A 226,991-nucleotide genomic window follows, 5' to 3' on the forward strand; every position below is an offset into this window, starting at 1 on the left:
CCGATCTCGTCGCGCTGTACAACGCGCTGGGCGGCAGATGGCAGACGGCCTGCGCGGCGGCGGGTACGACTACGGTCGGTGCGACGCCGCCTCCTCAAGGAGAGACGACCCGCGCACGCTAGCCGCGGCGCTGCTGCCGGAGCGCGGTATCGCGCTTATCGGCACACGCGCGAAAACAGCAGCGAATCGGCGTCGTTGAAGCGGATCCGCACCGGATCGGCATACCCGGACTTCTCCGCGACGCGGATCGACGCGACGTTGGTCGGCGCGATCAGGCACACGCTGCGTTCGAACCGGTTCTGTGCATCGAGCCAGCCGAGCGCATGCGACAGCGCTTCGGTCGCATAGCCCTTGCCGTGCGCCCAGCTCGCGAGCGCCCAGCCGGCTTCCGGCACGCCGCGAATCGACGGCGCGACCGCGCGGTGGAAGTCGGCGAAGCCGAGATCGCCGACGTAGCGGCCCGATGCCTTCTCGCGAATTGCCCAATAGCCGTAGCCGAGCAGCGGCCACAGCCCGCGATACGCGAGCAGCCGCATCCACGAGTCGCGCGGCGCCGACGGCTTGCCGTTGAAGATGTGCGCGACGACGTCCGGCTCGGCCCACATCGCGGCGAGCGCGTCGAAGTCGCCGAGCGGATGGCCTGCGAGGATCAGGCGAGGGGTGTCGAGCACGGGCGGGGACGTGACGGGCGGCAGGGCGCTGGATGTCATCGGGCGTTCCATGGGGAAAGGAAGGCGAGGGCGGCGCTGTGCGCCGCCCTCGGGCCCCGTACGATACCGCGGAAACCCGGCGCGGCCGCAAATCCCCGTGTACCTCGGGGATTGCGATCGCGTGCGAGTGGATGATCGCCGTGAACGTCCGACGGCGCAGGCACGGCCGAGCGACCGCATGACGACCTCGCGGCCTGAGCGTGGCGCCGGGCGCTCAACGAATGCGGGGCATTCGGCGGCAGCGTGTTTCGGAAGTCACGCGCGGCGGACTGTTGGCGAGCTTCTTCCCGGAGAACATGGGCGCGCTCGCGCGCTTCGCATGAAGCGGCATCGCGCCCGTGCCGGCGATGCCTACTTCCGGCTCTTCAGGAAGTTGCGCCCGTGCGCGGTGATCGACGCGCCGGAGCGGCCATTCGTGGCATGGCTGACGAAGCCCGCGCCGACGAGTTCCTGCGCGACCGACCAGCCGAGCGCCGGCGCATCGCGACCGTAGCGCACATCGGCGAGACGCTCGAGCGCCCAGATTGCGGAGGCCGACAGGTTGGGGGTGCTGGACATGACGTTGTCGTTCATCGCTTCCTCGGAGAGTGGTGATTCAGGGTGAACGGCACGAGGCCGTGGGATCGGGCGACGCGGTGTCAGCCCGCCTGGAGCAAAGGCAGCAGCGCCTGGAGCGCGGCTTCCTCGTCGGGGCCGGTGGCGAGCACCTGCGCGGACGTGCCGCCATGCATCTGCAGCGCCGCGATGGCCGTTGCGTCCTTCGCGCTGCCGCTGAGCCCGTTGGCGAGCAGCAGGATGTCGCTTTCGAAGCGGTGTGCCGCCGCGACGATCGCGTCGCGCGACGTCATCGCGCGGCTGCGGTTCCACGCGGCGCCGATTTCAACGTAGACAACGGTTGCCACGATGCGGATCAGCCTCGGGGAAAGTTGCCGGAACGGCGTGCAATGGCCGGCCGGCAGCACGGCGGGCGTGCGCGGAATGCGGCTTCCCGACAGGGCGCCGGGCATTGCGCGCCCGGCGCCGGGGCATCATTCATCTCGAACATGTCGACATCCTCAGTGAAACCGCCATCAAGTCCGGCGAATGATCGAAAGTGGGTGATTATAATACGGCAGCCGGTTTATGTGTATTGCATTATAATGTTGTGTGCGTGATGCGCGGCCCGTCGGTCTGTCGACGGCTGCGCGGCACGCGCAGCCCGGGCCGCGCGCTTGCATGCCCGGCATTTTTTATCGATTGACCCGAACTCCCACTGAATGGAAGCTGCAATGAACGCCGCCCCCGCCTGCCCGCAATGCGCGATGGAAAACACCTACCCGGACGGCACGCTGTACGTGTGCGCGGACTGCGGTCATGAATGGTCGGCCGGCGCCGGCGCCGAAGCGGGTGACGAACCGGCGGGCGACGTCGTCAAGGACGCGAACGGCAACGTGCTGTCGGACGGCGATTCGGTCGTGCTGATCAAGGACTTGCGCGTGAAGGGTTCGTCGATCACGCTGAAGATGGGCACCAAGGTCAAGAGCATCCGTCTCGTCGGCGGCGATCACGAAGTCGATTGCAAGACCGACATGGGCGGCTTCATGCTGAAGGCCTGCTATCTGAAGAAGGTATGACCGCACGCGGTACGAACGACTCTCCGATCAACCGGGCCTGCCGAGCATGAGCGAGGATCGAATTTCCTATGACGCGTTCCTGCGGTTCCTGGCGATGCCGTTGAACGACGGCCGTCCGTTCGTGCTCGAGACGAAACACGCGGTGTCGCTGCACTTCGACCACTTCGGCACGCAGAGCTTCATGTCGCTGAAGGATCCGGTCAGGCTCGAACTTGGCTATACGCGCGTGATGATGGGTTTCCTGCTGCTGCAGCCGGTGCCCGCGCGCATCTGCATGATCGGGCTCGGCGGCGGATCGCTCGCGAAATACTGCTATCGGCAACTGCCCGGCGCGGCGATCGACGCGGTCGAGATCAACCCGGAGGTGATCGCGCTGCGCGACGTGTTCAGGATTCCGCAAGACGACGCGCGCTTCGCGGTGGTCTGCGCGGACGGCGCCGACTACGTGGCAAGGCCGGAGGTTCGGGCGGACGTGATCCTGCACGACGCGTTCGTCGCCGACGGCATGCGGGGCCGCTGCACGGGCACCGCCTTTCTCGATGCGTGTCGTGCACGGTTGAGCGAAACGGGCGTGCTCGCGATCAATTTCATGGACGACGATCCGGCGTTGCCGCGGCATCTCGAGCAACTGCGCACGGTGTTCGACGATTCATACGCACTGGTGCCGTGCGGCGACGACAACAACTTCATCGCGTTCGCCTGGAAGAACGGCAATCCGCTGCCGTCGCTGCGGATCCTGCTCGAGCGCGCACTGGGGTTCGGATCGGCCGGCGAGCTCAAGCTGTCGGCCACCGCCCGGCGCATGAAGGCAGGGGAATGCATTGATCCCGAACGGCTCGTCTGGCGCGCGCGTGAACATGCCCGATGGGAAATCTGCGCGTGACGGCGCCGTGGGTTCGACCGCGCTTACTTCACCCGCTTGCCGAGCGCGCTCTTGGTCTTGTACGTGACGCCGTGTTTGTCGAGATACTCGCGGATCAACTGCCGCACGACTTGCGACGGCGTCAGATCCTGCTCCGCGCAGAGCATGTCGAACGCTTCTTTCTTGGCAGGGTCGATCAGGACGGTCAGGCGGGCGGTTTTCGTTTCCATCGTGAGGCAGGGGTGGTCGATATGTTAATCAAATTATAATCCATTCGCTTTCGGTGTCATGTCCGAATGCGCCATTGCGGTGCGCGCGGATTCAACACCGGCGTTCGCGTCACGCGAACCGGTCGTCGATCACGGGCATGGCCGCGAGCGTCACGCCGCGCGGTCCGTCCGCCCAAGGCACCGGGTGCTCGCATCATCCGCAAAATGTGATAACGAGATTATCATGCTCTGTTAGTCGCTTTAAGTACAATGTCGGCCGGCACGGCCGGCCCCGGCTTGTCCGGGCGGCTACGTCGTCCGCGCGACCGGTTGTCCTGCTTCCGGCTCCACACGGGCCGCGTGTGCCGCTACTTCGCCGCTACTTCGATATCCGCCTCATGACTCCGATCAAGTTCGTTCTTCGCTACACGGCGATTCCCTTCGCAGCCATCGTGGCCGTCGTGGTGTGGGCCGTCGTGCCGTCGTCGAAAGAGATCGACGCGCGGCAATATGCGGCGCTGTCGCGCGGATACGCGAGCTTTCCGCTACCGTTTCGGCATGAGATATCGGAAGCGATGGAGCAGGGCAGGATCAGCGACCGGCGTTACCAGACGCTCGTGCGCGATTCGCTGGGTAATGGCGTGGCGCTGGACTGGCCGGCGTCGGGCGTCGCCGACGTCGCTGCCGAGCGGCAAGGGCTGGCCGAACTGCTGAAGGCCGATTCGGGTCTGGAGGAACACAAACAATGAAGATTGCGCTGGTTTCGGCGGCTTTCGTGATGATTATCGGAAGCCTGGTTTTCGCGTTGTATTTCATGAATCACGACCGCGGCGGGAGCAAGCGGATGGCATGGTCGCTGGCGGCGCGCGTCGGATTGTCGATCACGCTGTTCCTGTCGCTGCTGATCGCGTACCGGCTCGGGTGGATCGAACCGACGGGGCTGCCGATCGGGCGGTGATGCGCGGCATTCGCGCGAGCGTCGACCGGCGCACCACGCACGCTGCCGCGTGAATGTGCGTGCGGCTGCCGGCAGATCGAAGCGACCGATGTTCACGCCGCGTGCGCGTTCGGGTTCGGCGAATACGGAAGCCCGAGATGCGCGCGCGGCGTCGCCCATTCGTTGCGGCGAACCGTCAACCGACGACCCAATGAACGACTAACAACAGCAGCGCAATGAATGCGCCAAGCGCAACGAATGCGGCAATGACGACAGCGAAGGGGTTGAGCTGCGTTGCATCCGCTTCGAGATTTTTTCGTTTGTTGACGCCGAGAAACGCCAGGAAGACTGCGCGGAACGCACGAACGATCTGGTCTTTACCTTTTTCAGCCATACAGTTTTTCCTTCGCCTCAATAAAAGTTGCAGGGATATCGTGCGGCGCGAAGCGTGTGGGCATCCCGTTTCCGTTCGCGCGCGGATCGTTCTGTCGCTTTGCGCCGGGACCGGCTTGCGTTCGAACAAGACGACGTCATGGCTCCGGATATCCGGGCCTCATCGCCCGACTGAAGGATTGCCACGGGCATCCGCTTCAATCCTCGCGTGATCGGCAAGCGGTCAAAATGCCGCGCAGCAAATCGATCGGAGGGGGCGGGCATCCGGGGATGGTTACATCGACCGGCAGGACCGACGAAACGGGACCGCACACCGCATAGCTGTCGGCAAAGATGCCGCCCGTGCACGCGCACTCGCCGGCTGCGACGACCAGTTTCGGTGCCGGCGTGGCGTCGTACGCGGCGAGCACGGCGGCCTTCATGTTCAGCGTGACGGGTCCGGTCACGAGCAGCAGGTCCGCATGGCGCGGGCTGGCGACGAATTTGATCCCGAGCCCTTCGATGTTGTAGTACGGGTTGTTCAGCGCGTGGATCTCCAGTTCGCAACCGTTGCACGAACCCGCGTCGATCTGCCGGATGCACAATGCGCGGCCGAGGAGGTCGAGAATGTCCTGACGAATCTGCTGCGCCTCGTGTCGCCAGGCGGCTTCGGTGGCCGGCACGGGTTCGTCGGGAAATTCTGTGCGCGCGAATTGACGGATGAGTTGCCACATCAGAGGTCGTGCCCCGCGTAGTTCAGGTTGAACGATTTATTGATCAGCGGGAAATCGGGAACGATGTTGCCGATGATCGCGTGCTCGAGCGCCGGCCAGTTCTGCCAGGACGGATCGTGGCAATGGCAGCGCGCGATGGCATCGCCCGCGGCTGTCTCGAGCGCGACGAATACATCGCCGCGCCAGCCCTCCACCCAGCCGACTCCCGTGGATGGTGCCGCCGCGGGCGTGACGCCGCTGGCGATCGGCCCTTCCGGAAGATTCGCCAGCAGGTCAGCCATCAGGCGCAGCGATTCGTCGATTTCGGCAAATCGCACGGCGACCCGCGCGGCAACGTCGCCGCGCGCATCGCTTGCCGCCTTGACGGCCAGGTCGTGGTAAGGGGCCGGCCGCAGGTTCGCGCGCACGTCGAATGTCTGGCCGCTGGCGCGGGCGGCCAGGCCGCGCACGCCGAAATGCGCGACAACGTCGGCATTCAATCGGCCGGTGCCGAGAAACCGGTCCTGCAGCCCGGACTGGTCCTCGTAGATCTTCCGCATCACGTGCACGTCGCGCGCGATGCGTTCGCACTGTTCGGTGAGGACGGCCGCGTCCTCCGGATCAATGTCGACGGCCAGCCCACCCGGCACGATCCGGTCCATCAGGTAGCGATGCCCGAAGACGCCGTCGTTGGCCCGTATCCAGTTCTCCTTGAGCCGCGAGAACTGCGCGAGACCGAACGCGAATCCGGCGTCGTTGCCGAGCGCGCCGAGGTCGCCGAGGTGATTGGCGATGCGCTCGCGCTCGAGCAGCAGTGCACGCAGCGCCAGCGCACGCGCCGGCACGGCCGTGCCGCATGCCTGCTCGAGCGCCATGCAATAGGCCCACGAGAACGCGACGGTCGAGTCGCCGGCGATCCGGCCCGCCACGCGATGACCGTTCGATGCGGCCGTCCGTTCGAACAGCCGCTCTACGCCGCGATGCACATAGCCGAGTCGTTCCTCGAGCCGCAGCACCTTCTCGCCGACGACGGAGAACCGGAAATGGCCCGGCTCGATGGTGCCGGCGTGAATCGGCCCGACCGCGATTTCGTGCACACCGTCGCCGGCAACCTGCACGAACGGATAATCCGCTTCGCTCGATTCGAATCGCTCGATTCCGGTTGCCTGCTTCTGCAGCGGAAAGTAGTCGCCGGGCCAGTTGCCGTGATTGAGCCACGGGCGCGTGTCGCGCGCATCGCGCTCGCGCAGGCCGGTCAGGTCGAAAATGGCGCGCTGCATGCGGGTTGCGGCGGGAAACACGCCCGCGAGATCGGGATAGTCGCCGTCGGCGCGTGGTTCCTGCCCTGTCGCGAGACGGACCCACAGGACGCCGTCGTCGCATTCGTACGCCGCGTTGACCGAACATGCGCGCTCGGGCGTTTCGCCGCCCCACATCGCAACGAGCCGGCTTCCCGCCATCCGGGCGGTATGCGCGATGTCGAGCCAGCGCGGTTCGTCGACATCCACCACGGTAGCCGGAACCTGGCCTGCCTCGTGCCGGAGGCGAGCCGAGCCGTTCGCCTGAATCAAGTCGAGTCGCATCGTTTATCCTGCCAGCATCGTTGCAGCCTGGCGATACCACATCGCCAGATAGGGCGGCACGTACAGGCCCAGCATCAGGCCGAGTCCCAGGTGCACGAACACCGGCAGCAGCGCCGGCCGGTGTTCGAGCGGCGTCGCCGTCGTCGTTTCGCCGAACACCATCCGCTGCACGCGCGCGAAGATCGCCGCGAACGCGACGGCGAGCCCGAGCAGCAGCAACGGCGCGCTCCACGGGAGCGTGTTCATGGCCGTCGTCAGGATCAGGAATTCGCTCGCGAACACGCCGAACGGCGGCAGGCCGAGAATCGCAAGCGCGCCGAGCATCATTGCCCAGCCGACCGTCGGGCTGACCTGCAGCAGCCCGCGAATGCCGTCGATCGCCTGCGTGCCGGCCTTCTGCGCGGCATGGCCGACCGCGAAGAAGATCGCCGACTTGACGAGGGAATGGACCGTCATGTGCAGCAGCCCGGCGAACGTCGCGATCGGGCCGCCGAGCCCGAACGCGAACGTCATCAAGCCCATATGCTCGATCGACGAGTACGAGAACAGGCGCTTCACGTCCTTCTGCCGGAACAGCGAGAACGACGCGATCAGGACCGACACGAGCCCGAAACCGATCAGCAACCGTCCCGGCAGGCCATTGCCGAGCGCGCCGTCGGCCAGCACCTTGCAGCGCAGCACTGCATACAGCGCGACGTTCAGCAGCAGGCCGGACAGCACAGCCGAAATCGGCGTCGGACCTTCGGCATGCGCGTCCGGCAGCCAGCTATGCATCGGCACGAGGCCGACCTTGGTCCCGTAGCCGACCAGCAGGAACACGAAGGCGATCGACACGATCGTCGGGTCGAGCTGCGTCCTGACCGCGGCCAGGCTCGTCCACAGCAACGCGTCGCCGTCGGTCAGTTGCCGGCTCGCGGCGAGATACAACAGGATCGTGCCGAACAGCGCCTGGGCGATGCCCACGCCGCACAGGATGAAGTACTTCCATGCGGCTTCGAGGCTCGCGGCGGTACGGTACACGCTGACGAGCAACACGGTGGCGAGCGTGGCGGCTTCCATGGCAACCCACAGCACGCCGACGTTGTCGGTCAGCAGCGCGAGCAGCATCGCGAACATGAAGAGCTGATACATGCTGTGATAGAGCCGCATCCGTGCGGCTGTCATCCGGCCGCGGGCCTCCTCGATCTGCATGTAGGGCCGGGAAAACAGCGATGTCGTCCAGCCGACGAACGCCGTGAGCGCAACGAGATAGACATTGAGCGGATCGACGAAAAACGCGCGTCCGAATGCGAACGACGGGCCGTGCTCGACGGTGCGCGCGGCAAGCATCCATGTTGCCGCGAACGTCAGGAAGCTGAAGCCGATGTTCAGATGGCGCGCGACCCGGCTCGATCGCACGCAGGCCAGGCACGCGGCGCCCGCGAGCGGCAGGCCGAGCACGGCGAGCACGACGTGGGCGTCATTCATCTTTGAGTTTCTCGAGGTGATGGATGTCCAGGCTGTCGAACTGCTCGCGAATCTGGAACATGAAGACGCCCAGAATCAGGATGCCGATCAGCACGTCGAGCCCGATGCCGAGTTCGACGATCATCGGCATGCCGTTGGTCGCGGCCGCCGCTGCGAAGAACAACCCGTTTTCCATCGACAGAAAGCCGATCACCTGCGGAATGGCCTTTGCGCGCGTGATCATCGCCATGAACGACAGCAGCACGCACGCGAGCGCAATGCCGAGCGTGCCGCGTGCGACGGATGTCGCGAGCTGGCTGATCGGCGCGGCGACATTGAACGCGACGATCACGAGGACGATGCCGATCAGCAGCGTGGTCGGAATATTGATGAGCGGCTCGACGTCGGTCTTGACGTCGAGCCTGCGAACGAGCCGATACAGGAACCACGGGATCACGCCGACCTTCAGCACGAGTGTCAGCCCGGCGGACACATACAGGTGCACGTCGTCCGTGACGAAGCCGAGGATCAGGTTCGCCGACACGAGTGCGACGCCCTGCAGCGTATAGAGATGGATCAGGGACAGGATCCGGCGCTGGCTCAGCATCGCGAACGACAGCATCAGCAGCACGGCCGCGAGGAAATTGATCAGTTGTGTCGCATAGGCGTGCATTCATGCCCCCAGCAGCAGGTGGACGAGCATGCCGATCACGGCCAGCAGGAAGGCGGTCGCCAGGAATTCCGGTACCCGGAAGATGCGCATCTTCGCGTTGGCCGTTTCGACCACGGCGAGCGCGACACCGCCTGCCGTCAGTTTGATGAAGAGCACCGGCACCGCCAGCAGCAGCGCAACCGGATCGCCCGCATTCGCGATGCCCCAAGGCACGAACAACGCGAGACCGATGCACGAATACGCGAACAGCTTGAGGCTTGCCGCCCACTCCATCAACGCAAGGTGCCGTCCCGAGTATTCGAGGATCAGCGCCTCGTGGATCATCGTGAGCTCGAGGTGAGTGGTCGGATTGTCGACAGGCAGCCGTGCATTTTCGGCCAGCGCGACCAGCGTGAACGCGATGCCGGCGAACGCCAGGCTCGGATAGATCGTGAGCTCGCCGCGACCGAGCGTCGCGACGATGCTCGTCAGCAGCGTCGACTGCGTAATCAGCGAGGCCGACAGGAGCACCATCAGCAGTGCCGGCTCCGCGAGGAAGCCGATCAGCATTTCGCGGCGGGCGCCGAGCGTGCCGAACGCCGTGCCGACGTCCATCGCCGCGAGCGACAGCGTGACGCGCGCGAGCGCAAACAGGCCGACGAGCGCGATCGCATCGGCGGCGGGCGACAGCGGCAACTCGGTCGACAGTGTCGGCACGATCGCGCACGCGAGCGTCATGGCGGCCCAGACGACATAGGGCGCGCCGCGGAACACGGGGCTCGCGCCGTGCGCGATGACCGATTCCTTGTTGAACAGCTTGTGGAGCATCCGGTAGGGCTGCCAGATGGACGGCGCGCGCCGGTTCTGAAGCCAGGCGCGGCATTGGTTGACCCAGCCCGTGAGCAATGGCGCGGCCGCGATCGCTATCACGATTTCGAGAGTCTGCGAGATGACGCCGGACAGGGTTACCATCGTCTCACCAACATCAGCAGCACGATCAGCACGACGAAACTGTATGTCAGGTAAACCGCGATCTTGCCTGTCTGCAGGCGACCCGCCCAGTCGGCGGTGCGTTGCGTGAGTGCCGCGATGCGCGCGTAGAGTGCGGACCAGGTGCGATCGGTCACCGACACCCGGTAGGCCGGCTGTGCGTCGAATGGCGACGGCAATTGCCGCTCGATGTGCAGCAGCGGTGCGAAGATTTCGCGGATCGGCTGCCCGAAGCCTTCCGCCGTATCCTGCATTCGCGCGGTCGTGAACGGGAAGCCGCAGCCCCACGGCGCCGCGCGGCGCAGCCGGCCGTGATAGAAACGCCGCACCAGCACCCATGCGAGCCCGCAGCATGCAATGAAGAACAGCATGAACGCCGCCGGCATGTAGCTCGCGCGAGCGGCCGACACGGGCGCGAACAGCAGCCAGCCATGATTGTCCGCGCCGACGCCGGCGCCGACCAGCGCGTGCGTGACGCGATCCAGCAATTTGACGAACTGCGCGGGCATCAGCCCGAGCAGCACGCTGGCGGCCGCGAACCAGCAGAACGCAAGCCGTTCCCACGTGTTCGCGTCGCGGGCGCGGTTCAGCTTCGCTTCTCTCGGTTGCCCGAGGAACACGATGCCGAAGAACTTGACCATCGTGTAGCCGGCCAGTGCGGCCGACATGGCGATCAGCGCGGCGGCGATCGGCACTGTCATGGCGAGTACCGAATCCGGCAACTGCGGTGCGAACAGAAAGCCCTGCAGCAACAGCCACTCGGCCACGAATCCGCTGAGCGGTGGCAGGCCCGCGCTGGCCGCGACACCCACGAGCACAGCCCACGCGGTCCACGGCATGAAGCGAATCAGTCCGCCGAGCCTGCCGAGATTGCGCTCGCCGGTGGCGTGGAGCACGGCGCCCGTACCCAGGAACAGCAAGCTCTTGAATGCCGCATGCGCGACGACCTGGTAGAGCATCGCGGTCAGCGCGAGCGCGGACAGGCTCGTCATCCCGTACGCGCGAAACAGCACCGCGAGACCCAGCGCGACGATCATCAGGCCGACGTTGTCGATCGACGAATAGGCGAGCAGGCGCTTCATGTCGACCTGGATGGTGCTGAACACCACGCCGAGCAGCGCGGTGCCGACGCCGATCATGATCAGCAGCACGCCCCACCACGCGATCTGCACGTGCAACAGGTCGAACAGGACGCGAAGCAAGCCGTACAGGCCGACTTTCAGCACGAATCCGCTTAGAAGTGCCGAGACCGGCGACGGCGCCGCGGGGTGGGCCTCCGGCAGCCACACATGCAGCGGGAAGATCCCGGCCTTCGCGCCGAACCCGACGAGCGCGAACAGGAAGGCGAACGACGCGGGGAAGGCATCCAGCGACTGCGCGCGCAGGTTGGCGAAGGTGTAGTCGCCGGTGCGCGCCTGCAGAATGCCGAAGCAGAGCAGCAGCGCGAGCGCGCCGACGTGCGAGATCAGGAAATACAGATAAGCGGCCCGGCGAATCTCGCCGATCCGGTGGTTGGTCATGACGAGAAACGTCGCGGACAGCGTCAGCATCTCCCAGGCGACCATGAACACGTATGCGTCGTCCGCGATCAACACCAGTGCGATGCTCGCGACGCAGGCGTGGTATTCGAAGCAGATCAGCCCGGGCGGGGATCCTTCACCCTTGCGGAAGTAGCCGGCTGAAAAGGCACCAATCCCCGTGCTGACGAGGCCGAGCACGAACAGGAAATAGCCGGACAAGCGATCGAGACGAAGATGAAAGGGCAAGCCGGGAAGCCCGATCGGCAGCACCGCGACAGACGGTTCGGCAAAGATGCCGGCGAGGCCCGCCGCGCCGACGAGCAGTCCGACCAATGCGCCGAGCGGGAAAAGGCCGTGGGCCACCAGTCGCGTGCGACGCAGCGCCCCGAACCCCAGCGTGCCGACCGCGAGCCACGCGGCCACGGCCAGCAGGACGAAATGGACGACCGGCACGGATGCCATCCGGAATGTCTCCAGTACGCTCGGGTTGGACGAGTGGGTTGGAATAGCCGCATCCCCCGCGACGTATTCCTGGTCGCATTATGACACCGAAAGACCAATCCGGATAACAAGGTATGATAATGCCGTTATCATGAAAATCTCATAAATCTCCAGATGGAACGGGCGGCCGTGGCGGTTTGTTGCGGCGCGCTGAGCGCTGCTCAGGGCGTCGTTGCCCCCGATCCGGGCGAATGGGGAAAGATCCTATGCCAGCGCAGTACTTCCGAAGCCTGACGGGAAAACACCGCAGCGCGGCCGCGAACCGCCAGCTCGGGTTTTCGCTTGCCTTTGTCGCCGGCGCAACCAATGCCGGCGGTTTCCTCGCGGTCAAGCAATACACGTCCCACATGAGCGGGATCGTGTCGGCGATTGCGGATCAGACGGCGCTGGGCGACATCCGGCTCGTGCTGGCCGGAGTGGGTTCGCTCGCGTCGTTCCTGGTGGGCGCCGGCTGCTCGGCGGTGCTCGTCAACTGGGGGCGCCGCCGCGGCCTGCAGAGCCAGTATGTGCTGCCGCTGCTGGTCGAAGCCGCGCTCCTGCTCCTGTTCGGGCTGCTCGGCAGCCATCTCGCGCTGTGGGAAGCGTTCTTCATGCCGGTCACGGTCATCTTGCTGTGCTTCATCATGGGGCTGCAAAACGCAATGATCACGAAGCTGTCGGGGGCGGAAATCCGCACGACGCACATGACGGGCATCGTGACGGACCTCGGCATCGAACTCGGCAAACTCTTTTACTGGAATCGCTCGAATGCGGATATGCACGCGCAGGCGGTGATCGCGAACCGCGCGAAGCTCAGGATTCACGCAACGATGCTGGCGTCGTTCTTCGTCGGAGGGCTGGCCGGCGCAATCGGCTTCAAGCATGTCGGCTACGTGTCGACCGTGCCGCTCGCCGCGGCGCTCGTCACGCTGGCGATCGTGCCCGTTGTCGACGACGTGCTCGACTATCTCTATCGGCTTGACCGCAGGTCATGAGCCCGCATAAGGTGGAGCGAAACCCGACTTCGCCGTGTCGGCGGCGGATCCTGCCTGAGGTGCTGTCGCCGAGCCTGATCAACACGCGTGTGCCGAATGCCTTCCGGCGCTGTACGCAAGGGCCGATGCATTACAATCAAATTAACATATTTACCGACTCCGTCCTGCAATGGAAACGAAAACCGCACGCTTGACCATCCTGATCGATCCCGCCAAGAAAGAGGCGTTCGACATGCTCTGCGCGGAGCAGGACCTGACGCCGTCGCAAGTCGTGCGGCAGTTGATTCGCGAGTATCTCGAGCAACACGGCGTGAGCTACAAGACAAAAAGCGCGCTCGGCAAGCAGACAAAGCGTAGCGCGGGCTGAGTTCGCAAGACGTCCAGACGTCGATTTCCCGGTGTGCATGTCCCTGTGCATGCCAGATCAGCCGCCTTGAATCGAGGCGCTCTCCCTCCTTCATGCGCCGAGCGGTCGACGACAGTTTGAGTTCGACGGCAAACGCAAACGAGAGCATGCGTTCGAACAGAACTCGCGTCGATGGCAAGCAAAGCGGCCCTTTCCAGACGACGAGCTGCTTCAATGGCCGCATCGGCAGGCGGTCATGCTCGGCTTGCGCCCCCCGTCGGAGAAATCATCGGATTCCTGGACGCGCTTGCATACCACCCCTCGCGCAAGCGGACTTGCTCGCCGGTCATACGCGACATAGATTGTCTTCATCGAGGTCCGATTTTTCGGAGGGGTCATGGAACTGCTCGTGGAACGCGTTGACGTCTGGGCGGCTACCATCGAGGACAAGCCGGGCGGTCTTGCACACGTGTTGAACGCGCTGCGGGATGCGGGCGCGGATTTGCAATTCGTTGTCGCCCGGCGCGCACCGGAGGCACCAGGCAAAGGGGTGGTATTCGTCGCGCCGCTGCAGGGAGAGCAAGAGATCCGTGCTGCCACCCAGGTGGGATTCAATCCTACCGCGAGCCTGCACTCCATTCGTGTGATGGGGCTGGACCAGCTCGGGATCATCGCGGAGCTGACCCAGAAACTGTCGGACGGCGGAATTAATCTCCGTGGCGTATCCGCTGCCGTGCTCGGCTCGCAGTTCATTGCTTATCTCGCGCTCGACTCGCTGGCCGACGCCGAGCAGGCGACAGACATTTTGCAAAGGGCCTGAATGGTCGTTTCAGTCGACTACCGGATGAGCTGGCACGCGTTCGACGGTTGAATCTTGCGGGCGCTGCATCAGGCGGTCGACGCGGTCTGCCCGATCTTCAACCTGCTGAGGCTGCCGCAGCGTATCGACGGCAAATTGCGACATACGCGCGGATGACGCGTCGGAGCAGCACTTCGTTCGCGCGTTTCGCTGCATGCGTCAGCTGTCTTCCCGTGTCTTTGCGTGCTTTTGCGTGCCTTCGCGTTTCGTCATGCCGAGCCCGGCAAATACCGGGTCGCGGGCAGGAGGGGGCGCGTTGCCCGGTGTATTTGTTCACGGTCGAGTTTTGAATGAAAATCAGTGCATTGTGATAAGAATACTTATCTTATCGGATTCGCTTCCGGCCTGTTGACTGCTGCGTGTTCTGTTCGTTCGGATCGGTTCGGTGCCCGCCGCAACAGCAACACGACACCTGCCACCTCGGCTGCCCGCCCACCTGCCGAAGCAAATTCAACAGCGGTGATTCACCGTGAGAATTCCGACGCTGTTCGGACGCACCAACCGCGGTCGACAGATTCGACCGACGCCCGACGATCTTCCGCGGCGATCAATCCTCCTGTTCCGCCTTGCGGCCAACGGCCCGGCGAAGCGCGTCAATAAACGCAGCCATTGGCTCCGACGGCCGCTCGCCCTTGCGCGTCACGACGCCATATCGGCTCATCGACCGGCGGATCGGCACCGGCAACTGGCCAAGCAGCCCTTCGGCGACGTATTTCTCGACCGCGGCGCGCGGTTGCAGCGACAGCGTGTCGCTCGACTGCAGCAGTTGCAGCGTCGAGAAAATCGACGACGTCTCGATCATCCCGGCCACCGAGCGGATGCCCGCAGCGGCAATGGTTTCCTCGAACAGCTGACGGATCGCGGTAGCCGGCGGGTAGAGCACCCATGGCCATGCGGCGAGATCCGCGAACTCCGGCCGCGCGTGCGCGAGCAGCGGATGGTGCCGGCCGCAGACCACCCACACCGGCTCGGCCGCCAATGCCTCGAAATCGAAGATCGCCTGGTGACGTGGCTCGGTCAGCCGGCCGACCATGATGTCGATCTTCTTCTCTTCGAGCCAGGCGGCCAGTTGATCGCTGCTCTGCTCGACCAGCTTGACCACGAGGCGCGGCCGCTCGCGCAGGATGTCGCGGATGCCGTCGGCCACGACCTGCGCCGCCGACGCGGAAATCGCGCCGATCGTCAGGTGACCGTGTCCGCCCGCGCGCAGCGTGTCGAACTCACCGGCGAACCGGCCGAGATCGGCGACGGCGGCGCTCGCGTAGCGGATCGCGAACAGGCCCAGCTCGGTCGGGCGCATCTCGCGCGGCAGGCGGGTGAACAGCGGCGTTTCCAGCATGTCCTCGATGTCGCCGAGGATCTTGGTGGCGGCCGGCTGCGTGATGTGCATCTGCTCGGCGGCGATGCGCAGGTTGCGGGTGCGCCCGAGCACATCGAGCAACTGCAGGTGGCGGAAACGCAGGCGGACAAGGAGGGTCGAGGGCGGCGGGACGGTCGTGGGGCGCATCAGGTAAACCCGGTCATATCGATAACTGATCGGAATCGATTCTACTGAATAAGCGATTGGATTGTTATGGCAATCGTCCCTAAAGTGGCTGACATTCGCTTTGCTCGCCGCGACGCCGGCCGGCGTGCCCTGACAACGATCCTGGAGACGACGATGACCCTGCCGCTTGCCCTGACCGCCCGCAACACGCTCCCCGAGGACGGCGCCGCCGGCACGCTCGTCGGGCGCGCATGGCTGCCGGCCACCGCGTCCACGCCCGCCGGGCCGGCGCTCGTCGCCGTGCGGGAAGATGGTGTGTTCGACCTGTCCGATGTCGCGCCGACGATGAGCGACCTGCTCGAGCGCGACGACCCGGTTGCCGTCGTGCGCGGCATGCCGGGGCGGTGGATCGGCACGCTCGACAGTCTGCTGGCGAACGCGCCGGCCGACACAGGAGACGCCGGCGCCGCGCACTTGCTCGCGCCATGCGACCTGCAGGTGATCAAGGCGGCGGGCGTCACGTTCGCCGGCAGCCTGATCGAGCGCGTGATCGAGGAGCGGACCAAGGGCGATCCGCACGGCGCCGCGCAGTTGCGCGAGGAGATCCAGTCGCTGGTCGGAGACCGTCTCGCGACGCTGCGGCCCGGCTCAGCGCAAGCGCAGGAACTGAAGCAACTGCTGATCGCGCGCGGCATGTGGTCCCAGTACCTGGAAGTCGGCATCGGCCCGGACGCGGAGATTTTCACGAAGGCGCCGGTGCTGTCGTCGCTGGGGTCGGGCACGGCAATCGGCGTGCATCCGGGCTCCGTCTGGAACAACCCGGAGCCGGAGATCGTGCTCGCGATCGACAGCCGCGGCCGCGTGCGCGGCGCGACGCTGGGCAACGACGTGAACCTGCGCGACTTCGAAGGGCGAAGCGCGCTGCTCCTGGGCAAGGCCAAGGACAACAACGGCTCGTGCGCGATCGGCCCGTTCGTGCGGCTGTTCGACGAAAGCTTCTCGATCGACGACGTGCGGCGCGCGACGGTGGCGCTGCGTGTCGAAGGGGAGGATGGCTTCGTGCTGCACGGCACGAGCTCGATGGACCAGATCACCCGCGATCCGCTCGATCTCGTCGCGCAGGCGATCGGCGCGACGCACCAGTACCCGGACGGCGCGATGCTGTTCCTCGGCACGCTGTTCGCGCCGGTCGAGGATCGCGACACGGCGGGCGGCGGCTTCACCCACAAGGCCGGCGATATCGTGACGATCTCGAGCCGCCTGCTCGGCACGCTGGTCAACCGCGTCGGCACGAGCGAGCGCATCGCACCTTGGACATTCGGCGTGCGCGCGCTGATGGCCAACCTAGCCGCGCGCGGCCTGCTCGGCGCGTCGCGCTGAGCGACACCCCCGTTGCGACCCGGCACGCCGACGAGAAGGCCGGGCGCGTTCGACACCAGATGTGGGCCGCCAACGTGGCGGCCCGCCACCGGAGACACCTCATGCAGACCCAAGCCGTTCATCCCGATCCGCTCGCCAGCGCCGTGCACAAGGCCCGCCTGCGGCTGGTCCCGTTCCTCGCGCTGATGTTTGCGCTGTCGATGCTCGACCGCTCGAACGTCGGCTTCGTGAAGCAGGCCCTGATGGTCGATTCGAACATCGGCAACGCCGCCTATGCGCTCGGCGCTGGCATCTTCTTCATCGGCTATGCAGTGTTCGAGATCCCAAGCAACCTGATCCTGCACCGGGTCGGCGCGCGGGTCTGGCTGAGCCGCATCATGGTGACCTGGGGTCTCGCGTCGGCCGCGATGATGTTCGCGCACGACGAGACGTCGTTCTACGTACTGCGTTTCATCCTGGGCGTCGCCGAGGCGGGCTTCTCGCCCGGCGTGATCCTCTATTCGACCTACTGGTTCCCGGCAAGCCAGCGCGGCAAGGCGCTCGGCGTGTACTACTTCGGCCTGCCGGTCGCGCTCGTGCTGGGCAGTCCGCTGTCCGGCCTGCTGCTCGACGTGATGGGCGGCCAGCTCGGGCTGCGCAACTGGCAGTGGATGTTCATCATCGAAGGCCTCGCGGCGTCGCTGGTAGGCGTGATCGCGTTCTTCTACCTCGTGAGCAAGCCGCGCGACGCGAAATGGCTCGATGCCGCCGAAAAGGCCGCGCTCGAAGCCGCGATCGCCGCCGAGGACCAGCACAAGGTCACCCACGGCCCGCGCTCGGCGCTCGGCGCGCTCGGCAACTTGCAGGTACTGCGCTTCGTCGCGATCTACTTCGCGATCCAGGTCAGCGTGTACGGCGTGATCTTCTACCTGCCGACGCGAATCTCGGAGCTGACCGGCACCGCCATCGGCGCGAAGGTCGGCCTGCTGACCGCGATCCCGTGGCTGTGCGCGCTGCTGGCGCTGCGTCCGGTCACCGGCATGGCCGACGCGCGCGGCCGGCATCGCCAGTTCGCGATCGCCATGCTGGCGATGGCGGCCGCTGGCATCGCGCTGTCGACGCTCGGCCATGCGCTCGCGCCGGTCCTGCTCGCGTTCTGCTGCGCGACGATCGGCTTCGTTGTCGTCCAGCCGCTGTTCTGGACGCTGCCGACCGCGTACCTGAGCGGCACCGCGGCCGCCAGCGGCATCGCGCTGATCGGCGCGCTCGGCAACCTCGGCGGCTTCATCGCGCCGACCCTCAAGACGGCGGTCGAGACGGCCTTCCACAGCCGGCAGGCGGGCATGCTCGCGCTCGCGATAGCGGGCGGGGTCGGCGTGCTGCTGCTGATGAGCATCGGCGCGCAGGCCCGCCGTGCACGCACGGCGACGCTCGGTTCGTCCGAGGCGGCGTGACACCCACTCTGTTCTTCCTGCACTTCGGACCCTACTCATGAGCCTTTCCGGACTTCACCATATCGATGGCCAGCGCCGCGGCGCAGGCGAGCCGCTGTACAGCGTCGACGCGATCACCGGCGAGCGACACGCAGTCAGCTATCGCGACGCGACGCCCGACGAAGTGTCGGACGCCGCGCACGCGGCGGCACGCGCGTTCCCGGTGCTGCGCGCCACGTCGCCCGCCGCACGCGCCGCGCTGCTCGACGCGATCGCCGACGGGATCGATGCGCTCGGGGACGCGTTCATCGCCGAAGCCCGCCGTGAGACGGCGCTGCCGGCGGCTCGGCTCGAAAGCGAGCGCACGCGCACCAGCAACCAGCTGCGGCTGTTCGCGGCCACCGTGCGTCGCGGCGATTTTCTCGGCGTACGGATCGACCAAGCGCAACCGGCGCGCCTGCCGCTCGCGCGTGCCGACCTGCGCCAGTACCGCGTCGGCGTCGGCCCGGTCGCGGTGTTCGGCGCGAGCAATTTCCCGATCGCGTTCTCGGTCGCGGGCGGCGATACCGCGTCGGCGCTGGCGGCCGGCTGCCCGGTCGTCGTGAAGGCGCATCCCGGCCATATGGCGACGTCGGAATACGTCGCCGATTCGGTCGCGCGTGCGGTCGAGCGCGTCGGGCTGCCCGCGGGCGTGTTCAATCTGGTCTACGGCACGGCGGCGGCCGGCGCCGCGCTCGTGCAGGCGGCGCCGATCAAGGCGGTCGGTTTCACCGGCTCGCTCGCGGCGGGGCGCGCGCTGTTCGACCTCGCGCAGGCCCGGCCCGAGCCGATTCCGGTATTCGCCGAGATGTCCAGTGTGAACCCGGTGTTCGTGCTGCCGTCCGCGCTCGCCACGCGCAGCGCGGCGCTCGCGCGCGATCTGGCGGCATCCGTGACGCTCGGCTGCGGCCAGCTGTGCACGAACCCGGGCCTCGTGCTCGGCGTGCGGTCGCCGGCGTTCAGCGCGTTCGTCGCGCAGTTGCGCGACGCGCTCGGCGACGCCGCGCCGCAGGCGATGCTCGGCGACGGGATCCGGCAGCACTTCGCGCGCGGTGTCTCGGTGCTGCGTGCGACACCCGGGGTCGACACGCTCGTCGCTGTGCAGGACGGCCAGCGCGTCGGCGGGCATCTGTTTCTGGCGGATCGGCACGCGCTGCTCGACGGTCGTTCGTTGCAGGACGAGGTGTTCGGTCCGTCGACCGTCGTCGTCGAGCTGGACGACGCGCGCGACTTCCTGGCGTTTGCCGACGCGATGCGCGGCCAGCTTACCGCGACGCTCCTCGGGGACACCGACGAACTGATGCGCCACGGCGAGCTGGTCGCGCGGCTCGAGACGCGCGTGGGTCGCCTGCTGTTCAACGGGTTTCCGACCGGCGTCGAAGTCAGCGACGCGATCGTCCACGGCGGGCCGTACCCGGCGACGACGGATGCACGCGGAACGTCCGTGGGCAGCGCCGCGATCGAGCGCTTCCTGCGCCCGGTCTGCTACCAGAACTATCCGGACGCAGCGCTGCCACCCGCGCTGCAGGACGCGAACCCGTGGCGGCTGCCGCGCCTGATTGACGGCGTGGCGACCCCAGCTACGCCGTGCGCCGCCGCATCGACGGAGGTCGCTGTATGAATGCCGTTACGCCAATCGAAGCACCGCTCGAGCGCGACGCGGGCGAGCTGGCGATCCGCCTGCATCCCGACGACGACGTCGTGATCGCGCGCCGGCAACTGGTTGCCGGTATGCCGCTCGCCCCGGGAGTCGGCGTGCGCGGGCTCGTGCCGGCCGGACACAAGGTTGCCGTGCGTGACCTGCGCGCCGGCGCGCCGATTCGTCGCTACGGCCAGGTCATCGGCTTCGCGACCCGCGACATCGCGGCCGGCGAACACGTCCACACGCAGAACCTCGCGATCGGCGAATTCACGCGCGACCACGCGTTCGGCGCGGATGCGAAGCTGGCGGCAGCGACGCGACCCCGGGCGCAATTCATGGGCATCGTGCGCGCGGACGGCCGGGTCGCGACGCGCAACTATATCGGCATCCTGACGTCGGTCAATTGCTCGGCCACTGCCGCGCGCGCGATCGCGGACTACTTCCGCCGTGACGTGAACCCACAGGCGCTCGCCGATTATCCAAACGTGGATGGCGTCGTCGCGCTGACGCACGGGCAGGGATGCGCACTGGACGCGCAGGGTGAAGGGCTGGCGTTGCTGAGGCGCACGCTCGCCGGCTATGCGCGGCATTCGAATTTCGCGGCGGTGCTTGTGGTCGGCCTCGGTTGCGAAACCAACCAGATCGACGGGCTGCTCGACGCGCACGGCCTGCACGAGGGCGCAACGCTCAGGACGATGACGATCCAGGCGACGGGCGGCACGGCACGCACGGTCGCCGCCGGCATCGAACAGCTGAAGGCGATGCTCGCAGGCGCGAACCAGGTGCGGCGCGAACCGGTCGATGCGAGTCACCTCGTCGTCGGGCTGCAATGCGGCGGCTCGGACGGTTATTCCGGCATCAGCGCGAATCCGGCGCTCGGCGCGGCGGTTGACCGGCTCGTTGCGCACGGCGGGACCGCGATCCTGTCGGAAACGCCGGAAATCTACGGCGCGGAGCACCTGCTGACGCGCCGCGCGGTGTCGCCGGCCATCGGCGCGAAGTTGCTCGAACGGGTCCGCTGGTGGGAGGCCTACTGCACGCAGATGAACGCGAGCATGGACAACAATCCGTCCGCGGGCAACAAGGCGGGCGGGCTGACGACGATCCTCGAGAAATCGCTGGGCGCGGTTGCGAAGGGCGGCACCGCGAACCTGGTCGACGTGTATCGCTATGCGGAGCCGGTCGATGCGCGCGGGCTGGTGTTCATGGATACGCCGGGCTACGACCCGGTGTCGGCGACCGGCCAGGTCGCAGGCGGAGCGAACCTGATCTGCTTCACGACCGGGCGCGGCTCGGCGTACGGCTGCGCGCCGTCGCCGTCGCTGAAGCTCGGCACGAATACCGCGTTGTGGCAGCGCCAGCAGGACGACATCGACCTGAACTGCGGGACGATCATCGACGGCGTGCAGTCGGTCGACGAAGTCGGCGAAGCGATCTTCCGGCTGATGCTCGCGACCGCGTCGGGGCAGGCGTCGAAGAGCGAGCTGCACGGATATGGGCACAACGAGTTCGTGCCGTGGCAGCTTGGGGCCGTCATGTAAGGTATCGTGCGTGCGATTGTCGACGCGTGTCGTCGATCGCTGGTTTGTCTTAGGGGGAGCGCTCGGCCTTGTTGCAGCTAGGCCGACCTACACCTGTAAATTGCGGGGAAATCAAGGAGCCCCCTTTCCGCGCAACACACGCGGTTTCTGCCTTCGCGCTTCGCACGATAAAGCGCCATGTCGGCCTGATGCGACAGCGCATCCACGGACGCGGGGCGCGCACGATGGCCGGTCGCGCAGCCGATGCTGACGGTGAAGGCCGGAACGGTTTCCGCAAACCCGTCGAGGCAGTTGCGTTCGACTTCGCGGCGAATCGCCTCCGCGACCTGCGCGGCGCCGTTTTCGTCCGTATCCGGCAACACCACGACGAACTCCTCGCCGCCGTAGCGCGCGGCGAGATCGCAGCGCCGCCGCGTATGCGTGCCGATGCACGTGGCGAGAAAGCGCAGCGCCGTGTCGCCCTGCGCGTGTCCGTGCCGATCGTTGTATTGCTTGAAGTCGTCGGCGTCGATGAACAGCACCGACAGGCTGCTGTCGTTGCCGCGCTGCAGCCGTTCCCATTCGTCTGCCAGCGCGATATCGAGTGCGCGGCGGTTGCGCAGGCCCGTCAGCGGATCGGTCCGTGTGAGGTCCGTGAGCAGGATCTGCTTGCGAAGATTGTCCCGCAAGGCGAACGCCAACAGCCACACTACTGCACAGAACACCGCGCTAATCACTGACGCCGACACGCCGACCGTCCACGACAGGCGCGTAATGCCCGCCAGCACGTCGTGCTCGGCCGGCGCGACGACGGCGATCAGCGGCGTGCCCGGCACGCGCTGGTATGTATACAGCCGCACGGTGCCGTCGATGCTCGAACGCGCGGAATAGAAGCCCGATTCGTTGCTGACCATCCGCTCGAAGGACTTCGAGCGGCGCAGGCCGATCATCTGCTGTTCGTTCAAAGACGGATTTCTTGCGAGGACCGTGCCGTCTGCGCGCACGATCGCGCTGATCCCGTTCGGTCCGACGTCGAGGCGAGACAGGAGCTGATCGAAGTACGCGAGGTCGATGGCGACCACCGCGATTCCGTTGAACGTATGATCCGGCAGTTCGATGCGCTGCGACAGCGCGACGGACTCCTTTCCATTGCGCGCACGCGCGCGATACACCGCGGACATATAGAGGCCGACGTTGTCGGAATCACGATGGACGGTGAAGTAGTCGCGGTCGCTGAAGTTCCAATGATGGGTTGGCCCGCAACAACCGTCGATCAACTGGCCGTACCGGTCCGTCACGCCCATGCCGGTCAGGTACTGCGCGACGGGGCGCTCGAAGAGCAGATCGTGCCGCAGCTTCGGATCCATGCGTCGCACCGCGGGGCTGCCGAGATTGGATGCAAGTGCGACCAGCGTGCCGTTCGACGTTTCGACGGTTCGGGCGATTTCGCTGACCAGGACGGCGGCGACGTTGCGCGATGTCTCATGTGCATGCTCGATGACTTCGCTCTGCGACGCCCACAGCGTCGCCGCGCTGATGCCGAGCGCCGCGATCGATATCAGCGTACCCAGGGCACCGATGACCAGATGGTTTCGGCCGGCCCAATCGGCAACTTTCTCGATCGAAGTGAATGCGGGCATGCTTGTGCTCGTATGGGAAGACGGCTGCAGGTACAGCAGGGAAGGTCAAATCCGGGCTGATGGCAGCATTGCGTCGAAATCGACGCACGCATGACTGCCGATCGGTTGCATCGGCGGCGCAAGCGTGCGCACGCCTTCCGCCTCCGGCCGGCATTTTTCATCGAACATGGGGCCAGCGCTGCGATCGCCGCTGCCGCATTCGAATCGCTCATCGGCAACCGGGAGCCGCCCAACCCGTGTAACGGCGTTGTCGCCGCGACGTATCGCGACCGGGTGTTCGCGCAAGTCACTGTCTCGGTCAATCTCGGCTTGCCGGGCGTGATCGTCTTCTCGATGCCGGGCCGTGCCGCCCGGAGGGCAGTGCCATCCCCGTAGCGGATGAGTGGCCGAGGCGATGATCGGCCACGCAGACCACGTGCGCTGGATGACCTCATCTACAGTGTTTCGATTGGAACGGGGATGATCTCGCCTCGATACGGCGTCTGGGCGCACGGCTCGACGGCGCGGAGGATCCGAGGTCTGTTCAGCTCGAAGGCGAGTCTCATCTGCTGCTCGCTCGTATCCCCGGCGCCCAGGCGTGCACGGACAATTCCGTATGGCAATGAAAACGCACGATATCCCCAACCAAATCCATAAGCGGAAAAGCGCAGGGTGGCTGTCTTGGGCAGAACCGGTAGCGTGCTCTGGATCGGTTGTACGTTCATCGTTGTCACCTGTTCTCAAACCATTGGGGGGAGTCGTTGTGTCCGGACAGCAACTGATTGTTTCGGCCATTTCGCTTCGGAGCGGATCACACACCGTCGCCGGAGGGCGGGTTGCCACGGGCCGACCGCGATTGCCGCCGCCGGAGTATCTTCATTGCGTTGCGGCCAGGCCGTCTATGCAGCTTGCTCGGGAAAGCCGGAGGCAGTTGAATGATCGAGTGGCGTCCGGTTCACTGGTGCGCGTCAATTGCGATGTTCCACGCATTGATTGGCATAGGCACCGGTTGGGGCGGCGGGCTCGGTCGGTAGCGGGCGACACCGAATCGATCCCCACGATCGCCTGCTCGCGCTGATCATGCAAGGCAGCATCAGCGATCGAGAGGGCCACGAGGCTATCCCGGGCTTCGATGCGGTGGATCTCCGCCAATAAAGAACGGGTTTTCTCGGTCACGTCGAGATTGGAAGCAATTGCGCCGTTGTTGGCGTCGCCGAGTGCGAGCCCCGAAACCCATAGAACCAGCGCGACCACTATGCCGAAGGTCAATGCAAGCCTGGCTCGCATAGTCGTCTGTCTGAACAACATGGCTGGGTGGCCCCCGTATCTGCCGCATTTGATCTAATTCATCTTGTTTGAAGCGTCGATCGCGGAGGCTACGGATATGTGTCCGTGCTCACTCAAACCCCGCCGCAAAAACGCGGGCGCGGCATGGAGTGCCCCCGCGTGATGTCCGCGAGGGGAACCCGCCGGCGCATTCTTCACTTGCGCGCAATGCAAGCAAGGGATATGCCACATGGGGAGTTCGGCCAGGCAAGGCTTTTCCGGCATGACGGAACCGGAAGTGTCAACACACACGGACACGGATGTCCGGAAATCCGACACTAGTCGATATTGAAGTTTGCCATTCGCGTGTACAGCGACTGACGACTGATGCCGAGCTGCTTTGCAGCTTTTGCACGATTGTCGCCAGCGAGTTCGAGCGCGCGCAGAATCATCTCGCGTTCGACAGTGGCGAGTGCCTCCGACAGCGGACGATTGAGCAGTGCGGCAGGCAGCGCCGGATCTCGAGACGGGGTATCGGCCGCGATGAGAAATGCCAGGTCGCGCTCCGTGATGACGGCGCCGGGCGTGAGTGCATTCAGGCGCGCCATCGCGTTGCGCAGCTCGCGTACGTTGCCGGGCCACGTGTACGCGATCAGGCGGCGCTCTGCCTGTATGGATAACCGTTTCCGCACACCCGGGTTTGATGTCGCATCGAGAAAATGAGCCGCGAGCGGCAGGATGTCGGCCAGTCGTTCGCGCAGCGGCGGCATGCGAATTGGAATGACGTCAAGCCGGTAAAGCAGGTCCTCGCGGAATGCTCCGTTCGCAGCCATGACATGCAGATCCCGATGGGTTGCGGCAATCACGCGGACATCCACGGAAATGGGCCGATTGATGCCGAGCGGCGTGACTCGTTGTTCTTGCAGAACGCGCAGCAGCTTCGCCTGCATGGAGGGCGCCATGTCGCCCACTTCGTCGAGAAACAGCGTGCCGCCATGGGCTTCCGCGATGCGGCCGGTACGCTCGACCGTCGCGCCCGTGAACGCTCCTTTGCCGTGGCCGAAGAGTTCGCTTTCGAGAAGCTCGTGAGGAATCGCCGCACAATTCACCGGAACAAACGGACCCGCTGCGCGCGATGAGGCAAGGTGAAGAACTTTGGCCGCGACTTCCTTGCCGGTGCCTGTTTCGCCCGTGATGAGAACGGTCGCGTCCGACGCCGCCACGCGCCCGATGCACTTCTGGACCTCGCGCATGGCTTCGCTGATGCCGAGCAGGCGGGGCTCGGCACCAACAGGTTCGTCGAATGGGTTGGCTGCCGCATCCGCATGCAATGCGGCATCGGCTGGCGGGTGGGCCGTGAAGACTCGCTCGAGCAGGTCGGCGATATCGGCGCGCCCGACCGGCTTCGTCAGATGATCGAAGGCACCGAGGCGCATGGCCTCGATCGTGTTGTCACTCCGTGCATAGGCCGTCAGTACCACGACGGGCACCATACCGAGGCGGCGGATGCGGCGGAGTTTGTCGAGCACCGCTATGCCGTCCAGGTCGGGCAACCTGATGTCGAGGAACACGCATGCCGGCTGAAGACCTTCTTCGATGAACGCGATTGCACGCTCGCCGGTGGCCGCACATATCGTTTCGTGACCCAGATCGATGAGCGTTTCGGACAAACCTTCCCGGAAAGCGTTGTCGTCGTCGATCAGCAGGATGGTTGCCATGGGATGTCGATAGTAGGGTGGCGAGTGCGAGCAAGCGTGGTGTGATGTGCGTCGCAGCTGTGCGCGCAGCTGCGATTTCCCGGACTCGCGTGAGTCGGTTTCCGGCCGTCTGCCTGCAACGGTGCGAAGCGGGGGCACGCTCCGCTTCCGCACTCCAAGACCGTCGCCGGTAACAGCGAGTGCGAGGCGTGCGCCGCGCGACGAAAATTGCCGGTCGAATTTAACATGAACACTCTCACCGAAGCCGCCAATCAACTCGGCGAAATCAGCACCCTGCTGGCGCGATATCGCACCCTGTTGGCAGGGGCCGGCAGCATCACCGCGCCCGTTGTGGCGCACGCGGTGAACGACCTTCGCCGCACGGCGACAGCACTGGAACGCGTGGCCATCGCCCTGGCGACCGCGCAGCGCGCACCGCAGGGAGCGAGCGAATGAAGGGCCTTCTGCTGAAGCTGTTCCGCCGCCGCGCCGAACAGGCACCCGCTGCCGAAGTCGCGCCGACGCCCGCGCCCGCACCGAAAGCGGCGCCGCGCAAACCTGCAGGCAAGCGCCGATACGGCAAGGGCCGCCATCCCGCGCCGCGTGGCGTGCGCAAGATCGACCCGAACGGCCCACTGATCGAGCAGGCCCGCCAGGCTGGGGGCATCGAGCAATGAACGGCGTCGATCCGAACAACGTTTTTGCCCTGATTGCCGCTGCAATGGCGACGGCCGACGCGATCAACCAGGACACGCGCCAGTCGCTGGATAGTCGCGACGGGGCCGGCCGGTTGCGTGACGCGCTGCGTTCCTGGAAGGGTCTGGCATTCGAATATCGAGACTGGACACCCGCAGCGTCGCGCGTACTCACAACGTCAGGAGGGGCCGCAGCATGAGCGCGATCCTCGAAATGGAAGTAACCGACGCTGATCTTGCCGCGATGTTCGGCATGACGACGCGCTGGGTTCGTGATCGCGCAGGCGATGGAACCATCGCGCGGATCGGTCGCAACCGATAGGCGCTCGGTGACTCGGTGCAGGCACTGATCGCCTACCAGACTGGTGGCGACGTTGGCGAAGAAATCAACAAGGCGCGGCTGCGGAAGCTGAACACTAATGCGACGCGCGCCGAACTGGAGCTGGCCAAGGAACGCGGCGAAGTCGCCTTAATCAGCGAATTCGAGCGCGCGGTCAGCGAAGTACGCAGTCATCCAGCGGAACGTCCTCAACGTTGCCCAGCGTGCGGTGCTGCAGCTGCTGCACGAAACGAACGAGACCGTCTGGAAGCAGAAGCTGCGCGAAGAATTGACCCTGGCGCTGAAAACTGCCGCCGAAACCGAACCCGACCTGACCGATGAGGCCGACGACGATGCAAACGAGTCATGCTGTGCTGGAAAGCACCAAGCGCGCCATGCAATTCCTGCTGCCGCCCCATGGCACCGAAACCGAGCGCGAAGCCGCGATGCAACACGCCGCAACGCTGATGCTGGAAGTCACCACTGCTTTCATCCGGGCCGGCCGTGACGATCATCTGGCGTTCCGCGCCAGCGAACTGGCAAGGGAGGCGCGATGAACCAGAAATTCAGCCTGCACGCGCCCGCCGGCCGCGAAGTGACCCGGGGTGATCCTGATGGGCCTGACTGGTGCACCGTCGTGGAGCGGCTGCTAGGCCTGTCGTTACCGAAGCCGACCGCGAACGGCAGCGCGCTGATGCGCTGGCGTTGTTGGCAGCCGCCATGAAAGCTGCCGAAGAAATCACACTCGCAGATCGAAAATGAGCAATCACATCGAAACCCTCGCCCCATTCCCGCCTTCAGAACGTCGCACGCGCTCTTGCTCACGATGCAGCCGACGCGCTCGAACCGGATGTAGGGCAGCCGATTGACGACGCGACGCGTGATCGCCTTGCGACTGACCTGCATCGAGTTCTGACCGCGAACTTACCGCCGCTGCGAAACCCCGCCGGCACACAATTGGCCACAATGCGCACGGCCTACCCCGACCAGGGCAGAGAGACACAGGGGGCGGAGACGCATTGAATTTTCGCGCAAGCGGCCCCATCTGCATAACCATACCGCCGATGGGAGCGACACCTTGGCAGCCACGCTGTGCGGCCGGTAGCGTCATGCAATGATGAACCTAGCGGTGTAGAATTGCGGGCCCGCGACATTCAAGCATCTGGAACCCATACGGGGTAATCGCCGTATGACTACAAAGTCAACTTCATGTATAGTGTCCGGGCAGCAAAGTTAATCATTGCCGCACTTGGGCGTACCTTGTGACCCTGAGCGCGGCCTCACAAATGATGAGGAGGAACTCTATGCGTAACGAAGGTACCGGCCTCTTTTAAGCCTAACAAATTTCCAGAAAAGCCCCTGTCCAAGGGGCTTTTTTCTTGCCATGAAGCCAAGAAGAATACTGACCTTTCTACTGCTCGTTGTCGTCGCGCTGGTGGCCATTCTCATAGGTGAAGAACGCTTCTGGCACTGGGGAACCGACCCCAAAACACATGCAGCCGCCCCTCTCTTCCGCCTCACCCGCCAAAACTGGGGAGTGGTTCTTACCGTTGCTGCGGCAGTTATTGGGTGGATTTGTACTTCATTGGTGTCCATTCAGAATTCTGTCAAACAGCACACGGTCAATACCCTGCTCCAGTCCAGACTCAGCGCCACATTCATCGAGAAGGGAAACCAACTGAATCGAGTGCTCCTTCAGGATGGGGTGCGCCGCAAGCTCACGCTTGCCGACTGCGCGCCGACGGCCGACAAGGAGCACACCGAGGGAATCGAAGCTGTTCGTTACATGCTGAACTACTACGAATTTATCGCAGTAGGAATCCGTCAAGCGGACCTTGACGAGCGGTTGCTAAGGCAAACAATTCGGGCCATCGTCTGCGGGCTTGTTATTGCCGCCCGTGTATATATCGAGGATTCGCGCAAGCACGAACACGAAATGCTTGCGGACTGCGACGACGGCGACCTTCGCAGGGAGGGGCCACGAACCTATAGGAACCTGCTGTGGCTATACGAACGCTGGAAAGACCGACGGGACCCACAGGTGACTTGACCCACCGGTCAAGATGCGCATAACGATCGATTGTGAAACGAAGGGCTGCCCACAAGGCGGCCCTTTTTGCTTTCTGCGCGGTATGTCAGACTGGCGGCGCGTGACGTGGCGTGACGTGGCGTGAAATAGCGTGAATACATCAATTTTACGGGGTACTAGCGGGGGTATCACACGTAAAATCGCCCAACGATATCCAATAAATTCAAGGATTTACATTGCAACTCAAGATAGCCACCTGGAACGTTCATACGAGACGGTCGGCGCTGCGGTTTTGACGCAGGTGAGACTGTGCGCCGAAGCCTCGGACGAGACCGGAGCAGAACGCGGGGCCGAGCGCAGCCGCCGGCCCATCGCCACTCAATCGCGCGTTTGCCGAAGCGCGCGCCCCATCTCCGCGATCGGCATCGCGACGATCGAATTCAGCAAGCGCATCTCGCCGGCGTCCGGCCGCGCGATCTCCCTCACTTCATCGAGCGTCTGCGCGACGTGGCGATCGAGCAGCTCGAGAAAGCGCTGCAGCTCGCTCGCGGCCGCCTTTTCCCTGAGTCCGAGCGCCTGGCCGAACGCGACCAGCGCAGTCACATCGATATCGACAAACCGCGTCGCGGTGCCGAGCGGCATCGTCAGTTCGCAGTGCGGCCAGTGATCGCCGCGATGGTCGGGCCGGTGCGTTGGCGCGTGATACACAACCGTGCTGACGATGTCGTAGAACGGCGCGAGCCGGTAGCCGCGCGCGTCGACGAAGAACGACAGGTTCTTCAGGTGCGCGTCGGCGTTGCCGACCACCACGTTGAACACGGTCCAGCGGAACACCGACAGGCGCGCCAGCGCGCGCGTACTGGTGCGCTCGATCGCACGGGCGAGCTCCTGCGCGTTCGCCCGCTGGTACTTGAAGCCGCGGTCGTAGTTGAGCAGCTGCATCGCGTCGATCGTATGCACGCGCCCGGCCGGCGCCGACGCGACGTCGCGGTCGAACCGGTCGATCACGTAGCATGCCGACGGCGCGCGCAGGAAATGCACGTCGGGCACGTCGAGCGCCATCTTCCTCGCGAGCTTCATGCAAAAGAATTCGTTGATCGCCGAGTGCGGGTAGCCGGCCGCGCGCATGTCCGGCTTGAGCAGGTGCATCGACGGCTCGCTGCCGACCGGCTCGTACAGCGTGTAGTCGGGCGCATCGCCGCGCAGCACCAGCAGCAGCTTCTGTTGCGCGCCGGCCGCGGACATGCGCTTGGGCGCGGTGGCCGTCAGCGCGCGCTCGGGCATCGCCTGGATCCGGCGCTCGAGCTCGTCGAGCGACAGCGGCTGCAGGCTGCCGGGCGCCTCCTGCTCGCCGTCGGGAAGCAGCGTCAGCGCGCCGGCCGATTCGCGCCCGAAGTACGCGAGCAGGCCCCACGCATCGGCGGCATCGAGCCTGGCCTCGCGTGCGAGCGACGTGCGCATGCCTTCCTCGGGCAGCAGGTTGTCGAAGAACCACTGGACCGGGCGATCGGTCGACGTGTCGGTGAAGGGGCCGGCGCGCAGCGCGAACGCCGGCGACAGCGGGTACGCGGCCGGGGACGCGAGCCATTGCGGGTCGTATACGAACGACCAGATCCCTTTGTCGTCGGTCAGCGTGCCCATGCGCACGCCGTTGGCGGAGGCGCTCAGCGTTCTAGCCGCCATGGCTGCTCCTGCGGCGTTGCGCGGCCTTCAGCGCGGTGGCTTCCGAAATCTCGACCGACGACTCGGCGTACAGCCGCACGCCGAGTTCGCCGAGCAGCAGCATGACCTTGCCGATTTGCGCGGTCGGCTTCCCGGCTTCCACCTGGCTGATGAATTTCGGCGACAGCCCGGTCGCGTTCGCGAGCTCGTCACGCGTGAACCCCTGCTGCAGCCGCGCCGCGCGAATGAGGTGGGCGAGCGCGCCGATCGTGTCGACGGACTGGGACTCCGACATGACGTTCTCCGTGCTCCGTATCTGATCGGGAACAGTATTGCACAACTCGCCGACCCGGGCATTATTTCGTATCCGTCCGGGAACGAAGAGGCGATCGCGGCAATCGGCACGTCATTCCGTACCCGGTCGGGAACGAAGTATCGTGGAATTGCGGCGCAGGGCTATTTTCGTATCCGGCCGGATACGGGAAAGGATGCGACTCGGCGGCGCACCGATCGCAGGCGTGAGCGACCGGCCACGCCTGCGAGAGGGCCGGGATCGGGCGGATGCCGGCGTCGGCGTCGGTCAGCGCGCGGCTTTCGTCGCCGCCGCCGGCCCGTGCGACACGCGACGCGCGACCGTCATTCCGCGAACAGGTCCGGCCCGAACACCTCGTAGTGGATACGCGCTTCGTGGATCCCGAGATGCTTCAGCGCATCGTGCTGTATCCGCATGAACGGCACCGGCCCGCAGATGTAGTAATCGGCATCGGGCAGCAGAATGGCGCCCTTGATCGCATTCACGTCGACCAACCCCTTGAGATCGTAATCCGTGCCTTCGATATCCTGCGGCAGCGGATCGTCGTAGAACACGACCAGCTTGAAGTTCGCATACGTATTGGCGGTCTCGCGCAGCCGGTCGCGCATCGCATGCACGCCGCTGTTGCGCGCGCCGTGCACGAACACGACCTGCCGCTGCGGATCCTGGATCGCGCGCTTGAGCATGCTGATCATCGGCGTGAGCCCGACGCCGCCGCTGATCAGCACGATCGGCGTCTTCGCATCGACATCGATATGGAAGCTGCCGTAAGGCGCCGCAACCTTGATCTCGTCTCCGACGTTCACGTGATCGTGCAGCAGGCACGACACATAGCCGGGCGGATAGGTGCCGCCGCTCTCGCGCTTCACCGAGATCCGGTACGTGTGTCCGTTCGGCATGTCCGACAGGCTGTACTGGCGGATCTGTTGCAAATGGAGTTCGGGCACGTCGACGGCGACACTGATGTACTGGCCGGGCTCGAAGTTCACGACCGGCTTGCCGTCGGCCGGCTCGAGGATGAACGACGTGATCACGCTGCTCTCGGGCCGCTTTTCGCGCACGACGAAGGTGCGCCAGCCGGTCCAGCCGCCGAGCCGCTCGGCCGACCGTTCGTACAGGCCGCTTTCCATCCCCATCAGCACGTCGGCGAGGTTGCCGTATGCCTGTGCCCATGCGGAGATGATGTCGTCGGTCGCCGCGTCGCCGAGCGTTTCCTTGATCGCCGCGAGCAGGTTCTCGCCGACGATCGGATAGTGCTCGGGCCGCACGCCGAGGCTCGCATGCTTGTTCGCGATGTTCTTCAGCACGGCCGCGAGACTGCCCGGGTCTTCAATGTTTTCCGCATACGCATAGACGGCGCGCGCCAGGGCCTGCTGCTGTTGCCCCTGTTCCTGGTGCGCCATGTTGAACACGTTCTTCAGCTCCGGATGCGCGTCGAACAGCCGCGTGTAGAAGCATTTGATGATGTCGTAGCCGTGTTGCGCGAGGACGGGGGCCGTGGCCTTGACGATGTCTTTCGTTTTCTGCGTAAGCATGATCGAACTCCTTCGTAAGGGGGACGTCGTGTTCGGAGCGAGCAGGGCGAGCGGGGCGACGCGTGGTGTCGCGCAGTTGTCGTATCGGTGCGGGATGTCAATGCAGGATTCGAACTCGTGCCGCGCGCCGGATCGAACGCATATTGTCCGGTCGGGCCGAATGGCCGGTCAAGGTGCGGACTGCGCATGCGGCGACGCGACGGTCATGCGTTCGTGCCGATGGACCTTTCTACAACCCGCGTGGTCGCGCTATACAGCGCGCGTGCCGATGCGTCGGTGCTGCGCACTGCACGCGCAAACCGGGCCCGAACCTTGCGTCGCGCCAGCGTCGTGCGCGGTCGTACCGCGACCCATCTCGCACGACGATTCGCAGGGAGGCGCGCATGGAGCCGATGCCGGTCGTACTTCAATGGAATGCGGTCCTCGTCAGGATCGCGCTCGCGCTGGTCGCGGGCGGGCTGATCGGCCTCGATCGCAGCGAATCCGGCAAGACGGCCGGGCTGCGCACGACGATTCTCGTTTGCCTCGCCGCGTGCCTGTCGATGCTGCAGGTGAATGCGCTGTTGCTGCAGGCCGGCAAGCCGCAAGGCGCGTTCTCGGTGCTCGACCTGATGCGGCTGCCGCTCGGCATCCTGACCGGGATGGGCTTCATCGGCGCCGGCGCGATCCTGCATCGCGACGGCCTCGTGTCCGGCGTGACCACGGCCGCGACGCTGTGGTTCGTCACCGTCGTCGGACTGTGCATCGGCGGCGGCCAGCTGTCGCTCGGCGCGCTCGGGCTCGTGCTCGGACTCCTGGTCGTGTGGCCGCTGCGCCTGGTCGAGCAGCGCGTGCGGAGCGCCAGGGCCGCGCTGGTCACGGTCGAATACGAACTCGGCTCGACGGCGCGCGATCGCCTCACGGCCCGGTTGCGCGCCGCGGGCTTCGCGTGCCGCACGCGCGGCTTTCGCGAAACGGCCGCGCGTGCGTTGCGCGAGGAGGAACTGTTCGTGCAGTGGCGCGAACCCGCCAACGCCGATGTGATGCTGCCGCAACTGATCCGCATCCTGGAGTCGGCCGGGCTGACGTCGGTCCGCTGTTCACCGGAGAACTGAGCCGCACACGGCCGCTCGATCGTCGACGGGGTGCTTGCGGCTTGCCGCTTGCCTCGTGCCTCGTGCCGCGTTCAGCGTCCGGCCTGTGCGCCGGTGCCGTCATGCGCATCGCCGTTCGCTCCGGGCCGGCTCATCGCGAGATGCAGCTCGGCCGGATCGACCGGCTTCACGAAATGCTGCAGAAAGCCGGTCGCGAGACAGCGTTCGCGGTCTGCATTGCGGCCATAGCCGGTCAGCGCGAGGAAGATGCACGGCGTGACTTCGTTGATCGCCTTCAGCCGCCGCAGCAGCTCGTAGCCGTCCATCACCGGCAGCCCGATATCGAGGATCGCGACGTCGGGGCGATACGCGCGGTACGCGGCCAGCGCGGTCACCGGGTCGTGCACGACGGCGACCTCGTGGCCGGCGTCGCGCAGCCATTGCGCGAGCGTCGACGCGGCATCCTCGTTGTCGTCGACCAGCATCACGCGCCGGCCGATACTGCCCGGCGCCATGTCGCGGATGCCCGGCGGCGGCTGCGGCGCGACCACCGCCGCGGCTTTCGGCCGGTACTCGGGCAGCGCGATCGTAAACGTGCTGCCGCAGCCCGGGCCGGCGCTGTCCGCGCGCACCGTGCCGCCGTGCAGGTTCACGAGGCTGCGCACGAGCGCGAGGCCGATGCCGAGACCGCCGTGGGCCTGCTTCGCTTCGCCGTCGAGCCGATAGAACGGCTCGAAGATGCTGTCGAGGCGGTCGGGCGGAATGCCGGCGCCGTTGTCGCAGACCTCGATGGTCGCCGTACCGTCCGCGCCGCGTGCTGCGCGCACGGTGATGTCGCCGCCCGGCAGCGTGTACTTCGCCGCATTGGTCAGCAGGTTCGCGACGACTTGCGACAGCCGTACCGGATCGCCGTGGCAGCGCGCGTCCGGATCGATGTCGACGTGCAGGCGGTGGCGGCGCTGCTCGAGCAGCGGGCTGGCGACCTCGACCGCACGGTCGACGATGTCCGCGAGCCGCAAGGCTTCCTTCTTCAGCGTGATCTTGCCGCGCGTGATGCGCGACACGTCGAGCAGGTCGTCGATCAGCCGCACCATGTGGTCGAGCTGCCGCTGGATGATCGCGATCTCGTTCGGCGTCGCCTGGCCGTCGCGGTTGCGGATCAGCTCGAGCGCGAGCGAAATTGGCGTCAGCGGATTGCGCAGCTCGTGGCCGAGCACCGCGAGAAACTGGTCCTTCGCCTGGTTCGCGTCGCGCAGTTCGCCCAGCAGCCGGTCGCGCTCGGCGTTCGCGGCGACGAGCTTCTCGCGCGCGGCGACGTGCTCGGTCACCTCGACCGCGCTGACGATCACGCCGAGCCCGTCCGCGAGCGGCTGCGGATTGAAATGCAGCCGGTACACGCGGGCGCTGTCCTCCGCTTCGGACCGGTCGCGATGTTCGGCGATCGTCGTCGAGCGGCCCTGCGCGCGGGCGGCTTCGAGCGCATGCACGATCGCGGGTGTATCGCCGCCGGGCAGCACCGACGTCAGCGGCTGGCCGACGATGTCGGCCCGGCCGCACAGTGCGGAGAAGCGGTGATTCGCGAGCACGATCCGGTGCGCCGGGCCCGACAGCAGTGCGATCGGCAACGGTGCATGCATCAGGACGCCGTTGCGTTGCTGTTCGGCGTCCTCGCGGCGGCGGATCTCGTCGCTCAGCGCGCGCGAGCGCTGCTGCGACAGCGCGAGCGTCAGGTGCAGCTCGTTTTCGTCGTTGCGCAGCGACGCAGCCGGCAGGATGCGGCGGTGCAGCGCGCACACGTGGCGGAACATCTCCGACTGCTCGGCGCTCGGAAACGCATCGTGCGGATAGCCGCAGTACAGCGAGAAGCGGTGTCGCTCGATCAGTTCGTTCCACAGCGCTTCCAGCCGCAGCGCGCCGGCGTACCGGTTCTGCGCGCACAGCATCGCGACCATTTCATCGAATGCGTGCACAGGCCGGCCGGCGCGGATCGCCGCTTCGACGATCGTGCCGATCGAGCGGCGAAAACGCGCGGGGTCGGGCAGGTCGCCGTCCATGAAGCTGTCGAGCAGCACCTGCGCGCCGGACATGAAGATGCGGTCGCGGGCCGCGTCGCCGATCGACGCGCCGAGCGCGCCCAGATGATCGTGCACGGCGGCGAGCCGGTCGGGCCGAGCGATCACGATCGCGCTGCCGCCGTCGCGCAGCGCATCGGCCGCGAACGATGCGGCTTCCGACACGAGCTGCTCGTCGGATTCGTAGAACTGGACGAAATGGTCGGCGCGCATCGGTGCCGATTCCAGCAGGGGAGAGTCAGTTTTCATAGCTCACGACCACGCGATACCGACGGCGGCCGTCGATTCCGTGGCGCCGCCCTATCCGGGCCGGCATGAGCAAGCTGCGTGCCGCGCGCGTGACGAGGCCCGGCGGCCTTGCGGCACCGCCGCGGCCCGCGCGGGCGGCGCCGGGTGAGGCCGCGTTTGTAAATTCTGCAGACACGAGGCGCGCAGGATCGTGCCGGACGATCCGGGCCGGACCGGGGTATGCGATCCGGCCGGCAGGCCCGCCGCCCGAGCAGCGATCTTTATCGCCGCAGCAGATAAACGTATCCGAATCGCTTCGTTGACGCAGTCCGGCACGCGCTCGTAGATTCGCATCTTTACCGAATCAAGGGCTGTATCGTGACGACTCCCGCCATCCGCACCGCATCGACGTCCGCCGGCCATCGGCCTGCCTTGCCGCCGGAGGCCGGCGTGCAGCGATTCGACATCGTCCCGTTCGATGCGCCGCTCGGCGCCGAAGTCGAAGGCATCGACCTGTCGCAACCGCTCGGCGCCGCCGATTTCGCGCGGATTCATCGCGCGCATCTCGACCATCACGTGCTGGTGTTTCGCGACCAGCGCATCACGCCGGACGAACACATCGCGTTCAGCCGCCGCTTCGGCCCGCTGCAGATCCACGTGCTGCACCAGTTCGCGCTGGCCGGGCATCCGGAAGTGCTGATCGTGTCGAACATCGTCGAGAACGGCAGGCCGATCGGGCTCGGCGATGCCGGCCATTTCTGGCACTCCGACCTGTCGTACAAGGAAAAGCCGAGCCTCGGCTCGCTGCTGCATGCGCAGGAACTGCCGGCGGAGGGCGGCGACACACTGTTCGCGAACATGCATCTCGCGTGGGACACGCTGCCCGCGCACCTGCGCCGCGCGGTCGAGGGGCGGCGTGCCGAGCATACGTATCTCGCCCGTTATGCGGAGCTGCAGGCGCGCAGCCCGTGGCGGCCGAACCTGTCGGCCGAGCAGATCGCGCAGGTCGAAGCGGTGGTGCATCCGGTCGTGCGCACGCATCCGGAAACGGGCCGCAACGCGTTGTTCGTCAGCGAGCATTTCACGACGCGGATCGTCGATCTGCCCGAAGACGAAAGCCACGCGCTGCTGGACGAACTGTTCGCGCACAGCGTGCGTGCCGAGCATCTGTATCGGCACCACTGGCGCGAGCATGACCTCGTGTTCTGGGACAACCGCTCGCTGATGCATCTCGCGGCCGGCACGCCCGACCATCTGCGCCGCAAGCTGTATCGCACGACGATCGAAGGCGACGCGCCGTTCTGAGCGTCACGTCCTTGTTCCGCCGCCTCATTCTCACCGGAGTTCCGATGTCGTTTCCGCTTTCGCCGGCCCTGCGCCGCACGACCCTGTCCGCGCGCCGCGCATTGGCCGCCACGCTCACCGCCGCGCTCGCGTTCGCCGCCGCCGGCACGCCGCAAGCCGCGCACGCGGAAGGCCGCATCCGCATCGCCGAGCAGTTCGGCGTCGTCTACCTGATGTTGAACGTCGCGCGCGACCAGCAACTGATCGAGAAGGAAGGGCGCAAGGCCGGCCTCGACATCAAGGTCGACTGGGTGCGCTTGTCGGGCGGCGCGGCCGTGAACGACGCGCTGCTGTCGGGCGCGGTCGACATCGCCGGCGCGGGCGTCGGGCCGCTTCTGACCGTGTGGGATCGCACGCGCGGCCGGCAGAACGTGAAGGGCGTCGCGTCGCTCGGCAATTTTCCGTACTACCTCGTCAGCAGCAACCCAAACGTGAAGACGATTGCCGACCTGGGCGCGAAGGACCGCATCGCGGTGCCGGCCGTCGGCGTGTCGGTGCAGTCGCGCGTGCTGCAGTACGCGGCCGCGAAGCAGTGGGGCGACAAGCAGTTCGACAAGCTCGATCCGCTGACGCAGGCGATCCCGCATCCCGACGCGACGGCCGCGATTCTCGCGAACAGCAACGTGATTACCGGCCACTTCGGCAATCCGCCGTTCCAGGAGCAGGAACTCGCGGGCAATCCGAATGCGCACATCGTGCTGAATTCCTACGACGTGCTCGGCGGCCCGAGCTCCGCGACGGTGCTGTACGCGACCGGGAAATTCCGCGACGACAACCCGAAGACGTACCGCGCGTTCGTCGCCGCGCTCGCCGACGCCGCGCGCCAGATCGCGGCCGATCCCGAGCGGGCGGCCGACACCTATATCCGCGTGAACGGGTCGAAGATCGATCGCGCGTTGCTGCTGAAGATCCTGCGCAATCCGCAGGTGCAGTTCAAGACGGCGCCGGAGAACACCCTGAAGCTCGCGCAGTTCATGTATCGCACCGGCGCGATCCGCAACGAGCCGAAGTCGTGGCGCGACTACTTCTTCGACGATCCGGCGACGGCCGGCGGTAGTTGAGCGGCGGTGGCGCTGCGGCATCGCGATCGACGCTTATGCGTCGACGCGGTTTCGATAGGCGCAATCGTTGGTTGGGTCGCGCACCGCGCCGCCGTATGTTGATGCTTTACCCGCAAGAGTTTCGATCGTGAACGCCACTTACGCCACTTCTCCCCGAATCGGGTTGCCGCCGTATGCGACGCGCGGTGCCGCCGCGCCGGCCGCCCAACCCGCCACCGACGCACGCGCCGCGAGCGGGCCCGCGCCCGTACCGCAGCTTGCACCGGCCGGTGCGCAGAGCGAGCGCCTGCTGGCGATCGATCGCGTGAGCCTCGAATACCGGACCGGCGCGCGGATCGTCCGCGCGACCCATCAGGTCAGCTTCGACGTGTACGGCAGCGACCGCTTCGTGCTGCTCGGCCCGTCGGGGTGCGGCAAGTCCACGCTGCTGAAGGCGATCGCCGGCTTCATCGAGCCCGTGTCGGGTTCGATCGCGCTCGACGGCCGGCCCGTGCAGGGGCCGGGCCCCGACCGCATCGTCGTGTTCCAGGAATTCGACCAGTTGCCGCCGTGGAAAACGGTCGTCGAGAACGTCGCGTTTCCGTTGCGGGCGGCCGCGAAGCTGTCGCGTGCCGAAGCACGCGAGCGCGCGCTGCACTATCTCGACAAGGTCGGCCTCGGCGCGTTCGCCGATGCGTATCCGCATACGCTGTCCGGAGGCATGAAGCAGCGCGTCGCGATCGCGCGTGCGCTGGCGATGCAGCCGCGCGTGCTGCTGATGGACGAACCGTTCGCCGCGCTCGACGCGCTCACGCGCCGCAAGATGCAGGAGGAACTGCTGCGCCTGTGGGACGAGTTCCGCTTCACGCTGCTGTTCGTCACGCATTCGATCGAGGAGGCGCTCGTGGTCGGCAACCGGATCCTGCTGCTGTCGCCGCATCCGGGGCGCGTGCGTGCGGAGCTCAACAGTCACGACCATTCGCTCGACAGCGTCGGCACCGGCGACTTCCGCGACAGCGTCGCGCGCATTCATCATCTGCTGTTCGATCCCGACACGGCGCACGAAACGAACGCCGCACCGATTACGGAGGCAACCGCATCATGAGCACCATCGATCCGGCCCTGCCGCCGCTGCCGCCCGTGCGCGCCGAATACGTGCGCACGCTCGACACGCCGACCGACGCCGACCGTGCGGCACCCGCGCCGCTGTGGCACCGCATCGCCGGTGCGAGCGGGTTTCGCCGCGCCGTCATCGCGCTCGTGCTGATCGCCGCATGGGAAATCGTCGCGCGCATCGTCGCGAACGACCTGCTCGTGCCGACCTTCGGCGCGACGCTGGCCGCGTTCGTGCAGGGCATCGCATCGGGCGAACTGCTGGTGAAGACGGGCATCTCGATGTCGGTGCTGCTGCGCGGCTATGCGCTCGGCGTGCTGTTCGCGTTCGTGCTGACGTCGCTCGCGGTGTCGACGCGCATCGGCCGCGACGTGCTGACGATGCTCACGTCGATGTTCAATCCGCTGCCGTCGATCGCGTTGCTGCCGATCGCGCTGCTGTGGTTCGGGCTCGGCACCGGCAGCCTGCTGTTCGTGCTCGTGCACGCGGTGCTGTGGCCGCTCGCGCTCAGCATGTACACCGGTTTCGCCGGCGTGCCGGCCACGCTGAAGATGGCCGGGCGCAACTACGGCCTCAGCGGCCTGCGGCAGATCGCGCTGATCCTCGTGCCGGCCGCGCTGCCGTCGATCCTGTCGGGGCTGCGCGTCGGCTGGGCATTCGCGTGGCGCACGCTGATCGCGGCGGAACTCGTGTTCGGCGCGAGCGCGGGGCAGGGCGGGCTCGGCTGGTACATCTTCCAGAACCGCAACGAACTGTATACCGACCGCGTGTTCGCGGGCCTCGCGGCCGTCATCGTGATCGGCCTGCTCGTCGAGCATCTCGTGTTCGATACGCTCGAGCGCGTGACGGTGCGCCGCTGGGGCATCCAGCACTGACACGCGGCGATCCGGGCGAGCACGCGGGCGCATTTCCGGCGCACGCACGACAGCGCTCGGGCGCGTGCATCGAGATGGCCTGCAACTTCGTTATCGTGTGTCGAGGCGGCCGCCGGCGCCAACCGCCGCGACGGGCCAATGACGTACAGCGGATAGGTCTCGTCGGGCCATTCCGGAAACAGCCCGACCAATGCGCCACCGGACAGCAGATGGCGGACGTTGTTTGGGCAGCCGCAAGTCATGCGCGTTGCGTTGAAGAGTCGATGTTGGCCGCAGGTCGCATCGCCTGATCAAGAAGCGGACTGCGCGAGCGTTTTGACAACGCATCGAAATGAAGGGGAAGCTTTCTCCCGGATCGCCGCCACTGCTTCGGCCATGGCTTGCGGGCTCAGGGCTTCCGTAAAGCGCCTCTTCATGTTCGTCTTCTTGTTCGTAAATGAACTTTACAGGCTCCGGCTGGCCCTCTTTGCCGGGGCAGGTCATGCGAGCGAAGTCACCTGGCTCCGTTCAGGCAACGCCGAATACGCGATATGGAAAGCTCGAATACTTGGTTGGGCACGCACGGATGCTTCGCTAGTATCCAACGCTCCCATCGGAGCAGGAACCGGAAGGTTCCCGGCTGCGCCGCCCGTTGCGGCATTTCGCGACTTTCCAACTGCCGACATGTCTTCCCACTTGATTCCCGACGGCGCGGCCGACAGCATCACGCGCCGTCTGGCCGCTGCGATTGCGTGCGCCGAGCCCGCGCGTGATCCGTCCGCCATCGCTGCCGCGCGGCGTGGCCTGCTCGACTTCCTTGCCGCCGCGTTCGCCGGCGCTCGCGACAACGGTTACCGCAAGCTGCTGGCGGTGTGCGGCCGCGATTCGGCCGGCGCAGCAGCGGTGATCGGTAGTGCGACACCGGCGTCGCCGCAATATGCCGCGCTGCTCAACGGCTATGCAGGCCACGCGCTCGACTACGACGACGTGCACAGCAGCGTGCGCGGCCATCCCGGCACCGTGTTGCTGCCGGCGCTACTCGCGCTCGCGCAGGTGCGCGCACGTAGCGCACTCGAACTGCTCGACGCATACGTCGTCGGCGTCGAGACGATGGCGCGGATCGGTATTGCGATCGGCAACCGCCACTACGAACTCGGCTTCCACAACACCGCGACGCTCGGCACGCTCGGCGCGGCCGCCGCTGCGGCACGTCTGCTCGGGCTCGATGCGGCGGCCACCGAAAACGCACTCGGTATCGCCGCGACGCAATCGGCCGGGCTGCGGCTGCAGTTCGGCAGTGAGGTCAAGCCGTTGCACGCGGGCCTTGCGGCGCGCGCGGGGCTGTTCTCCGTGGAGCTCGCCGAGGCCGGACTTGCCGGCGCGCCGGGCGCACTCGACGGCCCGGAAGGATTCTTTGCCGTATTCGGCGGCGGCGCGGCGCAGCCGACGCGCGTGCTGGCCGACTGGGGCGCGCCGTGGCAGATCGTGTCGCCCGGCCTGTACTTCAAGCCGTGGCCGTGCTGCACGGCAACCCATTACGCGGTGCAGGCCGCGCTCGATCTGCGCGCTCGCCACCGCATCGCGCCGGCGGACATCGATGGCATCACGGTCACCTTCCCGCCGGGCGGCGACACGCCGCTGTCGAACCGACTGCCGGCAACCGGGCTCGAAGCGCGCTTCAGCGTGGAATACGCGGTGGCCGCCGCACTGACGGACGGCCCGCCGGGCGTCGCGACGTTCGCCGACGTGCCCGTGCGCGATGACCTGATCGCACTCGCCGCACACGTGACACGGCGCCACGATGCCGCCGCGCCGCGCGCGTCGACCGATCCCGCGACGCGCTTCTCGATCGTCGAGCTCGTGCTGCGCGGCGGCGACACGCTGCGGCAACGCACCGAACGCCTCGTCGGCGCAGACGACCTCACCGCGAAGTTCGCGGACGCGACGGCGCATGATCCCGCGCTCGCGTTCGTGCCGGAACTGATCGACACGATGCGCAGCACGGCCGATCTCGCACGTCTTTTCCACACCTTCACGTCGCTTCAATCATGAGCATCAATCGCAGCACACCTTCCCGCCGGCAGATGCGCCTTGGGCTGTTCCTCCAGGGTGCCGGACACCACGTCGCCGGCTGGCGCCACCCCGACGCCGAATCCGGCAGCGAGAACTTCGACCTGCTGCGTCGCGTCGTACAGACTGCCGAGCGCGCGAAGTTCGACATGGTCTTCCTTGCCGACGGCCTGACGAGCGGCCCCGACGCACACCCGTCGATGGCGATGCGCTTCGAGCCACTGAGCCTGCTGTCGGCGCTCGCGATGCACACGCGGCACATCGGCCTCGCGGCGACCGCGTCGACGACGTACAGCGAGCCCTACCACATCGCGCGCGTATTCGCGTCGCTCGACCACCTGAGCGGCGGACGCGCCGCATGGAACGTCGTGACGACCTCGTACGACCGCACCGCCGCGAACTTCACGCGCGGCAACCATCCCGATCACGCGCAGCGCTACGAGATGGCCGGCGAATTCGTCGATGTCGTGAAGGGACTGTGGGACAGCTGGGACGACGACGCGATCGTCAGGGACAAGGCGCGTGGCATCTATTTCGATCCGGCGAAGGTGCATGCGCTCGATCACGCCGGGCGCTTCTTCAACGTGAAGGGGCCGCTCAACGCGTCGCGCCCGCCGCAGGGCCACCCGGTCGTGATTCAGGCCGGCTCGTCGGGCCCCGGCCAGGATCTCGCCGCGCGCACCGCGGAAGTCGTGTTCACCGCGCAGCAGACGCTCGACGAAGCGCAGGCCTTCTATCGCGACCTGAAGGGGCGGCTCGCGGCATACGGCCGTGCGGGCGACGCGCTTGCCGTGATGCCGGGTGTATTCCCGGTGATCGGTCGCACCGAGCAGGAGGCGAAGGACAAATATGCGCAGCTCCAGCAATGGATCGATACGTCGGGCGCGCTGACGCTGCTGTCCGACCGTCTCGGCCACGACGTGTCGAAGTATCCGCTCGACGGCCCGCTGCCCGACCTGCCCGAATCCGATCAGTTGAAGAGCCGTGCGAGGCTGCTGACCGATCTCGCGCGCCGCGAGAACCTCACGCTGCGCGAACTCTACTATCTCGTCGCCGGCGCGCGCGGGCACCGGATCGTATGGGGCACGCCGACGCAGGTCGCGGACGCGCTGGAGGAATGGTTCACCGGCGGCGGCGCCGACGGCTTCAACATCATGCCGCCTTATTTCCCGGGCGGGCTCGACGATTTCGTCGAGCATGTCGTGCCGGAGCTGCAGCGTCGCGGCCTGTTCCGTACCGAATACGAAGGCACGACGCTGCGCGACCATCTCGGGCTCGCGCGCCCGGCGAGCCGCTACGTGGCACGCTGAGTCAGACCGCGAAGCGCGTCAGGTCGAGTGCGACCGGTGCGCTGTCGCGGCTCGCGGGCGCATTGTCGGCCGGGCCGAGCGCATGCGCGAGGAATGCGCGCGTGCGCGGGCTTTGCGGCGCGCGGAACAGTTGCGCGGCCGGCCCGTGCTCGACGATCACACCCGCCTCGGTGAAGTAGACGACATCGCTGATCTCCTCGGCGAACCGCATCTCGTGCGTGACGAGCACGCAGGTCATGCCGTCGCGCACGAGATCGCGAATGACCGACAGCACGTCGCCGACGGTTTCCGGATCGAGTGCGGACGTCACCTCGTCGAACAGGATCAGGCCGGGCTGCATCGCGAGCGCGCGCGCGATCGCGACGCGCTGCTGCTGGCCGCCCGACAGCTCGCCGGGGTATGCGTGCGCTTTGTCGGCGAGGCGAACGCGTTCGAGCAGCGTGTGCGCGGTGCGCACCGCTTCGGCGCGGTCGCGGCCGAGAATCCTGACCGGTGCGACGACGAGATTGTCGAGCACGCTCAGGTGCGGAAACAGGTTGTATTGCTGGAACACGAAGCCGACGCGCTTGCGCAGCGCGATTTCGTCACGCTCCGATGCGAGCCGGTCGACGCGCGTGCCGTCAACGTCGATCAGGCCGCGCTGCGGCCGCAACAGCCCCGTGATGCAACGCAGGATCGTCGATTTGCCGGAGCCGGACGGACCGATGATGGACACGGCCTGGCCACGGTGCACGTCGAGATCGATGCCGCGCAGCACGGGCGTCGTGCCGTAGGACAGATGCACGTCGCGCAGGCGGACGAGCGGCTCGTCCGCGCCGCGCGGAGTTTCAGTGGAATGCATGACGTCTTTCGAGAAGGCGGGTGAAACGGGCGATTGGGTAGCAGTACGCGAAAAACAGGCCGAGTACCGTGAAATAGACGACGACGGTGAAGTCGGCGCGCGCGACGGTGTTGCTCGCGACCTGCGCGGTGTCGAGCAGGTCGTGCACGCCGACAAGCGACGCGAGCGCGGTGGCCATCGTGATGCTCGCGTACAAGTTCATCCACGGCGGCAGCATGCGGCGCAGGCATTGAGGCAGAATGATCCAGCGGAACACCTGCACGCGGCTGAACGCGAGCGAGCGTGCGGCGTCCCACTGCGCATGCGGAATCGACTGAATCGCGCCGCGGAAGATTTCCGCGAAGTTCGCGCTCGCGGGCAGCGCGAGACCGAGCGTCACCTTGAACCAGTCCGGAAACGGCAGCGACACGTGGCCGAGCCGGATTTCGAACGGGAATACGTAGGTCGAAAAATAGATCAGCACGAGAAGCGGCGCGTTGCGGAACAACTGCATGTACGTGCGCGCCGCGACTCGTGCGATGCCGAGCCGCGCCAGTGTCAGCGGACCGAACGCGAGGCCGGCGAGCGTGCCGATCGCGATCGCGATCGCGCTGATGCCGATGTTGACCAGCATCGCCTTGCCGAGCGCTGGCAGCCACGTGGCGAGCGCGACGAGGGTCGGGTGACGACGACCCGCAACGGCCAGTGCGACGACGGCCAGCGCGGCCAGTGTTGCCGCGACAGCGCGCCATCGCACCAGGCGCGCGGGCTGCGCGTGCATGTCAATGGCCATAGCCGGGTATCCTCAGGCGGTGTTCCAGCCAACGTCCCGCGACGTTGACCGTGAACGTGAGCGCGCCGAAGAAGAGCAGGATCAGGATCATCAACTCGAGCACAGTGTCGCGCTGCGTCCAGATCATGATCGACGCATAGGTGACGTCGCCGACGGCGATCGCCGAGGCGACCGTCGTCATTTTCACGAGGTCGACCAGGTTGTTGACGAGCGCGGGCAGCGCGAAGCGCACCGCGAGCGGCAACTGCACGTGCCAGAGCCGCTGGCGGCGGCTGTAGCCGAGCGACTGCGCTGCTTCGAGCGTTGCGCGCGGCACCGCTTCGAGGCCGGCGCGCAGCGCTTCCGCATGGAACGCGCCCTTGTGCAGCGAGATCACGATGACGCTCCAGATGAACGGCGTCAGCGGATTGCCGCCCAAATCGCGCAGTGCGGCGCTGATCAGCATGTTGACGACGAGGAATGCGCAGAACAATTGCACGAGCGTCGGTGTGTTGCGGGTGAGCTCGACGAATGCGCGCGCAGGTCGCGCGAGCGCTGCGCTCGGCGACACCAGCAACGCGGCGAGCACGACGCCGCAGGCGAGGCTGCCGAGCGCGGTCGCGACCGACAATTCGAGCGTCACGCCCATCCCGTGCACGAACGAGGCGCGCTCGTCCGCGGCGAGCACGAAGCCGTAGTCGAGGCCGAGCTTGCGGAGCGCGTCGACGGCGTCGGCCGCCGTCATGTGCGCTGCGCCTTGAGCTTCGCGTGCAGGTCGAGCACGGCTTGCGACGGCGTCATTCCGTTCTTGCGCTCGACGTCGAGCAGCCAGCCGCTGCGATGCCAGTCCTGGACGATCCGGTCGAGCGCGGCCTGCGTATCGGTCTCGCCCTTGCGAACCCAGATCACCGCCGGCGACGGAATCAGGTCGGCGGGCAGCGGTGTCGCATAGTCCTTCCAGTCCGGGTTGCGCTCGACCAGCATGCGCAGCGTCGGCGCGACGTGCACGGCGGCCACGCAGTTGTTGCCGCGCAGCGCGAGCAGCGATTCGGGCTGGCCGCGGAACGCCTTCACCTGCGCGCCGTATTCCGTCGCGAGCGGTTTCGTATAGTTGCTGCCTTGCGACACGCAAACGGGCTTGCCGCGCAGGTCGGCCCAGGACTTGATGCCGCTATCCTTGCGCGTGATCAACGCACCGCCGATGGATTCGAACGGCGTCGGCGCATACGACAGTATCTCCGCGCGCTCCTTCGTCAGTTCCATGTTGGCGATCAGCGCGTCGACCTTGCCCTGCTGCAGGAATTGCACGCGGTTCGATGGCTGCACCGGTGTCAGCTCGGCGTCGACACCGAGCCGTTTCGCGACGTCGTTCGCCAGATCGACGTTGAAGCCGACCGGTTTTTGCGTCGCGGGATCGAGCGAGCCGAACGGCGGGCCCGACAGGATCACGCCGATCGTGATCTTGTGACGTTGATGGATGCGATCGAGCGTGCTGTCCGCGCGAGCGACACCGGACAAGGCGGAAAGGAGGGCGGCGAGGAACAGCGCGTGGCCTGACGTAGTGCGAAACGATCTGCTGAACATGGGAAAGAGGGACATTGTGTGAGCGAAGCGGGGCGGCGCATCGCGCGCCCGGTTGTCGGAGCCCTGTATTTTCGGGATGTGGAACGCATCCAGGAACCAAGAAATTCTCATACCGTTATCTGGTCCTCGGATTTACGCAGAGGAACACGACGCTCGCGCAGCCGGAATCGCGATGTGGCGGAGGAATCTGCCGTCACGATGCACGCTGGTGCCGCACCTGTTCCATCGTTAAACCGGTGCGTGCCCGCGTCGGCGCGGCGCAATGAGAAAGGCGGGTCGCCGCGCAGGCTTTCGATCGCGTCGCCTGGATGCCCGTAGTGGACGTTCAGCAGCCGCACCATCTGCTCGGGATCAGTCATGATGCGCCGCCGGCGCATCCAGCACTGCCACGCACCGAGCCGGGCGAGCACGCGTGCATATTCCCGGCGCACGCATAACCAAAGCTGAAATCGGTTTTTCACGCGCGCCGGATGCGTCCCTATACTTTTCGGTGCCGCCTGCGGGCTGCGGCGACGGCTCACGCAATCGTGCGGCGGCCCGTCGTTTTTCCTGGAAGAGGGATTGCCGAATGAACGCCCGTCATGGCGCCGAACCGCGCGACGCGCTGCGTGCCGCGCTCGCTGCACTGCCTGAACTCGCGACGGAGATCGGGCGCGACGCCGCGCAACGCGAGGCGCGGCGCGAATTGCCGTTCGAAGGCTTCGCGCTGTTTCGCCGCTCGTCGCTCGGCGTGCTGCGGATTCCGGTCGAACGCGGCGGCCTCGGCGGCACACTGGTCGATCTGTTCGATACGATCGCGACGCTGGCCGCCGGCGACTCGAACCTCGCGCATGCGCTGCGCATTCACTACGACCTGACCGAGACGCTGCGGCTGTCGCCGCGCACGCCATTCAACGACGTGCAGCTCGAGCGCGCGCTGGCCGGCGCGATCTTCGGCGGCGCGTCGACCGAGCGCGGCACGTCGCGGCCGGGCGAGAACACGACCGTGCTGCGCCGCGACGGTGAGCACCATCGCGTGACGGGGCGCAAATACTATTCGACGGGCACCGCGTTCGCCGATTTCGCGCGCATCAACGTGGAGAACGAGCAGGGCGACCCGCTCGCCGTGATCATCCCGGTCGCCCGCGACGGCGTACAGGTGCTCGACGACTGGGACGGCATGGGTCAGCGCATGACCGCGAGCGGCAGCCTGCTGCTGCACGACGTGAAGGTGTTCGCGGACGAAGTCGCGGCGCGTGACGGCTCGACGCTTGTCGGCCGCCACTGCGGTGCGCTGCGGCAGCTGCATCTCGTCGCGACGGGCGCGGGCATCGTGCGCAACGTGGTGGCCGACGCGCGCCGCTACGTGCTCGCGCACGGCCGGCCGGTGCTGCACAGCCCGGCGCCGACCGCACGCGACGATCACTTCATCCAGCAGATCGTCGGCGAACTGTCTGCGCACAGTCACGCGATCGATGCGCTCGTGCGCGACAACGCGGCGGCGCTAGACCGCTCGGCGGATGCGATCGAGGCCGGCGACGCGGATGCGCACGAACGCGTGCTCGACAGCGCGCTGGCGACCGCGCGCACGCAGCTGATCGTCGGCAAGCTCGCGCTTTACGCGGCCGAGCGGCTGTTCGAAGTGGGTGGCGCATCGGCGACCGCGCGCGTGCACAACCTCGACCGGCACTGGCGCAACCTGCGCACGATCTTCAACCACAACCCGCTGCTGCACAAGGCGCGGGTGATCGGCGACTACGACCTGAACGGCGTGACCACGCACCTGACCGAAGGACGCGTGTTCTGATTCCGCTGCATCCGCAGCCCACTTTCCGGAACCCTCACGATGACGACCCGCACCGGCCATCTGCACCTCGGCGCGTTCCTGTATCCGACCGGCCATCACATCGCCGCGTGGCGCCATCCCGGTTCGCAGGCGGACGCCGGCGTCGATTTTGGTCACTACGTGCGGCTCGCGCAGGCGGCCGAGGCCGCGAAGTTCGATCTCGTGTTCCTCGCGGACGGCGTCGGCACGCGCGGCGACGACGTCGAATTCCTGAGCCGCACCGCGCACAGCTACGTCGCGCAGTTCGAGCCGCTGACGCTGCTGTCGGCGCTCGCGGCCGTCACCGAACGCATCGGCCTCGTCGGCACCGCGTCGACGAGCTTCAACGAGCCGTTCCACATCGCGCGCAAGTTCGCGTCGCTCGACCACATCAGCGACGGCCGCGCCGGGTGGAACCTTGTCACGTCGTCGAGCGCGCACGAAGCGCGCAACTTCAACCGCGATGCGCATTTCGATCATGGCGAACGCTATGCGCGCGCGGAGGAATTTGCCGACGTCGTGCGCGGACTCTGGGACAGCTGGGACGACGACGCGTTCGTGCGCGACCGCGCAAGCGGCCGCTTCTTCGACCCGGACAAGCGTCATGTGCTCGATCATCGTGGCCGCTTCTTCCAGGTGCATGGGCCGCTGAACGTCCCGCGTGCGCCGCAGGGGCATCCGGTCGTCGTGCAGGCCGGCTCGTCGACGGCCGGCACGCGGCTGGCCGCCCGCACGGCCGAGGTGATCTTCACCGCGCAGCAGACGCTCGACGACGCGATCGCGTTCTACGCAGACGTGAAGGGGCAGCTCGCCACCTTCGGCCGCGAGCCCGACACGCTGAAGATCATGCCGGGCGTCTTCCCGGTGGTCGGCCGCACCGAAAGCGAAGCGAAGGAGAAATTCGACGCGCTGCAGGCGCTGATCGACCCGAAGGTCGGGCTCGCGCTCGTGTCGGGCCTGACCGGCGGCGTCGACCTGTCCGCGTATCCGCTCGACGGCCCGATCCCGCCGCTGCCGGAAACCAATGCGAGCAAGAGCCGGCAGACGCTGACGCTCGAGCTCGCGCGCCGCGAGAACCTGACGATCCGCGAACTGTACCTGCGTATTGCCGGTGCGCGCGGTCACTGGCAGCTCGTCGGCACACCGGAGCAGATCGTCGATGCGCTCGAGGAACGGTTCGTCCATTACGGCGCGGACGGCTACAACGTGATGGCGCCGACCTTGCCCGGCGGCCTCGACGATTTCATCGCGCTCGTGCTGCCCGAACTGCGTCGCCGCGGGCTGTTTCGCAGCGACTACGCCGGTCGGACGCTGCGCGATCATCTCGGGCTGCGGCGACCCGCGCGGCGTACGTTCGCTGCGCCCGCTGCGTCGGCGACGCCAGCGGCCTCGGCCGCCTGAACTCAGCGCCGCAGGCCGGCGTCGCGCAGCAGCGGCAGCACGCGTGCGCCGAAGAAGTCGAGATCGGGCTTGAAGTCATAGAAGCTCAACTGGATGCCGTCGATGCCGGCCCGGTGCAGCCGCACGATCGTGTCGGCGACTTCCTCGGGCGAGCCCGTGATCGAGATGTTGCCGCCGATCGCGCGCGCGGCCGCCTGCGATCGCTGCGCGAAGCCGCCCCGCCACGCGTGGGCGTCGCTGTCGAAACGGTGGAAGCTGCCTTCGTCCGCATGTGCGACGATCGCGTCGCGGTACGCGCGCGCTTCGGCCGCCGTCTCGCGGCAGATCACGAGCGGATTGAGCAGCGTGCGGATCGTCCTGCCGTGCGCGGCGGCGGCCGCCTTCACGCGCGCCGTATGCGCGGGGAGCGCGTCCAGCGCGAGATCGACATCCGGGCCGGCCGGGCTCGTGACGAACACGATGTCCGAATAGCGGGCCGCGAACGCGATGCCCGCGTCGGAGCCCGTCGCATTGACCAGCAGCGGGCGGCCGTAGCGCGGCTTTGGCGTGACGAACGCGCCGGAGAGCCGCCAGCTCGACAGCGCGGGCGCGTAGCTGAAGTTGTCCGGTTGGGCCCACAACTGACTGACCGCGTCGACGAATTCGGCGGCCATCTCGTAGCGCCGGTCGTGCTCGATCCGGTTCCAGCCGAACATCTCGTGTTCGATCGCGCGATGGCCGGTCACGACGTTGATGCCCCAGCGGCCGCGCGAGATGTGATCGAGCGTCGCCGTGAACTTCGCGAAATGCAGCGGATGCCACGGCCCGTAGAGCACGTGGCTCGTCGCGACGAGGACGATCCGTTCGGTGCGCGCGGTGAGCGCCGCCAGCGTCATGAACGAGTCGAGCGCCTGGCCGTCGAACACGCCGCCGTAGCCGCCTTTCGGCAGCCACTGCGACAGCGCGAACACGAGATCGAAGCCGAGCGCCTCGGCCCGCGCGACCAGGTCGGCGTTGTAGTCGAACGTCCAGTCGGTCGAGCGCGGCAGCGTCGATGCGCTCCAGCCGCCCGCCTGGATCGGCAGGAACAGCCCGAGCATCAGCGGCTGCGCGAGCACGCGCGACGCGGGGCTGTCGGGGAAATCGGCCGGGGAACCGACGTCGACGAACGGCGACGGCGTGAGCGGGGTGACGGCTTGGGCCGCAGCGGATGTGTCGGTCAAGGTTGGCTCCCTACGCGGCGCGCTCGCGCCGAACGAAAAAATCCGGCACACCAGGCCGGCAGTCGCGGCAGGTCGATCCCCGTCCTGCCGGCCATCGAATCGCGTCGCGTCACAGTCGTCCCGGCCGCGGGTCGGGCACGAAGCCGTCGCGGTTCGGCATCTTGATGCGCGGCAGCGAGCGCGCATCGAGCGTCGTGTCGTCCGGCACGATGCCGTTCAGGTGCAGCACGAACGCGGTGACCGCATAGACGTCGTCCGCGCTCAGCGATTGCGGTACGTTGTACGGCATCGCGCGACGGATGTAGTCGAACAGCGTCGTCGTATACGGCCAGTAGCTGCCGACCGTCTTTTTCGGTGTCGCGCCGGCAAGCGAACCCAAGCCGCCGACGAGCGGATCGCCGACGCCGCCCTGACCGTTGGCGCCGTGACACATCGCGCACTTGTCGGCGAAGACGTGCGCGCCGCGCGCGACCGTGCCCGCACCGGGCGGCAGGCCGCTGCCGTCGGGCGCGACGTCGATGTCCCAGGCGGCGATCGCCGCGCGGTCGACCGGCTGGCCGAGACCGAAGCCCGCGCCGAACGCGGGCAGCGCGAGCAACGCAAGCGTGCCGATCGTGCTCGACGCAACCGCGAGCGACGCGAGCAGACGCACGATCGTGCTACGCATTGCGCACCTCGCCGTCCGCGCCGACGCGCCAGTTCTGGATGCCGTTGTAGTGGTATTGCGAATTGACGCCGCGCGCGGCGACGAGCGCGTCGCGGGTCGGCTGTACGTAGCCCGTCTCGTCGGTCGCGCGGCTTTGCAGGTCGGCGGGCTCACCGTGCCAGACCCAGTCGGCTTCGAAGCGCGTCAGCGCGCGATCGCGCACGTCGCCCGCGAGCCGTGCGGCGCGCCAGGTGCGCCCGCCGTCGGTCGAGACGTCGACCGCGCGAACCCGGCCGCGCCCCGACCACGCATAGCCGCTGATCGGGTAGTAGCCGTGCGATGCGAGCCGGTGGCCGGCCGACGGGCGCGTGATCACCGATTTCGCATCCATCTCGAACACGAACTGGCGGGCGCAGCCGTTCGGCAGCAGGTTCGTGTATTTCGACGTTTCCTCGCGCGTCATCTCCGGCGCGCGCACCAGCTTCAGCCGCCGCAGCCACTTGATGTTGGTGTTGCCTTCGAAGCCCGGCACGATCAGCCGCACCGGATAGCCGTTCTCGGGACGTAGCCGCTCGCCGTTCTGCGCATAGACGACGAGCGCGCGCTCGAGAATCCGGTCGAGCGGCAGGCTGCGCGTCATCGCCGCGCCGTCCGCGCCTTCCGCGAGCAGCCATTGCGCGGCCGGATCGATGCCCGTTTCGTCGAGCAGCGTCGACAGCCGCACGCCCGTCCATTCGCAGCACGACAGCAGCCCGTGCGTGAACTGGACGGGCAGGCCGCTCGGGCCGGTCCATTCGCTGCCGGTATTGCCCGAGCATTCGAGGAAGTGGATCCGCGATTCGGACGGAAAGCGCAGCAGGTCGTCGAGCGTGAAGCTGCGCGGCTCGCGCACGAGGCCGTGCACGACGACGCGGTGGCGTTGCGCATCGATATCGGGCACGCCCGCATGATGGCGCTCGTAGACGAGGCCGTTCGGCGTGATGTCGCCGAACAGGTCGGCCAGCGGCGTCATCGACGAGCCGGCTCCGGGCAGCGCCGGCGTGCGTGCGCTGCGACGGATGACCTCGCGTTCGTGCGCGCCCGGCACGCCATACGGCGGCGACAGCAGCGGTGCGCCCGGCGTGCGCGTCCACGGCGGCACGTCCAGCGGCGCAAGGGGCTGGCCCGCGAGCGCGCCGCCGGCAGGCAGCATCGCGGCGGCCCAGCCGCCGGCGAGCTGGCGCAGCACCGCGCGTCGGCCGGTGTGGCGTGAGCGGGAAAGGGAGTCGGTCATGATCGAAGCCGTGCCGCGCGCGGGCACGGCAGCATCCGGAAAAACGGACATTCTCGGCAACCGGGCGCGATGCGGCAAACAACGATTCCCGCTTTGGTTATCGCGCCGCGCCCGCTGCGCGAACACTCAGAACTTCACGCGCAGCCCGCTGACGAACGCGACCTGTCGATTCGTCGACGACGCGCTGCCGATGTTCGAGATCGCCGCGATCTTGCGATAGCCGCCCGACGTCGCCGTACTCGCATCGCCGGCCGCGAGCTGGTAGATGCCGGACAGGTAAATGTCCGTGCGCTTCGACAACGCATAGTCGAACCCGAGCGTGAACTGGTGCCAGCGCGGCTTCAGCGTCTGGCCACCGGTGCCCGGCAAGCCGCTCGCGCGTCCGTCGGTGAACGTGTAGACGCCGATCAGCGTGGCCGCCGGCGTGATCTGGTAGCGCCCGTTCACGTCGTAGTTGTTGAACTTGCGCGACGAGCCGTCGACGTAGTCGAGCTGCGTATGACTCCACGCGAAGCCGAGCGTCGCGCGGCCGAGCGCGTAGTTCGCGCCCGCGACGCCGATCTGCTGCTTGCGCACGCCGCCGTTCAGCCCATAGAAGAATGCACCGCTGTAGTCGTTGCCGGTCGTCGTGGTCGCGCCGCCCACTGCACCGCTCGTGTTAGACGTCGCGTTCGGGTGGTTGAGCCGCACGTAGCCTGCACCCGCCGACAGCGGGCCGTTCACGTAATTCGCCGACACGCCCCACGCATTGTTGTTCGAGAAGCCGGTGCCCGCGCCGCCGTTCGCCTGGTTGCTGAACGCGTACAGCACGTCGGCCGTGAAGCCGGCGATCGTCGCGCTGCGGAACTTCACTGCGTTGTTGATCCGGAAGCTCTGGTTCATGTTGTCGTTGTCGCCGACATGGGTCGCCGGCGACCAGAAGCCGGACCCCGAGTACTGCGCGACGAGATCGGTGATCGGCTCGTACTGGCGGCCGAACGTCAGCGTGCCGATGTCGGCCTTGCTCAGGCCCACGTACGCGGAGCGGCCGAACAGGCGGCCGCCCTGGCCGAGGCCGCCGTCGCTCGGCCGGAACCCGCTTTCGAGCGTGAACACGGCCTGCAGGCCGCCGCCGAGATCCTCGGCGCCTTTCAGGCCCCAGCGGCTGCCGCTCAGCTTGCCGCTCGTCTGCTGGATGTTGCTGGCGCCGCCCTGGTTGTTCGTATAGGCGAAGCCGGCGTCGACGACGCCGTACAGCGTGACGGAACTCTGCGCATGCGCGCCGATGGAACCGATCGAAACCAAACCCAGGACTACCGATTTCTTGATCATGAATATCCTCTGTTTATTGTGGGGACGTCTGCGAGGATCACGATGCTATTGAGTCCGGGCCGCGCGATGAACGGCCGATCCGTGGTTTGCAAATCGATGCGTCACCGAATTGCAATGCGGGCTGCCGCACGGCTGGCGTGCGCGACGTCATCACGTCCGCGTCGCCTGCTGGCGCGAACGGATCGCGCGGTTGGCGAACGTCGGCGCGCGACGACCGGCGATCGCGGTCATATCGATCGATGGAATGGTTCGATGGATGCGCGCCGGGGCACGGGCGTGATGACGTTTTTATGCAACGGGGGTTTGCGCAGCGCATTCAGTCGAGCGGGACCGTGAGTCGTTCGATCACGGTGGCTGTCTCCGGGCGCACGCCGCGCCACCACGCGAACGCTTCCGCGGCCTGCTCGACCAGCATGCCGACGCCGTCCGCGACGCTGCGCACGCCGGCATTGCGTGCAAGCCGGAGAAAGGGCGTCAGCCGCTTGCCGTAGGCAAGCTCGTACGCCGCCCCTGCCGGGCAAAACACGCTCGGCGGAACCGGAGGCAGATCGCCGGCGAGGCTCGCCGACGTGGCGTTGACCACCAGGTCGAAACGTCCCATCGCGACAAGATCGGCATAGCCGCACGCCACCAGCGCCCCGCGTCCGGCGACGTCCCCGGACAGTGCGCGCGCCTTGTCGACGTCGCGATTCGCGATCACCATCTCGGCCGGCCCGGCCGCGAGGAAGGGCAGCAGCGCGCCGCGAGCCGCGCCCCCGGCGCCGAGCATCAGCACGCGTTTGCCGGCCATCGGCAGGCCGAGATTGATCTCGATGTCGCGTACCAGCCCGATCCCGTCGAAGTTGTCGGCCAGGATGCGCCCGCCCTCGAACTTGAGCGCATTGGCTGCGCCGGCGAGCGATGCGCGCTCGCTGCGTTCGTCCGACATCGCGAAAGCGTCGAGCTTGAACGGGGCGGTGACGTTGATGCCCTTGCCGCCGCTCGCGGCGAATGCCCGCACCGCGCCGGCGAACGCGCCTTGCGGCTCGACCGGCCCCTCGATGGCCGAGTAGTGCATGTCCTGGCGCGACGCTTGCGCGAAGATGCCGTGGATCAGCGGAGATTTCGTGTGTCCGATCGGATTGCCGATCACCGCGTACTGGTCAGTCATCGTTGGCTCGCTGTTGAATAGAGAACACCATCGGCCTGCATTGCATCGATTTCGGCCGGATCGAACCCGAGCGAACGCGCGACTTCGGCGTTGTGCTGCCCGAGATCGGGCGCGACGTCGCGAATCGTCGTATCGCAATCCGAGAACCGGAACGGCAGGTTCGGCAGGCGCAGCGTGCCGTAGCGCGGGTGCTGCTGCTCGACCACCATCCCTCGAGCCTGGATCTGCGGATCCGCCAGTACCTCGTCGATGCGTTGTACCTTCGCGCAGGGAATGTCGATGCGATCGAGCAGTGCGAGTACCGACGCGACGGAACGGGCGGCCACCCACGGCTCGACGACGGACAGGATCTCCACGCGGTGCGCGTTGCGCCCGACGCTGTCGTGAAATCGCGTGTCGGCGCCGAAGCCCGCCGGTCCGCCGTGCGCTTCGACCAACGCGGCGAAGCGCTTCCATGCGTCGTCGACCTGCGCGGCGATCACGAGGTCGCCGTCTGCCGCGCGGAATACGCCGTAGAGCGTCGAAGTCGGCATGTCGTGCCCGGTCTGCTCGGGCAGCACGCCTTGCAGCGTATAGCACTGGACCGCGTATTCGTGCATGGAGACCAGCGTGTCGTACAGCGCCATGTCGATGTGCTGTCCGCGGCCGCTCTTCACGCGTCCCAGCAGCGCGGCGTTGATGGCCGCGACCGCGTGAATGCCGGTGTACATGTCGCCAAGCGAGATGCGCAGCAGCGGCGGACGCTCGCCCGGCGTGCCGACCATCTGCATGATGCCGCTCCTGGCCTCGGCAATCAGCCCGAAGCCCGCGCGATGCGCGTCGGGGCCGGTGTGCCCGTATGCCGAAATCGAGCAATAGACGAGTGCCGGATTGCGTGCCGACAACTCGGCATAGCCGAGCCCCAGCTTGTCCAGCGCGCCCGGCCGGTAGTTCTCGATGAACACGTCCGCGGAGTCGCACAGCCGCTGCATGAATGCCTTGCCGCGCGCGTCCTTCATGTTCACGCTGATGCCGCGCTTGCCCATGTTGAGCTGCAGGAAATAGCCGCTTTGCTGGTCGTCGAGTACCGTCGCGTGCTGGCGGCCGGCGTCGCCGGTGCCGGGGCGCTCGACCTTGATCACTTCGGCGCCGAGCGCGGCGAGGCAGCGCCCGACATAGGGGCCGGCCAGGAAATGGCTGTAGTCGACGACGCGAATACCTTCGAGAGGGCGGGCCTGCATCAGAACGCTCCCGGCCGGCGCGGCACCATCAGCCGATGTTCGCCGCGCTGAACGACCTGGCCGTCCTGATTGATCAGCTCCGACGGCAGCACGACGATGCCCCAGCCCGGGCGGCTCTTGCTCGCCCGCATCGCGCCGACGCGGAACGTCACGTGCAGCACGTCGTTCACCTTGATCGGCAGCAGGAAGTCCCAGGTCCAGCCGAGCGACATGCCCGGCACGAAGCGGTAGTCGCTCTGCGTCTTGAGGCCGTCGGCGATCGACAGCCCGAACAGGCCGTGCGCGACGAGGCAGCCGAAATGGCTCGCGTTCGCGTATGCCTCGTCGACGTGCACCGGCGTATGGTCGCCGGTGAGGTCGGCGTACGCGAGGATGCGCGCTTGAGTCACCGTATAGCTCGGACTCGTGCATGCGTCGCCCTCGCGGGCATCGTCCCAGTATTTTTCGACGATCGTCATGGTCATGCCTCCGTCCGCGGATCGATTGCCAGTGCCTGCGCGACACACGAGGCGGGGGTTGCCTGAATGAGTTCGACGGCCAGGCCGTCGGGCAAACGCAGCCAGTTCCGCCCCTGCGGCATTTCGGTCACGCCGTACGCTTGCGCCGCGGCCAGCGCGGCTTCCAGGTCTTCGCACATGACGCCCAGATGACCGAGCCGGCCCTCGGGGCCGTCCCAGGCCGGGGCATGGATGAACTGCAGGCCGCCGAGCGTCCAGTACTGCCGCGGCGCGTCGACGGTGCCGTCCACCTCGCGCATCGTCATGCCGAGCACGTCCTCGAAGAACCGGATGTGCCAATGGATGTCCTTCACCCAGATGGCGACGTGCTCCAGATAGGCTTTCGTGGCGCTCATGCGGCAGCCTCCTGCGCCTGGCGATCGGCCATCGCGCGCTCGATCCCCTTGATGCACGCGACCAGCGTCGCGTTGACCGGCGTGGGCACGCCGTACCGCTGTCCCCAGCGCACGACCGATCCGTTGATGAAGTCGATCTCGGTCATCGCGCCTCTCTCCAGGCTCTGCAGCATCGACGTCTTGAACGCGGCCGACAGGCCTTCGGCGGCCAGTGTCCACGCCTGCTCGGGGTCCGTCATCGACAGCGTGACGCCGGCCGCTTGGGCGGTCTCGATCGCCTCGGCGACGGCCGCGAGCGACGTCGCCTTCTGCAGCGGCTCGTCGTACAGCTGCCCGTAGGTCAGGCCCGTGATGCCGGTGAGCGCGCCCGTGGCGACGTTGACCAGCAGCTTGTCCCACATCGTGCCGACGATGTTGTCGCTGACTGTCGTCGCGAGACCCGCGGCGTTGAACGCGTCGGCGATCGCCTGTACGCGGGCCGTGATGCGGCCGTCGAGCTCGCCGATGCAGGTGCGCTTGCCGGCCACACCGGATTCGATGTGCCCATCGCCGCGCCGCACGCCGCCGACGTAGGTCTTGCCGGCGAGCACGCGCTCGCGGCCTACGACGTCGGCGAGGATGTCCTCGTGCCCGAGGCCGTTCTGCAGCGACAGCACGAGCGTATCGGGCCCGATCAGCCCTTGCGCGCCGCGCATTGCCGCGTCGGTACTGAACGACTTGACCAGCACGATCACCAGGTCCGCGACGCCGACGTCGGCCGCCTGCGTCGTTGCGCGGACGCGCACGCGCCGGGATCCGCTCGGATCGTCGACCTGCAGGCCGTCGCGGCACATCGCGCCGACGTGCGACGGCGAGCGGCCGATCAGCCAGGTCTCGTGGCCGCCTTCGGTCAGGGCGGCGCCAATCGCGCAGCCCAGCGCGCCGGCGCCCAGCATTGCAATCTTCATGGGGGTGTCTCCAATGTCATGCAGGGTTGACGTATCGCTGCACGATAGAAGTCGCCCGTCATGCTGGCAATGCAATGACTACAATGACGTCATTGCAATGGACAATAATGCGACGACTCCATGATTCCGGCCGATCTTCCCGACCTGAAGCTGCTCCAGCTTTTCGATCTGCTGTACGACGCGCGCAGCGTCACCCGCGTGGCCGAGCAACTCGGGCAAAGTCAGCCGACGGTCAGCATCTGGCTCGGACGCTTGCGCGAACTCCTTCACGATCCGCTGTTCATTCGAACGCCCGGCGGCATGGCGCCGACGCCTCAGGCCGACGCGCTCATCGGCCCGTGCCGGGAAATCCTCGAATCGCTGCGGCGCTTCGCGGCCTGGGAAATCGCGTTCGACCCGGCGACTGCGCAGCGCCGGTTTCGCATCTGCATGACCGATGCGAGCCATATCACGCTGTTGCCGCGGCTTCTGGCGCACGTTCGCGCGCAGGCGCCGGGTGTCCGGCTCGAGGCGGCGAGGATCGACGGCAACACGGAACGGGCGCGCAGCTTCTCGACCAGGCGCTGATGCGCGAACGCATCGAGCGTCAGGTCGTGCTGGCGCTGCCGGGCTTCCTGGGTCTGGGCGCAATCATCCAGAGCACGGACCTGATCACGACGCTGCCTCGCCATATCGGCGAGACGCTCGCTCAGGCCAGCGATCTGACGGTTCATGCCTGTCCGATCGAGGTCGAGGGGTTTGCGGTTCGACAGCACTGGCACTCGCGATATCACCATGAAGCAGGCAATCGCTGGCTGCGCGGCGTGGTGGTTCAGTTGTTCGCGAACGCGCGGTGAGCGTGGCGGCTGCACTGCGCCACGTCCGGTTTGCCAGGCACGCGCGCTGGAAAACGATATCGAATGCCGCGATGCTCTGCACCCGCGATGTCGCCATGTGTTCCACGCGGGCAACCGTCGTCGAGGCGGCCGAAATGATGCGCGACGCGCACACCGGCGATCTGGTCGTCGTACGTGAACAGGACGGACGACGCGCGCCGATCGGCGTGGTGACCGATCGAGACATCGTGCTCACAGTGGTCGGTGCCGACGCGGAGGCCGGTTCGCTGTTCGTCGGCGACATCATGTCGACGCCCGTCTCGATCGGGAACGTCGACGACGACATCTGGCTGCTCGCGAAGCGGATGCGCCAGCACGGTGTCCGACGACTGCCGGTCGTCGATGGCGACGGTGACCTGGTCGGAGTCGTCTCGCTCGACGATCTACTTCGCGCGGCCGCGGCGCTGCTCGACGAGTTGCGCCTCGTGGCGGCCCGCCAGACGTATTTCGAGGAGAAGCAGTGTGGCTGATCCGGTGCGGTCCGGCTTGCGCCGCACGACATGGCGGCGGGCGCGACACCGGCGCGGTGCGCCGCCCGTGCACGGCTTCCACCTGCTCGCGCGTGGCACTACTGCAACGATCCGCGCGGATACTATCCGTATGTCGCGTCGTGCAATGGCGTCTGAACCGTGGTTCCGTCGACCCCGGGCCCGGCGCCGCAATGATTGAAGCGACGCTTGTCCGCACCGAAGCGGCCGGGCACCGGCAGCACGATCGCGCGCAGGCGGCGCAGGAGGGCACATGATGAACGGATCCTGGCCGGATGCGGACGTCGACGACGTACTGCTGACGGATTTGTATGAGCTGACGATGATGCAGGCCGCGTTCGACGCCGGAATGAACGAAGCGGCCAGCTTCGAGTTCTTCGTACGGGCGCTGCCGGAACAGCGCGCATTCCTGATGGCGGCGGGACTGGCACCCGTGCTCGACTATCTGGAGAGCCTGCGCTTCACGGCCGCCGCGCTCGAACGACTGGCCGCAACCGGGCGCTTTCGCGCGGATTTCCTCGCGTCGCTCGCCGGTTTCCGCTTCACGGGCACCGTCGACGCGATGCCGGAAGGCACGGTGTTCTTCGCAGACGAACCGATACTGCGGATCACGGCGCCGCTTCGCGAGGCGCAGTTCGTCGAGAGTCGCGTGATGAACCTGCTCCATTACGCAACGCTGGTCGCAAGCAAGGCCGCGCGGGCCACGCTCGTCGCGCATGGCAGGTTGCTGGTCGACTTCGGGCTGCGGCGCGCCCATGGTGCGCAGGCGGCGATGCTGTCCGCGCGTGCCAGCTACCTGGCGGGATTTTCCGGCACGGCGACCCTGCTCGCCGGCTTGCGTTACGGTATTCCGGTGTACGGCACGATGGCGCATTCCTACGTCCAGGCACACGACGACGAAGCGCTCGCGTTCGAGCATTTCGCGCGATCGCAGCCGGATAACGCGATGCTGCTGATCGATACCTACGATACGGAGCGCGCGGCGCACAAGGTCGTCGAGCTTGCGCGGCGGCTCGCGCCCGACAACGTGCGCATCAAGGGCGTCCGGATCGACAGCGGCGATCTGGCGGCGCATGCATGCAACGTTCGCGCGATTCTCGATCGCGGCGGCCTGACCGACGCGACGATCTTCGCGAGCGGCAATCTCGACGAAATGCGGCTGCAGGAACTCGTCCGCCAGCACGCCCCGATCGACGGCTTCGGAATCGGCACGCAGATGAGCACATCGGCGGACGCACCGTGCTTCGACTGCGCGTACAAGCTCGTCGAGTATGCAGGCCGGGCACGCTGCAAGCGCTCCGAGGGCAAGGCGACGCTGCCGGGCCGCAAGCAGGTGTTCCGGCAATACGACGCGGATGGGCGCATCACCGCCGACTGCGTCGGTCTCGAAGGCGAGCGCATCGACGGAACGCCTTTGTTGCGGCCCGTGATGGTCGCAGGAACGCGGTTTGCGGCCCCCACGCTCGGCGAGAGCCGCACTCACGCATTGCGAGAACTGTCCACGCTGCCCGATCCCATGCGTGCGCTGGCGCCCGTCATGCCGCTGCAGCCGCTGATTTCCCCGGCGCTGGCGGCACTCGCCGCGCAGTGGGGCGGGCACGCGGGGCAGCAGGCGGCATGAGCGATGCCCGTACCCCGGACGGCCGCGCGATCACGCCGAGCGGCGAGGCCGCCGCGCGGCGCCTGTCACGCTCGCCGAAAGCGCGACACGAGGCGAACGCCAACAGGCTGAAAGGGAGACGTTCCATGACATGGCTGCCCCGACTCATGCGGCCATCGGGCGTCGCGCATCATGACGCGCTTTGACGTGTTCAACGGCGATGCCGATGGCATCTGCGCGCTCCAGATGGCCGGCCCGCTGACGGTGGCGCATTCCCCGGCCATCTCGCTGTCGCCGGCGGGGCTGCTCGGCGGCGTCGTCGAAGTCGGCAAGCTGCAGCAGATCGAGGAGCAGCGTTTTCGCGCGTGACGGTGCGGCGGCGCCCGGCGCGGGCGGCCGGGCCGCTTGCCCACGACGCGCACGTCGCGATTACGTACGCAACGCGGCGAGCAACGGCGCCCAGAATGCGCGGCTTCCGTACGCCGCGGCATCGCAATCGGTGTCGAAACGAATCGCGATAGCCGTTTCCGGTCCGGTCAGCGGGTCGGCATGCTCGATCTGTCGGGCCAGCACGGCGGTGTCGGCATCGGAGGGATCGCCCCCGCGTGCTGCCCGCGCCGCGACACGCGCGGCAAGCGTCGCCTGGCTGGCGGCGAAATCGAGCATCGCGACGCGCACGCCGAGCCGTGCAGCGAGCGAGAGGAACGCCGTGCGGTTGCGTTCGCGCAGGAACGTCGCATCGACGATCGCGGTGTAGCCGCTGTCGAGGACCACGCCGGCCTCGGAAAGCAGGGTTGCGTAGATCCGGTCGATTGCGGTGTCCGAATAGGCATCGCGGGACAGACGGGTTTCGCCGGGTACACCGGCACAACGCTTGCGCTCGACGTCGCTGGACAGCCGGATCGCACCGAGTCGCTCGGCCAGCGCGCGGCTGGCCAGCGATTTGCCCGAGCCGGACATTCCATGACACAGAAGCAGCACCGGTCGCGCATCGCGTCGAGCATGAGCCATGGCCGACGCAATGCGCAGATAGCGGGCGCGCGCCGCTTCGTCACCGCGCAGTCGCGCGGTCAGCGCGCGCACCAGCGCCCGATAGACGAAGTAGCACGGCAGCACGCCCAGTGCCGCATGGTCGCCCGTGCGTGCCAGCCAACCGGAAAGAAGGCGGTGGGCGCAATCGTCGCGTCCGTGGGCGGAGAAATCCATCAACGCGAACGCGAGATCGCTCGCCACGTCGACCCAGCGCAGCGCGTCGTTGAATTCGATGCAGTCGAACATCAGGATCCTGTTGCGCCAGCGGACGATGTTGTCGAGATGCAGATCGCCGTGGCATGCGCGCACGAAACCGTGCGCATGCCGATCCGCAAGCAGCGGTGCGATGCGGGTCAACTCGGCTTCGTACCACGCGCGCAGCGCGGCTTCAGCCGGCACGGCGGCGTCGAGCGTGTCGAGCAAGGGCCGGCATTGGGCGGCGACGCTCGCCGCGCTGCCGGAATGACCGCGCGGCGCACGGCGCGGCGCGTGCAGATGATGGCGGGCCAGCGTATCGGCGAGGGCGTCCGCATCCGCCAGCCCTTCGTCGTGCGACGCGCTGCGAATCGACAGCATCGCACGCGCGTCGAACCGGCGCATGCGCACCACGTACTCGCCCGGTGTCGTCTGCTGCCGATACCGGCGCCCGCCGGTCCGCACCGGCGCATCGAACGCACATCGCCGGCCGCGTGCGACGAGCGGCCAGACGCCCAGGTACAGCGGGCCGGCGAACGGGCGATTGAGCGTGCACTCCGCGAGCGCGCAGCAGCGCCGCTGCGCAGGCTGCACGAGGTCGACGAACGCGAAGCGCACGGGCTTGATGCGCTTGTACGCGTAACGCCCGGCCAGATAGACGACGGACAGATGGGTCTCGATCCGCTCGATGCAGCCTGCGGGGTGCGGATAGGTGGCGGGCCGATTCAACGCGCGCTCGAACTGCATCGCCTGTCGCCGTGCATTTGCGCGGCCCAGCGCGAACGGTACGTGAGGCGTTCGGGACATGATGAAAGGATCGGTCGGACGGGGCGCACGTCCGCGTTGCCGCGCCCCGCGGGTTGGATTCGAACGAGAACGGCACGTTCTCGCCTGCTCGATGTCGCGGATCGGTGCGGCAAGCCACGGATCGCCGATTCGACGGACTCTATTGCAGCCGAGCAGCGCGCGTGCCGGCTTGATACGAATCAAGCCGGCCACACAGGAGGACGCTTGACGCAGGTCAACCGTGCTTGCCACGGCGGCAATACAGTCGGTTTCAGGCCCGTGACCGCGCGCGGCATGCGCGTCGCGACGCGCGGGATTGACGTCGGGCGCGGTCACGCCGCTCGATTGCGGGCGGAACTCACGGCCTGACGAGGCATTCACGATGAAGCAACGTGTGTTGATGGTCGGTGTGCTGCTCGCGTTGGGCGCATGTGCCGGGGCAGACCGAACCGGGGCATTCAGGTCGACGGAAACGCAACTGCTTGCTGCGCGTCAGGCCGCGTCGCTGCCGTGTTCGACGCCGGCGGAATGCGATCGTGCGTGGAGCCGCACGCGGCGCTACGTCGAAGCCCGTTCGTCAACCCGAATCACGCGCGCGAGTGCCGACCTGATCGAAACGGCGCAACCGCATCTGGCGGGGGAAGTCTATCTCTGGGCATCGCGCGCGGCGTCGGGCGACGGCGGCTCGGTGATCCGGCTCAAGGCGATGTGCAAGGGCATGTACGGCAGCGATGGCGGCCCGGGGTGGCAATACGATGCGTGCGCCAGGAAAATCCTCGAGATCGAGAACGGTTTCCAGTCGTACGAGAACCCGCCCCGCTAACGGCAAATGCTGCCGCACCTCGACCATGCAGCCTCTCACCTCTCGGTTGCCCGGATCACGGCACGCGGCTTCGGCCAGCACGGGGCGATGGCCGTCCGTGGGGTCGCGGGCCGATTTCGATGCGGTTCCAAACCGTTGACCTCGGTCAACGCGCGCCTGCGGCGAGTGCCGATGATGGAAACGAATCCGGACGCCGCAATCGGCCCGTTCATTCAGCGAGGTTCGCATGTACACGAATATCATGGTCGCAACGGACGGCAGTCCTTGCGCGCAACGAGCGCTCGACGAAGGTCTCAGGATGGCCAGGTCATGCGGCGCGCGTCTGTTTGCCGTTTTCGTCGTCGACAAATCGACCCTGTTCGCTTACGGCGGCCGCATGGAGCCCGAAGCCTTGCTCGACGAGATCCGGCAGCATGGCGCGGCGATACTGCGGGATGCCGACCGGACGATCTCGCGCGCGGCGGTCAACGGCGAGACGGAAATCATCGAGACCGATTTCGGTCAGGACGTCGCGGAGCGCCTGCAGCAATACGTCGTTGACCGTTCGATCGATCTGGCCGTGGTCGGCACGCATGGTCGGCGCGGTGTCCGGCGACTGGTGCTCGGCAGTGTTGCCGAACGCTTCCTCCGCGCATCGAGTTGCCCGGTCCTGCTCGTGCGCGGCGAGGATGCCGCGCGCGCCACCGTCGCGGCGGCCTAGTGTCGCTGCCGCGTCACCTGCCCAGGTGATCATCATGCAAATCTCGTTTCCTTCCGAACACCCGACGTATTACGGCCTCGATCCCGCGTTGAGCTTTCCGGCGCTCGTCGAAGGTCAGCGCGTGCGCTGCGCGATCACCGCGGAAGCGCTGGAAGATCACTTCCGCGCGGCGTCGCCTCGCGAGCAGGACCTCGTCGACGCCTTTGCGCGTCATCGTCCCGCCATCGAACGTGCGGCGCGCTGCCTGCTCGAGGAAGTCGGCGGACGGCCGATCCTGCTTCACAGCGGCTATTTCCGGTTCTGCACGTGAGCGCCCGTCGCCCTTGACACGCATCAAGCGCGTGCCGGTGCACACGGGTACGCTGGACTCCGAAAGGTTATTCGTCCCTTGCGCGGCACGCGGTGCCGCGCCTCCGATCTTCATCGCGTCCGTCGTCGTCGGGGCGAAGGCGGCGGCCGAACGTCAACTGCTGAAGGAGTACGAACCATGAGCAACATGACGCGTTACGATCCGTTTTCGATGGAACCCGTTTCCGACCTGTTCCAGGGGCTGTTCAGGCCGCTGCGCGGCATGACGCTTGCAGGCGAACCCGATCTGGCGTCGATGAAGATCGACGTGACGGAAAGCGACGACGCCTACAAGGTCAACGCGGAGCTGCCCGGCGTCGCGAAGGAGGACATCGATGTCGAAGTGAAGGGCGGCACCGTATCGATCAACGCGAAGATCGAGCGCAACAACGAGCAGAAGGATGGCGAGCGCGTGATTCGGCGCGAGCGCTACAGCGGCTCGATCAGCCGGTCGTTCTCGCTTTCCGCGGAAATCGACGAGGCGAACGCGACGGCGACGTATCAGGACGGCGTGCTGTCGCTGACACTGCCGAAGAAGGCGCCGGTCGGGCAGAAGAAGCTCACGATCAGCTGATCGGACGACGGGCGAACAGGCGTGCCGCGGCTCACAGGAGAGCAGACGATGAAAACCGACAAGCAGTTGAAGCAGGACGTTCAGGATGAACTGGAATCCGACCCGTCGATCGATGCAACGCGTATCGGTATCGAAGTGGCCGACCGGATCGTGACGCTTTCGGGGCACCCGCCGAGCTATGCGGAGAAGCTGGCGATCGAGCGCGCGGCGAACCGCGTGGCGGGCGTCAAGGCGCTCGTCGTCGACATGACCGTGCACCTGCCGGACGACGACGTGCGTACCGACGAGGACATCGCGAAAGCGGTGCGTTCGGTCCTGCACTGGACGGTCGGCCTGCATGACGATGCGGTCAAGGTGCAGGTCGAACGCGGCTGGATCACGCTGTCAGGCAAGGTCGACTGGGCGTACCAGAGCCACCTGGCCGTGCGCTCGATCTCGCAGATGCGCAGCGTGACGGGCGTGACCGATCACATCGCGGTACAGGGGGCGGTCGGCGCGGACGACATCGGCGGCAACATCAAGCGCGCGATCATGCGTCACGCGGAGCGCGAGGCGAAGCACATCGCGATCGACGTGCACGACGGCACCGTGCGGCTGTCCGGCAAGGTCGGCTCGTTTTCCGAGCGCAAGGCCGTGCGCGGTGCGGCGTGGTCGGCGCGCGGCGTGCGCGCCGTCGTCGACGACCTGGTGGTCGAGTGAATCCGGCTGGCGGCAGATGGATGGGCCGCCCGCGCGGCTCCAGGAGGGGAGTCAGATGACACTTTCGGGCGAACTTCACGAAGCGGACTGGTCGGTCGCGATCGAGACGGTCGCGGCCGAAGCGGGCGGCTTCCGCTGCCGGATCCACGTGACGCACAAGTCGCCGGACGGCGCATGCGAGCGGACGTTCGCGCATAGCAGAACCCATGCAACCGAGCGCGAAGCCGCGATCGACGGGCTGCGCGTCGGGATGACGTGGATCGAGATGAAGAAGTCGAACACCTTTACGGTCTGAACCGAAGGGTGCCGCGGGCCGGTCGCGTCGACGACGGCCTCGGTTCCGGCACGCGATGCGGCGGGGCTGTCGCATCGATTCGTGCGCCGGCGGTCTACCGCGTCGTCTTGTGCGTCTTGCGCGAGACGCGCCGGCGCGACGCACGCTTTCTCTTGCAGGTACGCGCATGCCGTCGCGGCCGTCGAACGTGACGGGCGACCGCATCGGTCACGGTCGGAAAGAAACTGGTGGCGCCGAACACGTCGAACAGGCCGTAAGCGCGCAGGCGATCCTTCACCGGCCCCTTCATTTCCGCGAAATTCATGGCGATGCCGCGTTCCGCGAGCTCGTCGTGCAGCGCGACGAGCCGATCCGCGGCGCTCACGTCGATGTCGGTGACGGGCTCGGCGGCGACCACGATGCGCGTGACCGGGCTCGCCGATCGCGCGATCGCGGCGTGCAGATGCTCGCAGAAGATCTCGACGTTCGCATAGAAGAGCGGCGCATCCCAGCGGAACAGCACGAGCCCGGGCGTTTGCGCCGCGTCCGGATGCCGCGCGATGTCGTGATAGCCGCGCACGCCTGTCAGCCGGCCCAGCACCGCGTCGTACGGATGCCAGGCCCGCCACACGAACGACAGCAGCGACAATGCGCTGGCGAGCAGGATGCCGGGCACGACCCCCAGGCCGATCACGCCGGCGAAGCACAGCACCGAAATCAGGCATTCGCCGCGGCGCATCCGGTACAGCCGCACGACGCTGCGGACGTCGGCGATGCCGAACGCCGCGTAGATCACGACCGCGGCCAGCGCCGTGCGCGGAACGAACGTCAGCAGCGCCGGCGCGGCAATGAGCAGTATGGCGATGCACGCGGCCGCGACGAGATTCGCGACCTGGCTTTGCGCGCCGGCGGCAATCGCGACCGGTGTGCGCGACGCGCTGCTGCTGACCGCGCAGCCTTGCGTCACGCCGGCCAGCAGATTGGCCGCGCCCAGTGCGATCAGCTCCTGGTTGCGCTCTGGCGTATCGCCCGCCCGTGCGGACAGCGCGCGCGACAGCATGCTGATGTCCGCGAACGACACCAGCGCGACGGCGATCGCGCCGGACGCGAGCGCGCTCACGTCGGCGAGCGAGACGACCGGAAGATGCGGGGCAGGCATGCCGGCCGGCAACGCGCCGACCGTCGCGATCCCGTGCAAGGGCGCGAGGCGAGCGACGAGCGTAGCCGCCAGCACGGCGATCAATACGCCGGGCCGGCGCGGCATCGCGCGTTGCATCAGGAAGATGGCAGCAAGCACGGCGATGCCGAGCAGGCCGGCATCGACGGAAAAGCGACCGTCGACGAACGCATGCACGACACGTGGAACGCTGGAAAACACATCGCCACCCGATACCGGCATGCCGAGCAGCTCGGGCAGCCGCCCGAGCGCGAGCGCGATCGCGATGCCGTTCAGGTAACCGTACTGGATCGGGCGCGACAGCAGATCGGTAACGAAGCCGAGGCCGAGCGCACCGAGCAGGATGCAGAGCGTGCCGGCCGACAGCGCCAGCGCGCCGGACAGCGCGATCGCGCGCTGCGGGTCGTGGTCGGCGAGCGGCGCGATGGCGCCCGCGATCAGTGCCGCGAGCGCGGAATCCGGACCGAGGACGAGGATCCGGCTCGGGCCGAGCAGGGCATAGGCGAGCAATGCGGCGATCGACGCATAGAGCCCGGTGATGGCGGGCAGCCCGGCCGCCTGCGCGTAGCTCATGCCGACCGGCACCAGCACGGCCGACAGCGCGATCCCCGCGTACAGGTCGCGCGAAAGCCACGCACGCCGGTAGTTCACGAGCAGCGCGACGCCCGGCAGCATGCGGGCGATCCGTCCGGAAAGGGGCCGGTTCATCGCAGTCTCATCCGGGAGCAATCCGGGTGAAAGGCAGGACGCGCTCCGGCCAGCGCGCGTTCATATGGATGCAGCCGGTGTCGACAGACGTACGGGACGACGGTACGCGCGTGACCATCGCGTCAGACGCCGTGGCCGATGCCGTCGAGCGGAGCCTGCCGCCGCGTCGCGGCACGGCCACACTCGGCGTCACGCGGCCTTGAGCACCGACAACTGCAGCGCCTGGGCGAAGCGGGCCAGCGTGGCGATCGATCCCGTCACGCTTTCGTACCGCTCGCGCCCGATCTGGCCGTCGAGTATCACGAGCATGCCGGCGTCGCGAGCGAGTGCGACGAGTGCCTGCGTGTCGAGTGTGGCTGCGCCGGACGGATCGTCCGGGTCGGTGCGGTAGCTGGCGTGTGACATGACGTCTCTCCTCGTGCCTGCGATCGGTTGGTCGTGCAACCGTTCTTGGTGATTTCAGTATCGTCGCCGTCACGGGGCGATTCAATCAGCCTTGCCCGAAGCTGCGGTAGGAATCGTGCAGATGCCGTCGGCGGATTCCTACACGGCGCGACGCTTCGAAGCAGGATCGCAGCGTGCCGGCATGCGTTCGCGACGCTGCGCATACCAGCTTCCGATCGCGTGCCAGATCTGCGCGGCGGATTCGCAATACGTGAACAGCTCCAGGTCGCGGCGGTCGATCATCCCTTCGTCCGCGAGAAACGCCAGGTCGACCGCGCGGCGCCAGTACGCCTCGCCGACGAGGATGACCGGCAACGGCGCGATCTTGCGCGTCTGCAGCAGCGTCAGCACCTCGAACAGCTCGTCGAACGTGCCGTAGCCGCCGGGGAAAAAGACGGCCGCCTTCGCGCGCTCGAGCAGGTGCAGCTTGCGGATCGCAAAGTAGTGAAACCGGAAGCAGAGATCGGGCGTGAGGTACGGATTCGGCGCCTGTTCGCGCGGCAGCTCGATATTGAAGCCGATGCTCGGTGCGCCGCGCTCGTAGGCGCCGCGGTTGGCGGCTTCCATGATGCCGGGGCCGCCGCCCGTCACGATCGCGAGCCGCGCGGTGCGCGTGCAGCGGTCGGCATGCGCGACGATGCGCCCGAATTCGCGCGCGACCCGGTAATACCCGCTGTGCTCGACGAGCCGGCTGGCGGCCGCGACGGCGCGGCGCCGGCCCGCGTCGTGCGGGCGCTCGGCGAGCAGGCGATTCGCTTCGTCCAGCCGCGCATTCGCGACGGACGGCGCAACGATGCGCGTGCTGCCGTAGATCACGACCGCATGGCCGATGCGTTCGTTCTGCAGGCGCTCTTCGGCTTTCCAGTAGTCGAGTTGCAGCCGGATGCCTCGCATGCCCGCGCGCCGCAGCAGCGCCGCATCCTCATCGGCAGTCGAGCAGGTTGGTTTTTTGGCGACGCGTCGCGTGCGACGCGGGATGCGTCGGCTACCGTCGTTGCCGACGATGGCATCCGGCCGCGTGGCGGGCCGTTTGCCGCGCGCCTTCGCGATCGTCGCGACGTCTCGCGCCGTGCCGGCGGGCACGCGTTTGGTCAGGGCCGACATGAATGGACGGGACGCGCGCGGCTCACTGGCTCAACACCCATTGCACGAGCTGATGCGCGTCGTCGGGGGACAGCGGCCCGCCGCGATCGATCGCCGACGGCATCGGCGTGTCGCCCCAGTGCACGCGCCCGCCGACGCGCAGCTTGCGCTCCAGTTCCGCGCCGGCATTCGGATCGCCGCGATACCGTTGCGCAATCTCGTGGAATGACGGCCCGAGGAACGTCATGTCGCTCGTATGGCAGAACATGCAGTGCTGCGCGTTGACGAGGTCGGTCGGCTCGGGCACGGCCGTCTGCGCGGCGGCCATGCCGGCCGTCGCGGCCATCGCGGTCATCGTGCAGAAGGCGGCGCAACGCAGGATGCTCATGTTCGTTTCCGTGTCGAGATCAGGAGAAGGAGATCACTTCGTCGAGCGGGCGACGCGGCGAATGCGGCGTGTGCGGGCCGCGCCCGACGCGCAGCAGCAACTGCGGCTCGCCGCGCAGCCCGAGCATGTGGCACAGGTGGGCGCGTAGCCCGGCCGTCTCGATCGGCTGGTTCAGGTACGACGCCGTATAGCCCGCGCGCGTCGCGACGAGCAGGATCCGCTCCAGCGCCTGGCCGGTGGCGAGCCACGCTTCGCGATCGTCGCGCACGGTCGCGATGCATACGATCAACGGCGATGCGCCGACGAGCTGGTGATGCAGCGCGGCGAGCCCGTTGCCGAGATCGAAGGTCCGTACCGCCGTCGTCACGACCGGCGCCGCGAAATCGAGCAACGCCGGCACGCCGGCCGCGAATGCCGGCATGCCGTCGTCGTGCCGGCGCGGATCGATCCAGCTCGCCAGCTCGCGCCGGAAGCGCGGGTCGGCGAACTGCTGACGATCCGCCTCCGCAACGAGCTCCGCGACGCGTGCGCGGTGCGCGATCGAGTCGACGCACGCGATGTCGGCACCTTCCGCGACGCCGGCCGCGATCAGCTCGCGCTGGAGGTCTTCGGGCACGGGGCTCGATTCGAACGGCGCGCGCGTCGTGACGCGCTCCGGAATCGCATCGAACAGCACACCGAGGGACGCGTCGGAATAGCCGTCGTCGCAAACCCGGACGAGCGCAAGGAGATCGGGGTCGACTTCGGACGGAAACGTGCTGATCGTGTGGGCGAGCCCGGCATGATTGAGCGCGACACGCAGATTGAGCAACGCCGCCCCGCAGCTGATGATCAGCTCGCGATCAAACGGATCGACCACGGGCAACGCGCGAACGCGGTCCGCACAGACCGAAATCGTGGTGCCGTTGACGAGGAAGCGCCACGGCTGGGAATTGTGGCTGGACGGAGCCAGCACCGCATAGCCCAGCAGCGACCTCAGGTGAAGGCCGGGATGGGCGCTTGCGGCAAGTGGGGGAACGGATATCATTTGATCGTCTCCAGGTCGCCGCGCTGGCGGCGTCACGCCACTTCATCGTGTCAGCAACCGTCCGGCGGCCGTTGACCCACATCAAGCGCGCGTCACCGGGCGGTGCGCGCGCCATGCGCGACGATCAGCCCTGGAAGCGAAGCGCGCGACAGCGATCGCGCGGGGAGGCGAGCATGCTTGCGATGATGTTTGACGGCACGACGCCGCATTTGCGCGAGGCGCACGTGCCGGATCCGACGCCCGCGGCGGGCCAGTTGCTGATCGACGTACACGCGTGCGGCGTATGCCGGACCGATCTCCACGTGGTCGACGGCGAGCTCGCGCAGCCGAAGCTGCCGCTGATTCCGGGGCATGAGATCGTCGGAACGGTGCGCCAGCTGGGTGAGGGCGTGACGGGCTTTGCCATTGGCGACCGAGTGGGCGTTCCGTGGCTCGGCTCGACGTGCGGGCATTGCGCGTATTGCGCATCGAGCCGCGAAAACCTCTGTGACAACCCGCGATTCACCGGCTATACGATCGACGGCGGCTATGCCGAGTGCGCGGTCGCCGATCATCGCTATTGCGTGCATCTGCCGCAACGCTATTCCGATCTGGAGGCCGCGCCGTTGCTGTGCGCCGGCCTGATCGGCTATCGAACCCTGCGCATGGCGGGCGACGCGCGCCGCATCGGCATCTACGGCTTCGGCGCAGCGGCCCATCTCGTCGCGCAGGTCGCGCATGGCGAAGGGCGCAACGTATTTGCGTTGACGAAGCCCGGCGATACGGTCGCGCAGCAGCTCGCGCTGTCGCTGGGTGCCGCATGGGCCGGCGGCAGCGACGAAGCGCCGCCCGAGCCGCTCGATGCCGCGCTGATCTTCGCGCCGGTGGGCGCACTGGTGCCGGCCGCGCTCCGCGCGGTCGACAAAGGCGGGATCGTCGTGTGCGGCGGCATTCACATGAGCGACATCCCGGGCTTTCCGTATGCGTGGCTGTGGGGCGAGCGCCGCATCGCGTCGGTGGCCAACCTGACGCGCGCGGATGCGGTCGAATTCATGCGGATCGCCGCCGCGATGCCGCTGCAGGTCGAGGCCGTGCGCTACGCACTGACCGACGCGAACCGCGCACTCGACGACTTGCGCGGCGGGCGCGTGTCGGGGGCCGCCGTGCTGGGTATGCGCGGCTGATCGCCCCGACGTTTCCGCGGCACGGTCAGATCTGCCGGAGGCCTTCCGAATCGACGATCCGGATCTGCTTGCCCTGCGCCGCGACGAGCCCCTTGTGCTGGAACTTCGACAGCATGCGGCTGACCGTTTCGAGCTTCATCCCGAGATATTCGCCGATCTCGTCGCGCGTCATCCGCAGCACGAATTCGGCAGCCGAGTAGCCGCGCGCCTTGAAGCGCGACGAGAGATTCAGCAGGAACGCGGCCACGCGCTGCTCGGCGGTCATCGTGCCGAGCAACAGCATCTGGGAGGATTCGCGCACGATCTCGCCGCTCATCATCTGGTACACGTGGTGCTGCATCGGTCGCACTTCGCGGCACATCTGCTCGAGCTGGCCGAACGGGATGATGCAGACCGTGCTGTCCTCGAGCGCGATCGCGTCGCCGTTGTGGTGCCCGGTGTGCACGCCGTCGAGCCCGAGCGATTCGCCGACGATCTGGAAGCCGGTGATCTGCTCGTCGCCGTCGCGATGCATCACGATGGTCTTGAACGACCCGGTTCTCACGGCATAGATGCTGTTGAACGTATCGCCCGCGCGAAACAGGGTTTCGCCGCGCCGGACGTGGCGCGTCGTGCAGATCATCGCGTCGACGCGCTCGAAATCGTCAGGCGAAAGATCGGGCGGCATGCAGACGGTACGCAGTGCGCACGTCGAACAGCGGGATGCGGCGCGCTTCGGCTGGTCTGCAGGCTCGACGCGATGCAACGGGATGAACGGGCGTGACGGCATGGTCGTCGAGACTTCGGCACTGCTTTGCATGATCGGCTCCAGTTCGGGGCAGCGGCGGTGCGCCGTCGGGCGGGGTCGCGCTGACCGTTGTACCGGCGGCCTTGGTCTCTGCCGCCTTCCTGTCGGGAAAGCCCCATCGGACGCGCAGGGAGACCGATACGCCGATCTCTTCCGTGATGCTGCCTTTGCTCCGGGAGGCACGCTTGTTTGCTTTTCTTGAGATGCAGTATGGATGTTGAGCGACGTCAAGAAAATCAGCCGGAATTGAAGTTGCGGTAGGTGAGATGGAAGTGTTGTAGGAGGTTTCCTACAGGGGCGCGACAACTTGTCGCGATCGTCGCCGACGTGCGCCGGGCACCGGTGGCGGGCGGGTTGCCGCCGCCCCGGCGTGGCCGGCGTCGCCGATGCGTTCGGGAAATCCGGGCGGGCGCGGGGGCTCGACCGCGCCCGATGCCGCCGTCAGAGCTCGTCCGGGTCGTCGAACAGCTTGTGGCGCATCGCGTAGCGCACGAGTGCCGTGTCGTTCGGCATCTGCATCTTTTCGAGGATCCGCGTCTTGTATGTGCTGACGGTCTTGACGCTCACGCAGAGCGCCTGCGCGATTTCGGAAATCGACTCGCCGGTCGTCACGCGCCGGAAGACGTCGAACTCGCGGTCCGACAGCCGCTGGTGCGGCAGGAGATCGGTCGGCTCGTTCAGGCTCTGCGCGAATTGCTCGGCCATGGTCAGGCTGACGTAGACGCCGCCGGCCGCGATCTTGGTGAGCGCCGCGACCAGTTCGGCGCTCGCGCTTTCCTTGGTCATGTAGCCGGACGCGCCCGCGCGGAACGCGCGCACCGCATATTGCTGCTCGGCATGCATCGTCAGCACGAGGATATGCAGTGCCGGCTTCTCGTCCTTGATCTGCTTGATGAGTTCGACGCCGTTGCGGCCGGGCATCGACAGGTCGAGCACGAGCACGTTCGCGTGCGTGTCACGCACGAGCGCGATCGTCGAAGCACTGTCCTGCGCCTCGCCGACGACGTCGAAACCGCTGGCGTTCTGCAGGATGTGCCGCAGGCCGTCCCGGACGAGGGCGTGGTCGTCGGCGATGAGTACCCTGATCATGACAGCACATCTCCTTGCTGGATGGCGTGAAGCGGCAGCGCCACGGTGATCGTGAATCCCGCTCCCGGCCGGTTGTCGATCGTTACCGTGCCGTCGAGCATGTGCGCGCGCTCACGGATGCCGATCAGCCCGAACGACGGGCGATCGTGCACGTCGCGGCCGTCTTCCGGCGCGCCGTGACCGTTGTCCGCGATGCGCAGCATGCAGTAGCCGTCTTCGACTTTCAAGGCGAGCGTCACGTGCGTCGCGTCGGCGTGCCGCGCGACATTGTTCAGCGCCTCCTGCACGATGCGGAACAGCGTGGTCGCGCCGGCGTGGGTGAACGCGGTATCGACGGGGACGATGTCGCGGTCGACCGTGATCCTGTAGCGGCGCGTGAAATCGTTCACCAGCCATTCGATCGCCGGGACGAGACCGAGGTCGTCGAGCATCACCGGCCGCAGATCGGCCGCGATGCGCCGGACCGATGCAACGGTCGAATCGATCAGGCGATGCATGCCGCTCAACTGCTCGCGCACGCCGGTATGGGGGGCGACCACGCCCGCGAGCCCCAGTTCGACGGCGGAGAGGTCCATCTTGAGCGCGGTGAGCTGCTGACCGAGGTCGTCGTGCAGTTCGCGTGCAATCCGCGTTTTCTCTTCCTCCCGCACCTTCTGCAGGTTGGCGGACAGGTCGCGCAGTTCCTCGCGCGACTGCTTGAGCGCGTTTTCCGCTCGCACCCGCTCGGTGACGTCGCGCAGCATGACCGTGTACAGCTTGCTTGTGCCGTCGCGGATCTGCGAGATCGACGCCTCGATCGGAAACTCGGTGCCGTCGCCGCGCAAGCCGAACAGCACGCGTTGCCGCCCCATCTGCCGCTCCGACACGCCCGTCACGCCGAACTGCTCGACGTGCTTCGAATGCGCGGCGCGAAAGCGCTCGGGGATGAAGCGGGCGAGCGGCGCACCGATCGCCTCCATCGCGGAGACGCCGAACACGCGTTCGGCGGCCGGGTTGAAGATCACGATCGTCTGGTTTTCGTCGACGGTAATGATGGCCTCCATCGATGACCGGATGATGGCCATCATCCGCGCCTCGGTGGGCGGGCTGTCGCCGCCGTGCATACCGGCGAGCGAGCGCTTCGAGACGACCTGCCGCACGAGCGCGGCCAGCGTCAGCGACAGCGCGACGCCGGTCAGCAGCACGGCCATCGCGGCGCCGGACAGGGCGGCACGCGGCGCGCTGTAGCGCAGCGCGAGCGGCGTGCCGCCGAACGTCAGCGAATCGATTCGCCTGAACAGGTCGCGTCCGTCGGAGGACGCGTCGCCGCCGCCGAAGCCGCCGGAAAACACGGGGGCCGCCGGATTGTCGGCCAGGATTTCCATACGCAGCCGATCGAGTACGGACGAACCGACGAGACGCTCCGGATTCAGCGACGCGTAAACATATCCGGTCGCGCGCGCGTGCCGGGGCCCGGACCAAGCCGCGTCTTCAGCATTCGCATAAATCGGCAAGTAGAGCGTCAGTTCCGTCCGGGCGATCGTCGCACCGGTGCTGTCCTGGATCGCGTTCGCAGCCAGCGCGACCTTGCCGGTTTCTGTCGCCCGCTGCAGCGCCTGCAGCGTCGATTGATCGTCGATCGCGGCGCTGGGCTCGATTCTTCCGAGGCTGCGGACGGGCGATTGCAAACCGTCCAGATTGAGACTCGCGAGATAGCCGCGCCATGCGGCCCCCGATTGCGGAGGCGCCAGTGTCGACGCGAAGCCGCGCGCGCCGCGCAATATGGCAGCAGCGCCGAGCAGGCTGCGCCGCAGGTCGGCCGTCGCGAGTGTCGCGGTTTGCTCGAACCGTGCGTGGGCGGCTTGCTGGGCCTCGTCCTGCAGCAATCGGGATGCCGCAAACGTGGCAGTCAGGCCGAGCGCCAGCGTCAGCAGCGCGGCCATCACTGCGTGTCGGGCGGGCCGAATCCGTTGGGGGGCAGGTTCGGCCTTGAAGGAGGGCGCATGCACTGTCATTGCCGTTCATCCTGACGAATCTCGTCGGCGGCCGGCTGGCGGCGGGCCGGACGCGAGGCACGAAAAGCGGGACGGGCCGGAACTGCGATGTTGCCCGAATTGTGCGCGTTCTATCGACGCTCGCCAATCGGGACCGATGCGGACGGACGGCGCCGCGCGCGCTTGACCCGTGTCAATGGAGCGGCGCGCGCCGGGATCAGACTGGCTTGACGAACCCATCGACCCCGGACGACGGCAGGGAGGCATCATGTACCAAAGGATCTTCGCGGCGCTCGACGGCAGCCGCGGCGCACGGCTCGCGCTCGACGAGGCGATTTCGCTCGCCCGCGAATCGGGCAGCCTGGTCATCGCGATGTGCGTGGTATCGGATGCGCCCCGGCTGGCCGACGTCGACAGCGGCTATATCGACCAGCGCGACCCGGCCGGGCTGGACGCGGACAAGGCCGCGATCGCGGTCTCGGACGCGGAAACGGCGTTTCAGCTATCCGGCGTGCGCGGCATCGCGCAAACGATCGACGCGTGCGGCCAGGATATATCGGACGTGCTGGCGCGCGCCGCCGCCGAATGCGATGCGGACCTGATCGTGATGGGCACGCATGGTCGTCGCGGCGTGCGCCGTGCGTTGCTCGGCAGCGTCGCCGAATCGCTGGTGCGCATCGCGGACCGGCCGGTGCTGGTCGTACGGGAGGGGCCGGGCGCGTGCGCCGGCATGTTGTGACGGTCGTGGCGGCGAGGCTTCGCGAGAAACGGGCAGCCGCGTGCGGCTGCCCGTTTTCACTTGCTCAGTGGGACAGCAGGACCGGCACCGTCATCGTCTCGAGGATCGTGCGTGTCGCACCGCCCAGCACGCGTTCGTGCATGCGGGCATGACTGTACAGGCCCATCACCAGCAGGTCCGCATGCAGGTCGGTCACCCGGTTCAGCAGCGTCGCGCCCACGCTCACCGACCGTTCGCGCGGCGTGGTGGAAAACGACGCGCGAATGCCGTGCCGCTCGAGATACGCGGCGACATCGACGCCCGCCGGCGTCTTGTCCGGATCGGGATGCCCGCGGGAGACCGTCTCGACGTTGACGAAGCGCGCGCGGGCGAGCAGCGGCAGCGCATCGGACATCACGCGCGCGGCCTCGCGCCCGCCGTCCCAGCCGATCAGCACGTTCTCGCCGAGCGTGCGCACGTCGCCCGCGTAGGGCACGACGATCGCTGGACGTCCGCTGCCCATCACGACATCCTCGACGAAATGGCGGGCCACATAGGTCATGCGGTCGTCGGGATCCTCCTGGCCGAGCACCAGCAGGTCGGCGTGGCGCGCATGCAGGACCGCGGCGGCGGTCGCTTCGCCGGTCGGCGCCTGCCATTCGACGCTGCGGCCGGCGCGTTCGGCGGCCGTCAGGAATCTTTCTTCCGCTTCCTTGCGCCGCTGTTCGCACAGGCGTTCGTAGACGGCCAGCTTCAGCGGTTCGTCGGGCCGCCGCAACGGCTCCAACAGGTCCTGGCAGACCACGTAGAGGCCGATCAGGTGGGCATTCCAGCGTCCCGCGAGTTCGAGCGCGAGGTCGACGCGCGTCTTGCAGCGCTCGCTGTCGTCGAGATGGACGAGCAGGGTCTTGTAGCTCATGACGGCTCCTTTTCGGTTGATGCCGCGGTGGTTTCGGCGGGCGCTTTCGCTGCGCAGCTCGCCGGAATCATCAGGACCGGACACGTGGCATGGCGCAGCACGCGCTCGGCCACGCTGCCGAGAACGACGCGGCGAAAGCCGCGCCGGCCGTGCGTGCCGATCACGATCAGGTCGGCGTTGATCTCGCCGGCGAAACTTGCGATCCGTTGCGCGACGTCTTCACCCGCCGGCGCGACGTTGGAGATCTGCGGCGTGCCGGCCACGTCGCGGGCTTTCATGCGCCTGGCCGCATCCTCCGTGACGCGCAGCCCTTCCTCGCGGAATGCGTCGATCAGGATCGACGGATCGTATCCGTACGTGTCGTAGGCCGGCACCAGGAAATCGACGACGTAGACCGGGGTCAGCCGAGCACCCGTCTCCGACGCGAGGTTCAGCGCGGCGTCGAGTGCGCGGGACGACGTATCGCTGCCGTCGAGCGCAACCAGAATGTTCGAGTACATGGCGTTTCCCTTGAACGGATGTCGATGAAATCATCATCGGCGCGCGCGCGCCGATCGCGCTGATCTGGATCAAGCGTCGCGGTTGCCGCGCAGCACGCGCACCGCGGCACGCGCCGCGGCCCATGCTTCGTTGGTCGGCTCGACGACCACCGTGACCGCGCTCGACGCAGACGACACGACATGCGCATGGGCGGCGTTCGCCTGCGCGTCGAGCGCGATGCCGAGCCAGCCGAGCGACGCGCAGATCCGCTCGCGCAACTGCGCCGAGTGTTCGCCGATGCCGGCCGTGAAGACCAGCATGTCGAGGCCGCCGAGCAGGGCGGTCAGCGCGCCGGTTTCGCGCACGATGCGATGGACGTACAGCGCCAGCGCGTCGCGCGCGAGCGTATCGCCGGCCGCCTCGCACGCGAGCAGCACACGCGGGTCGCCTGACGCACCCGACACGCCCTTGAGTCCCGACTCGTGATAGAGCAGGTGCCCCAGTGCGTCGCCCGACAGCTTCCCGGCCTCGAGCAGGTGCAGTACGACGCCGGGGTCGAGCGTCCCGCAGCGGGTGCTCATCATCAGTCCGTCGAGCGCGGAGAAGCCCATCGTCGTCGCGACGCTGCGGCAGTCGCGCATCGCGCACAGGCTCGCGCCGCTGCCGAGATGGGCGGCGATCACGCGACCATGCGCACGCGAGCCGAACGACTCGTCGAGCGCGACGGCCAGGTATTCGTACGACAGGCCATGGAATCCGTAGCGGCGCACGCCCTGGTCGAACCACGCGTGCGGCAACGGCAGCAGTTGCTCGACACGCGGCAGCGTGCGATGAAACGCCGTGTCGAACACGGCGATTTGCGTGACGTCCGGAAACGCGTCGCGCAGTGCGTCGATCGCATCCAGGCTGTGCGGCTGTTGCAGCGGCGCGAGCGGCGTCAGCGTGCGCAGCGCGTCCATCACTTCACCGTCGACGATCACCGGCTCCACGTACCGCGCGCCGCCGTGCACGACGCGATGCGCGATCGCGCCCAGCGTGATGTGCGGCAACCGCACGCGAATCCACATCGCGATCTGCGCGAGCACGGCACGGTAGGGATCGCCCGTGACGAGCGGCAGCGCGCCCTCCGGATCGGCATCGAAGCGGATCGACACGCCGTTGCCGGCCGTGACCGCCTCGCCGTCGTGCAGCGGCCGCCGCACGGGATCGCCGTGCGGCGGATACGCAAAGATCGCGAACTTCACGCTCGACGAGCCGGCATTGACGACGAGCAGCGCGAGCGTACGCATCGGCCGGCTCAGTGCGACATCAGCACCGGCAGCGTCATCGACGCCAGCACCGTGCGCGTGGCGCCGCCCATCACCAGCTCGCGCCAGCGCGGATGGCCGTAGGCGCCCATCACGAGCAGGTCGGAACCCGTTTCATAGGCGCGCGACAGCAACGTGTCGCCGACCGCCGGGCCGTCGCCGGTATCGATGTCGAGCACGGTCACGTCGCGTGCATGGCGCGCCAGCATCAGCGCGGCATCGGCGGCTGGAATGCGCGTGGTCGCCGCTTCCGAATCGCCGTCGACCACCGCGGCGACCGTCGTGCGCTTCGCATGTTCGAGAAACGGAATCGCGTCGTGCGCGGCGCGGGCCGCTTCCCGGCTGCCGTCCCATGCGACGAACACCCGTTCGCCGATCGACGGGAATTCGCCGGCGTACGGCACGAAGAGCACCGGACGGCCTGCTGATAACACGAGGTTCTCCGGAAACTGGTCGTCGATATAGGTCTCGGGGTCGTTCGGGTCGCTCTGGCCGGCAATCACGAGATCGGCAAGGCGTGCGGCATGCGGCACGGCCGTATTGGCGCGCTCGTCCGCACGAACCCACGCAGCCGGCACTTTGGCGCGAGCGGTCTCCGCATGGAACAGGCGTTCCAGCGCGGCCAGCCGTTCGTCGCGCTGCTCGCGGCGCTCGCGGAAGTAATCGGCGGACCCTGCCATCACGTAGAACGAATGCGGTTCGGGCGTGTAGACCGCGAACAGGCCGGTCAGATGCGCACCGAAGCGCCGGGCGAGGCGCAACGCGAACTCGAGACGCGAATGCGCCCGGGCGCTCGTATCGAGGTGCACGACTATGCTCTTGTAGCTCATCGGAATCGCTCCATCGACGGGTGATCCGCCAGTGCAATCCAGTCTACGAAGCAGGGTTTCCGCGCGCTTGACTCAGATCAACGGCTGCCGTGCGCGGTGGCCGCAAAGTGATGCGGTCGCGATGCCGGTCATGGGCAGGCGGCATGAGGCGGGATGCCAACCGATGGATCGGATCGAAGGAGGAAAGCCGATGAGCACGTACGCTTTGACGACACCGAATGACCTTTGCCGCGCGGGCTGCGATTTCGCGCTGCGCATGGTCGCGCTGAACCGCGACTGGCAGCATGAATGGCATGCGCTGGCAGGGCGCCGCATTGAACGGGACCGCGTCGCGGTGCGCCACATGCAGCAGGCGCTCGCGGAAACGCGAGAATGGACGGCCTTCGGCGAAGCGACCCGGCAGACGATGCGCGACTACGCGATCGCGAGCGTCGCGCTCTGGCAGGATGCCGCCGAGCTGTGCATGCGTGCGCAGTACGAGAGCGCGGGAGTATGGCGCACCTGGTTGCGCGAATACGGCGCAGGTGCGCTGTCGCGTTATCAGACCGACTGGCTGCCCGATCTGGGACGGCTGGCCGTGGTGAACGAAGCCAGCATGCCGTGGGCAGACTGGATGGCGGCACTGGAGCGCGGGATCGAGGACGCGGCAGGCGCAAACGACGGCGCGCCGGCTGCCGGCCGCCGCCTGAACGGCATGACCGGCGCACGGGAGACCGACGATGTGCGCTAAGCGTGTCGCGTTCGTGACGGGCGGGATGGGCGGCCTCGGTGCCGCGCTCAGCCGGCGTTTGCACGATGGCGGCATGACGGTGGCGGTGTCGCACACGGAACGCAACGACCACGTCGCGACGTGGCTCACGCGCGAACGCGAAGCGGGCCGGACATTCCATGCGTTCGAGGTCGACATGGCCGACTACGATTCGTGCCAGCACTGCGCGGCACACGTGCTGGCCGAGTTCGGGCGTGTCGACGTGCTCGTCAACAACGCCGGCATCACGCACGACGCGACCTTCGTGAAGATGACCAAGAGCATGTGGGATGCGGTGTTGCGCACCAACCTCGACGGCATGTTCAACATGACGAAGCCGTTCGTGCCGGGCATGATCGAAGCCGGTTTCGGGCGGATCGTGAACATCGGCTCCGTGAACGGTTCGCGCGGCGCATACGGGCAGGCGAACTACGCGGCCGCGAAAGCCGGCATTCATGGCTTCACGAAGGCGCTGGCGCTCGAGCTTGCTCGCCACGGCGTGACGGTGAACACGGTTGCGCCCGGCTATCTGGCGACCGCGATGCTCGAGTCGGTGCCGAAGGAGGTGCTCGACACGAAGATCCTGCCGCAGATTCCGGTCGGTCGTCTTGGCGACCCGGGAGAAATCGCCGAACTCGTGGCCTTTTTGTGCTCGGACGCGGGTGCTTTCGCGACCGGCGCGGAGTTCGACGTCAACGGCGGGATGCACATGCGTTGACGCCTTCCCACGCCACGCCCCGCCATACGCCCCGACGGAAGTCTCCTTGGGGAAAGGGCGGGGTTTCTCGGAGCAAATTCTGATGGAAGCGTTCGTCACATCCGGGCCGGACGGGCACGAATCGATACGGCCGTCGGGCGCGGGTGAGCCCGAGTCGGGCGCGACCGAATGCGCGCAAGCCGGTACAACGCCTGCCGAGCAATGGAACCGCGCCGCGCATGCGAACGTGGCGGCGATGACGTTCGGGCTGTCGCCCGTGTCGCTGGCGCTGGCGATGTTCGACTGGAGCACGCATCTGGCGGTGGCGCCCGGGAAATGCTTCGAGCTCGCGACGCAGGCGTGGCTGGCTGCCATTGCACCGGCGGCAAGCCGGCGCGAGGGCGACGCCGACGATGCGGACACGAGCGGCCTCGCCGTGCATGCCGGTGAGGCCGATCCGCGTTTCGCCGCGCCCGCGTGGGACGGCTGGCCGTTTCGCGTGTATCGCGACGGCTTCCTGTCGATCCAGCGCTGGTGGCGCGACGCGACGCGCGGCGTGCCGGGTGTCGAACGGCACCATGAGGAACTGGTCGGGTTCGCCGCGCGACAGTGGCTCGACGCGTGCTCGCCGGGCAATTTCCTGGCGACCAACCCGGTCGTGCTCGACGCGACGATGCGTAGCGGCGGCGCGAATCTCGCGGCCGGCTTCCGGCACTGGCTGGACGACGCGAACGCGTGGCTCGATCGCACGAGCGGCACGCGGGCCCGCGACGCGCGCGCCTATCTGCCGGGCCGTGACGTGGCGATCACGCCGGGCCGCGTCGTCTGGCGCAACGCGCTGTGCGAGTTGCTGCAATACGACCCGACGACGGCCGACGTTGCCCGCGAGCCGATCCTGATCGTGCCGTCGTGGATCATGAAGTACTACATTCTCGACCTGCAGCCGCACAATTCGCTGATCCGCTTCCTCGTCGATTCCGGCTACACGGTGTTTGCCGTGTCGTGGCGCAATCCGGGCGCGGATGCGCGCGAGCTCGGGCTCGACGATTATCTGCGTGACGGCTGCATGGCGGCGCTCGATGCCGCGCGGTCGATCTGCGGCGAAGCCGCCCATGCGGTCGGCTATTGCCTCGGCGGCACGCTGCTGGCGATCGGCGCGGCGGCGCTCGCGCGCGACGGGCGGCAACACGACGCATTGCGCTCCGTCACGCTGCTGGCGGCCCAGACCGATTTCAGCGAACCCGGCGAACTGGGCCTGTTCATCGACGCCAGCGAACTGTCCGCGCTCGACGCGCTGATGTGGCGGCAGGGCTACCTGGACGGCGCGCAGATGTCCGCCGCGTTCGAACTGCTGAACGCGCGCGACCTGATCTGGTCGCGGATGATGAGCGAATACCTGCTCGGCACGCGCACGAAGCCGAACGACCTGATGTCGTGGAATGCGGACACCACGCGCATGCCGTATCGCATGCATACGGAATACCTGACGCGGCTCTTTCTCGACAACGATCTCGCGGCCGGCCGCTACTGCGTCGACGGGCGGCCGGTCGCGCTGTCGGATCTCGACGTGCCGACGTTCGTGGTCGGCACCGAGCGCGATCACGTGTCGCCGTGGCATTCGGTCTACAAGCTCCATCTGCTCACGCACCACGCGCTGACGTTCGTGCTGACGTCCGGCGGCCACAATGCCGGCATCGTGTCGGAGCCCGGCCATCCGGGACGCCACTATCGCTGCGCGACGCGCGAGCCGGGCGCGCCCTACCGCAGCCGGCACGACTTCCTGAGCGAAACGCCCGCCGTCGACGGATCGTGGTGGACGTGCTGGCGCGACTGGCTGCGCGCGCATTCGTCGGGCGACGTGCCGGCACGCGTGCCGGCCGCCGGGTTCGCTGCGGCGCCCGGCAGCTACGTGCTCCAGACATGAACAGCGGCCTGCTTCCGGACCCGCCCGAAGGCGCTTGCCTGCCCGGCCTGTTGCCGCGCGCGAATGGCGAGCTGCCCGAACTGATCGCGCGTGCGTGCCATGCGCCGCCGCTCACGGTGGCCGTCGTCCACCCGTGCGACATGGCCAGTCTTGTCGCGCTTGCCGCGATCGACGCTTCGCCGTTGGGGGCCTCGATCGAGCCGCTGATCGTCGCGCCGCGACAGAAGGTATTGCGCCTGGCGGACGAGGCGGGCGTCGATCTGGCGAAATGGACGATCGACGACGTACCGCACAGCCATGCGGCGGCGGCCCGCGCGGTGGAACTCGCGGCGTCCGGCCGCGCCGGCGCGCTGATGAAGGGCAGCCTGCATACGGACGAGCTGATGGGCGCGGTTGTTGCCGCGGGCTCCGGCCTGCGCACGGACAAGCGCATGTCTCACTGTTTCCTGATCGAGACGCCGGCCTACCGGCGGCCGTTCATCCTGACCGACGCGGCGGTAAACATCGCGCCGGATCTCGCGCAGAAGGCGGCCATCACGCAGAACGCGATCGACGTCGCGCACGCGCTGGGCGTCGCGTGCCCGCGCGTGGCCGTGCTGTGCGCGGTCGAGACCGTCAATCCGGCGATGCGTTCGACGCTCGACGCGGCGGCACTCGCGAAGATGGCCGAGCGCGGCCAGATCACCGGGGCGATCGTCGACGGCCCGCTCGCGTTCGACAACGCGATCTCGCAGCGGGCCGCGCGCGACAAGGGAATCGATTCTCCGGTTGCCGGCCGCGCCGACATCCTGGTCGTGCCCGATATCGAAGCGGGCAACATGCTCGCCAAACAGCTCGAATACCTGGGCGGTGCCGCGAACGCGGGCATCGTCGTGGGCGCGCGCGTGCCGATCGTGCTGACGAGCCGCGCCGACAGTGTCGCGGCCCGGGTCGCGTCCTGCGCGCTCGCGGCCTTGCTAGCGCAGGCCAACCAGCCGGGCACCCTTTCAACGGGGTAATCGTCCTTTTCGTGCAAAATCTGGCGGTTTCGCCTGAAAGCCTTATGTAGCAAGGCTTCACAGCAGATTCCGACTCTCGTCGGCAGTTCCGACCATGATCTGCGGTAAGCTACCTGCCCGCAATTTCCCATTGCGACCGTGACGGGAGGCACTTGATGCCAGGCCTGGAATTTCGGTATGTGGGGCAGGATCGCTTGCCCGCGCGACTGTCGGAGTTCGACGTCGAGCGTTACTTCGCGCTGAGCGACAGCGACGTGGACGCGATCAACGAGCGTTTCCGGCGCGATCGCCGTGCGGGCGTCGCCATCCAACTCGTTTTTCTGCGGGCCAGCGGCCACACGCTGGATCGCCCAGTCTCATTTTCGGACCGTGTCGCCGCATGATCAGTGTGGTGACGCGAAACGCGTATGGCTATCGAACCTGAGGACCTGCTGCCGCATTTTGAACGCGAGATGGCGCTCTTGCGCCGTTCGATGCAACCGTTCGCGCGGCGTTACCCCAAGATCGCGGCTCGCCTAGCAATCACTGGGGAGCATTCGGAAGATCCGCACGTCGAGCGGCTCCTGCAGTCGTTCGCGTTGATGTCCGCGCAGCACGACATTCGGCTCGAGGACGATGTACCTGCATTTACGCATGGCCTGCTCGAGACGCTCCATGGCGCGTTCCTACGTCCGTTTCCGTCCTGCGCGATCGCACGATTTTCCCTTAACGGCGAGACCGAACAGACTGAACCGCGTGTTATTCCACGCGGCACCCAACTGCTGACGCCGGTCGCTCGGCAAGTGTTCCGTGCCGCCGCGGATATCACGCTGGTGCCGCTGGCCGTTTCGGCCGCACACTACACGACATCGGCGGTGGCGCCGATGCAAGCGAGCCTGCCGCCAGACACCACCGGCCTTTTTTCCTTCACGCTGGAACTCACGTCGCCAGCGGCGCTTTTCACAATCGCGCCGGACGTATTGCGATTGCATATGGCCGGTACAAGGGATGTTGTCGCGGCACTGGCCGATGGTATCCTGCTGCACGCGGCGCGCGCATTCGTCGAGTTCGACGGCAATGGTCGCTGGACCCGGGTGGACATGCCTCTCACGGCCGGCGGTTTCGACGACGCCGATGCGCTGCTTCCGATGCCTCGCGACGGTTCGGTGGCGCCGTTTCATCTGCTCATGGAGTACTGCGCTTTCCCGGCTCGCTTCGACTGTCTTGATCTGAATCTCGCTCGCTTGAAACGGAAGGCAGGTGCAGCCCGACGGATAACGTTTCATCTGGCCGTGACCGGTATTCATCCGGAATCACATCGCGCCCAGCGGCTGGCGGCGGTCTCGGCCGAGAATCTCCAGCCGTTCTGTACTCCGGTGATCAACCTGTTCTCCAGCGACGCCGAACCGATCGAAACCCGGGCGGGTCTGGCGTACTACGCGCTTAAGCCGCTGGCGCTCGAGGCGATGGCGAAAGCCGAAGTTTGGTCGGTTGATCAGGTTCGTCAGCTCACCGCACACGGCTCCTTGATCCTCCCGCGGTTTGAGTCGCTGCAGCACGCCGTCGACGCGACGGCCGGCGTGTACTGGATGCTGCTGCGCGACGAAGCCCGACGCGCGCCGAAAGCGGCGTCCGGGCCGCTGAAGCCGGGTCAGGAGGCCTTGCCGAAATCGACAGCGGCCGCGACCGACGACGCACTGCGAGGCCTCGAACTGGCGCTGGTGGGCCCAAATTGTGAACCGGCCGCTCCCGAGGGGCAGCGGCAGATCAATGTCACACTGTCTTGCACGAATGGCGATCTGGCCGGTATCCGCGAGCTGCAACTGGCACCGCGCAACGGCGACACGGGTATCGACATCTCGCTATTAGACGCGCCGAGTCCGAGCCGTGCGCCGACATTCCGCAACGGCGAGCTGTGGGAGCTGCTGTCCTGGCTCGTTCCGCAGGCAATACGGCTCAACGCTGATGGTCTCCCACAGTTCAAGCGGATGTGCACTCGTTTTGCGATGGCCGCTCCCGACGCCGGCCGCCGATTCGACGCGCTGGTCTCACTATCGGTCGAGCGCGTGCGACGCTGGATGCCCGGCAAACCCGCTTCCGCGTTTGCCCAGGGACTGGAGATCTCGCTCGTGATCGACGAACAGCGCATGGCCCAGTTCAGCCTCGACGGGTTGGGGCGCGTCTTGGACCGACTTTTCGCGTCCTACGTGCCGACCACCAGCTTCGTGCAAATCATGCTGCAGTCGGCCAATACCGGCGCGACGTTGCGACACGGCGGACCTTGTCCAGGCGTGCAGGCCCCGGTTTGATGGCGTAGTCCGAAAAGAAGGGAAATTGAAAGGTTGTGTTTCGAGTATCTTTCGCCTTGTCGGAACTTGTCCTACAGTAGCGTGGCCTCAGGCTGCCAGTCGGCCGGGGCAGAACCTGAGACGAGAAGAAAGGAACAAGAATGAGTTTCGCCCCGAATGGCGGTATTCCGAGCGGTTTCGGAGGGAATTCGTTGGGCTCGCTGAGTGCGCTCGGCGGCCTTGCCGGCCCGATCGCATCCACCGTGGCTGGCCAAATCGGCCCGCTCGCCGGCGTCGCCGGCCATCTGGACACCGTGCAGCGCGCGGTTCAGCTGGCGCAGACCGGTTTCTCGTTGATGAACAAGACGCCCGCTGCGATTGCGGACGCGCTTAATAATGCGACGGGCGGCGTCGCTCGCCTGACGCAGCTGAACCGGTACGTGACGATCGAGTCTCCGCTCGGGCCCGACGTGTTATTGGTCGGCGCCGCGGTCATCGACGAACACGTTAACCGCTTGCCGGAAATTCACCTCGATTTGCTGTCGCACCAGCATGACCTGACGCCGGATCATCTGATTGGCCAGCAAATCAAGCTGCGGCTCGATCACGATGCGCGGCAATCGACGCTCGAACGCATCGTGATGTCGGGCGGTGCCGACAATAACCGCTATTTCGACGGCTACGTCGCCTCGTTCGATCGCGCCGGCAATCCCGGGCGGGTAACGCAGTACCACATGACCGTGGTGCCCTGGTTCTGGTTCCTGACGCGCTCGACTGACTGTCGAATTTTCCAGAACAAGACTTCGCGTGAGATCCTCAGCGAGATTTTCCAGGATCACGGGTTTACCGACTTCGAGTTCGACATCCGGACCGCCCAGAAGCCCATTGAGTACATCGTGATGTACCAGGAGTCGTACTACAACTTCTGCGCGCGTTTGATGGAGCAGGAAGGTCTGATCTGGACGCACCGCTACGAGAAGGACAAACACATTCTCGTGATCGGCGATACGAACTTCGTGTTTCGCTCGATCGACGGACTGACGAGCGTGCCGTATGCGGACAGCGAGGCGAGCGAATTCAACGGCATTGACCAGTTGCACGAAGGCCGGCGTTTCGGCGTCGGCAAGGTCACGTTCCAGGATTTCAACCACCAGAATCCGTCGTCGCCTCTGATGCTCGTACAGGCCGAGCCGCAGACGTTGCGACATGCGCGCCTCGAGGCGACCGAACGTTTCGAGCATCAGTCGCTGTATGACCACGGCGACGATGGAAATCGCTACGCGCGCATCGCGATGCAGGCCGAGGAAGCGCAGGCGCATCGATATACCGGCGGCGGCTATGCATGGCGGATGACCACTGCCGGCAGTGTGACGGTAGCGAACCATCCGGTGATGGCAAACAACCAGGAATACGCGATCCTGCATGTGCGGCACGAGGCAGTGAACGACTATACCCAACACGCTGCGAAGATGCCGTACCGCAACTCGTTTGCGCTTCTGCCGAAGAAAATTCCGTACCGTGCGCCCCGCAACACGCCGAAACCTGTGATCCACGGCACTCAGTCGGCGATTGTTGTCGGCCCGAAGGGTGAGCAGATCCACACGAACGGCAGTTGCGTGAAGCTGCACTTCTTGTGGGATCGTCGTGGTCAGATGGACGGGTCGGATTCGATGTGGATTCGAGTGTCCCAGCCGTGGGCGGGGGCCGGGTGGGGCGCGGCTGCGATTCCGCGCATCGGACAGGAAGTCCTGGTCTCGTTCAATCAAGGGGATCCTGATAACCCCGTGATCGTGGGGCGCGTCTTCAACGGCGAGCAAGGCAACCCATACCACGGTGCGGCGGGCCAGACGATGGGAATCAAGAGCCAGACGCACAAAGGGCAGGGCTCGAACGAGTTGCGGTTTTCCGACATGAATGGTGCTCAGGAAGTCTTTCTGCACGCGCAGAAGGATATGAAGACCGTGATCAAGGATTCGGAAACGCATACGGTTGAAGCCGGCGCGCGCTCCGTTTCATTGCTCAAGGGCAGCGAAACGAAGCAGATCGCGCAAGGCGGACTGACTGAAACTATCGCGCTTACCCGTGATACCACTGCCAACGTCATCAACACGAAGGCGATCGCGAGCAAGGCGGGGCCCGGCATGCAGAGTCACCAAGCTAGCGACGGCATCGAGCATCGCGTGGGCGAAAGTGTCGTGGTTATGACGCCCGACAGCATCAAATTGACACATGGCGCTTCGTCGATTCTGATCAATGCGAACGGCATCTATCTCGACGGGCCGGTCATTCATCTGAACCAGGGCAGCGCACAAGCACCCGAACAGGCGCTTGCGCTGCAGTGGGCAGCTGCGCAGGCGATGATCGCGGAGGGACTTGCGAGCCCCGATCCGGAGACGCGTGCGGCCGCAGCGAAGTTCGCGAGTTCGCTCAAGGCGCAGCAGATGGCGAAGCTTGCCGATCACGTCTACCACCCGAACGATCCTCCCCCGACGGGGTGGAAGATGGCCTCCAACGATCCGGAGGCGCTGAAGGCATACGGCCTCAAGCCCGACAACTTCCACATCGACGGTAGCAACTTCGGTTCGCAGATGTATGTGCCGGATCCCAAAGTCTTCGGCGATAGCATGAAGCCAACGATCGCGTTCAAGGGAACGCAGAGCCTCAACCCCTTGGGCGACGATATGACCAACAACATGGCACAAGGGCTCGGCGACGAATCGCCGTACTATCGGAAGGCCGTGACAATCGGCAGTCGCCTCGAGCAGTCGGGTGCGGCGTCGGGCGTCGATTTCACCGGTCACTCGCTCGGCGGCGGGATGGCTTCCGCTGCGGCCGAGGCGAGCGGCGGCTCGGCTGTCACGTTCAACGCGGCCGGATTGAATCCCGAAACGGTCGCGCAGTACGGCGGGTCGGTTCAACCGACCAACATTACGGCCTATCGAGTCGACGGCGACATATTGACCGGGCTCCAGGAAGGGAGGCTCGGGCCGATCAGTGATGGTACTGCGCAACTCATGCCCAAAGCGGTGGGTACTCCCGTCACGCTCGACGGCCAGAGCGTTACCACTGTTGGTCGTCACATGATGGGCGACGTGACGACCGGGATGAACCAGCAGGTCGCGAAGGACGAACTGGACCTGGTTTCACAATTGAATTCATCACACTGATGCGATACAAAAAAGCGATAACCGTCGGCGCCATTGCCGCACTCGTGGGAGTGAGTTCGCCGTTCTGGTGGCCCACTCAAGCTCAAGGGACGAACATGACTGGCTTTAAACGTTACGCGCCGGAAGAATTTTTTTCGGGACAACAGCTCATGCTTGCTCAAGCCATTCATGACGGAGACCTTGCGCGCGTGCAGCAACTCGCGCCGAAGACGGATCTGAATGTGCCCGGCGCGAAGAATACAACGCTGCTGTCGTATGCCGTACAGGAAATCGTGCCGGTCAAGAACGATGCGTCGAACACCCGCTACCAGATTATTTCGGTGCTCCTCAAGAATGGCGCGGATTCCAAGGCGCCAGTCGGGGCCAGTGGGGGAACGGTCGTCTATGCGGCGCTGCATGCTGACACGCCGAATCTGCTTCGCGTGCTGCTGGACGGCGGTCTTGATCCGAACTGGCGACCAAGCGGCGACACGCCGATGATCTTCGAAGTCGCCGAAAACAAGCTCCTGCCGCAATTGAAGCTGCTGGTCGAGCACAAGGCGAACGTGAATCTCCGTGATTCGCTCGGCGCGACGGCCATCTTCGACGCGACATCGCTTCAACAGTGGGATGCCGTCGATTATCTGCTTGCGCATGGCGCGGACCCGAAGGTTGCAAATCAGCTCGGCGTTTCCTACGGCTGGGTCCTGCAGACCACGCTGGAGAAACACACGGCGCCGGGTTCGCCGGCACGTGCGCGTATCGACGATATCCGCCGCAAGATTGTCGCGGCCGGCGCGCCATGGCCGCCAGTCGATCCGAAAGCGCAGAGGACAGCCATGCGCGCACGCGGCGAAAAAGTCGTGACGCCGGCCGGTCAGACGGAATGAGCGTGCGGTCATCGGTGGCGGGCCGTCGCAATGGATTCGGAGAATGAGAGGCGCCGTCGATTCGTTGCCGCGCGTGCCGCGAGAGGTCGTGTTGTGGGCATCAATAGCGCTGTACGTCGCCTCGCTGCTGTTGCCCGCGATGCATTTCGAAAGGGAATCGCCGCTCACTGGAATGTCCCTTCTGGCGCAAGGCTGGTTGGGCCTGCTGATGCTGAATCCGTCGTGGCTCGCAAATCCGCTTTACATAGTCGCCGTCGTCCAGTTTGTCCGTCGCCGTTACGCGCGCGCGACTTTGTTCGCCGGTGCGGCCGTGGCCTGCGCGCTCTGTTCGCTGCTGACGACGAAGTGGTACTTCAACGAAGCCGATGCCACTCCAATCCGAAATCCTGGCATCGCTTTTTACATGTGGGCGATCGCGCAGATCGCGTTGCTGCTGGGCAGCATGCGTTTGCGCCGTGACGCTCCCGCCGCACTACTTGGCGATTGAAAGCGCGGCAGTGCGTCCGTGGCCCCTGACGACTTCTGAAACCCGTTTTCCGAGATAAAGCATGACCGATTCCGACAACCGCATCCGGATTCACGAAGGCAGCATCGTCCTGCCGGATGGCTTCGAGGATCGTACGACCAACCTGTTCGTCCCCGTCGACCTCGCGACGCAACCGAACCTCAGCGTCGCGCGTGACTGGCTCAAGGATGGCGAGACCCTCTCGCCCTACATCGACCGACAGCTGGCGATGCTCAAGTCACGTTTGCAAGGCCATCGGCTGCTCTCACGTCAGGCCGAGCGGCTCGGGCCCGGAGCGGACGCCATGCCCGGCGAGCGCATCGACACGGCCTACCGCAACGGCGCAAAGATGGTCTTTCAACGGCAAGCGGCGTTCATCGTGGCGCCAGGTCGGGTGCTGATTTTCACGGCCTCGAGCGCGAAGAGCTTCGGCGAAACGTTGGATACATTGTGGCGGAATTGGCTCGAAGGCTACCTGCCAGCCGAGCCGGCAACAGCATAACAACAAGAAAGGACATGAACCATGTACGAAGCCGCGCGTGTCACTGACCCGATCGAGCACACCAGTGCGCTCACGGGCTTTCTCGTCGGCGCTGTCTTGGGAATCGCGCTTATCGCCGCCGTAGCATTCGCTACGTTCACATGCGGTTTCGGTGTCGCGCTGCTCGCCGGCATGGCGGCCGGTATCGGCGCGCAGGGGCTTCTCTCATTAGGAGAGGCGATCGGCCGGATGTTCAGCTCGCCGTCCGGCAACATCGTCACGGGCTCGTCCGACGTCTATGTGAACGGAAAACCGGCCGCATACGCAACGCTGAGCGGCGTGGCGTGCACCAAGCACAATCCCATTCCTCTGGTCGCCCAGGGCTCGACGAACATCTTCATCAACGGTCGGCCCGCGGCACGCAAGGACGACAAGATCACCTGCGGCGCCGCGATCGGCGACGGCTCGCACGATACTTTTTTCCACGGCGGGACACAGACTTACCTCCCTGTCGCCGACGAGGTGCCGCCGTGGCTTCGGACCGCAACGGATTGGGCGTTTGCGCTGGCCGGCCTGGTCGGCGGTCTCGGTGGGCTCCTCAAGGCTGCAGGTGGCCTGTCACGCGCCGTGCTGCCTTGCGCAGCCAAGTTCATTGGCGGCTTCGTGCTGGGCGAGGCGGTCGGGCGTTACGTCGCCGGTCCGGCGATCAACAGGGCGATCGGCGGGATGTTCGGCAACCCGATCGACGTCACGACTGGGCGAAAGGTTCTGCTGGCCGAATCGGAAATCGACTATGTCATTCCGAGCCCGATGCCGGTCGCGATCAAGCGGTTCTACTCGAGCGGCCTCGAGTACGCGGGAACGCTCGGCCGTGGCTGGGTCTTGCCGTGGGAGCTACGTCTTCATGCGCGCGACGGACGTCTCTGGTACACGGATGCACAGGGACGCGAGACGGGATTCCCGATATTGCGCGCCGGCCAGGCGGCGTTCAGCGAGGCCGAGCAGCAATACCTGACCTGCACGCCGGATGGGCGCTATATCCTCCACGACCTTGGCGAGATGTATTACGACTTCGGTCGATATGAGCCCGATTCCGGTCGCATCGCAGGGGTGCGCCGCATAGAGGATCAGGCAGGGCAGTGGTGCCAGTTCGAGCGCGACAGCCGCGGCCGCGTCAGCGAGATCCTGACCTGCAGCGGGCTCCGGGCCGTGCTCGATTACGAGCCCGCGTACGGGCGCCTTGGCGCGATCACGCTCGTTCACGGTGAAGAGCGCAGGCCCGTCGTCGCCTACGGGTACGATGAAAGCGGCCAGTTGGCGTCCGTAACGGATGCAAACGGGGCGGTGGTTCGCCGGTTCACCTATGCCAACGACCTGATGGTGAGCCACGCGAATGCCCTGGGATTTACGTCGAGCTATGCTTGGTCGACGGTCGAAGGACAGCCGCGAGTCGTCGCGACACGCACCAGCGAAGGCGAGGCCTGGACGTTCGAGTACGACATCGAAGGTCGGCAGACCCGCGTTCGCCATGCTGATGGCCGCACCGCGCACTGGCGCTACGACGCACAATTCCAGGTTGTCGAATACATCGATTTCGACGGTGGGCTCTACCGGATCAAGTACAACGACGCTGGGATGCCGGTGATGCTGATGCTGCCGGGCGAGCGTACGGTTGAGTTCGAATACGACGACGCCGGTCGGATCGTGGTCGAAACTGATCCGCTCGGCCGCGCGACTCGTACGCGTTATGACGGCAACAGCATGCGGCCGGTAGAGATTGTCGGACCCGATGGCGGTGCGTGGCGCGCTGAATACGATCCGCAAGGTCGCCTGTTGTCAAGTCAGGATCCATTGGGTCGCGAAAATCGCTACGAGTACCCCAAGGGCCTGACCGTGCTGCCCATCGCGCATATCGACGCGCGCGGCGGCCGCAAGACACTCGAATGGAATCGGCTCGGCGAGCTGGTCAGCTACACGGACTGTTCGGGCAAAACCACACGCAATAGTTTCGATGCGTTCGGTGTGCCACTCGCGCAAGAGAACGCACTGGGTCAGCGCATCACGTACGACATGCGTCCAACGGGCGAGCCGCGCCGCATCTCGTATCCGGACGGCAGCACCGAGCACTTCGAATACGACGCAGCCGGACTGGTGGTGCGACACATTGGCCTCGGCGGACGAATTCAACAGAAACTGCGCAATGGCCGCGGCCAGCTCGTCGAAGCAATCGATCCAGCCGGCCGGCGAACATGCTATCGCTACGATGCCGAAGGGCGGCTTCGAGAGCTGCAGCGAGAGCATGCCCGCTACACGTTCGCGTACAGTGCTGGCGGGCGCCTTACAGCGGAAACGCGCCCGGACGGCGTGGAGCGCCGCTTCAGGTATGGTGAAGCAGGGGAGTTGTTGGCGCTGGACACTGTCGGCGTGCCGGACGAATACGCGACGGCAAATCGTCCGACTCGCACGATTCGCTTTGAACGCGACCGGATGGGCAACCTGAAGGTCCAGCACACGCCGACCGAGGTGACTCGCTACGAGCGCGACAAGGGCGACCGACTGGTGAAGGTCGAGCGCGTGCCGACGGCCGCGGGGTTCGCGCTCGGCATTGAGCCCGATACGGTCGAGTTCGAGTACGACAAGGCTGGTCGCCTCGTCGCGGAACACGGCGCCAACGGGATCGTACGGTACACGCTCGATGAGCTCGACAATGTGGCGACGCTTGAACTGCCGCACGAGCAGACGCTGCAGATGCTGCGCTACGGTTCGGGCCACGTGCATCAGATCCGGTGCGGCGATCAGGTAGTAAGCGATTTCGAGCGCGACGATCTGCATCGCGAGATCACGCGCACGCAGGGTCGGCTGGTTGAGCGCTCCGCTTACGACCCGCTCGGTCGCAAAGTCTGGCAGTCGGCAGGTTTCGAGCCCAAAGCGCTGGGCCGCGGACGCGGCCAGTTCTGGCGCAACTACGGATATGATGCCGCGGGCGAGCTGATCGAGACGAGCGACAACCTGCGGGGCAACACCCAGTACAGCTACGATCCGGCCGGGCAATTGACTCGGCGAGTGAACACCATCGACCGACAGTTGGAAGAATTTGCATGGGATGCTGCGGGCAATCTGCTCGACGACGTGCAGCGCAGAAGCCGTGGCTACGTTGAGGGCAATCGTCTGCGCATGTGGCAGAACCTGCGCTTCGAATACGATCCGTTCGGCAACCTGTCGACGAAGCTGCGCGGCGCGAATCAGACCCAGCGATTCAGGTACGACGGTCAGGGCCGGCTGATCGCAGTGAGCACGCAAGACGCGCGGGGCATCGTGGAAACGCGCTTTGCGTACGATCCGCTCGGACGGCGCCTCACGAAGACCGATACGTCGTTCGACGTGCGCGGCGTGAAGCTTCGAAAGGAGACGAAGCGGTTCGTATGGGAAGGGCTGAGGCTGGCCCAAGAGGTCCGCGAGACCGGTGTTAGTAGCTACGTGTACAGTCCGGATGCGCCTTATTCGCCCGCCGCGCGCGTCGACGCGGTGATCGCAGAGGCGCTGGCTGCTGCTGCGATCGATGCGGCGAAGCGCGCGGCACGGATCTATTACTTCCATACCGATCTGGTTGGGGCGCCGCTGGAAGTCACCGACGAAGCCGGCGAACTCGCTTGGGCCGGACAATATACGGCATGGGGCAAAGTCGAGCAGGGGGCTCGTTCACTGACCGCGTCCCGGACGGATCAACCACTCCGCTACGCGGGTCAGTATGCCGATCAGAGCACGGGCCTGCATTACAACAACTTTCGGTTCTATGATCCGGATGTGGGGCGGTTCGTCAATCCCGATCCGATCGGGCTATTGGGTAGTGACAACCTCTATGCGTACGCACCAAACCCGCTCTCGTGGATTGATCCGTGGGGATGGTGTGTTACGCCAGCAGTTTCACGGGGCACCGCGGGCCAGCCTTTACGTGCAACTGCGACAATCACTGCCGCTGACCTCGGCACCGGAACAGCCACGAATGCATCGTCGCGGGCATGGGCGCGATTATTGGGGAATCAAACAGACGACGCCGGGCACATTCTTGGGAAACTTCTCGGAGGAAGTGGCGGGAAAAATGGCGTATTTCCTCAGTTGCCGGGGATCAATCGGGGTGCGTTCAGGGATTTCGAAGGACAGGTGGCTGCGTATGTTAGGAGAGTCGGCTCAGCTGACGTGGATATACAATTCATCTACGGCAACGGTGGAACACGGCCGACGCAGATATCCTATGATGTCCTGCAAGGTGGTCAGAAAATCATAAGTGCAATCTTCAATAATTAAGGGTTCGCAATGGCAACTGAAGAACTGGAACGAGCGCGTGACACCTTGAAATCGTTTATGCTTGAAATGAATAGATGGGAGGATCAATTTTTCAAAACGAAGCAAGAGGCATTGACTAATAATCAAAATGTCCAATCGGTCGACAACGAAGCGCGCGACAAACTAATGGAGATTTTTGATCAATGGACGTTTCGCGATAAGGCGTACGAAGGACGATTGATTGACCTTGGCTGCACTTCTCCGCCCACTTATAATCCGGATTCCGACGTTGAGGAGCATGCGGAAATGGAGGATGGAGAGGCAGTGTTTATCATTCGGCAGGCGCATGGGCTGCAAAGCCAGTTCCGATTCGTCTTGAAGTGTAAAAATGGCGTGTGGAAAATAAAGAAGAAGGAGCTTCTCAACTTTAAAGACAAATGGCAGCGATCAGTATTGTGACCGGACATTCCCGTTCATAGACTGTCGGTTTGCAGCGCGCAAGGTTGACGAGGTCACAGGGGACATGCCAAACGGCGACAGTTTCCACGTCTTTGGCTTGCAGATGTGTTTCCCTGTCGGCGACGAGCTGCATTTCTGAGTATGCATATGAATGGAATTTATGGTTTGAGGCAAGCTGATTCGTATCAAGCGTTAGTTCAAGTCGATGAGAGTGGGGAGATTCCCCACGACAAGAGCATCGCGATCCAGGCTACTGCCCATAGTGGTCAGCAGTTTGGGCCAAGTTACGATGTGATTAAGCTATCCTGGGGCATTCCTCGAAAAATGAAGGATAGCGATGTCCAAACCATGCTGTCGCCGTTTTTGATGTTTAGTTCGAAAGCTCTTGAAGTTCTTGAACCTCTCCTTAGGAACAATGGTGAGGTGTTGCTTGTCGATGCGCCGACCCAAGGTATTCATGGATTTCATGTGGTCACCGTGCTTGAAGGCGCTGTGGACTTGGAGTCGTCTAAATTCAAGGTTTATCCGACTGCTACGGTATTCAATAAGATTGTCCTTCTGGAAATCGCGTGCAAGGAGCTAACATATTCAGGCTCAAAGAGAAACCTTCGACAGTATTTGTTTCCAGGGCATTCAAGAAGGTAGTGGAGGACAATAAGAGGGTCGGCCCACGCCGCGCGAGCGCTGGGTCGGGCCGTCGCGGCCACGGCGCAGTGTCGAATGGCGACCGTTCATCGGCGCACTCGCGCCCCGATCGGCGGCGTATGCACTGAATGTCCTGTCGGCGCTATTTCGCTGGCTGATCGAGCAGCGCTACGTGCTGGCGAATCCGTTCACCGGCGTCAAGGTCAAGAGCCACGCGCCGCGCGCGGGACTGGACGTGTCGCGCGGTTTCTCCGAGGGCGAGTGGCTGCTGATCCGCACTGTTGCCGACGGCCTCGAATGGTCCTACGGCTGGAGCGTGCCGGCCGCCCAGCGCGTGCGGTTTCTGTATGGACTTCGGTTATGCAACCGGCTTGCGCGCGAGCGAGCTGGTCAGCGCGACGCTCGCCGATATACGCCGGGACGAACACGGGGATCATTGGCTACACGTGCTGGGCAAGGGCGGCAAGCGCGGAAAAGTGGCGCTGCCACCGCTTGCACGCACGGCACTCGACCAGTCTCTCGTACAGCGGGGCCTGCCGGTCACGCCGGAGCGCTGGAACCCGGCGACGCCGCTCGTCGCGAGTCTCGACGAGGACGGCGCAGGCATCGAAAGCACGCGGCTTTGGCGCGTGCTGAGGCGGTTCTTCGTTCTGGTCGCCGATGCGATCCAGGACGAGCGGCCCGCGACGGCGGAGAAGTTGCGCCGAGCCAGCCCGCATTGGATGCGCCATACGCACGCCTCGCACGCGCTGGCGCGGGGCGCCGAGCTGGTCATGGTGCGCGACAACCTGCGCCATGCATCGATCTCAACGACGTCGACCTACTTGCATAGCGACGAGGTGCAGCGAGCCAGGCAGTTCTATCAGGCGTTTGCCGCACGGAACTGAGCAGCAGGCGGTTTATATCGATTTGTGGATAGGCGCGAATATTTCGATAACCTCAGGGCTCATGTAGGAAATTGCACTTACCTTCTTCGCGGACTAGGAGCCGCCGGAACTGACGGCGCTGGTCGACGCCCAACTGCCGCTGGCTGACTATCGGGCACGATTGTGTCTTGGCGGGTACATCACGCTGAAGCGCCAGATTTCACATCCGAAGGACGCGGTTTTGCGAAATCAGAATCTTGACAAGCAATTGATTCGTAAAGAAATTTAGCGCGAAACCGCCATACATGCACGAAAAGGACGATTGCCCCTCAACGGAGGAACCGAGATGAAAGCACTCGTTTACCACGGACCCGGGCGCAAGACGCTCGAACAGCGGCCCAGGCCGGAACTGCAGTCGCCCACCGACGCGATCGTCCGCGTGACGCGCACGACGATCTGCGGCACCGATCTGCACATCCTCAAGGGCGACGTGCCGACCTGCGAACCGGGCCGCATTCTCGGCCACGAAGGCGTGGGCGTCGTCGAGCAGGTCGGTGCCGCGGTCGATTCGCTGAAGCCGGGCGATCACGTGCTGATTTCCTGCATCTCGTCGTGCGGCCGCTGCGAGTATTGCCGCCGCGGGCTGTATTCGCATTGCACGACGGGCGGCTGGATTCTCGGCAACCGGATCGACGGCACGCAGGCCGAGTACGTGCGCATCCCGCACGCGCAGACCAGCCTGTACCGGATTCCGGCAGGCGCGGACGAGGACGCGCTCGTGATGCTGTCCGACATCCTGCCGACCGGATTCGAATGCGGCGTGCTCAACGGCCGGGTGCAGCCGGGCTGCTCGGTCGCGATCGTCGGCGCAGGGCCGATCGGGCTGGCCGCGTTGCTGACCGCGCAGTTCTATTCGCCGGCGCGGATCATCATGATCGACCCGGACGGCAACCGCCTCGAGATCGCACGCCGCTTCGGCGCGACCGACTGCTTCGACGGCCGCACCGGCGACCCGGTGGTGGAAGTGATGAAGCTGACCGACGGCGTCGGCGTGGATTGCGCGATCGAAGCGGTCGGCATTCCGGCGACGTTCGAGATGTGCACGTCGCTCGTGGCGCCCGGCGGGGTCGTCGCCAACGTCGGCGTGCATGGCGTCAAGGCGGACCTGCACCTGGAGAAGCTGTGGGATCGCAACATCTCGATCACGACGCGGCTCGTCGACACGGTCAGCACGCCGATGCTGCTGAAGACCGTGCGCGCCGGGCGCCTCGATCCGAAGCGCCTGATCACGCACCGGTTCTCGCTCGACGAGGTGGAGCACGCGTACGACACGTTCGGGCGCGCCGCGCAAACCCATGCATTGAAGGTGATTATCGAAGTGGGCTGATTGCCACGCAAAGCGTGACGGGAGCCGGTGGCTGCACCGGTTTCCCGTCATGCGCGTTCAGCGATCCACCGGCATCGCCGTGAGTCACGACGACAGCGCGGCGGGTTCCTGCGCGCCGCCGGCTTCGTCTTCGACTTTGTCCAGATCGACGCATTGCTCGTAGATCGGCACCTCGCACGGCCAGTGCAGGGTTTCCGAGATACGCCGGCGCAGCGCATCCGCGGCAGCGGGTTCGCCATGCGTGATGAAGGTCTGCACGGGCGCGCACTGCATCGTGCCGAGCCACTTGAGGATCTCTTCGTAGTCGGCATGGGCCGACAGCGTCGTGATCGACTCGACCTGCGCGCGCACGCGGACGTATTCGCCGTGAATCTTTACCGTCGGCTCGTGCGCGGCCAGCGCCGCGCCGCGCGTGCCGACGGCCTGGTAGCCGACCAGCGCGATCGTGTTGCGCGCATCGGGCGCATAGCGGGCCAGGTGATGCAGCACGCGCCCGCCCGTTGCCATCCCGCTGCCGGCGATGATGACCATCGGGCCGTGGTGTTCGGCAATCGCCTTCGACTGCTCGACCGAGCGGATCATCGTCGCCGCGTGGCCGAGCGCGTTCGCGTCGGACACGGTCAGCCGGTGTTCGAGGATATGGTGGCGATAGAGCTCGGTCACGTCCGTCGCCATCGGGCTGTCGAGGAACACCGGGACGCGCGCCATGCGGCCGGACGCCTTCAGCCGCGCGATGTAGTGCAGGATCTCCTGCGCGCGGCCGACGGTGAAGCACGGCATCACGACGACCCCGCCGCGCGCGAAGGTCTTGTCGAACAGCGCGGCCAGCTCGTTCTCGGGATCCGACGTCGGGTGCAGCCGGTCGCCGTACGTCGATTCGACCACCAGGTAGTCCGCATGCGCGGGTGGCCGCGGCGGCTGCATGATCGGATCGTGATAGCGGCCGAGGTCGCCCGAGAACGCGAGCACCTTGTGGTCCCAGTGCATCACGACGCTCGCCGCGCCCAGGATATGTCCGGCCGGCAGCAGGCGGAACGACAGGCCGCCGCCAAGCGACGTGCATTCGTCGAACGCGACGGGTTTCAGCAGGCGCAGCGCGCGCTGCGCGTCGTCCAGCGTGTACAGCGGTTGCGCCGGATGATGCTTCGAGTAGCCGTGCCGGTTCGCGAAGTCGGCTTCCTCTTCCTGCAGCCGCGCGCTGTCGCGCAGCATGATGTCGCAGAGTTCGGCCGTGGCCGCCGTGCAGTACACCGGCCCGCGATACCCTTCGCGCACCAGCACCGGAAGATAGCCGCTGTGATCGATATGCGCGTGCGTGAGCACGACCGCGTCCAGCGTGTCGGGCGCGAGCGGCAGCGCTCGCCAGTTGCGCAGCCGCAGGTTCTTCGTGCCCTGGAACAGGCCGCAATCGACCAGCACGCGCCGGCCGCCGTGCTCGACCAGATACTTCGAGCCGGTCACGGTTTCGGTCGCGCCGAGAAAAGTCAGTTTCATGGATCGCCTCGCCGGGAGTCGATGGAACGGTAAGGCGATTACAGCGCGAATGCGCGCGCGACGGTTGACCGAAATCAGCAATTGCGGGATTCCGTGGCCGGCCGGGCAAGTTGCCGGGGCGGGGCGGCACGCCGCTCGCGCCGTTTGACGACGATCAACCCTCGACGCCGGCGGCGGCAGGATAGTGACCCTGTGCGCGCATGCGATGCCGATGTCATGACCCCGTTATCCGCGCATGCCGTGCGCGCTGCGTAACGGCATCACTCGGGGCATCACTCGGGCCTTTCGGGACGAATCCATCATGACGCTGATCGCCAATCTGGACGGCGCCGGGCGCCTTTACCGGCTGTGCTTCGTGCGCTCGCCATGGGCGTGGTTTACCTGCTTGCCGCTCGACGAGCAATGCGGCGAGAGTTGGGCGGACGTGCCCTACCAGAACGCCGCGAAGCCGCCGTACAGCGATTCGCGCGCGCAGTTGCTGCGGGTTGCGTTCGATGCGCCGCGCCTGCTGCCGCCCGAGGCCGGGCGGCACGGTCACGCATGGAGCGTCCAGCAGATCAACCACGGCGCGGCGCCATGGCTGCGCAGCGAGGATTTCATCGATGCGATGACGCTGACCGTTCCAGCCGGGACGACGCTCGCCGCGTTCGTCGAAACGATCGAGGCCGCCGGCGGCACCGTGTACGGGCCGCTCGGCTGGGCCGAACTGCCGCCGTGGCAGCGGCCCGACGTCGTCACCCGAACGGACTGAATCGCACTGAATCGGGCCGAATGCCCGTGCATCACGCTCGTCAGCCGGCGTCGCCCCAGCCGCCGCCGAGCGCGACGTAGAACGCGACCGTCGCGCCGGCCGTCACCTGCGTGTGCGTCAGGCGAATCTGCTCGTCGAGCAGCACGATCATTTCGCAACTTTCGCACCGATATTGATGACGGACGCCGACGATTTGTTCAGGACCGCCGTTGATTGATCCTCGTCAAGCCGCCGGCGCCGCCGTGCGCGATGCTGGCTGCAGTGCGGCACGCATCCGATCGCAGGTTTCGCGATCGGCGCCGGCCGACGGGAGACCGACATGAAGTCAGACGCAGCACTCAAGCAGGATGTCGAGCAGGCGCTGTTCTGGAATCCGGCGATCGACGCGCGCCGGATCGACGTCGACGTTCGTGACCGGATCGTCACGTTGCGCGGCACGGTCGACAGCTGGGCGCAGAAGCTCGAGGCGCAGAAAACGGCGCTGCATGTCGCCGGGGCACGCGCGCTGGTGCTCGAGCTGAACGTCACCCCGCCGGAGAACGCGTGCGCGGACCAGGAACTGGCGATCGCGATTACGTTCGCGCTCGGCTGGCAGGAAGCGTTGCGCGATCACAAGATTCGCGTCGAGGTCGATCACGGCTGCGTGACGCTCGACGGCGAGGTCGACCATGCGTTCCAGAGCCGCGCGGCGGAGGCCATGGTGAGCCGGATGATCGGCGTCGTCGGCGTGGCGAACCGCATCCAGGTGCGTACGGACCACACGGTGCCGGACGTCGGCGCACGGATCGCCGAAGCGCTGGCGCGTCGCGCACAGCGTGAATCCGCGGGAATTTCGATCGAAGCGGCCGACGGCATCGTCACGTTGACGGGCACGGTCGCGTCGCTCGCCGAACGACGCGCCGCGTGCGGCGCGGCCGGGTCGGTGCGAGGGGTCCGGGAGGTCGTCGACCGGCTGACCGTTGCCTGACCGGCTTGCCCGTGCTGTCCACTACCAGGAGAAGCAGACATGAACCGTTCGCATACCGGCCCCGGCCGAAACACCCTGCGCCGCGACAAGCGCATGCAGCCGCATACGAAGGACAGTTACCGCGAACCGAAGCGCCCCGGGGGCGACCGGATCTGCGAAGGCTGCGGCGCCGTCTGCGACGCGGGCCGCTGGACGTGGTATGCGACGCCGCTGGATCGGCGTCAGCTCGAATGCCCGGCCTGCAAGCGCATGCGGGAAAACGTGCCGGCGGGCGAGCTGGTGTTGCGCGGCGCGTACCTGCGCGCGCACCGGTCGACGATTCTCGCGCTGCTCGAGCACCAGGCCGATCTGGAGACGAGCGAGCACGCGCTCGAACGCATCATGGAAATCGAGAAGTCCGCCGATACGCTCGTCGTCCGCACGACGGGCACGCACATGGTCCGGCGCCTGGCGGAAGCATTGCTGCACGCGCATCACGGCGATCTCTCCATCCACTATGGCGACGGCGAAGACATGCTGCGAGCGTACTGGAAGCGCGACGCCGCGTGAGCGGACGGTTGCCTGCCGGGCAGGTTCGATCCCATGAAAAAATCATTCGACTACACCGGGCTGCTGATCCCGATCGCGTTCGCCGTGCTGGTGGCGATTCAGTTGCTGATGTATCAGCCGGCCGCGACGTCGATTTCCTACAGTGATTTTCATCATCTGGTGGACGCACGGCTCGTCGACGATCTCGAGATCGGCCAGTCGTCGATCTCGGGCACGCTGCGCATGCCGCAAGCCGGCGCGGCGCTGGCCGCGTCCGACGCGGCCGAGGTGAAGAAGGCCGGAGCGCCGTGGCGCTTCACGACGAACCGGGTGAGCGACGAAGGCCTGGTTCCCGCGCTGACGACTGCCGGGATTCGCTACCGTGGCGCGACGGATACAGGCTGGATCGGGACGCTCGCGACATGGATCTTCCCGTTGATCGGCTTCGTCGTGATCTGGAGTTTCATGATGCGCAGGCCGGGCGGCATGCGGGATCTGAGCGGCATGGGAAAAAGCCGGGCCCGCGTGTACATGCAGAAGGAAACCGGCATCACGTTCGACGACATCGCGGGCATCGACGAGGCGAAGGCCGAGTTGCAGCAGATCGTCGCGTTCCTGCGCAATCCCGAACGCTATCAGCGGCTCGGCGGCAAGATCCCGAAGGGCGTGCTGATCGTCGGCGCGCCCGGCACCGGCAAGACGCTGCTGGCACGCGCGGTGGCAGGCGAGGCCGCGGTGCCGTTCTTCACGATCAGCGGCTCGGCGTTCGTCGAGATGTTCGTCGGCGTCGGTGCCGCGCGCGTGCGCGATCTCTTCGAGCAGGCCCAGCAGAGCGCGCCGTGCATCGTGTTCATCGACGAGCTCGATGCGCTCGGCAAGGCGCGCGGGGTCGGCCTGATGTCGGGCAACGACGAGCGCGAGCAGACGCTCAACCAGCTGCTCGTCGAGATGGACGGCTTCCAGGCCAATTCGGGCGTCATCATCATGGCCGCGACCAACCGGCCGGAGATCCTCGATCCCGCGTTGCTGCGCCCGGGGCGCTTCGACCGGCACATCGCGATCGACCGGCCCGACCTGAACGGCCGCAAGCAGATCCTGGCCGTGCATACGAAGCGCGTGAAGCTCGCGCCGGAAGTCGACCTCGCGGAGCTGGCGCAGCGCACGCCGGGCTTCGTCGGCGCCGATCTCGCGAACGTCGTCAACGAAGCCGCGCTGCATGCGGCCGAACTCGGCAAGCCCGCGATCGGCATGGCCGATTTCGACGAAGCCATCGACCGCGCGATGACCGGCATGGAGCGCAAGAGCCGCGTGATGAACGAGCAGGAGAAGCGGACCATCGCGTACCACGAGTCGGGGCATGCGCTCGTCGCGCAAAGCCGTGCGCATTGCGATCCGGTGAAGAAGGTATCGATCATTCCGCGCGGGATCGCGGCCCTCGGCTATACGCAGCAGGTGCCGACCGAGGATCGCTACGTGCTGCGCAGGAGCGAGTTGCTCGACCGGCTCGATGTGCTGCTCGGCGGACGCGTCGCGGAAGAACTCGTGTTCGGCGACGCGTCGACGGGCGCGCAGAACGATCTCGAACGCGCGACCGCGCTGGCGCGGCACATGGTCATGCAGTACGGGATGAGCGAGAAGATCGGGCTCGCGACCTTCGACGACGCGGCGCAGCCGAGCGGCGCGCCCGGCGTGTGGACGCCCGGCGACGGCCGCTGCAGCGAGCACACCGCGCAACTGATCGACGAAGAGGTGCGCGCGCTGCTCGAGGATGCGCATGCGCGGGTCACGGCGACGCTCGGCGAGCACCGCGATGCGCTCGAACGGATCGCGCACAGCCTGCTGCTGCACGAATCGATCGATCACGACCTGCTGGTGGCGCTCATCACGCCGCCGGACGATGCCGACGAGACGCGCCGGCCGACGGATGCCGATACGGAAACGATCACGGGCGCCTCTGCCTGAAGTCCAAAGTCCAAAGTCTCAAGTCCGAACGGACGCTCGCCAGCAGCGCTGAACGCCTGCTGCCTGCCATCGTCGGCAACCGGTGCCCATGCGAGCGATCGCGTGTGCGTGACCGGCGGAATCAGGGGCGGGTCCGAATCGCAAGATGCCGGTCAGCAGCCGATGCAGACCGGGCCGTCGCGCCGCGCTTGCGCCGCGTCGTCGGTCACGACCGAGGTGAGCTGCGGATCGGGCCGGAAGACCGTGATGCCCTTCAGACCGTCGCGCCACGCCTGGACGAACAACGCATCGACCTGCGCGAGCGAACACTGGCCCGGCATCGTCACCGTCTTCGAGATGCCCGCGTCGACGCACGGCTGCAGCACCGCGAGCATCGCGACATGGTCGGCCGGTGCGATATCCGCCGCCGTGACGAAATAGTCCGGCAGCCTGACGCTGTCGCCATGCAGCTCGCGAAACAGCCGGTAAGCGTGATTCTCCACACGAAACGGCCGGATCCGTCCGTCCGCGGTGCGCACCATGCGACGCTGCGTCCAGCCGACGGCCGGCTCGATCCCGTTCGAACAGTTGTCGCAGAACGCGAGGCTCACGCTGCCGGCCGGCGCGAACGACAGCAGATGGCTGTTGCGCAGCCCGTGCCGCGCGATCGCGTGATGCACCTTCAGCGGCAGGAGCATGCGGTACGCGGGGCCGGTCAGGTAGGCGGCCGGATCGTAGGCCGGAAACACGCCGCGCTCGGCGGCAAGCGCGGCCGATGCGGCAAACGCATGTTCGCGCATCGTCATCACGATCCCGCGCGCAAACGCACGCGCTTCGACGCTGTCGTAACGCAGCCGCAGCATCGTCAGCGCGTCGGCGAGCCCGGTGACGCCGACCCCGATGCGCCGCGTGCGCCGCGCTTCGTGCTCGTGCGCGGCGAGCGGCCACGCGGTCAGGTCGAGCACGTCGTCGAGCATGCGGACCTGGATCCTCACTGCGTCGGCGAGCGTCGCGAAATCGAAGCGCGGCCTGCCTTCGGCACCGAACGGCTGGAGCACGAACCGCGACAGGTCGATCGGCCCGAGCACACAGCTGCCGTAGGGCGGCAGCGGCTGCTCGCCGCACGGGTTCGTCGCGTCGATCCGTTCGTGCTCGCGCAGCGGATTCGCGTCGCGGATCGTGTCGAGGAACAGCAGCCCCGGTTCGGCGCTGTCGCGCGCCGCGCCGACGATCTCGTGCCAGAGCGCACGGGCCTGAATCGTCGCGTAAAGATAGCGTCCGTCCGGCCGCCGAGGCGGCGTGCCGGATGCGCAACGGGGCGGCGCCTGATGGACGAGCGCCCACGGCAGGTCGTGCTGGACCGCTTCCATGAACGCATCCGTGACGCCGACCGACAGGTTGAACGTCGGCCAGCGCGACCGTCCGCGCTTGGCCGCGACGAATGCCGCGAGGTCCGGATGATCGCAGCGCAGCACGGCCATCTGTGCGCCCCGGCGCGGGCCGGTGAACGGCAGCGCCCGGCACATCGCATCGAAGCGGTCGATCGCGGAGCACGCGCCTCGTTCGGACGACGCGAGGCGCTCGTACGCATCGGCAGGCGGCACCGGCGAGAAGTCGTAGCCGATTCCGCCGCCCATCAGCAGCGTGAGCCGTGCCTCGTCGAGCGCCCGCGCGAGCGCCGCGTCGACGGCGTGTGCGGGTGTGTCGGGCGCAATCGCGAGCGGATGGACGAAGCAGTTGACCATCGTCCCGCCGATATCCGCACCGGCGTTCGCGAGGATGCGGCCCGCGCCGATCGCGCCGCGCTGCAGATTCCGGAAGAACGCGCGCTCGCACTGTGCGCGCACCTCCGGCGCTTCGGCGAGTGACAGCGCATGGGCGACGCGATGGAATACGGCTGCGCGAGACGTTTCGCCGGGCTGCGCGTAACGCTCGGCGAAGACGGTGGTGCAAAGCGGCTGCTCGTCCATGGCGGGGCTCGGCGGCGACGAATGATTCACTGTAAGAGCCTGCCTGGTCGAGGCGTTGATCGAGCGCAATCGGGCGCCTTCGCGGCATCGCTTGACGGGCGTCAACGCCGCGACCGGCGTCGAACGTAAGGTGGAGCCACGGCCGGCACGCCCCGGTTGCCGGGCATCGCCGCGCCGGCGTCCGTCGCGCAAGCCGGCGGATCGCGCGTGCCATCGACTGCGAGCTACGTGCCATGACCGATATCGTTACCGTCACATTGAATCCGGCCGTCGACGTCGCGACGTCGGTCGAGCGCATCGTCGACACGCACAAGCTGCGCTGCGCGCGGCCGCGGCGCGACCCCGGCGGCGGCGGGATCAACGTCGCCCGGACCATTCACCGGCTCGGGGGCGACTGCGTCGCGCTGTACCTGGCCGGCGGGCCGACCGGCGACGTCTTGACCCGGTTGCTCGAGGCCGAGCACCTGCCGAGCGTGCGAATCCCGATCGCCGGCGAGACGCGCGAGAACGTCTGCGTGACCGAGACCTCGACCGGGCGCGAATACCGTTTCCTGATGCCGGGTCCGCTGGTCACGCAGGCCGAGTGGCGCGACTGCGCGGCCCGCATCGAAGCGCTGCAACCGGTGCCGCGCTATCTCGTGTTGAGCGGCAGCCTGCCGCCCGGCGCGCCGGACGACTTCTATGCAACGCTTGCGCGGGAGGCCCGCGCAAGGGGCAGCCGGGTCGTCGTCGATGCGGCGGGCCGCGCGCTGCAGGCGGCCCTCGAGGCCGGCGTTCATCTCGTGAAGCCCAGTCTCGGCGAATTGAGCGCGCTGGCCGGAGAAACGCTCGACGACACGTCGGCATGCCGGAAGGCGAGCGAGCTCGTGGAGCAGGGGCGGGCCGACATCGTCGCGTTGACGCTGGGCGCGCGCGGCGCATGGGTCGTCACGCGCGATCGCACGCTGCGCCTGCCCGGCAGGCCGGCCGCGGTATGCAGCACGGTCGGGGCGGGCGACAGTTTCGTCGGCGGCATGGTCTGGGCGCTGGCGCGCGGCGTGCCGTTCGACGATGCGTGCCGCTACGCGCTGGCCGCATCGGCTGCGTCGGTCGAGCATCCCGGCACGGCGCTGTGCACGCGCGACGACGTCGAGCGGATTCACGCCGAACTGGTTGCGCAGGCAAGCTGACGCGCAGGCGGCCCGACGCGTGCGCGATCTCGTCGATGCGCGATCGATCGTTGATCTGGCTCAGCGGTATCCGCGCCGCGATCGCAAAAAATGGGGCAGTCTTTCCACGAGGACCGCCATGGCCTTTCGCCTGATCGCCTGCCTGCTCCTGCTGTCGTGCATGCCGCCGGTTTCGTCCGCCGACGTCGCGACCGTCGTTCCACCACCGCAGCCGCGTGTGCTGATCCTGGTCTACCACCGGTTCGCCGCGGCGCGCCTGGATTCGATGACGGTGCGCACCGAAACGTTTCGCAACCAGCTGCAGGCGATCGAGGCGAACGGCTATCGCATCGTGCCGCTCGCCGACGTCGTGCGCTGGCATGGCGGCGAGACGGAGGCGGTGCCGGCGCGGGCGGTCGCGATCACCGTCGACGACGGTCACCGCTCCGTCTACGACGCGCTGCGTCCGCTGCTGGCAACGCATCCGGTGCCGGTCACGCTGTTCATCTATCCGTCTGCCATCTCCAACGCCAGCTATGCGATGACGTGGGACCAGTTGCGCGCACTCGGACGCGCCGGCGGGTTCGACATCGAGTCGCACACGTACTGGCATCCGAATTTCCGCACCGAGCGCGCCCGGCTGACGCCGGACGACTACCGGCGCTTCGTGTCGTTCCAGTTGCGCCGGTCCCGCGAACGGCTCGAATCCGAGACCGGCCAGCCGGTCAGGCTGCTGGCCTGGCCGTTCGGCGTCCATGATGCGCAGGCCGACCAGCTGGCCGCTGACGAAGGCTACGTCGCGGCGTTCACGCTCGACGCGCACCCCGTGCGGCGCACGGACCCGGCCATGGCGCTGCCACGCTATCTGATGACGGATGCCTGCGACACACGATGCATGAACGGATTGCTGCGAACCGCCGGAGGACGCCGTGATTGAGCGCTTGATCGTCTGCCTGCTCGTGTTGCTCGCCGGTGTCGCCGCCCGGGCGGCGCCGGTCACGATCACGGTCGTCGATGCCGCGAACGGGCATCCGCTGGCCGGCGCGATCGGCCACGCGCCGGGCGTGAACCGGACCGCGGATCGCGCTGGCACGTTTTCACTGGAACTCGACGCGGCGGGTACACGCGTGAGCGTACGTGCGCCGGGCTATGCGCGAACCGAAATCACGCTGACGCCGGCCGACGTCGCGCATACGATCCGCATGACACCGGTGCGCCCGAAAGCGGTCTATCTGTCCGCTTACGGCGTCGCGGATCGCACGCTGCGCGAGGCCGCACTGTCGTTGCAGGACGCGACCGCGGTCAACGCGCTGGTGATCGACGTGAAGGGCGACAGCGGCGTGACGCCCTATCGCAGCCTGGCGCGCGAAATCTCCGGGGCGGCGAACAACGTGTCGGGCGCAATCGTTCATCCCCCCGATCTCACGGACCTGCTGCGGACGTTCCATGCGCGCGGTCTTTACCTGATTGCACGCATCGTCGTGTTCAAGGACGATCCGCTGGCGCGGGCCCACCCCGAGTGGGCCGTGCGCGATGCGGCCGGCGAGATCTGGCAGGACCGCGAGCATCAGCGCTGGATCGACCCGACCTCGCGTGCGGCGTGGCAACACAATTACGACGTCGCCGAAGAGGCTGCCCGGATGGGCTTCGACGAAATCCAGTTCGACTACCTGCGGTTTCCCGACGCCAACGGTCTCCGGTTCGCCGAGCCCAATACCGAGGCCAACCGGGTCGCGGCGATCACCGGATTCCTGACCGGCGCGCGCGAACGGCTGCGGCCGTACAACCTCTACGTGTCGGCCGATATCTTCGGGTACGTCTGCTGGAACGCCGACGACACCGCGATCGGGCAGCGACTCGACGCGCTCGGATCGGTCGTCGACTATGTGTCGCCGATGCTGTATCCATCCGGCTTCACATGGGGTCTGCCGGGCTGCCGGAAGCCGACCGAACATCCGGGCGAGATCGTTTCGCGGTCGCTGGCCGAGGCGAAGCGCCGGACCGGACTGGACGGCGTCCGGTTTCGGCCGTGGCTCCAGGCGTTTCGCGACTATGCGTTCGATCACCGGCCGTTCGACGCCGACGAGATTCGCGCACAGGTCGACGCCGCCGACGCGGCCGGCACGGACGGCTGGATGCTGTGGAACCCGCGCAATCGCTACGATCCTGCCGCGTTGCCGCGCTGACCGGCACGATCCTGTCCGGGACGAATCGACCATGCCATGGAACGACGAACGTTATCCGCCGTCGATGCGGAATCTGCCGCCGCCGGTTCGCGGCAAGGCGATCGAGATTGCCAACGCGTTGTTGCGGCAGGGGCGTACCGAGGGCAGCGCGATCCGCATTGCGATCGCGCAGGCGAAACGTTGGGGGTATGCGCGTGCCGTCTTGCGCGGCCGCCGGTGACGGGCGGTGAGCAGCGGCGGTTCGGGCGATGCTAGGCCGTGCACCCGGCCGGGTATTCCCGCTCGACCATCGCCGGATGCACCCGTGCGACCAGCACGCAAGCGATCAGCATGACGACGACCGCGACGCCGTGCGCGGGATTGCGCAGACACGACGCGACCTGCTCGCTCCTTCCGACGCCGAACAGGCACCACAGGCAGAAGTGCTCGCAATTGTTCGTCAGAAGCCGGTAGCGGCATTCGCCGAGGCGCGATGCCGCGCGGCGTGCGGCCTCCGTGCCGTCGTACAGCGTGCGCGTGTGGCGGATCACCGCGAGCTCGAAACCGGCGCGGAAGCCGTCGAGGGTGACGACCTCGACAGGGCCGCCGCTCAGATGGCGCGACCACCCCGCGTAGTGAATCACGTTGCCGTCGCCGATGTAGATCCCGTGATGCAGGTAGCCGGGGCGGCGGGTCACGAGGTGGGCGCCGACCGGCGGTTCGCCATCCAGGTTGGCGTCGTCGGCGTGCGCTGCGGTCGGATCAATCATCGCCAGCTCCTCGGTCCTGCGGCGGCGGGGCGGAAGAACCGCTCCCCGACCGCGAAATGCGTTGCGTCCTGTCACGTCTCCAGTATTGGTGGCGGGGCCGAGCGGAACAATCAGCGAGGCCTGAGCTTGCTGTCCGACGTCGGGCGGCCGTGTCGGAAATTTCTGACGACCCATGCAATATCGGCTGACAGCGATCACGGACATCGCGCCGCACGGATGCCGCTTTCGCCCGGTTCCGCCCGATTCCAGGCGCGTCCGGGCGTGTCCGGGCGCACCGGCAGTCGGGGCGCGATCACCGTCGCGCGGGCGTTCCGTCCGGTTTTGTCCGGCTTCGACAGGAACGCGCTTGACTTGAGTCAACGGGAAATCGACGTTCCGCGCGACGCTGGCATCGTCGCCGATGCAAACGCGCGACGGCATCGCACGCAACACGTTCCGCGATCGGACGGGCGGCATTGCAGCCATGCGTGCTCAATCAGGAGAGTGAAGATGTGGACCGGAACCGTGAAGATGCTGCTGCTGGCAACCTGCGTGCTGAACATCGGTGCGAGCGCGCTGGCGCAGACGTCGCCCGAGCCTGTCGAGCGCAACGGTATCGCGTACATCACCGGTGGAATTGGCCAGGACGAGATCATCGCGTTTCGCGACGTCGCCCCTCGATACAACCTGCGGATCACGTTCGCGTCGAAGTCCGGCCACTATCTTTCCGATGTCGACGTGACGCTGTCGTCCGGCAAGTCGACGATGCTCGACGTGCACACGAACGGCCCGTTCCTGTTCGCACGCGTGCCGCCGGGGCGATATAGCGTATCGGCGCACGACAGGGCCGTCCAGGAAGTCCGGCGCGTCGTCGTCCCGGCGCGAGGGGGCGTCGATGTGCGCTTTTCCTGGCATGACCCCGACCGGCACGGCGCGATGCGTCTGTGCGCGGCGTGTCCCGCACCGCAGTAGCGGCCGGCCCGCTAGCCGTGCGTTCTGGCAGGGCCGGCGAGGCGGCCGTGCGCTGCGCTGCCGCGCTGGCCGGCGCGCTGCTGGTCGCGCTTGCATCGGCCGGTGCGCGGGCGGAACCCGAAGCGGCCATGGCACCGCGGCAGGCCGCCGCGATCGATGAAGCAATCGCCGCCGAGATCGCGGACGGGCATCTTGCCGGCGCGGTGGTCGTGACAGGCGACGCCGACGGCGTGCGCGTGCGTGTCGCGCGCGGCTTGCGCGTGACGGGCGAGCACGCCGAGCCGATGACGGCCGATACCGTCTTCGATCTCGCGTCGCTGACCAAGCCGGTGGCGACGGCGGTCGCGATCATGCAGCTCGCGGAGCGCGGCATGTTGAGCCTCGACGTGCCGGCTGCAGGCTACTGGCCCGCGTTCGGCGTGCACGGCAAGGGCAGCATCACGATCCGCCAGTTGCTCGCACACGTGTCGGGGCTGCCGGCCGGCGTGTCGTCGTCCCGCGCGCTGCGCAGCCGCGCCGCCGTGCTTGCCGACATCGTCGCGATGGCGCCCGTCGCGTCGCCCGGCACACGGGTGCGCTACAGCGACGTCAATTACGTGGCACTCGGCGAGATCGTCCGGCGCGTGTCGCACCGGCCGCTCGACGCGTGGTGCGCGGAACACGTGTTCGGGCCGCTCGGGATGGCGAGCACCCTGTTCCGGCCGACGGGCCGGCTGCTCGCGCGCGTCGCACCCACCGTCGTTCGCGATGGCCGTCTGCTCCGCGGCAGCGTGCATGACCCCATCGCGGCGGCCATGGGTGGCGTTGCCGGCAATGCGGGCCTGTTCGCGAGCGCCGACGATCTGGCGCGCTTCGCGCGCATGCTGCTGAACGGCGGCGCACTCGGCCCGGCGCGCGTGCTGACGATGCGCAGCGTCGCCGCGCTCGAGACACCGGCCACGCTCGACGCCGAGGGCGAGCTGCACACGCCCGGCTGGGCGGTCGGGCCGCCGCTCGTCGCGAACCGCTACCGGCTGCCGCCGGTCGGCGCGCTGCAACACCTCGGCTACACGGGCACGGCGCTCTGGATCGATCCCGCGACGCGCCGCTTCGCGATCGTGCTGACGAGCCGGTTGTATCCCGACGAAACCGGCACGGCGATGCCATTGCGTGCGCTCGTGCTCGGGATCGTATCGAGCGAGGCCGCGCCGGTGACGCCGTCGCGGATTGCGACGCGCGTACCCGCGATGGCGGCGGCCGTCGCGCAGGCCGTGCGGTTGCCGGCATCGCGCGGGCCGGTGCTGGCTGGCATCGACGTGCTGGCGGCGAGCGGCTTCGCGGCCGTGGCCGGCAAGCGCATTGCGCTCGTCACGAACCGCAGCGGCTTCGATCGGCTCGGCCGGCGCACGGCCGACCTGCTCGCGCACGCGCCGGGCGCACGGCTCGTCGCGCTGTTCGCGCCCGAGCACGGGCTTAGCACCGACGTCGACGAGACGTTCGGCGACACCGTCGACGCGGCGACCGGCGTGGTCGTTCACAGCCTCTACGGCGAGCGCCGCACGATCGCGCCCGCACTGCTCGCCGATGTCGACGTGCTGGTGATCGACCTGCAGGACGCGGGCGTCCGCTTCTTCACGTACCTCGCCACGCTCGGCCATGCGCTCGAGGCCGGCGCCGCCGCCCATCTTCCCGTGATCGTGCTCGACCGTCCGGACCCGCTGGGCGGCGATGCGTTCGGCGGCCCCGTGGCGGATGCCGGGCCGGCGACGTTCACCGGCTATTACCCGCTGCCGCTCGAGCCCGGCATGACGCTCGGCGAACTGGCCCGGTTGTTCAACGACCGGCTGCATATCGGTGCGGCGCTCGGTGTGGTGCCGATGGCGAACTACGTGCGCGCGATGCGCTTCGACGACACCGGACTCGGGTGGGTGCCGCCGTCGCCGAACCTGCGCGATGGCGCCGCGCTGTCGCGCTATCCGGAGACGGGGCTCGTCGAGGGGGCGGCGGTCAGTGTCGGGCGCGGCACCGCGATGCCGTTCGGCGTGGTCGGCGCGCCGTGGATCGACGCGCGCATCCTCGCGGACGATCTGCGCGCGATGCGGCTCGACGCGACGTTCTCGCCGGTTCGCTTCGCGCCCGCGGAGGGGCCGTATCGCGGCAGGCTGTGCGAAGGGGTGCGCATCGAACGGCTGCCCGGCGCGACGCGGCCCGGCGAGATCGGGCTGGCGCTCGCGCTGGCATTGCACCGTCGTTATCCGGCGCAGTTCCGGATCGATGCGATACGTGCGTCGGTCGGCTCGCGCGAAGTGGCCGACATGCTGGAAGCAGGGCGCTCGCTCGACGACATCGAACGTGTCGTCGCTGCGCAGGATGCTGCGTTCGTGCGCGAGCGGGCGGCGTTCCTGCTGTACTGAGTTCGGGCCGCCGCAGTCGATACGTGGCAATGATGCGTCGGCATTGCGAATTTGTCGGCTGCAAAGGCGGAAACCAGCAATACCGCGATGGCGACGATGCGTATCCAGTTCAGGTTGCCCGGCATGGGAGGCTTCCTCGCGAAAGGCGCGACGGCCGCCAGATTGCGGAGAACACGCCGGTTCGGTTGCGTCAGCCGGAGTAGGCCTCCGTGCGACACTGCCTTTGCGTTGGCAAGCGTGGTGCGCACCGGATACGCCGGTTCGCGAGCTATGATTCCAGTCATAGTGCGCGGCAGAACGCAGCGCTAGACTGCGGCTGAATTCGAAACTGGAGACATTCATGGCACGCACAGCTGCGCTTTTGCTCGCCGCTTCCCTTGCTGCCTGCAGCCTCGCTTCATCCGCCGCTGCCGACACGACTGCGCGCGAGAAGGCGGTCGCGCAACGGGGCGCCGACGTCATGCCGTTTTCGCTGGCAGCCACCACCCATATCTTCACCAAGACCGCGGATGGCGGCGTCCAGCAGGTCGTGACCAAGCGAGACGATCCCCAACAGGCCGGGTTGATCCGCCAGCACCTGGCGATGGTCGCACAGCAGTTCGCCGCTGGCGACTTCGCGGGACCGGAGCAGATCCACGGCAAGGCCATGCCGGGCCTGGCGGCGCTTCGTGCGGCGAAGCCGGGCGAGCTGACAATCACCTATCGCGACCTGCACAACGGCGGCGAAATCGCCTATCGGACCGATCAGCCCCGGCTGGTCACCGCGCTGCACCAGTGGTTTGACGCACAACTGTCCGACCATGGCCACGACGCGATGGCGGGGCATAGCGCGAACACGAGGCATCACCATGCGGCCGGCACCACACCCGAATAGCGGGTCCGCGGTCACGAGGCCCGCTGTGGACACGCCTGAACTAGCTATCGACGCCCACGTTGCAGATCTTCCACCCTCCTGGCCCGAGGCATTGCGTCTCGCCGCAAAGCTGCGCCAATTCGACGCCAACACCACGGTCTTCCGTCGCGAACAACCGGTGCAGGCCGTCTACCAGGTTCGGGCCGGCCGGGTGTTGTTGCGGCGTGACGAAGCCGGCGGCGAGTCCATCACGCTGCAGAGCGCCGGGCCCGGCGATTTTGTGGCGGAAGCGAGTCTCTTCAGCGCGCGATACCACTGCGACGGTGTTTGCCCGGTCGCCAGTCAGTTGCTGGTTCTGCCTGTCCAAATAGTGCTGGCGTCTCTGCGGCTCGATTCGACCTTTGCGATCGACTGGATCCGGCTCCTGTCCCGGCAGTTGATGCAGTCCCGTGCACGCGCCGAGCGCCTGACGCTGAGATCACCGCGCGAGCGCATCCTGCATTGCCTGCGACTCGAAGGCGACGCCCGCGGCATATTCACGGTGCCGGGGTCGCTGATGCAGTGGGCACGCGCGCTTGGGATCGCACACGAGACCCTGTATCGCACCTTGGCCCGACTTGAGCGGGACGGATTCATCGCGCGTGACGGGACCCGCGTTGTCCTGACCGGAAACCCGCCGACTCGACCGGATCGCGGGTCGTGATGATCGACAACCGTTGACCTGTGCCAACGGGGTTTCCCGGTATTCGCGATTGACTGACATCGACGTCGATGCGCTGAACGCGACCATGTTCTTTCCGCAGTCGACCGTCGCGAGTCGCGAAAACAGCTACGCAGAGGTGTGTTTTGTCATCAACCCGTGAGGCTTGCCATGCATGAAAGAGTCCTCATTTCCGCCGCCGACCTGGCGGAACTCATGAAAACGACGCCGGTGGTGCTCATCGACACGAGAGACGCCGCCAATTACGCGGAAGCCCACTTGCCCGGTGCAGTCAATATCCACGAGATATTCACGTATCAGGCGATGTCGACGCCGCAAGGCGTAGCGGCGTTGCGCGAGACCTTCACCGACGCCTTCGGCAAGGCCGGGTTGTCGGGGAGCGAAACCGCGGTTGTCTATGAGCAGTCCATGACAACCGGTTTTGGACAGTCCTGCCGGGGTTATATGCTGCTTCGCTATCTTGGTTATCCGAGAGACAAAATCAAGGTACTCCACGGCGGGTTCAGCGCCTGGCGCGCAGCGGCGCTGCCGAGCACGACTGACGTACCGGCACCGAAGCCCGTCAGGTTCCCTGTCGCTACCGAAGGAGACAGCATTCTGGTGGACCTGAACGAGATGAAGGCAGCGGTCGCCGACCCACACGTGGTGAAACTCGATGTGCGGGACGTCGACGAGTGGATTGGCGAAAGCTCATCTCCGTACGGCAAGGACTTTTGCCCGCGAAAAGGTCGCATTCCAGGCTCGGTGTGGCTTGAGTGGTACCGGATGCTGAAGCCGACACCCAGCGGGCAGATGTTCAAGTCTCCAGCAGAGATTCTTGCGGAATGCGCGACAGTCGGGATTCGCAAGGATACGCCGGTCGTCGTTTTCTGCTTCAAGGGCGCGCGGGCGTCCACAACGTTCGTTGCCCTCGAGGAAGCCGGCATCAGGAACGTGCGGCTATACCTCGGTTCCTGGAACGAGTGGTCCCGTGACCGCTCACTTCCCATTGAAGAGGGGGTGCCCTACTGACGCCGCACCGCTGAGGCAAGTCGATCTGACCGTGGCCCGTCCCGGAGGCTGTCGATCAAACCGCCGTGATTGAACCGATCACCTGGTTCCCGCTTGTCTTGTGGAGACACAAATGGCCATCATTGAAGCGCTCTCGCTGAGCTGACAGTGATGCCGGCTCGACAGAGAGGCGAGTAGCGCATGCCGCATGTCACCGTGTCCCCCTCCGCAGTTTGACCCTGGGTAGCGCGGTATGGAAGGTGCCTCGTCCATGGAAGAGACTGTGACGCCGGAATCGACTGCCGGACTGTCGACTACCGAAGTGCGCGAGCGCGCGAAAAAATTCGGATCGAACACAATCCACGAACAGGCGGCGCCATACTGGCGTGTGCTGTTGCCCAAGTTCTGGGCACCGGTGCCTTGGCTGCTGGAAGCGGCCATCGTGTTGCAGATTGGCATGGGTGCTTACATCGAAGCGGCTGTTGTCGGCGCACTGCTCGTATTCAACGCTGTACTCGGCATCGTTCAGGAACACAGAGCCGGCGTCGCGATCGCCTTCGGCAATCAGGCGGTTCTTTATGTATTGCGCGAGCCTGGCCATCTCTGGCATTCGCGGCCGAGCCGGTGGCTGCTGCTGTCATCCGCGATTGACATCACGATCGTCTCGGTGCTCGTACTGTCAGGTATGCTGATGGCCACGTTACCGTGGTCGCTCGTGGGAGCCGTAGCAATGACCGCGATCGGGTTTGCGCTGCTTCTGGATCAACTGAAGATACCGGTCGAAGCGGCGCTACGGCTTGGCTAGACCGAGCGAACCAGGCTTGGCGAGAAGCGGCCGGCGCAGCCATCCGGCCGACCGCCTGCGCGTATCCGTCAGCCCTTCGGCTGAAACGTGAGAACGATGCTCACCGGCGTCGCGCCGTCGATATCCCGTGGCATCGGGTCCGACTTCTCGACTGCGGCCAGCACGGCACTGTCCCACTGCGGGTTACCGCTGGAACGTTGCACCCTGACACTGAGCAGCGCTCCGCTGGGTGCGCACGTGACAGCGATGACGGTAGATGGATTGCCTGGAATCTCGAACGGCGCGACGACGTTGGCGCGCACCCGAAGGGCTACCGTATTTGCATAGTCCCGCGACGCAGCAACGCCAGTCTTCAGCAGAGGCCCGCGGGCGATGTCCTGCAGTGCGGCGAGCCGCGCGGCGCGTTCCCGTTCCATTTCACCGTCTGCTTGCGTAGCAACGGTCGCGGCGTTCGGCAACCGGGTCCGGCGGGCTGCGATCACGCCGATCCGCAAGGCTGGCGCCTTTAGACGCTGGGGTTTGATGTTGATCCGATGATGGCGCGCAACGGGCACCCGCACGTTCACGGTTCCAAGTTCGGTAGACGGAATCCACGCGCGTGATGCCGACGCCGGGTTGGCCGTATGCTGGGCCGACGTGGTCGACGGCAACGGCATGCCGGGCGCGTTAATCACCGTGCCCGAGCCAGTGGGGGTGTGGTGGTGCGACAGGACCGCGCTGGAAATCACCATCGCCGCCAGCAGGACGTGCAGCGCCACCGCCAGTCCAAACGCTCGCCCCGTGCCGTGCTCGCGCGGCGGCCAAACAGGCAAGTCGGATTTCGTGCTCATGGCTGCTTAGCGCCGGCCTGCGCCCCCGTGAGCGCGCGTCGAACCGGTGCTCCGTTCGCTACTCATTTCAGTTTAGTCGGGGCACGGAAGTAAATCACAATGGGTGACCGCCGGCGGACTTCCGGCAACCATTCGACAGCGTTTGGTACCCCATTGCAAAAACGGAAGAACGCCGGCCACCGGCGTTGCCCCGTTTTTCCATCATTAACCCACGTTGGCTGGTCGCGGGTAGTGGAAAGCCGGGGCATCAAAGAGGCCCGTCGGGAAGTGATTGAATCAATTGAAATTTGTATTGGGATCGGACCGCAAACCCTTGTCGCATCCCGATCCGGATACCCCTGTAAAACGTACGGAAAACAAGGGGCCGATGTTCCGGATCAGCATCCTCGGCGTACCGGTTGCCGGCACTCCGGTGCACGAAGACGGCGACAATCCGGCCGGCAAACTCAAGCATCGGCCACCGGTGGGACATCGCCGAGACTGGCGCAAAATCACATGGCGAACGTCGATCGGGACGGGACGGCGGTAACCTTGTTTCGGCCGATTGCCTTCGCGTGGTACAACGCCTCATCGGCCGCCTTGATCACAGCCCCCACTTCGACATCCTGTTCTGGCGTCCAGCTGGCTAGACCGATGCTGGCCGTCACGTGCCCGAATTCGCTGCTCACGTGTTCGATCATCAAGTCACTGATCGCGGTGCGAATTCTTTCAGCGATAAGTGCTGCGTTCGCAGGTGACGTGTCGGGTAGCAGAATGACGAACTCTTCCCCCCCGTAGCGGGCCGCGCGGTCGTTCGGGAGGCGAATGTTCTCGCCGATGCACCGTGCGACCGCGGCTAGCGCGTCATCACCAGCCTGGTGACCATAGGTGTCGTTGTACGCCTTGAAGCGGTCAATATCGACGAACAGCAGTGAAAACACGGAGCGCGCTCGACGCGCACGGTGCCATTCCTGTTCGAGGACCTCCCCGAACGTGCGGCGATTGTCGAGTCCGGTAAGGCCATCAATGCGCGCTAACAGAACCAGTTCGGATTCTGCCCGCATCCGGCGCCGCAACTGGACACTGAGCAAGATCGACAGAGCGATGGATCCAGTACCGAATGCGGCCACCAGTGAGCCGATTGTGATCGCGCGCTGCCGCCACGCCGCATAGATGTCCTGCTCGGCTTCAGCCACCATGATGATCAACGGCAGATCCGGCAGGTTCTTGAAATAGTAGTGCCGCCGCACACCATCGATCGACGCCGTTTCCGAAAACGTGCCCTCCGGCGCGGCCCGGAAACGCCGGAAAGTCACGGCTTGGCTGATGTCGCGTCCGATAATGCGCACGTCGAACGGCTGACGCATGAACATGATTCCATCCTTGCCGATCAGGGACATCGAACCATGGGTGCCGAGCGCGAGGCCAGCGAACAACCTGTTGAAATACTCGAGATTGATCGTGAGCACCACGATGCCGGCAAATGAGCCGTCGGCGTTCGACAGACGTCGCGACAACGCGAAACTGCGGATGCCTCCGCGTAGGCGCGATACATAAGGATCGCTGACATAGAGCCCGGTATCGGGGTGATCGCGCTGGACCGTGAAGTACTTCCGATCGGCGAAATTGCCCTTGCGTGGTACGTCATTTTCCGAGTCGAGGACGATGTCGCCGGCTGCGTCCAGCACAAGCATCGAGCCAATGTATTGGGCGGTCATGGCGTAGTCAAACAGCACGGCTCGCCGCAAGGCTGGGGAGGCGGCCATCACATCGGGGCGTTGCAGTCCTCGAATTGCTGACTGCAACGACAGGTCGTAGAGCTCAAAATTGCGCTCGATATCTCTTTCTGCCATCAGACCAAGATTGCGCGAGGTTTCGCTTGCGCGATCAAGCGCGTCCTGGCGGCTCTGGCGCAATTGCAAAACGCACAGGCACATCAGTGCAAAGGCGATGAGGACGCCGAGCACCACGACATAGTAAGGTGCCGCCGACCGAGGCTGCATGGATTTCCTCACTAAACGGGCGCCCGGGATGGGCCTCGATTCCGCATACTAGAAAGGGAGGGCAGCGAATGCAAGCGCGGGTTGCCCGAAGTGGGCACGGACCTAATGCCAACTGTTCACCACATCAAACAGTTTCGATGCTGACGACTCCGTTTTGCTGTGTCGCAACAAAAGAACGGTCTCCTCTTGTTCACGGAGCAATTTCAAGGGTGAGGCCAATCCATACTGGACGAGTACTGTCTGCCTGCCGACAAAATCGTCAACTTGAAAGTTGTTGCCAACTAGACATCATGCGCATGACCGATACGACAATCCACTGTCGACGCATGGCAGGCGCCCGCGAGAACGGTCGGCGGCGAACGGTGCGGCGTCCGGCAGCGAGCGCGCCGCACCGTGCGATCACTGGCCAGCAGCGCCGCTCGCGGGGCCGCCGGGCTGGCCGCGCATGTAGCCGGGCCCCATCCCCATCCCTTGCCCGCGATGCATGCCGCGCATGGGTGGCATGTCGGGGAGTTTGATTCCGCGCGCTTTCGCACGCTTTTGCATCTCGGCATGATGTTCTGCGCGGATTTTCTCGCGCTCTGCGTCCGACGCTGCCGCGAGCATCCGCGTACGGTATTCGGTCCGCTCGGCCGGCGTCATCAGCTGACTGCCGTAAATCATGCCTCCCGACCCGGCGGCGGGGCCTTGAGCAGGCGGGCGAGGCTGGGCGTCGGCCAGACCGGCCGTCATCGCGATCGCGACACCGACCACACACGCAGCAGTGAAGGTATTCGCACGGAACATGGCACTCTCCCAGCCGTTTGCATGCATTCAACGGTACACGGAAGGTCGGCAGGTCCTTTGCGTGAGATCAAGTGCCGCCGGATAGCCGCCCATACCATCGAAATACGTGCCGGCCATCACATCGCTGTCGACTGTACCGTGCATCATCGTGCGTCTCGTGTTGCGGCGGGGAGCGCCGGCCTGATTCCCTACGCGGCACTGATCGTCGGCCGGATGATCGTGAAGATGGGCGCCACGTTCGGTTGGGACGCGTTGCATGACCTGATGGATCGGGCGGCCGACGCCGAGGACGTTCAGGCGATCCGTGCGACGCTGCTCGCCACACCGGGCGTGCTTGACGTACACGACCTGCGCACACGCAAGACCGGCGCTCTCATCCTCGCGGACGTGCACCTCGACATCGACGCCGATCTCACCGTTGCGCAAGGGCATGACATCGCGGTGAACGCGCGCGCACGCGTGATGCGGCATCACCGTGTCCTGAACGTGATGACGCATGCCGATCCGCACCGGCGCGAAACGCGCGCTGAAGTCGCAGCAGCGATTCGACGCGAGTAGGCAGGAAAAACGCGACGTGCCGGCTCGGAACGTCGCGCACGCTGGCGTCATTCGGTGCCGCGCGGATGATGGCCGCGCCGGAACGTCAATCGACGTTCGTTGACGAGAGCGCCCCAGTCGAGCTTCATCAACGCGAAGACGAAGCCGAGCAGGACCAGTTGGGTGACGATGAAGTATCCACCGAAGTAAGTGCCTTCCAGTTCGGACTCCACGTCGAGCCGGGTCGACGCAAAACGGCCGAGATGTGTCCAGATCGCATAGGTCGTTACGCGGCCGACGAAGAACGCGGCGGCGATGATTCTCAGCGGCAACCCGGAAAGACCATACGCGATGAACAGATAGTTCGACGGAAGCGGGCTCAACGCATAGAAGAAGAATGCGCCGGCGGTCAGCGTACGGTGCTTGCTCAGCCAGCGTGTGGCAACGTCGATATTCTCGCGATCCGATTCCCGCATCCAGCGCGAGCGGACGAGCGATCTCGAGAAGGTCGCCAGGATAACGCGGCCGGTTGTCGCCGCACCGGCCGCGACGATGGCGAAGATCAGCGGATTTCCTTCCGGCAGATTGAATCCCACCCACGACATCGCCATCCAGGTAGGCGGGGCGAACGCGGGTATGAGATTCAGCAGAAGAATCAGCAAAAACAGCACAGCCAACGTCAGCACGATATCGGCTCCAGGCCATCCGGTGTCACGTTTCGATTTTGCTGAGGAAAGGGGGCGGCGGCTTGACTCACGTCAAGCAAGGCGCCGCATCGGCATTTCATAGGGATGCCTTTCGCCTGACCCATGTCAACGGTCGAATTGCCGCGTTTCCTAGACTGGTCTGGTGCCACGCCGTCTGTCAACGGGGACCGGATGCAGCGAGTATGCCCGCGCACGGTGATCGGAAAAATCGTCATGTCCCGAATCCGCTGGTCGATCGATCTCGCGTTGCTGATCCTGGCGGCCGTCGCGCTCGCGGGGGGAGGCGTGTGCGTTGCGTTCGGGCTGCCTTCGCTCGCGCGCATCGTCTGGCTATCGGGTACGGTGCCGGTCTTGCTCGCGTTGACGGTATCGCTTGCCCGGGCCCTGGCCAAGCGTCAGGCTGGCATCGATGTGCTCGCATGGCTTGCGATCGAGCTGGCGATCGCGCTCGACGAGACGCTGACTGCCGCGGTGATTGCGTTGATGCTCGCAAGCGGGCGGGCGCTGGAGCAGTATGCGCAACATCGCGCGCAACGCGAAATGACCGCGCTGCTCGGCCGCGCCCCTCGGCAGGCAACCCGGTTCGAGAGCGGCGAATGGCGCCCCGTTGCGCCGGAAGCCATCCTTCCAGGCGACCGGCTCCTCGTGCGAAGCGGCGAATTCGTGCCGGTCGACGGTACGTTGACCGATGACGCCGAACTCGACGAATCCATGCTGACGGGCGAGTCGGCCACCCAGCGGCGACGTGCCGGAGAAAGCGCATGCAGCGGCGTGGTCAACGCCGGCGCGCCGTTCGAAATGGTCGCCCGTACGACGGCAGGCGACAGCACGTTTGCCGGCATCGTACGCATGGTCGAGCGCGCGCAGCACGAGCGCAGTCCGTCCGTGCGCCTCGCGGATCGCTACGCCGGGTTCTTCGTGCTCGTTTCGCTGCTCGTCGCGGGGGTGTCCTGGCTGCTGACCGGCGACGTCGCCCGCGCGCTTGCCGTGCTCGTCGTGGCCACGCCTTGCCCGTTGCTTCTCGCGGTTCCGGTCGCCATCGTGTCAGGCATGTCACGTTGCTCGAAACGCGGCGTGCTGGTCAAGGGCGGCGGTGCGCTGGAGCGCCTTGCGCAAGCGACGATTCTCTTCTTCGACAAGACCGGGACGCTGACGGGCGGGCGTGCGCGTATCGTCGCAATCGAATGCGGCGCGAACGTCGCAACGGACGATGTGCTGCGCTTCGCGGCGTCGTTGGCTCAGGCTTCGGGCCATGTCATTTCGGATGCGCTGACGGTCGCTGCACGAGAGCGCCGGATCAATCTGTCGCTGCCGTCGGCCGTCAAGGAAGCGGCCGGCGAAGGCGTGACCGGCCGGGTCGACAACCGGACGGTCGCGATCGGCAAGTTCGGATACGTCGCCGCTGCCTGCTCGACGACTGCGCGCTGGAGCGACGCGTTCCTGAGGCGGGTCGGCAGCGAGGGCGGGGCTGCCGTGTTCGTCGGCGTGGATGGTGTGATGATCGGCGCGATCCAGATGGCCGACCAGCTGCGGCTGGAAACGCCGCGAGCATTGCGGCTTCTGAAACGCGAAGGGGTCGAGCGCCTCGTCATGCTGACCGGAGACCGGCGCGAGATTGCCCAGGCCGTCGGCGAGCTGCTCGGCGTGACCGACGTGCGCGCCGAGCAAACGCCGGCGGACAAGCTCACCGCGATCCAGGCAGCCCGCAAGGAGGGCGTGACGATCATGGTCGGCGACGGTGTGAACGATGCGCCGGCGCTGGCGGCGGCCGATGTCGGCATCGCGATGGGCGCGCGCGGGGCGGCCGCGTCATCGGAAGCCGCCGACGTGGTGTTGCTGGTCGATCGGCTGGATCGCCTCGTGGACGCGATGCGCATCGCACGACGCTCGCGCCGCATCGCGCTCGAGAGCGTGGTGGCCGGCATGTCGATGTCGGTTGCCGCCATGACGATCGCGGCGGCGGGATTCCTGCAGCCGATTGCCGGCGCGGTGATCCAGGAGGTCATCGACGTCGTCGTCATCGTCAACGCGTTGCGCGTGCTGCTGGTTCGCCCGAAGACGACGGACGCCCGGCTGACCGATGTGGACGTCGAGCAACTCAAGCGCGAGCACGCGGCATTGTCACCGTTGCTGGACCAGATCAGGGATCTCGCGGATCGCATGCCGCAACTGTCCGCGGCAACCCTGACCGGCGAGCTTGCCCGCTTGATCGATTCGCTCGACGAACGGCTGCTGCCGCACGAACGTGCCGACGATCGGGACGTCTACGCGCGTCTCGCCCCGCTGCTCGGTGGCGAGGATCCGCTTGCCGCGATGAGCGGCGCACACCGGGAGATCTTCAGGATGGTCCGGTCACTCAGGCAGATGGCCGCGGACATGCCGCACGACGCACCGAACGCCATGCAGGTGCAGGCGATGCAGCGCTTGCTGTACGGGCTGGAAGCCATCGTGCGCCTGCATTGCGCGCAGGAGGAGGAACTGTTCCACGCGGTGGGAACGGATGCGTGACGACGAAACGTCATGCATGCGGCGTGCTCACGAGCAGAACCGGCGTTTTCGTGATGCGCGCAACGCGTGCGGCAACGCTGCCGACCACCCAGCCCGTGGCGCCTCGCCGTCCATGGGCGCCCATGACAATCATGTCCGCGCTCCATTCGATAGCGTCGCGCACGATGACGTGCGAAACGTCGGCGCCATTCCGGCCGGTTCGAATCAATTCCGATTGGGCGTGTCCGGCTACGCCGTCGAGTACGGTCATGGCTTTTTGCAGCACATGATTGCCGTCGCTGGTCAATGCCGATTCCAGCGTCTCGACAGGGACGAAATCCCCCAACGAGACAGGGCGTTCAAGGACGTATATCGCACGCAGTTCGGTGTCGGGCCTCGAGAAGGTCAACCCGGTTCGCAACGCGCGGAACGCGGCAGGACTGCCGTCGACGGCAAACAGCATCCGCCGCGGCAGGTGTTCGGCAACCGACGAGAAACCTTCCGGAACGATGAGCAGCGGACACCGAGCGAGTGTGCCGAGCGGGCCGGAAACCGTGCCTTCGATCCATCTGAGCAAGCCATGATGCTGACGCGCGCCGACGATCAGGAGTTCGGCCTGCCGCGCTTGCGCACTGTCGGCCAGCGCGTGCGCGACATTCCCGCCGTGCGTGGACAGGTCGATGACTTCCGTATCGATGGTGAGATCGTCGCGCTTCATTGCATCCTTGGCGCGCGACAGCAAGTCGCTTGCATCCCGAAGCAACTCGTCGCGAGCCGATTCGAGAAATGCCATGGTTTTCGATCCGAGCGGGACGAGTGTGCGCGGATTTTCCGCAACGCTGACGATGTGTACCGAGGCATTCGATGGAATGAAGCATCGGGCATACACGAGCGCATGGTCGGATGCGGTGGAACCGTCGATGGCGATCAGTACCCGCTGGGGAGCGGGGACTGCCTGGCGGGGTGAGGTGCTGGTGGTCATGAAGGTCTCCCGGCGGCAACCGACGGTCGCGCACACGGTCATTTTTCGCACGGACGGTCGTGTCCTGCTTGACCTTCGTCAAGCACAGTCGCCTTCGCGATGCCGGAAAAAATGATGGATCGATCGCGTCGCGCCGATTTCAGCGCGTCGAGCCAGACGGGAAGACGCGAGGCGCAAGAACTTGCCCCGATGAATGTGTGCCAGGCGGCGCCCGGCGATTACCACCGGAATCGATCGCCTGCCAACCTGGAGTGCATGCCCCAGCCGTCGGGGTGATACGTCACGCTGGGGATATAGACCGGGGCGTAATTCGAGTCGCTTGCCGCCGGATGGCGCGCGCTCGGCATGACGCTCGGCGACGCGAGCGGGTTGCTCACATGCAGTATATTTCGCGCCGGGACAACGACGTGGCTGGCCGTTCCCGCATGTGAGCTTGTCGAATGACCGGGCTGTACGACGACCAGGGCGATCAGCAGCGGTATCGGAATGCCGTCCACTTCTCCTCACCGATTCAGGTTGATGGGGCCAATCCACGCAGCAACCGGAGCAGCGACAGATGAAAGCACTTTGCACTACCCGTTCCGCGCGCCTGTATTTTAGGTCACGCGATGACATGATTCCAGAAAACTCCCGGAGTTCGTGATGGCAGCAAGCAATCGAAAGGCCGGTGCAGGCGCGACGAAACACGACCTCGAGCAGTTGTCCGAATTTCGCTACCGGCTGCGGCGTTTTCTGCGTTTCTCGGAGGAAATCCTGCGTGCCGAGGGGCTGACGCCGTTGCAGTACATGCTGATGCTGCACACCTGTGCGTTTCCGGACCGCTCGTGGGCGACCGTGGGCGAGATTGCCGAGCGGCTGCAGGCGTCCTCGCATGGCACGGTGGCGCTCGTCACGCGCTGCGAAGCGGCCGGGCTCGTCCGGCGCCAGACGAGCGAGCAGGACCGAAGGCAGGTGGAGATTCACCTGACGGAAAAAGGGGCAGATTGCTTGCGCAAGGTTGCGGCATTGCACAAGTCGGAAATCCAGTCGTTCGGCTGGGCATTCCAGGACGTCACCGATAACGACTGATACATGCACCATGCGAGCCACGGCGTTGACTTGGCCCGCATCGGGTGCGGTCTCCTGCATATCGCATCGATCCTTTCATCACCGGTGTCTCGAAGGGGCCGTTCAATCGAACGGAATGGGTTGAAGCTCAACGGAACGCGCGATACCGACACCGCCTCAAGCGCAGTGAACTGCGCCGCTCCATTTCGGCAAGTGACGGGATTGTGTAAATCGTCCGACGGTGATTCGAAAGATTTCCGTGGTCACGTGAAGACGAATAACGATCACATCGAGCAGCGCGGGAGAAATGTCACATCATGACTAGTTGGCATGTTACGATGCGGAAATTCTGCAAAATCGTGGATTCAGATGTGCTTCATCAGCTCACTGAACTCGACGTCCGGTCGTTCCGTTACGAAAGGCCGGGGCGAGCTTCTTGAACCCGGCTGCCCAGCCGGGTTTTTTTATCTGTTCTCAGGTCTGTTCGGTCAATCGCGTCAACGATGTTCCGGTCGTCCATCGTGTCTTCCCGCATGAATGCGCCCGAACCGCGCGCGACCGCGTCGCTCGCAGCGGCCTTCGCGCCGGGCATGCGCGGGCACACGGTGTTTCCGATGCGTGCCGGGGTGGTTGCGGCATGGCGCGCGATCGCGTTCGGCATGAAGCCGCCGCCGGTGCGAATCCGAACGATCTGGAAGTCCTTCAATATTCAAACTGGCTGACGAGCGGGTAGGGAGAGACCGATGATTCGCATTTCCGCGCTCGCAGATCGCCGCGCGATACTGCACGCGCGGCGTCTGTGGCTTCACTACGGCGTGTTCTGGCTGGGTGCGGTGGCCGTGGGCCTCGTGGCGGTGCTCTATGCGAAGCTGATCGATTTCGGCTACGGGGTGTTTCTGGGTTACGCCGCCCGCCACGCATGGCTGCCGCTGATCGTCACGCCGATCATCGGTGCGCTGACCGTCTGGCTGACACGGCGATTCTTCGATGGTGCGGAGGGCAGCGGCATTCCGCAAGTGATTGCAATGCTGCATGCACCGGGCAACGCCGGTGCGCGATTGCTCAAGCTGCGGATCCTGATCGGCAAGATCCTGGTCTCGTTCCTGGCCATGCTCGGCGGGTTCACGATCGGTCGCGAAGGCCCGACGATTCACGTGGGTGCCGCACTCATGTTCAATCTGCGGAGGTTCTATCCGCAGCGGTTTCGCGCGATACGGCCTGGCGTGCTCGAGCACCGGCTGGCGCTTGCGGGCGCGGCAGCGGGGCTTTCCGCTGCCTTCAATGCGCCGCTCGCCGGCGTGGTGTTCGCGATCGAGGAACTCACGCGCAGCTTCGAGCAACGAACGAGCGGCGTGCTCATCACGGCGATCATCTTCGCCGGTATCGTGTCGCTCGGCATCCAGGGCAACTACGTCTATTTCGGCACGATCGACGTCGGCGCGCACCTGCCTCAGTCGCTGGCGCTTGCGGTCGTGCTCATCGGCGCGATCGCGGGCGTCATGGGCGGCATCTTCTGCTGGCTGTTGCTCAACACGCGACGCTGGATGCCGCACGCGCTCCAGGATTTTCGTGCGGGCCAGCCGATTCTGTTCGGTGCGGCCTGCGGGCTGGTCGTCGCGTTCGTCGGCGTCGTGACCCACGGCCATACGTTCGGCAGCGGCTATGCGGAAGCCCGGGGCATGCTCGAGAGCCACACGGACGTCAGCATCCTGTATCCGGTATTCAAGATGGTTTCGATGATCGGGTCATATCTGCCCGGCGCACCGGGCGGCCTGTTTGCGCCGTCGCTGGCGATCGGTGCCGGAATCGGCAACACGCTGCACATCCTGTTCTCGGGGATGCAGCTGCAGATGCTGATCGCGCTCGGCATGGTCGGCTATCTGGCAGCGGTCACGCAGAGTCCGATCACGGCGTTCGTGATCGTCATCGAGATGATCAACGGCCACGCGCTCGTGATCTCGCTGATGGCCACGGCGCTGATTGCCAGCCGCGTGTCGCGCTTCTTCGCGCCGCCGCTGTACGAAGCGTTGTCGACACGCTATTTCCCGGCCGACCATCGATGACTTTTGAGACGCATCGTTCCACGGTGTCGGACATCACTCACCTCGTTCGTCTTCACTCATGAAGGGCCTTCTGATTTTTCTTGCCTCGTCGATGCTTCTGTTCGCCTATGCGGCGCGATCGAGCGCCGACGATGCGATTCCCGACGATTATCGCTACCTGGCGCGCATCAACGTTCGCCCGGTCGTCATCAATTGCGTCGCCGAAATCGACCGATGGATTCGAACGTCGGCGAAGTACGACATGTTTCTCGCGCCCGACGTCCGGTTGCTGAGGGCCAAGGTGCGCGCGTTTCGCGGGCTCGAGGATCGCCCGGGCAGCGGGCCGCTCGTGGATTCGACGGTGACCGTTCGTGCTTCAGCACGCCTGCGACCCCGTGGCGCCTGGATTCCCGTGGCCGCAAAGTGCGGAATCTGGCGCTCGCACGTCGTGGGCGTTGCAATGAAACCGCTGGCGTTGCGGTAACCGAATCGATGCGATCGAGAAGCGCTGCGATGCGGCAGCAAGGACCTTTCGCAGCGCGGCCCCGATCGCGTCACGCTCCCCATCGCGCGGTAGTCACGTCGCAGTCGAAAGCCGGGAGGAGATACCGGCACCTCCCGGTTTAGCTCGCATCTTCCATCCGGGCCTGGCGCCGAGCTGCCCTCGTCGGCCAGGGCAGGATGCGCGGGAGTATGTTTTCCGTGTGGATCAGCCGATGCGCCAGCGCGCCAAGAACGTGCAAGCCGACCAGCGCGGCGAGCCCATACGCCGTCAGCGCGTGCAGTTCTCCCAGCCAGTGCGACAGTTCGCGACTCCGGGGCACCAGGGTCGGCAGCGAGAAGAGCCCGAAGCAGCTGGCCGTGTGCCCGGCCGCATTCGTCTTCATCCAGCCGAGCACGGGAATGGCGAGCATCAGCACATAGAGCAGCCCGTGGACGCTGCGTTCCGCGACATGGTTCAGCGTGCCGGCCGGATTGATCGACGGCGGCAGCCGGCGACGCATGCGCAGCCGATTGACGATACGGATCGCCGCGAGCCCGAGGATGGCGATGCCGATCGACTTGTGCAGGTCGACGAGGCCCTCGTTGTCGTCCAGCAGCAAGCCGACGATCAGGTTGCCGATCAGCGCGGCGGCCAGCAGCCAGTGCAGCAGGCTGATCGACAGCGGGTAGCGGGTAACGTTTTTCATGACGGGAATACCTGTTCAGTGGCGAAAGCGTGGCCGGCCGCGGTTAGCCGAGCAGGTCGTGATAGTGCTTTTTCGTGCCGTTGATCCGTCGCAACGCCTGCTTGGCAGCCGGCAGGTCGTTGGCCTGAATCGCACGGTCGACGGCGGTCAATTCGTCGCGCAATGTGCGCATGCCTTCGTCGTAGGTCGGCTGGTCGTCGCGATAGCGCTGGCGGCTTGCCTGCTGCGCATCGTTTTCGAGCCGGGTCACATATCCGTTCATCTCCGGAATCGTCCGGCTGTTCATCGCACCTTGCATCGCGTGCTTCATGTCCCTCATCAGCGTCTTGATCTCGCCGGCGCAGGCCGGCGCGGCAGCCACGGAAAGCAGCACACCCAGCGCTGCGCAGAAACGGAGTCGGAACGACAGGCTGTTCATGGTCATCGATTCGATTGCGAGTGTCGGTGACCGCGACCTTATGGCGCCGACGTTAACGGATTCTTAAGGCCCGGATTTTTCCGTGCCCGGCTTGATGGCCGCCCGCGCCTGCGGTTATCGTGCGGCAAGGGACGCCATGTCCGGAACCAACAGGAACGCGACGCCATGCGGGTGTTACTCGTCGAAGACGACAAGCTGATCGGAAGCGGGGTGGAAGACGGCCTGATCGACGCCGGCATGACGGTCGACTGGGCGCACGACGGCAGGCATGCCCAGCTCGCGCTCGAGACCACGCCATACGACCTCGTCGTGCTCGATCTCGGCCTGCCTCGCATGTCCGGGGTCGAGTTGCTGGACTGGCTTCGCAAGCGGCGCGACCATACGCCGGTGCTGGTGATGACCGCGCGCGACACGGTGGCCGACCGCGTGAGCGGCTTGAGCGCGGGCGCCGACGACTACCTCGGCAAGCCGTTCGACCTGACCGAGCTGATCGCCCGCTGCCGGGCGCTGATGCGCCGCTCGCAGGGGCGCGGCACCGACACGATCGAATACGGCGACATGTCGGTCGATCCCGCGCTGATGACGGTGACGCGCGGCACCGAACGGATCGCGCTGACATCGCGCGAATGCGCGTTGCTCGTCGAACTGCTGGCGAACCAGGGTCGCCCGCTCTCTCGCGCGCGCCTCCAGGACAGCCTCTACGGCTGGAACGAAGAAATCGAAAGCAATGCGATCGAAGTGCATGTGTCGAACCTGCGCAAGAAACTGGGTGCCGACCTGATCCGGACGATTCGCGGCGTCGGGTACGTGGTGGAGAAGGCATCGTGATGCGCTCGATCCGGCAACGGCTCACCTTGCTCGTGCTGTCGGGTGTCGTGGTGGTCTGGGCGTACTCGCTGGTGTCGAGCTATCGCCAGGCGATTCACGAAGCGGAGGAATGGGACGACGCCCGCATCGAGCAGATCGCCCGGGCGTTCGCGGCCCTCAATGCCTCCGATCTCCCGGTCTTTGCGGACATCGCGCTCGGTTCGTCCGAAGACGACGACGGCGACAACGATGCATCGCCGCGGATGCTGTATCAGGTGAGCGACGCCGGCGGCCGCATCCTGGCCGCGAGTCCCGGGCTTGCATCGCTCGATCTGCCGGTGTTTCCCGCCGCGGCATCGAGCCCGATCCGGTTCGGCAATCCGAAGTGGCACGCGTACGTGCTGACCGATGCCGCGCGTGGCCGCACGGTGCGCATCTTCGAGCAGCGTATGCACCGTTCGGATCTGTCCGCGGAGGTCGCGCGCCGCGTCGCACGGCCGCTCGCGTTCGCGTTGCCCGTGCTGGCCGTGCTGATCTGGCTGGCCATCGGCCGCAGCCTGACGCCGCTGCGCACGCTGTCCGACGCGATCGACGCACGTTCGCCCGACAGCCTCGATGCCATCGGCACGACCGGCATTCCCGACGAAGTGCGGCCGCTGGTTGCCGCACTCAACACGCTGCTCAAGCGTCTGCGCGGCTCGCTCGATCGCGAACGCGCGTTCACCAGCGACGCGGCACACGAGCTCAAGACCCCGCTCGCCGCGCTCAAGGTCCAGGCGCAGGTCGCGCTCACGGCGCGCGATCCGGAGCGTCAGCGGCGCGCGATGCAACGGGTCGTCGAGGGGGTCGACCGCAGCACGCATCTGGCGGACCAGCTGCTCGCCCTGGCGCGGCTCGACGAAACCGTGCAGTTGCCCGGCGAGGACGTCGATCTCGCGCGCGTGGTGCAGACCTGCATCGGCGACTACCAGACGCGCGCGGATCGCAAGCGGATGTCGCTGATAGCGCGCGTCGACGGTCCCGTCGTCGCCCATGTGCCGTCGACGTTGATGCGCGTCTTGCTCGACAACCTCGTCGACAATGCGATCAAGTACGGTCGCGAGCAGGGATGCATCGAAATCGCGTCGTGGCAGGAAGCCGGCGCGATCAGCCTCCAGGTCCGGGACGACGGCCCCGGCGTCTCGGACGACGATCTGTGCCGACTGCAGGATCGCTTCTTTCGCGGCGCGGATCACGATGAAAGCGGTAGCGGCCTGGGGCTGTCCATCGTCGCGCGCATCGCGGCCAAACTCGGCGGGAGCGTGACGTACATCGACGGGTTGAACGGCGGCGGATTCGGCGTTCGCGTCACGTTGCCGACGCGGGCTTGACCGGGGCCGGCGCTTCCGGGTCCGCCCCTGCTTTCGCGCGAGATGCGTTCGGCGACGCGAGGTTAACATTGCCTTCAGCTTGAGCGGAGCATGCTGTCCTTACGGCACAAGAGGTGAGCTCGAAGGTGTGCTCGAATGCCGGCTCTGTTGACTGGAGGTCGAGATCATGAAATTCGCTATCCATACCATCATGCTGGCCGTGGCGATCGCGCCCGCGTTCGCGTTGGCGGCTCAATCGAGCAGCGGCCCGACCCGGGCCGAAGTTCGCGCCCAGATCGTGCAGGCCGAGCAGGCCGGTTACAACCCGGCCCGCAAGGACATTCACTACCCGCAATCGATCCAGCAGGCCGAGGCGCGCATCCGGTCTGCTGAACCGGTGGCGCAGGCCGATGCATCGGGATACGGGCCTGCAACGGCGACGGGGGGCGACTCGGGGGCTGCGATCCGGAGCCATGCCGCGACGCCTCGGTTGTATGCGCATCATTGACGTCACGCGTGCCGCGGCACGCCGCGCTCCACACGAGCCGCGTCGGCCAGGGCCGCCGATTCGTGCCGGGCGCGGCTTCAGTCGTTGCCCTTCTCGAGCACGTTCTGCGTGAGCGTGACCGACGGAATCGTCGGCTTGAGCAGCGCGCGGCGCGCGCGTCTGCTCAGCCACTTCCAGCCGATCACGAGCAGCAGCGCGACCACCGGGATCGACGCGATCGTCCACGTGCCGTTCGGGTAGTCGAATGCCATCAGGACCAATACACCGAGCAGGAACAGCAGCGTGAGCCACGATGTCACGGGCGCGCCCGGCATCCTGAACGACACGTCGTCCACCTCGCCGCGCCTGACCGCCGCACGGAACTTCATCTGGCACACGACGATGAATCCCCACGTGCTGATGATGCCGAGCGATGCGATGTTCAGCACGATCTCGAACACGCTCGACGGCACGAGATAGTTGAGCAGCACGCCGAGCACGTAGATCGCGACCGTCACGAGAATGCCCGCATACGGCACGGATTGCGCGCTCATCCGCCCGAGGAATGCCGGTGCCGAGCCGCCCATCGACAGCGAACGCAACACGCGTCCGGTCGAATACAGCCCCGAGTTCAGGCTCGACAGCGCCGCCGTCAGCACCACCAGGTTCATCAGCGAGCCGATGCCCGGCACGCCGAGCGCGCCAAAGAACGTGACGAACGGGCTCTGGCCCGCCTTGTATGCGCTCCACGGCAGCAGGCAGACCAGCAGAACGACCGACGCGACGTAGAAGATCGCGATGCGCCAGATCACGTTGTTGATCGCGCGCGGGAGCACCTTGCGCGCGTCCTTGCATTCCCCGGCGGCCGTGCCGACCAGTTCGACGCCGGCGAATGCGAACACCACCCCCTGCACCAGCACCAGCGCCGGCATCAGCCCATGCGGAAAGAACCCGCCGTTGTCGGTAATCAGATGCAGGCCTGTGTCATGGCCGGCGATAGGCATGCCCGTGCCGAGGATCGCGGAGCCGATCACGAGAAACAGCACGATCGCGGCCACCTTGATCAGCGCGAACCAGAACTCCATCTCGGCGAACCACTTCACGCCGATCAGGTTCATCGTCGCGACGATGCAGAGTGCGGCGAGCGCGAAGATCCACTGCGGCACGGCCGCGAACGGCGCCCAGTAATGCATGTAGAGCGCGACCGCGGTGATGTCGACGATGCCGGTCATCGCCCAGTTCAGGAAGTACATCCAGCCGGCGACGAACGAGGCCTTTTCGCCGAGGAATTCGCGTGCGTACGACACGAAGCTGCCGCTGCTGGGGCGATGCATCACGAGTTCGCCGAGTGCGCGCAGGATCAGGAACGAGAAGGCGCCGCACACCAGATAGACGATCGCGAGCGCCGGTCCGGCAGCTTGCAGCCGGGCGCCGGCCCCGAGAAACAGCCCCGTGCCGATCGCCCCGCCGATCGCGATCATCTGCACCTGTCGATTGCCGAGGGTCTTGTGATAGCCGGCTTCGTGCGATTCGAGCCAGCTGCGTTTGTTGGTGTCACCGGTTGTCGACGGTTCGGGAATCGATGCCATGACTGCATCCTCGCGCACTAATGTGATTGGATTGATCCCGATCGCGAGACGATCGGGTATCACCGGTACCGGCGAGCCCGCGCGCGGAATCAAGCACGGCCATCCTGATCGCGCTTGACCGATCGTGGCGAAAGGCACGGTACGTCGCGAACGTATTCGGCCGTAATTCCGATCACAAACGGCATGCAAATTTCGACTGGACCTGCTCGAATCCGTGCATACGGGCCACGGCCACGATGACGCCGCAAAGCGAGCAACCTGCATGGCTCGACGGACGCCGTGCATCGCGCGTGTGCGGCCTTCGATTCCATTTCTTCGATTCCACCTCCCGCGCGTGCCGGCTCGATGCGCGGAAACCGTCAGGCGTCCGACACACCGTTCCTCGATTCGCGGGGTGTACCGATTGGATAATTTGGTGCGCCGGTGCGCGCTGCGAATGGGCAACCGCTGCTGCCCGCGCCGGCTCATGCACCGAAATGAGGAATCCGGTTCGCCGACATTTCCTTCAAGTGCCGCTGCGACAGGCATTGCGCGGCAATGGCCCGGTTTTTGCTGGAGTTGCCGAGGCCGCGCAACGGTTGCGCGCTGCCCGACGACATACCAGACAAGGAAGATTCACCGTGAGCCCGACGATCCGACCGTTTCCCCGACGCACCTGGCTGGCTGCGCTGATCGCAGCACCCGTGATGGTGCTGTGCGCCGCCGCACCGGCGCATGCCGACGCGCTCGACACCATCGCGAAAAACGGCGCGCTGCGCGTCGCGGTGCCTGAGGACTATCCGCCGTTCGGCTCGGTCGGCACGGACATGCAGCCGCAGGGTTACGACATCGACATGGCCGCACTGCTCGCGAAATCGCTCGGCGTCAAGCTGAAGCTCGTGCCCGTGAACAGCGCAAACCGGATTCCGTACCTGACGACCAACAAGGTCGACATGGTGATCTCGTCGCTCGGCAAGACACCGGAGCGCGAGAAGGTCATCGACTTCTCGACCGCATATGCGCCGTATTTCCAGGGCGTGTTCGGACCGTCCGACCTGAAAGTGAGCGCGCCGGCCGACCTGACCGGCAAGACGGTCGGCGCCACGCGCGGCGCGCTCGAGGAGATCGCGCTGTCGCAGCTCGCGCCGAACGCGACGATCAAGCGCTTCGAAGACAACAACGCGACGATCCAGGCGTTCCTGTCGGGGCAAGTGCAACTGATCGCCGCCGGCAACATCGTCGCGGCGGCGATTCTCGCGAAGAACCCGCCGCGCCGGCCCGAGGTCAAGTTCGTGATCAAGAATTCGCCGTGCTTCGTCGGCGTCAACAAGAACGAACCGCGCCTGCTCGCGAAGATCGACGACACGATCGCGCATGCGAAGCAGGACGGCACGCTCGGCGCGATGTCGAAGAAGTGGCTCGGCCAGCCGTTGCCGGCCGGACTGTGACGCAGCGCAGAGTCGCCTGACGCGCCGCCGCGGCCGGCATGCCCGGCGCGGCGGGCGTCGTTGTCCGAACCCGAATCCATTCACTTCCCATGAGCTACCAGCTTCAATTCGGCGAGCTCGCCGATTACGCCGGCGTGTTCGCGAGCGGCGCGGCGATCACGCTCGCGCTGACCGCGGTCGCAACCGTACTCGGCGTCGCGCTCGGCGTGCTCGGCGCGGCCGCGTACAGCGCCGATGCGCGCGCGGCCGTGCGGCTGCGCCCGCTGATCGGCGCGTACGTCGAGGCGATTCGCAATACGCCATTCGTCGTCCAGCTGTTCTTTATCTTCTTCGGCTTGCCGGCGCTCGGCGTGCACATCGGCGAGTACACGGCCGCGATTCTGGCGATGACGCTCAATCTCGGCGCGTACTCGGTCGAGATCGTGCGCGCGGGCGTCGGCGCCGTGCCGAAGGGGCATCTGGAAGCGGCATCCGCGCTTGCGATGTCCCGCGCGCAGATGCTGCGCCACGTCGTGCTGCCGCAGGCGCTCGCCAAGGTGTTTCCGGCGCTCTCGAGCCAGATCGTGATCACGATGCTCGGTTCGGCGGTCGTGTCGCAGATCTCGGTGGCCGATCTGACCTATGCGGCGGGCTACATTCAGTCGCGCAACTTCCGCGCGTTCGAGACGTACTTCGTGATCACGCTCGCGTATCTGGCGATGGCGTTGCTGTTGCGCGCGACGCTCGGCTCGATGGGGCGGCGCCTGTTCTCGCGCCGCGTGCGAGGTGCGCGATGACCGATTTCACGTTCGGGCAGATTCTCGCGAACCTGCTGCTGGCCGCGCGCTGGACGATCGTGCTGTCGATCGTGTCGTTCCTGTCCGGCGGCCTCGTCGGCCTCGGGCTGCTCGTGATGCGCGTATCGAATTCGGTCGTGCTGCGCGGCTGCGCGAAGCTCTATATCGAGGTGTTCCAGGGCACCCCGCTGCTGATGCAGCTGTTCATCGTGTTCTTCGGCCTGCCGCTCGTCGGGTTCGACGTGCCTCCGTGGGTCGCGGCCACCGCAGGCCTCACGTTCTTCACCAGCGCCTACCTCGCCGAAATCTGGCGCGGCTGCGTCGAGGCCGTGCCGAAAGGGCAGTGGGAGGCGTCGGCGAGCCTGGCGATGAGCTACGTCGAGCAGTTGCGTCACGTGATCCTGCCGCAGGCCGCGCGCATCGCGGTGGCGCCGACCGTCGGCTTCGGCGTGCAGGCCGTGAAGGATACGGCGCTGGTGTCGATCATCGGCTTCACCGAGCTGACGAAGGTCGGCACCGCGATCTCGAACGCGACGTTCCGGCCGTTCATCGTATACGGCCTCGTCGCGCTGATCTATTTCGCACTCTGTTATCCGCTTACCCGTTACGCGCGCACGTTGCAAAGGAGATGGCATGCCGCTCGTTGAAACCCGTGGTCTCGAAAAGAACTTCGGCACCCATCATGTGCTCAAGGGCATCGATTTCTCCGTCGAGCGCGGGCAGGTCGTCTCGATCATCGGCCGCAGCGGCTCGGGCAAGAGCACGCTGCTGCGCACGCTCAACGGGCTCGAGAGCATCGACGCCGGCACGATCTCGATCGACGGCGAACGCGTCGATGCACGGCATGCGGACCTGCGTGCGCTGCGGCTCAAGGTCGGGATGGTGTTCCAGCAATACAACCTGTTTCCGCATCTGAGCGCCGGGCAAAACGTGATGCTCGCGCAGTCCGTCGTGAAGAAGGTGCACCGCCAGCAGGCGCGCGCGATCGCGGAACTGATGCTCGAGCGCGTCGGCCTCGGCGACAAGTTCGACGCGTTTCCGGAACAGCTGTCGGGCGGCCAGCAGCAGCGCGTTGCCATCGCGCGTGCGCTCGCGATGAAGCCGAGCGTGCTGCTGTGCGACGAAATCACGTCGGCGCTCGATCCCGAGCTCGTCGGCGAGGTGCTGGGCGTCGTCGCGCAGCTCGCGCGCGAGGACATGACGCTGATCATGGTCACGCACGAGATGAACTTCGCGCGTGCGGTGAGTGACAGGATCGTCTTCATGCACCAGGGACGGGTGTGGGAGAGCGGCACGTCGGAAGACATCTTCGAGCGGCCGCAGACGGTGGAGCTGACGCGGTTCCTCGGCAGCATCCGGAATACGGAAGCCGTGGCGCGCTGATCCGCGATGCCGGCGGGGTGCTGACATCGCCGCACGGATCGTCGACAATCCCCGGCGTATGCACCGCGCCCGCGCGTGCCGAGCCGCCCGAGAGAGTCTTCGATGTCCGGAATATCCATCAGGTCCGCCAGCGTCGACGACGCGCAGGCGATCGCCGATTTTCACGTCATGGTCTGGCGGCATACCTATCGCGATCTCGCACCGGCGCAAGCGCATGCCATCCTCGACGAGCGCTATCGCGGCGTGAAATGGCGGGAAAAGCTCGCGGCGAGCGACCGCGACCAGCTGGTGCTCGTTGCGCAAGCCGGCAGCAGGATCGTCGGCATCGGCGCGGCCGGCGCGCCGTCGGAACCGATCTTCGGCGGCCGTGGCGAGATCAAGTTCCTGTATGTCGATCCCGAATTCAAGCGTCGCGGCATCGGCCGCGCGCTGCTCGCGCAACTCGCGACGCATCTGGACCGGATGCGGTATCGGGGCGCGGCGTTGAGTGTCGTCAAGGGCAACGACGCTGCGATCGCCTTCTACGCGTCGCTGAACGGCCGGTTGGCCGGCGAGTATGTCGATGCGGGGCCGATCTGGCGATCACAGAACATCGTGATGGTGTGGGACGACCTCGCGAGTCTCGTTGCCTGAGTCCCCCCTGCCGCGCGCACGCGCGTCATGCCAGGCGGGCGCGCAGCCACGTCCGGAACGCGGTCACGAGCGGCGAATCGGCCAGCTCGTGACGCGTGACCAGATAGTACGCATGACGCGACGGCACCGCCGCGCTGAACGGCCGCACGAGCGTGCCGTCGATCAGGTCGTCGGCTACCGAGAGGCTGTCGCCGAGCGCGACACCTTGCCCGTGCACGGCGGCTTCGACGCCGATGTGTGCGTTGCCGATTTCCAGAATGCGGATGCCCGGCAGCTTGTCCGCATTCGCTTCCGCCAGCCAGCGCATCCACGATCCCGCATGCTCGCAGAAAAGCGTGCGTCCCGCGAGATCCTGCACCTTGCGGATCGCACCGGGCCCGTTCATCAACGCCGGGCTCACGACCGGGAACAGCGCCGGATGCGCGAGCAGCTCGACGCGCCGGTTCCGCCAGTTGCCTTCCCCGTAGCGAATGCATACGTCGACGTCGGGCGAATAGGTCTCGCGATCGTCGTTCGACGGAATCACTTTCAGGTGGATCCCCGGGTAGCGCTCGAGAAAATCGCCGATGTGCCGGGCGAGCCAGCGCGACGTCAGCGACAGCGGCGTCGATACGACGAGATCGCCGGCGGCCACCGGCGAATCGAGCCTGACGGTGGCGTTCGCGATCATGTCGAACGCGGCGCCAACCGGCTCCAGCAACGCCTCGCCTTCGGGCGTGAGCTTCACGCGCGCCTTTGATCTGACGAATAGCGCGACACCGAGCGTGCTCTCGAGAATGCGAATCTGGTGGCTGACCGCGCTCGCGGTCACGTGCAGTTCGTCGGCGGCGGCCGACACGCTGCCGCGCCGGGCGGCGGCTTCGAACGCGCGAAGCGGGTTCAGCGGGGGCAGGCGGTTGCGCATCGGCGAACCCGTCAGAGGCGACGGTGCTGAGAAAAATTTCATTAAAGCGGATTCAATTTCTCGCTACAACAAAAAAAATTGAATGCCTACAGTGGGAGCAATCCAACCGAGTCGAGGTCGACCGCAATGAGCCTTACCGAACCGATCGAGCGCCTGTGGGGCGGCCGCTTCCAGTCGAAACCGTCCGATGCGCTGCAGAACCTGTCGCGCTCCGATCCGAGTTTCTTCCGCCTCGTGCCGTACGACCTCGCGGGTTCCCGCGCCCATGCGCGCGAGCTGAACCGCGCCGGCATCGTGAACGACGACGAACTCGCGCAACTGCTGGCCGCGATGGACGGCATCGCGCGCGACTACGCGGCCGGTGCGATCGCGCCGTCGCTTGCCGACGAGGACGTGCACACCTTCCTCGAGCGCGTACTCACGCAGCGGCTGCCGGCGCTGGGCGGCAAGCTGCGCGCCGGGCGCTCGCGCAACGACCAGGCGGCGAACGACCTGCGCCTGTACCTGCGCGACAAGGCGCGCCAGCTTGTGCGCGGCGTGCTCGATCTGCAGGATGCGCTGGTCGGCCAGGCGAGCCGGCACGTCGACACGGTGACCGCCGGATTCACCCATCTGCAGCCCGCTCAGCCGATCGTGTTCGGCCATCAGTTGCTTGCGCACGCGCAGTCGCTGTATCGCGACGCCGACCGCCTGGTCGACTGGGACCGCCGCACCGCGCGCTCGCCGCTCGGCGCGGCGGCGCTCGCGGGCTCGGCGATTTGCGTGCGGCCCGAGCTGTCCGCGCAGGAGCTCGGTTACGACGCGCCGTGCGAGAACTCGATCGACGCGGTGGCCGCGCGCGATCACGTCGCCGAATTCGTGTTCGTCACGAGCATGCTGGCCGTGAACCTGTCCCGCCTGTCGGAAGAAGTGATCCTGTGGACGTCGCGGCAATTCCGCTGGGTGGAACTCGACGACGGCTACGCGACGGGCAGCTCGATCATGCCGCAGAAGAAGAACCCCGACATCGCGGAACTCACGCGCGGCAAGGCAGGGCGCCTGATCGGCAACCTGACGGGCCTGCTCGCGACGCTGAAGTCGCTGCCGCTCGCGTACAACCGCGATCTCGCGGAAGACAAGATCGCCGCGTTCGATTCGATCGATACGCTCGAACTCGTGCTGCCCGCGATGGCGGGGATGATCCGCACGATGCGCGTGAACGTCGACGAGATGCGTCGCCAGGCGCCGCTCGGCTTCACGCTCGCGACCGAGGTCGCGGACTGGCTTGCGCTGACCGGCGTGCCGTTCAGCGAAGCGCACGAAATCACCGGCACGCTCGTGCGGGCATGCGAGCGCGACGGCATCGAGCTCGCCGACGCGAGCGCCGAACAGTTGCAGGCCGTCGACACGCGCCTCGCCGCCGCGGTGCGCGCGCATCTGACGCTCGACGCGGCCGTCGCCGCCCGCGGCGGGGCGGGCGGCACGTCGCCCGCGCGCGTGCACGAGCAGATCGGCCGCTTGAGCGCCGCGATCGAACGCCAGGCCGCGTGGGCCGCCGACTACCGGGGGCCGTCATGCTGAGCGCATCCGATTCGAGCCGTCTCGACGGCGCACCGGGGCCGGCTGCTCGACCGGCCGACGATATCGCCGGGCTCGTTCGCGTGCGCCGGCGCTACTGGGGCCGCTATGTCGCGTCGATTGCGATCATTGCCGCGCTCGCGTATGTGGCGGTCGCGTTCGCGCGCGGACAGATCGAATGGCGCGTCGTCGGCCAGTTCCTGACCGCGCATTCGATCCTGACGGGGCTCGGCAACACGATCGTGATGACCGTCCTCGCGATGACGCTCGGCATCGTGCTCGGGGTCGTCACCGCGGTGATGCGGCTGTCGTCGAATCCGGTGCTCGGCGCGATCGCGCAGGGTTACATCTGGCTGTTCCGCGGCACGCCGGTGATCCTGCAACTGCTGCTGTGGTTCAACCTCGCGCTCGTGTTTCCGACGCTCGGCATCCCGGGTATCGCCGAATACCGGACCGTCGACGTGATGACGCCGTTCCTCGCGGCGGTGCTCGGGCTCGGCATCAATCAGGGTGCCTACACGTCGGAAGTCGTGCGGGCAGGGCTGCTGTCGGTCGACACGGGCCAGTACGAGGCCGCGAAATCGATCGGCATGGCGCGCCTGCAGGCGCTGCGTCGGATCATCCTGCCGCAGGCGATGCGCGTGATCGTGCCGCCGATCGGCAACGAGCTGATCGGCATGGTCAAGCTGACGTCGCTGGCGAGCGTCGTGCAGTACGCGGAGATGCTGCACAACGCGCAGAACATCTATTACGCGAACGCCCGCGTGATCGAGCTGCTGATCGTCGCGGGCATCTGGTATCTCGCGGTCGTCACCGTGCTGTCGCTCGCGCAGGCGCGCGTCGAGCGGCGTTTCGCGCGCGGCGCGGGCAGGGCGGCGGGCCGCAAATGAACGACACGACCCTCAACCATCGGGAGAACGTCATGACGAACGCGGTCGTTCGCGCGGTCGACGTACGCAAGTCGTACGGCGATTTCCAGGCGCTGCACGGCATCACGCTCGACGTCGCGCCAGGCGAAGTGCTGTGCATCATCGGGCCGTCGGGTTCCGGCAAGAGCACGTTCCTGCGCTGCATCAACCAGCTCGAGACGATCAGCGCCGGCGCGCTGTGGGTCAACGGCGAACTGGCCGGCTACCGCCGCGCCGGCGACCGGCTCCACGAACTGTCCGAGCGCCAGATCGCGCGCCAGCGGCTGGCGACGAGCATGGTGTTCCAGCGCTTCAACCTGTTTCCGCACAAGACCGCGCTCGAGAACGTGACCGAAGGCCCCGTGCAGGTGCTCAAGCGCCGCCGCGCGCAAGCGGAGGAGGAAGCGCGCGCGCTGCTCGCGCGCGTCGGCCTCGCGCACAAGTGCGACGCGTTTCCGGTCGAGCTGTCGGGCGGCCAGCAGCAGCGCGTCGCGATCGCGCGGGCGCTCGCGATGCATCCGCAACTGATCCTGTTCGACGAACCGACATCCGCGCTCGACCCCGAACTCGTCGGTGAAGTGCTGGCCGTGATGCGCGATCTCGCGAAGAGCGGGATGACGATGATCGTCGTCACGCACGAGCTCGGCTTCGCGCGCGAGGTGGCCGACCGCGTCGTGTTCATGGACGGCGGCCGGATCGTCGAGAGCGGGCCGCCCGATCAGGTGCTGTCCGCGCCGACGCACGCGCGCACGCGCGAGTTCATCTCCGCCGTGATTGCATGACCGGGCCGGGCGCCCCGTTTTGCCGCGCCCGAACGATCGAGCCGCCGACGAGCGCGGCGTAGCACCTCATTACTCCATCATGACAAGGCGACATCCCATGAAAGCATCCGTCCTGACCCGCACGCTGGCCGCCGTCGCATTCGGCGCACTCGCGCTTCATGCACCGTTCGCCGCCGCGCAATCCGCGAGCGCGAAACGCACGCTGAACGTCGCGATCGTGCCGAACTACCCGCCGTTCGAATACAAGGATCCGGCGACCGACAAGCTGGCCGGCTTCGACGTCGATCTCGGCGAAGCGCTCGCCGCGAAGATGGGCGCGAAACTGAACTGGGTCGAAACGAGCTTCGACCAGATGATGAGCGCGGTCGCGACGCAACGCGTCGACATGATCCTGTCCGGCATGACCGACTTGCCGACGCGCCGCGATGCGGTGACGTTCGTCGACTACATCGAGACGGGCCCGCAGTTCTATACGTTGAAGACACGCGCCGGCGAGTTCGCGCAGATGGGCGCGCTGTGCGGCAAGCGCGTCGGCTCGAGCCGGCGCACGTCGTTCCCCGACAACACCACCGCGTGGAGCGCGGAGAACTGCGTGAAGGCCGGCAAGCCGGCGATCATCGTCGTCGGTACCGACGGCTCGTCGGACGCGCGGATGCAGTTGCGCCAGAACCGCATCGACGCGGCTGTGCAGGGCGGCGAGACGCTGCCGTACCAGAACAGCCTCGAGCAGAACGCGTATGCCCCCGTCGGCAAGCCGTTCCTGTCGCAATACACGGGCATCGGCGTCGCGAAGAGCAATACCGCGCTGAGCGGCGCGTTGACGACGGCGCTCAACCATCTGATCGCGGACGGCTCGTACCAGAAGCTGCTCGCGAAATGGGGGCTGCAGGAGCACGCGGTGGCGAAGGCGACGATCAACGCGACTCGCTGAGCGAGCGATGACGGACCTCGCTCCCCGCTGGCCGGACGCGAAGCGCGCGTGCGTCGCGCTCGCATTCGATCTCGACGGGCCGACCGGCGACGCGATGCTGAACGGGTCGATCTGGCGCAACCCCGCGTATTTCACGCTCGGCAGCTACGGGCCTTGGCGTGCGCTCGGGCGGTTGCTCGACATGCTCGCGTCGTTCGGCCTGCCCGCGACGTTCTTCGTGCCCGCGTGGGTCGCGCGGACCTGGCCCGCGCAATGCGCGGCAATCGTCGAGCGCGGCCACGAGATCGGTTACCACGGCTACCGGCACGAAGCGTTCTGGACGCTCGAGCCCGAGCGACAGCGCGAGATCATGGCGCAGTCGGCCGACGTCTTCGCACGTACGCTCGGCGTGCGGCCGGTCGGGTTCCGCACGCCGTCCGGCGACTGGAGCGATGCGACGGTTGCGGTGCTGCGCGAAGCGGGCGTGCGCTATTCGAGCTCGATGCGTGGCGACGACCGTCCGTACCTGCTGCCCAGCGCGGACGGCGAGCCGCCGCTCGTCGAGATTCCCGGCCGCTGGGAGACCGACGATTACGCGTCGCTTGCGTATCACCGCAACCCCGACTATCCGGCCGGACTCGACCGGATCGCCGGCTACGATGCGACGCTCGACAACTGGACCCGCGAATTCGATGGCGTCTACCGCGAAGGGCTGTGCCTGACGACGCTGCTGCATCCGAAAGTCTGCGGCAAGCCGGGGCGCATCGCGCTGCTGGAGGCGTGGCTCGGCCACATGCGCGCGCACGACGGCGTGTGGTTCGCCCGCTGCCGCGACGTGGCCGACTGGTGGCTCGAGCAACACGCGCGAAGCACGCGTCCCATGCAACGGAGCGGCATGTGAAGACATCTTGTTCCTGGCCGGACGGCGCGCGATGCGCGGTCGCGATCACGGTCGACTTCAACGACGTTCACGGTATCCAGACGCGCGAACCGCGTATCGTCGGCCGTGAAAAATCGCTGTCGGTATGGCGCTACGGCGCGACGCGCGGCGTCGACCGGCTGCTCGCGGCGTTCGACGAGTTTCGCGTACCGACGAGCTGGTTCGTGCCGGGCCGCGTTGCGCAGACGCATGGCGACGCCGTGCGTGCGATCGCGGCCGCGGGGCACGAGCTCGGCGTGAGCGGTTTTCGCTGCGAGGATTTCGACGCGCTGCCGCTTGCCGCGCAGATCGATGCGTGCCGCGCCGGGCGGGCGGCGCTCGCGGACGCCACCGGCTGCCGCGTCGAAGGCTTTCGCTCGTTCACGGGCAACTGGGCCGACGGTTTTGCGGACTTTCTCGTGGCGGAAGGCTTCACGTGGTCGTCGTCGTGGCGCGGCGACGATGTGCCGTACCTGCATCCGCGCGGCGACCGGCGCACGGACGCCCTGCGGCTCGTCGAGCTGCCGCTGCACTACGAACTCGAGGACGCGCCGTACTTCGAATTCAACCTGTCGCCGCCCGTGCCGGCCGGTCAGCCGCGCATCGCCGCGTACCGCGACGTGCTCGATAACTGGCGGTGCGACGTCGATGGGTTTCGGCGCTTCGGGCTGTGCTGCGTGCTGCGCCTGCATCCGGAGATCATCGGTACGGCGGGGCGGATCGACCTGCTGCGTGCGTTGCTGGCCCACCTGCGTGATGCCGGTGACGTCTGGCTTGCGACCGGACGCGACGTCGCACGCTGGTGGCGCGAGCACGTGAGCGCCAACGAGCCGGACCATCCGGTCGACGTGTTTGCACGTTGCGTGGCAGAGGAGTCGGCGCGATGACGATGGATAGCGAAACGCGCGCCACGCGGCTCGCGACGTTCGTCGCGCAGACGCCCGCTGCCGCGGTGCCTGACGATGTCGTCGCGAAAACCACGCGGCACGTGCTCGATACGTTCGGTGCCGCACTGGCTGGCACGTCGGCCGTCGAGACGCGCAGCGCACGCGCGCTGACCGGTGCCGTCGCGCGCGGCGGCGCGTCGCTGTGGGGCACGCGGTGCAGGGCAGGGGCACGCGACGCGGCGTTCGTCAACGGGATCGCCGCGCATGCGCTTGAGCTCGACGATGCCGGCGGCTGCGACCATTCGGGCGCGGTCGTGCTGCCGGCCGTGCTCGCCGCGCTGTCGTGCACGGACCGTCCTGTGACAGGTCGGGAGTGCGTGGCGGCGATCGCACTCGGCTACGACGTCGGCCGGCGCGTGCTGGAAGCGGCCGGCGGCTACTCGGCCCACAACGGTGCGGGCTGGCACTCGACGCTCAGTTGCGGCGTGTTCGGCGCGGCAGCGGCAAGCGCACGCGTGCTCGGACTCGATGCCGCGCGCACGCGCGACGCGCTCGGCCATGCGGCGAGTTTCTCTGGTGGCCTGTGGGGATTCATCCACGACGGATCGCAGACGAAGCGGCTGCATGCCGGGCGTGCTGCGGAAGGCGGCGTGCTTGCGGCGCTGCTGGCACGCGAAGGCGTAAGCGGCCCGGCAAGAGTATTCGACGATGTATGGGGCGGTTTCTTCAACACGTTCGCCGCTCAATCGCATGCGCCCGACGCATTGACCGACGGCCTCGGTGCGCACTGGAAGATGATGCGCTGCTCGATCAAGCCGCACGCGTCGTGCCGCAGCGCGCATGCGGCGGTTGACGCGGCGTTGCAGCTTGCGGACGGCCGCACGTTCGAGGCCGATGAAATCGAACGGGTGATCGTGCGGGCGAGTGCGTTCGTTGCCCGGATGTGCGGCGGCCGCGACCTGTCGACGCTGTCGTCGGCGCAGATGAGCCTGCCGTACGCGGTTGCGGCGGCCTTTGCGTACGGCGACACGGGGATCGGTGTTTATCGGGATGACAGGCGCACCGATTCGCGCATCACGGCGCTGCTTGCGCGCATCGCGATCGAGATCGATCCGGCGTTACGCGATCTCGACGAGCCGACGGTGATCCTGTATCGCGCGGACGGACGGTGGGAATCGTGTCACGTGCCGATCGCGCTCGGCGACCCGCGCAATCCGCTGCCCGATGCAGCACTGTTGGCGAAGTTTCGTGCGCTGGCGGGTATGACGCTCGAGCGAGCACGGGCCGAAGCGTTGAGCGACACGTGCCTGGCGCTGGAGCGGCAAGTGGACGCGCGCGTGTTGAATGAGCTGCTTGTGGGGGATGCGGGAGGTCGTGGAGATGGAGCGACGATGTGTTGAATGGTGCGGGTGTTGCCGCGGAGACTGTGTATGCCGGAGTACGAACATAATTTTACATAATAACTATTATCACAACAATGGGGTCGGTGCCGAAATTGAGCTTCGCGCCAGCCGCGCATGCCAGTTACCGGCTGCGTCGAGATAATTTGCCTTTGGGCGCGACCGCTTTCCGCGGCCGGAATTTGTGCAGCAGCCCGTTGCACAATTACCTTGGTCGCGCGACAAGCTCGACGACACTCTCGCGGCTGCCTTGGTGTGCGGGAAAGCCGCTCGAGCCTGGATGGTGCGCAACGTATTGACCATGCAGATCGAGTCCGCTGCCCATGCCAGCACCGGCAACGCCGTGACGAATTTCGCCAACCCTATCAACGACTGGACCGCTTTCGAATTGATGCTAAAATTGATGCGTAATCGCATCAAAGGAGCCATCATGCGTACCACCGTCACCGTCGACGACACTCTCTATGCACGCGCACTCGAACTCGCCGAGCCTGGCATGCCGCCGGCAGACCTGTTCCGGGCCGCACTGGAAACGTTCGTGCGTGTCCGGGCCGGCCAACGCCTTGCCGCGCTTGGCGGTCACGCGCCCGACATGCCGGATGTGCCGCGCCGCAACCCGGAGGCGGCTGCCCGATGAGCGTTCTGGTCGACACGTCCGTCTGGGCCGAGCACTTCCGGCGGCCGCTACCAGCGCTTATCCAGTTGCTGCGCCTCGATGACGTCTTGACGCATCCACTCGTGCTGCTCGAACTGACGTGCGGGACGCCGCCCGAACCGCGGGCCCGAACGCTGGGAGATCTCGCGCTATTGCGCCAAACGCGCCTCGCGACGCCAAGCGAAGTAGCGGACTGGATCGAGCGGGAACGGCTGTATGGACGCGGATGCGGCGCGGTGGATTGCACGCTGCTGGCGTCGGTGCTGTTGACCCCGAGCACCTGGCTTTGGACGCGCGATCGGCGGCTCGCGCAGTTGGCGGAACAATTCGGGGTTCTCTACTTATCGCCTGATCTGCATTGAGCGAAGTCAGTGCCTATTCCAACTCACGTTCCGTAGCAGCGTTAGAATAGCGCCCCTTCTCATGGGAGACAAAAATGTCCTGGTTCGTTTATGAAGTGCCCGAATACCACGAAGACGCTGCGCGCATCGAGCCCTTCAGCGACCTGCGTAGCCGCGTGCTGAAAGTCGGTGACCCGGCCATGGCCGACGAACTGGAAAGCGTTCGCGAGAACGCCGCGGCGGCAGCGGACACGCCCGAGCGTCCCCTGCGCACTCCGGAAAATCCGCATGTCTTTCCGATTCCTTACGCCGAGTCGATGATTCTGGTCGGATTCATCTTCGATCTGAAACGCGAATTCCGGCAACTGGTCGTGTCACCCGTGGAAATGCCCTGGCTGAAAGACGCGTAAAAGGCGGTCGGAACAGAAGGTAGCCCCCCTCACCTGCACGAGGCGGACGCCGGTCGACTGCACTGCTCAACGCGATCTGCCGATCTGAGCTTGGTATCGCAGTCACACTATTGCGATAAGGAAGATTTACTATCTCCGCCCCCTTTCTCGTAACGCATCCTCTGAAACCGAAGAGCATCGCCTGAAATCGTTTTCGATAAACGAGGAATTATAGGGTGAGCCAATTCATTACGAAATGCAGTGATTTTTATGCCGATAAAACGATCGAGCGGATTGTTCAATTTTCGTGATAGCGAGATTGATTGAATTGGTGCCTCCTGTCAAAGAATACAGGTGACGATTAAATCCCGGTGGTCTACTGTTGTGACCGGAAAAAGAACGCGAAAATAAAACAGGAAGAGGATGCCGGTATGCGCTCCACCTGAATAACATTGCAAACGGAGACGGTTTTCGCCGCGTACTTCTCCCGGTTATGTGGCTTACGCAGCGTTTCAGGCCCCGTCGTCAAAAACCAGATGGCCGGTTCGTCATGCGTGATGCTGGATCATGGATTTTTCGCTAGCGGCGTGGAAATCGCGACGCTGGATCTGACTGCATGTGGCAAATCAGACGAGGAAACCGAGATGGTCGACCCGAACTCCGTGAAAAAGTACATCGGCTGCTACAGCCTCTATCAGACCATCACCATCCTGGGGTTCACCTACTATTGGATCGTGCGCCGCAACGGTGATTCGCTGATGTGTCAGCAAATCGATGAAGATGGCATCAGAAAGGCGGCCGTGTTCGCTTTCTATCTGGGGGATACGTTCACCCCCAACCCGCCTTTCAACAACGGCACCCACAACTCGCTCCAGGTTCAATCGATGCTCGACGGGAAGTGGCTGGCTTGTGACGGCACACTGTGGGACGTTACCCACAACGGCTCCGCCAATACTGCGCTCACCTCGCCGGACACGCCTCCGACGCTCGCGCTGGCGAGCCAGGACCCGTACGGCATCCCGCCGGCAAAGAATGCCATCTGGATGGAATTCATCGAGAACGGGTCGATTGGCGGCGTACTGTCGATGGACAGCCTGGATAACGTGGTCAATTGGCAGGATCCGACGATGGCCGTGTTGGGAGCCAACACATCCCAGGCCATCACTGCATACCAGAACCTCCCGGGTGAATCGGGCCTCTACAAGCACTCGCACGATAATGTCGATTTCTGGTATCTGTTTCTTAGGAATGCAGATTTTTCTGACGTTCGGTTGACGAACTGCAATCTGAGCAATGTCACGTTCTCGGGCATCGCGAATTTCTCGGGCACTGTCCTGGATGGCAGCACCCTCGCCGGCCGCGTGCTGGATTCCGCAAACTTTCGCAACGCGTCGCTGAAGGACGTCGATCTAAGCGGCGCCAGCCTGAAAGGGTGCAATTTCGCGGATGCCGTCCTCGATAATTGCAACCTCCAAGGTGCTGACCTGACCGGCGCCGACCTGTCCCTGGCGACACTCAAGGATCCCACCAGACCCATCCGCATCACCCGGTCGCCCGATAACCGGACCGTTTTCACGAATGCCCGCGTGAACAAGGTCCTCACGCACTCGTTCGACGAAGAACACGACGACATCTACGACTGGAGCTACGCGCAGATGGACGGCGCCTCGTTCATGAGGCCCGATCCCGACAAGCCCGGAAGTTCGATTTCCGATGGGCAACTCGATGGACTGATCGCCCAGTATGCCGTCCTGACCGGCCTGCAATTCTCGATCGCGAGCCCCCTGAGCATGCGCTACGCGGACCTGTCCTTCGCCCAGCTTGGGGGCGCCACGCTGGTGAACGCGAACCTGGAGGATGCCAAGTTCGACAACGCAACCTTTTCGACGCCGGACGGCACGCACCGCTGCAACCTGACCGGTGCGAACCTGATGAATGCCACGTTCAGCAACGCGGATATGTCGTATGCCCAGATGCCATATTGCTACTTGTACGGAAACGGCGCGACGCTGGCCGGCGCAAACATCATGCTCGCGGATTTCACCGGTGCGTACCTCGTCGCGGCTGACTTCTCGAGCCTTCGCGAGAAGAACGCGGTAGGTGTCACATTCGACGGGGCATGCCTGGTCAACGCCAATTTCACCGGCACCGATCTGTCTACGGGGAATCAGCAGCGCGCGAATTCGTTTGCGAAGGCGTGTCTTCAGGGCGCCATTTTTTCATCCACGAGCGCGCGTGGGGTGAATTTCGCGGGAGCGGCCGTTAGCACGGCCAGCGGCACGTTGACGGTCCAGGGCGGGCGGGAGGATGGCCGCCCAATCAGTTACGGGGCCACGCTGACGTCGACGGACACGGATGGGGCGACGTGCCCGAGCGGCCAGACAGGGCCCTGCACCGGCACGATGTGGAACGCCGACGGCGCGCCCATGACCGAATGGCATTACGGCGACAACGCTTGATAGCAAAGACGCCCAACCCGGCGGAGACGCTCTCGTCGAGCACGGTTATTCGCAAGAAAAGAACGATGAACCAGGAGAATGCCATGTCGCCCAACCCGCATGCGGATACACTGCCCGGCCCCACCGAGACGCGCACGCTGCATTTCAACCTGGCGCATTGCCGAAACCCGGACGACGTGCTCCTGCACGCGAACCTGCGGAAGTATCAGCTCAAACGTCACACGCCGGAGACCCGCGCCCGGGCAAGTCAGGACACGCCGTTCCTGAAGTTGCTCCCGCAGGCGCACGTCACGCATTACATCGAGGATCTCCCCGTTCCCTCGAACCGGCCGGCACTGATCACGGTTTCCACGGGGACGCGCGACGACGCGCCCGGCAAGACCATTGCCATGTACCTGCACGTCCCCAAGGCCGGAAGGGCAGCCGCGCGCGAAGCGATGAAGACGCGCGGCAAGGACGTGCTGGCCGCGACTCGCTTCAAGCTCGCGCGGTACGGCGTCACGTCGGACGATCTCAAGCCCCTGATGCTGGACTCGGACTTTCCGGATCACGTGGACAGTTACAGCGACGCGATGGAGGCAGCGGTCGCCGTGCTCTTCCACCACCCGAGCCTCTTGAACCTGAGCAGCGACAACGGCGGCGCCATTCCTGCCTACATCAAGGAGAACTGCATCAAGGCCGCGATCCAGCGTGATGGCGGCACCCTGGCGGATGCGATCCTGAACGCCGGCGACGATTGGCAAAAAAAGGTGCCGCTCCTCGACTGGAACAACGAGCAGGTGTACGACGGCAACAAGCCGCTCTACACGGCAAAGCTCGAGAGGGGGGTGAATCTGGCGGTGTCGGGCACCCTGCCCATCGCGATCCTGCTGTCGAGACAGGACGAGTACCTGCGCGGCTCGCTGTGGAAAGTGCTCGATGGCGTCGTGTCGAGCGAATATCAGGGGGCGGCGGGCGCCCATGCGCTGCAGCGGCGCACGCGGCAGCGCGACCAGGACTCGCAGTGGCAATTGAAGAACCTGACGCCAGGCCTCGGTGTCGTGGTCGATCCCGCCAGCGTGAGCTACGACGGTAGCAACATGTCGGTGACGGTGGAGAACCAGTGGCTCAGGCACCTCGGGGCATACATCGAATTCCTGGATGCCGGCGGCGCCCCCGTCGCGCCGCCGGATTCATGGCCGGCGTCCTGGGTTCCCGGCCTTTTCAACGGCACCTCCACGACGAAGTACCTCGATCGGGTCGGGCCCATTGACGAGATCGCCGGCATCCCGATCGACGTCACGGACATGACACTGACGTTCCCCGTTCCGGCAGCGGCCAGCGCGGTGAACGTCCATCTCGCGGGGCTCGGCGTTTTTGGTCCCGGGCATACCGACAGGCACATCTGCCTCCTCGGCATCTTCATGACGGCGACGTTCGAGCATGCGATTCCGGTTGTCGCCCTCGTCGCGGGCGCGGCTGTCATGAATACCGAATTCGTCACCAGCCTCCTGAAGGACAACAAGCTCTATGTCGGCATTCTAGGCGTCCTGGCAACGATCGACGCAGCACTCATCGACTATGCCCTGACCGGCGGAATCAAGGAGGTGCTCCTCAAGCTGGCCAATATCATCGCGCCCCTGCTATGGAAGACGGGCCTGAAGGCGTTGTTGCTGGAATTTATCGCACAAGGGGCGCTCGAGGAAGCGATCCCCTTCGTTGACATCGCACTGGAAGCCACCAACGCAGTCGTCACCGCGGCGGAGATCGGACAGACGATGATCGAGGTGCTGGAGGCGGCACCGGTTTACACCTCGACCGTGACGAGGACGATCGATCTGGACATCACCCTCGTCCCGGACTCGCAGTTTCATTACTTCCCGATGCAAGCCACGCACTACGTGGTCACCGTCACCTACGACAGTCAGGTGACGGTCCCTTCAAAGACGTTTTCGCTGCCGGAAGGGACCAACAGCGATCCCATTCCGCTCAGCTTCAAGGGCGTCCCGGGCGGTGGAAAGCTGAAGGTCACCGCGATCTTCTATGCCGACAATGGATGGGTCGCCGGGAAGGGAGTGACCGAATGGACAGCCGCACTGGGCACGAACGGCAGCACGCTCGTGATTCCGGACCTCGAGATCAAGAACAACGCGCCTCCGCTCACCACGGGCTCGGTCTATGAGCATCTCGAGAAACTGGTCTACGAGGGCGGCGCGCACGCATGGGACAGAGGGGCGCCGCCCCCGACGGCCACACTGCGGACGTCAGGTTCGGATCTCATCAGCCTGACGAGCATCACCCTGGCGCAGGGGCCCGCGTCGATCGGCTACGGGTGGCAGGCCTCCAACCTGAACATTCCGGAGAACCTCTCGACCAACGCCAGATCGGTCGACCCGATGTACACGGTTCAGAACGTGTCGCTTCTCGTGCCTCCGGAGCAGGCCTACCAGCCGCTCGACGTCGGCTATAACGAAAAATCGGGTATCTGCTACGACCTGATGAGCAAGTCGGACGGCTCCGCACGGAACCTCTTCCTCGACAGCTATCCGGTTGCGGCCAACAGCCAGCAGGGCGCACCGTCGTACGTTCATCTTCGCAAGGTCACGTTGAGCTATGACGACGGGTCGAAATGCGCCCCCATCCATTCCGGGACGGGGCAAAGCTATGGCCGGTTCCCGTCGGGTATCCCGCTGGACGACTTCGTCCTGCATCCGCAAGGTTACGTGTTCGCCATCAGCACCGCGCGAAGCAAGCTGCTTCGATGCGAACTGCCGAGCGCGCCCGTTACCGATGAAGAGGCACCCGACGCGTGCTTGCTTTCCGGCAAGGGCAAGCGGGATGGCCTGGTATCGGGGCCGGTGGCGATCGCGATCGGCCTGGACGGGGTCGTGATGGTACTCGAGGCGGACAACGCACGAGTGCAAGCGTTCGACATCCACGGCAACCCGGTCAAGTACTTCCAGAACAAGGCCTCTTCGACACTGCCGCTCACGGTGCCAGGTCGCGGGCAGTCGGCGTACCTCGACCTCGACGTGGAGGCCAAGGGCTATGTCTACGTGCTGTCCTATACCGGCGACGGTAGCTCGCCGGACGACTACTACCTGGATATCTACACACCGAAGGGCGATCTGCTGGTGTCGACGCAAGGCGTCGCATCGGGCAGGCTCACCGTGAGCCTGGACCGAAACGTGTATGCCCTCAATTACGAGCTGATCCACGCTGCGAACGGGAGGCCGGAGCCGTCGATCAGCCACTGGATGCCGCCGGCACCACCGGCGTAATTGCCGCACGGGAAGTGGAATTTTCAATTCATCTGGAGAGGATCGATCATGTCGAATGCCAGTCTCGAGCAAGCGCAGACCAATCTCACGTTAGCCTACATCGTCAACTATTCGGCCACCGACTATACGTCGGGAAAGGAAATCCAGAATCCGACTGCAGCACAGGTCAGTCAGAACATCAGGAATGGCCTGAGCTATTCCAGGATGACCCAGAACAAGCAGTTCAGTATCGTCTGGGGGCCGGCCGTGCTTCGGGACGCCGATTCGGATGGCTATGCGGCCAACATCACTGTCGTACTGCAATCGAAAGTCACCGGACAATATTCGGTGGTGACCAGCGGCACCGATTTCAATTCTCCCGAAGACATTCTGGAGGACAACCTGTACGAAACCCTCGTGTCGTTCCAGAAGTACGTGCCCTCGTGTCATAGCACGGCTGGCATCTCGGCTGGAACGGATATCGGATTATCGTCAGTTATCCTGACTGCAGACTCAAACGGCGTGACGCTCGTCGATTTTCTCAAGACGGTGCCGGCCTCGAGCACGATCAATGTTATCGGGCACAGCCTGGGCGGAGCCCTGGCATCCGCGCTGGTCTTGTATCTGAAGAACGAGCGTGACTTGCAGACGCAGACGTTGAAATATACTTGCCAAACATTTGCCGCGCCGACGGCGGGTAACGATATCTTTGCCGGTTACTTCGACGAGCAAATGAAAGCCAACGCGATCCGCGTGTGGAATACGTGCGACATCGTGCCGATGGCCTGGAACGCATACACCATTGATGCCGTGAAAACGATATACGGTTCGGTTGCCCCGCCGAGCGACGCCATCAAGGTGCTCATCGACGCGATAATCGTTACGGCAGCCCCCTTGAATTACAGACAATGGGGGAACTACGGCTCCCAGCAAATCAAGCTTGACGGGACGCCTGTAGGCAATATTACGGATTTCTTTATGCAGGCCGGCTTTCAGCACATTTTCGGATACATCTTACTTCTGGGGCTTGGTTTCGGCGACATCTATATGCCCCCGCCCCCCAACACCCAGGAAATGTGATGCATTGGGGTTCGTCTCGACTGTCATCAAAAAACGTAATGCCGCTAACAAGAATTAGCGGACTTGACGACGCGCCCCCAAAAAAACCGGCCGCGGCCGACTTGACGTCGTCGCATGAGGCGGCGGCCCCGCCTACTTCACCGTCGCCAACGGCAGAAACAACGCCAACGGATCGTGCGTGAGGGACTGGAAGCCGAAGTGTCCATAGAACACCGCGGCGCCCTCGTCCTTCGCGTCGACGGTCAAGGCGACAGCCGGGATCTCCGAGCGGGCGGCTCGTCGCAGGGCATTGACCAGCAAGGCCGCACCCAGCCCCCTGCCCCGGTACCGGCGATCAACGGCCAGCCGACCGATGCGCACCGCCGGGATCGCGGGGCAGCTTGCGTGCCACCTCACGGGGCAAGCCAGACGCGCAAACACCTCCTGGATCGGCGCGTCGGCCGCGACCTCCACCTCAGCGGTGAGCCTTTGCGGGAGAACCTCAAGCAGTTGCGGCGCGTTGGTCGGTGGTCGCGCCACATGGCGTAGCGGCCCACATAGCATGAACATCACCGGTTGCTGGCTATCACGCCGGACAGGCGTCGCCGTGAGGCCCAACACATAGCGCGCGTTGACAGCCTTGAGCACAGCTTCGACCGAGTCGGCCGAGACGTGGTGACATTCATCGACAATAACTTGACCGTAGCGCCGCAACAGCTCACCGCGGGCACCGTTCGGCGCGACCGACTGCAGCATCGCGATGTCGATCAGGCCCGTTGCTTTTGACTTGCCGCCGCCAATTGTCCCGACGGCGCGCGAATCGAGTGCAAGAAATGATTGCAGACGCTCACGCCTCTGGTCGAGCAGCTCCCGGCGATGCACAAGCACGAGCGTGTTGACGCCGCGCCGCGCGATCATTGCGGCTGCCGTCACGGTTTTGCCGAAAGCCGTTGGCGCATGCAGGATGCCAATATCGTGTTGCAACAGGTTGGCTACCGCTGCCTGCTGGTCATCGCGCAAGGTGCCGGCGAACGAAACCGTAACCGGCTCGCCAGCGCAACGCTCGTCCCGAATATCGCAGGCGATGCCGTTGTCGCACAGCAGCGTCATGACGTCGTCGAGGCAGCCCCGCGGCAACGCAATGTGGCGCGGGCAATTCTCCGCGCGGCCGATGATGCGCGGCGTATCCCAGACACTAAAGCCGCGCGCCTGAGCCCGGTAGTATTCCGGATTCTGGAAAGCCGCCAGCCGGATCAAACGGTTGAGTAACGCCTGCGGGAGCGAGGCCTTCTCGAGATACAGCTGATTCGCGAGTGTCAGCGTCAGTGACGCCGGCATCGTTCCGGCCAACCGCTTCGGCTGGCTGCATGGCGGCTTCCACGGTTCGGCCTGGTCCTCCTCAGTGATAAACGTAACGTCGAGTGGGTGCGCGCCACCGGTGGCGCGAAAGATCACACCCTCGATGTCGCGTCCGTCCATCCCATGCACGGACGCCAGATAGCCCCACTGGTCAGCGTAGGGCTGGACATCGTCGTCGACGAACACACTGTATCCATGTTCGCGCGGCTGCTTCTGCAGCGGCAGCGCAATCAGGTTGCCGAAACCGCCTTTGGGCAGCAGATCCTGATTCGGAAAAAGCCGATCGTAAGACGACAGTTCGAGCTGCCGGGTCTGGACACAGGTGTGGCTGATGATTGCTGAGCCCATGCGTCGCGCGTCGCGCGCGGCGATCGCCGACGAAAAGAAAACCCGGCATTCCAGGCGTGCGCGCCCTGGCCTGAGCGGGAGATTTCGATCGACACCGGGACTCCCAGCTCCCGGCATGATTGGCGGAAGGCTGCCGCATCGTTGCGCCAATCTGCCTCATCAAAATCGACCGCAAGCAGGTAGCAAGTGCCATCCGGCATCAGCGGATAAAGCCCCACCGTATGATCGCCGGCCAGATGCCCATAGATCACCTGGTCATCGAGCGGCAGCAGCACGCGATGGCTGCAGTCCGCGCATCGGATGCGGGGTTTTTCACAGATCCCGGCCCGCCATTCATTTGCGCAGGCTGGCGCATAGCCCGATTTGCCAGAGGTCCGGCTCTCCCAACGAAGCGGATAAACATCGGTGCGCCCGCGAAACAACCGCCGGAAGAGCTGCACCTTCTGCGGCGGCGACAGCATTGGCATGTCAGGGTTTCGGACGGCCGCGGATGGCTCGCACGGAGCGATCCGTATCGGTTTGTCTTGCGATCGGACCTGTGATGGCAGCAATGCGGTGAGCCTCGCGTTTTCTGCCTGAAGACGCGCCAGTTCCGCCAGCAGTTCAACACGCGTGAGAGTGTTCCAGTCATCACGCGGTGGTTTTCCCTCGCCCATCACCACGTTATCCGTCGGCGCCTGCATCCCGATGGCGCTGGCAGGCAGGTACGCAAGTCCGTTGTCGCATATCGCTATATCCCCCATGCTGATTCGATGATTGTATCGAGCTCGGCCAGGGAGTGATGCATTTCGACCGATGCACTCGTGTCCAACGACTGACGTGGCGGCGCTCACTTTCGCGGAGATGGTGAGCTTTGATTGCGGGGCGCCGCACTGCATTCGGCCGATGTATTCCCGCATCGACACTCACCACTGCATCGTTATCAAAACAGCGAGGTCTGACGCGGATCCCGTGGGGGCGAGCTGGAGTTTCTCACGGGTTTTCCGGACCGCATCGGCTTGCGACGACGGGGGACACGTCGCAGGTGCGCGATGAGACGCACGGATTCGCCGTCTACTGTGAGGCACAGGCCGAACCTCCCGATCTCACCGGGGGCGCAGGCTTCGCGCGCACGCAACGAGAGTCGCAGGGCATGGCGACGCGCGCGAGCAATGAGTTGTCCCCGACTCATTCCGGGCCAGCAGTCGGCAACCATCGACTTCACCGCCGCCGGCAACGCCTCCGGCGCGATGTCGGGCGGCAAGGAGATGGCAACCAGCTCGAAAGTGTCCGACATATAGGTCGTTCCATAAGGCACGCGTTGTGTGTGACTTCAATTACGTCGTCGCATTGTTTCCAGAGGACCAGACAGAGGTCCCGATACCCAATCAAAGGTCCATGGGAAACGCTGCGAGCAGCGTGCGAGAGCGGCAAGACGTCGGGTGCGATCAAGCGGTGCGACCGGATCGTATCGAGGTATGGATCGTTCATTCTGGATTGAGCGTAAGACGCTCGCCGTCTTTGTTCACGTTGGACCACCGCTTCCCAGCGCCAACCCGGTCAACGTGTCGTTGCAGGTCCGCCCCCCAGGAATAGTCGCCGCTCCTCCCCAGATCCCGAACCAGCCGAAGCACCTTGACGCGCTTGCAGTGCGTCATGAATTGTTCGAGGACGCAAGGCCGAATGTTTCTCAGCGAAGCCATCAGGCTGACCGCTTCCTCCATCGATTGTCCTTTGCCGATATCACTGGCGAGTTCGAGCAGTGCGCGCTCCGGAACGGAAACGAGCACATGCGGATTCCCGTTCGCCAGTGGCTTGAGGCCCGCATCATACGGCAGCGCGTCGTCGAAGATCTGGGTAGTCTGAAACGCGTAGTGCATGTGCTCCTCAACCCACGACGGGATCTCATACGGCTTCTGCGCCCATAAGATGGTCTTCGCACGAAGGTCGATGTTGTGACGTTCGCCTTGCCAGTCGAGCGCCGTCTTGCCCCCGACATGCAAGCCCGGCACGCGTCGACTCAGGTACGCGACGATTCCTTCCCGGTTCGGGCTATCCCCCGTGAGCAGGTAGGCCCCCTTGGAGAGTCGCTGCAGCCACCCCGCCTTGACCATGTAGGTTGCGAGCGCCGGGCTGACGCCCATATCCTTCAGCATTTCCGTGTCTAGCGGTTGCCCGCGCGGCGCCTCCTCCATCAGGCGCTGAAGCGTCTTGCTAGCCATACAATCTCCAATCGCGTGGTTTATTTTGCAATTTCTCGCGAATGTTTTTAGTTTATCAGAATATTTAACGTCGAAATGATGAGCTCACAGCTCGGTGAGCCTACATTGCTCCCCTGCCCAGAATCCTGCGCGGAATCGGATAAGGTCCAAGTGCGAGAAGGTCGAGGAATGTGGAACGGCCATCGGCGGTCGAACCATGCGCGTCGATGTGATGGACGCTCCCCACCAAAGATTGAGTACCCGCATAGCTTGCCGGCGCGAACGGATACTTGAAGTCCACTTCGCGCTTCTGAATCCGTAGCACATTCGGCAATGCCGCCGGCCGGAAGCGTGGAATCGGAGGGGTACGGCGTCGACTGCGGCTGAGTCACGCTCGTATTTGTATCGGAGGAGGCGAAACTCCCCCACGCGCGGCCGAGCGTGTCGTTGGGGCCGCCGTCGAACAGACGCGGACGCATTGCCGCGGAGTTCTCGTCACCACCGGTCGATGGCAGTCGCGTCGCACGACGTCGTGGAGAGTTGCCCGTCGCGGATAGGTGGTCACAACGAGCAGGTCGCCATTCGCATTGCGCGATAGCGTCATATCAACAGTTGCTTGCGCCGACATCCCGCCGCCCTCTAAAGTCGCACTTTAGGTCAGCAGTGTGTACCGCGTTCACCGTCCGGGTTCGTGTGGTGGGCCTGGCCGGACTTGAACCGGCGACCAATCGATTATGAGTCGACTGCTCTAACCAACTGAGCTACGGGCCCATGGTGGAGCGGGTGAAGGGAATCGAACCCTCGTCGTAAGCTTGGAAGGCTTCTGCTCTACCATTGAGCTACACCCGCGGCGGCACGCATTCTCGCACGATTTAGGGCGCCAACAGGATACTGGTTTACGTCGATTGGCCTTGGGGCATAGCGACCAGTCGCTGCGACAGCAGCTTTGACGAATACGCACAATTGATCACTTTGCACGCGCAAAGACGGGTCTTGCCTATCCGTTTTCCCCTGGCCACCAAGGCTTTGCGGCCGGGCGGATCAGATAGTCATCCAGGTTCTTGCCAGCCAGCCACTTCGGACACGCGCCGCGTCCCGTCCACGATTTGCCCGAGGAAGGATCGTAGTATTTCGCTGGCAACTGCTTGGGCTTGTCTTTCACAAAGCCGGCCGCGCGGAGCAATTCCACCTCGGTGATGCCGTACTCCTTCACCTGCTCCCGAATCGTGGAGAGGACGGCCGCCTTTTCCTTCTTCCGTGCCTCATCAAGAAGCAAATTGAGGTGGCCAAGCTGCTGGTGCAGGGCCTGAATTTTACTGGTCATCGTAAATAATCTGCTCATTGATACCGCGCGCTCGCAAAGCATGCCGGTCGCGGTGCGATTTCGAAGCCTGTCTGGCCACTGCCAATCATGATGGCACCTTTTCGGGGCAACTTGCCGCCAACATACTGCTCGCATTACATGCGTCAGCAGTCCCGGCCCTTCCTCGCCGTCCATTCAGATCGCAGCATAGCGGCACCTCGTACATGGCGAGCGATACGTGGAATGTCTGTGCGTACAACGCGGGCAATTCTCCCCCGGTTGACCTCGGTTGAGAAAATTACAATTGCAACAAAGATCCAGAAGTTGCGTTGCCTGCGGTAGATGTTATAGGGTAATGGCCAAACCCGCCTTTAGCGGACATGACTGAGGAATCCACGAATGAACAAGCAAGAGCTCATCGACGCTGTTTCGGCTGCCACCGGCGACACCAAAGCCAGCACTGGGGCCGCCGTTGATGCCATTCTCGAGGCCGTGACGCACGCAGTCACCCGCGGTGATACGGTGCAATTGATCGGTTTTGGCTCCTTCTCCACGGGTGCCCGCGCCGAGCGGACCGGCCGCAATCCCGCTACCGGGGAAGCCATCACGATCGCTGCCGCAAAAACGGTCAAGTTTACCGCCGGCAAAGCATTCAAGGATGCCGTGAATACCTGATCGGTATTGAGACAACAGCCTCACCCAGCGGGAAATTTCTCCAGCAGGTCGATGTGACGCAAGATGAGTTCCAAGACAAGCCGCGGACGGCCCGCCGCGCCGCGACGCACCTTGACAAAGACCATGTTGTTGCCGCTCGACAATACGTCGGTGCAAACACAGTCCTTGTCACATCATCTTGCGCTGGCGGCCTGTCGGAACGGCCAAGGGAACGCGTATCTTTTCAACGAGCTGATACGCACCACGTATATCGTGTGGTTCCTGCAACAGGCTGGCTACGGGGACGAACCCGTTGAACGCCACAAGGCAGTCGAGCATGCGGTCGAGGCCACGCACATGCATGCCGATGAGTCGAATGAGTGGATCCTCGCAGCGGACGCCGTGTCGGCATTTGAACGGCTGCTCGTGCTGCATGATTGGCAACTGAATGTCGCGCCACGTTACAAGGTGATCGACGCCGAGCAGCAGCTGAAGCGATTCCTGGCCGGAACGGCCTCGTCTCCGATTCCCGATCTCCGTCAGGGCGGCACCGTGGCCGCCCATCCAAGCCATATCTAGATCATCCCTGTTACCGCATGCAGGATCGCCCATGAAGCGCGCATGTAATGGGCGAGCAAAACAACGGTATCACGGCCGTGTAACCCTAAGTTTAGTTAGACTTAGTAAACTCGTCGGCAACGACATTGTCACGCGGCCTCGTCGATGGGAATGTGCGCAACACTGTCCGCGCAGATTCGCTCAGCCTGATTGAGCGATACAGATGAACTTGTTGGCTGAAATACGGCATCACCACGTTCGTAAGCCTGTCCCGACACCACGCAGATTCCGCCAGCAGTCGCCAGCGCAGCAGTCCAAAGCTGCTCGCTATAACACCCCCGCCCGGCCTGCCGCCACGACACAATGAGGCGGCCGGATCCGGGCCGCTCCAGAATGCGCACCGTTGACCGGACCGCGTCTGGAGGCACTGCAGATGGTTGATCACCCACACCTTGCGCCGTGTTGACTAGGCCACCCTCATGCGTCTGCTTACGGCGCCTCCGAACGGCCAGCATGGTGCCGCGGCATGTCGACGCGCCACAACGGCACGCGTATCGGTCGCGCATCGAGCGCGTCACGCGCCCGTCAACCGCGAGCGCATAGTCAATGCTAATTTCGTCACCTGCATCGATCGCGCGCAGCGCTCGAATAAAAATCCGGCCGTCTCGATCTTCTGCCTCGCAATTCGGCGCGCACGAATGATTGATCCAACGCGACGAGTTGCCCGCTGCCGCGCCATCGATGACGCGCCCATCGCCGAGATCGAAGAAGAAGGTGTGATCCGGATTGGCGGGATCGGCCGGCGGTCTGTTGATGGCGACCTCCCAATCGATACGCTCACCGACGTACTCGAGGAGCATTTCACCAGCGGTCAGGTCGCGACGAGCAAATACGCCGCGGCCATGGATCGGAGAGCGCCGCACAACGATGCGGGGGATGTGATGGGATGCCGGATGCGTGGTCATCTCAGGAAGTTGAATCGTGCCGATCGGACTTCACACTTTGAGGGGGCAAAACCATCCGAAGATCGTGTTGCCAGCGGGCCAGGTTCATCCGAAACAATGTCGCCATCCCAAACTCACCTACACAACTGTGGCGGCATCCAGGCCCTGGGCCGGATTTACCCGGATCAGGTGAAAAACGATGCAACGTCAGCAGGAACAAACAATAAAAGCGAGTGGCAGGGAACAATCCGCTCCTTGCCACCCGCCTGCCTGACCACCGCCGTCTTACTCGCTCGCGGCTTCGGTGACGACTTCCGGCTTGACAGCGGCACCCTCAGCCTTTTTCACGCCAGGCGCGCGCCGGCTTCTCGTCTTTTTTGCCGCAACTACACTAGTCGACGGGCGCCCTCTTTTGCGAGCCGCCGTCTCGCCCGCCGATTTCACGGATTTCGCGTCGCCCTTTCGGGTCTTTGCTGCTGCTTTCTTTGCCGCAGCTTTCTTGACTGCGACCCGAGCTACGCCATTGCCGGCGGCACTCTGTGTCTCGGCCGCTGCGCCAATGAGAAAGCGAGTGCGGTCCTTCACGTCCTTGATCCACGCCGGCGCGCGGCCTCGACCGCTCCAGGTTTCACCCGTCTTCGGGTTCTGGTACTTTGCCGCCACGTGAGCACCGGCCTTCTTGCCCTTGCCTACGCGTTGACGACCGAAAATCTGCTCGGCCGTGATTCCGTATTCAGCCACCTTTTCACGAATGTCAGTAATCAATGCTTCCAGCTCTGCAACGCGTGCCGCTTCTGTTTTTTCCTGCAAAGCGTCGAGTTGCGCCTTCAACGTCTTGTAGTCTCTATTGGCCATGTTCTGTTCTCCCATAGTTGTCGGTTGCGAGAGATCGCAACGCTCGAATTATGCCACTCATCGAGATAGACGGAATTGATAGATTACCCTGCAAGCCACTTTCAACCAGCGCTTGATCGATACAGTCCTATTAGCACAGCCCTCCGACTCAAACTAAATCAAGGAGTTCAAAACATGCGTTACGAACCCGTCGGCGATACGCAACTTGAGGATGGATGGAGAAAATCCATCGGCCCGGCTAACGTCCGGTTGCAACAAGCAGCCAAGCTCCTGGAGCTGCCGCGCGCAACCGCTCATCTCAGCGCATCGACCCATTTACAACTCAGCGAACGCATCAGGTTGATCGCCTTCTCCAGCGGCTGTCCCTTGTCGATAGAGGCTGTCGGCCGAATTCGACAAGGAAGCGTTGCTCGCGTGCACTGCCGTCCTGGCTTTCGCGTGTCGCCGTCACAACGGCCGATCTGATCACGCTCGATTCAGTGTAAACAGCGCGTGCAACTCGTGGTCGCTGAGATTCCCAATCCATTGCTCGCCTGTGCCAACGGCCAATTCGGCCAGTTCGCGCTTGCCTTTGATCATGTCGTTGATGCGTTCCTCGAACGTCGCCTCCGTAATCAGGCGATGCACCTGCACATGGCTGCGCTGCACTATGCGGTTGGCGCGATCGTTCGCCTGGGCCTCGACTGCCGGGTTCACCTGAGGTAGAAATGGATGACGCTCGGGGCGGCCGCCAGGTTCAGCCCGGTGCCGCCGTCCTTGAGTGAAAGCAGGAACACCCGCTCGGTGCGATCGTGCCGGAGGTGCACAACCATATCGTCGCGCTTTTTCCGCACCACGCCGCCGTGCAGGAACTGCGGTGTGCGGCCGTAACGCTCGCCAAGCCAGCCGCGTAGCAGCGCGCCCCTCCTCGGAACTGGGTAACGATGAGCAACCGTCCATGCGAACTCGTCACCTACGGCTTGAAGCCACCGGCGCTCGCTAATCGAGCGCTCGCCAAAGTAGCGCCGGGCGTTGCCGCACATCCAGCGGCTACATGGCGTCGGTGTGTCGATCAACCGCCCAAGCGGTTTGTCGGTTTTGGCGCAGTCGCCCCACCACGCACGCCGCTTTTTCCTTAGCCGAGCCCGATCGGCTCGACGTTTTGCGCTGCTTGCCATATCGCACCTCAATTCATATGGTGAATGTGCGAAAGCCCGCTCGAAGGGGGCTGATTGACGACAATGAAAAAATTGCTCCCTTGAAAGCCAAGGGTTGTATGCGGTGCAGCCCTATGAGGTCGCTGAGCTTTTCATTCCTGGGGCCAGTCGGCCGCCGTGTCGTCGCCGCGCAAAATTGAGGTGAGGCGTGACAAATCGCATGTTCATGAAGCGAGCGAACGCGCTTAAGCTATTGCTCGATGCACGCCAATCTGCGATCGGCCAGGCTGCAGGAATGTCAGTCGACGATACTGACGCAAAGCTTGAAGCGCTGAATCGCCTGATATTCGACGTCCGTGCGTGTCGGGTAAATGAATTTCAGATCGACCCGGCCGACGAGATGGAGATCGTCGTAACGGACTAAGCCTACGGTCCCACGGCAGCCTAATCATGAATTCTCATCGCCTGGACGCGCCGTCCGAATGGGCAGATTGCCGCGTATCCCGGTGGACTGTCGATCCAAGCGCACAACTTGTTCATACCTCTGGAAGCATCGCGACAGGCTGCATGAAACGTGGGGATTCGCCGCATTGGAGCGCGAGCGCTCCGACAAGCTGTCGCTCGACGCCGCGATTCCATGAAGAATCGGAAACCATCTCGACCTCGCACTGTTGAGCCGAACGTGGACCGGCACGCATCGATCGTGGATGGATTTCCTGTCACGGCCAGCGCTAGAGACTTTGGGATACCGCACAGGCGCAGCTTTACCGGATCGCGGTGGATTATGCGAACGCTGGCGCCATGCTGTGCTGCGACCGGACGACGCTGTTGAATCGCACCCGGGACGTACATTTTCGACCGTGGCGCTACTGACGCTTCGAGTGCCAACATCGGCCCGTCTATAATGGAATGCTCAAAATGATCGCATGGAGCCCTACTTTATGAGTCAAGCCCGCGGGCGATATGCGGGATCTCGGGACAGCGGCCAACGCCAACCTCGCCACGTAAAAAAATCCCCGTCCAATCGGCAGGGACAACCGTATGTGAAGACGCCTCCTCGAGATGCCGCCCAGACTGCCTCCATTTTCAAAACACGATCGTTTCAGTTTCTGGTCGATACGGTAGGCGCAGAGAATATCGCGATAGCGCTTGAATCGAACATGACGCGAGTCGGCGAACTGATGAAGGGCGAGAGGTTCACACCCGAGACCGCCTTTCACATGGAAACCACGCTTGGGTTGCCGCATGGTTTTTTTGACCATCCCAATCCTGCGCTCGCGGCCGAGACCATCGCTCGCCTGAAGTCACCGCTCGACTTCATTCAAACGGACGACGGACAAGGCGCAGAGTCTGAAGCACTTAAGCCGTCTTCGGCCCTAAGCGTCGATCAACAATCAGTTCTTAAAGATAGTTTGTCCGAGGAAGCGAAAATGCCAAAGAAAGCAGCTGGACGAGTGTCCAGGGCCGTCAAGCACCGTCAAGGCGAAATGGTCGAACAGCCTAAACCCCACGCGCCACAAAAAGCTTCGCCATCGAAATACAAGCGTTCTCCTAAAACGCCCGAACAGCAATCGCTGGCATTGAGCGACAGCGCCGAGGTAGAAAACATCCGACGCGCTAACTTGCACGTTCTCACCAGTCGCAACGGATCGAAAGTACGACTTGGTGTGGTCATGGCGATGAGTGGCTCCAACATGGCCCATCGGCTACATGGCAAGAAACGCATGGACAGTGTGGAAGCAAACCGATTCACGGAGCGACTTGGATTGCCAAGTGGCTGGTTGGACACCCCGCGCTCCGAAGCCGAGATTCCAGCGTCGGTGTCGCGGTTGCTCACGCCTGCATCGCGCGGTCGCGTATCCGTTCAACAACACGAGCCGATTGCGGTCGCAACAGGCGATGGCGTGCCAGCGAAGCTCGTCGATGAGAAAGCACACAAGGGGCGCGCGCGGGTGGGTGCCCTGGGCGATTCGGAAAGCCCCTCACCTGTTTCAGCAGACGTCGCAGGAGAGAAAGAGACGTCCGTCGTCAGCCCGCAAGATCATGTAAGAGATTTCTCCGACGACCTTGCCGGTCGCACACTTGAAGTAAGTAATGGCGAAGCGCCGGCTGCCGCACCGGCAACCCTTGAGTCGCGCCCCGCCTCCGCAATACCGCAGCGAAACCCAGTACCGCCCCCCTTCTCTTCCGTGGCCAGCCTGGACAATCTTGATGGTATTGCACCGATTGCGGAAGCATTGATCAAGACGCTAGCAGGTAAAGCACGCACGGGTCGACTGGACGAATTGAAAGCGCTGGAGCTTTTGCAGCAAGCGGTTCTGTTGTAAGTAGGCGGCAGCATGCCACGCCCCCCTCGTGCCATGACGCATAAAGCGCATCGAGGTGGGCTGGGCCCGGCGCACCATGCAACGCCTCAACACCCCAAAACGCTCGATCGCCCGCGTGCCCGGGGGCATGAACAGGTGACGGAGGTTCGTGCGATCGAGCGCAGTTGCAGCTCAAGTCCCTCGCAATCGCATTAATACGGGTTCACTGCAATATGAAGCTCGCGCCGCCACGAACCATACTCATATCCTCGGGCAGCATCGATACCGGAGGAATGCCATGCCGACCTACCAATACCGTTGCGAGAAGTGCGGCAAAACGTTCGAGAGCGTCGAGCATCTCGCTGAACATTCATCGGCTCATCCGCCTTGCCCTCATTGCGGAAGCGAACAGGTTCAACACGTACCGACGCCATTTGTCGCGAAGACGTCAAGAAAGAGCTGATCCAGGCTGTCGACTCTAGACGCTATTTTCCCGTTCGCCAGGCGCTCACGCCGAAATCGCTTACGAGGCAGCGCGTCTGGGTCAACGAAGATTTTGAGGGGGTGCATCGGCGATGCCAGCGTGGCTTACAAAAAGTCTGAATTGTCAGTGACAGCCCCGTTGTGATACGGGGTAGCCGCTGTCTGGCGCCGGCCAGTCGCATCATTTACAACCGATTTCCTTGGAGCGTTCAGAGTATGGCAACGGGTACCGTCAAGTGGTTCAACGATACGAAGGGGTTCGGATTCATCACGCCGGATGATGGCGGCGAAGACCTGTTTGCGCACTTCTCCGAGGTTCAGGGAAGTGGCTTCAAATCGCTTCAAGAGGGCCAGAAGGTCAGCTTCGAGGTCAAGCAGGGCCCCAAGGGGAAGCAGGCCGCCAGCATCAAGCCGCTGTAAGTTTTCCCCGCAGCGAACACGCCCGGCCAGGCAACGATCAGGCCGACGCGTGATCGCTGCAAGTCTGGAGCCGGGCGTCGAAGGGATACCACGCCCGGCTTGCCTCAACGCTCGAGAAAGGGCCTGAGCTTGTCCGCACGGCTGGGATGCATCAGCTTGCGCATCGCCTTGCTCTCAATCTGACGGATCCGCTCGCGAGTCACGTCGAACTGCTTGCCGACCTCTTCAAGCGTGTGATCGGAGTTGGTGTCGAGCCCGAATCGCATCCGCAAAACCTTGGCCTCGCGCGGCGACAACCCGTTGAGTGCCTCGTCGATCGCCGCGCGCATGTTCGCGTGAATCGCCGCCTCAGCCAGTGAACTCGCCGAGACATCCTCGATCATGTCGCCGAGCGTTGCATCGGCGTCGTCACCCACCGGGGTTTCGAGCGAGACAGGTTGCTTGGCGATCTTGAGGATACTGAGCACTTTCTCCTCGGACATCTCCATGCGCTTTGCCAGCACTGCTGGGATGCGCTTCCTGCCCTGTCTGTTGCAAGATTTCGCGCGATATCCGGTTCAGCTTGTTGATCGTCTCGATCATGTGGACCGGCACGCGAATGGTCCGCGCCTGATCGGCGAGCGCACGCGTGACAGCCTGCCGGACCCACCAAATCGCGTAGGTCGAGAATTTCCAGCCGCGCGGGTATTCGGAAAAAACTGAACCGGCAGTGCAGACATCAAGCGTATGGCCGGATTCTACTTCTTGATTTTTTTTGTCAGCGACCAGCGTCTCATCGTTTCACTGCCCTTGAACTGACTCGATGAGCATGTGTCCATCGACACCAGTCGTGGTGATCCAGGTTTCTGAGCAATTCGGCGCCACGATGCTCGCGCCGATAGTGGCTCGCGACGGCAATCGCCGCGAGGGCAAGCACGAACGTCCCGACCACAATTCCAACCCATGATCCGTCCATTGTTGCCTCAGTCATTGCTTCCAGTTCTTGAGACGGGCAACTCCCACCAAGCCTGAGAGTTATGGTCGATTATCGCGCTGCCCCGCCTGTTTGAATAGACCGGACCGGCGCTGCCGAATTGCCCGCTCCGCTTAACGAATGCGCGAGACCGCTTTCAGGACGGCATGACCTTCGGCCGTCACCTGAATATGCCGATTATCGGACGCCAGCGGATCGAAGGCGATCAGTTGACGCTCCAGTAGTGTGACAAGCTCGTCGCGGTCGGATCCAATCTGATCCGGGGCGTCCCACGCCATCATCAACGTGGAGATTTCGTGCGGACTTAGCATCGTCTGCATAAGGTCCTCGCATCGAATTCGGGTGATGGATGCATGCGCCGACGCATGGCACCACATCGCTGCGGTGCCAACAAAAACGCGACGTATGTCAATGACCGCAGCTCAAACAACGCAGTCAGCTTGCTTGCCGTAACGTTCGCGCGGGGTGGTGTATGCCTTGCACGACGGTTAGAAGCGCGGAAGGCTGCGGGAATGCAATTCGACTTGCGATCCTACGATCTTCAACCATTCGGCGTGGGTGTTCGACGCAATGGCGGCAAGTTGACCGCCGTACGACAGCGCTTTCCCCGTGCTCGACTGCAAGAGCTTCGTGTGGTGCGCGATGACTTGCTCCGGAGCCTTGTACGACAGTGTTTCCGACCAATACGAGCCACTTTCGGTAAGTGCCTGTCGAGCCGCATGCAGGTTGAATTGAATCATTTGCTCGCAACCGTGGAACGCCTGATTCGCAAGCGCAAACATGGCGGTCGCGGTGGCTTTGCTTGACGCAACAAGTTGATCCGACGTGAAACCCGTCATTCTTACGCTCCCTTGTATGGTTCGACGCAGACTTTGCATTTGCCTGTCTGGAAGACTCAAAGGCAAGGGCAAGTCCGGCTACGTCCAACTATTTCCCACGCAAAGACAATGCTCGTTTAGCGCGTGCATTTTATCTGTTTAGTATTGAATCCGGTGCGCCGCTCTGTAGGTAGATGCCCTAACTCGGAAGCGTAACCAGTCGCCTCGATTGAGCAGACGCACGAACCCATAAGAAAATTGTGCCGCCCTTTGCTCGCTCGTCCGGTCAATAGTTCACGATTGGCGGCAACTCGCAGCGGCATGGATGCAGGTGGAGTGAATCGGGATCCTTGTCCAGGAGTGGACACGTGCAACACGCTCAACGAAGCGCTCACTCGACGTTGTTCTCTTCATAATATCGCTGCAGCGCGAGATCGAGCGCGGCGATCTTGCTTTGATAGCTTGCAATGCTCTCTGCGCAGCCCGCGAATCGCTCGCGATAGGATGCCAGTGCGGCGACAGCGTCAGCATGACGCTTAATGAGCTGCCCGCGAGTGACCCACTCGCGACAGTCTTCCATGCTCGACGTCTTGATCAGCTTAAGGGTGCCGTCGCGCAGAGCATCGGCGGGTGCGTGTCCATTGATGAATGCTGCATAGTGCCCTGAGAAGATCCTTTCCCACTCGTCGGTATCAGAGTCGATCCGATATGCGAACAAATACCCATCGAGATCGATCGCATAACCATAAGAGAGATCCTTGTGCACATCGAGAGTGGTTAGTTCGAACGCCTCGTTCGCTCGATAGAACCTGTCAGCTAACGACGCAAGGGCATCCGACAGATGCGCCGCGAGCAGATATACAGCGGCACCTGCTGGATAGCCACCGCTCCGGGCGTAGAACGTCGCGTTGCCTCCGTATTGCAAAGCGAACGTGAAAGTCGCGGGCGTGCTCATCACGATTTCCCAGTGGCGTTCATGAGGAACGTCATCTCCTGCACGAATTCAGTAAACCTACCGAGAAGCCGTTTGGCACCTTGATCGCCCAAGGAGGGCAAACCATTGCAATAGTCGGAATCATCTCGAAACCTGCAAAGCCATTCACCAGCGCACATGGTCCTTAACGCAAGTGGCATGCCAGCATCGTGTTTTGGACGGTCATCGCGAATCGGAGCCGCGACGTTCGGTCGGATTCGTACCGCCGCTGAAACACTTTCGCCATCTAAAAGTAGCTTTTTCGTATCGCAGCCATTGCCGCTGAGCGTGCCGCGTCATGTTTCCCTCCACTGGTTGGTTGCAAAAGTGAAATCATGTCGCGATAGATAGTGACGCATTCTTCTGACCACAATGTGGCGACGGTATCTCTCAAGCGGCTCTTCACGCACAGACGCGTAGGCGACACTGCTCTGCAGCACCGCCGTTACGCCCAACCCGCCGACGAAGGCAGGGAGTCGTCTGTCAAGTGCCCATTCGAGCAGCGACCGCAGACCAGCGCCGAATGCGCGCTGCATGCCGGTCTGAAGCAACCGCGTGCCGAGCAGCACCAGCGCAATCGAACCAGCAAGATCGATCAGCGTGAACGTGAATGTCATGATTCCGGCTCCCGACGCCGACCGGTTGCACTTGCAACTTTTTATGTACAGTGATCCACTCGCGCGCCATGGTTCCTGAAGGACATGCGAGTCCGACTGCGTGTTGTTGCGACGGAGAAAATTCAGCCGCTGACGAGACGCACTCTACTGGTCTAATAGGTTTGGTTGCGCATCGTCGACAGCGCTTGTCACGCAAGCATCATTCCTGCTTAGGTACTTCATTGCTTTGCGGGGATATGCGAGGCTAATTATGTAGTGAGGATGGCAAAATCAACTGAATGCGTTTCAGAATTGAAACGCTTTGCCGCAAGGTGAATCTGTCCCCGTACGGACCACGGCCGAATTCATTTCACGCAAGAAATCGCTATACTGTTTGTACAGTATTGTCAAAATTTCGGGAACCTATGAAGCACCGGGTCAACACGGAAAAGAGCCGGGAAGCCCTCCCGTCGCGCAAGCGTGCATGCGACGGGGAAATACCGGAGTCCGCTGCCGAGAGGCAATCCGCTCTAGTGAAGGCTGGAAAGAGGCGAACAGCCCGTACTGATGTGGATTCCGTAGAGATTGCCCCGCAGGGAAAGGAGCGCCTGGAGACGGAGAAAGTTGTCCGCGACACATTCACGATGCCGCGATCGGACTACGAAAAAATCACGGTGCTGATCCAGCGGTGCCTCGATGCGGGCGTATCGGTGAAAAAGGGTGAACTTCTTCGGGCGGGCCTGATTCTGCTGGCGTCCGCTCCGCAGAAACACCTACTCGCAGCAGTCTCCGCGGTCGAACGAGTCAAGACTGGCCGGCCACCCAAATCGCGTTAGGTCGGTCTTGTGGTTGCCAGAACCGGGACTTGCGAAGTGCACCCACCCGGCCCCTGGTTTCGGTTAGGGAGGAACTTCTCGTGTCAGACAAACACATAACTAGCCAATTCGACACTGACCTTCACCACATTTCGTCCAAGGTACTCGAGATGGGCGGACTCGTTGAGTTGCAGTTGACCAATGCGATGCAGGCCCTCAACCGCTTTGACCTGGGGTTGGTCGATAAGGTCATCGCCGACGAGCATCGGCTCAATGCGATGGAAGTCGAGATCGACGCGGAGTGCGGCAACATCATCGCGCGGCGCCAGCCGGCGGCATCCGATCTGCGCTTGCTGATGGCGATCTCGAAGGCCATCACCAATCTCGAGCGGGCAGGCGACGAAGCCCACAAGATCGCGAAGCGGACTCGACGAATCGCAAATGATGATGCGGGCAAGGCCATCGACATTGCGGAAATCCAGTTATCCGGTCAACTGGCGGCCGCCATCCTCCATCGCGCACTCGATACATTCGCGCGACTCGATGCCATCGCTGCAGCCCAGATTGTCCGCGAGGACGAAGCAATCGACGAGCAATACCGCGCTTTCGTGCGCAAGCTGGCGACATATATGCCCGAGCATCCCCACAGCATCGCGGCTGCGCTGGACTATCTGTCCATCGCATCGGCGATCGAACGTATCGGGGACCATGCAACGAATCTGGCGGAGCTCGTCATTTATGTCGCCAAGGGCACGGACGTACGCCACCTTTCCTGGGAGCAACTTGAGCGTGAAGTCCTGCGTGATTGAGCACCGGGCCGCGGGGAAGACCGATCAAGGTCCGTAAGGACTCGAGGTCCGGAATACCTGGCACGCCCCTGGTGAAAGTCACATGAGCAATCGCTCGGCATGGAGGGCTCTGGGTAATGGGATTTACGTTCACGCTGATTGATCTGGCCGGATCCGTTGCGCTGCTGCTCTGGGGCACCCACATGGTTCAGACCGGCATCCAACGCGCCCTGGGTGCCGGACTGCGTTCACTGCTCGGGCGGGCACTGCATGGGCGACTGCGCGCCTTCCTGGCTGGACTAGGCGTCACAGCAGTATTGCAAAGCAGCACGGCGACCGGGCTCATGACCGCGGGCTTTGCCGCAGGCGGGCATGTCGAGCTGGTCCCTGCGCTAGCTGTGATGCTTGGCGCCAATGTCGGCACGACGCTGATCGTGCAGGTGTTGTCTTTCGATGTTGCGGCCGTCTCGCCGGCGCTGATCCTCGTTGGCGTGCTGATGTTCCGCAAGGTATCGAACACGCGTGCACACGACCTCGGTCGTGTGCTGATCGGCTTGGGCCTGATGCTACTCGCACTGCACCAGCTGCTTGGTCTGATGACGGACTATGAGGATGCACCCAGCCTTCGTATGCTGCTGGGTGCCGCATCTGCCGTGCCGCTGGTGGACGTGCTGCTGGCCGCGGGACTGACCTGGGCCGCACATTCGAGCGTCGCAATCGTGCTGCTGATCATGTCGCTGTGCGCACAAAACGTCGTGCCACCCGATACCGCGTTTGCATTGGTGCTGGGCGCGAACCTGGGCACCGCAATCAACCCGGTGCTGGAGGGAACGGCGACCGCCGATCCCGCATCGAAGCGCTTGCCGATGGGCAATCTGTTCTCGCGGGCAGTGGGTGTGGTGCTGGCGCTCGTAGCGCTCGGGCCGATCGGTCGTTTCATGGTGATGATCGAGCCGGATAATGCACGGGTGGTGGCCGATTTTCATACGCTGTTCAACCTGATTCTTGCCGGCCTTTTCCTGCCCGTCCTTGCTCAGTATGCGGGACTGCTAAGTCAGCTGCTTCCGCAGCGCACGGACCCCACCGATCCGTCGCGGCCACTGTACCTGGATCCCGCCGCGCAGCAAATTCCGATGGTGGCACTCGGCAACGCGGCACGTGAGGCACTGCGACTGGCTGATGTGCTCGGCGAGATGCTGACCGGTGCCCGTGCAGTCCTGGTGGATGGCGATCGTAAAATGATCGAGGAAACCCGCCAGCGCGACGACATCCTGGACAGCCTGAATACCGCGATCAAGACCTACCTGACGTCGCTTGACGCCGAGCAACTCGATGAAAACGATCATCGACGTATGCATGAGATCCTGACCTTCGTCATCAATCTCGAGCAGGCTGGCGATGTGGTGGATCTTAATCTGCTCCCCCACGCCACGAAGCGCCTGAAGCGCGGGCTCGCGTTCTCGAAGGAGGGGGAAGCCGAACTACTGGCCATGCTGGACCGCCTGACGGCCAATCTGCGCACCGCAGCGTCGCTGTTCATGACCGAGGACACACGTACGGCACGCATGCTGGCTGACGAAAAAGTGACCTTCCGGGAGGCGGAATCGACCGCGACCACGGCACACTTTGACCGACTGCGCTCCGGTCGCGTCGATAGCGCCCAGACGAGCGCGCTGCATCTCGATCTGCTCCGAGACATGACGCTCATCAATTCGCATCTCGTGGCCGCGGCCGCCTACCCGATTCTTGAGCGCACCGGATCCTTGCTGCCCAGCCGGATTGCCTCGGATGAGATGTAGTCCCGACATGCCGCTCATCGTCCGGCGGACGGCGCGACGAGCACTCGCGGCGTCTGGCCCTGGGCAATCAGGCAGCAATACTTCGCGAAAGCAGTCAAAGCCATCGTGGCAGATGCACCGACGCTGGCCGACGAGTTGGGACGGGAGAGTCCAAGCGGCGCATACACGCCGCGATCAGTGCGCGTCAGCAATTTCCGAGCATCGACGACGACTCGGCGCCGGCCGGCATCGGACAACAGCGTGTGCTTCAGGCGCGTGTACGAATACGGCGTGTCGCCACAAAGTCGAACGTCCCAAATCGCGACGCCGCTACGCGACGCCGGACCAATTTCCACACTTTCCCTCGGATGCATAGGCATGGTCGACGCGCTCAGAAGCTTGCCTTATCGTGCTACTGAGCCGCCAGTTCCCAAACTATGTGCCGCTAGGCTTTCAGTATTGAGTCAGTGGCTAGCCAGGTTGTGGCTCGTCTTGCGATCCGACGGTGTGAATGTGACACCGGTCCTCCTCGGCATGCAGGTAGATGCCGGTCGTTTCGATCGAGGCGTGCCGCAAGTTCTTCTGGATGAAGCGGATATCGGTGCCGGCATCGGCCTGATGCGATGCTGCGCTATGTCGCAACCAGTGGGTCGAAGCGCGTCGCAGCGTGACCGCACCGACCGGATCGGTAGGCTCCAGCGTGTCGGCTGTCCGGCGGAACACTTCTTTCGCGATCAGGTAGACAGCGGTAGGCGTCATATGCCTCGCCGTGTCGCCAGCAATGCTCATTACCGCCGGCGTGGTTTCGTCCATGCGTGGCGCGGCCGGTAGCCCGTGGAAGACACGGTATCGTGCGAATTCGGTCATCAATGCGTGGCTGACCGGTACATCCCCTCTACACCGCCCTTGCCGACGACATGCAGCCACCAGCGCCCGCGTCGCTGGGCGAAGTCCCCGGCCTTTGCGTGCACGGCCTCGCTCACGCGCAGCGCGGTGTGATAAAGGAAGCGCATCGTCCAGCGGCTGCGCTCATAGGGGTGATCGTACCTTTCGTGTGGAATCTGGCGGTCTGGGCGCAAAAGCCATTGCGAATAAATAAGTTCAATATCGCTGTTCGTGCGAAAGGCGGAAAGCGGCAAAGCCTTGCTGCAGACGGCTCCACGGTTGATCACCGCCACTTTTTGCACGAAAGGTACGATCACCCCAATACATGCTCCTCGACAGATGAGCCAACGATCGTCGCGAGCATGACGCCAGAATGGGTTGCCTGCCGGGATGCGGACGGAATCGTGTACGCACAGATAGTCGAGGGCGGGACGCCTCGCGCGAAATCCGTATGCGCAGCTTGTGGGGGCACGAATGCTACCGGAATGTATTGTGCGGCACAACACATGTGCTCGGCAGCGAATGCTGGGCTCAATGCTTTTGCGCAATAGCACTGTCTGGTTGCGCGATAGTGCCAATTGGCCACACATAATTTTTTGGCAGGCCACGGGAACAGACGGATCCGCCTTTCAATTGTGCTGCGCAAAGGTGCAACTTATCTTACAAAGGTTAACTGACCCATCAAAGCGTTTTCATGTTTGATTTTCTTCTGGCACTGCCCCCGATCGCGAACTAACATAACTAATCTGGTCTTGGGGCAAGCGAAATCTGCCATACCAGAAGACAGAGTGGAATAACTTACCCACGCCGGTGTGCCTCCGGCGCGAATGCGGTCATTCCTATCTCCCAGCAACGTTGCTCCCGATAACCTGTGAGACAGCCATGCTGAGTCCCCATGAATTTGCCACGCTGATGCGGGTCAAGTCTGCGCCTGACCAGATCGATCTCGGCCGAGAAGAGCTTGACACGCTACTGGAACAGCAACTGGTCGCGCTGGAACAGCTCGCCTCCGGACAGCAGCGTCCGCATCTCACTCGCGACGGCGATGCCGTGCTGCAGGCCGTCGCGCGGATACGCTGAACCGAATTCAACCAGATAGTCCACGCGTCGTCCGCGGGTGATGGCGCTGCCACGCGTGGGGTAGCGCTGGTTCGCCGCCGCCGTGCCGCCACATGTCACGTGTCCCATGTCAGCGGGACAACGTCCGTGCCGGCCAACCCCTACAGGAGTTCCATCATGCAAACGCAAGAGCAGCTTGCTGCAACCCAGAAGGCCTATGTCGACATGCTGTTCGGCCTGACCAACGCGGCCGTCGCAAGCGTCGAGAAGTTCGCCCAGCTGAACACACAGGCGATCCGGTCTGTGTTGACCAATACGCTCAATCAGTCCCAGAAGTTCCTCTCTGTGAAGGAGCCGCGCGAATGGCTGGCACTGCAGGACGGCCTTATCGCCAACAACGCGGAAAAGGTGCAGACCTACCACCGTCAGTTGTTCGACATCATGACGGCGATCCAGACTGAGTTTGCGCAGGTCGGGCTGGCTCAATGGGAGGCGTACGCGAACCAGACTCAGGCGCTGATGGCAAACCTCAGGCAAAGCGCGCCCGGAGGTTCCGAGACCACCTTCGCCGCGTTGGATTCCGCGATCACCGCCGCCAACGCACTGTATGAGACGCTGCAGCGAAGCGCTGAACAGGCGGTAGAGATCACCCGAGGCAACCTCGACATGGCTGTGGTAGCGGCCTCGAAATCCGTCAAGCGCACCGTCGTGCCGGCGGCACCGGCCACAAAACGATAAGCCTGACGTCCAAGCTGAGCGGGAAAACCGAGCCGTCTTTCGGCGGTGATTTTCCGGTATTCGACAGCGAGACGGTGTGTCAACGAGAACCGGGCGACGCGCCAGTTGGGCACCATGTAAAGGCTGGCATCCGGCACGGACGTCGGCGCCACACTGCGCATCGCGGCAACGGTCGGCATCCGGATGACCGGCCCAGTGGCTCAATACCGCGTTGAAGGAAATGACGATGGACGAAAGCCAGGTAAGCGTGGTGATGGGTTTGGCGGTGCTGCTGATCGCGTTCATTTCCGTGGTTAGCCATTATCGACGGGAGCAGCGGCGCGCCCAGATGCTGCGGCTGCTGGATCGGGCGCACCGCGGGCAATCGCCGCGGGGTTGACGAGACGTCCCGCGGGCGTGACCCGTCAGTCGATGTCGGAATGGGAGTCGCGCCGGTCCTTGTCCCGTTTGATGGCGGCCGTTGCGGATGCGCGCGAACTGAATGTTCACGCTGGTCCGCACTATGAATAGGTTCGGCGAACAGCTGAACGCCTACGACCATGCCACACAAAAATTAACGGCCATATCTGCAGTCGCGGAGTGATGAGTACCACTAAATCGACAACCAGGGACAGACATCATGACGAAACGCATTGCGGTGGTAACAGGCGGCATGGGCGGATTGGGCGAAGCCATCAGCACGAAGCTGCACGACGCGGGTTACGACGTCGCCGTCACCCACTCGCCGTCCAATACCGGCGTGAAGGATTGGTTAGCTGGCATGCAAGCGCACGGGCGCCACTTCCGCGCGTATGCGGTCGATGTGGCCGACTACGACTCGTGCCAGCAGTGTGCAGCGGAAATCCAGCAGGCGGTGGGTCCGATCGACATCCTGGTGAACAACGCCGGCATCACGCGCGACCTGACACTCAGGAAACTCGACAAGGTCAATTGGGACGCGGTGATCCGCACCAACCTGGATTCGGTCTTCAACATGACCAAGCCGGTGTGCGAAGGGATGGTCGAACGTGGATGGGGGCGGATTATCAACATCTCGTCGGTCAACGGCTCGAAGGGCTCGGTCGGCCAGACCAACTATGCCGCCGCCAAGGCGGGCATGCATGGCTTCACCAAGGCGCTCGCGCTCGAAGTGGCTCGCAAAGGCGTGACGGTTAACACCATTTCGCCGGGCTATCTCGCGACGAAGATGGTCACCGCGATCCCGCAGGACATCCTCGACACCAAGATCCTGCCGCAGATTCCGGTTGGTCGTCTCGGCAGGCCTGACGAGGTTGCGGCACTGGTTGTATACCTGTGCTCGGACGATGCGGGCTTTGTGACTGGCTCGAACATCGCGATCAACGGTGGCCAGCACATGCATTGAATGGCGCCCAGTCACGCGTGAACGCCTCGCGTCCGGTCGATGCCGAGCCTGACCGGACGTCACCCTTGATTGACCAGAGAGAATCCGAGCAGGACGACCGTTAGAAATCGAGGCGCGCCGTCCAGGCCCCGACCGCTAGCAGATGATTGTCGGAATCCCCCCAGAATCGCTGTTGCAAAAGGCATCGGGGTCCATACGTTCACGAAAAGGATTAATACCTTCCCTGGTCGCCCAGGACATAACGCTGAGTGTCCGTCGAGATTTCTTGACTACCCCGCGACGACGCAGTTGCGCCCCTGATGCTTGGCTCGATACAGACGTTCATCCGCCGCCCGCAGTACCGCGTCGATCGTTTCGCCGTCTCGACCGAATTGCGATACACCGACGCTGACGGTGACCTCGATCGGTGTCCCCACGGCTCCGAACGGCGTGCCGGCAATCGCCGCCCGCAAGCGCTCACCGATCGACTGCGCGGTGTCGAGAGGGGCCCGTGGCAGCAGCACCATGAATTCTTCGCCACCCACGCGGGCAACGCGATCGTAAGGATGGATTGCGTCGAGGCATTCCTTGACGAAGCGCTGGAGGACCAGATCGCCTGTCTGGTGTCCGTAGCTGTCGTTGATCACCTTGAAGTGATCGAGATCGAGCGCGAGCAGCGAAAATGGTGCGCCATTGAGCTTCGCCCGCGCAATTTCGGCTTCGACGCTTTCGATGAACTGCCGGCGGTTAGCTGCCCCGGTGAGCGGGTCCGTGGTGGCCATATACTCGAGCTGCTCGTTGGTCCGCTGTAACTCCTGCAGCGCGCGTTCGGTGCGGCCCATTGCGCCCCGCAGCCTCGCGAACAACTCTTCCTGGCTATAGATTTTCGAGAACGAGCGCGTAGTGTGGAATGCCTGCACGACGCCGTAACTGAGCAGGAAAAAACCTCCCGCAAATATCACATGGGCGAGCCACCACATGTGATTCCAGGGCCGACCGAGAATGAACGCAAGCGACGAGAACGCGAACGACGCAACCGAAATGCCATAGATCGTCATCAGTGGAGAACGGATGCGACGCGTGATCAGGCCGATGACGTTGATCGTCGAAAAGACCAGCGCCCCACCTTCCATCGATAAGCGGATCCAAAGCGCGCCAGCCACCGGTGAGTAGGCGATCCATGCGACTGCCACGTCAATCAACACGAACAGCCCGATCCAGGCCGCCCACACGCGGCGGTCAGTGCGAATCGTCTCACTGTCAGCCGCGCGACGGTATGAGAGCTGACCGACAAAGACCAGGATCGACATGACCAGACGTGAGGCCGGGCCATACAACAGGAACAGCCAGATGTTGTGATGCGCCATACCGGTGAACGCCCCGTGTAGCGCGTAGATCAACGAGAAACCCAGAAAACCGAGCGTCAGCCAACGAAGCAGTGGTTCTCCCGACAAGCGATAGCATCGCCAGCACACATACGTCACGAAGACGCCTTCGAGTGTGGCGGCCGCGATCGCCAATTCGTGAAAGGCGTGACTCTCGAATTTTAGCGACGGATCCTGGAAAAAATAAAGGTAGGCAATCAAATACGCGGGCAAGAGTGCGAAGCCACCCAACAACAACCTTGCATACGTTTTGGTAACAAATCCTATCGCAGCGGGCGTTTCTTTGGCGGTAGCGCTGGCAGTCATCGTCTCCCCCGGCGTTTTGTACGATGAAATCGGGTTATGAACTTCTGTTACGGAAATTCGTGTTTTACGTGGGTTTATGCAACATCTTCCATAATTTCGCAAGTGATGGAGTCAGTTACGTTCGCATCGACTCGAAAGATGCCATGAGCAATCCATAAAGCCGCAGGACAGCCCCCATTGTCGGCGACGGCGTTTGGCTTCGGCACCGAGAATCTGCGGCGCATGCCCGACTACCTGTTTTTCGATGGACCGCTATGAGTCGAAGGCCTTCCCAACGTCCGGGCCTCCGCCCTTTGAGCAAGGACATGCTGCTGCCACTCCCGCTTGCACGGACCCGCGCCTTGTCGCTCGAACATCATCTCGCGCTGGCCACCACGGCGGCAGGACATGGCAATGCCGATTCGATGATTTGCTTGCTGAAGGCTGACTACACGGTGTTCTATCTGCGTAACGATATGGCCGAACGTGCTGACGACCTTCCGTTCCAGCATGCCGAAGCGGCGCTAGAGCGATGCATCGCCCGTACCGAGCGCGGTGAGACCTGGATCATGCTCGACCAGGACAAGGCCGCGATCGAGCGCTTTCTCGTGCTCCACGACGAACAACTTGCGACCGTACCGACGCACCGCTACCTAACCGCGATCGAAAAACTAAACCGCTTTGCCCTCGATAGGCTGAACTCACCTATTTCGCCGCTGCCGGTGACCGAACGCTAATCGACACCGAACGCGATCGACGAATCCGCGCGACTGGCACGTCGCCGGCCGCGATCGCGATACGTGCGCCACGACGCCGCTCAGCTCGCCAGCAAGGTCCGGAGCGACGCCATTGCACGGGGCCGCGAGTACCAGAAACCCTGTGCTTCGTCACATCCAAGTTCGCGCAACCGGTTGGCCTGCTCAACCGTTTCGACGCCTTCGGCCGTTACGCGCATGTGCAGTGCATGCGCCATCACGATGATGGCATTGACGAGCTCCGCACTTCCAGCGTCACCAGGCAGCGGCGTCACGAATGTACGATCGATCTTGACCCGGTTGATCGGGAAGCGGGTCAGATAGGACAGGCTCGAATACCCGGTCCCGAAATCGTCGACCGCGACCTCGACGCCGAGTTCACGGATCGCACGAATCGTCTGCAGCACGCCTTCCGTATCGGTAAACAGCACGCCTTCGGTGATCTCGATTTCGAGGCACTCAGGAAGGAGCCCGCTACGGTCCAGTGCATCCCGGATGATCTCCAGCAGATTGCCGCGCTTGAACTGCTGCGGCGACACGTTCACGCACACGCGCGGCAGGTGCCTAACGACGTGGCGCAGCTTGCCGAATTCCTGGCACGCCGTGTGGATCACCCACTCGCCGATCTGGTCGATCATCCCGCTCTGCTCCGCGATCGGAATGAATTCCGCGGGGCTGATCTCGCCGTGAGTCGGATGCTTCCAGCGCATCAGCGCCTCGACCTGCGCGATTTCGCCGGTCGCGAGCGTCACCTGGGGCTGGTATGCAAGCCAGCACTGCTGCCGCTCGAGCGCGCGGGCAAGCATCGCTTCGAGTTCGAAGCGCCGCGCCGCGCGGACTTCGAGCCCACTCGAGAAATGCAAGACACCGTTCGCGCCGGCGTCACGCGCGGACGATAGTGCAACTTCGGCACGACGCATCAGTGTTTCGGAGTCTTCGCCGTTGTCGGGATACGTCGCGATGCCCGCGTGGGCAGCAATGCGCAGATGGGCGCCGACGAACTCGACCGGCTCGCGCGCATGCGCGACAATTTCGCCGCCCAAATCCACGGACGCTTCATTACTAAAGAGCGCGAACTTGCCCTCACCGACGCACGCAAACGCCTGGGCGCGCGGGACGCGCTGCCGCAAGCGTTCACCGATCACCTGCGCGACGATCTCGACCCCCGGCTGCCCGAGCACATTGCGGATCGATTCGAGCCCGGACAGCGCAACCATCACCACACTGAAGCGGTCACGAACGCTGCGTGCCCGCGCGATGCGCAGGTCCAGCCGCTCGGCAAACAGCCGGCGGTTGGGCAAATTCATCACGCCGTCGTAATTCAATGTGTACCAGCGCTCGCCATCCAAATGGCTGCCGTCCGCGCACGCGATCAGAACGCCGACATATTCTTCGACTGCACACGCGTCGTGCGTGGAATCGGTATCCGGGGGCGGCCTGTCGTCGAGTCGCGATACATCGACCTGCACGGGCCGCCAATCGCCCGGGCCTCGATGCACGCGCCAGCGCCCGCCATTCAGTTCGGTCACGCTCGCGGTGCACAGCACGCCGCCCGATGAGGCCAATAGCGCCTGAATGGTCGAGCGGCCGACCAGCATCGCAGCCGGATAACCGGTCAGGGCTTCGAACGCGCGATTGACCCAGCTCAGCATCCCGTCGGCGGTGCAGAGAAACATCGGATTCGGGACCTGCCACGCCGCACGCTCGACACTCAGAAGCGCCCGTGCATCAGACGAACGCGAACCGCCGACCGCGTCGCCAGTCAGCGGCCACGCGTTAAACGATCTTCCTGGGAACGTGTTTTTCTTCATCGGATCCGGCTTCGGTCATCGCGAGGCGGCGACCAGGAAATGCAACTCGGCAATGTCCGGCGCTCGGGGGCCGGTACCGCAGATGGTACTGGAAATGACGGATGCGCCACATGTTCGCGACCAAAATAACGCGACCACATTGGGTTGACGAAAGGGCATGACGCTGCGCTGCCGTTGTCACATGCGTGTGGCAAATCGCGCGGACGGTTCGGTATGGGCATGGGTTCGGCTCACCAGTCCCGCTGCCTGACGATGGCTCTGACGTTGATTCGATTGAATCTCGGGCTGCGTACCTTGCTGGATGACGCGACGACTGCGAGGGGACCACTTCATCCATTGGCAACATCGACGGCATCGACACGAGGATGTTGAAGCGATTGGCGTACGCGCCCGTAAAAGCTCACCGTTGACGCGCACATTCACCATAATAGAATCCGCGCTCCGTTTTTGCGAGCTGCCTGGTTCGATAACGACGTTTAGCGATAGGGATGCGTGAAAGCTCGTCGCCGTGCCGATCGACGGATCGATTCAAAGGTTGAGGCGTCGGCTAAAATGAATGCGTCATTGCCTTCGCTCGCCTTCACCGCAAATTCGCCCATGAACAAGACATCATGGTCCGTCACCGTTGCGTGTGATCACAACAAGTCAGCCTTGTCGAAAGTGCAACAGGCGTGCAACTCGCTGATCAACAGATCGAGAAACAAAGCAAGCGGCTTCGCGCCTGGGAATTGGTTACGCCGGTGCTCCAGCAGCGGTATGTCAACGAGCTCCCGATTCGACTCCGGACCGCACCGACACCTCGGTCTCCGTGCCAGAGCAAGGCCCCGGCAGCGCCGACCAGAAAGACATCGTCCAGCACACATTCCGGATGCTGTCGAGCATCGACCATCTGGGCGATGCTGATGTGGCAAACGCGCCGCGGCCAATCCATTCAACTCGAGAGTTAGCTGTGGCCGCGCCCCCTTACACTTGCTCACACCTGCGATGATCGCGCGCCGCTATGATCCGCTCGTCATTCAGCGGCTGCGGTCAAGTGCCGCGCATACCTGCAAGGATCAGCCAGAATGAAACGCATCTTTGTTGCGGCCGCATTGGTCGCCGCCGCCTCGGCGTTTGCCGGCGACGTGGGCGTGTCGATCGGCGTCGGTCAACCGGGTTTCCATGGCCGGATCGATATCGGCAACGCACCGCCGCCTCAACTCATTTATACGCAGCCAGTCGTCGTCGAACCGATACCCGCCAACGCGACGCCGGTGTATCTGTACGTCCCGCCCTACGAGGCGAAAAACTGGCACCGGTATTGCCACAAGTACGCCGCATGCGCGGCGCCGGTCTATTTCGTTCAGCAAGAGTGGTATGAGAACGTCTATGCACCGCGCGTTCGCCACGCCGCTCAGCCCATGGCACAAGTGTTCTATGCGCACGACATACATGGCGACGTCGTGCGCGCCAACGTCATTCGTGCGCACGACGTCCACGCGGAAAACGTGCATGCCCGAGTCGTTTACCGGGCGAGGGGCGATGACAGCAAAGAAGGCGAAGACGTCGATGCACGTGCCGTGTCCGCGAGCGAAATCGTCGCGCACGACATTCATGCTCGAGTCGTCGAAGCCGATACGCTGTACGTCCACGACCTTCATACAGGCCGTTAGGCGTACCTGACCCAATTGAAAGCGCCCGCGGATCTCGATGGACGATTAACAGCAGATCGCAAGCACGGGTGCCGACAGCGCTGCGCTGCCCCGAGACAGGAGATGTCGCATGCCAACACCGATGTGGCTTTGCGGTCATCGTCCGTGGACCATTGTGCCGGGGCTGATTCAAGAGGCGCCGTCAGTTGCGTACGTGACGGCCGGGCAGTGCAGCGGATGTTGATGCGCACCGGTCAGACAGACTGATCCGTCGAAGTGCGACGGCCTCGGCGCGATCGCTTACCACTCCACGGGCTGCCAGCCGTCGCGGCGCAGGCGACCGCGCGACGCCAGTCGATTTTCTCGTACGCGCGATCGTGCCCTGCGAGGCTCGGCCACACCCGCTCCCAGACGCCGTTCTCATGCCAGTCGCGCAATCGGCGCCAACACGTCATGCCGCTGCCGAAACCGAACTCCTGAGGCAAATTTTCCCAAGGAATGCCTGTCCTCAAAACGAACAGGATGCCATTCAAGGCAGCTCGATCGTCGAGGCGTGGGCGCCCTCCTCTTGGAGAAATCGTCACTACCGGCAACATTGGCGCAAGCGCCCGCCATAGGTCGTCCGTCACGGCGCCGACTACCACCCCGCTCCGCCGGTGCCGGTGCTCGGTCGCCGATATGTGTTGTCCACGACGCTCACACAAACTTGATTCGGACTGCGACAGGTTGTCAATCAGCCTCCGCATCGCTTAGCCATACGATCGGTGCAGACATGTCGTACGTGCCATCCAAGCGTTTCCTGTCGGCCGGCCGGCCCCAACCGGGGCCACGCTCCTGATCGGTCGTCGATGATTGAGAAACCGCTTGCGAAGCCATGCCCGGCGTGAGCGCGCATGCAGAAGCGCCGGCCCCGCATAGGCCGTATCGCGTAACGTCTTGTGTGGCTCAGTCAAATCGACGACGACTTTTTTCATCATACATTCCAGTCCCTTGTCTTGTGCCGCTGTGGCACAGGCAAAAGAAAACGGCGTCCATGATCCGATCGCTCGATCGAATCAATGGACGCCGTTGCCCGCAAGCCCCTTGGGGTGAATTTTCTACACCTGCACCAGCCAGCTCCTCGTCGAGCCTGCCTTGCCGCAATTACAAGCAATCTCTATTCCATCCCCGCGTGCCGGTTGCATTCGCATTCGCGTGCCGGCCGCGATTTCCGGATCTCGCCGGTTTGCCGGCTTCCGCGATGTGATTGTCCGGTCGCGACGTCGATTGCGAGACTTGCCCCATATTGGCGCATAGATCCCGTGTGTGCACTTCCATGATCCAGTCCATGCACCAGACCCATAACCCATGCTCATCGAACTTGACCACTGACGCCCCCAGGACGGATCTCAAGGGCGATATGGTCGACGATCGACAGGACGGCGCTGCTACCGCGGAGCCGTCAGATTGTCAAACGCATTTGAAATCTGAGCCACTTCGCGCCTGATCGCGCAAAGTAAAACTGAGCCAGTCGTTACCTCTTCGATGACGAAACGTGGCCAGCTTGGCGTTGCTGTTTCAGTCTGTAGCTGTCTCCTTTGATCTGGACGATGTGGGCGTGGTGCAGGATGCGGTCGAGCATAGCTGCAGTCAGTGTGGTGTTGCCGCCGAAGGTTTCATCCCACTGCGCAAACGGAAGGTTGCTGGTCAGGATCATCGAGCCGCGCTCGTAGCGCTTGGCGACGATCTGGAAGAAGTGGCTAGCCTGATCCCCCGAGAGCGGTAGATAGCCGATCTCGTCGACGATGAGCAACCTCGGACCGAGAATGTTGTGCCGAAGTACGGCGTCGTATCGCTCCTGCCGGCGCGCGGCCTCGAGCTGCAACATCAGATCCGCCGCCGTGATGAACTTCGTCTTAATGCCGGCCTGTGTCGCGGCATACCCGATGGCGATCGCGAGGTGGGTCTTGCCCACGCCTGACGGACCTAGCAACACGGCGTTCTCACCCCGCTCAATGAAGCGCAGGGTGGCAAGCTCGTCGATCGTCTTGCGCGGCGCCCCGACGGCGAAACTGTAGTCGTAGTCATCGAGCGTCTTGATGGCGGGGAACCCGGCCATGCGCACCAGTGTTTGCCGCGAACGAACTTGCCTCGTCTCTCGTTCGTGAGCGAGCGCGTTCTCGAGGAAGTCGAGGAAGCTCCATTGCTTGGCCGCGGCATCGCTCGCCAGAGCGACGTATCTTTGCATGAGCCCCTCGAGCTTCAGGCTCTGGCAGTGTCCGTCGATGCGTTCCTGCTGCAGGTTCATGCGCGCACCTCGGTCAGCAATTGCTGGTAGATGGACAACGGGTGCTGGATCGACATCGCGGGGTCAACGCGCGGCCGAGCGACGGCGCGAGCCGGCAACCGGGGCACCGTGTAGCCAGGCATATCGCGCAAGCAAGCCCGTTCTCGTTGCTCCAACAGAATCGCGGGTGCCAGCCCTGTAACCGGATGCACGCGCTGGTTGGCCACGTCGCGCAGCCATTTACTTACCTCGACGTTCGCAGTCACGGCGTCGAGCATCAAGCCGGATTGCTTGAGCTGGCTGGCCAGCGGCACATAGAAATTGCCGCGCAGATAGCGGTGGAATCGCTCGACCTTGCCCTTGGTCTGCGCACGGTATGGTTGGCACAGTCTGGGCAGGAAGCCGTACCGCTTGGCCAGGTCGAGCAACCCGGCGTGCCAGCGGTGTTGACCGTCGCCATACGCATCGCGCTCGACAACGATGGTCTTGGCGTTGTCGTAAAGGATCTCGCGAGGAACGCCGCCCAGGGCTTCGAACAGCGCATGATGGCAGGCGACTAGTGTCTCGGCGCGTTCATCGGTGGTGAAGCGTGCCCAACGCCAACGACTGAAGCCGAGCGTGGCGGTGAAGGCGTAAAGCGGATCGGCGCCTCGGCGGAAAACGACGAAATCGCACTGCATCTGCCGACCGGGCTCGGTCTCGAACCTCACGACCGGATCCGGCTTCAGCACGGACTTATGCGCGTTCATGAAAGCCTGCAGGCTTCGCAGTTGGCCATCGTAGCCGCGCGCACGCAACTCGCGCAGCAGCGCCGGCGCCGCGATGATCTCGGGTGCTGCGGCCCTCATTCGCTCGATGATGTACGCCTCGAACGCTCCGAGCTTGGTTGGCCGCGGTTCACGCGGCTTGTAGCGCGGCACTTCCGCGGCCGACAGGTACCGCGCCACCGTGTTGCGAGAAATGCCCAGGCGCCGCGCGATCTCGCGCTCCGATACGCCTTGGGCTTTGAGCACATGGATTTGCATCCACTGTTCCTTCTGGAGCATCGCCAGCCTTTGCGCGCAAAAGGCTGACTGTACTGAAAGGTGGCTCAGATTTACTTCGCGCGAAGTGGCTCATTATTACTTTGCGCCCAACAAGATAGAGAACTGGGGAAAATTACTTCGTCGAAAGGAGTATCTATCCGACGCTGACAACCAGCACTCAGCCAGTTGGTTCTCCACCGGTGTGCCACTCATCGCGATGAAGGCCGGCGCGGATAAGGATTTGATCGCGCGTGTTTGGCGCCGCCGCCGGGCTCTTGATGTTCTGCGCCTCGTCGACGACGACACGTGCCAGCCAGCACCCTCAGCGTCGCCGTGGCCGCTGCCGGTGCAATGGCAGTTACTAGGAAACAGCGGGCGTACGCCGCATGTTGGCGAACGCTCCGCACTCGGCCTGTGCTGACCTTGGGGCCGGCTGGGTTCTAAGTCGGCAACTTGGCGGAATGCTGACGGTGCCGGCTTCGAGGTGCCGAACGTCAGCTTCCTGCATCAGCGAACTCACACTCTCGACCCGAAGCGGTCGGGCGCAATTCCCCAAATCGGTCATTCAATGTGCCGCTTAACTTGAGTCCGCATCGTCCGGCCCAGGGACGAATCGCTGCCAGATAGCAGGCATTCGTTGGATATCAGTGCCGTCTACCTTGTAAATTTCGATTTCGCGGCAAACTCCATCAACGACATGTAGGAGCACGCTGATTTGAACTCCATCGACATCAGGGCCATATAGCTCGGTTGGAACTCGATGTAACACTGGTGCCGCGATTGCGTGCGGTGGAATGCCTACTTCAAGACTGCCTTCCTCATCGATCACTCGCACGACACACTGCTGAAGCTGTTTGATCACTTCGGCTCGACCGGGGAACTCTGCAGCTGTCAATTCTGAAATTAGTTCTCTTTCGACCGCCGATGGCGAGCGAAAATTATTGATGTCCGTACTTCTATACATGACAGCCTCCGCTCACGGCCTTTATCAGCGGGTACACAAGTGAAACGCTACCCCAGATTTCTTAGGCCCGCATCCAAATTGTGCTGAAGCAACCCAACGACCGTTCTCCGACCAGCGCCCCACGGCTGAGTTCGACGACCGCCTCGGGTGCGCGCCTCATGCAAAAGGAATGAAGCGACCCACAAGAGACAGTCATTGCACGACGAAGCGGTCATTCGAGTGGGCTGTATGCGATGGGACTTACGTGGCATAGGGGCTTTTGAATACGTGAGATAGATAAAAGCCCGGGTCGGCACTTGCATACGTCAACACCAGCTTTTCTCCCGATGAGAGCGTCCAAACTACGGATTTGATCCGTCCATCCGGCGAGCTGCTTTCATGAGGTTTCCCGAGATTCGAGTGCGCGGTTAGCTCGGAATAGATCTTGTCGCCGCTACCATCGGCGCTGCCGATTCCGCAGGTTTCCGCGGTGACATCGCCTTGAGTTGCCTCTGCGGCGGCGAGCTCGTACGGACCAGTATTGGATCCAACCGTCCAGGATCGCGATCTGAGGCGATCTCCATGCCCCATCTCACGTGAAAGGTCCTTTTTGATCGGTAGCTTAAGCGCGGTGGCGTATGCATTGAGGCTCTCGTAAGTCGGCGCTCCCCGCATGCAGAAGAACTTGAAATCGTTCACAAGTGCAGCGCTTCGACCGTTGGCGTAAGCCAATGTGGTCCCGAAAACACCTTCTGCAACCAAAATGACCGCCATACTCATTCGAATCAATTTGCATGTGATATTCATGGAATTCCATATTTCTTTTTCCATTTCCGGGCATCCTGTTCGATTTGGACCGGGCGGCAATCCCTGTGTTTTAGGCACTTATTTTCGACAATCCAGGCGTTCATATGGACCGGCCGCCTTGGCCGATTCCAGGTCAGCGTATTTACCGGTTTTCCACGCGTCTCACCAGAATTGGCACTGGCTTGCCAGTCACCAGAGTAACAATCACGTGGCCGGCTTTCCCAGGCTCCTTGACGGGTCCGAATCGGCAGAAGGCTTGAGCAGCATTTTGGATACAGGCAATATTCGCGTTTGCCAACCAGTCTGGTGGGAAGTAACTTTGAATTTCTCTGGTCGTGCTATCCCTATACTCACAGCCGCGGTCGCAGGAGATGTCCTTCCACTCCTTGCCGGGCAGTTTCCCCAAAGCCACCCACCTTCCCGAAGATCGATTCAACCTGTAGAGCACACCAGTTGGAGCACCCTTTTGGTTTAGCCATTCATAGGTGCCGGCGTCCGCGTCCGACAGTCCTCCCGCAAAAGCGAGAGAGGAGACGGAAAGAGTCGCAGCGAAAAGAAAAGTAGCTATGTTGTTCATGGTCATCCTTTCCGACATCCCATGCGATAGCGCCCGTTGGACGTGTGTCACCGACCTTGTGTCGATGCACCAGCGAATGCCCCTTGGGGATACGATTCCAATGGAGTGTCGTCAGCGCAATATGGAAATTCGCTTTTCACACGCGTGTCATCGCCGCGGATCTTGGACAGCACTTCGCACATCCTCTTCGGACGAAGACTAAGCATGCCGAACGGTGGCGCGCCACTCTGCACGTGCCTTGCCATGAGTCTCATGATCGGTGCCACGTGGTCCTTTGCCGATGCCCCTGAAAAATAGATTCCCCACGCCAACTCATAGAGGCGATCGCGGGCCGCCAATGGAATGGGCTTGTCGTCCGGGACTGAAGCAAGAAGTTGATTCATAAGAGACTCTACCAGTGATAGCGCCTCTGGATGTCCTCCGGCGGCTGCCACCTGTGCCGCGCCCGTGCCGATGGAACTTTCGCTGGAAACTTGTTCAAATGCTGCGATCGCGTATCGCGCTGATTCGTGTCCAAACCCTGCCAATACGGTTCTCGCAAGCGGCCTAATATCGCCCTTGACTTGCCCATCAATACCGTCGTCGATCACTGGCCGAGCATCAAACGCCACTTGCGCTACGGCATCTACGACTTCAGTGGGCGGAGATTGCATACGCGAGGCCAGCTCGACTTCATAGAGAGCAAACCTGCCCTTGATAGGCTTTCCTGCGAAAGCCGCAGCAACACGCGCATATATCGCTGGCGGACTACATACCCTCGGGCCGAGCTGACCTGGGCTGCTGCGATATAGGTCTTGACTGAGAGCGCGTTCGGCCCCGATGGCGAGCCAGTCGGGGGAATGCGGTGCGATATGTTCGAGAGTCGATGCGGCAATTTCAAAGCGTTCGTTTTCTTTGATATTCGCCAAAACGCATTGGGGATTTTTCCAGATGGGGATGGCAGGCATCGCCCTGAGCTTGCGGAGTTCCGTTTTCTGAGCGGCGGCCCCATGATGTCCCATCCAGAAGCCTACAATGAACGTCAGTACGAATCCAACCAGCACATATTTGCGGTCCATTTCCCCGTTGCTCCGAAAATTGTTAATGTTTCGTATTGGGAGTTCGGCCCAGCTACGTCCGTGACGGACGGCACGACTGTTTTCTGCCGGCGGTGATCTGGCGTGGCTGCACGCGCGCTGCGAGTGGTATTGTTGACGATTTCGGTGCTGAAGTCGAGGGACCGCTCTTGGCCGAATACTGCCCAATTAGCCGTCAATTCATGAAGCAGTCGATCGAAGAACCTCCCCCGAAGAGGGCTCCGATCGCGGTCGAGTTCCGCGCTCGCAAAACCGGTCACCCACCAGGACTCACGGGCGCAGCCCGAACACGCCGTGCCACAGAGCGCTGAAAAAGTCCCTATGCACGTGTTCGTCACTCCTTCGCGCGTCGCTCTTTGGCGCCGGTATCGCCCTCTTCTCGCATTGCGGCATCTGCTCATCACGCTGCCCGTCCCGCGATGCGCTCGGCTGGCGCGACGCATGCAGCTCGACCACGCTGCCGGCAATGCGCTCGGCGAGTTGAACATCGCAATCACGGCCGAGCAGAACACCGAACACGACGTCGCGGTTGTGCCCTTGTTCGGCGAAGCGCATCGCCCATGCCACGAACCGCGCATATTCCGCTTCGCGCTCCGCCTTCAAGCGCTCCTCTTCTTCGCGAAGCCGTGCGTGACGGAGCATTTCCTCTGCGAAAACGGTGTCATAGACGCGGCGCAGCTCCGGGTCCGAGAGAATCGCGTATGCCTCCTTGATCTCCTGAAATCGCGCATGCGCGTCCGCTTCGCCCCCGACGTTGCGGTCGGGATGCGCTTTCATCGCTGCCTTTCGGTAGCTGCGCTTGATTTCCTCGTTGGTGGCGTTCTCGCACACACCGAGCAATTCATACATTGTCGTCATTGTGCGTCGGGATGAAAGTCGGATCGCATTGATCGTAGCATGTCGCCGCCGCGCCAATCCGTCGGGTTGAGAATTCACCACGTTCTGAACACCCTGAGTGCAGGTCAGGGGCGCTTTGGCAAATGACGAAATCTGAATCATTCTCATCGGAACGGCCGTTTGCCGACTGGAGCGGTCGCTCGAGTGTCCGAATGAGCATGCAGGCCAACGGCGCTTCATGCGCCGGCAAGCGTCCGCGCGCCGGCCCTGTTGCCGTCAGACCTCGGTCTGCCCCGCCATCTCGAGGGCATCGTCGACTTCAATGCCGAGGTAGCGCACTGTATTTTCCAGCTTGGTATGTCCGAGCAGTAGTTGCACCGTCCGAAGGTTCTTCGTTCGCCGGCAGATCAGCGAAGCCTTGGTGCGGCGCATGGTATGGGTGCCGTACGCCGTATCGTCGAGTCCGATCGATGCGATCCACCGATGGACCACTCGGGCATATTGTCGTGTCGACAGATGCGGCGACGCATGCATCCAGTGTGCCGTCTCACAGTGGAAGCAGTGGTCGCTACCCGACCCATTGCCGTCATTCCGAGCGCGGCGGAAGCAATGGCAACTTTCGAAAGTGAAGCGGTCGTCCATCGGGCAGGTGCAAGCGATGCAATAAAGACTGCCCTTGCATGGAAATTGCCGCACTCGGATGCTACGTGTCCAATACTTTCACCGATGACGGGGGAAGGAAGATTTGCGCAGTCGCCGGTTGTCGGTCAGACACGCTGTAGCCGACGTGAATACGACGACCGGGCTGCCACAATGCCAGACGCTATCTCGCGTCGTATTTACATAGTGCATCCCTGACTTGCTCCGGGTTTTCCTTGACCCGATCCAGGGGGCGTCGTTACCTAAGGCCCGTGACGCTCGTGGGATTTTGTCGAGCCTTATCTCCGCCAAATCATGGACTTCCTTGACGACGCGCACCTGCTCGAATTAACTGAAACCGACGGGATCTCAGATCGGCAGCCCCGCCGCCGGGATCCAGAGGGGGTCTCGCAGGGTCGCGGCCCGGACGGGTTTCAGCTGTGCGAACTGACGAGTCGCATGTACGACATAAGCAATCGCCGAAGGAGTTTCAGGAGATGCCATGAAAGCGATTTGCCCGCTGCACGGGCCAACGACCATCATCGGGACGAACGCGTACGGATTTCCGGTTTATGCGTGCTGCTGCAAGGACGTGCCCTATGTAACGCCTCCGGACGCATGTACGCGGGCGCCGGCGCAACGCGGGCCTGACGCGCAGCACCAACCCCAAGAACCGAAGACGAAAAAAGAAGGACACTGACGATCAAATCGCGCTGCCCGTGCGGACATTCAATCGGACGCTGCCCGGCTCGCACGTCGTCGGAGTCGGCGGCCTTCGTTTTGGGTGTGACGACCAGCGTAGTCAGCCGCCGGCCTGCCGACGGCGAAACGAAAGCAGGCACCGGGCTGCGAGCCCGATGTCGATTTTGCGATCTTTCAGTAATTTCGTTACTCGCGCAGGAAAACCGCTGTTTGTTACGGCACGCCCGATCGGATCCTGCAGTGCGGGCATCAGAGCCCGTGTGCTCTGGTTACAGGCCGCCTCTCCGTAGAGCGTCGAGGTGAACGATTACGCCTACCGTCGCTCAGTCGAACGTCCGGTTCTTGGCTGGCGCAGCCGATCGCGTGTCCTGAATGCTGCGGAGCGAACGGCCGCATGTGGCCGGCAAGCAACCGCTCGCCGGCCGCGATGCAATCAAACCTCCGTCTGCTCTGCCATCTCAAGCGCATCGTCGACTTCGATGCCGAGATAGCGAACCGTGCTTTCCAGCTTCGTATGTCCGAGCAGCAACTGCACCGCGCATCTCGAATTGCACCGGCCGCTGGGTCTTCTGCTGCATGATGGTCGCTCTGGACGCCACGCGGCTTCCCTGGCGAACGTCTTGGACCAGCAACCGCGTAAGATCACACGCTCGGAGCTTGCTATCAATCGCGAGATTGAACAGCGCGAGCTCACGAAGGTTCGATGCCATCTGAAGTCGCGTCCGGATCGACCAGATTTCTCGTAGCTTTAGCGGCGGCTTCTGCCCGGTGAGCTTGCCCTTGTTCCATGGCACGCGGGCGTCAACGACGACATTCCTGGATTCAATGACAAGCTCCTTTCAAGCGAAGGGAGATTGAGTGGGCGCCTTTTCCGACGGGCGCTATCCTACCCATTGCGGTTCGTCGCTGATGCTTTCGGCAATGTCCGATGCGCAATCGGCAAACGGCCGCTGCTGAGCGGTTCCAGGAATCCAGTCCGATCAGGTTCGAGGTGCGGGCATCTCCGGCAGCGAAATCTCGATTCCGCGGCGGTGCAGTGTCGAGAGCACGTGATACACGCCCTTAAAGCACATCACGGGGAGTGCAGCGCGCCAGCTCCCCCGGAGATTTCCTGCCAGCAGATTGACGACGCCGTCTCGCATCCACAAGCGATTGGACGGTGCCATGAAGAGCGTACGCATGACAGGATCGTTCACTCGATAGATCAGCCAACTGATCCGATCCATTGCCTCTGACAGTTCCTTGTTGGCTGCTTGCGCAAGCTTCTTTCCTCGTGCCGGATCGTCGAGCCAAACGTGGGCGGCCTCGGCGCCGAGTTCTCCGCCAGTCATCGCCATCAGTACGCCTGTCGAGAACATCGGATCAACAAATCCGTAGGCGTCGCCGATCATCAGAAAACCGTTCCCGTTGCCTTCGCGCGCGCGGTAGCTGTAATTGGCCGTGCTGTAGACGTCCGATACGCGCTGTGCGCCTTGAGCGCGAGCCGCGACGGTCGGGCTCGAAGCGATGCGCTCGGACAGCAAATCGGTCGCCGTTCCCTTGCGCTCCTTCCACGCCGATTGATTGCCGACAAAGCCAATGCTCATTGTGTCATCGGGCAGCGGGATCAGCCAAAACCAGCCATCCTCCGCAAGATGAATGCTGATGTAGCCCGCCAGTTCACCTTCCCGACGCGTTACGCCAGTGAAATGCGCATAAACGGCCGCCGTGTTGTTGTACTTGTTCGAAGTCTTGACCTTCATCCGCGACGCGAGAAACGTATCACGGCCCGAAGCGTCGAGCACGTAGCGGGGATGCCATTCGCGGGTGCCGCCCGATTCGTCCTGGGCGGACACGACGTGACGTCCGCCGGCATCGTCCAGCTTGACTCCCGTGACACGAGTACGCTCGAAACACTCGGCCCCGCGCGCGACGGCGTGTCTGAACAACAAGGCATCAAGGTCCGCACGCCGTACTTGCCAGGCGTGCGTACGGTCCCGATTCAGTGCGTTTTCAAACGGAAACGCGCAGCTACGGCCCGTACGGTCCGAGACGAACTCTGCACCCGGCTTATGGACACCGATCTCTCGTACCTGATCCAGAACGCCGAGCCGCTCGAAAATGTCGAGGTTACGTGGCAGCAGGCTTTCGCCGATATGGAAGCGCGGATGCGCTTCCTTCTCCACGAGCACTACGTCGCGTCCATTCATCGCCAGGAAGGCCGCCGCAGTCGCACCAGCGGGCCCGCCGCCGATAATCAGCACGTCGGGTCGGCTCGAATCGCTTTTCGATGAGTTCATTGCACTTGCTTCCAAAAAAGGGCGTATTCATGGACCAAAGCAAAAATGCTATGGCAGACGTTGGTCAGCTTTCCCCTCGGGCACCGTCCACGTAGCCTCAAAGCACTTGAGTGCAATTTCTGCGGGCCCATTCTTTCGACTCGGATCGACACTCTCATCTTTTCCGTCATTCAACGCAAGGCCGACAGAGCGACCGTCACCGAAAAAACGCCGAGCACGAGGGAAGCACTGCGAAGCAGATATTTCGGCGTCGGAACTCCCAGGCGACCGGCGCCGAGCTACGCGCCCAGACCAACGCAAAGCAGTCCGATCGGAAACACTACGTAAGCGCTATTTCCTTCTGGGGTATGTGCCTCACCGTGCTCGCGCAGATCTTGCCCTGGCTTCCGGTCGTTGCGCGAGCTGGAAGCGCGAGTCAGACTGCTTCCCGTTGCGCTGATCAGGAACAGAAATTGCGGGCAGCTCGATAGTCTGCGCGTTCGTGCAATGGACGCGCGTGCAAGCAGAAGCAGACGTTCTAAATCGACGCTCACTTTCCCTCGACGGCCAGGCTATAACCTGGCGCCCCTCCAGCACGGTTTGCAGCCGGTCTATGTCGTTCGAAAGCTGACGGTCGATGAGGCGTAGCGTAGGCGTGGACATGGTCTTGGTGGTTGGGACAACGCATGTGACAACGATTGTCGACCATCAAAGCGCCGATGTCGAATGAGCGCAACTGGCCGCTGCCGCCGAAGCGGACGACGGAGTTACCTCCGTCGAATCAGCAGGTTCCACCGTACAACGGTCATTCGTTCCTGCGAGTCCCTTGGCGCGTCGATCAGCCTTTGCGGACGGCCGTAACTGCAGGGTATTGACGATGAATGCCCGCTTTCAATCGTCGAAAAACACTGTAAAGCCCAAAGGTCGGTATGGTGGGATTTGGCTTGACCACGTGCCGCCCCAAAAACGTGACTACGCACCGTGAAAGTGATACTTTACAGCGACCAATCCGCATATCACCGGGACAATTAGCCATGACCATCCTGGACGAAAGCAAAAAATCGCGCGCACTTCGAGAGCTTGAAAGTTTTCGATCGGCCGCCGCCAACCCGGAGACAGGCAAGACGCCTGTTCAAGAATGTCTTATATTGGATCAAAATCGAAAGCAGGTCATCGACCAGCTATTGTTACCAGTGCTCGGTCAATTTCTCAGCGGATCTACGGATCTTGGCACTTTTAAGACAGAAGTCGATCGTATCAACAAGCGCCACGAATTGTGGGGCTTTAAGGGCATAAAAGGGCAGATGTTTTTCAATCTGCTTTACAATACATGTGCTGATGTCGATGAACTAACTGCGGAACTTAAATCGGCCATAGAGTTACCTTCTGACGAAGTTGTAGCAAGGAGTCGAATTCGGAATTTCGCGAGCTACGTTCGGCGGTCTGGCGAAGAACACGTTGCAAACGGAGGCGGCAAGCATTCGCGGCCAAAGCCCTCAAGTATCCCCTTCTTTCTTAGCTACTTTTGGCAGATTCAAGCCCCTGACCAGTGGCCCGTGTATTACACGAACAGCGTACAAATACTATCCGACCTGAACCTTTACCAACCGACGGAAGACCTGGCCGACGCCTATATAGGTTACGTTCATCTTGACGCTGAAATTCGCGACCTGTTTCGGCAGCAACTTGGGCAACCTGTCACGCTCTACGACGTGGAACATGTGTGGTGGTACGCGAAGAAGCCCGCTGTGGTGTCGGTCGCTGCCGCAACGATCACGGGTGTCACGAAACAAGAACCCGAATCGAAACTCGTCGTTGATGGAATAGCTTCGCCGTTGCAGCTACCCGACAGCTATGTCCCTCCGATTATCAGCATCATTCCCCTGCTAGCCAACAATGACCCGTCATTAGAAGCTCTGGCAAAGGCCGCTGGTACCAGTATTTCTCGTGCGTTCGAGAAAAGTGTGCATGCGGCTTTCACCATTCTCGGTTATGACACGCAGCTTCAAGGGCAAGGACAAGGTCGTATTCAGGACGGTCTGGCAATCTCGGCAGACCACTCGTACGCGATTCTTTGGGATGCGAAGGCAAGGCAGAATGGCTACAAGATGGGCACAGACGATCGGACTATTCGCGAATACATAACGACGCAAAGCAGAGAGTTGAAAAGGCGCCGACATCTGCGAAATCTTTACTATGTTTTGGTATCCAGTTCTTTCCAAGATGACTTCGATGATCTGATCCGCAGTCTCAAAATGGAGACTGACATCAGTGAGGTCTGTCTTGTTGAAGCCGACGCGTTTGTCACCATGATCGATGCGAAACTACGTGATCCCAATCTTTTGACCTTGGGGCCCGACGGGATGCAGCGATTATTTTGCAAAAGTGGTCTGCTTACCAGTGAGGACGTCAGAGAAGAGCTCGGCTAGACTGACCCCCGATTCTGATCAGAAGGCTGGCAAACGGGACGTTTGTCGATCGAATTGATGGAGTACGGCGAACGACAGGAAAGACCGACGACACGGCGACGAGGAAAGTGGATTGAACGTTCCTAAACAAGGCGGAGCGACCGTTTGAATGTCCGCCGCGGTATGCAATCGACCGGCAGTTCATGGCCGACAGCACGCATCCGCTGGCAGTGACGCGCACACCCATCAGCCGGCCGTGGTGCTCCAGATGTCCCGAAAGCGACCTCGACGCGCGCTAACCCGACCGCAAATGTCTCGGCAATAACTTGCAGAGATCCCCCTTTCTTCATGCCGGCAAATTAAAGCGCGCGACAACCGGTGTGCAATCGTGGTGCAGCACACCATTGAATTGCACCATCTCCATTCTTGCTGCACCGCACGCAACACGCGTGACTCGCCTTCATTTCACTTCGGCGCCAATCGATTTTCAACCGCCGCTCCCCAGAGCCGGCAATGAAATGGCGTACGCTTGCCCGATGCGCTAACGGCGGCATGGCTTTGCGCAATGCAGACATGTCGAGTCGCGAGCGCCGGCCGATCTGCGGGCACGGGGCAGCACGAATTGGCACAGGTATTGCGTTGGATCCGATACTGGCCAACGGCGGCCTTTGCGTTTTACCAGTTTTCCCTACGCTCTCACGAGCGGTGCGGGGCAATGGCGTCCGGGAGCGACTCTTGCGCTGATCGGCCGATCGGTTCGTGCGTGCGTCGCTCCGGGATTTTTTTGTCTCGTTGACAGAGGGAGCCGGGATGCGCGCAGGGCTCCCATGCGGTTCGACACATCGGCGATCTCCGCCCTACACCTTCCAACACATGAAACGACAGACGCATACGACTCACGCCCCGGTCTCGGCGCAAGCGATCGGCGAGCTCATCAATTTGGCCGGCCGGCAGCGGATGCTGTCGCAACGTATCGTGCTGCACGTGCTGCTCGCTTCGCACGGAGACGATGCCGCACTGGACGTCGCGAAGCAAAGTGCGGCCATGTTCGCGAATGCACACGCCGATCTGGTCGATGGCAACGAGCAGTTACCTGGCGTGTTCTCCAGCGCGCTGAGGCAACTCTATTTCGGCACCCCGCGCGCAGACGAGCATGTCCGGCACTTCATCGCGCACACGGCCAAAGTGCTCGCGAGTCTCGAATCGGGCAGCGCTGCCACCGACGAACAGGTCGACGCGCTCGTTAGGCAGGCCACTCCGTTGCTCGAACTGCTGCAGCAGATTACGCTCGCGTATCAGAACGAAATACGCGGCATCGAGGCCGAGGCGCTCAAACGTCAGGCGAGCATCGCCGAACAATTGGGCAGCATCTCAATGCAAGCCAACATCGTCGCGCTGAATGCGCGCATCGCCGCCGCGCGCGCGGGCTCGTATGGTCGCGAGTTCGCGGTCATCACGACAGTCCTTGCCGACATCATCAAGGAGATGGATCAGCTGATGTTCAGCGTCATCGGCTCGCGCGGCCCGACCGAAGCGTCACCCGGGCGTAGCGCCATGGCACATGGCCCGCGCGCAGGTGTCGGCGCTGCACTTCGATAGCCTCAACAAGTTGAGAGAACCCTTCTTATCACAATAGCGCTATCGCGTCATGAAACTCGATGCGGACGAAATGCTGCCGTCTCCTTTCGGGTATGAGCTATGTCGCTATGACCGCCGGGCTATCTCGGTCGCCTCTTCCTTGCGTGCATTCGCACCGCTGCGCGGCGACCCTTACTCTCAAGCAATATGGTCGTCCGCTCGTAGGCGCCCGCCTTCGCGCCCGGATCTGGCCAATTCAGCTATCCCTCGTCACCCAGCCAGCATCAGTCGTTAAGAACGTGAGGTGGCGGAAGCGATATTCGACTGGCTAGATGAGCATATAGCGGGGATCGAATTGTTTATTTGCAGCAAGTCTCTCCGATGACTGGCCGCACGTGAACCCATACGAATCGATATGTGCGGGCTCATTGACGAATACGGCTCAGAATCTGCCGATAGATATCGGGCATATTCCGGTTCGTTGCGCGAGCAGCCATCGCGAGCTGCTCGCCCAGAAACCGCCACCCTTGAGCCGGAACCCGTGCATCCCATGGGGCGCCCCAGCCATCCAGATTGGCGATTCCCGTCGAGGCCTCCACGTAGCCGGCATGAAAGTCACCGATCTGAAGCCGCAAGGCGGCCAGCAGGAACCTCGGCTCCGCGCATTCGGGCACGAGTTGAATGCAGGCCCTGAGCGCTTGCGGCGCGTGGCTGGAGGGAGCGGCGAGCGCCTGCTCATACAGCGTGGACAGCCGGCGCTCCTGTACGTCGCTGACGGCAGGCGCACGAATGAACGATCGTGGCACGAAACCGATGCTTCGAAATCCTTCGCACACGCAGGAAAGCCACAGCCTGTCGACCCGGAACAGGCTTCTGCGCTGCTCGGCTTCGTTGGCGAGATCGATCAGCCGCAATGCCCGGCACTGCGCGACCGACACACGCATTTCACTGTCGCCCGCGTGCGTCCGTATGCGTAAAGGCCTGCGCACCGGCTCGACGTCGAGGCGTACGGACATCCGACGAAGGCTGCCACGATCGAGAACGCAAAATGCATGTGCGAGCGCTTCGACACGTTGGCCGACCACCATCGCAACCCGAACGCGTTCGCCCGGCGCCACGACACGATGACGGAAGTACTGGGTCGAGTAGATGCTGTGAATCAGACCGGCCAAACGGATGTCAGGATCGGTGCCCCACCCCGACAGCACCTCATAGGTTCCCAGCAGGTGATCCCAGAGCGTCGAGCCGGAATGCGCAATGCGCATCGCATCCGCGACGAGGGCCAGCGTGGCGTTCAGACGATCTGGATCGATTGGAGCGTCGCGCATCGCAGGCCACTCGCTCAGGTAGGTTCGGCCTCGTCCGCGACGCTTGCGAGCCGCGACGCGATGCGCTTGCCGTCGAGCGATGCCAGCGTGTCTCGCAGCGCGGCGATACAGGTTGCGATATGCGGTTCCAGCTCGGCAGCGCCGGCACGGTTCGCGCCCGTCACGAACGGCCGCATGGCGTCGGGCATGCCTGCCAGCGACGCTTTCAGCGCATCGACCAGGACGTCGCCGACAGTCGCGCCGCTGTGGTTGAATGCCATGTTCAGCGCGAGCGATCCGCCGCCGCCCGCCCGCGCCTTGTGCCACACGCCGGGCGGCAGGCAGAGCAGGTCGCCCGGATATAACGTGACCTTTCGGATTGTCTGCCGCGCAACGGCTCGACGCACGGCGGCCATGTCGGTGCGCGCCGAATTCTCCGTCGGAAACATCGTATGAGGCGACGTGGCGTACCACCAGGTCTTCTCCCCATCGAGTTGCAACGTGGTGGCGGTCCTCGCGTCGTAATGAAAGTCGAAGCCCGAGGACGGCGGCGAAAGATACGCGCGGAAATCGACCCGCCCGGCGAAGCCGATTTCCCGCCGGACGTTGCGGGCCGCCGTCCGCAGCGAACGATGCGCGAGCTGCATGTCTGTCACGCAGATGGTGGCGCCAGCCTCGTACATCTCCCGGATATCGGCGGGGTCGATGGTCGCCTGCTTCAAGCCTCCGAACACGCAGCGAATCTCTGTGACCTTGTCCAATCCGAAGATCATGCGTGAAGGTTTCATCAGGAAATCGAACTTTCCCGGTTGCCCGCGAATCAGGAGCGGGCGCTTGCCGAACGACTCGCGCACGAACGCATCGATCGATATCGGATCGAGAATTTTCGCGAGGGTCCCGCGTGGGTTCGCTTGTGCTTTCACGTCATGTATTCCTTGATTCGGCGCACGAGAGCACCGGTGTCCAGGCCATGCGCGCGTCTCAGGTCGGCGATCGCGCCCGATTCGCCATACCATCCCGACGGCCACGACAGCGCGCGAACGGTCACGCCCGGCGGTGCGATCCTGCGAACGGTGTCGGCCAGGCCGCCGGCCGGTCCATGGTCTTCGAGGACCACGATGCCCCGCAGGCGCGGCTGGCTCGCGATCCATTGGGCGAGCACGGCTTCGCAGACATGCGCGATGTGCCGCCACGGAATCGGCACACCGTCGGCCGTTAACGCCTGCTCGGCCTCCTGCGCCCAGTGCGATGCGTATCCGCAGGACAGCAGCACGGTCTCGCCGACCACACCGTTACCCCGGACGACACCCGCCGGCAATCGCAGGTCGCCGACCGGCTCCCGGCTCGTTCTCACATAGGCCGGCCGCGGCGAATCGACCAGTGACCCGACGATCAGTTCGATGTCGGCGGCATCCGCGGGGGCCCAGAGATCCACGCCGCCGATCGATGCGAGGACACCGAGGTCCGACAGGCTGGCATGGCTCGCGCCATTGGTGCCGCTCGCCGCGCCCGCGTGCGAGCCGATCATCACGACGGGCAGCCCTTGCGACGCGACGCAGGTGCGGATCTGATCCGCGGCCCGATGGCACAGGAATGCGCTGAACGAGAACACCCAGGGCCATTGCCCGCTCGCGGCCAGCCCGGCCGCGACACCGATGAGCGCCTGTTCCGCGATGCCTGCCTGAACGAAGCGGGAGAACACCGGCCGCCCCAGCGCATCGTACAAGCCGTAGGAATCGCCCAGGTCGCCGTCGAGCACCCAGAGACGGTCGCTCTGTTCCGCCTTCCTTCGCAGCGCGTCGACAATCGAGATCGCCAGTCTTTTCATGCGGCAAGCCTCTCATCGATCCAGAGCGTGGCCGAAGCCCGTGATGCGCGCCCACTCGTCCCCGGACAATTGGGTGCAGTGACGACGAAACCGATCGAGCTGGAGTTCGAGGCCGTGGCCTTTGACGGTGCGCGCCAGCAGGACGGTCGGCCCATGCCGGGGCCCTTCGGCATGGGCATGCACGAAGTCGACCAATGCGTCGATGTCGTGCCCGTCGACCTCGTCGGCGCGCCAGCCGAATGCGCGCCACTTGGCAAGGGCGTCGGGCAAGGGGGTGGAATCCAGTCGCGCGTCGTGCGCCCAGCCGCATTCCTGCTCCCCGTTGAGATCCACGATCACGTGCAGATTCGGCACGCCGTAGCGGGCCGCCAGCATCACCGCTTCCCATACCATGCCTTCCTGGCATTCCCCATCGCCCAGCACCACCCACACGTGGCGCGCGTCGCGCGCGAGCGCCATGCCCAGCCCGACGGCGACGCCCTGCCCAAGCGCACCCGACGAAAAGTCAATGCAGGCCAGCCGCGTACGATCGGGATGACCCTGCAACGCGGAGCCGGCGGTACCGAACCTGCCGAGTGGCCCCAGGTCGACGCCGGCCTGCTGCAACACCGCGTATAGCGCCATGCTCGCATGGCCTTTCGATAGCAACAGGGCGTCGCCTGTCGCATCAAGCGCGGACATTGCACGCACGGCGAACAGCGCGAGCAGGATATCGACGCAGCTCAAGGTGCCGCCCAGGTGGCCGCCGCCGTTGGCGCGCAATCCCGCCAATATCGCATCCCGCACCCGCGGTGCTACACTGGGATTGGCCAGTTCTGGCCGCACCAGCTGTCTGTCGGACGTCGCGCGCTTGCCGGTAGTGTTATTCATCTCGGATGCGATTCCCTTTGCCGGATGGGGATCGATACTGCCCTGACATTAGGATTCTCAAGGAAAGCCAACATGTCAACTCTCGAGCCGCTCAGCCTGGATATCGTCGTCACCTGGAGAGGGCGGCACGAGCTGCGACAGGCGCTTCCCTCCTTGTGCCAACTCGCCGCCCGGCATGACGGCGGCGTCACCGTGGTCAACTACGGCGGAGACGCCGACCAACTGCGCGACCTGATGGCCGAACACGCGGCGAACGTCCAGGTGGTGCACGTGGACGAATCCGGCTGGTTCAACAAGGCCCGCGCCCAGAATATCGGCGCCGCGCATACACGTCGTCCGCTCCTGTTCTTCTGCGATTGCGACATCGTCATTCCGGACGGGCAACTCGACGCGCTGGTCCGGCAGCTGCAAGCCAATCCCGACACCTTCGGAACTGTCGCGGGCGTGACGGAGACGGTGCGCAACGCGCGCAAGGCCGGTCAGGTCGCGATGTTCGGCTATCAGCTGAAGCTGCGGCTTGCCAACGGACGTGCGCTCGAGATCATCGACAACGAAGAGGATGCAGCGGACGGCACACGCCAGGCGCCCGGCTTGCTGATGGTGCGTCGCGCTGGCTTCGAATGCATTGGCGGCTACAACGGATACCTGGTGGGCTGGGGCTGGGAGGACCAGGACATGATCGCGCGGCTGACGCTGAGCGCCGGGCTCACGCGGCGCCAGAGCGGTGCCGTGCTGCATGTGTCCCACGACGACAACGCGCGCATTCGTCACTATCCACCCGTTCAGGATCGTTGGGAAAGCCGCGACCGCATGTTCCGGCAAGCCCTGGCCAACTACGATCGCGGGGATTGGCTCGGGACCTATGAGGAAGACGCCTTGCGCTCGACGACGCGCAGCCCGGTGTCAGCCAGCTGAGGCCTCCATCGCATCGATAATCGTGCGCAAGCGCACCAGCAACGCGACTTGTTCGTCGAGCGCGTCGGCCCGCCACGCGGCAATCGCCGCCGGCAAGCGGATATCGAGCGCGCGTTCCGCATCGTCGAGCGAGCGGGTCAATACATAGCGCCCGTCCTCGACGGTCACGCCGTCGTGCAACGCATACGATCCGTTCAATTGCTCGGCCTGCTCGGGCGTCATGCCGGGCGGCAGCGCGAGATGGAGACCGGCGGCGTCCGCACGCACCGGATAGCCGCCGGGCCGTCCGTGCAGACCGGGCGCATGCCCCTGCCATGCGTCGGCACGACCTGACAGTGCACGCAGCATCGGCGCGGCGAGCGCGCCCGTGAGGCTGTTCAGCGTGGCGTCGGCGGGCAGGCGCTCGGGCGTGATCAATGCAGCGGCTTCATGTTCCGGCAGACGGCGGCCGTCCAGCCATACCGCCGGCGCGGGCAGTCTGTCCCATGCGCCGCGTATCATCGCGCCGACGTGCGCGTGATGCGCGAGCAACGAGAGAGGCGCGTGATCGGTGCGAATGCGCAACATCGACGCGACGATGGCGATATTGCCGATCCCTCCCGCGACCGGAATGCCGCGCCTGGTCAGCACGTGATTGGTCAGGTCCGGATAGCAGCCGTTCAACAGATGGGCGCCGGGATGCGCAGCCGTCGCTGCCCGCATGACCCGGTCCGCGAGCGCTGCCTGCAACGGCAGCGTGCAGCCGTAGCCCAACCGCGCGACGAGTTTTTGCCATCCGCGCGTCATCGCCCACGGCGATTGCATCGACGCCAGGGTCAACACGATGCGCGGCCGATATGCGTCGAACAAGCGCGCCAATGATGCGGACGAGTAGTCACATGCGACGGGAGTCACGACAATGCGGCCCGTGCTTTGGCCGCCGAGCGCATTGGCGAGCGTCGCCATGTGATGCACGGCCGTCTCGTTGCGCGCCGCCACAATCACGTCCATCGGCGTGTCGCCGCATCCGGCAAGACTCATTAACACCGCGTGAGCCAGCGAGCCGGAGCCCACCATGATCAGATCGACGTCGCGCATGACCGAATCACTCTCCTACCTCGATGTCGAATGGCGATTGATCCAGCCACACAGAACCAGGATCGCCCATAGCTGTTCGTGCCACCGGCCGTCGTCGTCGAGATGGTCATAGGCGCGCAGCCTCGACAGCAAGGCGGTCCGGAATCGCGTGGTCAGCGGCGCGATTCTCCACAGGTCGGAGTCGGCGACCTCATCGAGGACGCGCGTGCGAAACCGCAAGTCCAGCAGCCAATGCGCGATCGGTGCGAGCAGGACTTGCCGCTTGCGCATCACGATCTCCGGCGGCAGGTAGCGGGCGGCGACCTGCCGCAACAGGCGCTTGGCCCACCAGGCATCCGCCTCGTACCAGTAGCTCAGGCCGGGATCGATCGCTGACGCCCAGCCGTAGACATCCTCGCGCAGGAACGGGAAATCGAGGTGCGTGCCGTGCATGAGCGCATTGTCCGCGAGCGCCGGCAGCAGGAGTTCGCCGATCCGGAACACATACTCGTGCGCGGACATCGCCTCCGTCGGCAGCGCCTGGGGCTTGACCGCGAGCAACTGCCGATAGAACACGACGTCGTCCGCGAGCAACGCGTCGACGACCTTCGGATCCCGGCTCAGGCGCCGCATCTCGTCGAGGGAAAAGAATTCCGCGATGCCGAGGAACAACACATCGTCGAGACCGAGCAGGCGTGCGGTCGTCAGGTTGTACAAACCGGGAAGGTCGACGCCGAGCCGGCGCTGATGATGCATCTGGGCCGCGAGACACGTCAGGGGCTTGTGGTAGCCACCGAAGCATTCGTCCGCGCCCAGGCCGGAGACCGCAACGGCGTGTCCATCCGCGACGGTCGCCTCGATCAGCGCCGCATGGGTCACGGCGGCGGGCGCCGTCAGCGGAAGCGGGGCGGCCAGCACGCGATCCAGCAGTTGCCGGGCGTGATCGACGTCAAGATGGACGATCCGGTGGCGGATGCCGGTGATGCGCGCCACCACGGCCGCGTAGTCGGTTTCGTTGAGACCGTAGTCGTCGTCGAAGGCGATCGTATAGCCGGTGACAGCATGGCGCTCGCGCAGGAGCGCGGCAAGCAATCCCGAGTCGACGCCGCCGGAGAGGAACAGCGCGATGCCGCGCGCCGCGTCGGCGACGTGATCGACGGACGCGCGAAGACGCGACAGCGCCTCTTCCTGAACGCAGGACGGATCGTGCGATACCGGAGCGACTTGAAGGGGCCACGCGAAACGCCGGACGACGGGCGGCGCACCCGGCGCGCATATCAGTGCCTCGCCGACCTGCAGCGCCTGAATGCCATGCAGCAGCGCATGCCCCGACCGCGGCCGGCCTCGCCATAGCAAATGCAGCAGCGAGCCGACATCGAGTTCGCACTTGATCCCGAGCGTCCGGAGCAGCCGCAGCGGATCCTGATCCCATTCGATCCTGTCGCCCTCGACCCGAAAATAGAGCGGGCGACGCGCGCGCAACCCGCGCCGGATGATCAGCGCGTCGTGATCGTCACGCGAGACGTCGAGGTCTTCGTCGTCCTGCGATGTCGCCCCCCAAGCGATGCGTTCGTCACGCGGGTCGAGGCGCCAGTCAGGCCCGTCAGGCTGCCCGCAGCCGATCGGCGCCGTGTCCCGCGCACGTGCACGCAGCACGGCGCAGCCCGCGTCGGTTAGCGCCGCAGCGCCTCGCATCGACAAGATGTGCTTGCGCGCGCGATGGGTCAGACCTTGGCTTTCGCGGAACGCTTCTTCGCGGGGGGTTTCTTCACGGCTGTCTTTTTCGCAGCTGTCTTTTTCGCAGCTGTCTTTTTCGCGGTTACCTTTTTCGCAGCGGTCTTGATGCGTTGCTCAGCGGGCCGGATGATGATGCCGCCCTTCGTGTCGCCGTCGGCGCGCCGGATCGATCCGCCTTTCGTGTCGCCGCCATCCAGCGTGATTTCATAGCGCCGCTTGTAGAGCTGTTCAAGCGCGTCGAGATCGATGGAAATGGTCAGTGCCTTTTTGCCGCGCTTGGCGGCGGGACTGGTGGATTTAACGGCGGAAACTTTGTTGGATTTCTTTGTAGTTGCCACGTCTGCTCCTTTCCATGACGATGTGGAGGGAATCCCCGTCAACACACGACGCGCCGCAATGTCACGGTAATCGTTGCATGGTGACTGCGTGCAATGATTATAGGAGATATAACTTGAAATTCCGTTATTTCGCATATCTCAAGCAATGCTGACCGCCTGCCTGATCGTCCATAACGAAGTGAGCGTATTGGCGAGATGCCTGACGTCCCTGATGCCATGGGTCGATGCATGCTGCGTCGTCGATAGCGGCTCCACCGACGAGACAGTCGATCTCGCGCGGCAATTCGGTGCCAGGGTGCAAGTGATGCCGGCGCTCGCGGACGCGCACGGCAGATTGATCGACTTTGCCGCGGCGCGCAATGCGGCGCTGGCGATGGTGCGCGACGGCTGGATCCTGTCGATCGATGCGGACGAGGTGCTGGCGATACACGATCGTGCCGAGTGGCGTCGCTTGATCGGCATGCGCGATCTGCAGGCGATCGAGCTGGCGATCCTGTCGGGCGGCACGCGCTGGTATGTGCCGAGAGTGTTCCGGAAGCGGTCGTGGTCGACGTGGCACGGGCGGGTGCACGAATGGATCGCCTTGCGGGAGCCGACGTGCCGGACGGACTGCGCCACGCTGACCAACCAGCCGGACAAGACGGGCAAGGAATCGGCGGTCGAGCGTGATCTGCGTCTTTGCGCGGCGGCACTGCGCGACGATCCCGACGATTTGCGGGCAGTGTTCTATCACGCGCGCGCCCTCCGGCTCGCCAAGCGCCATGCCGAGGCCATTCCCCTCTATGTGCGCTATTGGCGGCAGGCTGAATTCCAGGGCGGGCGCTACGCTGCCGTGTTGGGCGCCGCCACCTGCGCGCTGTTGATGCGCGAACTCGAGGCGTCCCGCCGCTATGCGATGGCCGCGTATCGCCTCGATCCCAAGCTTGCCGAGGCGTGCTGCGTGCTGGGCGATGTCGCACTCGGCATGGGGCGCGCCGACCTCGCCATCGCCTGGTTCGAAAAAGCGCTGAACAAGCGCCTCCCGGGAATCGCGCAGGCGCTGTTCGTCGACGAGAGCTGTTACGGGCCCTATCCGCGCGAGCGTCTGCGCTGGATCCACGAGCGGATGCAGGCGCAGTAGCGTGCGTTCACGCCAGCACGATATCGAGTCGCCCGGCCAATTCAATCCACGCATCGAAGATCGTTTGACGCCAACACTCGGCCCAGAGAGATGGCCTCGCAAACTCGGACAGTCGGATAAGTGGAACGGCCGGGGCCTGAGCCAGCGATAAAGCGGCGGAACGAAAATTCATGACAAGCAGGTAAATCTTTCATGTCTCGGTTCCACCCACCCAGATTGCGAGTGCCAGCTCCTTGCTAGAAGCGGTATTCCTCGCCTATAAATGGACAACATTCCTCGAACACTTTCCATTGCACATTTGCCTTTGAAAGAATATAAGCAGGGCGCACGTATCGTTGAAGTCGATGGCCTTGGCGCCACCAAAACGGAGACGACTGAAAAGGTGGGACCTTGGCCAATCTTCAGCGAAGACGTGAAGACGACGAGCATGCGGCGGCCCCCCCACCCGGTGTCAGCACGCCTGCGCTGACGCTTCCCAAAGGCGGCGGTGCCATTCGCGGTATTGGCGAGAAATTCGCCGCCAATCCGGTGACCGGCACGGGATCGATGTCGGTGCCGATCGCCACCAGCCCAGGCCGTTCCGGTTTCGGGCCTCAACTCTCACTCTCTTACGACTCCGGCGCCGGGAATGGCCCGTTCGGCTTCGGCTGGAGCCTTTCCCTGCCGTCGGTCACGCGCAAGACCGACAAGGGATTACCGAAGTATTGCGACGCTGTCGATTCGGACGTTTTCATCGTTTCTGGCGCGGAAGACCTGGTGCCTGTCCTTGTGCAGGATGCCAGCGGAAAATGGGTGCGAGAAGCGCTTCCACCCAGAACGGTAAATGGCCGGATCTTCCGCGTCCGTCGCTACCGACCGCGCATCGAGGGCCTGTTTGCGCACATCGAGCGATGGACGAACACGACCGACGCGACCGATGTGTTCTGGCGCTCCATCACTCATGACAACATCACCGCTTGGTACGGGAAGACGGCCGATAGCCGTATTGCGGATCCTGCAGACCCACGCCGCATCTTCAGTTGGCTGATCTGCCAAAGTCACGATGACAAGGGCAACGTCGTCGTCTACGGCTACAAGGCGGAGGACTCGGCACACGTTTTCGAGGATTCGGCCCGCACCAACCTGCCCAAGGCCCACGAACGTAACCGCACCCATCAGTCCCGTTCAGCGCAGCGTTATCTGAAGCGCATTCGTTACGGCAATCGCTCGCCCTACTTTCCAGAATTGAAGGCCGACGCGGCCTGGCCGGAACCTCCGGATGCCGGCGCGCCTGACGGCAGCGACGCGTGGCACTTCGAGGTTGTCTTCGACTACGGCGAACACGACGCCAAAGCGCCGGCCCCCCACGACGCAGAGCATTGGCCCTCACGACCGGATCCGTTCTCGTCCTGCCGCGCAGGGTTTGAGGTTCGTACCTACCGGCTCTGCCAGCGCGTCCTGATGTTCCACCATTTTCCAGGCGAAGTCGGCGTCGATCGGAATTGCCTCGTGCGCTCGACCGACTTCACTTACCCGAACGAAGTCAACCCCACCGATGCCCTCAATCCCGTCTACACTTTTCTGGAAGCCGTCGCGCAGACCGGCTACCGCCGCGACAATGGCAGCTACGACAGTCGCAGCCTGCCGCCGGTACAGTTCGAATACAGCAAGCCCACCGTACAGGAGACCGTCGAGGAAGTCGATCCGTCGAGTCTCGAAAATCTCCCCATTGGCGTAAACGGCAGCGCCTACCGATGGACTGATCTGCACGGCGAAGGTATCCCCGGCATCCTCACCGAGCAGGCCGATGCCTGGTTTTACAAGCGCAACCTGAGCCCGCTGACCAGCACGGCAGCGTTCGCGCCGCTCGAAAACATCGCGCTCAAGCCCAATGTGGCCCTGAGCAGCGGGGCGGACTTCATGGACCTCGCGGGCGACGGCCAGCCCGACGTCGTTGTCATGGACGGTCCCGTCCCCGGCTTGTACGAGCATGACGACGCAGAGGGCTGGCAGCCCTTCCGCCCGTTCACCTCGCGCCTGAACCTCGACCTGCGCGACCCGAACCTCAAGTTCGTCGATCTGGACGGCGATGGCCGCGCCGACGTGCTCATCACCGAAGACGACGCCTTCGTCTGGCATGCGTCACTCGCCGACGAGGGCTTCGGCCCCGCCCGCCGCGTTGCACTGGAATTGGACGAGGAAAGAGGCCCGCGCATCGTCTTCTCCGACGGCACCCAGTCCATCTACCTGGCCGACCTCTCAGGCGACGGCCTCACCGACATCTGCCGCATTCGCAACGGCGAAGCCTGCTACTGGCCCAACCTGGGTTATGGCCATTTCGGCGCCAAGGTCACGATGGACAACGCGCCCTGGTTCGACAACCCGGACCAGTTCGACCACGCGCGTATCCACCTGGCCGACATCGACGGCAGCGGCACCACCGACATCATCTATCTCCACCGCGACGGCGTGCGCTTGTACTTCAACCAGTCCGGCAACGGCTGGAGCCAGCCGCACACGCTGAAGGTGTTTCCACGCATCGATGACCTCGCAAGCATCGTCCCGACCGACCTGCTCGGCAACGGCACCGCCTGCCTGGTCTGGTCCTCCCCGTTGCCGGGCGATGCGCGACGGCCGATGCGCTATGTCAACCTGATGGGTGGCATCAAGGCCCATCTGCTGGTCAAGACAGTCAACAACCTTGGCACGGAAACGCGCGTCACTTACGCCCCCTCGACCAAGTTCTACCTGCAGGACAAGCGCGACGGCAAACCGTGGATCACCCGGCTGCCCTTCCCGGTGCACGTGGTCGAGCGCGTGGAAACCTACGACCACATCAGCCGTAACCACTTCGCCACTCGCTACGCCTACCACCATGGCTATTTCGACGGCGAGGAGCGCGAGTTCCGCGGCTTCGGCATGGTGGAGCAATGGGACACGGAACAGTTCGCAGCCGTCGCCGACGGCAGCGTCCTGGCAGATAACGTCGCCGCTGCATCGCATGTGCCGCCAGTGCACACCAAGACCTGGTTCCATACTGGCGTCTACCTCGGTTGGGAACGCCTCTCGCGCCACTTCGAAAGCGAGTATTTCCGTGAGCCCGGACTGACCGTCGAAGCCGCGCGACCGCTCTTGCTTGATGACTCCACTGTCCCAGCGGACCTGACGCCGGACGAAGCGCGCGAGGCTTGCCGTGCCCTCAAAGGCTCCATGCTGCGCCAGGAGGTCTATGCCGACGACGCGGATCACCCAGGCGCGACGCCGCAACAGATCCGGCGCGCCCGCACGCCCTATACCGTCACCGAGCAGAACTTCACCATCCGCGCCCTGCAGAAACGCGGCGCGAACCTTCACGCGGTCTTTTTCAGCCATGTGAACGAGGCGCTGAGTTATCACTACGAGCGCAATCCAGCAGATCCGCGCATCCAGCACGCGCTGACCCTGGAAGTCGATGACTTCGGCAACGTACTCAAGCAGGCCGCAATCGGCTACGGGCGCCGGCTCTCGCCGCTTTGGACGCAATGGGATCGCGACCGCCAGACAACGGCGCTGCTCACCTACACGGAAAACCGCGTCACCAACGCCATCGGATCGTCCGACGCCCATCGCAATCCGCTGTCCTGCGAGTCGATTACTTTCGAGCTGACGGGCTACACGGCCACAGGCCCGGCCGGTCGCTACCGGGCCTCCGATTTCGTCGAGCCCGATCCGGCCGCTCCCGGCCGCCTGCGTCACAAGTTCACCGCCCCGGAAGTCGGTTACGAGGCCACAGCCGCCGGGAGCCAACGCCGTCGCCCCATCGAAGCGCGACGCACGCTTTATCGGCGCGACGACCTCAGCGGCCTCCTGCCGCTTGGTGAGTTGCAACCGCGCGCTTTGCCCGGCGAAAGCTACAAGCTTGCCTTCACTGACGGCTTGCTCGACCAGGTCTTCCAGCGTCCACGCCAGGGGCAGGCCGACGAGCCTCTGCTTCCAGATCCCGAGGCGGTGCTGGGTGGCCAGGCCGGCAACCGGGGCGGTTACCTGCGAAGCCAGATTCTCAAGGCGGATGGCCGCTTCCCGGCGAGCGATGCGGATGATCACTGGTGGGTGCCCTCGGGGCAAGCCTTCTACAGCGCGAATCCCGCCGACAGCGCCTCTACCGAACTGGCGGAGGCCCGGGACCACTTCTTCTTGTCGCGCCGCTACCGCGATCCGTTCGGCCAGCACGCCTTCGTCGACTTCGATGCCCGCGACCTGCTGATGACGGAGACCCGCGATGCCCTTGGCAACCGCGTGACCGTCTACGCCAACGACTATCGCGTCCTGCAGCCGCGTCTGGTCAGCGACCCGAACTGGAACCGGACCGAAGTCGCGTTCGATACGCTGGGCATGGTGGTGGGCACCGCGGTCATGGGCAAACCGGCGCCCGCGCCGGTGGAAGGCGACACGCTCGCCGGCTTCGTTGCAAACCTCACGCAAGCTCAGCTCGACGGCTTCTTCGATGCGGATGATCCGCATGCGGCCGCGGTGGGGCTGCTGAAAGATGCGACCACGCGCGTCGTCTACGACCTGGACCGCTTCCGCCGTACTCGCCAGGCCAACCCCAACAATCCGGATAAGTGGCAGCCGGCCTGCGCCGCCACGCTCGCCCGCGAAACGCATGCCAGCGCACCGCTGCCACCGCAGGGCCTGAAGATCCAGCTCAGCTTTTCGTACTCCGACGGTTTCGGCCGCGAGATCCAGAAGAAGATCCAGGCCGAACCCGGTCCGGTGCCCCAGCGTGACGCTACCGGCAGGATCGTCATCGGCGCGGATGGTCAGCCCGTGACGACACCGCATGACGTGAGCCCGCGCTGGGCCGGCAGTGGCTGGACGGTTTTCAACAACAAGGGCAAGCCGGTTCGCCAGTTCGAGCCCTTCTTCACCGACACCCATCGCTTCGAGTTCGAGGTCAGCATCGGCGTCAGCCCCGTGCTGTTCTACGACCCGGCCGAGCGCGTCATCGCCACGCTGCACCCGAACCACACCTATGAGAAGGTGGTGTTCGACCCGTGGCAGCAGACCACCTACGACGTCAACGACACGTGCGCGCCGCGCAACGTGCAGACCGGCGACCCGCGCACCGACGCTGACATTAGCGGCTACGTCGCCGAATACTTCAGGACCCAACCGGCCACTTGGCAGACCTGGCGCGCGCAGCGAATTGGCGGTGCCATGGGCATGGACGAACGCAACGCCGCCTTGCGCGCCGAAGCGCATGCCGACACCCCTGCCACCGCCCATTTCGATGTCCTGGGGCGCCCCTTCCTGACCGTGGCGCGCAATCGCGTCGTTTGCCCCGGCCACGACCTCGATGGCAGCGAAGAAAGTTTCGCCACCCGCGTCGAGCTCGACATCGAAGGCAACCAGCGCGCCGTGCGCGATGCCATCCAGCAGGCCGGCGACGCGCTCGGCCGCATCGTCATGCGCTACGCCTACGACGTGCTGGGCAACCGCATCCACCAGCTCAGCATGGAGGCCGGTGCACGCTGGATGCTCAACGACGTGGCGGGCAAACCCATCCGCGCCTGGGACAGCCGCGGCCATGGCTTCACCACCCGCCACGACGCGCTGCGCCGCCCGACAGAGCACACCGTGCGCGGCACGACCAGCGAGTCCGACCCACGCACGCTCAACCTCGACATCCTGGTCGAGAAGATCGAGTACGGCGAGACGCTGCCGAACGCCGAAGTGCTCAACCTGCGCACCCGCATCTATCGGCACTCCGATTCCGCGGGAGTGGCAATCAACGCGCGGCTCGATGTCAATGGCAACCCGACCAAGGCTTTCGACTTCAAGGGCAACCTGCTGCGCAGCACGCGGCAACTGGTCAGCGATTACATCGCCATCCCCAACTGGCGGCTGGATCCCAAGCTGGACGACGAATGCTTCGAGGGCAGCACCTGCTACGACGCACTCGACCGCCCGGTCCAGTCCATCCCGCCGCACAGCAGTCAGGGACGCGGCCAGTTCAACGTCATCCAGCCGGTGTTCAACGAGGCCAACCTGCTGGAACGGGTGGACGTGTGGCTGGAGCGCGCGGCAGAACCCGTCGAACTGCTGGACACCGCCAGCGAAGCCCCATCGCCGATCGGCGTCGCCAACATCGACTACGACGCCAAAGGCCAGCGCCTGCGCATCGACTACAAGAACGGCACCCGCACCTTCTATCGCTACGACCCGCTCACCTTCCGACTTGATCAACTGCTGACCAAGCGCAAGGCGGCGGACTTCCCCGGCGACGATCCGCGGCCGCCCGTTGCCGGCTGGCCGGGCAAGCAAGTGCAGAATCTGCACTACACCTACGACCCGGCCGGCAACATCACCCACATCCAGGACGACGCGCAGCAGACGATTTACTTCAGGAACAAGCGCGTCGAGCCGAGCAACGACTACGTCTATGACGCCCTATACCGGCTGATCCAAGCCACGGGCCGCGAGCACCTGGGCCGGGGCGGCGCCCCCATCGCCCATTCGCACAATGACGCCGGACGCGTGGGCCTGGCAAGTGCCGACGCTGCCGGGCGCTTCGCCCCCAACGACGGCAACGCCATGGGTACGTACATCGAGCGCTACGTGTACGACGCCGTCGGCAACTTCCTGCAGATGCAGCACCGCGGCGGCGGTCCGGCAAATGCGGGCTGGACGCGCACCTACGACTACCTTGATCCAAGCCTGATCGAAGACGGTAACGGCGGTGCGCTGCTCAAGGCCGGCAACCGCCTGACCCGCACGACGCTGAACCCGGCAGGCAACACGCCGCAGCCGGAAAGTTATATGCACGATGCCCACGGCAACATGCTGCGCATGCCGCACCTGGGCGGCGGCCTGCCTGGGCCGAATATGCACTGGGACTACAAGGACCAGTTGCGGCAAGCCAATCTGGGCGGTGGCGGCACGGCCTACTACGTGCATGACGCCTCAGGCCAGCGCGTGCGCAAGGTGTGGGAGAAGGCGCCGGGTCTCACCGAAGAGCGCATCTACCTCGGCGGCTTCGAGATCTTCCGCAGGCACGGCGGTGCCATCGGTACCAGCACCGCCGCGCTGGAGCGCACGACGCTGCACGTGATGGACGACAAGCAGCGCATTGCCTTGGTGGAGACGCGCACGCTCGACACGGCGGGCGACGACCAAGCGCCACGACAACTCACCCGCTACCAGTTCGGCAATCACCTTGGGTCGAGTTACGTGGAACTGGACGAGCAGGCGCAGATCATCTCTTACGAGGAATACGCGCCCTACGGCAGCTCGACTTATCAGGCGGTGCGCAACCAGACGGAGACGGCGAAGCGGTATCGGTATACGGGAAAGGAGCGGGATGAGGAGAGCGGGTTGTATTACCACGGGGCGAGGTACTACGCGCCGTGGCTCGGGCGATGGACGGCCTGCGATCCGGCAGGCGAGGAGGAAGGTCTCAACCTCTACCAATATTGCTTCGATAATCCGACGGGCTTCGTCGATCCTGACGGCCAGAGCGGAAAAAAACTCGCCATCGTCATCCACAATGAATCCAAGCCGGCGGGAAAGGAACTCGCCAAACCCAAGGAGCCCGTAAAACCTCAAAAGGCGAAGATCAAAGATCCCGGAAAGAATGCTTCAGATAAAGAAAAGGCGAAATACGAAAAAGACAAGAGTAAAGCCGATAAAGAATTCTCGGAAGGCATGAAAACGTATGAAGCAGCGAAAAAGAAATACGATTCCGATTTGAAAGAATACAAAGCAAACGAGAAGGCGTGGAGTGCTTATCATAAGTCGCAGAATGAGTTTTCGGCGTCTGAGAAGGCATTGAAAGCCGAAGGCTATGATGTCGTGAAAGTCGATTCCGGCAAAGCGTTACTCGAGGCACTCCAGAACGCTGGGACGATCAAGGAACTCGTGATCCTGCACCATGGCACTCCCTGGGGACCGGGCGGTGAAGGACCTGGCAGCGGCCTATACACCGACAAGCCGCCCCCCGGTGCCACGTTCGACGCCAAGCGTGGGGCCAAACTATCGGACCTGGAAAAAATGATCAACGACAAGAAGATCGTGTTCGATGAGGCCGCGACGATTGTCTTGGCAGGGTGCAGAACCGCTGGCGGTAAAGAAGGTACGCATGTCGGTCAGTCCACATGGACCGGACCGATTGAGGATACCTTCGCTTATCGGCTCGCAAAAATTACCGGCCTCGAAGTCTTCGGCAGCGAAGGTGTCTCATCATACGGCACCGACCAGCGAAAATCGACGCCGTGGCGCCATAGCGACATTGCCTGGCATCGATTCACGCAACAGGGAAACTCGATCAAAACGGAAAGTTTGAAAGGAAAATATTTGAATGTCGTGAAGCGAAAAACGGGCGCGAAGCCGGATTGAATCGCTCACTATTTCTCGCAAACGGAAATGTATGAAACCAGTTCCTCACGAATGCTTCATCGCCCCGACGGACGACTTCTCCGTCCTGCCGCCGGGCGCGCTGCTTACCTGGCCGATGATGGGCAGGATGGGCCCGGTCGTGCTGGGGCATCGCCATGCAAAACTCGATGGCGTGAGGGCTTGGTCCGCCCTCCTGTTCGCGAGCCGCCTCTTCGGCCACCTGGTCCTTCTGCTCGGGTCCCGCGACTGGGCACCGCACTCCATGCTTAAGGCGCAGTTGGCCACCAACGGTAACCGGATAACGCCATGATCGATACGCGACGAAGACTGTGGCCATTCGGCCCTCGCGACTCGGCGCTCGTATCGAGACTGGCGCTGCTGAATCAACTTCTGAAACCCCTCCTGATGCGGCACCGGGAAGGTTAACGCGTGTGAGCCGCTACAGCTGAGCAACGTCGACTTCGACGAAACAAGACTCCGGGCGACAGCTCGATTTGTGCCGAGGAGATAGACCATGCCGCAAATACTCGTGATCCGGCTCCACCCGGACACACCCATCGGTGGCACGCGTTTCAGCGATTTTCTGACCGGCCTGAAAATCTCGGCCTTCGATCTGAGCGTCGGCGATCCCAAAGTGGGCCAGCATATCGGTGATGCCGCATTCGTGGCACCGGCCGCGCCACCGATCCCCGATCCAGGCACGACCATCGTCCAGCATTACACGCCGCCGATTCCACCGCTGCCTCTCACGATTTACGCCGAATCCGAAGCAACGGCGGTGATCCCGATCACGCCGCCCGCCGGATACAAGGAATACGTGACGCCCGACGTCCGGCTCGAAATCAGCCGCGGTGGCACGAAGATCGCGAGCAGGCTCGTCTACTATGACGTCAACGTCGTGACCGTCGGCGCGTTGCCTGCGCCGGCAACGTATCCTGCCATCCCGGCCAGCGAGGTCGGGATCTATCTGTCCCTCCCTCGCCCGCTGTCGCCCGGTCTCGCCCAAATCGATTTGAGCCAGGGGCAGGCACCCGATTTCGAATCGCTCAAGACCGCCGTGCAAACGGTGTTGGCTGCGGATCAGGGGCCAGTGCCCGCAATCACCGACATCACGCCCGCCCAGGCGACGCATATCGCCAATGAAATCATCTGGGGCCCGCAAGATCCGCTACCGGCGGCACCTGCAAGTGGTACGACCGGATTCGACGATCTAGGCGCGTTATATACAAATCCTCCGAACGACGGCACGATCGGCAACCAGCTCGAACAGAACCGGCAGCAGTTCGAAGGCAACTTGAACAGCTATTACGCAACGCATAACGCCAACGTCGATCGGCTGGCTCGCTACACGTTTGCACTCGGTTGCGCGATGGCCTGTGAAAAGATGAGCATCGACGCCGAAATGGCGCTGATGGTCTTTCCGGTCAACCCCGGTGTACCGAGTCCAACCACATCGATCAGCAGAGCCGATGTCGTGCTGGTCCAAAGCGGCGGCGGTACCCTGACGCCCGCATTCAAAGTGCCAGCCGAGTATTTCTATGCGCTCGGCGTCATGCTGCCCATGCAGATGTCGGCGAAGCAGCGATATCAACTCGCATGCCGCGACAACGAGGAACGTACGCTGCCTGCGCTGACGTCGGCAGTCGATGCCGGCACGATCAGCGATTCGCTTGCCGTCAATCCGGCACAGGCGGCTCGGCGGATTGCGGCACTCGTGCCCGGCGTGCAATACGACGCGACCGCGCCGCACTGTGAAGTCGATGCCACGCTCACGCCGCTCATCAATGATTGGCTTGCGTATCCGTCTGCAGCAAACTGGCGCGACTATCACCCTGGCGACGATACCGTCGGGTTCTGGACACCGGAAATCGCCGCGCAGCCGAATGCCTATCTCTCGCTCGACCTCGCGGCGGTGACGAACGACCACCAGCCGTTGATCGCCGCGATTCATGCCATTCCGGTGACGAGCGTGAGCCAACTGTCGCTGATGTCGGTCACGGATTGGAATAATCTGTTTGGCGTGCCGCCCAACATCGTGCTGCTGCCGCCCTTCACTGCGCCGGGAACGGCTAAAGCGCGCGTGGCGGCATTCATTCGCCACGTCCAAAAATTCTTCGCGGTCGGTTTCGGGATCGCGACAATGCCGTCCGCCGCCGCGCCCGCCGCACCGGTGCTCGATTTGCCCACGGTCGACGTCATCGCCGTCTGGGTCAGCGCTTATCAGGCGCTGGTGGGCGGCACCTTTTCCTTCGGCGCGGGCGCGCTCGTGGATGCGAACGTGACCGCTGCCGCGCAAACGACGTTGCCCGGCGACCCATCGGCGCAGGCGTGGCTCGTTCAGCGCGTCACGGTGTTGAACGCTTTGTGTCAACTGGCCGGCGTTGCATCGAATGTGATGCCGCCCGTGCCGAGTGTGGCGTTTTCCATCGCCGAAGCGTTGTATGCGCGCGGCTTCACCAGCGCGATGGACATCAACCGGCTGGACCAAACGGATTTTGCCGATGCGATGCGCGGGACCGTCGCGTTCGATCAGGCCAATGCAATCTGGAGCGCGGCAGGCGGTGTCAATCCTCCCGCGCCGCCGCCACCCGGCCCATTCCAGCCCGTGAACCCCGGCGGACTGGAGAACTGCGTGCCGCCGTGCTACCTGTCGCCCACGGGCACGGTCGAGTATTTGCATGAACTGCTGCGGCTTTCGGAGAATTCGACCTGCGCGACGCCCGCTGCGCCGCCCGATCAAGGCAGGCCGACGCTCGAAGAGGCAATTGCCGCTCGCCGCAGTGACCCAGGCTTGCTGGACGTGAGCGCGGCAAACGCAATGACGCCGCTGCCGCTCGTCGACATCGTCATCGAGCAACTCGAAAACCTTGTTGCGCCACCTGCTTCCGGGAGCGTTTACAACACGGCCGAACATCACCTGAACGATCATAAGCTGTGCTCCGCCGACGAGTGTGCCGACGTGATCGAGAATACGGACAAATGCCACCCGCAAGCCAGCTTGTTTCGCGCGTTGCCCGAGTTCAATTCGCCGGCTACGCCGGTTGCAAACCAAGCGGCATATGACGCGCTGAAAACCGATTTTTCGTCACCTGCGCTGCCGTACACGCAGCCTCTCGATGTCAACCGCGCGTACCTCGATGCGCTTTCATCGTGCCGTTTTGCGGCGATGCGCGGCTTCAGAAAGGAGATCACCGAATTCGCGCTCGACCCGACAGTCGTTGCGCCGACGTTTCAAAGCCATTTATGGCGATACCCGGTAAATATCGATATCGGCATCGAGTATCTCGGCATCAATCCCGAAGAGTATGAGCTTCTGTTCACCCAAGACATTGCGCTCGTACCGGCGCCAGGCCAACTGGTGCTATACGAGCTGTACGGCTTCCCCGTAGCGAACCCCGGGGGGGTTAATTGGGTCGACATCGTACTGCGGTTGCCTGAATTTCTGAAGCGCACTGGCCTCACTTATTGCGAACTCGTCGAGCTGCAAAAGTCGAACTGCTTCCGGTTCGCCGTTGTGCAGCAGCAAGGGCCGCGCAATACCAACGCGTCTGCCGGCACGGATGCGACGGGCGCGGGCGATACGTCAGGATTGCTACCCGATTGCGAGCCTTGCTGCCCCGAGCATTACCGGATCGCTTTCCAGAACCCGAATAATCCTCTCGATGCGTTGAGGTTTCTCGCGGTATACCTGCGACTGTGGCGCAAGCTTGGGGCCGTATGCGGAGCGCGCTACACGTTCACTCAGCTTTGCGATATCTGCGAGGTGCTTCAGCTTTTCATCGGCGGCAGCATCAACCCTGATTTCATCCGTCAACTGGTATCGTTCCAGATTCTGCGCGACCAGTTCGGCTTGCGTCTGACCGATGGCACGGCAACGAAAGGTGCACATGGCGCGGACAGGACGCATCTGCTCGCGCTATGGAAGGCGCCCTCCCCGGCAGCGAAGTGGAATTGGGCCATGCGCCAGCTTGTCGATCGAGTCATGCGCTATGCCCAGACACGCATCGATCATTGCCCGAAACGGCCGCCCCATTTCATCAAGCTGCTGGTCGAAAACCTCGATCCGCTGTCGGAACTGGCCGGATTCTCGACGACCGCCGCGAAGGACACTTGGCATGCCGCCCCGACCCATACATTGCGGTTTGCCGAAGTTCTCGCGAAAATCACCGCCTCGCGTTTCGGCATCGGCGAACTGCTGTACTTGTTTTCGGTAGAGCCGCATCTTGACGGCGACGATCCGTTCCCGCTGCAGGATGCCAACGAATCGCTCGACTATCCTTTCGATCTGCCCGAGGAAGAGCCACGACAGAACCACGAGCGTAACGAAGAGCGTGCGCAGGGTCACAGTCTGGATGCGCTGCGCAAGAAGCTGCTGGCAGTCGCCGTCGACGAAAGCGAGATTCACGACTGGACGTGGCACCGGATCGAAAGCGCGTTGAAGATGGAGTTCGGTTATGTCGTGCCGCCGGGCGGCGCCGATTACTTGACGTCGCTCGGCAAGCACTTCTTTCCCCGCACGCTCGAGCACGCCGGTGTTACCGTTGGGGCGACGAATCGGCAATACCGCACACCGTTGACGACGACGTCGCCCGATATGTGGAATACGCCGGCGGAAGGTCCATTCAGATTCGACGCGGCGACCAACGAGCTCTATACGCAGCTTCCGCTGACCGATCACGCCGTGATCGAAAAACTCGTGCACGTCCGTGACCTGACGCCGGACGAGCAACACGCGGTGCAGAACCTGTATGCGATGCCGCGCGTCGACCTCGCGCCGTTTGCCATGTTGTTCCCCGACTTCGCGGCGGCGGAAAAACATTTGATTGCCGAGCATGACGAAGAAAGACGCTGGCACTGGTTTCGCGAGCGGTTTGCGCTGATGGTCAAGCGCTGCCATGTGATTGCCGCGCATTTGGTCGGCCATGTTGGTGCTGTCGCGAGCGCTTCGCCATGCGGCTGCACTGACGCGCCGTCGCCGCACGAAACGCAAACGGCATGGCTGATTCTGCGGCACCTCTTCGGCGACGAGAACCGCGGTTTGACTTCGTGGGAAAACGATTCGGGCGCAATACCCGACGTCATGTGGAAGCCGTTGCCGTCTGGCGGGGCGTTTGCGGCGCTGCTGGGACTCGTCGGCACAGGATTGATGGGCGAGTTTCACACCAAAGGCGGTGAGCTCGTCTGGCGCGAGCTCCGTGCGAACATACGGGCGTTCGATACGGGGAAGAACGAAAAGAACACGCCATTGCCTACGATTCTGCCGGCTCTCGATTTGAACCTTTCTCCCGAGCAACTGAAGCTCTTCGGCGTGCGTAACGGTTTCGCGATTCAGAACCGCCGCGGCACCGAGCTTGGCGGTGCTGCCGGCTTTCATATCAAGTGGCATGGCGTTCTGATGGTCGACGAGGAAGGCCGCTACCAGTTCGACGCTGACGTACCGCGCGGGAACGCGGGCAAGGAGAACGGCGAAGACGAGCGTGAATGCATTCCGGAACGCCACTGGCGAGTCACCTTGAGCCGCGGGCAGAAGACGTGGGCGGTACTGTCACATCATTGGAACGACGAACCCGGCGACAGCAATTCGTCACTGCATTTGAAGTCGGGCGCATACAACATCGAAGTCGAATTTTTCCAGAACGAACCGCAGTTTTCTGGCGAAGACGATGTGCATCCGTTGCATACCGGGTTCGAAGTCAAGTATTCGGGCGCCGATACGCATGGGCAGCTCGTGGTGCTGCCGCTCGACAAGCTGTTTTGCGCGAGCAAGGACGAGCAGCTCATCGGCAAAATGAGCTTTCCGAAAGGCAGCAGCGTTGCCGAGTACTTGTACCTGAGATACACGAGCACGCTGCGCGACATACGCCGTACTTACCAACGCGCGTTCAAGGCGCTGCTGTTCGCGCATCGTTTCGCGCTCACGGGCCATCCAACGAAGCCGTTCGGGCAGTCCGAGCTAGGCTATATGTTCGCGCATGCGGACTTGTTCGCAGGCGTCAGCTATTACCGCAATCCGGGTTTTGTCAGGCATGCCGCCAATTTCGACATGAACCTGCTGCCGCTCCTCGACTACTATCATCCACCGGCGGCGAGCCAGGATCAACGCACCCTTCCGAGCAGCCAGCGCAAGCAGGCGCTGTTCGATTGGTGGGAGCGGATGTTTGATTACTCGCGAATGTGTTGGACCACGGACGAACGGGCAGACGAGAGCGGAAAGAAGACGTGGGCGCGTGCAAGACCCGTCTGGCTGTTGTTCGAAGAAGCGGCTGAGAAACAGCCCGACAACCCCGCTCAACTGCTGCGCCATCTCGACGTCGACCTGGATCACGCACCCTGCGTGCTGTCGTATTTCTCGACGCAGACGACACCCGTCTACACGATCGTCAGCAACGACCTGAAGGACGATCGATGGGCTGTCAGGGTCTGGCATGCCAACCACTGGATCGACGAACTTGTCGAACGTTGCCCGCCGAATGACATTCGTCTCGCGCGGCCGGACTTATGGGCATCGGACGACCCTGGCGCTCTGGTGCCTGGCGAAGCGCAAACGGGCAATGTCAATTTGGTGCGTCTTTTCGAAAATGCGATGATCGAGCCCGACGAGCCCGATCTGCGCCGCTACGACGATCTGCGAAAGATCAACGATTGCCTGCGCGAGCATGCACGAGCGCATTTGCTCGCGTATTTGTGCGGAATGAATCGGGTGCCGCTGCCGTGGGGTGGTCACGCGAAGTCACCTGAAGCGTTGAGCGCCCTACTCCTCATTGACGTCGAAGCCGGCTTCTGCGAAAGGGCCAGCCGTATCGAAGAAGGTATCACGGCGGTGCAGACGTTCGTGCAGCGCGCACGGCTGGGGTTGGAGGACTGGGCGATCGGACCGTCGTTCGTGAGCCTGTGGAAGGACATTTTTGCCAGCTATAAGGTCTGGGAGCGTTGCCGCTGCCGGACGCTCTACCGAGAGAATTGGATCGCGTGGGACGAGCTGAGAAAAGCGCGCAGAATCGAAGCGTTCCAGTTTCTCGAAGATCAATTGCGCCGCTCGACGCTGACGTTGGCCGCGCCCGGCGGCCTCGAATACTGGGCGGCGTCGCTGCCGCCATCGCATCCGGCGGTCGAGCTGCTGCAACAGTGCACGCCTTCCGCACTGCGCTTGCTGACGCCGCCGAGGGAAGGGCTCGGCGTGCTGGGGACACCCGAGCGTGATGCCCGGCCCTCGTGGCTCGCGCCTGACTCTGGTGCGCCTCAAGGGACACCCCAAGGCCCGAACAATCCACCATCGCCCACCATCGCTCGCGTCGCAGACACAAGTGCCGCAGGCGTTGTCGTCGCGACGTCGGCCTCGAGCGCATCGCCGGCAGCCGCGTCCGACAAGCTGCCGTTCTGGATCGAGGCGGCCATCCGTCTTGGCGTGCGCTTCATCCGCGTTGCCGCAGGTGGCGTGCCGCCCGCCGCGGCGGCGTTCGTTCCGAGCGACTTTCATTCCGAACCAGGTTGCTGCACCGAATGTGGGTGCGTGCATCCGCCACTCGTCGACGAATACTATTTCTGGCTCGTGCCGGCGCAGACATTCGAGGAGCCGTTCCAAGACGAGTATTACGACCCATCGGAACAAATCTCCCATTACTGGCACGACCCGCAGCAGATCCCGACGCTTCTCGACTGGAAACCGGAATCGGCCGTGCGGCTTGCGTGGTGCCGAGTGCATAACGGCGAATTCAAGCAGCCGCGTCATTCCAGTGAACTGGTCAAGCTGTCTACCGGCGCGACGCCTGACCTGACCTATGTCGGGAGGCTGGACGACTCGCTGACTTTCGCTGTAACCGGAGGCATTGCGCCCACGCCCCTCGGCTACAACGGCACGGACGCCCCGGGCTTCCGCTATGACATGGCCGTGGATAAGTGCGTGGCGCTGCCGCTCGTGCAGGATCCGACGCCCGTCGCGAGTCCCTACCCCGCGGGATTGCCCGCCTATCCCTATTTTGTTTTCGTCGAGCCCGGCGAGCGGCTTTTCATCGAATCGATGTTCAGCCCGTCGATTGCAATTGCCGATGTGCTGCGCTGCCGTTGTCATTTCGAACCGGCACTGAAG

The 226,991-nt window shown here is 64.5% G+C and carries 205 protein-coding genes, 2 tRNA genes and 12 pseudogenes (2 of these 219 only partly in view); 120 read left to right on the forward strand and 99 right to left on the reverse strand.

The genetic code is table 11. From position 1 onward, the window contains the following. Positions 1–122, forward strand: a pseudogene (locus tag AC1Z3W_RS16655) (TolC family protein); its annotated part reaches 196 nt to the left of the window's first position; the annotation flags it as partial. A gap of 33 nt (positions 123–155) precedes the next feature. On the opposite strand, the gene AC1Z3W_RS16660 reads toward AC1Z3W_RS16655, so the two are convergent. The 3 genes from AC1Z3W_RS16660 to AC1Z3W_RS16670 form a co-directional block, all read right to left on the reverse strand. After that, positions 156–710, reverse strand: coding sequence for a GNAT family N-acetyltransferase (locus tag AC1Z3W_RS16660; protein ID WP_483508025.1), 555 nt, complete (start codon positions 708–710; stop codon positions 156–158). A gap of 351 nt (positions 711–1,061) precedes the next feature. Further along, positions 1,062–1,283 carry a hypothetical protein gene (locus AC1Z3W_RS16665; protein WP_057927012.1) on the reverse strand — a complete coding sequence of 74 codons (222 nt, stop codon included), beginning with the start codon at positions 1,281–1,283 and terminating at the stop codon, positions 1,062–1,064. A 65-nt stretch (positions 1,284–1,348) separates the two neighbouring features. Beyond that, positions 1,349–1,717, reverse strand: coding sequence for an HPr family phosphocarrier protein (locus AC1Z3W_RS16670; RefSeq protein ID WP_242431825.1), 369 nt, complete (start codon positions 1,715–1,717; stop codon positions 1,349–1,351). Positions 1,718–1,978: 261 nt separating this feature from the next. Here AC1Z3W_RS16670 and AC1Z3W_RS16675 point away from each other — a divergent pair, with 261 nt between their 5' ends. Then, entirely contained in the window at positions 1,979–2,323 is a 345-nt protein-coding gene (locus AC1Z3W_RS16675; RefSeq protein ID WP_044843445.1) for a zinc ribbon domain-containing protein YjdM, read from the forward strand. 46 nt (positions 2,324–2,369) lie between these two features. Then, a complete protein-coding gene (locus AC1Z3W_RS16680; protein ID WP_057927011.1) occupies positions 2,370–3,206 on the forward strand; it encodes a class I SAM-dependent methyltransferase in 837 nt (278 codons plus the stop codon). 23 nt (positions 3,207–3,229) lie between these two features. On the opposite strand, the gene AC1Z3W_RS16685 is transcribed toward AC1Z3W_RS16680, so the two are convergent. Then, a complete protein-coding gene (locus AC1Z3W_RS16685; RefSeq protein WP_057927010.1) occupies positions 3,230–3,415 on the reverse strand; it encodes a ribbon-helix-helix protein, CopG family in 186 nt (61 codons plus the stop codon). 377 nt (positions 3,416–3,792) lie between these two features. Between AC1Z3W_RS16685 and AC1Z3W_RS16690 the strand changes: the two genes are divergently transcribed. Together AC1Z3W_RS16690 and AC1Z3W_RS16695 are read left to right on the forward strand one after the other, a co-directional pair. After that, positions 3,793–4,143 (forward strand): hypothetical protein, encoded by a 351-nt coding sequence (locus AC1Z3W_RS16690; RefSeq protein WP_057927009.1) that lies wholly within the window; start codon positions 3,793–3,795, stop codon positions 4,141–4,143. After that, entirely contained in the window at positions 4,140–4,352 is a 213-nt protein-coding gene (locus AC1Z3W_RS16695) for a DUF2909 domain-containing protein (RefSeq protein WP_044843449.1), read from the forward strand. The genes AC1Z3W_RS16690 and AC1Z3W_RS16695 overlap by 4 nt, the downstream gene beginning before the upstream one ends. Positions 4,353–4,527: 175 nt before the next feature. Here the strand turns inward: AC1Z3W_RS16695 and AC1Z3W_RS16700 are convergent, their stop codons facing one another. The 7 genes from AC1Z3W_RS16700 to hyfB form a co-directional block, all read right to left on the reverse strand. Further along, positions 4,528–4,725, reverse strand: coding sequence for a DUF2970 domain-containing protein (locus AC1Z3W_RS16700; protein ID WP_124833462.1), 198 nt, complete (start codon positions 4,723–4,725; stop codon positions 4,528–4,530). 196 nt (positions 4,726–4,921) lie between these two features. Then, on the reverse strand, positions 4,922–5,437 hold the full coding sequence (locus AC1Z3W_RS16705; protein WP_057927007.1) for an NADH-quinone oxidoreductase subunit B family protein: 516 nt from the start codon (positions 5,435–5,437) through the stop codon (positions 4,922–4,924). Beyond that, positions 5,437–6,999 carry a hydrogenase large subunit gene (locus AC1Z3W_RS16710; protein ID WP_057927006.1) on the reverse strand — a complete coding sequence of 521 codons (1,563 nt, stop codon included), beginning with the start codon at positions 6,997–6,999 and terminating at the stop codon, positions 5,437–5,439. The genes AC1Z3W_RS16705 and AC1Z3W_RS16710 overlap by 1 nt, the downstream gene beginning before the upstream one ends. A 3-nt stretch (positions 7,000–7,002) precedes the next feature. After that, positions 7,003–8,466 carry a hydrogenase 4 subunit F gene (locus tag AC1Z3W_RS16715; protein WP_483508026.1) on the reverse strand — a complete coding sequence of 488 codons (1,464 nt, stop codon included), beginning with the start codon at positions 8,464–8,466 and terminating at the stop codon, positions 7,003–7,005. Next, positions 8,459–9,118, reverse strand: a complete 660-nt coding sequence (locus tag AC1Z3W_RS16720) for a formate hydrogenlyase (protein ID WP_124833465.1) — start codon at positions 9,116–9,118, stop codon at positions 8,459–8,461. The genes AC1Z3W_RS16715 and AC1Z3W_RS16720 overlap by 8 nt, the downstream gene beginning before the upstream one ends. Further along, positions 9,119–10,069 (reverse strand): respiratory chain complex I subunit 1 family protein, encoded by a 951-nt coding sequence (locus tag AC1Z3W_RS16725; RefSeq protein WP_057927003.1) that lies wholly within the window; start codon positions 10,067–10,069, stop codon positions 9,119–9,121. Next, positions 10,063–12,069, reverse strand: a complete 2,007-nt coding sequence (gene hyfB, locus AC1Z3W_RS16730) for a hydrogenase 4 subunit B (RefSeq protein WP_124833466.1) — start codon at positions 12,067–12,069, stop codon at positions 10,063–10,065. Before hyfB ends, AC1Z3W_RS16725 begins: the two co-directional genes overlap by 7 nt. A 245-nt stretch (positions 12,070–12,314) precedes the next feature. Here hyfB and AC1Z3W_RS16735 point away from each other — a divergent pair, with 245 nt between their 5' ends. From AC1Z3W_RS16735 to AC1Z3W_RS16745, 3 genes are all read left to right on the forward strand, one after another. Beyond that, a complete protein-coding gene (locus AC1Z3W_RS16735) occupies positions 12,315–13,082 on the forward strand; it encodes a YoaK family protein (RefSeq protein WP_057927001.1) in 768 nt (255 codons plus the stop codon). A gap of 169 nt (positions 13,083–13,251) precedes the next feature. Continuing rightward, entirely contained in the window at positions 13,252–13,449 is a 198-nt protein-coding gene (locus tag AC1Z3W_RS16740) for a ribbon-helix-helix protein, CopG family (protein ID WP_124833467.1), read from the forward strand. 376 nt (positions 13,450–13,825) lie between these two features. Continuing rightward, a complete protein-coding gene (locus AC1Z3W_RS16745; RefSeq protein ID WP_124833468.1) occupies positions 13,826–14,248 on the forward strand; it encodes an ACT domain-containing protein in 423 nt (140 codons plus the stop codon). Positions 14,249–14,834: 586 nt separating this feature from the next. On the opposite strand, the gene AC1Z3W_RS16750 is transcribed toward AC1Z3W_RS16745, so the two are convergent. After that, a complete protein-coding gene (locus AC1Z3W_RS16750; protein ID WP_057926998.1) occupies positions 14,835–15,794 on the reverse strand; it encodes a LysR family transcriptional regulator in 960 nt (319 codons plus the stop codon). Positions 15,795–15,947: 153 nt separating this feature from the next. On the opposite strand from AC1Z3W_RS16750, the gene AC1Z3W_RS16755 reads away from it, so the two are divergent. The 4 genes from AC1Z3W_RS16755 (at position 15,948) to AC1Z3W_RS16770 (ending at position 21,787) form a co-directional block, all read left to right on the forward strand. Then, positions 15,948–17,153 (forward strand): fumarylacetoacetate hydrolase family protein, encoded by a 1,206-nt coding sequence (locus AC1Z3W_RS16755; protein WP_483508027.1) that lies wholly within the window; start codon positions 15,948–15,950, stop codon positions 17,151–17,153. 101 nt (positions 17,154–17,254) lie between these two features. After that, positions 17,255–18,586 carry an MFS transporter gene (locus AC1Z3W_RS16760; RefSeq protein WP_124833470.1) on the forward strand — a complete coding sequence of 444 codons (1,332 nt, stop codon included), beginning with the start codon at positions 17,255–17,257 and terminating at the stop codon, positions 18,584–18,586. A gap of 37 nt (positions 18,587–18,623) precedes the next feature. After that, entirely contained in the window at positions 18,624–20,225 is a 1,602-nt protein-coding gene (locus tag AC1Z3W_RS16765) for an aldehyde dehydrogenase (NADP(+)) (RefSeq protein ID WP_057926997.1), read from the forward strand. Beyond that, on the forward strand, positions 20,222–21,787 hold the full coding sequence (locus AC1Z3W_RS16770; RefSeq protein ID WP_483508028.1) for a UxaA family hydrolase: 1,566 nt from the start codon (positions 20,222–20,224) through the stop codon (positions 21,785–21,787). The genes AC1Z3W_RS16765 and AC1Z3W_RS16770 overlap by 4 nt, the downstream gene beginning before the upstream one ends. Positions 21,788–21,864: 77 nt before the next feature. On the opposite strand, the gene AC1Z3W_RS16775 is transcribed toward AC1Z3W_RS16770, so the two are convergent. Further along, positions 21,865–23,406 (reverse strand): sensor domain-containing diguanylate cyclase, encoded by a 1,542-nt coding sequence (locus AC1Z3W_RS16775; RefSeq protein WP_483508029.1) that lies wholly within the window; start codon positions 23,404–23,406, stop codon positions 21,865–21,867. Positions 23,407–23,496: 90 nt separating this feature from the next. Between AC1Z3W_RS16775 and AC1Z3W_RS16780 the strand changes: the two genes are divergently transcribed. Further along, a complete protein-coding gene (locus AC1Z3W_RS16780; protein WP_483508030.1) occupies positions 23,497–23,781 on the forward strand; it encodes a hypothetical protein in 285 nt (94 codons plus the stop codon). 59 nt (positions 23,782–23,840) lie between these two features. On the opposite strand, the gene AC1Z3W_RS16785 is transcribed toward AC1Z3W_RS16780, so the two are convergent. The 3 genes from AC1Z3W_RS16785 to AC1Z3W_RS16795 form a co-directional block, all read right to left on the reverse strand. Beyond that, positions 23,841–24,110: a hypothetical protein gene (locus AC1Z3W_RS16785; RefSeq protein ID WP_483508031.1), complete on the reverse strand. Its 270-nt coding sequence runs from the start codon at positions 24,108–24,110 to the stop codon at positions 23,841–23,843. Between the two features lie 151 nt (positions 24,111–24,261). Beyond that, positions 24,262–24,693 (reverse strand): hypothetical protein, encoded by a 432-nt coding sequence (locus AC1Z3W_RS16790; protein WP_483508032.1) that lies wholly within the window; start codon positions 24,691–24,693, stop codon positions 24,262–24,264. Positions 24,694–24,989: 296 nt separating this feature from the next. After that, positions 24,990–26,369: a sigma-54-dependent transcriptional regulator gene (locus AC1Z3W_RS16795; RefSeq protein WP_483508033.1), complete on the reverse strand. Its 1,380-nt coding sequence runs from the start codon at positions 26,367–26,369 to the stop codon at positions 24,990–24,992. A 225-nt stretch (positions 26,370–26,594) separates the two neighbouring features. On the opposite strand from AC1Z3W_RS16795, the gene AC1Z3W_RS16800 reads away from it, so the two are divergent. The 8 genes from AC1Z3W_RS16800 (at position 26,595) to AC1Z3W_RS16835 (ending at position 29,412) form a co-directional block, all read left to right on the forward strand. Then, positions 26,595–26,804 (forward strand): hypothetical protein, encoded by a 210-nt coding sequence (locus AC1Z3W_RS16800; protein ID WP_483508034.1) that lies wholly within the window; start codon positions 26,595–26,597, stop codon positions 26,802–26,804. Continuing rightward, positions 26,801–27,025, forward strand: coding sequence for a hypothetical protein (locus tag AC1Z3W_RS16805; RefSeq protein ID WP_483508035.1), 225 nt, complete (start codon positions 26,801–26,803; stop codon positions 27,023–27,025). The genes AC1Z3W_RS16800 and AC1Z3W_RS16805 overlap by 4 nt, the downstream gene beginning before the upstream one ends. Beyond that, positions 27,022–27,243 (forward strand): hypothetical protein, encoded by a 222-nt coding sequence (locus AC1Z3W_RS16810; protein WP_057926988.1) that lies wholly within the window; start codon positions 27,022–27,024, stop codon positions 27,241–27,243. The genes AC1Z3W_RS16805 and AC1Z3W_RS16810 overlap by 4 nt, the downstream gene beginning before the upstream one ends. Beyond that, positions 27,240–27,365: a hypothetical protein gene (locus AC1Z3W_RS16815; RefSeq protein ID WP_260428248.1), complete on the forward strand. Its 126-nt coding sequence runs from the start codon at positions 27,240–27,242 to the stop codon at positions 27,363–27,365. The genes AC1Z3W_RS16810 and AC1Z3W_RS16815 overlap by 4 nt, the downstream gene beginning before the upstream one ends. Before the next feature lie 15 nt (positions 27,366–27,380). After that, complete coding sequence (locus AC1Z3W_RS16820; RefSeq protein WP_483508036.1) at positions 27,381–27,704, forward strand: hypothetical protein; 324 nt, start codon at positions 27,381–27,383, stop codon at positions 27,702–27,704. 29 nt (positions 27,705–27,733) lie between these two features. Next, positions 27,734–27,919 carry a hypothetical protein gene (locus AC1Z3W_RS16825; protein WP_124833482.1) on the forward strand — a complete coding sequence of 62 codons (186 nt, stop codon included), beginning with the start codon at positions 27,734–27,736 and terminating at the stop codon, positions 27,917–27,919. After that, entirely contained in the window at positions 27,916–28,086 is a 171-nt protein-coding gene (locus tag AC1Z3W_RS16830; protein ID WP_483508038.1) for a hypothetical protein, read from the forward strand. Before AC1Z3W_RS16825 ends, AC1Z3W_RS16830 begins: the two co-directional genes overlap by 4 nt. A gap of 660 nt (positions 28,087–28,746) precedes the next feature. After that, positions 28,747–29,412: a DUF4760 domain-containing protein gene (locus AC1Z3W_RS16835; RefSeq protein WP_057926986.1), complete on the forward strand. Its 666-nt coding sequence runs from the start codon at positions 28,747–28,749 to the stop codon at positions 29,410–29,412. 357 nt (positions 29,413–29,769) lie between these two features. Here AC1Z3W_RS16835 and AC1Z3W_RS16840 read toward each other — a convergent pair whose 3' ends face one another. From AC1Z3W_RS16840 to hmpA, 3 genes are all read right to left on the reverse strand, one after another. Beyond that, entirely contained in the window at positions 29,770–31,074 is a 1,305-nt protein-coding gene (locus tag AC1Z3W_RS16840; protein WP_483508039.1) for a HipA domain-containing protein, read from the reverse strand. Further along, the gene (locus AC1Z3W_RS16845; RefSeq protein ID WP_124612100.1) at positions 31,064–31,348 is read right to left on the reverse strand and encodes a helix-turn-helix domain-containing protein; all 285 of its coding nucleotides are present in this window, start codon (positions 31,346–31,348) and stop codon (positions 31,064–31,066) included. The genes AC1Z3W_RS16840 and AC1Z3W_RS16845 overlap by 11 nt, the downstream gene beginning before the upstream one ends. A 341-nt stretch (positions 31,349–31,689) precedes the next feature. Continuing rightward, positions 31,690–32,901 carry an NO-inducible flavohemoprotein gene (gene hmpA, locus AC1Z3W_RS16850; RefSeq protein WP_483508040.1) on the reverse strand — a complete coding sequence of 404 codons (1,212 nt, stop codon included), beginning with the start codon at positions 32,899–32,901 and terminating at the stop codon, positions 31,690–31,692. A 383-nt stretch (positions 32,902–33,284) separates the two neighbouring features. Here hmpA and AC1Z3W_RS16855 point away from each other — a divergent pair, with 383 nt between their 5' ends. Beyond that, positions 33,285–33,995: an MgtC/SapB family protein gene (locus AC1Z3W_RS16855; protein WP_124833484.1), complete on the forward strand. Its 711-nt coding sequence runs from the start codon at positions 33,285–33,287 to the stop codon at positions 33,993–33,995. A gap of 71 nt (positions 33,996–34,066) precedes the next feature. On the opposite strand, the gene AC1Z3W_RS16860 is transcribed toward AC1Z3W_RS16855, so the two are convergent. Then, positions 34,067–36,259, reverse strand: coding sequence for a hybrid sensor histidine kinase/response regulator (locus AC1Z3W_RS16860; RefSeq protein WP_124833485.1), 2,193 nt, complete (start codon positions 36,257–36,259; stop codon positions 34,067–34,069). Between the two features lie 393 nt (positions 36,260–36,652). On the opposite strand from AC1Z3W_RS16860, the gene AC1Z3W_RS16865 reads away from it, so the two are divergent. The 6 genes from AC1Z3W_RS16865 (at position 36,653) to AC1Z3W_RS16890 (ending at position 44,006) form a co-directional block, all read left to right on the forward strand. Further along, positions 36,653–37,579 (forward strand): TauD/TfdA dioxygenase family protein, encoded by a 927-nt coding sequence (locus tag AC1Z3W_RS16865; protein ID WP_483508041.1) that lies wholly within the window; start codon positions 36,653–36,655, stop codon positions 37,577–37,579. 44 nt (positions 37,580–37,623) lie between these two features. Continuing rightward, positions 37,624–38,679: an ABC transporter substrate-binding protein gene (locus tag AC1Z3W_RS16870; RefSeq protein ID WP_124497661.1), complete on the forward strand. Its 1,056-nt coding sequence runs from the start codon at positions 37,624–37,626 to the stop codon at positions 38,677–38,679. Between the two features lie 67 nt (positions 38,680–38,746). Then, positions 38,747–39,763 carry an ABC transporter ATP-binding protein gene (locus AC1Z3W_RS16875; RefSeq protein WP_483508042.1) on the forward strand — a complete coding sequence of 339 codons (1,017 nt, stop codon included), beginning with the start codon at positions 38,747–38,749 and terminating at the stop codon, positions 39,761–39,763. After that, positions 39,760–40,647, forward strand: coding sequence for an ABC transporter permease (locus AC1Z3W_RS16880; protein WP_483508043.1), 888 nt, complete (start codon positions 39,760–39,762; stop codon positions 40,645–40,647). The genes AC1Z3W_RS16875 and AC1Z3W_RS16880 overlap by 4 nt, the downstream gene beginning before the upstream one ends. A 663-nt stretch (positions 40,648–41,310) precedes the next feature. Then, a complete protein-coding gene (locus tag AC1Z3W_RS16885; RefSeq protein ID WP_483508044.1) occupies positions 41,311–42,678 on the forward strand; it encodes an MmgE/PrpD family protein in 1,368 nt (455 codons plus the stop codon). Beyond that, positions 42,675–44,006 (forward strand): LLM class flavin-dependent oxidoreductase, encoded by a 1,332-nt coding sequence (locus tag AC1Z3W_RS16890; protein WP_483508045.1) that lies wholly within the window; start codon positions 42,675–42,677, stop codon positions 44,004–44,006. The genes AC1Z3W_RS16885 and AC1Z3W_RS16890 overlap by 4 nt, the downstream gene beginning before the upstream one ends. 1 nt (position 44,007) lies before the next feature. Here AC1Z3W_RS16890 and AC1Z3W_RS16895 read toward each other — a convergent pair whose 3' ends face one another. From AC1Z3W_RS16895 to AC1Z3W_RS16915, 5 genes are all read right to left on the reverse strand, one after another. Beyond that, positions 44,008–44,847 carry an amino acid ABC transporter ATP-binding protein gene (locus tag AC1Z3W_RS16895; protein ID WP_483508046.1) on the reverse strand — a complete coding sequence of 280 codons (840 nt, stop codon included), beginning with the start codon at positions 44,845–44,847 and terminating at the stop codon, positions 44,008–44,010. Next, on the reverse strand, positions 44,834–45,619 hold the full coding sequence (locus AC1Z3W_RS16900; RefSeq protein ID WP_483508047.1) for an amino acid ABC transporter permease: 786 nt from the start codon (positions 45,617–45,619) through the stop codon (positions 44,834–44,836). The genes AC1Z3W_RS16895 and AC1Z3W_RS16900 overlap by 14 nt, the downstream gene beginning before the upstream one ends. Next, positions 45,609–46,343 (reverse strand): amino acid ABC transporter permease, encoded by a 735-nt coding sequence (locus AC1Z3W_RS16905; protein WP_483508048.1) that lies wholly within the window; start codon positions 46,341–46,343, stop codon positions 45,609–45,611. Before AC1Z3W_RS16905 ends, AC1Z3W_RS16900 begins: the two co-directional genes overlap by 11 nt. Further along, the gene (locus AC1Z3W_RS16910) at positions 46,340–47,197 is read right to left on the reverse strand and encodes a transporter substrate-binding domain-containing protein (RefSeq protein WP_483508049.1); all 858 of its coding nucleotides are present in this window, start codon (positions 47,195–47,197) and stop codon (positions 46,340–46,342) included. The genes AC1Z3W_RS16905 and AC1Z3W_RS16910 overlap by 4 nt, the downstream gene beginning before the upstream one ends. Before the next feature lie 92 nt (positions 47,198–47,289). Continuing rightward, on the reverse strand, positions 47,290–47,643 hold the full coding sequence (locus AC1Z3W_RS16915; protein ID WP_483508050.1) for a hypothetical protein: 354 nt from the start codon (positions 47,641–47,643) through the stop codon (positions 47,290–47,292). A gap of 107 nt (positions 47,644–47,750) precedes the next feature. On the opposite strand from AC1Z3W_RS16915, the gene AC1Z3W_RS16920 reads away from it, so the two are divergent. Both AC1Z3W_RS16920 and AC1Z3W_RS16925 read left to right on the forward strand, forming a co-directional pair. Further along, positions 47,751–48,968, forward strand: a complete 1,218-nt coding sequence (locus tag AC1Z3W_RS16920) for an acyl-CoA dehydrogenase family protein (RefSeq protein ID WP_483508051.1) — start codon at positions 47,751–47,753, stop codon at positions 48,966–48,968. A 39-nt stretch (positions 48,969–49,007) separates the two neighbouring features. Further along, positions 49,008–50,387: an LLM class flavin-dependent oxidoreductase gene (locus AC1Z3W_RS16925; protein ID WP_483508052.1), complete on the forward strand. Its 1,380-nt coding sequence runs from the start codon at positions 49,008–49,010 to the stop codon at positions 50,385–50,387. Between the two features lie 2 nt (positions 50,388–50,389). On the opposite strand, the gene AC1Z3W_RS16930 is transcribed toward AC1Z3W_RS16925, so the two are convergent. From AC1Z3W_RS16930 to AC1Z3W_RS16970, 9 genes are all read right to left on the reverse strand, one after another. Beyond that, a complete protein-coding gene (locus AC1Z3W_RS16930) occupies positions 50,390–51,589 on the reverse strand; it encodes an LLM class flavin-dependent oxidoreductase (protein WP_483508053.1) in 1,200 nt (399 codons plus the stop codon). Between the two features lie 109 nt (positions 51,590–51,698). Continuing rightward, positions 51,699–52,256: a c-type cytochrome gene (locus AC1Z3W_RS16935; protein ID WP_483508054.1), complete on the reverse strand. Its 558-nt coding sequence runs from the start codon at positions 52,254–52,256 to the stop codon at positions 51,699–51,701. Next, positions 52,249–53,508 (reverse strand): sulfite dehydrogenase, encoded by a 1,260-nt coding sequence (gene soxC / locus AC1Z3W_RS16940; protein ID WP_483508055.1) that lies wholly within the window; start codon positions 53,506–53,508, stop codon positions 52,249–52,251. The genes AC1Z3W_RS16935 and soxC overlap by 8 nt, the downstream gene beginning before the upstream one ends. 126 nt (positions 53,509–53,634) lie before the next feature. Then, a complete protein-coding gene (locus AC1Z3W_RS16945) occupies positions 53,635–54,819 on the reverse strand; it encodes a porin (RefSeq protein ID WP_124833486.1) in 1,185 nt (394 codons plus the stop codon). A gap of 316 nt (positions 54,820–55,135) precedes the next feature. Then, positions 55,136–55,969 carry a shikimate dehydrogenase gene (gene aroE, locus AC1Z3W_RS16950; protein WP_483508056.1) on the reverse strand — a complete coding sequence of 278 codons (834 nt, stop codon included), beginning with the start codon at positions 55,967–55,969 and terminating at the stop codon, positions 55,136–55,138. Beyond that, a complete protein-coding gene (locus AC1Z3W_RS16955; protein WP_057926980.1) occupies positions 55,966–57,189 on the reverse strand; it encodes a CaiB/BaiF CoA transferase family protein in 1,224 nt (407 codons plus the stop codon). Before AC1Z3W_RS16955 ends, aroE begins: the two co-directional genes overlap by 4 nt. Beyond that, positions 57,189–57,647 (reverse strand): MaoC family dehydratase, encoded by a 459-nt coding sequence (locus AC1Z3W_RS16960; protein ID WP_057926979.1) that lies wholly within the window; start codon positions 57,645–57,647, stop codon positions 57,189–57,191. The genes AC1Z3W_RS16955 and AC1Z3W_RS16960 overlap by 1 nt, the downstream gene beginning before the upstream one ends. Positions 57,648–57,649: 2 nt before the next feature. Further along, positions 57,650–58,042: a VOC family protein gene (locus AC1Z3W_RS16965; protein WP_483508057.1), complete on the reverse strand. Its 393-nt coding sequence runs from the start codon at positions 58,040–58,042 to the stop codon at positions 57,650–57,652. Continuing rightward, on the reverse strand, positions 58,039–58,989 hold the full coding sequence (locus tag AC1Z3W_RS16970; protein WP_483508058.1) for a ketopantoate reductase family protein: 951 nt from the start codon (positions 58,987–58,989) through the stop codon (positions 58,039–58,041). Before AC1Z3W_RS16970 ends, AC1Z3W_RS16965 begins: the two co-directional genes overlap by 4 nt. Positions 58,990–59,109: 120 nt before the next feature. On the opposite strand from AC1Z3W_RS16970, the pseudogene AC1Z3W_RS16975 reads away from it, so the two are divergent. From AC1Z3W_RS16975 to AC1Z3W_RS16990, 4 genes and pseudogenes are all read left to right on the forward strand, one after another. After that, positions 59,110–59,825, forward strand: a pseudogene (locus tag AC1Z3W_RS16975) (LysR family transcriptional regulator). 71 nt (positions 59,826–59,896) lie between these two features. Continuing rightward, the gene (locus tag AC1Z3W_RS16980) at positions 59,897–60,334 is read left to right on the forward strand and encodes a CBS domain-containing protein (protein WP_124833587.1); all 438 of its coding nucleotides are present in this window, start codon (positions 59,897–59,899) and stop codon (positions 60,332–60,334) included. A gap of 274 nt (positions 60,335–60,608) precedes the next feature. Then, positions 60,609–61,973, forward strand: coding sequence for a nicotinate phosphoribosyltransferase (locus tag AC1Z3W_RS16985; RefSeq protein ID WP_057927087.1), 1,365 nt, complete (start codon positions 60,609–60,611; stop codon positions 61,971–61,973). Between the two features lie 171 nt (positions 61,974–62,144). After that, positions 62,145–62,321, forward strand: a complete 177-nt coding sequence (locus AC1Z3W_RS16990; protein WP_244104841.1) for a hypothetical protein — start codon at positions 62,145–62,147, stop codon at positions 62,319–62,321. Between the two features lie 60 nt (positions 62,322–62,381). Here AC1Z3W_RS16990 and AC1Z3W_RS16995 read toward each other — a convergent pair whose 3' ends face one another. Further along, positions 62,382–63,986: a bifunctional aminoglycoside phosphotransferase/ATP-binding protein gene (locus AC1Z3W_RS16995; protein ID WP_124833492.1), complete on the reverse strand. Its 1,605-nt coding sequence runs from the start codon at positions 63,984–63,986 to the stop codon at positions 62,382–62,384. 361 nt (positions 63,987–64,347) lie between these two features. Between AC1Z3W_RS16995 and AC1Z3W_RS17000 the strand changes: the two genes are divergently transcribed. The 6 genes from AC1Z3W_RS17000 to AC1Z3W_RS17025 all read left to right on the forward strand — a co-directional run bounded on the left by AC1Z3W_RS17000 (position 64,348) and on the right by AC1Z3W_RS17025 (position 67,404). Further along, a complete protein-coding gene (locus AC1Z3W_RS17000; RefSeq protein ID WP_124833493.1) occupies positions 64,348–64,788 on the forward strand; it encodes a hypothetical protein in 441 nt (146 codons plus the stop codon). Between the two features lie 226 nt (positions 64,789–65,014). Further along, positions 65,015–65,488 (forward strand): universal stress protein, encoded by a 474-nt coding sequence (locus AC1Z3W_RS17005; protein ID WP_057926974.1) that lies wholly within the window; start codon positions 65,015–65,017, stop codon positions 65,486–65,488. 34 nt (positions 65,489–65,522) lie between these two features. Further along, a complete protein-coding gene (locus AC1Z3W_RS17010) occupies positions 65,523–65,798 on the forward strand; it encodes a DUF1488 family protein (RefSeq protein ID WP_124833494.1) in 276 nt (91 codons plus the stop codon). A gap of 177 nt (positions 65,799–65,975) precedes the next feature. Next, positions 65,976–66,410, forward strand: coding sequence for an Hsp20/alpha crystallin family protein (locus AC1Z3W_RS17015; protein WP_124833495.1), 435 nt, complete (start codon positions 65,976–65,978; stop codon positions 66,408–66,410). Positions 66,411–66,458: 48 nt separating this feature from the next. Further along, the gene (locus tag AC1Z3W_RS17020) at positions 66,459–67,109 is read left to right on the forward strand and encodes a BON domain-containing protein (RefSeq protein ID WP_124833496.1); all 651 of its coding nucleotides are present in this window, start codon (positions 66,459–66,461) and stop codon (positions 67,107–67,109) included. 55 nt (positions 67,110–67,164) lie between these two features. Beyond that, positions 67,165–67,404 (forward strand): hypothetical protein, encoded by a 240-nt coding sequence (locus AC1Z3W_RS17025; RefSeq protein ID WP_124833497.1) that lies wholly within the window; start codon positions 67,165–67,167, stop codon positions 67,402–67,404. A gap of 94 nt (positions 67,405–67,498) precedes the next feature. Here AC1Z3W_RS17025 and AC1Z3W_RS17030 read toward each other — a convergent pair whose 3' ends face one another. The 5 genes from AC1Z3W_RS17030 to AC1Z3W_RS17050 form a co-directional block, all read right to left on the reverse strand. Further along, a complete protein-coding gene (locus AC1Z3W_RS17030; RefSeq protein WP_124833498.1) occupies positions 67,499–69,268 on the reverse strand; it encodes a SulP family inorganic anion transporter in 1,770 nt (589 codons plus the stop codon). A 189-nt stretch (positions 69,269–69,457) separates the two neighbouring features. After that, positions 69,458–69,673 (reverse strand): hypothetical protein, encoded by a 216-nt coding sequence (locus AC1Z3W_RS17035; RefSeq protein ID WP_057926969.1) that lies wholly within the window; start codon positions 69,671–69,673, stop codon positions 69,458–69,460. Positions 69,674–69,811: 138 nt separating this feature from the next. Continuing rightward, the gene (locus AC1Z3W_RS17040; RefSeq protein WP_483508059.1) at positions 69,812–70,816 is read right to left on the reverse strand and encodes an LOG family protein; all 1,005 of its coding nucleotides are present in this window, start codon (positions 70,814–70,816) and stop codon (positions 69,812–69,814) included. 22 nt (positions 70,817–70,838) lie between these two features. Beyond that, positions 70,839–71,183, reverse strand: a complete 345-nt coding sequence (locus tag AC1Z3W_RS17045) for a c-type cytochrome (protein WP_175825183.1) — start codon at positions 71,181–71,183, stop codon at positions 70,839–70,841. A 19-nt stretch (positions 71,184–71,202) separates the two neighbouring features. Next, positions 71,203–72,210 (reverse strand): Acg family FMN-binding oxidoreductase, encoded by a 1,008-nt coding sequence (locus AC1Z3W_RS17050; protein ID WP_483508060.1) that lies wholly within the window; start codon positions 72,208–72,210, stop codon positions 71,203–71,205. A 173-nt stretch (positions 72,211–72,383) separates the two neighbouring features. On the opposite strand from AC1Z3W_RS17050, the gene AC1Z3W_RS17055 reads away from it, so the two are divergent. Beyond that, positions 72,384–73,373: a zinc-dependent alcohol dehydrogenase family protein gene (locus AC1Z3W_RS17055; protein WP_483508061.1), complete on the forward strand. Its 990-nt coding sequence runs from the start codon at positions 72,384–72,386 to the stop codon at positions 73,371–73,373. 25 nt (positions 73,374–73,398) lie between these two features. Here the strand turns inward: AC1Z3W_RS17055 and fnr are convergent, their stop codons facing one another. The 3 genes from fnr to AC1Z3W_RS17070 all read right to left on the reverse strand — a co-directional run bounded on the left by fnr (position 73,399) and on the right by AC1Z3W_RS17070 (position 77,243). Beyond that, positions 73,399–74,172 (reverse strand): fumarate/nitrate reduction transcriptional regulator Fnr, encoded by a 774-nt coding sequence (gene fnr, locus AC1Z3W_RS17060; protein WP_057926965.1) that lies wholly within the window; start codon positions 74,170–74,172, stop codon positions 73,399–73,401. 429 nt (positions 74,173–74,601) lie between these two features. Next, positions 74,602–75,249 carry a response regulator gene (locus AC1Z3W_RS17065; protein ID WP_124833503.1) on the reverse strand — a complete coding sequence of 216 codons (648 nt, stop codon included), beginning with the start codon at positions 75,247–75,249 and terminating at the stop codon, positions 74,602–74,604. Continuing rightward, positions 75,246–77,243: a PAS domain S-box protein gene (locus tag AC1Z3W_RS17070; RefSeq protein WP_483508062.1), complete on the reverse strand. Its 1,998-nt coding sequence runs from the start codon at positions 77,241–77,243 to the stop codon at positions 75,246–75,248. The genes AC1Z3W_RS17065 and AC1Z3W_RS17070 overlap by 4 nt, the downstream gene beginning before the upstream one ends. A gap of 247 nt (positions 77,244–77,490) precedes the next feature. On the opposite strand from AC1Z3W_RS17070, the gene AC1Z3W_RS17075 reads away from it, so the two are divergent. Further along, positions 77,491–77,961, forward strand: a complete 471-nt coding sequence (locus AC1Z3W_RS17075) for a universal stress protein (protein ID WP_057926962.1) — start codon at positions 77,491–77,493, stop codon at positions 77,959–77,961. 64 nt (positions 77,962–78,025) lie between these two features. On the opposite strand, the gene AC1Z3W_RS17080 is transcribed toward AC1Z3W_RS17075, so the two are convergent. The 4 genes from AC1Z3W_RS17080 to AC1Z3W_RS17095 form a co-directional block, all read right to left on the reverse strand. Continuing rightward, positions 78,026–78,859: a universal stress protein gene (locus AC1Z3W_RS17080; protein WP_483508064.1), complete on the reverse strand. Its 834-nt coding sequence runs from the start codon at positions 78,857–78,859 to the stop codon at positions 78,026–78,028. Further along, positions 78,856–79,359 carry a universal stress protein gene (locus tag AC1Z3W_RS17085; RefSeq protein ID WP_057926960.1) on the reverse strand — a complete coding sequence of 168 codons (504 nt, stop codon included), beginning with the start codon at positions 79,357–79,359 and terminating at the stop codon, positions 78,856–78,858. Before AC1Z3W_RS17085 ends, AC1Z3W_RS17080 begins: the two co-directional genes overlap by 4 nt. Positions 79,360–79,428: 69 nt before the next feature. After that, positions 79,429–80,628 carry an acetate/propionate family kinase gene (locus tag AC1Z3W_RS17090; protein ID WP_057926959.1) on the reverse strand — a complete coding sequence of 400 codons (1,200 nt, stop codon included), beginning with the start codon at positions 80,626–80,628 and terminating at the stop codon, positions 79,429–79,431. Between the two features lie 8 nt (positions 80,629–80,636). Further along, entirely contained in the window at positions 80,637–81,476 is an 840-nt protein-coding gene (locus AC1Z3W_RS17095; RefSeq protein WP_057926958.1) for a universal stress protein, read from the reverse strand. A 190-nt stretch (positions 81,477–81,666) separates the two neighbouring features. Between AC1Z3W_RS17095 and AC1Z3W_RS17100 the strand changes: the two genes are divergently transcribed. The 15 genes and pseudogenes from AC1Z3W_RS17100 (at position 81,667) to AC1Z3W_RS17170 (ending at position 100,773) form a co-directional block, all read left to right on the forward strand. Next, a complete protein-coding gene (locus AC1Z3W_RS17100; RefSeq protein ID WP_483508326.1) occupies positions 81,667–82,206 on the forward strand; it encodes a hypothetical protein in 540 nt (179 codons plus the stop codon). Continuing rightward, complete coding sequence (phbB, locus tag AC1Z3W_RS17105; RefSeq protein ID WP_483508065.1) at positions 82,196–82,942, forward strand: acetoacetyl-CoA reductase; 747 nt, start codon at positions 82,196–82,198, stop codon at positions 82,940–82,942. The genes AC1Z3W_RS17100 and phbB (AC1Z3W_RS17105) overlap by 11 nt, the downstream gene beginning before the upstream one ends. Before the next feature lie 82 nt (positions 82,943–83,024). Next, positions 83,025–84,845, forward strand: a complete 1,821-nt coding sequence (locus tag AC1Z3W_RS17110) for a PHA/PHB synthase family protein (protein WP_483508066.1) — start codon at positions 83,025–83,027, stop codon at positions 84,843–84,845. Further along, positions 84,842–85,843: a bifunctional enoyl-CoA hydratase/phosphate acetyltransferase gene (locus AC1Z3W_RS17115; protein WP_483508068.1), complete on the forward strand. Its 1,002-nt coding sequence runs from the start codon at positions 84,842–84,844 to the stop codon at positions 85,841–85,843. Before AC1Z3W_RS17110 ends, AC1Z3W_RS17115 begins: the two co-directional genes overlap by 4 nt. A 155-nt stretch (positions 85,844–85,998) precedes the next feature. Beyond that, on the forward strand, positions 85,999–86,226 hold the full coding sequence (locus AC1Z3W_RS17120; protein ID WP_242431823.1) for a DUF4158 domain-containing protein: 228 nt from the start codon (positions 85,999–86,001) through the stop codon (positions 86,224–86,226). Positions 86,227–86,250: 24 nt separating this feature from the next. Beyond that, positions 86,251–88,131, forward strand: coding sequence for a type VI secretion system baseplate subunit TssF (gene tssF, locus AC1Z3W_RS17125; RefSeq protein ID WP_483508070.1), 1,881 nt, complete (start codon positions 86,251–86,253; stop codon positions 88,129–88,131). A 140-nt stretch (positions 88,132–88,271) separates the two neighbouring features. Continuing rightward, complete coding sequence (locus tag AC1Z3W_RS17130; RefSeq protein ID WP_483508071.1) at positions 88,272–91,277, forward strand: type VI secretion system Vgr family protein; 3,006 nt, start codon at positions 88,272–88,274, stop codon at positions 91,275–91,277. Then, positions 91,277–92,146 (forward strand): ankyrin repeat domain-containing protein, encoded by an 870-nt coding sequence (locus tag AC1Z3W_RS17135; protein WP_057926951.1) that lies wholly within the window; start codon positions 91,277–91,279, stop codon positions 92,144–92,146. The genes AC1Z3W_RS17130 and AC1Z3W_RS17135 overlap by 1 nt, the downstream gene beginning before the upstream one ends. A gap of 43 nt (positions 92,147–92,189) precedes the next feature. After that, a complete protein-coding gene (locus AC1Z3W_RS17140; protein ID WP_124833511.1) occupies positions 92,190–92,633 on the forward strand; it encodes a hypothetical protein in 444 nt (147 codons plus the stop codon). A gap of 61 nt (positions 92,634–92,694) precedes the next feature. Further along, positions 92,695–93,153, forward strand: coding sequence for a DUF1795 domain-containing protein (locus tag AC1Z3W_RS17145; RefSeq protein ID WP_057926949.1), 459 nt, complete (start codon positions 92,695–92,697; stop codon positions 93,151–93,153). Positions 93,154–93,174: 21 nt separating this feature from the next. Then, on the forward strand, positions 93,175–97,437 hold the full coding sequence (locus AC1Z3W_RS17150) for an RHS repeat-associated core domain-containing protein (RefSeq protein ID WP_483508073.1): 4,263 nt from the start codon (positions 93,175–93,177) through the stop codon (positions 97,435–97,437). Between the two features lie 9 nt (positions 97,438–97,446). Continuing rightward, positions 97,447–97,875 (forward strand): NTF2 fold immunity protein, encoded by a 429-nt coding sequence (locus tag AC1Z3W_RS17155; RefSeq protein WP_124833513.1) that lies wholly within the window; start codon positions 97,447–97,449, stop codon positions 97,873–97,875. A 569-nt stretch (positions 97,876–98,444) separates the two neighbouring features. Next, a pseudogene (locus tag AC1Z3W_RS17160) lies at positions 98,445–98,495 on the forward strand (hypothetical protein); the annotation flags it as partial. A 47-nt stretch (positions 98,496–98,542) separates the two neighbouring features. Next, positions 98,543–99,407 (forward strand): annotated as a pseudogene (locus AC1Z3W_RS17165) (tyrosine-type recombinase/integrase); the annotation flags it as partial. A gap of 325 nt (positions 99,408–99,732) precedes the next feature. Beyond that, complete coding sequence (locus AC1Z3W_RS17170; protein ID WP_483508075.1) at positions 99,733–100,773, forward strand: zinc-dependent alcohol dehydrogenase family protein; 1,041 nt, start codon at positions 99,733–99,735, stop codon at positions 100,771–100,773. 84 nt (positions 100,774–100,857) lie between these two features. On the opposite strand, the gene AC1Z3W_RS17175 is transcribed toward AC1Z3W_RS17170, so the two are convergent. Next, on the reverse strand, positions 100,858–102,267 hold the full coding sequence (locus AC1Z3W_RS17175; RefSeq protein WP_057926945.1) for an MBL fold metallo-hydrolase RNA specificity domain-containing protein: 1,410 nt from the start codon (positions 102,265–102,267) through the stop codon (positions 100,858–100,860). Between the two features lie 301 nt (positions 102,268–102,568). Here AC1Z3W_RS17175 and AC1Z3W_RS17180 point away from each other — a divergent pair, with 301 nt between their 5' ends. The 4 genes from AC1Z3W_RS17180 to ftsH all read left to right on the forward strand — a co-directional run bounded on the left by AC1Z3W_RS17180 (position 102,569) and on the right by ftsH (position 106,475). Next, positions 102,569–103,018, forward strand: coding sequence for a hypothetical protein (locus AC1Z3W_RS17180; RefSeq protein WP_483508076.1), 450 nt, complete (start codon positions 102,569–102,571; stop codon positions 103,016–103,018). A gap of 319 nt (positions 103,019–103,337) precedes the next feature. Beyond that, on the forward strand, positions 103,338–103,985 hold the full coding sequence (locus AC1Z3W_RS17185; RefSeq protein WP_057926943.1) for a BON domain-containing protein: 648 nt from the start codon (positions 103,338–103,340) through the stop codon (positions 103,983–103,985). A gap of 39 nt (positions 103,986–104,024) precedes the next feature. Beyond that, a complete protein-coding gene (locus tag AC1Z3W_RS17190; RefSeq protein WP_057926942.1) occupies positions 104,025–104,534 on the forward strand; it encodes a BCAM0308 family protein in 510 nt (169 codons plus the stop codon). 33 nt (positions 104,535–104,567) lie between these two features. After that, a complete protein-coding gene (gene ftsH / locus AC1Z3W_RS17195) occupies positions 104,568–106,475 on the forward strand; it encodes an ATP-dependent zinc metalloprotease FtsH (protein ID WP_483508077.1) in 1,908 nt (635 codons plus the stop codon). A gap of 152 nt (positions 106,476–106,627) precedes the next feature. Here the strand turns inward: ftsH and AC1Z3W_RS17200 are convergent, their stop codons facing one another. Further along, a complete protein-coding gene (locus AC1Z3W_RS17200; protein ID WP_483508078.1) occupies positions 106,628–108,424 on the reverse strand; it encodes an adenosylcobalamin-dependent ribonucleoside-diphosphate reductase in 1,797 nt (598 codons plus the stop codon). A gap of 233 nt (positions 108,425–108,657) precedes the next feature. Here AC1Z3W_RS17200 and AC1Z3W_RS17205 point away from each other — a divergent pair, with 233 nt between their 5' ends. From AC1Z3W_RS17205 to AC1Z3W_RS17220, 4 genes are all read left to right on the forward strand, one after another. Beyond that, a complete protein-coding gene (locus AC1Z3W_RS17205; RefSeq protein ID WP_483508079.1) occupies positions 108,658–109,593 on the forward strand; it encodes a 1-phosphofructokinase family hexose kinase in 936 nt (311 codons plus the stop codon). Positions 109,594–109,711: 118 nt separating this feature from the next. Beyond that, positions 109,712–110,509 (forward strand): polysaccharide deacetylase family protein, encoded by a 798-nt coding sequence (locus tag AC1Z3W_RS17210; RefSeq protein WP_483508327.1) that lies wholly within the window; start codon positions 109,712–109,714, stop codon positions 110,507–110,509. Further along, positions 110,502–111,758, forward strand: a complete 1,257-nt coding sequence (locus tag AC1Z3W_RS17215) for a putative glycoside hydrolase (protein WP_175825160.1) — start codon at positions 110,502–110,504, stop codon at positions 111,756–111,758. Before AC1Z3W_RS17210 ends, AC1Z3W_RS17215 begins: the two co-directional genes overlap by 8 nt. Positions 111,759–111,789: 31 nt before the next feature. Continuing rightward, positions 111,790–111,978, forward strand: a complete 189-nt coding sequence (locus tag AC1Z3W_RS17220; RefSeq protein WP_124833518.1) for a DUF2188 domain-containing protein — start codon at positions 111,790–111,792, stop codon at positions 111,976–111,978. 31 nt (positions 111,979–112,009) lie between these two features. Here AC1Z3W_RS17220 and AC1Z3W_RS17225 read toward each other — a convergent pair whose 3' ends face one another. Then, positions 112,010–112,507, reverse strand: coding sequence for a lecithin retinol acyltransferase family protein (locus AC1Z3W_RS17225; RefSeq protein WP_124833519.1), 498 nt, complete (start codon positions 112,505–112,507; stop codon positions 112,010–112,012). A 489-nt stretch (positions 112,508–112,996) separates the two neighbouring features. Between AC1Z3W_RS17225 and AC1Z3W_RS17230 the strand changes: the two genes are divergently transcribed. The 6 genes from AC1Z3W_RS17230 to AC1Z3W_RS17255 all read left to right on the forward strand — a co-directional run bounded on the left by AC1Z3W_RS17230 (position 112,997) and on the right by AC1Z3W_RS17255 (position 119,220). Beyond that, positions 112,997–113,458 (forward strand): carboxypeptidase regulatory-like domain-containing protein, encoded by a 462-nt coding sequence (locus AC1Z3W_RS17230; RefSeq protein ID WP_124833520.1) that lies wholly within the window; start codon positions 112,997–112,999, stop codon positions 113,456–113,458. Positions 113,459–113,586: 128 nt separating this feature from the next. After that, entirely contained in the window at positions 113,587–115,851 is a 2,265-nt protein-coding gene (locus AC1Z3W_RS17235; RefSeq protein WP_483508328.1) for an exo-beta-N-acetylmuramidase NamZ domain-containing protein, read from the forward strand. 340 nt (positions 115,852–116,191) lie between these two features. Further along, entirely contained in the window at positions 116,192–116,725 is a 534-nt protein-coding gene (locus tag AC1Z3W_RS17240; protein WP_124833521.1) for an aspartate carbamoyltransferase, read from the forward strand. A 25-nt stretch (positions 116,726–116,750) separates the two neighbouring features. After that, on the forward strand, positions 116,751–117,407 hold the full coding sequence (locus AC1Z3W_RS17245) for a Crp/Fnr family transcriptional regulator (protein ID WP_483508080.1): 657 nt from the start codon (positions 116,751–116,753) through the stop codon (positions 117,405–117,407). 168 nt (positions 117,408–117,575) lie between these two features. Beyond that, on the forward strand, positions 117,576–118,436 hold the full coding sequence (locus AC1Z3W_RS17250; protein ID WP_483508082.1) for a sulfurtransferase: 861 nt from the start codon (positions 117,576–117,578) through the stop codon (positions 118,434–118,436). A gap of 250 nt (positions 118,437–118,686) precedes the next feature. Then, positions 118,687–119,220 carry a cation-transporting P-type ATPase gene (locus AC1Z3W_RS17255; protein ID WP_483508083.1) on the forward strand — a complete coding sequence of 178 codons (534 nt, stop codon included), beginning with the start codon at positions 118,687–118,689 and terminating at the stop codon, positions 119,218–119,220. Between the two features lie 68 nt (positions 119,221–119,288). On the opposite strand, the gene AC1Z3W_RS17260 is transcribed toward AC1Z3W_RS17255, so the two are convergent. Next, entirely contained in the window at positions 119,289–120,050 is a 762-nt protein-coding gene (locus tag AC1Z3W_RS17260) for an energy transducer TonB (protein WP_483508084.1), read from the reverse strand. A 491-nt stretch (positions 120,051–120,541) separates the two neighbouring features. Then, entirely contained in the window at positions 120,542–122,032 is a 1,491-nt protein-coding gene (locus tag AC1Z3W_RS17265; RefSeq protein WP_124833526.1) for a sensor domain-containing diguanylate cyclase, read from the reverse strand. Between the two features lie 393 nt (positions 122,033–122,425). Here AC1Z3W_RS17265 and AC1Z3W_RS17270 point away from each other — a divergent pair, with 393 nt between their 5' ends. After that, a complete protein-coding gene (locus AC1Z3W_RS17270; RefSeq protein ID WP_483508085.1) occupies positions 122,426–123,376 on the forward strand; it encodes a cation diffusion facilitator family transporter in 951 nt (316 codons plus the stop codon). A gap of 47 nt (positions 123,377–123,423) precedes the next feature. On the opposite strand, the gene AC1Z3W_RS17275 is transcribed toward AC1Z3W_RS17270, so the two are convergent. Continuing rightward, positions 123,424–124,041, reverse strand: coding sequence for a hypothetical protein (locus tag AC1Z3W_RS17275; RefSeq protein WP_175825153.1), 618 nt, complete (start codon positions 124,039–124,041; stop codon positions 123,424–123,426). Between the two features lie 234 nt (positions 124,042–124,275). Here AC1Z3W_RS17275 and AC1Z3W_RS17280 point away from each other — a divergent pair, with 234 nt between their 5' ends. Beyond that, complete coding sequence (locus tag AC1Z3W_RS17280; protein ID WP_483508086.1) at positions 124,276–126,570, forward strand: heavy metal translocating P-type ATPase; 2,295 nt, start codon at positions 124,276–124,278, stop codon at positions 126,568–126,570. Positions 126,571–126,580: 10 nt separating this feature from the next. On the opposite strand, the gene AC1Z3W_RS17285 is transcribed toward AC1Z3W_RS17280, so the two are convergent. Continuing rightward, complete coding sequence (locus AC1Z3W_RS17285; RefSeq protein ID WP_483508087.1) at positions 126,581–127,531, reverse strand: universal stress protein; 951 nt, start codon at positions 127,529–127,531, stop codon at positions 126,581–126,583. Positions 127,532–128,173: 642 nt separating this feature from the next. On the opposite strand from AC1Z3W_RS17285, the gene AC1Z3W_RS17290 reads away from it, so the two are divergent. Further along, the gene (locus tag AC1Z3W_RS17290) at positions 128,174–128,599 is read left to right on the forward strand and encodes a MarR family winged helix-turn-helix transcriptional regulator (protein WP_483508088.1); all 426 of its coding nucleotides are present in this window, start codon (positions 128,174–128,176) and stop codon (positions 128,597–128,599) included. A 391-nt stretch (positions 128,600–128,990) separates the two neighbouring features. Here AC1Z3W_RS17290 and AC1Z3W_RS17295 read toward each other — a convergent pair whose 3' ends face one another. Beyond that, entirely contained in the window at positions 128,991–129,284 is a 294-nt protein-coding gene (locus tag AC1Z3W_RS17295; RefSeq protein WP_483508089.1) for a hypothetical protein, read from the reverse strand. 37 nt (positions 129,285–129,321) lie between these two features. Between AC1Z3W_RS17295 and AC1Z3W_RS17300 the strand changes: the two genes are divergently transcribed. After that, entirely contained in the window at positions 129,322–130,641 is a 1,320-nt protein-coding gene (locus AC1Z3W_RS17300) for a chloride channel protein (protein WP_124833532.1), read from the forward strand. Between the two features lie 58 nt (positions 130,642–130,699). Continuing rightward, positions 130,700–131,104 (forward strand): BspC domain-containing protein, encoded by a 405-nt coding sequence (locus AC1Z3W_RS17305; protein WP_057926914.1) that lies wholly within the window; start codon positions 130,700–130,702, stop codon positions 131,102–131,104. Positions 131,105–131,243: 139 nt separating this feature from the next. Here AC1Z3W_RS17305 and AC1Z3W_RS17310 read toward each other — a convergent pair whose 3' ends face one another. Both AC1Z3W_RS17310 and AC1Z3W_RS17315 read right to left on the reverse strand, forming a co-directional pair. Then, complete coding sequence (locus AC1Z3W_RS17310; RefSeq protein ID WP_124833533.1) at positions 131,244–131,810, reverse strand: cytochrome b; 567 nt, start codon at positions 131,808–131,810, stop codon at positions 131,244–131,246. A gap of 43 nt (positions 131,811–131,853) precedes the next feature. Then, on the reverse strand, positions 131,854–132,234 hold the full coding sequence (locus AC1Z3W_RS17315; RefSeq protein ID WP_242431821.1) for a cytochrome b562: 381 nt from the start codon (positions 132,232–132,234) through the stop codon (positions 131,854–131,856). A gap of 159 nt (positions 132,235–132,393) precedes the next feature. Between AC1Z3W_RS17315 and AC1Z3W_RS17320 the strand changes: the two genes are divergently transcribed. The 3 genes from AC1Z3W_RS17320 to AC1Z3W_RS17330 all read left to right on the forward strand — a co-directional run bounded on the left by AC1Z3W_RS17320 (position 132,394) and on the right by AC1Z3W_RS17330 (position 134,892). After that, positions 132,394–133,056 carry a response regulator gene (locus tag AC1Z3W_RS17320; RefSeq protein ID WP_057926911.1) on the forward strand — a complete coding sequence of 221 codons (663 nt, stop codon included), beginning with the start codon at positions 132,394–132,396 and terminating at the stop codon, positions 133,054–133,056. Next, positions 133,056–134,405 carry an ATP-binding protein gene (locus AC1Z3W_RS17325; RefSeq protein ID WP_483508329.1) on the forward strand — a complete coding sequence of 450 codons (1,350 nt, stop codon included), beginning with the start codon at positions 133,056–133,058 and terminating at the stop codon, positions 134,403–134,405. The genes AC1Z3W_RS17320 and AC1Z3W_RS17325 overlap by 1 nt, the downstream gene beginning before the upstream one ends. Positions 134,406–134,571: 166 nt before the next feature. Then, positions 134,572–134,892 carry a DUF4148 domain-containing protein gene (locus tag AC1Z3W_RS17330; protein ID WP_063124308.1) on the forward strand — a complete coding sequence of 107 codons (321 nt, stop codon included), beginning with the start codon at positions 134,572–134,574 and terminating at the stop codon, positions 134,890–134,892. 77 nt (positions 134,893–134,969) lie between these two features. Here the strand turns inward: AC1Z3W_RS17330 and ansP are convergent, their stop codons facing one another. After that, positions 134,970–136,460 (reverse strand): L-asparagine permease, encoded by a 1,491-nt coding sequence (ansP, locus tag AC1Z3W_RS17335; RefSeq protein ID WP_124833536.1) that lies wholly within the window; start codon positions 136,458–136,460, stop codon positions 134,970–134,972. 620 nt (positions 136,461–137,080) lie between these two features. Between ansP and AC1Z3W_RS17340 the strand changes: the two genes are divergently transcribed. The 5 genes from AC1Z3W_RS17340 (at position 137,081) to AC1Z3W_RS17360 (ending at position 140,679) form a co-directional block, all read left to right on the forward strand. Further along, positions 137,081–137,887 (forward strand): transporter substrate-binding domain-containing protein, encoded by an 807-nt coding sequence (locus AC1Z3W_RS17340; RefSeq protein WP_057926908.1) that lies wholly within the window; start codon positions 137,081–137,083, stop codon positions 137,885–137,887. 89 nt (positions 137,888–137,976) lie between these two features. Beyond that, entirely contained in the window at positions 137,977–138,663 is a 687-nt protein-coding gene (locus AC1Z3W_RS17345; protein ID WP_057926907.1) for an amino acid ABC transporter permease, read from the forward strand. Continuing rightward, the gene (locus tag AC1Z3W_RS17350) at positions 138,660–139,310 is read left to right on the forward strand and encodes an amino acid ABC transporter permease (protein ID WP_057926906.1); all 651 of its coding nucleotides are present in this window, start codon (positions 138,660–138,662) and stop codon (positions 139,308–139,310) included. The genes AC1Z3W_RS17345 and AC1Z3W_RS17350 overlap by 4 nt, the downstream gene beginning before the upstream one ends. Further along, positions 139,297–140,046: an amino acid ABC transporter ATP-binding protein gene (locus AC1Z3W_RS17355; RefSeq protein ID WP_124833537.1), complete on the forward strand. Its 750-nt coding sequence runs from the start codon at positions 139,297–139,299 to the stop codon at positions 140,044–140,046. The genes AC1Z3W_RS17350 and AC1Z3W_RS17355 overlap by 14 nt, the downstream gene beginning before the upstream one ends. Before the next feature lie 102 nt (positions 140,047–140,148). Beyond that, entirely contained in the window at positions 140,149–140,679 is a 531-nt protein-coding gene (locus tag AC1Z3W_RS17360; protein ID WP_483508091.1) for an N-acetyltransferase family protein, read from the forward strand. 25 nt (positions 140,680–140,704) lie between these two features. On the opposite strand, the gene gcvA is transcribed toward AC1Z3W_RS17360, so the two are convergent. Then, positions 140,705–141,583, reverse strand: a complete 879-nt coding sequence (gene gcvA, locus AC1Z3W_RS17365) for a transcriptional regulator GcvA (RefSeq protein WP_124833593.1) — start codon at positions 141,581–141,583, stop codon at positions 140,705–140,707. 126 nt (positions 141,584–141,709) lie between these two features. Between gcvA and argH the strand changes: the two genes are divergently transcribed. The 13 genes from argH (at position 141,710) to AC1Z3W_RS17430 (ending at position 157,109) form a co-directional block, all read left to right on the forward strand. After that, positions 141,710–143,143, forward strand: coding sequence for an argininosuccinate lyase (gene argH / locus AC1Z3W_RS17370; RefSeq protein WP_483508093.1), 1,434 nt, complete (start codon positions 141,710–141,712; stop codon positions 143,141–143,143). Next, positions 143,137–144,030, forward strand: coding sequence for an amino acid ABC transporter permease (locus tag AC1Z3W_RS17375; RefSeq protein ID WP_057927080.1), 894 nt, complete (start codon positions 143,137–143,139; stop codon positions 144,028–144,030). The genes argH and AC1Z3W_RS17375 overlap by 7 nt, the downstream gene beginning before the upstream one ends. Beyond that, complete coding sequence (locus tag AC1Z3W_RS17380) at positions 144,027–144,830, forward strand: amino acid ABC transporter ATP-binding protein (protein WP_057926901.1); 804 nt, start codon at positions 144,027–144,029, stop codon at positions 144,828–144,830. Before AC1Z3W_RS17375 ends, AC1Z3W_RS17380 begins: the two co-directional genes overlap by 4 nt. Positions 144,831–144,927: 97 nt before the next feature. Next, the gene (locus AC1Z3W_RS17385; RefSeq protein WP_483508094.1) at positions 144,928–145,761 is read left to right on the forward strand and encodes an ABC transporter substrate-binding protein; all 834 of its coding nucleotides are present in this window, start codon (positions 144,928–144,930) and stop codon (positions 145,759–145,761) included. Between the two features lie 7 nt (positions 145,762–145,768). Next, positions 145,769–146,641 carry a polysaccharide deacetylase family protein gene (locus AC1Z3W_RS17390; RefSeq protein WP_057926899.1) on the forward strand — a complete coding sequence of 291 codons (873 nt, stop codon included), beginning with the start codon at positions 145,769–145,771 and terminating at the stop codon, positions 146,639–146,641. Continuing rightward, the gene (locus AC1Z3W_RS17395) at positions 146,638–147,546 is read left to right on the forward strand and encodes a polysaccharide deacetylase family protein (protein ID WP_483508095.1); all 909 of its coding nucleotides are present in this window, start codon (positions 146,638–146,640) and stop codon (positions 147,544–147,546) included. The genes AC1Z3W_RS17390 and AC1Z3W_RS17395 overlap by 4 nt, the downstream gene beginning before the upstream one ends. Beyond that, the gene (locus AC1Z3W_RS17400) at positions 147,543–148,946 is read left to right on the forward strand and encodes an MmgE/PrpD family protein (RefSeq protein WP_483508096.1); all 1,404 of its coding nucleotides are present in this window, start codon (positions 147,543–147,545) and stop codon (positions 148,944–148,946) included. Before AC1Z3W_RS17395 ends, AC1Z3W_RS17400 begins: the two co-directional genes overlap by 4 nt. 430 nt (positions 148,947–149,376) lie before the next feature. Next, positions 149,377–149,583 carry a DUF2191 domain-containing protein gene (locus AC1Z3W_RS17405; protein ID WP_057927079.1) on the forward strand — a complete coding sequence of 69 codons (207 nt, stop codon included), beginning with the start codon at positions 149,377–149,379 and terminating at the stop codon, positions 149,581–149,583. Beyond that, complete coding sequence (locus AC1Z3W_RS17410; protein ID WP_057926896.1) at positions 149,580–149,963, forward strand: type II toxin-antitoxin system VapC family toxin; 384 nt, start codon at positions 149,580–149,582, stop codon at positions 149,961–149,963. Before AC1Z3W_RS17405 ends, AC1Z3W_RS17410 begins: the two co-directional genes overlap by 4 nt. Positions 149,964–150,037: 74 nt before the next feature. Beyond that, positions 150,038–150,352, forward strand: coding sequence for a hypothetical protein (locus AC1Z3W_RS17415; RefSeq protein ID WP_057926895.1), 315 nt, complete (start codon positions 150,038–150,040; stop codon positions 150,350–150,352). Between the two features lie 515 nt (positions 150,353–150,867). Further along, positions 150,868–152,790: a pentapeptide repeat-containing protein gene (locus tag AC1Z3W_RS17420; RefSeq protein ID WP_483508097.1), complete on the forward strand. Its 1,923-nt coding sequence runs from the start codon at positions 150,868–150,870 to the stop codon at positions 152,788–152,790. Positions 152,791–152,855: 65 nt separating this feature from the next. Beyond that, entirely contained in the window at positions 152,856–156,050 is a 3,195-nt protein-coding gene (locus AC1Z3W_RS17425) for an NHL repeat-containing protein (protein ID WP_057926893.1), read from the forward strand. A 48-nt stretch (positions 156,051–156,098) separates the two neighbouring features. Next, a complete protein-coding gene (locus AC1Z3W_RS17430) occupies positions 156,099–157,109 on the forward strand; it encodes a lipase family protein (protein WP_483508099.1) in 1,011 nt (336 codons plus the stop codon). Between the two features lie 132 nt (positions 157,110–157,241). On the opposite strand, the pseudogene AC1Z3W_RS17435 reads toward AC1Z3W_RS17430, so the two are convergent. From AC1Z3W_RS17435 to AC1Z3W_RS17465, 7 genes and pseudogenes are all read right to left on the reverse strand, one after another. Beyond that, a pseudogene (locus AC1Z3W_RS17435) lies at positions 157,242–157,484 on the reverse strand (GNAT family N-acetyltransferase); the annotation flags it as partial. A gap of 255 nt (positions 157,485–157,739) precedes the next feature. Further along, positions 157,740–158,795: pseudogene (locus AC1Z3W_RS17440) on the reverse strand (TOTE conflict system archaeo-eukaryotic primase domain-containing protein); the annotation flags it as partial. Next, on the reverse strand, positions 158,678–159,694 hold the full coding sequence (locus AC1Z3W_RS17445) for a TOTE conflict system archaeo-eukaryotic primase domain-containing protein (RefSeq protein WP_483508100.1): 1,017 nt from the start codon (positions 159,692–159,694) through the stop codon (positions 158,678–158,680). The gene AC1Z3W_RS17445 and the pseudogene AC1Z3W_RS17440, both read right to left, overlap by 118 nt. A 567-nt stretch (positions 159,695–160,261) precedes the next feature. Next, positions 160,262–160,996, reverse strand: a complete 735-nt coding sequence (locus AC1Z3W_RS17450; RefSeq protein ID WP_057926890.1) for a type IV toxin-antitoxin system AbiEi family antitoxin domain-containing protein — start codon at positions 160,994–160,996, stop codon at positions 160,262–160,264. A gap of 673 nt (positions 160,997–161,669) precedes the next feature. Continuing rightward, positions 161,670–161,746, reverse strand: a tRNA-Ile gene (locus tag AC1Z3W_RS17455). A gap of 4 nt (positions 161,747–161,750) precedes the next feature. Then, a tRNA-Gly gene (locus AC1Z3W_RS17460) sits at positions 161,751–161,824 on the reverse strand. Between the two features lie 148 nt (positions 161,825–161,972). Continuing rightward, complete coding sequence (locus tag AC1Z3W_RS17465; protein WP_057927078.1) at positions 161,973–162,299, reverse strand: H-NS histone family protein; 327 nt, start codon at positions 162,297–162,299, stop codon at positions 161,973–161,975. Positions 162,300–162,677: 378 nt separating this feature from the next. On the opposite strand from AC1Z3W_RS17465, the gene AC1Z3W_RS17470 reads away from it, so the two are divergent. Both AC1Z3W_RS17470 and AC1Z3W_RS17475 read left to right on the forward strand, forming a co-directional pair. Further along, positions 162,678–162,953, forward strand: a complete 276-nt coding sequence (locus AC1Z3W_RS17470; protein WP_057926889.1) for an HU family DNA-binding protein — start codon at positions 162,678–162,680, stop codon at positions 162,951–162,953. A 63-nt stretch (positions 162,954–163,016) separates the two neighbouring features. Then, positions 163,017–163,511, forward strand: a complete 495-nt coding sequence (locus tag AC1Z3W_RS17475) for a hypothetical protein (protein ID WP_483508101.1) — start codon at positions 163,017–163,019, stop codon at positions 163,509–163,511. Positions 163,512–163,639: 128 nt separating this feature from the next. On the opposite strand, the gene AC1Z3W_RS17480 is transcribed toward AC1Z3W_RS17475, so the two are convergent. The 3 genes and pseudogenes from AC1Z3W_RS17480 to AC1Z3W_RS17490 all read right to left on the reverse strand — a co-directional run. Then, positions 163,640–163,939 carry a DUF3331 domain-containing protein gene (locus AC1Z3W_RS17480; RefSeq protein ID WP_311772002.1) on the reverse strand — a complete coding sequence of 100 codons (300 nt, stop codon included), beginning with the start codon at positions 163,937–163,939 and terminating at the stop codon, positions 163,640–163,642. Positions 163,940–163,960: 21 nt separating this feature from the next. Further along, a pseudogene (locus tag AC1Z3W_RS17485) lies at positions 163,961–164,455 on the reverse strand (SET domain-containing protein); the annotation flags it as partial. A gap of 537 nt (positions 164,456–164,992) precedes the next feature. Beyond that, positions 164,993–165,289 (reverse strand): annotated as a pseudogene (locus AC1Z3W_RS17490) (H-NS histone family protein); the annotation flags it as partial. A gap of 174 nt (positions 165,290–165,463) precedes the next feature. Between AC1Z3W_RS17490 and AC1Z3W_RS17495 the strand changes: the two are divergent. Continuing rightward, the gene (locus AC1Z3W_RS17495) at positions 165,464–165,754 is read left to right on the forward strand and encodes a hypothetical protein (protein WP_124835828.1); all 291 of its coding nucleotides are present in this window, start codon (positions 165,464–165,466) and stop codon (positions 165,752–165,754) included. Here AC1Z3W_RS17495 and AC1Z3W_RS17500 read toward each other — a convergent pair whose 3' ends face one another. Both AC1Z3W_RS17500 and AC1Z3W_RS17505 read right to left on the reverse strand, forming a co-directional pair. Further along, complete coding sequence (locus tag AC1Z3W_RS17500; protein WP_483508102.1) at positions 165,755–165,985, reverse strand: hypothetical protein; 231 nt, start codon at positions 165,983–165,985, stop codon at positions 165,755–165,757. It abuts the gene before it with no gap. Further along, entirely contained in the window at positions 165,982–166,446 is a 465-nt protein-coding gene (locus tag AC1Z3W_RS17505; protein WP_141661830.1) for an SWF/SNF helicase family protein, read from the reverse strand. The genes AC1Z3W_RS17500 and AC1Z3W_RS17505 overlap by 4 nt, the downstream gene beginning before the upstream one ends. 205 nt (positions 166,447–166,651) lie before the next feature. Between AC1Z3W_RS17505 and AC1Z3W_RS17510 the strand changes: the two genes are divergently transcribed. Continuing rightward, positions 166,652–166,849, forward strand: coding sequence for a hypothetical protein (locus AC1Z3W_RS17510; protein ID WP_141661829.1), 198 nt, complete (start codon positions 166,652–166,654; stop codon positions 166,847–166,849). A gap of 517 nt (positions 166,850–167,366) precedes the next feature. Further along, positions 167,367–168,752 (forward strand): hypothetical protein, encoded by a 1,386-nt coding sequence (locus tag AC1Z3W_RS17515; RefSeq protein WP_082664732.1) that lies wholly within the window; start codon positions 167,367–167,369, stop codon positions 168,750–168,752. Positions 168,753–168,954: 202 nt separating this feature from the next. On the opposite strand, the gene AC1Z3W_RS17520 is transcribed toward AC1Z3W_RS17515, so the two are convergent. Continuing rightward, positions 168,955–169,101 (reverse strand): hypothetical protein, encoded by a 147-nt coding sequence (locus tag AC1Z3W_RS17520; RefSeq protein ID WP_162492269.1) that lies wholly within the window; start codon positions 169,099–169,101, stop codon positions 168,955–168,957. Here AC1Z3W_RS17520 and AC1Z3W_RS17525 point away from each other — a divergent pair. Then, a complete protein-coding gene (locus tag AC1Z3W_RS17525; RefSeq protein ID WP_082664717.1) occupies positions 169,030–169,194 on the forward strand; it encodes an FmdB family zinc ribbon protein in 165 nt (54 codons plus the stop codon). The genes AC1Z3W_RS17520 and AC1Z3W_RS17525 overlap by 72 nt on opposite strands. A gap of 236 nt (positions 169,195–169,430) precedes the next feature. Beyond that, positions 169,431–169,634 carry a cold-shock protein gene (locus tag AC1Z3W_RS17530; RefSeq protein WP_057926883.1) on the forward strand — a complete coding sequence of 68 codons (204 nt, stop codon included), beginning with the start codon at positions 169,431–169,433 and terminating at the stop codon, positions 169,632–169,634. 104 nt (positions 169,635–169,738) lie between these two features. On the opposite strand, the pseudogene AC1Z3W_RS17535 reads toward AC1Z3W_RS17530, so the two are convergent. From AC1Z3W_RS17535 to AC1Z3W_RS17555, 5 genes and pseudogenes are all read right to left on the reverse strand, one after another. Beyond that, positions 169,739–170,324: pseudogene (locus AC1Z3W_RS17535) on the reverse strand (sigma-70 family RNA polymerase sigma factor); the annotation flags it as partial. A 396-nt stretch (positions 170,325–170,720) separates the two neighbouring features. Next, positions 170,721–170,927 carry a hypothetical protein gene (locus AC1Z3W_RS17540; RefSeq protein ID WP_124835795.1) on the reverse strand — a complete coding sequence of 69 codons (207 nt, stop codon included), beginning with the start codon at positions 170,925–170,927 and terminating at the stop codon, positions 170,721–170,723. A 168-nt stretch (positions 170,928–171,095) separates the two neighbouring features. After that, entirely contained in the window at positions 171,096–171,446 is a 351-nt protein-coding gene (gene phaP / locus AC1Z3W_RS17545; RefSeq protein WP_160327452.1) for a TIGR01841 family phasin, read from the reverse strand. 370 nt (positions 171,447–171,816) lie between these two features. Beyond that, on the reverse strand, positions 171,817–172,380 hold the full coding sequence (locus AC1Z3W_RS17550; protein ID WP_057929532.1) for a hypothetical protein: 564 nt from the start codon (positions 172,378–172,380) through the stop codon (positions 171,817–171,819). Positions 172,381–172,694: 314 nt separating this feature from the next. Next, positions 172,695–173,015 carry a hypothetical protein gene (locus AC1Z3W_RS17555; protein WP_483508103.1) on the reverse strand — a complete coding sequence of 107 codons (321 nt, stop codon included), beginning with the start codon at positions 173,013–173,015 and terminating at the stop codon, positions 172,695–172,697. A gap of 895 nt (positions 173,016–173,910) precedes the next feature. On the opposite strand from AC1Z3W_RS17555, the gene phoU reads away from it, so the two are divergent. Then, entirely contained in the window at positions 173,911–174,618 is a 708-nt protein-coding gene (phoU, locus tag AC1Z3W_RS17560; RefSeq protein ID WP_124614038.1) for a phosphate signaling complex protein PhoU, read from the forward strand. Between the two features lie 116 nt (positions 174,619–174,734). Next, entirely contained in the window at positions 174,735–176,396 is a 1,662-nt protein-coding gene (locus tag AC1Z3W_RS17565; protein ID WP_483508104.1) for a Na/Pi cotransporter family protein, read from the forward strand. Between the two features lie 14 nt (positions 176,397–176,410). Here the strand turns inward: AC1Z3W_RS17565 and AC1Z3W_RS17570 are convergent, their stop codons facing one another. Both AC1Z3W_RS17570 and AC1Z3W_RS17575 read right to left on the reverse strand, forming a co-directional pair. Further along, positions 176,411–176,731 carry a hypothetical protein gene (locus tag AC1Z3W_RS17570; protein ID WP_483508105.1) on the reverse strand — a complete coding sequence of 107 codons (321 nt, stop codon included), beginning with the start codon at positions 176,729–176,731 and terminating at the stop codon, positions 176,411–176,413. 115 nt (positions 176,732–176,846) lie between these two features. Further along, positions 176,847–177,409 (reverse strand): annotated as a pseudogene (locus tag AC1Z3W_RS17575) (tyrosine-type recombinase/integrase); the annotation flags it as partial. Between the two features lie 733 nt (positions 177,410–178,142). Between AC1Z3W_RS17575 and AC1Z3W_RS17580 the strand changes: the two are divergent. From AC1Z3W_RS17580 to phbB (AC1Z3W_RS17595), 4 genes are all read left to right on the forward strand, one after another. Beyond that, positions 178,143–178,340 carry a hypothetical protein gene (locus AC1Z3W_RS17580; protein ID WP_124835798.1) on the forward strand — a complete coding sequence of 66 codons (198 nt, stop codon included), beginning with the start codon at positions 178,143–178,145 and terminating at the stop codon, positions 178,338–178,340. A gap of 156 nt (positions 178,341–178,496) precedes the next feature. Continuing rightward, entirely contained in the window at positions 178,497–179,057 is a 561-nt protein-coding gene (phaP, locus tag AC1Z3W_RS17585) for a TIGR01841 family phasin (protein ID WP_483508106.1), read from the forward strand. A 226-nt stretch (positions 179,058–179,283) separates the two neighbouring features. After that, positions 179,284–179,436: a hypothetical protein gene (locus AC1Z3W_RS17590; RefSeq protein WP_162840578.1), complete on the forward strand. Its 153-nt coding sequence runs from the start codon at positions 179,284–179,286 to the stop codon at positions 179,434–179,436. 240 nt (positions 179,437–179,676) lie between these two features. Then, positions 179,677–180,420 (forward strand): acetoacetyl-CoA reductase, encoded by a 744-nt coding sequence (gene phbB / locus AC1Z3W_RS17595; RefSeq protein WP_483508107.1) that lies wholly within the window; start codon positions 179,677–179,679, stop codon positions 180,418–180,420. A 269-nt stretch (positions 180,421–180,689) separates the two neighbouring features. Here the strand turns inward: phbB (AC1Z3W_RS17595) and AC1Z3W_RS17600 are convergent, their stop codons facing one another. Further along, positions 180,690–182,090, reverse strand: coding sequence for a GGDEF domain-containing protein (locus AC1Z3W_RS17600; RefSeq protein WP_483508108.1), 1,401 nt, complete (start codon positions 182,088–182,090; stop codon positions 180,690–180,692). Between the two features lie 305 nt (positions 182,091–182,395). Here AC1Z3W_RS17600 and AC1Z3W_RS17605 point away from each other — a divergent pair, with 305 nt between their 5' ends. Further along, on the forward strand, positions 182,396–182,806 hold the full coding sequence (locus AC1Z3W_RS17605) for a hypothetical protein (RefSeq protein ID WP_483508109.1): 411 nt from the start codon (positions 182,396–182,398) through the stop codon (positions 182,804–182,806). 80 nt (positions 182,807–182,886) lie between these two features. Here the strand turns inward: AC1Z3W_RS17605 and AC1Z3W_RS17610 are convergent, their stop codons facing one another. After that, on the reverse strand, positions 182,887–184,590 hold the full coding sequence (locus AC1Z3W_RS17610) for a putative bifunctional diguanylate cyclase/phosphodiesterase (protein WP_409364330.1): 1,704 nt from the start codon (positions 184,588–184,590) through the stop codon (positions 182,887–182,889). A gap of 1,109 nt (positions 184,591–185,699) precedes the next feature. On the opposite strand from AC1Z3W_RS17610, the gene AC1Z3W_RS17615 reads away from it, so the two are divergent. Then, entirely contained in the window at positions 185,700–186,287 is a 588-nt protein-coding gene (locus AC1Z3W_RS17615; protein ID WP_483508110.1) for a hypothetical protein, read from the forward strand. A gap of 373 nt (positions 186,288–186,660) precedes the next feature. On the opposite strand, the pseudogene AC1Z3W_RS17620 reads toward AC1Z3W_RS17615, so the two are convergent. The 3 genes and pseudogenes from AC1Z3W_RS17620 to istA all read right to left on the reverse strand — a co-directional run. After that, positions 186,661–186,862: pseudogene (locus AC1Z3W_RS17620) on the reverse strand (transposase); the annotation flags it as partial. A 917-nt stretch (positions 186,863–187,779) separates the two neighbouring features. Next, entirely contained in the window at positions 187,780–188,553 is a 774-nt protein-coding gene (istB, locus tag AC1Z3W_RS17625; RefSeq protein ID WP_483506808.1) for an IS21-like element ISBcen13 family helper ATPase IstB, read from the reverse strand. Then, a complete protein-coding gene (istA, locus tag AC1Z3W_RS17630; protein ID WP_483506806.1) occupies positions 188,550–189,578 on the reverse strand; it encodes an IS21 family transposase in 1,029 nt (342 codons plus the stop codon). The genes istB and istA overlap by 4 nt, the downstream gene beginning before the upstream one ends. 64 nt (positions 189,579–189,642) lie before the next feature. Here istA and AC1Z3W_RS17635 point away from each other — a divergent pair, with 64 nt between their 5' ends. Next, positions 189,643–189,978, forward strand: coding sequence for a hypothetical protein (locus AC1Z3W_RS17635; protein ID WP_483508111.1), 336 nt, complete (start codon positions 189,643–189,645; stop codon positions 189,976–189,978). A gap of 156 nt (positions 189,979–190,134) precedes the next feature. Here AC1Z3W_RS17635 and AC1Z3W_RS17640 read toward each other — a convergent pair whose 3' ends face one another. The 8 genes and pseudogenes from AC1Z3W_RS17640 to AC1Z3W_RS17675 form a co-directional block, all read right to left on the reverse strand. After that, positions 190,135–190,521, reverse strand: a complete 387-nt coding sequence (locus tag AC1Z3W_RS17640; RefSeq protein ID WP_141661891.1) for a DUF6984 family protein — start codon at positions 190,519–190,521, stop codon at positions 190,135–190,137. Between the two features lie 240 nt (positions 190,522–190,761). Further along, entirely contained in the window at positions 190,762–191,331 is a 570-nt protein-coding gene (locus tag AC1Z3W_RS17645) for a hypothetical protein (protein WP_483508113.1), read from the reverse strand. 118 nt (positions 191,332–191,449) lie between these two features. Beyond that, complete coding sequence (locus AC1Z3W_RS17650; RefSeq protein ID WP_082664827.1) at positions 191,450–191,884, reverse strand: hypothetical protein; 435 nt, start codon at positions 191,882–191,884, stop codon at positions 191,450–191,452. Between the two features lie 47 nt (positions 191,885–191,931). Continuing rightward, complete coding sequence (locus AC1Z3W_RS17655; protein WP_483508115.1) at positions 191,932–192,942, reverse strand: hypothetical protein; 1,011 nt, start codon at positions 192,940–192,942, stop codon at positions 191,932–191,934. Between the two features lie 288 nt (positions 192,943–193,230). After that, a complete protein-coding gene (locus tag AC1Z3W_RS17660; RefSeq protein ID WP_483508330.1) occupies positions 193,231–193,818 on the reverse strand; it encodes a J domain-containing protein in 588 nt (195 codons plus the stop codon). 255 nt (positions 193,819–194,073) lie between these two features. Continuing rightward, positions 194,074–194,439: a tyrosine-type recombinase/integrase gene (locus AC1Z3W_RS17665; protein ID WP_483508116.1), complete on the reverse strand. Its 366-nt coding sequence runs from the start codon at positions 194,437–194,439 to the stop codon at positions 194,074–194,076. Between the two features lie 1,132 nt (positions 194,440–195,571). Continuing rightward, positions 195,572–195,965: pseudogene (locus AC1Z3W_RS17670) on the reverse strand (site-specific integrase). 153 nt (positions 195,966–196,118) lie between these two features. Further along, positions 196,119–197,417, reverse strand: coding sequence for an NAD(P)/FAD-dependent oxidoreductase (locus tag AC1Z3W_RS17675; protein WP_124835733.1), 1,299 nt, complete (start codon positions 197,415–197,417; stop codon positions 196,119–196,121). A gap of 1,013 nt (positions 197,418–198,430) precedes the next feature. Between AC1Z3W_RS17675 and AC1Z3W_RS17680 the strand changes: the two genes are divergently transcribed. Together AC1Z3W_RS17680 and AC1Z3W_RS17685 are read left to right on the forward strand one after the other, a co-directional pair. Beyond that, positions 198,431–199,825, forward strand: a complete 1,395-nt coding sequence (locus AC1Z3W_RS17680; protein WP_124835734.1) for a PDDEXK family nuclease — start codon at positions 198,431–198,433, stop codon at positions 199,823–199,825. Positions 199,826–200,677: 852 nt separating this feature from the next. Further along, entirely contained in the window at positions 200,678–201,403 is a 726-nt protein-coding gene (locus tag AC1Z3W_RS17685) for a type IV pili methyl-accepting chemotaxis transducer N-terminal domain-containing protein (protein ID WP_175826360.1), read from the forward strand. Positions 201,404–201,807: 404 nt separating this feature from the next. On the opposite strand, the gene AC1Z3W_RS17690 is transcribed toward AC1Z3W_RS17685, so the two are convergent. Genes AC1Z3W_RS17690 through AC1Z3W_RS17705 form a run of 4 tightly spaced genes read right to left on the reverse strand, consistent with a single transcriptional unit; the run spans position 201,808 to position 205,387 of the window. Then, positions 201,808–202,710 (reverse strand): DUF6817 domain-containing protein, encoded by a 903-nt coding sequence (locus AC1Z3W_RS17690; RefSeq protein WP_124835736.1) that lies wholly within the window; start codon positions 202,708–202,710, stop codon positions 201,808–201,810. Positions 202,711–202,724: 14 nt separating this feature from the next. Continuing rightward, positions 202,725–203,612, reverse strand: a complete 888-nt coding sequence (locus AC1Z3W_RS17695; RefSeq protein ID WP_483508117.1) for a JmjC domain-containing protein — start codon at positions 203,610–203,612, stop codon at positions 202,725–202,727. After that, entirely contained in the window at positions 203,609–204,517 is a 909-nt protein-coding gene (locus tag AC1Z3W_RS17700) for a transketolase family protein (RefSeq protein ID WP_483508118.1), read from the reverse strand. Before AC1Z3W_RS17700 ends, AC1Z3W_RS17695 begins: the two co-directional genes overlap by 4 nt. Positions 204,518–204,529: 12 nt before the next feature. Then, a complete protein-coding gene (locus tag AC1Z3W_RS17705) occupies positions 204,530–205,387 on the reverse strand; it encodes a 1-deoxy-D-xylulose-5-phosphate synthase N-terminal domain-containing protein (RefSeq protein ID WP_483508119.1) in 858 nt (285 codons plus the stop codon). Positions 205,388–205,459: 72 nt separating this feature from the next. On the opposite strand from AC1Z3W_RS17705, the gene AC1Z3W_RS17710 reads away from it, so the two are divergent. Continuing rightward, on the forward strand, positions 205,460–206,302 hold the full coding sequence (locus AC1Z3W_RS17710; protein WP_124835738.1) for a glycosyltransferase family 2 protein: 843 nt from the start codon (positions 205,460–205,462) through the stop codon (positions 206,300–206,302). Here AC1Z3W_RS17710 and AC1Z3W_RS17715 read toward each other — a convergent pair. From AC1Z3W_RS17715 to AC1Z3W_RS17725, 3 genes are read right to left on the reverse strand one after another with little or no spacing between them, the layout of a single operon-like run. Then, positions 206,291–207,379, reverse strand: coding sequence for a hypothetical protein (locus tag AC1Z3W_RS17715; protein ID WP_483508120.1), 1,089 nt, complete (start codon positions 207,377–207,379; stop codon positions 206,291–206,293). The two genes, AC1Z3W_RS17710 and AC1Z3W_RS17715, sit on opposite strands and share 12 nt — an antisense overlap. A gap of 15 nt (positions 207,380–207,394) precedes the next feature. Next, positions 207,395–209,053: an asparagine synthase-related protein gene (locus AC1Z3W_RS17720; RefSeq protein WP_483508121.1), complete on the reverse strand. Its 1,659-nt coding sequence runs from the start codon at positions 209,051–209,053 to the stop codon at positions 207,395–207,397. 29 nt (positions 209,054–209,082) lie between these two features. Then, positions 209,083–209,433: a hypothetical protein gene (locus AC1Z3W_RS17725; protein WP_483508122.1), complete on the reverse strand. Its 351-nt coding sequence runs from the start codon at positions 209,431–209,433 to the stop codon at positions 209,083–209,085. A 145-nt stretch (positions 209,434–209,578) separates the two neighbouring features. Here AC1Z3W_RS17725 and AC1Z3W_RS17730 point away from each other — a divergent pair, with 145 nt between their 5' ends. The 4 genes from AC1Z3W_RS17730 to AC1Z3W_RS17745 all read left to right on the forward strand — a co-directional run. Next, on the forward strand, positions 209,579–210,553 hold the full coding sequence (locus AC1Z3W_RS17730) for a glycosyltransferase (RefSeq protein ID WP_483508123.1): 975 nt from the start codon (positions 209,579–209,581) through the stop codon (positions 210,551–210,553). A gap of 390 nt (positions 210,554–210,943) precedes the next feature. Continuing rightward, complete coding sequence (locus AC1Z3W_RS17735; RefSeq protein WP_483508124.1) at positions 210,944–218,905, forward strand: SpvB/TcaC N-terminal domain-containing protein; 7,962 nt, start codon at positions 210,944–210,946, stop codon at positions 218,903–218,905. A 31-nt stretch (positions 218,906–218,936) separates the two neighbouring features. Further along, the gene (locus tag AC1Z3W_RS17740; protein ID WP_124835745.1) at positions 218,937–219,215 is read left to right on the forward strand and encodes a hypothetical protein; all 279 of its coding nucleotides are present in this window, start codon (positions 218,937–218,939) and stop codon (positions 219,213–219,215) included. 204 nt (positions 219,216–219,419) lie between these two features. Beyond that, positions 219,420–226,991, forward strand: the 5' portion of a protein-coding gene (locus AC1Z3W_RS17745; RefSeq protein WP_483508125.1) for a Tc toxin subunit A-related protein. It continues 2,850 nt past the right edge of the window; only the first 7,572 of its 10,422 coding nucleotides appear in the window; the start codon lies at positions 219,420–219,422; its stop codon lies beyond the right edge, outside the window.

This window comes from Burkholderia sp. 10_S31, assembly GCF_056930375.1.

Coding starts and splice junctions, on each gene's coding strand:
- AC1Z3W_RS16660 (WP_483508025.1), bottom strand. CDS start 710: ATGACATCCAGCGCCCTGCCGCCCGTCACGTCCCCGCCCGTGCTCGAC.
- AC1Z3W_RS16665 (WP_057927012.1), bottom strand. CDS start 1,283: ATGAACGACAACGTCATGTCCAGCACCCCCAACCTGTCGGCCTCCGCA.
- AC1Z3W_RS16670 (WP_242431825.1), bottom strand. CDS start 1,717: ATGCCCGGCGCCCTGTCGGGAAGCCGCATTCCGCGCACGCCCGCCGTG.
- AC1Z3W_RS16675 (WP_044843445.1), top strand. CDS start 1,979: ATGAACGCCGCCCCCGCCTGCCCGCAATGCGCGATGGAAAACACCTAC.
- AC1Z3W_RS16680 (WP_057927011.1), top strand. CDS start 2,370: ATGAGCGAGGATCGAATTTCCTATGACGCGTTCCTGCGGTTCCTGGCG.
- AC1Z3W_RS16685 (WP_057927010.1), bottom strand. CDS start 3,415: ATGGAAACGAAAACCGCCCGCCTGACCGTCCTGATCGACCCTGCCAAG.
- AC1Z3W_RS16690 (WP_057927009.1), top strand. CDS start 3,793: ATGACTCCGATCAAGTTCGTTCTTCGCTACACGGCGATTCCCTTCGCA.
- AC1Z3W_RS16695 (WP_044843449.1), top strand. CDS start 4,140: ATGAAGATTGCGCTGGTTTCGGCGGCTTTCGTGATGATTATCGGAAGC.
- AC1Z3W_RS16700 (WP_124833462.1), bottom strand. CDS start 4,725: ATGGCTGAAAAAGGTAAAGACCAGATCGTTCGTGCGTTCCGCGCAGTC.
- AC1Z3W_RS16705 (WP_057927007.1), bottom strand. CDS start 5,437: ATGTGGCAACTCATCCGTCAATTCGCGCGCACAGAATTTCCCGACGAA.
- AC1Z3W_RS16710 (WP_057927006.1), bottom strand. CDS start 6,999: ATGCGACTCGACTTGATTCAGGCGAACGGCTCGGCTCGCCTCCGGCAC.
- AC1Z3W_RS16715 (WP_483508026.1), bottom strand. CDS start 8,466: ATGAATGACGCCCACGTCGTGCTCGCCGTGCTCGGCCTGCCGCTCGCG.
- AC1Z3W_RS16720 (WP_124833465.1), bottom strand. CDS start 9,118: ATGCACGCCTATGCGACACAACTGATCAATTTCCTCGCGGCCGTGCTG.
- AC1Z3W_RS16725 (WP_057927003.1), bottom strand. CDS start 10,069: ATGGTAACCCTGTCCGGCGTCATCTCGCAGACTCTCGAAATCGTGATA.
- hyfB (WP_124833466.1), bottom strand. CDS start 12,069: ATGGCATCCGTGCCGGTCGTCCATTTCGTCCTGCTGGCCGTGGCCGCG.
- AC1Z3W_RS16735 (WP_057927001.1), top strand. CDS start 12,315: ATGCCAGCGCAGTACTTCCGAAGCCTGACGGGAAAACACCGCAGCGCG.
- AC1Z3W_RS16740 (WP_124833467.1), top strand. CDS start 13,252: ATGGAAACGAAAACCGCACGCTTGACCATCCTGATCGATCCCGCCAAG.
- AC1Z3W_RS16745 (WP_124833468.1), top strand. CDS start 13,826: ATGGAACTGCTCGTGGAACGCGTTGACGTCTGGGCGGCTACCATCGAG.
- AC1Z3W_RS16750 (WP_057926998.1), bottom strand. CDS start 15,794: ATGCGCCCCACGACCGTCCCGCCGCCCTCGACCCTCCTTGTCCGCCTG.
- AC1Z3W_RS16755 (WP_483508027.1), top strand. CDS start 15,948: ATGACCCTGCCGCTTGCCCTGACCGCCCGCAACACGCTCCCCGAGGAC.
- AC1Z3W_RS16760 (WP_124833470.1), top strand. CDS start 17,255: ATGCAGACCCAAGCCGTTCATCCCGATCCGCTCGCCAGCGCCGTGCAC.
- AC1Z3W_RS16765 (WP_057926997.1), top strand. CDS start 18,624: ATGAGCCTTTCCGGACTTCACCATATCGATGGCCAGCGCCGCGGCGCA.
- AC1Z3W_RS16770 (WP_483508028.1), top strand. CDS start 20,222: ATGAATGCCGTTACGCCAATCGAAGCACCGCTCGAGCGCGACGCGGGC.
- AC1Z3W_RS16775 (WP_483508029.1), bottom strand. CDS start 23,406: ATGCCCGCATTCACTTCGATCGAGAAAGTTGCCGATTGGGCCGGCCGA.
- AC1Z3W_RS16780 (WP_483508030.1), top strand. CDS start 23,497: ATGACTGCCGATCGGTTGCATCGGCGGCGCAAGCGTGCGCACGCCTTC.
- AC1Z3W_RS16785 (WP_483508031.1), bottom strand. CDS start 24,110: ATGAACGTACAACCGATCCAGAGCACGCTACCGGTTCTGCCCAAGACA.
- AC1Z3W_RS16790 (WP_483508032.1), bottom strand. CDS start 24,693: ATGTTGTTCAGACAGACGACTATGCGAGCCAGGCTTGCATTGACCTTC.
- AC1Z3W_RS16795 (WP_483508033.1), bottom strand. CDS start 26,369: ATGGCAACCATCCTGCTGATCGACGACGACAACGCTTTCCGGGAAGGT.
- AC1Z3W_RS16800 (WP_483508034.1), top strand. CDS start 26,595: ATGAACACTCTCACCGAAGCCGCCAATCAACTCGGCGAAATCAGCACC.
- AC1Z3W_RS16805 (WP_483508035.1), top strand. CDS start 26,801: ATGAAGGGCCTTCTGCTGAAGCTGTTCCGCCGCCGCGCCGAACAGGCA.
- AC1Z3W_RS16810 (WP_057926988.1), top strand. CDS start 27,022: ATGAACGGCGTCGATCCGAACAACGTTTTTGCCCTGATTGCCGCTGCA.
- AC1Z3W_RS16815 (WP_260428248.1), top strand. CDS start 27,240: ATGAGCGCGATCCTCGAAATGGAAGTAACCGACGCTGATCTTGCCGCG.
- AC1Z3W_RS16830 (WP_483508038.1), top strand. CDS start 27,916: ATGAACCAGAAATTCAGCCTGCACGCGCCCGCCGGCCGCGAAGTGACC.
- AC1Z3W_RS16835 (WP_057926986.1), top strand. CDS start 28,747: ATGAAGCCAAGAAGAATACTGACCTTTCTACTGCTCGTTGTCGTCGCG.
- AC1Z3W_RS16840 (WP_483508039.1), bottom strand. CDS start 31,074: ATGGCGGCTAGAACGCTGAGCGCCTCCGCCAACGGCGTGCGCATGGGC.
- AC1Z3W_RS16845 (WP_124612100.1), bottom strand. CDS start 31,348: ATGTCGGAGTCCCAGTCCGTCGACACGATCGGCGCGCTCGCCCACCTC.
- hmpA (WP_483508040.1), bottom strand. CDS start 32,901: ATGCTTACGCAGAAAACGAAAGACATCGTCAAGGCCACGGCCCCCGTC.
- AC1Z3W_RS16855 (WP_124833484.1), top strand. CDS start 33,285: ATGGAGCCGATGCCGGTCGTACTTCAATGGAATGCGGTCCTCGTCAGG.
- AC1Z3W_RS16860 (WP_124833485.1), bottom strand. CDS start 36,259: ATGCGCGCCGACCATTTCGTCCAGTTCTACGAATCCGACGAGCAGCTC.
- AC1Z3W_RS16870 (WP_124497661.1), top strand. CDS start 37,624: ATGTCGTTTCCGCTTTCGCCGGCCCTGCGCCGCACGACCCTGTCCGCG.
- AC1Z3W_RS16880 (WP_483508043.1), top strand. CDS start 39,760: ATGAGCACCATCGATCCGGCCCTGCCGCCGCTGCCGCCCGTGCGCGCC.
- AC1Z3W_RS16885 (WP_483508044.1), top strand. CDS start 41,311: ATGTCTTCCCACTTGATTCCCGACGGCGCGGCCGACAGCATCACGCGC.
- AC1Z3W_RS16890 (WP_483508045.1), top strand. CDS start 42,675: ATGAGCATCAATCGCAGCACACCTTCCCGCCGGCAGATGCGCCTTGGG.
- AC1Z3W_RS16895 (WP_483508046.1), bottom strand. CDS start 44,847: ATGCATTCCACTGAAACTCCGCGCGGCGCGGACGAGCCGCTCGTCCGC.
- AC1Z3W_RS16900 (WP_483508047.1), bottom strand. CDS start 45,619: ATGGCCATTGACATGCACGCGCAGCCCGCGCGCCTGGTGCGATGGCGC.
- AC1Z3W_RS16905 (WP_483508048.1), bottom strand. CDS start 46,343: ATGACGGCGGCCGACGCCGTCGACGCGCTCCGCAAGCTCGGCCTCGAC.
- AC1Z3W_RS16910 (WP_483508049.1), bottom strand. CDS start 47,197: ATGTCCCTCTTTCCCATGTTCAGCAGATCGTTTCGCACTACGTCAGGC.
- AC1Z3W_RS16920 (WP_483508051.1), top strand. CDS start 47,751: ATGAACGCCCGTCATGGCGCCGAACCGCGCGACGCGCTGCGTGCCGCG.
- AC1Z3W_RS16925 (WP_483508052.1), top strand. CDS start 49,008: ATGACGACCCGCACCGGCCATCTGCACCTCGGCGCGTTCCTGTATCCG.
- AC1Z3W_RS16935 (WP_483508054.1), bottom strand. CDS start 52,256: ATGCGTAGCACGATCGTGCGTCTGCTCGCGTCGCTCGCGGTTGCGTCG.
- soxC (WP_483508055.1), bottom strand. CDS start 53,508: ATGACCGACTCCCTTTCCCGCTCACGCCACACCGGCCGACGCGCGGTG.
- AC1Z3W_RS16945 (WP_124833486.1), bottom strand. CDS start 54,819: ATGATCAAGAAATCGGTAGTCCTGGGTTTGGTTTCGATCGGTTCCATC.
- aroE (WP_483508056.1), bottom strand. CDS start 55,969: ATGACTGACCAGTACGCGGTGATCGGCAATCCGATCGGACACACGAAA.
- AC1Z3W_RS16955 (WP_057926980.1), bottom strand. CDS start 57,189: ATGCAGGCCCGCCCTCTCGAAGGTATTCGCGTCGTCGACTACAGCCAT.
- AC1Z3W_RS16960 (WP_057926979.1), bottom strand. CDS start 57,647: ATGACGATCGTCGAAAAATACTGGGACGATGCCCGCGAGGGCGACGCA.
- AC1Z3W_RS16965 (WP_483508057.1), bottom strand. CDS start 58,042: ATGAGCGCCACGAAAGCCTATCTGGAGCACGTCGCCATCTGGGTGAAG.
- AC1Z3W_RS16970 (WP_483508058.1), bottom strand. CDS start 58,989: ATGAAGATTGCAATGCTGGGCGCCGGCGCGCTGGGCTGCGCGATTGGC.
- AC1Z3W_RS16980 (WP_124833587.1), top strand. CDS start 59,897: ATGCTCTGCACCCGCGATGTCGCCATGTGTTCCACGCGGGCAACCGTC.
- AC1Z3W_RS16985 (WP_057927087.1), top strand. CDS start 60,609: ATGAACGGATCCTGGCCGGATGCGGACGTCGACGACGTACTGCTGACG.
- AC1Z3W_RS16990 (WP_244104841.1), top strand. CDS start 62,145: ATGACGCGCTTTGACGTGTTCAACGGCGATGCCGATGGCATCTGCGCG.
- AC1Z3W_RS16995 (WP_124833492.1), bottom strand. CDS start 63,986: ATGTCCCGAACGCCTCACGTACCGTTCGCGCTGGGCCGCGCAAATGCA.
- AC1Z3W_RS17000 (WP_124833493.1), top strand. CDS start 64,348: ATGAAGCAACGTGTGTTGATGGTCGGTGTGCTGCTCGCGTTGGGCGCA.
- AC1Z3W_RS17005 (WP_057926974.1), top strand. CDS start 65,015: ATGTACACGAATATCATGGTCGCAACGGACGGCAGTCCTTGCGCGCAA.
- AC1Z3W_RS17010 (WP_124833494.1), top strand. CDS start 65,523: ATGCAAATCTCGTTTCCTTCCGAACACCCGACGTATTACGGCCTCGAT.
- AC1Z3W_RS17015 (WP_124833495.1), top strand. CDS start 65,976: ATGAGCAACATGACGCGTTACGATCCGTTTTCGATGGAACCCGTTTCC.
- AC1Z3W_RS17020 (WP_124833496.1), top strand. CDS start 66,459: ATGAAAACCGACAAGCAGTTGAAGCAGGACGTTCAGGATGAACTGGAA.
- AC1Z3W_RS17025 (WP_124833497.1), top strand. CDS start 67,165: ATGACACTTTCGGGCGAACTTCACGAAGCGGACTGGTCGGTCGCGATC.
- AC1Z3W_RS17030 (WP_124833498.1), bottom strand. CDS start 69,268: ATGAACCGGCCCCTTTCCGGACGGATCGCCCGCATGCTGCCGGGCGTC.
- AC1Z3W_RS17035 (WP_057926969.1), bottom strand. CDS start 69,673: ATGTCACACGCCAGCTACCGCACCGACCCGGACGATCCGTCCGGCGCA.
- AC1Z3W_RS17040 (WP_483508059.1), bottom strand. CDS start 70,816: ATGTCGGCCCTGACCAAACGCGTGCCCGCCGGCACGGCGCGAGACGTC.
- AC1Z3W_RS17045 (WP_175825183.1), bottom strand. CDS start 71,183: ATGAGCATCCTGCGTTGCGCCGCCTTCTGCACGATGACCGCGATGGCC.
- AC1Z3W_RS17050 (WP_483508060.1), bottom strand. CDS start 72,210: ATGATATCCGTTCCCCCACTTGCCGCAAGCGCCCATCCCGGCCTTCAC.
- AC1Z3W_RS17055 (WP_483508061.1), top strand. CDS start 72,384: ATGCTTGCGATGATGTTTGACGGCACGACGCCGCATTTGCGCGAGGCG.
- fnr (WP_057926965.1), bottom strand. CDS start 74,172: ATGCAAAGCAGTGCCGAAGTCTCGACGACCATGCCGTCACGCCCGTTC.
- AC1Z3W_RS17065 (WP_124833503.1), bottom strand. CDS start 75,249: ATGATCAGGGTACTCATCGCCGACGACCACGCCCTCGTCCGGGACGGC.
- AC1Z3W_RS17070 (WP_483508062.1), bottom strand. CDS start 77,243: ATGACAGTGCATGCGCCCTCCTTCAAGGCCGAACCTGCCCCCCAACGG.
- AC1Z3W_RS17075 (WP_057926962.1), top strand. CDS start 77,491: ATGTACCAAAGGATCTTCGCGGCGCTCGACGGCAGCCGCGGCGCACGG.
- AC1Z3W_RS17080 (WP_483508064.1), bottom strand. CDS start 78,859: ATGAGCTACAAGACCCTGCTCGTCCATCTCGACGACAGCGAGCGCTGC.
- AC1Z3W_RS17085 (WP_057926960.1), bottom strand. CDS start 79,359: ATGTACTCGAACATTCTGGTTGCGCTCGACGGCAGCGATACGTCGTCC.
- AC1Z3W_RS17090 (WP_057926959.1), bottom strand. CDS start 80,628: ATGCGTACGCTCGCGCTGCTCGTCGTCAATGCCGGCTCGTCGAGCGTG.
- AC1Z3W_RS17095 (WP_057926958.1), bottom strand. CDS start 81,476: ATGAGCTACAAGAGCATAGTCGTGCACCTCGATACGAGCGCCCGGGCG.
- AC1Z3W_RS17100 (WP_483508326.1), top strand. CDS start 81,667: ATGAGCACGTACGCTTTGACGACACCGAATGACCTTTGCCGCGCGGGC.
- phbB (WP_483508065.1), top strand. CDS start 82,196: ATGTGCGCTAAGCGTGTCGCGTTCGTGACGGGCGGGATGGGCGGCCTC.
- AC1Z3W_RS17110 (WP_483508066.1), top strand. CDS start 83,025: ATGGAAGCGTTCGTCACATCCGGGCCGGACGGGCACGAATCGATACGG.
- AC1Z3W_RS17115 (WP_483508068.1), top strand. CDS start 84,842: ATGAACAGCGGCCTGCTTCCGGACCCGCCCGAAGGCGCTTGCCTGCCC.
- AC1Z3W_RS17120 (WP_242431823.1), top strand. CDS start 85,999: ATGCCAGGCCTGGAATTTCGGTATGTGGGGCAGGATCGCTTGCCCGCG.
- tssF (WP_483508070.1), top strand. CDS start 86,251: ATGGCTATCGAACCTGAGGACCTGCTGCCGCATTTTGAACGCGAGATG.
- AC1Z3W_RS17130 (WP_483508071.1), top strand. CDS start 88,272: ATGAGTTTCGCCCCGAATGGCGGTATTCCGAGCGGTTTCGGAGGGAAT.
- AC1Z3W_RS17135 (WP_057926951.1), top strand. CDS start 91,277: ATGCGATACAAAAAAGCGATAACCGTCGGCGCCATTGCCGCACTCGTG.
- AC1Z3W_RS17140 (WP_124833511.1), top strand. CDS start 92,190: ATGAGAGGCGCCGTCGATTCGTTGCCGCGCGTGCCGCGAGAGGTCGTG.
- AC1Z3W_RS17145 (WP_057926949.1), top strand. CDS start 92,695: ATGACCGATTCCGACAACCGCATCCGGATTCACGAAGGCAGCATCGTC.
- AC1Z3W_RS17150 (WP_483508073.1), top strand. CDS start 93,175: ATGTACGAAGCCGCGCGTGTCACTGACCCGATCGAGCACACCAGTGCG.
- AC1Z3W_RS17155 (WP_124833513.1), top strand. CDS start 97,447: ATGGCAACTGAAGAACTGGAACGAGCGCGTGACACCTTGAAATCGTTT.
- AC1Z3W_RS17170 (WP_483508075.1), top strand. CDS start 99,733: ATGAAAGCACTCGTTTACCACGGACCCGGGCGCAAGACGCTCGAACAG.
- AC1Z3W_RS17175 (WP_057926945.1), bottom strand. CDS start 102,267: ATGAAACTGACTTTTCTCGGCGCGACCGAAACCGTGACCGGCTCGAAG.
- AC1Z3W_RS17180 (WP_483508076.1), top strand. CDS start 102,569: ATGACGCTGATCGCCAATCTGGACGGCGCCGGGCGCCTTTACCGGCTG.
- AC1Z3W_RS17185 (WP_057926943.1), top strand. CDS start 103,338: ATGAAGTCAGACGCAGCACTCAAGCAGGATGTCGAGCAGGCGCTGTTC.
- AC1Z3W_RS17190 (WP_057926942.1), top strand. CDS start 104,025: ATGAACCGTTCGCATACCGGCCCCGGCCGAAACACCCTGCGCCGCGAC.
- ftsH (WP_483508077.1), top strand. CDS start 104,568: ATGAAAAAATCATTCGACTACACCGGGCTGCTGATCCCGATCGCGTTC.
- AC1Z3W_RS17200 (WP_483508078.1), bottom strand. CDS start 108,424: ATGGACGAGCAGCCGCTTTGCACCACCGTCTTCGCCGAGCGTTACGCG.
- AC1Z3W_RS17205 (WP_483508079.1), top strand. CDS start 108,658: ATGACCGATATCGTTACCGTCACATTGAATCCGGCCGTCGACGTCGCG.
- AC1Z3W_RS17210 (WP_483508327.1), top strand. CDS start 109,712: ATGGCCTTTCGCCTGATCGCCTGCCTGCTCCTGCTGTCGTGCATGCCG.
- AC1Z3W_RS17220 (WP_124833518.1), top strand. CDS start 111,790: ATGCCATGGAACGACGAACGTTATCCGCCGTCGATGCGGAATCTGCCG.
- AC1Z3W_RS17225 (WP_124833519.1), bottom strand. CDS start 112,507: ATGATTGATCCGACCGCAGCGCACGCCGACGACGCCAACCTGGATGGC.
- AC1Z3W_RS17230 (WP_124833520.1), top strand. CDS start 112,997: ATGTGGACCGGAACCGTGAAGATGCTGCTGCTGGCAACCTGCGTGCTG.
- AC1Z3W_RS17235 (WP_483508328.1), top strand. CDS start 113,587: ATGGCACCGCGGCAGGCCGCCGCGATCGATGAAGCAATCGCCGCCGAG.
- AC1Z3W_RS17240 (WP_124833521.1), top strand. CDS start 116,192: ATGGCACGCACAGCTGCGCTTTTGCTCGCCGCTTCCCTTGCTGCCTGC.
- AC1Z3W_RS17250 (WP_483508082.1), top strand. CDS start 117,576: ATGCATGAAAGAGTCCTCATTTCCGCCGCCGACCTGGCGGAACTCATG.
- AC1Z3W_RS17255 (WP_483508083.1), top strand. CDS start 118,687: ATGGAAGAGACTGTGACGCCGGAATCGACTGCCGGACTGTCGACTACC.
- AC1Z3W_RS17260 (WP_483508084.1), bottom strand. CDS start 120,050: ATGAGCACGAAATCCGACTTGCCTGTTTGGCCGCCGCGCGAGCACGGC.
- AC1Z3W_RS17265 (WP_124833526.1), bottom strand. CDS start 122,032: ATGCAGCCTCGGTCGGCGGCACCTTACTATGTCGTGGTGCTCGGCGTC.
- AC1Z3W_RS17280 (WP_483508086.1), top strand. CDS start 124,276: ATGTCCCGAATCCGCTGGTCGATCGATCTCGCGTTGCTGATCCTGGCG.
- AC1Z3W_RS17285 (WP_483508087.1), bottom strand. CDS start 127,531: ATGACCACCAGCACCTCACCCCGCCAGGCAGTCCCCGCTCCCCAGCGG.
- AC1Z3W_RS17290 (WP_483508088.1), top strand. CDS start 128,174: ATGGCAGCAAGCAATCGAAAGGCCGGTGCAGGCGCGACGAAACACGAC.
- AC1Z3W_RS17300 (WP_124833532.1), top strand. CDS start 129,322: ATGATTCGCATTTCCGCGCTCGCAGATCGCCGCGCGATACTGCACGCG.
- AC1Z3W_RS17305 (WP_057926914.1), top strand. CDS start 130,700: ATGAAGGGCCTTCTGATTTTTCTTGCCTCGTCGATGCTTCTGTTCGCC.
- AC1Z3W_RS17310 (WP_124833533.1), bottom strand. CDS start 131,810: ATGAAAAACGTTACCCGCTACCCGCTGTCGATCAGCCTGCTGCACTGG.
- AC1Z3W_RS17315 (WP_242431821.1), bottom strand. CDS start 132,234: ATGACCATGAACAGCCTGTCGTTCCGACTCCGTTTCTGCGCAGCGCTG.
- AC1Z3W_RS17320 (WP_057926911.1), top strand. CDS start 132,394: ATGCGGGTGTTACTCGTCGAAGACGACAAGCTGATCGGAAGCGGGGTG.
- AC1Z3W_RS17325 (WP_483508329.1), top strand. CDS start 133,056: ATGCGCTCGATCCGGCAACGGCTCACCTTGCTCGTGCTGTCGGGTGTC.
- AC1Z3W_RS17330 (WP_063124308.1), top strand. CDS start 134,572: ATGAAATTCGCTATCCATACCATCATGCTGGCCGTGGCGATCGCGCCC.
- ansP (WP_124833536.1), bottom strand. CDS start 136,460: ATGGCATCGATTCCCGAACCGTCGACAACCGGTGACACCAACAAACGC.
- AC1Z3W_RS17345 (WP_057926907.1), top strand. CDS start 137,977: ATGAGCTACCAGCTTCAATTCGGCGAGCTCGCCGATTACGCCGGCGTG.
- AC1Z3W_RS17350 (WP_057926906.1), top strand. CDS start 138,660: ATGACCGATTTCACGTTCGGGCAGATTCTCGCGAACCTGCTGCTGGCC.
- AC1Z3W_RS17355 (WP_124833537.1), top strand. CDS start 139,297: ATGCCGCTCGTTGAAACCCGTGGTCTCGAAAAGAACTTCGGCACCCAT.
- AC1Z3W_RS17360 (WP_483508091.1), top strand. CDS start 140,149: ATGTCCGGAATATCCATCAGGTCCGCCAGCGTCGACGACGCGCAGGCG.
- gcvA (WP_124833593.1), bottom strand. CDS start 141,583: ATGCGCAACCGCCTGCCCCCGCTGAACCCGCTTCGCGCGTTCGAAGCC.
- argH (WP_483508093.1), top strand. CDS start 141,710: ATGAGCCTTACCGAACCGATCGAGCGCCTGTGGGGCGGCCGCTTCCAG.
- AC1Z3W_RS17375 (WP_057927080.1), top strand. CDS start 143,137: ATGCTGAGCGCATCCGATTCGAGCCGTCTCGACGGCGCACCGGGGCCG.
- AC1Z3W_RS17380 (WP_057926901.1), top strand. CDS start 144,027: ATGAACGACACGACCCTCAACCATCGGGAGAACGTCATGACGAACGCG.
- AC1Z3W_RS17385 (WP_483508094.1), top strand. CDS start 144,928: ATGAAAGCATCCGTCCTGACCCGCACGCTGGCCGCCGTCGCATTCGGC.
- AC1Z3W_RS17390 (WP_057926899.1), top strand. CDS start 145,769: ATGACGGACCTCGCTCCCCGCTGGCCGGACGCGAAGCGCGCGTGCGTC.
- AC1Z3W_RS17400 (WP_483508096.1), top strand. CDS start 147,543: ATGACGATGGATAGCGAAACGCGCGCCACGCGGCTCGCGACGTTCGTC.
- AC1Z3W_RS17405 (WP_057927079.1), top strand. CDS start 149,377: ATGCGTACCACCGTCACCGTCGACGACACTCTCTATGCACGCGCACTC.
- AC1Z3W_RS17410 (WP_057926896.1), top strand. CDS start 149,580: ATGAGCGTTCTGGTCGACACGTCCGTCTGGGCCGAGCACTTCCGGCGG.
- AC1Z3W_RS17415 (WP_057926895.1), top strand. CDS start 150,038: ATGTCCTGGTTCGTTTATGAAGTGCCCGAATACCACGAAGACGCTGCG.
- AC1Z3W_RS17420 (WP_483508097.1), top strand. CDS start 150,868: ATGGCCGGTTCGTCATGCGTGATGCTGGATCATGGATTTTTCGCTAGC.
- AC1Z3W_RS17425 (WP_057926893.1), top strand. CDS start 152,856: ATGAACCAGGAGAATGCCATGTCGCCCAACCCGCATGCGGATACACTG.
- AC1Z3W_RS17430 (WP_483508099.1), top strand. CDS start 156,099: ATGTCGAATGCCAGTCTCGAGCAAGCGCAGACCAATCTCACGTTAGCC.
- AC1Z3W_RS17445 (WP_483508100.1), bottom strand. CDS start 159,694: ATGCGGGAATACATCGGCCGAATGCAGTGCGGCGCCCCGCAATCAAAG.
- AC1Z3W_RS17450 (WP_057926890.1), bottom strand. CDS start 160,996: ATGGCTAGCAAGACGCTTCAGCGCCTGATGGAGGAGGCGCCGCGCGGG.
- AC1Z3W_RS17465 (WP_057927078.1), bottom strand. CDS start 162,299: ATGACCAGTAAAATTCAGGCCCTGCACCAGCAGCTTGGCCACCTCAAT.
- AC1Z3W_RS17470 (WP_057926889.1), top strand. CDS start 162,678: ATGAACAAGCAAGAGCTCATCGACGCTGTTTCGGCTGCCACCGGCGAC.
- AC1Z3W_RS17475 (WP_483508101.1), top strand. CDS start 163,017: ATGAGTTCCAAGACAAGCCGCGGACGGCCCGCCGCGCCGCGACGCACC.
- AC1Z3W_RS17495 (WP_124835828.1), top strand. CDS start 165,464: ATGCGTTACGAACCCGTCGGCGATACGCAACTTGAGGATGGATGGAGA.
- AC1Z3W_RS17505 (WP_141661830.1), bottom strand. CDS start 166,446: ATGGCAAGCAGCGCAAAACGTCGAGCCGATCGGGCTCGGCTAAGGAAA.
- AC1Z3W_RS17510 (WP_141661829.1), top strand. CDS start 166,652: ATGAAGCGAGCGAACGCGCTTAAGCTATTGCTCGATGCACGCCAATCT.
- AC1Z3W_RS17515 (WP_082664732.1), top strand. CDS start 167,367: ATGAGTCAAGCCCGCGGGCGATATGCGGGATCTCGGGACAGCGGCCAA.
- AC1Z3W_RS17525 (WP_082664717.1), top strand. CDS start 169,030: ATGCCGACCTACCAATACCGTTGCGAGAAGTGCGGCAAAACGTTCGAG.
- AC1Z3W_RS17520 (WP_162492269.1), bottom strand. CDS start 169,101: ATGTTCAGCGAGATGCTCGACGCTCTCGAACGTTTTGCCGCACTTCTC.
- AC1Z3W_RS17530 (WP_057926883.1), top strand. CDS start 169,431: ATGGCAACGGGTACCGTCAAGTGGTTCAACGATACGAAGGGGTTCGGA.
- AC1Z3W_RS17540 (WP_124835795.1), bottom strand. CDS start 170,927: ATGCAGACGATGCTAAGTCCGCACGAAATCTCCACGTTGATGATGGCG.
- phaP (WP_160327452.1), bottom strand. CDS start 171,446: ATGACGGGTTTCACGTCGGATCAACTTGTTGCGTCAAGCAAAGCCACC.
- AC1Z3W_RS17550 (WP_057929532.1), bottom strand. CDS start 172,380: ATGAGCACGCCCGCGACTTTCACGTTCGCTTTGCAATACGGAGGCAAC.
- AC1Z3W_RS17555 (WP_483508103.1), bottom strand. CDS start 173,015: ATGACATTCACGTTCACGCTGATCGATCTTGCTGGTTCGATTGCGCTG.
- AC1Z3W_RS17565 (WP_483508104.1), top strand. CDS start 174,735: ATGGGATTTACGTTCACGCTGATTGATCTGGCCGGATCCGTTGCGCTG.
- AC1Z3W_RS17580 (WP_124835798.1), top strand. CDS start 178,143: ATGCTGAGTCCCCATGAATTTGCCACGCTGATGCGGGTCAAGTCTGCG.
- phaP (WP_483508106.1), top strand. CDS start 178,497: ATGCAAACGCAAGAGCAGCTTGCTGCAACCCAGAAGGCCTATGTCGAC.
- AC1Z3W_RS17590 (WP_162840578.1), top strand. CDS start 179,284: ATGGACGAAAGCCAGGTAAGCGTGGTGATGGGTTTGGCGGTGCTGCTG.
- phbB (WP_483508107.1), top strand. CDS start 179,677: ATGACGAAACGCATTGCGGTGGTAACAGGCGGCATGGGCGGATTGGGC.
- AC1Z3W_RS17600 (WP_483508108.1), bottom strand. CDS start 182,090: ATGACTGCCAGCGCTACCGCCAAAGAAACGCCCGCTGCGATAGGATTT.
- AC1Z3W_RS17605 (WP_483508109.1), top strand. CDS start 182,396: ATGCTGCTGCCACTCCCGCTTGCACGGACCCGCGCCTTGTCGCTCGAA.
- AC1Z3W_RS17615 (WP_483508110.1), top strand. CDS start 185,700: ATGAAACGCATCTTTGTTGCGGCCGCATTGGTCGCCGCCGCCTCGGCG.
- istB (WP_483506808.1), bottom strand. CDS start 188,553: ATGAACCTGCAGCAGGAACGCATCGACGGACACTGCCAGAGCCTGAAG.
- istA (WP_483506806.1), bottom strand. CDS start 189,578: ATGCTCCAGAAGGAACAGTGGATGCAAATCCATGTGCTCAAAGCCCAA.
- AC1Z3W_RS17640 (WP_141661891.1), bottom strand. CDS start 190,521: ATGTATAGAAGTACGGACATCAATAATTTTCGCTCGCCATCGGCGGTC.
- AC1Z3W_RS17645 (WP_483508113.1), bottom strand. CDS start 191,331: ATGGAAAAAGAAATATGGAATTCCATGAATATCACATGCAAATTGATT.
- AC1Z3W_RS17650 (WP_082664827.1), bottom strand. CDS start 191,884: ATGAACAACATAGCTACTTTTCTTTTCGCTGCGACTCTTTCCGTCTCC.
- AC1Z3W_RS17655 (WP_483508115.1), bottom strand. CDS start 192,942: ATGGACCGCAAATATGTGCTGGTTGGATTCGTACTGACGTTCATTGTA.
- AC1Z3W_RS17660 (WP_483508330.1), bottom strand. CDS start 193,818: ATGACGACAATGTATGAATTGCTCGGTGTGTGCGAGAACGCCACCAAC.
- AC1Z3W_RS17665 (WP_483508116.1), bottom strand. CDS start 194,439: ATGGACGACCGCTTCACTTTCGAAAGTTGCCATTGCTTCCGCCGCGCT.
- AC1Z3W_RS17675 (WP_124835733.1), bottom strand. CDS start 197,417: ATGAACTCATCGAAAAGCGATTCGAGCCGACCCGACGTGCTGATTATC.
- AC1Z3W_RS17680 (WP_124835734.1), top strand. CDS start 198,431: ATGACCATCCTGGACGAAAGCAAAAAATCGCGCGCACTTCGAGAGCTT.
- AC1Z3W_RS17685 (WP_175826360.1), top strand. CDS start 200,678: ATGAAACGACAGACGCATACGACTCACGCCCCGGTCTCGGCGCAAGCG.
- AC1Z3W_RS17690 (WP_124835736.1), bottom strand. CDS start 202,710: ATGCGCGACGCTCCAATCGATCCAGATCGTCTGAACGCCACGCTGGCC.
- AC1Z3W_RS17700 (WP_483508118.1), bottom strand. CDS start 204,517: ATGAAAAGACTGGCGATCTCGATTGTCGACGCGCTGCGAAGGAAGGCG.
- AC1Z3W_RS17705 (WP_483508119.1), bottom strand. CDS start 205,387: ATGAATAACACTACCGGCAAGCGCGCGACGTCCGACAGACAGCTGGTG.
- AC1Z3W_RS17710 (WP_124835738.1), top strand. CDS start 205,460: ATGTCAACTCTCGAGCCGCTCAGCCTGGATATCGTCGTCACCTGGAGA.
- AC1Z3W_RS17715 (WP_483508120.1), bottom strand. CDS start 207,379: ATGCGCGACGTCGATCTGATCATGGTGGGCTCCGGCTCGCTGGCTCAC.
- AC1Z3W_RS17720 (WP_483508121.1), bottom strand. CDS start 209,053: ATGCGAGGCGCTGCGGCGCTAACCGACGCGGGCTGCGCCGTGCTGCGT.
- AC1Z3W_RS17730 (WP_483508123.1), top strand. CDS start 209,579: ATGCTGACCGCCTGCCTGATCGTCCATAACGAAGTGAGCGTATTGGCG.
- AC1Z3W_RS17740 (WP_124835745.1), top strand. CDS start 218,937: ATGAAACCAGTTCCTCACGAATGCTTCATCGCCCCGACGGACGACTTC.